The following is a 230,686-nucleotide window of genomic DNA, read 5'->3' as shown; positions in this document are numbered from 1 at the left end:
AAAACGTACTCCTGAAATATGTGTACCAAAAGACCAATGGGAAATTGTAAGAGATACTCCTTGGGGTAAAATGACCTACATTGATTACAAGAGAAAAACCGAATTTGGGATTTTGGAATACTCGGAAATTGATAATTATTGCAAATCAAAAGGAATAGATTGGTTTGCCTCAGCTTGGGATGAACCTTCAGTCGATTTCATGGAACAATTCAATCCAGTAATGTACAAATTGGCTTCGGCTTCATTAACAGACGATTCTCTAATTCGTAAAATATGCGCTACAGGAAGGCCTATCATGATTTCAACAGGGATGTCTCGCATCGATGAAATTAGTTTTGCTGTGGATTTAATCAGAGAATATGGTGATTACCCTTTAATGATAGCTCATGCCACATCTGCCTACCCTTGCAAACCAGAAGAATTGAATTTGCGTATGATTAATACCCTTAAAAACATGTATCCAGAATATATCATAGGCTACTCTGGACATGAGACAGGATTAAGTACAACGGTATCTGCAGTAGCCATTGGGGCTCAATTTGTGGAGCGTCATTTTACCTTGGATCGTGCCATGTGGGGATCTGATCATGCAGCCTCTGTGGAGCCACAAGGCTTTGTTCGATTAGTAAAAGATATACATGATACAGAATTATCCTTAGGAAATGGTATCAAACAAGTTTACGAAAGTGAAATAGGACCTATGAAAAAACTGCGTGTTAATATCACGGAAAACAGATTAGTAGACATGCTTTAACAAATGAAATTGCTAGATGTCACTATTGTTTGTTTTACTTTACTCATTCTAGGAGTTTTACTATTAATCTGGTTTGAAAGGAAATACCCTTATCGTAAGGGTATTTCCTTTTTTAGAGAAGGATTCTGGACCGATTTACTGGCTTATGCCATCGTTCAAAGCTTTCTACTTAAAATTTTGATATTTGATTTCATCATTGCCCCCATTCATCATTCCATTCCTGAGAAATTCTTTTTTTCTGTAAGCAATTGGCCAATAGGATGGCAATTGGCCTTCTTCATCTTTTCTCATGACCTCTATATATACTGGTTTCACCGCTGGCAACATGCTAGCAAAGTGTTATGGAGAACTCATGAGGTGCATCATTCTAATCAACAAATTGATTGGATCGCAGGAGCTAGATCTCATTCCATAGAAATTATCATCAACCAAACCATTGAGTTTCTCCCCATTATCATATTAGGAGCAGACCCTATGGTTATACCTATTAAAGGATTAATTGATGGATTATGGGGCATGTTCATACATGCTAACATTCGAGTTAGTCTTGGAAAACTAAAGTACATCATCAATGGCCCGGAGTTTCACCTTTGGCACCATGCCAATCATCGTGAAGTCTTTCACGCAAATTTTTCTACTAAATTTAGCTTTTGGGATGTGATTTTTGGAACTTTATACGAAAGCCCAACTCAACCAAGTTCTTGGGGCTTATATTATAAATTTCCTAAGAATTATTTCGCACAGCATTGGTATGCTTTTTACCGATGGACATTTGAACCTTGGGAAAAAAAGCAAGAAGACTCATGATTAAACCTTGGCTGTATTTATTCATTGCATCGATTTTTGAAACAGGCTGGACCTATTCTTTAAAATATATGAATTTTGAAAAATTCAAACTTGCATGGAGTCAACATTCCCCTTTATCCATGGCATTTTTAACGGAGCTTTTCCCCTTTTTAGGCTATATTATTTTTGGAATTGCCAACATCTACTTCCTTTCCGTATCATTAAAAGATATCCCAACAGCCACAGCCATAGCTGTATGGACCGCATTTTCTTTGGTCCTCATCAAAATTACCGATGTATTCTATTTTAAAACACCTACTAATTTCTTAGAAATAGCCTTTTTAAGCCTGATTGTTATCGGAATAATCGGTCTCAAACAGTTTTCTGCGACTAACTAATTATCCCTTGAGCTTCTAGAATTAGCTCGGCCATTTCTCTAAAACAACCTGCTCCTCCATTGGATTGCAAGATATTAGTCGCTACTTTTTTTACTTGATCTACAGCATCAGCAGGACAAAAAAATACCCCCACAAATGGCAAAACAACCAAATCATTGACATCATCTCCGATGTAGGCAATATGCGAAGGCTGCAAATCGTATTTTTTTAAAATTTCTGCTAATACTCTTTCTTTATCTTTAATACCTAAGTGCAATTCTGATATTTGGAGTTTCTCAGCTCTTTTAACTAAGGAAGGGGAGACTTCGCCCGTAATAATTCCTGTTTGGATTCCTCTTAATTTACGCAATCGCTCGACCCCCATACCATCCCTAATATTGAATTTCTTCAATACTTCACCTGCCTCTCCATAATATACCCCTCCATCCGTCAAGACCCCATCACAATCTGTCAATACTAACTTAATGGTATCTAATTGCATCATATATAAAATTAAATCGCTGTAAAACCACCATCAACCACCAAATTAGCCCCAGTCATATAGGCAGAGGCATCGCTAGCCAAAAAAAGTAAGGCTCCCGCATAATCAGAGGACTTAGCCATTCTTTTTAAAGGTGTCTTTTGAATATATTGTTGAATAAAATAATCGGATTGTCCGTTTTCTACACCTCCTGGTGATAATGTATTTACCCGAATCCCTTTCTCCCCCCAATAGGCCGCTAAATATCGAGTAAAATTTATTACGGCTCCTTTCGTGGTAGGATAAGCCGGAGTTTTATAAAAAATTTGTCTGCCTTCCGCATCTTTATACAGTCCTTGATCTGGACCTACAATACCATACGTAGACGCAATATTGATGATACTCCCCCCCTTTTCCAACATCAATTGACCCATTTTTTGGGAAACCAAAAACATGCCCATGACATTCACTTCCCATGACTTTTTAAACATAGATAGTGGATAATTTTCAAAAGATGATAAAGCTAACACATTAGCAGAATCTTGGAAATGGTCGTTGATAGCTGCATTGTTCACTAAAATATCTACATGTCCAAATTGGTTTTTCACCCAGCTGGCAGCTAATTGAACAGATTGTTCAAAACGAATATCCATACCTAAACCAATGGCTCCATTAGCCAACGTATTAGCAAATTCTTGGCACTCTGTCTCATTCAAATCCGCCACAATAACTGTAGCTCCTGCATGAGCTAATGCTTTACAATGCTCTTTCCCTATCAAACCTAAAGCACCTGTAACTAAGGCTATTTTGCCTTGTAAATCAAAAAACTTCATCTAGTTTAATTTAGGCTTAATGTTATGATCCGTAACTTTTCTAAAAACAGCTTCTAATACCCCTCCTTTCAATACTGATTTTACGGTATTCAATTCAATTGCGGCCTTTAATCTGGGTAAAATTTCTGCGTATGCCTCCATGGTATAGGCTAAATCTTCCTGACTATGGCTGTACGATATATTATGAAATCCGCCCCACAAAATACCTTTTTGCAATAATTCCTGTTGCATAAATGTCTTCAACTCCAGGGAATCTTGCCCCTCGGCAGTGTAAGTAAGCATGGTCCGACAAGGATATCCAACGCATGAACTTATGTGACTCATGCCTAAATCTGAAGTCAATTGATTATAAGCGTTTTGAAGCCATAGTCCTTTTTCTTCCAATACGTTAGGAACGTCATGTTCTTTCATAAATGAAATAGTCGCTTTAGCGGCGGCTAAAGATAAGGTCTCTCCTCCAAATGTGGTGTAAGAAAATACCTCATCATCAAACAATTGCATCACATCCTTTCTACCCGTTAAAATAGCCAATGGCATACCGTTAGCGCATGCTTTAGAAAAAGTAGCTAAATCAGCTTTCACCCCAAAATATTCTTGAGCCCCACCCAAAGCAATTCTAAATCCAGTCCACATCTCATCAAAGATGAGCAATGTGCCATTGGCTTGACACAATGCAGCCAATTCCTTCAAAAAACCTTCCTTGGGTTTTTCAAAAATAAATGGCTCTAGAATGACACAAGCCACCGTTTCATCCAAAGCTTCACGGATACTATCTATATCATTAAAGCCAAATGTAAATGACAAATTTTTAATACTTTCTGGAATCCCTTTTCCTCTGGATGTAATCCCAATATACCAATCATGCCAGCCATGGTAACCACAACAAAACACTTTATCTCTACCCGTATAGGCCCTAGCCACCCGAATAGCCGCCGAAGTGACATCGGCACCTGTTTTACTAAATTTTACAGCCTCAGCATTGGGGATGATTTCGGAAATTATTTCAGCTACTTCAACCTCCAATGGGTGCATCAAAGAAAAGGTGATACCTTCTTTCAACTGCTCTATGATAGCCTGGTCAATTTCAGGAATACAATACCCGATGGATAAAGGGCCTATTCCCATATTATAATCAATGTATTCATTTCCATCCACATCCCACACGTGTGAGCCCTTCCCTTTTTGAAGGTAAATAGGGGCCACCCCTTTAGAGAATTGCCCTGGACCTTTAGCTAAAGTTTGAGTAATGGGTTTCTGTACCTGCAATCCTCTTTGGTACCAAGATTGAGAAACAGAAATACGAGGTAAAGCTGCATTAAACTGAACTGTGTTTGGCATAACTTATTGATTTTCTTGAATAAATTTCGAAATACTTGTAACTAAGTTGGGAACATCGAATCCCTCAAATTCAACCACTTCCTGTAGACGAGCAGGACGAAACCAACGAGCATCTAAGGCCATTGCCTTCACAGGAATAGACCAATGATTGACTACTAAATTCTCTGCCACAATACTAAATAATCCACCAGTTAGAAAATGATCCTCTATGGTGACCAACAATTGTGTTTTTCCAATTAATGCCTTTAGCATATCCACATCAAATGGCTTTAGGCTTCTAACATTCACCAATCCAACATCATACCCCGCTTCTTGCAAGGATAACATGGCTTGATAACTGTTCTCAAACATAAAACCGTAGGTTAAAATGGTCACATCTTTCCCTTCTGCAACAATCTCTGCCTTACCTAGCTCGTAAATCGAATGTTTGTATTGATTAGCTGTGGTATTGATCCGCACATAACTTGGATTTTCGGTCTCCCAAATTGCTGGTAACATCTTCACTAAATCGTCCTCATCAGCTGGAGCAAACACTTCCATGCCAGGTATACCTCGCATGATGGCCACATCTTCAATGGCCTGGTGAGTAGGGCCATTCCCATCTGACAAAAAGCCAGGAATAAAACTGCTCATTTTCACTGGTAAATTAGGGATACCTATCGAGGTTCGAGTAAACTCAAATGCCCGCATAGTAAGAAATGCAGCCAAAGCGTGTACTATTGGCTTTCTTCCGCGCAAAGCTAAGCCAGCTGCTGCCCCCATCATCGTTTGCTCTGTGATTCCAGTATCAATAAATCTATCCTGCAATATGCCCGGTAAGTTTCGAACTAAAGCTCTATTTTCTGCCGTCATAACCACATATCGCTTATCATTGACGGCCTTTTCTTGTAATAATTGTTCGTATGTCATGATACTCAATTTTATCTAGCTACAATCGTTTGAGAAGTAATATCGGCTTGTTTGATTTGATGTAATTCATCCAGTAAATCCACTATTTCTTGTGAATTAAAATTGCAAAACCAACGGTCCGCTCGAGCCTCTATGGATGGAAGGCCTTTGCCCCGAACAGTATCACAAATAAGAATAGAAGGCCCTTGATTGGATTCCAATTGGGAGAATATCTCCTCCATTTGTTCGAAGTCATGGCCATTGATTCGGTACGTATGCAAGCCAAAAGCTTTACATTTATCTTGAAGTGGTTCCAATGGAATTAGCTCTTCCGTGGCCATATTAGCCTGAAATTGATTCCTATCGACAACAAAAATCAAATTGGATAATTGTTTGGCATGGGCTACTAAAAATGCCTCCCAACATGATCCTTCATTTAATTCTCCGTCACCAAGTATACAGACCACCCGATTATTCTCCTTTCTTAAACAAATCTCCAAGGCTACTCCAATGGCTACAGCTGGCAGCTGACCTAAAGAACCTGCATGAAATTCCACCCCTGGAATATGTCGATTGGGATGCCAATAAATATGGTCATGTACCGATAAATGATTTTTCAATCTTTCGGGAGCCAACCATCCTAATTCTACAAAAACACCATATAAGGCAGGCACATCATGCCCTTTAGATAAAAATAAATAATCTCTATTTTCATCATCTAAATGCTGTGCATCAATCTTTAAAAAGGACGTGTAGAGATAGGTTAAAATATCAACTGCCGACAAAGATGCGCCTAGAAAGCATCCACCCTCACTAGCCAATGGCACAATACGCTCCCTAACTCGTAAGGCGAAGTTTTCAAGTTCAATTCGTTTTTCTATATTCATGGTCCGTGTTAGTTTGCTCAACTCCAATCGTTCTTAATTCAGGTAAATGATTTCTATACCAATTCACCCCTGCATAAACTGAATTGATATCATAGATATATGGACGTTCCTGTAATAGAGCGAGGATATCATTCAAATTGAACAAAGAATTGATTGGGTATAAATGATGGTAAACCGCTTCTATGAATTCAAGATCTTCTGGATAATCTAATGTGAATCGATGACTCATATCATACTTCAATCCAGACTCCCATCCCCAATTACCTATTCTAAATAGACTTGGATTTTCCCAAAAATAGGGTGTGGTATGCTCTCTTTCTAGCGGGCGTTTTGCCTCCTTCCATGCTTTTTCCAAAGCAGAAAACGTCATCATTTCAACATCATTTCCATCTGGATACGAAGCAGGATGCAGGTTGCTAACAAAGTCAAATTCCCCTTCATGTAGAAAACAATAATCAAAAACTTCATCGATTATTTGAGGGTCTATCAAAGGGCAATCGGAAGGAATTTTAACAATCCAATCTGCTTCATAGTCTTTAGCTGCTTGATAGTGTCTGTCTAACAGATCGATGAGTGATCCTCTAAATACGGGGAAACCATATTTTTTAGAAATTTCCACGATTGCATCATCTTCAGGCTCTAAAGATGTTATGACCACAATCTCTGCTTTTCTTTGAATACCTTGGATACGCTCAAGTTGATGAATTAATATCGGCTTATCCAATACGGGTTTCAATACCTTATTCGGAAATCTACTAGAACCTGTTCTGGCTTGAACCAAAATCAGCAATTTGCTATTCATAGCCTTTGTCACATTTTTCAAACCAAGGAGTATATTGAGCTACATATTGATTCCCTTTACCATTAAATTCGATGTACTCCCGACAAATATTTGCTATATTTTCAGCAGAGGTCCCTTCATTCTGAATGGGCATCAATTGATTCAATTCTTCGATATTAAAAAAAGAATATACTTTTTTACCCAGAGCTATACCCGTATAAACAACCGTAGAATATTGGGTGATCAATTCGCTACAATTAGCAATCATGTCATTCGTAGGCCCGTCTGTAAAAATCAACGTGTTTTCTGGACAAATGCATTTGATTTCTTCTATAGCTCTCGATTTATTTTCATTGGGATGAAGTTTAAACAACAGCCTTTTTTCTCCTGCTATTTCAACACATTTCCGTAAAAACTTTGTGCGATTTTCAAATCGAAATGTTTCTCTTATATCAGAAGTTGCTACCATCACATAATCAGAATAAGGAAAATCATTATCTAGAAATAGTTTCAAATGATCATAATTTGGGATTCCAGTCACTATTACCTTGTCGGAACTTGTTCCTTTTTCAGTAATGTAATTTTTATATCCCTCGGAAGCCGCACAATAAATATCACATAAATTGGACGTTCCATTCAGGGACGTTCCCATGGTCCAATACCTAGGCAATTGTAACTTTTGAATGAGACTACTCAATTTTGTAAAGGGGTCAATCATTCCTTCTTGAACCCAAATAGTCTTGGTGTCTTTAAACTTATTAGGGAATAATAAATCTGAACAAAAAACCACTAAATCGTAAGCATGTAATTCGGCTTTATCGTCAATATTCAAGCCCTGGGACATTAAGTAATTCTCAGCAATTCTTTTTAATGGACGCCCCATAATAGTCCCATTTAAAATCCCCCACTTTATAGCATATGATATGATTGTATCATCACTAAAAAATTGACTAAAGTAACAATCATATTCTGTCAGATACATAGAAATCTTGTGCATCTGAATGGTTTGATTCATGGAACCTGTTAAAAACAATATCTTTTTTCTATTAGCCATGTATAACCTAACTGTAAAGTAAATGTAGGAAGCTAACTTGGTTAAATGTGAGGCAAAAAACCGATTTAATAATTATGTAATATTTTAAAAAAACAACCATAATATTAAGTGTTCAAAGCGCACGAAATTCACTTATTGCTTAACATGAATGAAGCTTTCTCTTAATCTAGCAAAAACAAAAAGGCCGAGTAATACTCGGCCTTTTGTGTAACGAATTTCTAATTTTAGCCATTAATTATTTGATCAACCACATCTGATCATTGATATCATCTGTGCCGTTAAATTGACTTTGAATGGCTGCTTTATAATTAGTAGCATTCGTTGTTCTTTCTGTAGTTGGATAAATCCATCTAACCGCAATTCTATTCGAATTTCCATTACCCACGCCCGCATCAAACTTAGGAAATCCAGTTCTTCTCCAGTTGAAATATGCCTCCATACCTGAATTCATAAAGAATGCCAAATATTTTTGAGAAACGATCTGTTGAATGGCCTTCGAAGCATCATATTTCACACTGGCTTGTGCATAATAATCAGCAAAAGAGAAGTCTACATTGTAGTTAACTTGATCTGCCGCTGCCATGGAACCTGTTTTAGAATAAGTCATCGTGTTTACACCATCTTTGATGCCATAAAATGCCTGAGAAGCTTGAATACCTTTCTTATACCAATCCTCAGCTGAACCTGTGGCCCAACCTCTAGCAATACCTTCAGCGATGTTAAAACATAGTTCAGGATAAGCAGCTATGAAGGTGTTTTCTGCTGTATAATTTTTATAATAGCGATTTCTGTTTTGAAAAGAGTATTTACCTGGGGCAAATCCAGCACCATTATTCACACCTGCCTTATCCGACATATCAGCTAAATCTTCTGCAGAACTTGCTCCTAAAAAGGCAGAATAATCAGATGGTAATTTGCCAGATTTCAATTCAAAGCCAGCGGGCTCACAAGTAGCCATCACACGTGGATCCTTTAAACCTGATAATAAGTTGACATATGCCGCCGCCATATTTTGACGAGTTGCATCAAAACCAAAATTGTCTGGATTAGATGGATATTTATTGAAATTATTCCACTTAAACTCCAAATTATCAGCCATAGAGCTCAACAAAGGATATTTGCTAGGGTTACTGACCATTTCAGCAAATTTTGCCTTTACACCTAAATCTGTGTCCGTATCTTTCTTAGATAAAGAAACTAACACGCGTAAACGATAAGCATTAACCGCCTTTTGCCATTTTTTCAAATCTCCATTATAATAGATATCTCCTGAAACAGTTTCCCCCTTGGCAATCAGGCTTGTTAAATCCGTATTAGCATCATCCAACCACTTCAATATTTGAATGTAAATGGCCTTTTGGGTATCATATTTGGGAGCAACCCCTTCAATACCCTTCAATGCATCTGTTAGAGGCAAATCACCTACACGCTTCGACATTTGATCATAGAAATAGGCTCTAAAAAACTTGCCTAAAGCAGAATATCCATTCACATCAGCCAATCCAGCACGCTTGGCCTCTTCCTCCATTTTCACTACGTTTTTTAAAGTAGTAAACTGATTAGGCATTTGTCCAAAGGTGTATTCATTGTTCGCATAATAATTGTAGTTCGAGCAATAAAACTGGTTCCAACGCATTTCAGCACTAAAAGGACGACCGTTGTCATTGAACATACTATACGCTACTCCTTGGAAAACCAAAGAAGCAGGAACATGCACAGGTTTGTTGGAATCAATTTCCAACTGATCAAAAGGTTTTTCACAGCTACTCAAAGTGACCATCAAAAGGCCAAAAAGAGCAATGATATATTTATTCATTTTCATATGCTTTATCATTTAAATCGATAATTCGATGGATTAAAAAGTAATGTTAAAATTCACCCCGTAACGACGAACCGAAGGAGTTTGAGGACCCGATTCATTACCAAATACATATTGATTTAAGTCAATATCCTTCTTCTCTGCGAAATAAAATAAGTTACGTCCTACCAAAGAAACATTGGCCTGATGTACAAATTTTCCAAACCAAGCTGCAGGTAAGTTGAACGTCAAATTCACCTCACGTAACATACTAAATGTTCTGCTCATTAAGTTTCCTTCATCTGAATTGTAATATCTAGAAACGTAATCTTGAACAAATTGCTTCGTTGTATTAGGAGTATATTGTAAAGCAGAGTAGTTCGTTACTTTACCATCCACATCATAGGCAATGGCTACACCATTACTCACTTGAACACCTTCTCCTACAAATGCTTTCACTCCTACAAAATCTTGAGGGCGAGCTTCCGCAAAAATACCCGTTGTAGTACCAATATGACGACCACCACGATATGTTTGTTTCTGCGTATAGTTAGAAATTACACCCCCTACACGACCGTCAAACTGGAAACTTAAACTCACATTTTTATAGGCAAACTTGTTGTTGATACCGTACACGAAATCCGAATTTATATTTCCTAAATTTTGAGCTACTGGATTATAAATAGGACGACCAGAAGCATCATTAATGATTTTACCTTCAGGTGTACGCACAAAAGCACGACCGTACATTTTGTCCAAACGATCACCCACCTTCAAGAAAGTATTTAAGCTATTCACTCCTGGGTAAATCTCTTTCAAGGTCTCAATGTATGAACCATAGTTGGCCACGACATCCCAAGTAAAGCCACTTTCCGTTTTAATTGGAGTTCCAGTAAGCGAAATGTCAAATCCATTTTTCTCTGTTTTGATACCATTCACTAAAGCCGCACTATATCCGGATGTAGTAGAAATTGGTAAAGAGAAAATAGATGGGCCATCCAATGAATTCCAATAAGTAACATCTAAACCTAAACGGTTTTTGATAATTCGTAAATCCATACCAATCTCTTTTTGAGTAGTAGTACTTGGATTTAAGTTCGGGTTATTCAAGGTGTTAGTATAAGAAGCAGCCGTTTGGTTATTATACAATGGGAAGGTAGAATATACCGCTGAGTTAGTATAAGCTGGACCATCATAAGGAGATTGATACTGCTCTCCATATCCAATTGGATTACCTCCACCTACTGATGGTGTTGTTCCAATAGTAGAAGCGGTCAAACCATCTTTTACATTGGCATAGGAAGCTCTCAATTTCAAAAATGAAATTACTTCTGGAAGCTTGATGTAATCAGACAATACGGTAGCGGCAGAAACAGATGGATAGAAGAATGCGTTGTTACCCGCTGGTAAAGTAGATAATTTATCTAAACGACCCGTGGTAGATACCGTAATGAAGTTCTTGTAAGAAAAGTCAGCTGAATAATAAGCAGACAATACTCTCATTTCCGAACCAAAGTTAAATAATTTCACTGGGTTGGATGAGTTGGCAAAGTTATACAATCCCGGTACATTCAAGTAGTCCGTAGTTCCGTACATCGACTTATACTGGAATGTTCTCATACTACCACCAGCTGTGATTTTAGTATTTAAACCACTTGTGATATCCTTGTCGAGTGACACTAATAATTCCGTATTGTTTTCAAACAAAGAACGACGATCTTCACGATAATCACCACGACGCTCATCACGTCCATATGAACCAGCAGAATAAGGGAACTTCTCCGTTCTTACCATATCCCAAGTTGTTACTTGTGTACGTCCTAAAACTTCCAAGCCTTCCGCTAATTGATAGCGTAATGCGGCTTGACCTACAATATCATTTTTGTAGTGACCACGTAACCACTCATAAGACATGAAATATGGGTTATTGTAACGCTGATATTCCGCATAAATCTGCTGAATACCTTCTTTCCCTTTTTGCCAATAGTTACGCATATCATCCACATTCCAGTCGGCACCTGCCCAATACACAATGTTGTAGATAATGGAGTTTGGTCCATAATTTACATCCGGAATGTTGGGTGTATACTGACGATTATATTGCAAATTCGACTCAAATTTCAACTTATCTGAAAACTTATAATCGGCTACGATATTGAAGTTGGTAATGTTCATTTTCGAATTTGGAACAATCCCTTTTTGATAAATATGAGAAGTAGAAAAACGCAAATTGTACTTTTCGCCAGTCGCAGAAACAGAAACGTTGTTAGTAGATAAAATCCCTGTTTCTAAAAAACGCTTCAAATTATCTTTACCACGGTTAATCCAAGGAGTACCTGAACGAACGCCAGTAATTGGATCCACCGGTGAATCATACTGAGGGATCAATTGTCCATTGAATTTTGGACCCCAACCACCATCGTAATCACCATCATTTAATCCACCACCTTTGCCATCACCGAAAGCATAACGACCGTGATCACCAGGGCCATATTCATCCTGAACTTCAGGTATCGCATAAAATCCATTTTCCATCATGGTTGATGAATTTGCCTCAACCGAGAATCCACGCTTGTCTTTTGAACCACGTTTAGTCGTAATTAAGATAGCACCATTCTTACCACGGAAACCATATAATGCAGAAGCAGAGGCTCCTTTCAATACCGAATAAGTTTCAATATCATCTGGTGAAATGTTCCAAGTATCGGAGTTGATAGGTACACCATCCACAACATATAAAACGGTAGAGTTACCACGTAATGAAATAGTAGGTTTTCTCAAAAGTTCAGGCTGAGAACCAACGGTTAATCCTGCAACCTTACCTACCAAGGCATTGATCGCATTAGGCTCACGAGCTTTTACCACGGATGCACCATCCAATGACTGAATAGAAACACCAATTTTTCTAACTTCCTTTTTAATACCCAAGGCAGTTACAACAACTTCTTGAAGTTGTTTATCATCGCTAAGCAATACAATAGTCAGCTCCGATTGAGATCCTACTGTTACATTTTGTTTCTGGTATCCAACCATAGAAACCTGTAAAACGGCATTAGGATTAACTGAAAGAGTGAAACGTCCTTCTGTGTTCGTATTGGTTCCCAAATTCGTTCCTTTGATTTGGATGGAAACTCCAGGTATCCCAGAATTATCCTCTTTGGAGATTACTCGTCCACTGATACTTCTAGATTGGCCCAATGCCAAAATAGCCGTCAATTGAAAAAAGACTAACATAAGCCAAACCGACTTATGAGCCATCTTTTTTCGAGGCAATTTTTGTAAAAAGTTTTTCATAAAGATTTTTGTTTTTAAAGAATGTTAAAATATAATGTTAGGTTTAGATGCACAAAACGAACCAAAACGATTAATTCTGTTTTCCAATAAATAAACAATTAAGAGCCAAAAAGCTCATATTGAATTGGTTTACTGAAATATCTACCAGAAAATACTAATTCTGGAACAATAGTCAATGCTCTTGGAGAGTTTTATCATCTTCTAACTCCTATTATTTTCCCACAAAAGTATTCCGAGCAAGTAAGCAAACTGTGTGTCTTAGAACAAGAAATTATTAAGAAATATGACACACTATTACGGAATTATTGACAAATAATTAAGGTAATGTTATGATGGTATGGATTACTAATTAAACTTAAAAAAATACCAATCTATTCTTTACAATTATTTCATATCAAGCTAATCAATTGCTAATCTAAAAATAGGAAATTCGTGTTCAACCTACCCTTACATGGCCACACAAAATATTCAATTAGTCGTATTAGATATGGCTGGTACAACCATCTTAGATGAGCATGAAGTGGAGCACTGTTTCAAAATAGCCGCTCAAAAAAATGGCTTACTATCTAGTGATGAGCGTATATTAGCCTTGCAGGGTTATGCCAAACTCTACGTTTTTCAAACACTTTGGGCAGAGCAGTTGGGAGAAAATGATCCTACGATTCCACTTCGAGCAGCCAATTCCTATTTAGATTTTACGCATATTTTGGAGGACCATTACAAAAACAACGAGGTAAAACCTACCGAGGGTTGTATTGAATTATTCCATTACTTACACAATCAAGGTATTTACATTGCTTTAACCACTGGTTTTTATAGGAAGGTGGCCAACATCATTCTGGAGAAAATAGGTTGGGGAAAAACGCTCAATCACAACTACATGAATATCCAAAACAAATCAGGCATTCATCTTTCCGTTTGTCCTGATGAAGTAAATGGAATAGGTAGGCCCGCTCCCAATATGATTGAACTTGCCATGTCGCGTTTTGGTATTACGGATAAAAGTCGGGTCATTAACGTAGGCGATACCCCTGTCGATTTGGCATTCGGAAAAAATGCAGGTGTCAGACTAGCCTTAGGTGTATGTAATGGTACACATAGTAGAGAACAATTAGAAGCTCATCCTCATGATGGCCTACTAAACAATATAGCTGATTTAATTCCCATCATTGAAAAAATGAATCATGAAAAAATATGATTTAATCATTGTAGGCGCAGGAATCATAGGGACTTTTTGCGCTTATCATGCCTTAAAAAGAGGAAAAACAGTACTACTTTTAGAAAAAGACGCCCAACCATTTGAGGCTAGTTTCCGTAATTTTGGACAAGCCGTACCTTCAGGACAATCACTTCCTCGGTGGTTTGAATATGGCCGTAAATCCTTGAAAATTTACAAGGACTTACAAGAAAACACCGATATTTCTTTAGTCAAAAATGGCTCTTGGTATTATGCTTCTGACGATCAAGAGATGACTCTCCTAGAAGAAATTCATCAACTTTTTACGGAAAGAAATTATACAAATAAGCTCTATACAGCGCAAGAGTGTCTGGACATAAACCCAGCTCTTAAGAAAGAGTATGTGAAAGGAGGGCTGTATTTCCCAGAAGAAGCATCACTCAATCCTTTAGTGATGGTACACCGTGTAAGGGAATTTCTTATTCAATACATGGGATTGCATTACCAACCCTTATGCTCCGTTATATCCATTGAAAAAAAACGAGGAATCGCTAAGATTCATAGCGCTCATGGACAGGCTTTTTGGTCTGATAAGGTCATTCTAGCTAGTGGAAGAGATACCCAGTTTTTATTCCCTGACTTATTTGCTCAGGCTGACTTAAAAATTAGTAAGCTTCAAATGATGCGATTAAAACCTCAAAAGAGGGCTTTCAAATCCAATATTTTAACCGGTTTAACGATTCGTCGCTATGAAAGCTTTCACTCTTGCCCTTCCTTTCAAAAGCTGGAAGCGAGTGCTGAACAGAAACTTTTACAGGAGCAGGGTATTCATATTTTATTCAAACAAGCGGATGACGGATCCATCATTTTAGGTGATTCTCATGCCTATGTTCCAGCGCACCATAAAGCCAATTTTGGTTTTGAAATTTCCGCTGAAATCAATGACATGATGCTGCATGAAGCCAAAAAAATCCTACAATTAGAAAGCTGGGAAGTCGATTCAACCTGGGCAGGATATTATTTACAAGCCAACAAATCAGATATCTTTACCAAAACGTTGGACGATGTCATTCACGTGATCAATGGAATTGGTGGGAAGGGAATGACGACAAGCCCTGGATTTACAGCTGATTACATTCAAAAACTATATTAAACCTGTATGAAAAAAGTCATTTACCTAAGTCTAATCTGCTTACTTTCTTTAACTGCTTTTGGGCAAAACACTAAAAAAAATCTACCTAAAAACATCATTTTTTTAATTGGTGATGGCATGGGAGTCAGCCAAATATATGCTGGCCTTACAGCCAATAAAGGGCATTTGGCTTTAGAAAGAATCCGACATATAGGATTTCATAAAAATCAAGCCTCTGATAATTATGTAACGGATTCCGCGGCAGGGGCTACGGCTTTTTCAACGGGTAAAAAAACATATAATGGGGCCATTGGCGTAGACGCTACACAAACCCCACAAGTAACTCTTTTGGAATTGGCTGAGAAAAAAGGACTAGCCACAGGCTTAGTCAGTACTGCCGATATCACAGATGCAACACCTGCAGCGTTTATTGCCCATCAAATCAAACGCAATATGCATGACGAAATAGCCAAAGATTTTCTCAAAACAGACGTGGATATCGTAGTGGGTGGTGGAAGAAAAAGCTTTGACCAACGAAAAGACGGCCAAAATTTATTGGATTCTCTCAGATCAAAAAAATACCAAGTAGTTGAATCCCTAGCCGAAATGAATGCCATCAAGCAAGGGAAATTTATCTATTTATATGCACCAGGAGACCCCATTAAAATCAGTGAAGGCAGAGGGGATGTTTTACTAGATGCTACGAATAAATCGATGGAATTACTTTCCAAGAATAAAAAAGGATTCTTTGTCATGATTGAAGGCGGCCAAATTGATTGGGGGGGACATGCGAATGATACCAACTATGCCGTGTCAGAAATGGTGGATTTCAATAAAAGTATTGACGCGGCCTTACATTTTGCCGAAAAAGACAAGGAAACGCTTGTCGTTATTACTGCCGACCATGAAACTGGAGGCATGGCTTTATTGGGAGGGGACATGAAGACAGGGGAAGTAAAGGCCTCTTTCATTACTAAAAGCCATACGGGTCAAATGGTTCCTGTTTTTGCTTTTGGCCCAGGTTCGGAAGCTTTTCAAGGCATATACCAGAACACTGCCATCTTCGATAAAATGAAATCGGCATTAGGTTTAACTCAAAAATAGATCGTAAACTTTTCATGTGAATTTGTAAAGCCCATCGCTTCATAAAAAGCATGAGCTTCTTTTCTGCGTTTATTCGACGTCACTTCGATTGATTTCACATCCTTTTCCTTAAGCTCATTTTTAAGAGCTTCTATTAATTTTCTACCCAGGCCTTTACCTTGACAAGAGGCAGTAACCATTAATTCTTGAATCTCGTAGACCATTCCTTCGTGATGCAATAGGTTTTGACCTATCACACTCAAAAAACCAACTATTTGATTTTTTGGGTTTTCGGTAACCCATACATAGGTATGCGTATGAGCCAAATATTCCCTCCAAATTTGAGCAAAAATTTGTGGGTCGGAATCTCTGTTTTCTAGCTCATTTACGAGTTCTAAGACAGCCTTTTCATCTTCTAATAAAGCCGGTCTGATTTTGAAATTGAAGGGCATTTTACGGATTTGTTATGGCAATGTGAAATCTATTTTAAATCACCTGTAAGGTGTTTTTTGAACTTTTTAATGGGCTTAAATTACATAAAATACTTGAAAAAGCAGATGAAAGAGATCACTCAGAAAATCCAACACATGTTTACCGAATTGGGCGATTCTCAATATGGTGGAGAGGCAGTAAGCCAGTTGGAGCATGCCTTGCAATGTGCCCAATTAGCCTCCGATGAAAGTGCATCCACGGAACTCATTATAGCTAGTTTATTACACGACATCGGTCACCTTTTACATGCATTACCAGACGATGCTCCAGAAAATGGCATTGACGATATGCATGAAAATCTTGCCAAGGAATTCCTAGATCGATATTTCAATGATTCAGTAACCGAGCCCATTCATTTACATGTGAATGCCAAACGTTACTTATGTAATCGGGAAGCGGCTTATCAAGCTCAACTGAGCGAGCCTTCATTAATTAGCTTACAACTTCAAGGTGGTCCCATGAGCGAAGAGGAATGCTTGGTTTTTGAGCAAAATCCTCACTTTCAGTCTGCTATCCAATTAAGAAAATATGATGATACCGCCAAGGTGCTAGACCTGCAAGTACTTCCATTGGAACATTACCTGGATTTAATCGAAACAATTTCCTTGTGATTATTCAGTCCCATTCTAGACTAGAGAAAAACCCGTCTTTCACCCAATGGTTTTCCCATCCTCTTTGGTCCATGGTGGCAGCATTTGGCTGTTACTTTTGTGTATACGGCTTTAGAAAACCTTTTACTGCGGGCCTTTATGAAGGACAGTTTTGGCTAGGCATACCTTGGAAATCCGTATTAATATCCTCACAGATAGCGGGTTATATGTTGTCAAAGTGTGGAGGAATCTTTTTTGTTTCCTCTATGGCTTGGTCCCAGAGAATTAAAGCTATTTTGTGGAGTGTCTTTATGGCAGAGTTAGCTTTATTGGGATTTGGTTTAGCTCCCAAGCCCTGGAGTATCCTATTTTTACTGATCAATGGACTCCCCTTAGGTATGATATTTGGCTATATTCAAGGATTTTTGGAAGGTAAAAAAAATACCGAATTATTCATTGCCAGTTTAGGGGCCAGCTTCATTTTAGCAGATGGAGTTTCAAAATCAGTGGGTAAGCTGCTATTAAACACAGGCATATCCGAAACCTGGATGCCATTTACGGCAGGAATCCTATTTAGCATGCCATTTCTATTTTTTGTATGGATGTTGCACCGAATCCCCAAGCCAACACAAGAAGATATTGCCGAACGCTCAGAACGAGCCCCTATGACATCCAATGATAGAAGTCAACTGCTCAAATCCTTAGGGCCAGGAATATTCGGAATAAGTGTGCTTTACTTGTTTGCTTCCTTACTAAGGGGGATCCGGTCCGACTTTGCCCCTGAAATCTGGGAATACCTTGGTTTTCATGGAGTTCCAGCTATTTTCACACAAACAGAAGTATGGGTTACAGTGGGAATTTTAGTGATTAACGGAAGTTTAGTGTATATCAAAAATAATTTCAACGCCTTTTTCATCAGCATGGGAATTATCCTGTTTGGCTTTGTTTTACTGATTATCAGTGGTACCCTTGGACTCCAATATTTATCCAGTTTTTGGTTAATAGTACTCACTGGGTTTGGTATTTATTTACCTTATTTGACCATTACTACTTCCGTCTTTGAACGAATGATTGCGATTAGTAAACATAAAGCCAACATAGGGTTTTTAATGTACATTGTTGACTCTACGGGCTATGTGGGTTACAACATCCTTCTTTTGTGCAGTGGTTTCATTTTCCCTCATTGGAATTTAGCCCATTTATTCTTTGAATGGATTACCCTATTGGGATTAGCTGGAATAGGTATTGCCCTTTTCAGCATGATCTATTTTGCCAAGAAATTGATACAATAGTCCGCTTCCCCGTTCGTTCTGTCTGCGCCCAGCTACGCAACGCTGGCAAGGTTCCAAACCTTGACAGCGTTAGAAAGCGCAGGCATTTAAACAAGAAATGCCGAAAGGAATCCTTTCGGCATTTTCTGAATTACACCAATATAAAATCTTAGTAATCCGTGTTTTGTGGATCCCAGTTTGTCCAACCCTCTGTCCAATCCGTAGTTCCAAAAGCACCAATATTTGTATTTGCTTCAAATCCAGTTGGTAAACCAACTCCAGCACCCAATAATTTGGATGTACTTGTCAAAGCTAAGCTTGGCTTTCCTTGTAAACGATTATAGCCCGCTGTTAAACCTAATGTCTCCGCACCTACACCAAACTGATTTTTACGTGTAGCATCTTTTAACATCGTTTCATCTCCAGTCACGATAGGCTTCAACATACCTGTTACCACTAATCCTGAAAGAATATTCTTGCTTGTCACAAAATTATTTTGAGCAGCTGTACCTTCTAATTCTAACCCTCCCTTAGCAACCCAACCTCCAACAAATAAACTGTTGATAACCGAAATGGCTGAATTACGGCGGATACGCATAGCCGAACGGTATTTTTTATCCACTGTTCCGTCTGCGATAAAAGCACTTACATTGGCAAACTTCGCACTAGTCTGTGGTGAAGCATCTGAACCTGCTGCATCGTTATCCGATTCAAAAGCATTACTGTCTGAACATGAGCATTGGTCAGCAACTTGTGGGTCACGGATCGACAATGCAAATTGAACATTACCACTGTATCCCCAATCTGTGTCGAAATCATCATCCATATTTCGGTATGACACCAAGTGCTTCGCATTTACATTTCCTCCAAACCACTCATAAGCATCATCTCCATTATAAGAAACCTGCACATAGTCAATTTCTGTAGCTGAACCGACACCACCTAAAGTCAATCCATTAATTTCCTTATCCGTTTCAAAAGCAATACCGGCAAACTCAATGCGTACATATTTTAATACGCCTGAATTATCCGAATCATTAGAACCTCCAAAAGTGGATACGTTCTCCCCCTCAATCGTAGCTGGCGTTTTGTTTACTCGGGCATTACCCAACATAATTAAACCACCCCAGTCGCCATAATTTCTAGACCCTTTAGCCTGCGCAGATGTAAATACAATAGGCTTAGCTGCCGTTCCCCTAGCGATTAATTTCCCTCCCGGTTTTACAATTAAAGTCCCCTTCGTGATTTTATCCCCCAAAATGATGGTACCAGGTTCTACTGTCAAAGTCGCTCCAGACTCTACATAGACGAATCCCTTTAACAAATATTTTTCAGACTCCTTCCAAGTAGTATTGGCAGTGATTTTTCCTGATACCTCTACCACTGAACGATTAGATGGTGCTGGCACTGTAATTTCTACCTCTGAATCGTTTTTCGTACAAGCCGACAAACCTATGGCAGCTGTAAGCAAACAAGCGAAAATGACACGTAATTGTTGCATGAATTTGTGATTTATATGTTTTTAATTGTTACTACTTATCATTTTTCCTTATGCCGCCACTAAAACTTCATCGTAATTCCCATGGTAAAATAACTTCCACGGTGATACTCTTGGTATACACCATCCTTGTCAGAAATTTCACCATCGCGGTTCGTGTCCTGCACTAAAGAAAACTTCTGGTTTAATAAATCTTGTATGGCTAATTTGAAATCTACTTTCTTTGACAATGCCTTAGTGATATTAATATCTACCACATTTCTAGGCATTTCATAAATATCAGCCGACAACTGGCTATCACCTATCACAAAAATTCTCTTACCAATCACATTGTATAATATGTTAGCCTGCCATCCTTTGTCTGCATTTTCATAAAATATACCTGCATTGATTAAATAAGGTGATTGGCCCTGAAGGTTACGGTTCAACATATTGTCAGATTGTCCAGCACGTACATTACTACTGATCAATGCTGCATTAAATAAAGCAACCCAGTTAGGAGCAATTTGCTTTCTGATTTCCAATTCCACTCCTGTGCTAGTTGCCTCAGTAGCATTATCTACCGTAAAAGCTACCGTACTACCATTGTAGAAAACTTTAGATTCAATCGGATTTAAGAATTTTTTATAAAATACCGCCAAGGATATCAATTCCGACTTTGATGGATACAATTCATACCTTAAGTCAAAATTGTTAATCGTGGCATTCAATAATTTAGGTTTATCCGCTCTTGGAATAAATCCCGTACGTGTGACATCATACACGAAGTCATAATAGGTAAACGGAGCTAACTCACGAAACTCAGGACGGTTTACTGTAGAACTGTAAGCAAAACGCAATAAGTTTTTTGTTGTGAAATTATAGGCCACATTCAATGAGGGCAGCGGACTAAATACCGGGTTAGTCACCTTAATAGCGGCTCCAGAACCCCTTTCCTTACTTTGTAATTCCTGATTATTATACTCTCCTCTCAAGCCAATTGTAGCATTTAATCTCTCCCCAATAGGTAAATACACTTGTGCATAGACCGCTCCAAAAGTATTTTGAGCCGTGTACTTATCTTCAAAATTGGTCCCTACTCCATAGTATATCGAGTTCCCTCCCAAATTGCTTGGATTGAAGAAATTAGCTGGATCTTGTTTCAACAAAGAGTTATCGGATGACAATCGATTAGGATTGGTGATTCCATACCAGCGATTGGAGAATGCACGCTCCTTGTATTCTGTGTATATTCCAGCTCGGAAAGTCATTCTTAACTTCTCATCTTCATTCTCCTTAAGTATATGATCAAAGTCGACTCTTGTTGTATAAATAAACTCCTCTACATGGGAAAATGAACGAGCAGACTGCTGTAAAGTAGGACTGTCGGATTGTTGTAAATCAAAAGTGAATGCCCCTGTTGAATTTCTCTCTCTACTTCTTGTATATCTTCTATAATCTGGCTCCGTTCTAAAAGTATATCCTAGACCAGCCACCCACTTCAACTTACTTAATGCCGATAATTCATGCGTACCGCTAAACTGGCCAGAGTAAATGGAACGTTGCTCATAACGGAACGATGCATTGTTTAAATCTACGTTCTCATTATACCCATTACGAAAAACCGTTTCTTTAATGCCAATTTGGTTGAACAAGTTTCTAAACTCCAACTTATTGCTAGGATTCAAAATCAATGCCCAGTTCGACATCATTCCTATGCGAACATTTTGAGATAGGGATTGATCTTGGTAAAACTTCTCTGTATCTCCTAAGAAAGTAAATCTCCTTTGCTGCATTTGAAAAGACTGATTCGTATTCGAATAATTCACGTACGAAAAGTTCGTAAGCTCTTTATCCCCCAAAAACCAACGGTGGGCAAAATTCAAATTCCCTCTAAAATCAGGTAATACGTTTTTATCTTCTACTTGATAAAAAGCAGGTAAATTTCTAAAATAAGAAATCACCGCCTCCGTGTTTCCTGCCGTAGCAATACTATTTCTGGAAGGAAAACCTGTTGGCAACTGACGTCCACCATCATCAAATCCTAACCAGTCAGTCTTCCCTCCTACATAGGACATCGCCTTTTGAGCAGTCGTTCCTGATCGGTAACTCGTGGAAAAGCTAGCTGAAAAAGTATTGCCATCTGGCACAGTCTTCGTGTAAATCTTGATAGCTCCTCCCCCTAAATCTCCAGGTAAATCAGAAGATGCTGATTTAAAAATCAACATACGATCTATAATGGAGCTTGGAATCAAGTCAAATGAAAAGGCTTTGGAATCCACCTCAGTAGAAGGTGTAATGATATCATTCACCAATACCGTATTATAACGCTCATTTAAACCTCTCACTACCACAAATCTTTCATCAAATATGGAAACCCCTGGAATTCTACGTACCACAGCAGAAGCATCTCTATCTTGAGTCTTCTGGATCTGCTGACCCGAAATTCCTACGGCAATTTGCTGTAACTGCCTTGTCTCCGTCAAAACCGCTACTTCAGACGTAGTGATTTTTTGAGCCTTCACCACCACATTGGCCAAGGTCTTATTATCCTCCTGTAATGAAACCGTAACAATGGTTTCTTTACCTGACTCAACTCGAACATTTGAAATTTGCTGAGATTGATAACCCACCGAACTTACAATTAGTTTGTAGATTCCAGCTGGCACAGTGGCCAATTCAAAATTACCCTCAATTCCTGTACTTGCTCCGATACTTAAACCTTCTAAACGAATGGTTGCTCCAATAACTGGTTCCTTAGATACGGGATCTGAAATAGTCCCTTTAATCTTCCCTACTTGGCCAAAAGTATGACCAAACGACGCCAATGTTACAATAACGATTAATAATCTTTTAAATAATTGGTGTGTATTCATTTGTGTTTATATTGATTACGGTACAAAATTACCTGCAATCCATAGCCCCACGGTTAACACGCTATTATCTATATGTTTCCCGAATGTTAAATAATTCGATATAATTTAATCATTTCATAACACTAGAAATAAAATTGAATTATTCGAAGAAATATAATTTTTTTAAGAGGAATATTCTTAAAAAAGTGAAATTTTTTGCGTATTTAATTTGGAGTTAACATGAAAAGTCTAGTTTTGAGCAAACAAACGGAAAACTTCCGCCTAAGATTTTATTAATCAAGCATTTATCAATTATCAACATTATGAAAAATTTCATCACAAAAAACGCCTTAGCCGCTTTCGTCGTAGCCGCTATCATGTCTGTCGCCTCGGCTCATGCCGCAGAATTCGCTCTTCCCGTTAACATTGATCAAGTAGGTAAAATGAAATTCCTAGTTAGCTCGGATATCTCCTCTCCCTTGTACGTGGTTATCTATGATGAAGACAATAACCAAATTACCCGCGAGTCACTTAGTTCTAAGAAATTATTCAATTTCTCCAATCTAAATGATGGTCATTATAAAATGGTTATTCTAGATTCGCGTAAAAACATCATCAAATCCAAGACTTTCACTATTTTAACTGAAACTAAAAGAGATTTGATCGCCATCCAGTAAGCAATTATCCCCATCACGAAAAAGGCGCCTTGTGCGCCTTTTTTTTGGCCCTCAAAAATAGCTCCCCAAAAAATAAGTTTTCATACCAAGCCCCTGCTCAAAAATTCGTAATTTTAATTTCCGTTTTTTCCCATCAATTAAATTTCCCCTATGGATTATTTGGCTGGCTTGAATGAGCCCCAACGACAAGCTGTTTTACATACTGAAGGCCCTTTAATGATCATCGCTGGAGCTGGCTCTGGCAAGACTCGTGTGTTAACCTACCGCACGGCTCACCTCATTCAACAAGGCATCGATCCATTCCAAATATTACTCTTAACCTTTACCAATAAAGCCGCTGGCGAAATGCGCCATCGTATCGAATCCGTCATCGGAAAAGAGGCCAAAAACATCTGGATGGGAACTTTCCACTCCGTATTTGCCAAAATATTACGTTTCGAAGGAGAAAAATTGGGTTATACCTCTAATTTTTCCATATATGATACCGATGACTCCAAGTCTCTACTTCGTACCATCATCAAAGAACAAAACCTAGATGACAAGGTATACAAAGTCAATTTGGTTTTAAACCGAATTTCAGGAGCCAAAAATAGATTAATCAGCCCCGAACAATACCTGAATAGCGCCATTCTAGTGGAAGAAGACCGCATGGCTCGCATTCCCAAAATAGGCGAAATCTATCGAACCTATTGCATTCGTTGCTTTCAAGCTAATGCCATGGACTTTGATGATTTATTATACCAAACTAATATCCTTTTTAGAGACCATTTGGACGTATTGAACAAATATCAACACAAATTCAAACACGTGATGGTGGATGAGTTTCAAGATACCAACGTCTCACAATATTTATTAACAAAAAAACTGGCTGCCGTACACCGCAATATTTGCGTAGTAGGCGATGATGCCCAAAGCATCTATGCTTTCCGCGGAGCTGATATTCAAAACATCTTGAATTTTGAAAGGGATTATGCCGACCTGACAACCATCAAATTGGAAGAGAACTACCGTTCTACCAAAAATATCGTGGCTGTTGCCAATTCCATCATTTCAAGAAACAAAAACCAACTCGAGAAAAACGTTTTTACTTCCAATGAAGTAGGCGATCAAATTGAAATTATCCGTGCCGGAAGTGACAATGAGGAAGGCCGTATGATTGCCTCCTCCATCTTTGAAACCAAACAAAAGGACGGATTACACTGGTCAGATTTTGCCATTTTATACCGAACCAACGCTCAATCGCGCTCTTTTGAGGAATCTCTTCGTCGACTAAACATCAAATACCGCATCGTTGGAGGATTATCCTTCTACCAAAGAAAAGAAATCAAAGATGTGCTGGGTTATTTGCGTTTTGTAGTGAATCAAAACGATGAAGAAGCCTTTAAACGAATCATCAACCTTCCTAAGAGAGGTATAGGTGACACCACCATTGCAAAAATTACGGTAACTGCCGCAGAAAATAAATGCTCTATTTGGGAAGTGATTTCCAACATTCAAACTTTCCAAGGAGCAAGAGGCACCGCTGCTATTGAAAACTTCGCTGATCTCATTAAGTCTTTCAAATTAATGGCTGAAGTAGAGCATAAAGATGCTTATGAAATCGCCAACCATGTGGCTAAAGCTTCTGGACTTTTGCGCGAACTTTATGAAGATAAAACGGTAGAAGGTCTAGCCCGCTATCAAAACTTACAAGAATTACTGAATGCGATCAAACAGTTTGTGGATGATCCAGAAAATGAAGACAAATCCCTTGCTACATTTTTACAGTCTGTCTCTTTATTAACCAATGCCGACACGCAAGAAGACCCTAATGATCGCGACAAAGTCACTTTAATGACGGTTCACTCTGCCAAAGGTCTCGAATTCAAACACGTGTTTCTAGTAGGTTTAGAAGAAGATTTGTTCCCCAGCCAAATGATGTTGCAAAGTCAAGCCGATTTGGAAGAAGAACGTCGCCTCTTTTATGTAGCCGTCACTCGTGCCGAAAAGAAATTGATGATTTCCTATGCAGAATCCCGCTACCAGTTTGGTCGTTTAAAATCTTGTGAGCCTAGTCGATTCCTTGATGAAATTGACAGCACCTATTTAAAAATGGCAAAAACACCTGGCAAAAAAGAAGTTCAGGCATTCCGTCCTGTGCAGAAAACGGGTTTTGTGTCCAGCTCGGCTAGCCCATCTGCTGCTCAACTAATTCAAAAACCGAAACAAAATACGAATTATCAACACGTGGCTTCCAGCCATTTTGCACCTACTGATCCATTAAAACTAGAAGCAGGCCAACAAGTGGAGCATCAGAAATTTGGTTTTGGATTAATCAAAAAAATTGAAGTCAATGGCGCTGAAAGAAAAGCGGTGATTGATTTCGAAAAAGGAGTAGGTGAAAAAACCTTATTATTGAGTTTCGCCAAACTAATGGTGAAAGTCTAATTATTTCTTGGGAGTGAAATACACATGAACTGGGCCTGGAGAACTAGCCACCTCGGATATCGTATAAAAACCATCTGCCTCATGGGAAAAAGCCAGAGCCTCACCTTGAGGTTCTAGTTTGCTTGGCACTATTTTTGGAGGACGTTTTAAGGCTTCCCCTAGGCTTTCATGCTTCCCTTTCTTCCAATAATATACCTCTAAATAATTCCGAATAATCACTTCTTGATTGTTGCTAGCCACATCTCCAGCCGTGATGTTATATAGTTGTTTCAAAATAGCTAGGTCAGAACTAGGCTCTGAAAAATGCAATTTCCTAACAAAATCAGCCTCCACCACCTTGGACTCTTTAAAGCTACTTGCCTTTAAGCGAAACAAGCTTTTTCGATCATCTTGCTTACTCACTAAATACATATCTCCATTCAGCTGATCCACCAATAAACACTCCATATCCTTCGATCCATCGGGTAATTTAAATTCCAATTTCTCTACTTGCTTAATAATTCGAGTGACCATATTGGATGCCCGAATATCAAACTCCTTAAATCGATATATAAAATAAGACCCAAATTCCTGCTTATTGTCACCAATGTCCGCCACATACACATAGGATTCTTTCGGACTTTTATACCAATATGCCAAATCTTCCCAATCTCGATTTTGCGTTCCTTGAAGTAAAAACTCCACTTTACCCGTTCCATACCGGTCAATCAAAAAAATACGATTTAGATCTTGTGAGTCATTGACCACCCAGAAAAGTTCAGGATTCAGTCGACTTGCCACCATACCGGAGGCTTCATCAATTTCAATATTTTCCAAAACGCCTTCATCGACAGTCGCCGAAAAATTGGTTTTAGCCATCTGAGCATCAATGATATATAGCGATTGGCAAGCCCAGACAATCAAGGCTAGAATTCCTAAACGAAACCAGTGAGTTATTTTCACTTTCGTTGGTAATAATATAGATGAACTGGTGTACTGCCTTTTTCAGAAATGGTATAATACCCTCCTCCATCAGCGGCAAAAGTAATTCCCTCCCCTTGATATTCGGTTGGGTTACCCACATAAGGCACCGTTTTATGCGCCCTTGCTAAAGCTTCTGGGATCGTTTCATTGGTTCTTCTCTTCCAATAATAGCATTCAATATAATTCTTAATCAATATCTCCGAGTTATCAGGAGAAACATCTCCTGAAGTAACAAAATAAGCCGTTACAATTTTATCTATGTTCGAAAATGGTACCGATACACTCAATTCCTGCACAAATTCAGCCTTCACATTAGCTTGATTGGTAAAACTAGCTGCTGGTATTTTGTACAGTCTCTTTTTTGTTTCTCTTTTTGAGATAATAAATACGTCCTTGGTCTTTTGATCTACCAACAAACATTCCATATCCCGAGATCCATCAGGAAGGGTAAATGTCAATTTCTGAACTCCCGTAATGGTCGCATTATTGATGGAAGAGACGTTAGGTTCATTAAACCAATAAATGGCATAAGAAGCATGATTCGCATTATTATCCCCCAAGTCAGCGATATAGACCACCGCACTTCCATTACTATCGGATATTAATGCGATGTCTTCCCAGTCTCTATTTTCTGCCCCTTGAATGACAAACTGTTTCATTCCTTTCCCAAAAGTATCAATCAAGAACAGTCGATTACTATCCCCAGAATCATTGTGCGCCCATAAAAAACCATCATTCTTTTTACTTGCCACAATGCCAGAAGCCTCATCCAGTTCAGGATTTTCTATAATGCCTCGATCCACCCCATCCTCATAACTAGACTCCGTAATGCCTGGTTCAGGCGTAGGAGCTGGTCCAGGACAAGCGCTCAGCAAAAAGCTTAAGGGTAGTAAAAAAAGAACACGTTTATAAGAACTATACAGTTTTTTCATCAGATTCAGTGGGCAATGGAGCGGCATTCAAGCTAACCTTGATTTTTTTAATTCGTCGGGTATCCACCGACTGGATTTTAAAGACAAAAGGTTCACAAACAATTTCTTCTCCAGCATGTGGAATACGAGAAAATAACTCGATACACAAACCTGCCAAGGTTTCGCTTTCTCCTTTTACTTTTTCAAAAATAGACACATCTACATCAAAAACACGACAAAAGTCATTCAAAGAAATTTTTGCCTCGAACAAATAGGTATGCTCATCTAGTTTTTTGTAGTCTAATTCCTCTTCATCAAATTCATCATTGATATCCCCAACAATCTCCTCAATGATATCTTCCATGGTTACTAACCCTTCTGTCTCTCCATATTCATTCACTACAATGGCCATGTGTACCCGCTTTTCTTGAAAATCGTAGAGTAAATCATCAATTTTCTTGTTTTCTGGTACAAAGAAGGGTTGATGCAATAAGGACAACCAATCAAATTTTTCATCTTGATCAATATGTTCCAATAAATCTTTGATGTATAAAATCCCCTCTATTTTATCAATGGTTTCTGCATATACAGGAACACGAGAATATCCATTTTTATTGATCTTATCCATTAATTCATGGAAATCCATCTCTGTATCAAAAGCCACTATATCCCTTCTAGCCTTCATGACACCCTTCACTGAAGTATTCCCAAAATTCAAAATCCCACGCAAAATATCCTTTTCCCTTTCTGTCGTATTCTCATCCGTAGTTATCTCCAAAGCCTGGTTCAACTCATGAGTGGTTAAATAATAAGACTTCTTCTCAATCCGATTTTCAATCAAATTGGAGATCCCCAACAAAACCCTAGAAAGGGGTTTAAACACAAATGTGAAAAAATCAATCAATGGAGCCGTATATCGGGCAAAAATCAAATTGTTTTGTTGAGCCCAAACTTTAGGAATCAACTCCCCGAAAAAAGCGATAATGAAAGTTACCCCGAACAATAAGAACAAGGTGACAATCCATGTATTAACCGACTCTTCTCCTATCAATAACTGAGTAAGGTAGTTGGCCAATGTAATGAAAATGATATTGACAAAATTGATGGCAATCAAAAGGGTCGCTAGAAGAAGTTGTGGTTGATCCAATAATCGGCTAAGCGCCTTTTCTCTCTTAGTGACACTTTCTTTTAGCGCTACTCTCTGCTCGGCATTTAGCGAAAAGAAGGCCACTTCTGAGCCCGAAAGCAAAGCAGAAAGTAAAATTAAAGCTACTAAAATAAGGCTTATGAAGATGATCGAGGGTGCGCTGATGTTGGGTTCAAAAGCAATCAACAAGATATTCGAAAAGGGATCGGCCTCCATAGGGTAAAGCTAAATTTATGCAAATTTATAAAAAAGGGAATAGCTTTTATTAACTATTCCCTTCTAGCCCAGAATATTAAAATGGAAGATCATCGTCTCCGGAATCTGCAACTTGTGGAAAACTCGGCGCAGACGAAGCTGATTTATCTGCTGTAGGCAATGCCTCAGGACGGGGTCTAGCCTCAGGAGCTTCATTGGCTGGGCGATCATTTCTACCCCCAATCAAGTTGATGGATGTCGCCCGAATCCGATAACCACGCACTGTGGCTCCATTTTTATCTTGCCATTCCTCTGACCGAATTTTTCCTTCTATGTAGACCTGATTGCCTTTTCGCAAATATTGCTCCGCAATGTTGGCCAAATTGTCCCACAGTTCCACGCGGTGCCATTCTGTTTGCTCCACACGCTGCCCATCTTTTCCTGGATAAGATTCTGAGGTAGCAATATTAATATTAGCCACCTTAATCCCACTTGGTAAGGCTCTAACTTCTGGGTCTCCCCCCAAATTGCCCAATAAAATAACTTTGTTTACTCCTGCCATAATATGTTTGTTTTAAATGATTATCGGCAAACCCTTTGCCAAAACAAAATTATCGTGGCATTGAATCATTAAAAATCTCCAGATGCAAATTATCAGTTATCAGATTCAAAAGCAAGACCGATTTTCCGAGCTTTTCAAAGTCCTCTGGACGTATCCATTGAAATTCTGCCATTTGGCTAATCTCAAGATTATCAGGAACTTGGACATGCCAAGCACGACAATGAATCTTTTGATGACTCAATAGATGTATTTTGGGAGATTTCAGTGCCTGAACAGAAGCTCCTTGAAGGCACTTGAATAAATTCACATCGGATTCCAACAAGCTTTCCAAGTCTTCTTCTTGCTGAGATTCTAACAAATAAAACTCCCATAAACCGGACCAAATATCCTTATCCTTTCTTTCTCGAACTAATACTTTATTCCCTTGTTCTAAGATAAAGTAGTTAAAATGTCGATTCCGCTGTTTGGCTTTCTTTTGCTTCACGGGGAAATCCTGAACCCGCTTCTGTTGGAATGCAAAACAAGTTAGGCTCAATGGGCAACTTGCACATATAGGGGCTGGACTACACTGCAAGGAACCAAAATCCATAATTGCTTGATTAAATTCAGCGGGTTGATCTATAGGTATTAATTCCAAAGCAACATCGGTAAATTCTTTTCTGGCAGAACTATGTAGGATATCGGTTTCAATACCAAAATAACGAGCCAGTATCCGAAAGACATTGCCATCCACTACGGGCTTGGCCTCCCCAAAAGCAAAAGAAGCTATAGCCGCAGCGGTGTAGGGGCCTACACCTGGTAATTGAATTAATTCATCATAGGTAGCAGGAAATTGCCCTTGATATTCAGATACCACCAATTTCGCTGTTTTATGCAAGTTTCTAGCCCTAGAATAATACCCTAATCCCTGCCAATGACGAAATAAAACCGATTCATCCGCTTGAGCTAAGGATTCCACCGTAGGAAAAACCTCGAGTAGTTTAAGATAATAGGGTAATCCCTGCGCTACACGGGTTTGTTGCAATACCACCTCCGACAACCAAATGGCATAAGGGTCTTGCGTTTGTCGCCATGGTAATTCACGAGCGTGTTGCCGATACCAAGTTAATAGGCCTTCCGTAAAAGGGTGATGATTTGTAGATTGCATGGGATGAATCAAAGATACGAAGAAAGAAGGGAGCTATTTGACACGCATTTGCTAAAAAAATCAATTAAATCATTGACAACCATTTCTATTCTTCAAGAAAAACATTACTTTTGTGTCCCTTTTAAAGAAAGGGAAAGCGATTAGAACAAAATTGATAATTTAAAGCATTAATTACCGTGACCAAGGCAGATGTAATTGCTGAAATTTCCAGCAAAACAGGGATTGACAAAAAAGATGTTTCTGAAACGTTAGAAAAGTTTTTCGAAGTTGTAAAAGATAATTTATCCAAACAAGAGAACATTTATGTTCGTGGTTTTGGAAGTTTTATCAACAAAAAGAGAGCTAAAAAGATTGCTAGAAATATTTCTAAAAACACGGCAATTACTATTGACGAGCACTATGTACCTAGCTTTAAACCAGCTAAAGTGTTCATTGAACAAGTTAAAACGAGCACTGACCCTGCTAAATAAGGTGTAATACCACAGGTCTAGAAAGATGAAGAAATCCTATGTGATCATTCTTGTTATTGGCCTTGGGTTAACCGCCCTCATATTTCAATTACCTAAGGGAAATGTGAGTAATACTACGAGTAATGCTCCTGCTGGAGGAGCCAATCGCGATGCGAAAGGCGATGATCACCAGGATGAACATACAGAAGAAAGTGCGACAAAATCAGAAGAAACGCATGCTGCACCCTTGACGAAAGCTCAACAAGCGGCAGTTTCTAAATTAAAATCTGAATTTAGTCAAGCAAAAACAGAGGTTTCACAGTCTAATGTGTTAGATAAATTAATCAACACATTTGTGGGAGCTAATCACTACGATAGTGCTGCTCATTATGCAGGACAATTCGCCGATCAGCATCCTGCCATGAACAACCTCTTACGTGCAGGCCAATTGTATTTTGAGGCCCAAACTTATGCACTGAACCCTACCAAGGGTAAAGCCATGGGAGTAAAAGCACGTGTTTATTTTGAACAAGTATTATCGAAAGATCCGACGAACCTCTTGGTGAAAACGAATTTAGCGATGACTTACGTGGATACACCCACTCCGATGAAAGGGATTACCTTACTGAGGGAAGTGATTGAACAAGAGCCGACATTCGTGCCTGCTTTATTTAATCTAGGGATTTTGTCCATTAAATCGAATCAATTTGGCAAAGGCCAAGAACGATTCACACAGATATTGAAGCTGGAACCAACGAATTACAAAGCCGCCTTAAACCTCGGTTTTTGCTTGGCCCAGTTAGATAAATTAGATGAGGCAAAAAAAGTGCTTCGGATGGTCCTTGACAAGAGCAAAGACCCTGAAGAAACCAAAGCTGCCCAAGAGTTGCTCGCAGAAATGCAAAAACATTGAGGTTGAAAATCAACTTCTTACATTATTCAAAATTTAAACGCTAACAGGTATGCCTTGCGGAAAGAAAAGAAAACGTCATAAGATTTCAACACACAAGAGAAAGAAACGTCTTCGTAAGAATCGTCACAAGAAGAAATAGTTAGTATAATTACCTCCTTTTGGTAGCGTAATTAGGTAACCCAAAAACAGACCATCCCAAATGGCCTGTTTTTGGTGTTTGTTATATATATTAGCGTAGGGATAAGTCTGTCCCGTCTAACATTCTTCTCGTAATATATTGTGAGTAATGAATTAATCATTAATTCTACCCCCAAAGGGGATAGAATTGCCCTTTTGCAAGACAAAAGGATTGTAGAATATCATATCGAACAGTCGGAACCTCAATTCTCTGTAGGTGATATCTATCTCGGTACTGTCAAAAAATTAGTCTCTGGTCTTAACGCTGCCTTCATTGATATAGGTTATGAAAAGGATGCTTTCCTTCATTACCATGATCTAGGCCCTAACTTGAACTCACTGCAGAAATTCTCTCGTGATGTCATGAACAAAAAGGGCAAAAACATCAAGTTAGAGAACTTCAAAATAGAAGAAGAAATTGATAAATTAGGTAAAATCGATAAGGTTTTAACGCGTAATCAACTCATCTTGGTACAGGTAGTGAAAGAACCCATTTCCACCAAGGGCCCTCGTCTTTCTTGTGATATATCCATCGCAGGAAGATTCCTCGTGTTAGTTCCTTTCTCTAATGGTGTCAATATTTCTAAGAAAATTACGTCCAAAGCAGAAAGAAGCCGATTGATGAAATTGATGTCGTCCATCAAACCGAAAAACTTCGGTGTCATCGTCAGAACAGTAGCCGAAGGAAAAGCCGTAGAAGAAATGGAGCGCGATCTACGTGATTCTATTTCCAAATGGGAAGATGGTATAGCCAAACTAGTCGATGCCAAACCTCGAGACCGTGTCATTGGTGAAATGAGCCGTGCCACTTCCATGTTACGGGATTTGCTGAACAACGATTTTGACAATGTCATCGTAGATAACCAGGATTTGTACAACGAAGCCAAAGGTTATGTGCATCAAGTAGCTCCAGAAAAAGAAAAGATTGTCAAATTACACACGGGTAAAACCAAGTTGTTTGAACAAGTGGGTATCGAAAAGCAATTAAAAATGCTTTTCGGAAGATCCGTTTCTTTACCTGCTGGTGGTTACCTGATCATCGAACATACGGAAGCGCTGCACGTGATCGACGTGAATTCAGGAAATAAATCCAATTCTGAAGACGATCAAGAGGCTACTGCCTTAAGTGTTAACCGTGAAGCCGCTAAGGAAATTGCCCGTCAATTACGCCTGCGTGATATGGGTGGTATCATCGTGATCGATTTCATCGACATGAAAAAAGCGGATAACCGTAAGTTGATTCAGGACATCATGCGTGATGAAATGAGAACGGACCGTTCTAAGTACACCATTCTGCCGTTGACCAAATTCGGTTTGATGCAAATCACCCGTCAGCGTGTACGCCCAGAAATGAATGTGGCCACGCATGAAACCTGCCCTAGTTGTGGTGGTACCGGTACCATCACCGCCAGTATCGCTGTTTCGGAGATCATTGCACAGCATGTGGAACATTTGCTTACCAAGCAAAATGAGAAAAAACTCACTTTATTGGTTCATCCATTCTTAAGTGCTTACTTTACCAAAGGATTCCCTTCTATACGAATGAAATGGTTCATGACGTTTAAGTCTTGGATTCACATTACAGAGGATTCTTCCCTAGGTATTACTGACTTTAAGTTTTTGAACCATAATGGAGATGAGATCGAGATATCGTCTTAGATCATATATACTACTTCTAAGTTTTCTTTCACTATCTTTCCTTAGCTTAGGTCAATGGTGGAAGAAAACCGAAGAAGCAGAAAAGGAGCGTTCCAAAGGAATGCTTTTATTAACTTCCGAAGTACAGATTGAGGCAACCAATGCCATCAATCAAATGTACAACTTCAAATTCCCCGAAGCCGAAAGGGAATTCAATTACCTCAAAGTCAAACATCCTGATCATCCGCTGCCCGACTTCCTTTTAGGACTTGTTCAATGGTGGAAAATGGTTCCCAATACCCAAAATGAGGTATATGATGATCGCTTATTGGAATACATGGATCGAAGTATTTCCAAAGCAGAGAAAATTTGGGATGATACGGAAAACCCAGAAGCCGCCTTCTTTATGGCCGCTGCCTATGGCTTCAAAGGTCGTTTACATGCCGAGCGTAAACACTGGGCTCGTGCCACCCTCGCCGCTAAAAGTGCCTTAAAATACTTAGAATATTCCCGAGAATTTGCCGATTTCAGTCCTGAACTGATGTTTGGCGACGGCCTTTACAATTACTACTACCATTTTATCAAGCAAAACTTTAAACTATTACGTCCTGTACTTTGGCTTTTCCCAAAAGCCAATAAGCAACAAGGCATTGAACAATTAGAAAAAGTTAGCTACCAAGCCTTTTACACCCGTACCGAAGCCCGCTATTTCCTCTTGCAAATCTATGCCATGGAAAACATGTCGGAAAAGAGCTACGAACTAGCCAAATATACCCATCAGAATTATCCAGATAATCCCTTTTTCGAACGGTACCATGCCCGTTCTGCCTTCATGCTAGGCAAATTGGATGAAGCCATGGAGGTTTCCAAAAGTATTTTAAACAAAATAGATAATCACCAAGTAGGCTATGAAGGTGTCTCGGGCCGTTATGCCTCCTATATTTTGGGCTATTACCAATTATATATTTTTAGAAATCCTGCTGAAGCTAAAATCTATTTCAAAAAATGCATGGATTTCTCCATTCAAACCGCTTCCTTAGAGTCCGGATATTATTGGGCATCCGTTCTGGGCTTAGCTCGTATTGCCTACCAAGAAGGTGATTATGACACGGCCGTGGGCCATTGTAAAGAAGTGATGGATAAAGCCGACAAAAAAACAAGTCAATATACCGAAGCGAAAAAACTGCTCTCAGAGGCCAAAAAAGCCCGAAGAAAAAAGAAATAAAGAATTTAACAATTACTTAACATTGACATCATTGTTAAGCTATAGTTTTGCGACCATATTTGCACCAATATACCTTAAATAATATTTTATGTTTGGGTTAGATCCTACCTTATTCTTCTTACTATTTTTCTGTCTATTTGCTGCCTGTGCATTTGAATTCGTGAATGGATTTCACGATACAGCCAATGCCGTGGCGACAGTTATCTACACCCATTCATTAAAACCAACACAAGCAGTAATTTGGTCAGGATTCATGAATTTTGTGGGTCTATTGACTGGGGGAGTTGGTGTTACTATGAGTATCATTGGACTTCTTCCCACCGAACTGCTCATCGATACCAATGTGTACCATTCCATGGCCATGGCACTCTCCCTGTTATTTTCGGCTATTTTATGGAATTTAGGCACTTGGTACTTCGGTATTCCTGCTTCTAGTTCACATACCTTAATCGGTTCTATCATCGGTATTGGTGTTGGTCACGCCATTTTACCCGAAAACCAAACAAAAGTTAGCGCCGTCAATTGGGATAAAGCCCAAGAAATTGGACAAGCCTTATTGCTTTCTCCACTTTTTGGTTTTGCGCTAGCCATCGTCTTGATGTACATCTTAAAAAAGACCATCAAAAATAAAGAGATCTTTAAAGAACCCAAAAAGAATTCCCCCCCTCCCCTTTGGATTCGTGCTATTCTAATTACAACCTGTACTTTGGTATCCTTCTTCCATGGTCGTAATGATGGTCAAAAAGGCATAGGCCTAGTGATGGTGATTCTAATTGCCTTTTTACCAGGCTATTTTGCAATCAATTCCACCTTAGATTTGACCCGTTTACAAAAAGACTTAACCCAGATGGAGATCATTTCTGCTAAAATTGATACGACGACACTTTCTGTCAAAGAACAAGAAAGTTTCCGTATTGTTTCTAGCTCTTCCAAAGCTTTACACGAACTACTTTTAACAAAAAACATTCAAACAAGTAACTTAACTACCAAACAAAAGTTTGACATCAGAAAAGCGGCATTGAATATCAATAAGCATGCCAAAAAATTAATCGAAAGTGAATCCGTTGCTTTATCAGAAGCCGACAAAAAAGCTTTCAAAAAAGCAACTGCTGGAGATAAAGCTGCCTTTTTTGCCTTTGGTGCTACTTCAGGAACTGGCATTGCCGCTGTTACTGACTTCGCTCCCAATTGGGTGATGTGGATGGTGGCACTTTCCCTAGGTCTTGGAACCATGGTGGGTTGGAAACGAATCGTAGTAACCATCGGAGAGAAGATTGGTAAACACCATTTAACCTACGCCCAAGGTGCATCTGCTGAGCTAATTGCCTCGTTGACTATTGGTTTAGCTACTGCATACAAATGGCCTGTAAGTACCACTCACGTATTAAGCTCGGGTATTGCAGGAACCATGGTGGCATCCAAAGGTATCAAAAACCTTCAAGGTAGTACCGTGAAAAATATCGTGATGGCTTGGGTATTAACCCTCCCTGTAACCATTATCCTCGCAGCTGCTTTGTTCGTCTTTTTCCGTTGGATTACAGGATAAAAGCTTGTAATTTTGAGGGGAGCCAAAAGCTCCCCTTTTTTTTACACACCAATATAATCCATGAAACAGCTAAGCCTATTCCTAAGGCTGGTGCTTGTATTTTGTGTCCTAAGCTCAAAAGCTCAATCACCCAGGCAATATTACCACATTTCTAATGCTTGGACGGATGTCAACATTTCCGGCAAAATAGTCGGTAAATTCAGTTGGCAGCTTGAAAACCAACAAAGAAGACAAGACCGACAAGGAGATTACAATCCAGCCACCACCACGGGCAATCCTTACCATAATTTGAACCAACATGTGTTCAGGCCCTATATTCACTATCAAATGAGTCCAGCTGTGCGCTTCTCTTTGATGCCTCTTGGTTGGATTGGAACCAATCGCTTTAGCAATGGTGAGCCTTCAGCTTTCTTTTCGGAATTACGTATAGCTCCACAAATGATTTTGACACAGCAGCTCAACCGGGTGCGCATCGACCACCGTTTACGCTATGAGTTCCGCTGGTTAGGCGCCGACCAAGCCGTGAATGATAAAGGCTTCATTTATGGGGGTGATTTTTCTACTAGCACCTACAGAAAAAGATTTCGCTACCAAATCAAAGGAAGCATGCCTTTAGGAAAAGCTACCATAAAAGATAAAACCTGGTACCTACAAGCCTATAATGAATTGATGATCAATATGGGAGAAAATGTCCCCAACCTGAATATATTCGACCAAAACCGCGTATTGTTGGGTTTAGGCTATCGCATTAACTCCAACCTGTCGGTAGAAATGGCTTATATGCAACAAAGCATATTACGTTTTAACAATGCCACCAAAAATAATGTGGAAATCAATAATATCCTTCAAGTAAATCTAGCGATATCGAATTTGGAAACATTCTTTTAAACAAGGCATTTGCGTATCTTTGCACTTTGAAAAAGAAATGAAAGCCGATATCATCAAAAATTACTTTCCAGAACTGACATCCAAACAATTGGAGCAATTCGAAATGCTCTATCCTTTGTATCAGGAATGGAATGAAAAAATCAATGTCATTTCCAGAAAGGATATTGATAACCTGATGCTACATCATGTACTTCATTCTTTGGGAATCGCTAAGATTATTAATTTCCGACCAGGCACTGAAATCCTGGACGTAGGAACAGGCGGGGGCTTTCCAGGTATTCCTTTGGCGATTTTATTCCCTCAATGTACGTTTACCTTGGTAGATAGCATAGGTAAAAAAATCAAAGTCGTGGAAGGTGTTGCCGCATCCCTTGGTTTAGAGAATGTAACTGCATTACATACCCGAGTTGAAGATCTGGATCAGGACTTTGAATTTGTGGTAAGTCGGGCGGTGACCCGCATCACTCCATTTTACTATTGGGTAAACAACAAGATCAGTCCTAACCATTTCCATACCCAAAGAAATGGTATTCTGTATTTAAAAGGAGGTGATTTAACGGAAGAATTGGCCGAGTTTGGCAAAAAACATAAACTATTTGAGTTGGGAGAAATCTTCAACGAAGAGTTTTTTGAGACTAAAAAAGTGGTTTACGTACCCATGTAAACACCGTTTATTCCTTATATTGAATTTTTAATCTGTTTGAATGCCCCATATTTCAGTTGCTCTTTGTACCTATAACGGCGAAAAATACCTCCCATATCAACTGGAAAGTATAGCTTCACAAACACTAGCCATCGATGAGCTCGTTGTTTTTGACGATGGTTCTAGCGACAAAAGCTTAGAAATTTTAGACGCATTCAAACAAAAGGTGCCATTTAAGGTCCACATCCATCAGAATGAAAAGAATGTAGGCAGCAGTAAAAACTTCGAAATGTGCGTACAAGCCTGCACAGGAGATATCATATTTTTTAGTGATCAAGATGACCTTTGGTTACCACACAAAGTAGAGACATTGGTCCGCTATTTGGAACAGTATCCCGATAAAGATGCGGTATTCTCCAATGCCATCATGATAGACCGGGCGGGTAAACCCACCGGAAAAACCAGCTTTGAACAAATTGAATTCATTGAGCCTTTACAAGAGGCATGGAAGGCAGGTCGTTCCTTTGATATCTTATTGAAAGGCTATGTCGTCACAGGAGCCGCATTAGCCATCCGTTCTCAAGTAAAAAAAGAAGTATTCCCGACGCCCCACATCATACCTGAACTCATTCATGATGGTTGGATTGCCTTGTACCTGTCCATGACCAACCGCATCGCCTTTGTCAAAGAGCCATTGATTCAGTACCGGGAACATGATAGCCAGCAAGTAGGTCTCAAAAGTGAAAAGAAAGCCGTCTCCCTCATAGACCGATTCAAGCGTTCTAGAGAAGTAAAATTAGCCCAGATAGAGAAGAAAGCCACGGATTCTACTGCCCTATTCCATTATTTGAAAACCAGTGGAAAAGCCCCTGAAAATGCCTTGAAAAAAGTAGCCAGTCGGATGTTGCATTACCAAATGCGCGCCAGCTTAGCCAACAACCGATTGCTAAGAATTTGGCCGGTTTTGAAAGGAGTTTTGCAAGGAGGTTATAAATTGCATGACGGAGGCAAGTGGTGGCATCCCGTTTTAGGTGATATTATTGAATAACATGCAAACATTGGTGGGAATCCTTATTCCTATTTATAAAGAAACTATTTCGTCATTGGAACAAAAGTCTTTGCTCCAGTGCAAAAAAATATTAGGCCACTACCCCATTCATTTTGTGCTACCTGAGGGTTTAAATGCCCCTTATGTACAAGAGCATTTTCCAGAGGCCAATTTGGCTTATTTTCCTCCTTCTTTTTTTACAAGTACCAAATCCTACAATCATTTATTGATTGACCCTGCTTTTTATGAGCGATTCGTCCAACATGAGTTTATTCTGATTTACCAATTAGACGCTTATGTATTCCAAGATGATTTGGTGGCTTGGTGCCAAAAAGGCTATGATTATATAGGAGCGCCCAAATTGAAGAAGAAGCATTGGGAAAATAAAGATGCCTTCCATTGGCCTTTGATAGAGCCCATCATGATGAATGGAGGCCTATCCTTACGAAAAGTGGCCCCCATTATCAAATTTTTAAACTGGTATCATCGGCTATTTGGCACTTGGCCAGCCAATGAAGATTCACTTTTTTCAGTCTACCATAAAAGAGCCTTTCCGCTTCGCTTTTTGCTCAAATTACCTACTTGGAAAGAGGCCTTGGCCTTCGCATTTGAACAAAACCCACAAATCAGCCTTCAGCTTAATGCAGGGAAATTACCCTTTGGTTGCCATGCTTGGGAAAAATACAATCCTAGCTTTTGGGAACCTTATATGGAAGAAAAAGAATCCTAGTAATTCTTCTTTGCTAAATAATCGCGACTGATTTTTAAGCTTTCAAAAGGATCACGCTTACTCACGTCTTGCTCTACGAACCAGTATTTCAAACCTGCGGCTTTTCTAGCAGCAAAGATGCGGTCAAAATCAATGGTACCGTTTCCTACCTCAGTAAATACTTTAGTTCCTGCTTCCATGTCTTTGACGTGCCAAAGTGGGAAACGACCTGGGTGTTTCTCAAAATAAGCCACTGGATCTATCCCTGCACGACCAAACCAATATAAGTCAGCTTCCATTTTCACCAAGTCAGGCGAAGTATTTTGTAAGATAAAATCATAAGGAATAAAATCTGCCGACTTCACAAATTCAAAATCGTGGTTATGGTAGGCAAACTGAATACCTGCCGATTTAGTTGCTTCACCCGAACTAGTCAATAAGTTAGGTAGGGCCTTGTAATGATCTGTGCTACGCTCATTTGGGAATAAGAAGGCACAAACCATGAACTCTGCACCTACGTGGTGTAAATCTTCCACGGCCTTTTGCCATCCGTCCGACAAAGTACCTTTGGATTTGATGGCGATACCTGAGGTATGGTGAGAGCTAACCACTTTTAAGCCCACGCGATCTAGGATGGTTTTAAATTCATGGGCAGTTTTGCCAAAGAAAGTACCATTGTATCCGTAGATTTCTAGGTTTTTATATCCTAGGCCGGCCAATTTCTCCAAGGAACCTTCCAGGTCTTTGGCTACGGCGTCACGGACAGTATATAATTGCACACCCAAAGGCCCTAAATAAGGGTTGGCAGCAAGGCTGGAGTGAGCGTATAGACCCGAAACTCCTAAGGCTAAGCCTTTTAAAAATATTCTTCTTTCCATTGTATTAATGTGATAAAATAGATATCCACGAATTTAACTATTCCGAGAAATAAATGAAATGAATTGAGGGAATAAGTTTTGGGGGGGGAAGATAATAATTTTGGTATTGATTCAATTTTTAAAAACTATATAAAAAATCATTTGCAAAAAATAGGTTTAATAAATTTTTCATCCTTTATTTCTGTTCTCAAAATAATTTTATTCGATATGGTTCCAACAAGTATAATATATCGTACAATCCACATTAGGAATAATGGAGCTACTGGCAGTTGTTTTATTTTAGATGTAAACAAAAAACAATATTACATTACTGCAAATCATGTAATTAATGGCTTAGAAACGGGAGATTTTTTAGAATTAAATTACAAGGAAGATTGGAATAAACATAAAATCACAATAGTTGGGCACTCAAAAGATTCTGATATATCAGTATTTTCTGTACCAACTGGCATCATAGGAGGTGAAAGTATTGATGCAAGTTCAAATGATGTATTTTACAGTCAAGATATTTATTTCTTAGGATTTCCATTTGGCCTAAAATCAGAAATAGCTTCTCTGAATTCAGATTTCCCAATACCATTCATTAAAAAAGGGATTTTATCTAATTTCATTATAGAGAAACAAAAAAAGGTTTTATATCTAGATGGAATGAATAACCCAGGGTTTTCTGGAGGCCCAGTCATATACTTTCATCAACAAAGTCAAACCTTTAAATTAGCTGGTATTATCTCTGCCTATAGATTTCAGGTTGAAAATGCCATACAAAATAATCAAGAGATCAATGTTCAGATAAAAACAAATACAGGCATCATTATTTCTTATGGAATAGAAGTTGCCTTAGAATTAATTAGGGCAAACCCAATTGGAGTACCTATCTAACAAGCTATTCAAAATCTTACAACACTATGAAATATCAATAGTGTTATTTTTTAAACATTTACGAATGTGCATTTTTAAAGGCATCAATTAAATTGATTAATTTAGTTTCATTTCTATACTGATCAAACCCTGGGTCATTGAAATAATTCCAAACAGGACATCCCTTTTCCAAAGCAATTTCTAAAAATAAGAAAAATCAAATGGAAAATCTGAAAAGCTTAATGGCAATTAATTTACAAAATACACCAATAGAAGAAATTTATTCTTTAATTAATAATATTAGACCATTACCCATTTTAAAAACTGTCTATCCAAAAGGAACTTTATTAGAGCGTGCACAAAGAAACTGTGATGGCCAATTAGATTTTTCAACTGTACAGAGAATGTCTTATGCTCCTTCAAATTTTAATACTAAATATTTAAAGGCAAGCACTCCAGAAAACACGATGTTTTACGCCTCTGTAGTTACAGGAAATCAAAATCAAGGTCTAGCAAGAATAACAGCTTGCTGTGAAATCAGTGAGCTGTTAAGAGATGATTTAATTCCCATGGGTGAAAGAATAATTACAATGGGAACATGGCAAGTTCAAGAACCAATTACTTTGGCTACTATTTTTGATCCAACGAAAATTTATACAATTAATTACTTAGAAGAAATAAAACTTGCATATCTAACACACTTAAATAATTTTTCTTATTTGAAAGAAAAAGGATTAGCTTATCTACAATTTTTATCTAAAGAATTTTCTAAAAATGTAAAGTCTGGAAATAATCATGAATACTACATTTCTGCTTTATTTTCAAATTTAATATCTAAAACTGGATTTGACGGAATCTTATATCCAAGCGTTAGAAGTGCAGAGAATGGATTATGCATAGCTTTGTGTCCAGCTGTTGCAGATGGATTGCAACTGATACAGGTTAACAAATGTCTTATTCAAAAAAAGGATGGAGAAATTTCAATAAGCTATTTAAAAAGATGTAATGTTGTACCAAACTCAGAAACATTTAAACTTCTAGATTTAATTAAATCATAATAACACCACAAATATTCACTACATCAACATATACAAAACAGTGGAATACGAATCGTTGCATTAGTTCAATTTGAATTATAATAGATCTCACGACCAAATCAACAATAAAGTACCATTTTTTCCACTTTGAGAGTTGGAATTTATCTTCATCTAATATTTTTACCTATAATCAAGATAAAATCAATTAATTGAATAAATGTACGTACAAAATACGTACATTTACAAAAAATAGTAAGAATGAAAAGCAGCATAAAAGAGCAAAGTCGGTTTGATGCTAGACTTCCCAAAGAACAAAAGCAATTATTTGAAAAAGCCGCAACACTAGGTGGCTACAGAAACCTCAGTGATTTTGTATTTCAATCTGCACAAGAAAAAGCTCAAGAGATCATCCAGCAACAAGAATTGATTCTTGCCAGTGAAAAGGATGCTCAACTATTTTTTGATGCTTTAACGCATGCTAATGAACCCTCAGAAGGTTTGAAAAAGGCCTTGCAAGAATACCAACAATGGACAGCTAAGATTTAATCATGATTGAATTATTAGATTCCAAACATGAACGAGCAGACTTTGATTGCGGAAAAGACTTACTAAACAATTATGTTAAAACACAAGCCTCCCAAGATGTAAAAAGAAAACTAGCCGCATGTTTTGTACTGACGGAACCCTCCTCTAGCCCGATTCAAGGCTTCTATACACTTTCTAATTACAGTATTCCATTACATCATTTCCCCGAGTCCGTCCAAAAGAAACTACCTCCATCCTATTCCTCCATCCCTATTAGTCTCCTAGGAAGATTAGCTGTAGATAAAAAATTCCAAGGAAAAGGTTTAGGTAAAATCTTACTCATTGATGCCCTCAAAAGAAGTTTTAAAGCATCTCTTCAAATGGGGTCATTTGCCGTCGTAGTAGATCCCATCGATTCAGAAGCCCATGTTTTCTATGAACAATTTGGTTTTATTACATTACCTGATAGTGGCAAAATGTTCATTGCCATGAAAACGCTAAAGGAGTTATTCAAATAAGGACAAGCTTTATAATTTTTTCCAAAGGGACTATTAAAAGAGTTTTAATCCGACCAATTATCAACAAACTGTTTATTTTCCTAACAGCTAGATTTTGTCACTTTCAATGCTCAAATTCGAATTAATATAGATGATGTAAATGCTAGTAAGTTTTGATTCATCCTCTGAAAGTTCTAGTTCAATACATTGGAATATTCATTTTTGTAATAACTTTGTAATTACAAATTCATTCATATGAAAATCTCCATCATAGCTATTGGAAACTCAAAAGGCATACGTCTTTCAAAAACAATGCTCGAAAAATATCAAATAGAAGACAGCATTGAACTCATTTTACAGGAAGATTGCATTGTTTTAAAACCTATTCAAAAAGCTAGAAAAGGCTGGACTGAAGCATTCCAACAAATGAGTGAAAACCAAGAAGATCAATTACTGATACCCGATGTATTCGAAGATGAATCCTTAGAAGCATGGAAATAAAGCAATACCAAATCGTGCTTGTCAATCTGGACCCCACCCAAGGAAGTGAAATGAAAAAAACACGTCCCTGTGTTGTTATTTCTCCGAATGAGATGAATCAATATTTGCAGACTATCGTCATAGCACCCATGACCAGCCAAAGCAAAGCTTATCCCACCCGTGTCTCTGTTCGCTTTAATGAAACCCAAGGTTGGGTGGTATTGGACCAAATCCGCACCATCGACCGAAAACGGATCATCAAAACAATGGAATTTCTACATGCCACGGAAATTGCACAACTGAAAAGAACACTACAAGAAACTTATGTAGATTAAACTTCTACTATGCCCCCACTAAAGCTTTATTACTAAAAAAATCGCGCAAAGGTCTTACTTGGCGACGGGAAATGGAAATGTTGACATCGTTGTTCAACTTAATAACTTTAGCAATTTTTAAATCAATAGACGATATATAGGTGGGATTGACTAAAGCCGATTTGGAAGGGCGAATAAATCCATAATCTTGCAATAGAGTTTCAAAGAATTTCAAAGTCCGACAAGAAAGAACCTTGCGACCATCTTTCAGAAAAATATTGGAATAATTTCCTTCTCCGCGGATAAACAAAATACAAGTAGGGCAAACTTTAAAGGTTCCTAAATTTATCAACAACTTCTCGTCGCTAGAAACAGAATTAACATTTTTCATAAATTGAGTAGATTAATCGGACACAGGGAACTAATACGATGTAAAGCTAGGCAATGTTCCTAAATAAAAATTTATATTTCACGTTATTTGTGTTATTAACGCTTTTAAACAACATGTAGGCCCTTTTATTTTAACAATTCATTCGCTTTCAATAATGTGTTCAAACACAAATCGTGGAAAATATCTCTCAAAACTTAATTTAATTACAAGCTAAAATAAACCCAAATACTTATTTGCAGGTCAGGCGGCTTTGAGAAAATCCTTACCTTTAAGAAAAAAATACAACATGAAATACAGACGTTTTGGCAAAACAAATTGGCAAATAAGTGAAGTAGGCTATGGGATGTGGGGCCTAGCTGGTTGGACAGGTTCCGACGACAATGAAGTTCAAAAATCCTTAGAATTATCCGTAGAATTAGGCTGTAATTTCTTCGATACCGCATGGGGTTATGGAGAAGGCTTATCTGAACAAATTTTGGGTACGCTATTAAAAAAGCATGCCGACAAACAATTGTATGCAGCCACCAAAATTCCGCCTAAAAACTTCATTTGGCCCTCCAAATCTCATTTTGAATTAAAGGATTGTTTCCCCGCTCAACACATCATTGAGTACACGGAAAAAAGCCTTAAAAACTTAGGTGTGGAGCAAATAGATTTGCAACAATTCCATGTTTGGGAGGATGCTTGGGCAGACAATGATGACTGGAAAGAGGCTGTCCAAAAATTAACACAAGAGGGCAAAGTGAAACATTGGGGAATTTCAGTTAACCGTTGGGAACCCCATAATTGCCTTCGTTCATTAGAAACGAACTTGTTTTCTTCTGTTCAGGTGATATATAACATCTTTGACCAAAACCCAGAAGATCAATTGTTCCCGCTTTGTCAAAAATTAGACATCGGCGTCATCGCTCGTGTACCATTAGATGAAGGAAGCTTAACTGGCTTATTGGATTATACTACTACTTTCCCAGCCGACGATTGGCGTTCCACTTATTTCGTTCCAGAAAATTTAACTTCTAGTGTAGACCATGCTAATGCACTAAAACCATTGGTTCCAGCCAACATGGACATGCCTGAAATGGCACTACGTTTTATCTTGTCAAATCCTGACGTAGGCACTATTATCCCAGGAATGAGAAAAATCAAACATGTGAAAAGTAACATTGGCACTTCCGACGGACAAGGATTAGCTCCAAGTCTTTTGGAAGAGCTAAAACAACACCGCTGGGAAAGACAGCCTACCGAGTGGTCCCAATAGATTGATCAAAGAGCTCTTTTAACTGAGCTTCTTCCCTGAATCCCGATGTTTTTTGGAGTAATTTTCCACCTTGGAAAACCAAAAAGCTCGGGATTTCGTCTATCCCAAAAGACTGTAAAATAGCTTGATTGCCATCAGCCTCCACTTTCAGCACCGTCACCTTACCCGTATAATCCTGTGTTAGTTTGTCTACAGTAGGCATCATTTTTAGGCATGGGGCGCACCATTTGGCATAAAAATCCACAACAACGGCCTTTTCACTTTGTATTTTCTTGGTAAATTCTGCTAGATCCCAACCTTTATCGTGAGCCACATTCGGCACTCCCTCCAAAGGTTTCAATTTGGTCGTCCATTTCAAATACCCGCCTTTCAATTCTGTCACTTGAAATCCTTCCTTACGCATCAATTCCGCCGCTTGTGCAGAGCGCCCTCCTGAAAGACAATAAATCAATACAGGCTTATCTTTGGACAATTTCTTGATTTGCTCAGCAAAATCGACTGACCGAAAATCGATATTCAATGCCTTAGGCAAATGGCCTCCACCAAATTCTCCGGAGGTTCGTACATCCAATAAAATGGCAGTAGGGTTCTCTTGAATCTTTTTTTCAAAGACCTCTACTTCAGCAGTCTGGGCATAAGCCTGCCACGAAAAAAGAATAGAAAAGGCGAAAAGAGAGGAAAAAAGGAATTTAGCTTTCATTATTATTTCATTAATTATCAGCGATTTAAGCAGCTGACTTTCGGTAAATCAGTGATTTTATCTAAAAAATACGTTATTTTGCATGGCAATTTAATCAATTACAACGTAATCCATTTATTCACAATAATAATTATACGATGAGTGCAATACAGTACGTTCACGCAAGACAAATTTTAGATTCACGTGGAAATCCCACAATCGAGGTAGACATCAAAACAGAAGATGGCGCTTTCGGTCGTGCAGCCGTTCCTTCCGGAGCCTCTACAGGTATCCATGAAGCAGTGGAATTACGCGATGATGATAAATCTGTTTATGTAGGAAAAGGCGTTTTAAAAGCCGTAGAAAACGTAAACACAACTATCGCAGAGGAATTATGGGGCCTAGAGGTATCTGAGCAGAACATGATCGACCGTTTGATGATCGAATTAGACGGTACACATAATAAAGGAAAATTAGGAGCTAACGCTATTTTAGGTGTTTCTATGGCAATAGCCAAAGCAGCTGCTCAAGAAGCGGGTCTTCCACTTTACCGTTACATCGGTGGAGTAAACGCCAACACACTTCCTGTGCCTATGATGAACATCTTAAATGGTGGTTCTCATGCTGATAACAGCATTGACTTTCAAGAGTTCATGGTTATGCCAGCTAAGGCAGAAAGTTTCTCTCATGCATTACGTATGGGTACAGAGGTTTTCCATGCTTTGAAAGGCGTATTGAAAAGCAAAGGATATTCAACCAACGTAGGCGATGAAGGTGGTTTTGCACCAAACATCAAGTCAAACGAAGAGGCTATTGAAATCGTATTACAATCGATCGAAAAAGCAGGCTACAAACCAGGTGAGGAAATCTTCATCGCTATGGATGCCGCTTCTTCTGAATTCTTCGATGAGAAAACTGGATTGTATACCTTCAAAAAATCTGACGGAAAACAATTGAACAATATGGAAATGGCTGCTTATTGGCAGACTTGGGTGAACAAATACCCAATCATTTCGATTGAAGATGGTATGGCGGAAGATGATTGGGCAGGTTGGGCTGAACAAACTAAATTGATCGGTTCTAAGTGCCAATTGGTAGGAGACGATTTATTCGTAACGAATGTGAAGCGTTTACAACAAGGTATTGAGCAAGGTGTAGCTAATGCTGTTTTGGTAAAAGTAAACCAAATCGGTTCATTAACTGAAACAATTGATACGGTAAACTTGGCGAAACGCAATTCTTACAAAAACATCATGTCACACCGTTCAGGAGAGACGGAAGATGCGACCATCGCTGACTTGGCTGTAGCTTTAAATACAGGTCAAATCAAAACGGGTTCTGCTTCACGTTCTGATCGTATGGCTAAATACAACCAATTGCTTCGTATTGAGGAGGAATTAGGTGCTAACGCATATTTCCCAGGTTTGAATTTCTAAGAACATGGATCGCGTTAAAGGGCTTTTTTTTGGAAAATATCGCTTCTACGTAATCTCTACTAGTATTATGCTAGTTTGGATGTTCTTTCTAGATACCAATGACCTTCGGGTACAATACCGTCTTTGGAACGAGCTTAGAGTGATGAAAAATGAGAAAGCTTTTTACCAACAAAAACTAAAAGAACTGGAAAAAGAGCGCCGCATGGTGGTCGGAAATCCAGCCTTGTTGGAAAAATATGCGCGGGAAAAGTATCTGATGAAGCGACCCAACGAGGATATTTTTGTCATCGTAGATGAGGAAAATAAACCCTTGGAACCCTAATAAAAAAGCTCCCATTGGATGGGAGCTTTTTTTATGTCTTTCAGACTAAGCGTATAATCTTCTTAAGGATTTGATTATCAATTTCTTGGACAATAAGAGTGGAATCTTAATCGTTTTCCACAACGCTGTCAAGGTTTGGAACCTTGCCAGCGTTAGGGGAAAATTCCTTTTCTACCTCAAAACCTCTCCATTAAAACTTTAAATCCTTGCTGGAAATAGTGGATTTCTCTGCCGCATTTCCTTTCCATACACTCCACGGCTCCGTTCTTTGTTTCATGACCGTAGCGCCCATACTAACAAAGGTTCCTTCGCCAATCACAGAACTGTCACGGATGGTAGCATTGACACCAAAGAAACAATAGTCGTTCACTTGGCAATTACCAGAAAGCACTATTTGCGAAGTAAAAAATACGTGGTTGCCAATCCTGCTATGATGACCAATGTGATTCCCAGACCATAACACACAGTTGTTACCAATCTGCACATAAGGCTGTATCGTATTATCTTCTAAAATGAAGCAATTCTCTCCAATTTTATCTGTCAAGACGGTGGCATGTGAGCTAATATACGAAATGTACTTATACCCTTTTTCCAAGCCTTGTTCATAAACCCTTGCCCGAACTTGGTTCATTCCTGCTGCCGTCATCGGTGCAAAAAACAGGTAGTCAACAGGTGGAAAATGTTGTTCTACAGTTTCAAATGGAACTAAAGGTAATCCATGAAATTCACGCTCTTTAATGTACTGTTCCTCAACCGTAAAGCCTGCAACTTCATGTTCACTATCGTTCTGTAAATAATATAAAGCTAATTCTGCTGACTGTGTATTTCCAAAAATGATAACCTTTCCCATATATTCAATCGATCCAATGATTCAAACAAAAACGTACATGTGACAGAAATTTTTAAAACAAGGCTACTCCTGTCATTTCTTTAGGTTGTTCTACCCCCATTAACTTTAAGATAGTAGGCGCAATATCCCCTAATTTACCGTTCGACATGGTCGGGTGATCATGGGCATCTACTAAAATACATGGCACTAAATTGGTGGAGTGTGCCGTATTAGGTGATCCATCCTCATTGATCATCATGTCGGCATTTCCGTGGTCAGCAATGATGATGAAGCTATATCCATGTGCCAAACCAGCTTTCACTACTGCCTCCGCACATTGGTCCACCGTTTCTACCGCTTTCACTACGGCTGAAAAAACACCTGTATGACCCACCATGTCAGGATTAGCAAAATTTAAACACACAAAATCCACTTCTTCTTTCTCCAATTCCGGAATCAAGGCATCTCGCAAATCCGCGGCTGACATTTCAGGCTGCAAATCATACGTTGCCACCTTAGGAGAATTTCTTAAAATATTCGTTTGCCCCACAAATGGGGTCTCGCGTCCTCCTGAAAAGAAGAAGGTTACGTGAGGGTACTTTTCTGTTTCAGCAATACGAATCTGCTTCTTGCCTGCTCCTTCCAACACTTCGCCTAGGGTCATCGGTAGGTTAGAGTCATTGAATATGACATGTACGTTGTTAAACTCTTTGTCGTATTCCGTCATGGTCAAATAATACAAATTCAAGCGGTGCATGTTTTCCTCATGGAAATCCTTCTGCGTTAAAGCTTGTGTTATTTCACGTCCACGGTCAGTACGGAAATTGAAACAAATCACCACATCCCCCTCGGCTATTTTCGCCAATGAAGTACCATTTGCATCTGTTGCTATGATTGGCTTGATAAATTCATCCGTTACATCGGCCGCATAGCTATCCTTAATGGCCTGAATCACATCTTGAGTCAAATGACCTTCTGCATCCACCATCGCATGGTAAGCCAATGCCACACGCTCCCAACGGTTATCTCGGTCCATAGCAAAATAACGACCTGTCACTGAAGCAACATGAGCACCAGTCTTGTCGCAATGTTGAACTAAATCCGTCATAAACTTCAAGCCAGATTTAGGATCAGTATCTCGCCCGTCCGTAAATGCATGAACAAAAACCTTAGGCAATTGCGCCTCTTGAGCTGTGCTCAACAATGATTTCAAATGCTCAATGTGTGCGTGAACACCCCCATCGGAAACAAGGCCCATAAAATGTACAGCTTTACCTTCTTTTTTAGCATATTCAAAAGCTTTCGCTAATTCAGGCTCCTGGCCTAGCGTATTTTCTGTAACTGCTTTATTAATTCTGACCAAATTTTGGTATACAATACGACCAGCACCCAAATTCATGTGACCTACTTCTGAGTTACCCATTTGACCTTCAGGAAGGCCTACAGCTAAACCAGATGCCTCTAATTTGGAATGAGGGTATTGGGTATATAAGGATTTAACAAAGGGGATATTGGCTGCATCTATGGCAGAAACCTTTGGGTTGGTAGCAATTCCCCAACCATCTAATATCATCAGTACAACTTTCTTATTCACGGTATTACATTTATTTCCTATAAAATTAGCCAAAATCAGGGAAAAAATTGGCTATTCCTCCTCTAGAACTTTTGATAAATGAACAATATCTGCCACTTCAATGACGCTTTTGTCATATCCATGTATCGTGACAGCTATCATAGCCTGTCCCAACTCCTTTAAGGTACATACCATGTTTGGCGCTATCCATCTCAAAAACGGGTACATCCAGTTAATATATTGATAAAACGGTAAAGCGTGTTGCAAACCTGGGGTAGGATGTATCATCCCTGGTCGAAAGGCATAAGCGGCTTTAAAATGCCATTTTCTAAGATCATTTTCTGTCTTTCCTTTGACCCTCGCCCACATCAAACTCCCCTTTTCTGTTGCATCGGTGCTTTTACCCGAAACATATACAAACGTTAATTGGGGATTATATTTTTCTATGGCTTTAGCAAAGCCCAAAGTCAGGTCATAAGTTACCTGCGTATATGCTGCCTCGTTTTTCCCAATGGATGTCACTCCCAAACAAAAATAACAAGCATCATAACCTTTGACTTGTTCTTCCAACTCCTCCGTTTGATAAAAATCTTTCAAAATAATCTCTTTTAATTTGGGATGAGATTTACCTGAAGGACGACGACTAATGACCAATACTTCTTCCACATGAGGTGAAAGTAAACATTCATGCATGACACCTTCCCCACCATACCGGTAACCCCCGTTACGATTACTTTGATTTTTGAATTTTTCATGGTAGAATTGAATTATGAAAATTTGAGTTTAAATTTAAAAGAACACATGAACAATCGTCGCGAATTTTTACAGCAATCTGGCCTTTTAGCCGCAGGTTCAGCACTAGCAGGTTCAGGAGCTACTCCTTCTATGAATTTCATCCATCACGTATTGTTTTGGGCTAAAAACCCGAACAACGAGGCCGAAAAAAACCAACTGTTCAAAGCCCTCAAATCTCTTGGAGGCCTTCCCATGATTCAGTCTGCCCATGTTGGCAAACCCATCATTACGGATTTCGATAAACCTGTTACCGAGGGAAGTTATACTTTTTCTGTGGTATTGACTTTTGCAGATGCCGAAAAAGAAAAAGAATATTTATACCATCCTTTGCATAAAAAGTTCATCGATGACAACAAGCATCTTTGGGGTAAGGTTCAAGTAATCGATTCCCAAGCTATTTAATTTGACCAACAACCTATTTTTACTATGAATAACAATCGGAGAGACTTTCTCAAATTGAGTGGATTAGCCGCACTAGGCGGATCTGCCAAATGGGAAATCAAAGACTTGGCTACCAGCATGCAGGTAGAACAAGGTAAGCAAGTATTTAACATGTCGGGCTACGCTGCCCCTAAAATTGAAACAGTCCGTATAGGATTTATTGGATTAGGAAACCGCGGTTCAGGAGCCATCACACGAGTTAATCGCATAGATGGAGTAAAGACCGTGGCAGTCTGTGATATCCGAAAAGAAAAGACGGCTGCCGCTCTTAATGCTTTAGGTAAAATGGGCATTCAACCCATTGTCTATGGTGAAAAAGAGGAAGCATGGAAAGCCATGTGCGACCGACCAGATATCGATTTAATCTACATTGCTACCCCATGGCATTTGCATACACCTATGGCCGTTTATGCCATGAAACAAGGTAAGCATGTGGCCGTTGAGGTTCCGGCTGCCACCACCTTGGAAGAATGTTGGCAATTAGTAGAGACTTCGGAGAAGACCAAAAAGCATTGTATGATGCTGGAAAACTGTTGCTATGACTTCTTTGAATTATTAACACTCAATATGGCTCGTCAAGGATATTTCGGAGAAATCATCCATGCCGAAGGAGCCTATTTACATGATTTATTAGATCATAATTTTACTCAAAGTACCTATTACCAAAGCTGGCGTTTGAAAGAGAATCTGCGCAATGGTAATTTATATCCGACTCACGGTTTAGGCCCTATTTGCCAATTGTTGGATATCAACCGTGGAGATCAAATGGATTATTTGGTATCTACTTCCACCAATGATTTCTCTATGCACGCACGTGCCGTGGAATTGGCAGCAAAAGACCCTTTCTACCAACAATTCACCAATAAGAGTTTCCGTGGAAACATGAATACCACCACCATCCGAACCGTGAAAGGCAAAACGATGATGGTGCAACATGACGTATCTACTTCTCGTCCATACTCACGTATTCATTTATTGAGTGGGACCAAAGGTATGGCCGTAAAATACCCAGATGCCAAAATTTCGGATCATCATCACAACTGGATTTCAGCAGCAGAAATGGCAGAATTAGAAAAGAAATATGCGCCCCCGATCGTGGCCAAGATTGGTGAATTAGCTAAGCAAATTGGCGGGCACGGAGGCATGGACTTTATGATGGATTGGCGCTTGATCGATTGCTTAAGAAATGGACTGCCATTAGATCAAAACGTCTACGATGCTGCTACTTGGAGCGCAGTTGGACCATTGAGCGAAATGTCTGTTAAAAACAGATCTCGCTCCATGAATGTCCCTGATTTTACTCGTGGAAGTTGGAAGTCCAACACCCCTGTAGACATCACCTTAGCTCAAGGAGGAAGCACAGGAGTGAAGGCTCAAAAATAAAGCTTACTGCTTCTTTTTTCCCCAGAACTTCTTGCCTCCCTTTTTGGGACCAGAGAAATTTCGCCCCTTATCGCCAGCCTTTTGTAAGGCTGGCTCATAAGCGGGGCCAGCTCCAAATTCTTCTGGAATGGGGGATTTGGTGACTTCTTTTTCTAATAATTTCTCAATACTAGCAAATTTCCGCTGTTCAGCTGGGCTGATTAGGGTATAGGCAGTACCTTGACTTTCTGCCCTCGCTGTACGACCAATGCGGTGGATGTAATCTTCTCCATCGTTGGGCACATCGTAATTGATAACCAATTCTATTTCGTCGATGTCAATACCCCGACTTAAAATATCGGTTGCCACCAAGATCGTTGTCTTCTTATTTCTAAAATCTTGCAATACTTGTTCACGAACATCCTGTTCCAAATCCGAGTGAATTTCTTCCACTTTAAATTTGGCTCTTTTTAAATCCGTAGTCAGTGTTTTCACATTTTGCTTTCTAGAACAAAAAATGATCACCCGACTATACTCCTTCAAACGTAGCAAATGCTTAATCAACGGAGATTTTTGTTCTTCAAATACCACAAAAGCCTCTTGAACAATTTGCTCTGGGGGTTTAGATACGGCAATGTTGATTTCAACAGGATTCTTCAATAATTTCCTGGCCAATTCCCGCATTTTATGTGGCATGGTGGCTGAAAACAAGAGGTTCTGACGCTCTGGACTCAAAAAGGAGGTGATTTTAATTAAATCATCTTGGAAGCCCATATCCAACATACGGTCTGCCTCATCCAGCACCAGATACTTTACCTCTTTGAGATTAACATAACCCATATTTAAATGGGCAATCATTCTGCCAGGAGTACAAACGACAATATCACAACCGCTCGTTAAAGCCGTCTTTTCTGTCGTAAAAGATTGACCATCCCCTCCGCCATATACGGCAATGCAGGAGACATTCGTAAAATACCCTAAACCCTCCATATTGTCTGCGATTTGGATCGCCAATTCACGAGTTGGAACAATGATTAAGGCATTGATTTTATTTTCAGCATGCGGCTCTGTAATAATTTTATTCACAATGGGCAGCAAGAATGCGGCCGTTTTACCTGTACCGGTTTGTGCTGAAGCAATGATATCTCTCCCTTCCAAAATCGGTTGAATAACTTGCGATTGTACGGGAGTAGCGGTCTTGTAGCCCATGGAATCAATTCCTGCTAAAAGGCTGTCGGCCAGACCTAATTCTTTAAATGTCAAAATAGTTTGATTAAAATGATGCCATATCCTACCAAGGATATGCTGAGGCAAATTTACGCCTTATATCTCACATTTCTTTGTTTTTAAGAAATGCCCAATTCTAGACTATGCTTTAACCTGCCTCTTGGCTAAGAAGTACATACCAAGCCCCGAAAAAACCAATAATACTAAACTGGCTCCATCCTGCCAAGAAAAAGATTCCGGATGATGAAGTAGATATTCCCAGCTCTTGGCTTGAGTACCGGTCCAGACGGCAAGCGCCGTTCGAGGTAACATACCAATCATCCCAGCCAAACAAAAATCTAGGAAGCTGACCCCCAAAAAAGACATCATGGCATTGGTGATGGCAAAGGGAAATATAGGCGAAAGCCGGGCTAGAAAAACCCAAGAAAAAGACTGAGCCTGAACATTGGATAAAAACTGAGCTCCTTTTTTCGTGCGTTTAATCCAGCGAATCATGGCATGTCCTTTCCATAATTTGGCCATACCAAAACCTAATATTGAGGCTAAACTGTAGGCTACAATCAAAGGCCAAATGCCTTGAAAACCCCAGATATAGCCTACAAACAGGGCCAAAAAAGTAGTTGGGCATAAAGCTAAACCCATCACAAATACGGTGGCTACCCAAAAAAACACTTGTTGACTAACACTCAGGTTTAGAAAAAAGCTCGGGTTGGAAACAGCCAAATAGCCTAAAGCAAGGCTCGAAATAAAGGGTAATAGACCCATCCACAGCAGGTAAGCAATTTCAAAAAAGAGTTTTTTCCGGAAGCGCATGTGGAAAGAGATAGAACAACAAAGATAGGGGAATTTCATAATCCAGCCTATTTGCCTACCTTTGCAAGGCTGTTTACCCAGAAAGAAAGCCCATGGAAATTGCCATCGTTAAATACAATGCAGGGAATGTTGCCTCCGTGATGTACGCACTCGATCGAATCGGGATGCCATATACATGGACAGACGATGAGGCTATTCTGCGCCAAGCGGATAAAGTAATCTTCCCTGGTGTGGGTGAGGCAAGCACGGCCATGGCTCATTTGAAAGAAAAAGGACTTGACCTGCTTATCCCTCAATTAAAGCAACCCGTTTTAGCCACCTGCATTGGTATGCAATTACTATGTAAGCATTCGGAAGAAAACGACACTACTTGCATGGGTGTATTTGATGTAGAAGTTAAACGCTTTCAATCCAATGAATTGAAAATCCCGCATGTAGGCTGGAATTCCATCCAAGCTAATCAAGATAATCCTTTGATGGAAGGATTAAAAAAAGAGGAGTTCGTCTACTTTGTACACTCCTTTTATGTACCTGTGAATCCTTTAACAACGGCTGTTTGTGAGTATGTACAGCCATTTTCGGCTATGCTTCATCAGGACAATTTCTATGCGGCCCAGTTCCACGCGGAAATTAGTGGTATGGCTGGCCAACGAATTATTGAAAATTTTCTCGCTTTATAAATGATGTTCCAACTTATTCCCGCCATTGATTTAATAGGAGGCCAATGTGTTCGCTTGACTCAGGGTGATTATGCTCAAAAAAAAGTGTACCATGCTGACCCATTGGAAATTGCGAAAGAATTTGAGGGAGCTGGAATCCAACGATTGCATTTGGTGGATTTAGATGGAGCCAAAGCCAAGAAAATCGTCAATGCACATGTATTGGAAAGAATTGCGCATGGGACGAATTTACACATCGATTTCGGAGGAGGGGTTCAGTCCGACGAAATGATTGATATGGCTTTTTCTGCTGGGGCCAAACAAATTACAGCGGGAAGTATTGCCGTAAGACAACCCGAATTAGTCAGAACTTGGTTAAAAAAATATGGTGCCGATAAAATCATTTTAGGAGCAGATGCCCACCATGAGCAAATTGCGGTATCCGGTTGGCAGGAAAACTCCAACATCTCTATATTTGATTTCTTGAAAGATTACTGTGCTGCTGGGGTGAAATATGTGATTTCGACCGACGTAGCCAAAGATGGTCTTTTACAAGGGCCAAGTTTTGATTTATACGAAAAAATTCAAGCCCAAGAACCCGAACTGCAGCTCATTGCGAGTGGCGGGGTGGCTTGTTTAGATGATTTATACCGACTGCGCGACATGAATATTTTTGGCGTAATTGTAGGAAAGGCCTTTTATGAAGGACGAATTAGTTTAGCGGAATTAGCCACCTTTGCCAAAGAATCTGCATGTTAACTAAAAGAATCATTCCTTGCTTGGACATCAAAGATGGTAGAACCGTCAAAGGCACCAACTTTGTGGATTTGCGTGATGCGGGAGATCCCGTAGAGTTGGGAGCCTTATATGCACAAGAAGGGGCCGATGAATTGGTTTTTTTGGATATCACGGCCACCGTGGATGACCGGAAAACCTTGGTCAATTTGGTACGAGAAGTAGCTAGACATGTCAATATTCCTTTCACGGTGGGTGGAGGGATATCTTCCATTCAAGATGTTTCGGTCTTATTAAATGCTGGTGCGGATAAGGTGTCTATCAACTCTTCGGCCGTTAGAAATCCCGATTTAATTGATGAATTAGCCCTACAATTTGGCTCTCAGTGCATTATTGTGGCCATCGATACCCGTTGGGTAGATGGGACAGATTGGGTACATACGCATGGAGGAAGAAAAATTACCGAGATTCAGACCATTCCATGGGCCAAAGAAGTAGAGAATAGAGGAGCAGGGGAAATCCTATTGACCAGTATGGATGCGGATGGAACCAAAGCTGGATTTGCCAATGCACTTACAGCCACCGTTTCATCGAATTCTTCCATACCGATCATTGCCTCAGGAGGGGCAGGAAGCATGGAGCATTTTTATGAAGTATTCACCGAAGGGAAAGCCGATGCTGGCTTAGCGGCTAGTATTTTTCACTTCAAAGAAATAGCTATTTTAGATTTAAAGAATTACCTAGCCAGCAAAGGAATTCCGATGCGTATTTAATACATTCACAAGAATTTTTGACAAGATGAACTCAAGCCCCGATTTTTCTAAAGGATTACTACCTGCTGTTATTCAGGATGCCTCGACATTGCAAGTATTAATGCTTGGATACATGAACGAGGAAGCCTATTTCAAAACACAGGCTGACAATATTGTTACTTTTTATTCCCGATCGAAAGAGCGATTATGGACAAAAGGCGAAACTTCAGGAAATTTCTTTCATGTTAAAAACATCCTATTGGATTGCGATCAAGATACCTTGTTAATCCAAGTGGACCCCGTTGGTCCGGCTTGTCATAAAGGTACTGATACCTGTTTCAACACCTCCAATCAGGATAATGCAGCTTGGTTAGATTATTTAAAACACATCATTCGTTCTAGAAAAGGCGCTTCAGCAGACACCTCTTATACGGCTTCTTTATTCCAAAAAGGGACTAATAAAGTAGCACAAAAAGTAGGGGAAGAGGCCGTGGAATTAGTGATTGAAGCCATGTCCAACAATGATGAATTATTCAAAGGCGAAGCCGCCGATTTAGTCTTTCACTTATTGGTATTGCTCGAAGATCGAGGAATTGGTTTAGAAGAAATTGTTAAATTGCTACAACAAAGACACGCCAAATAACATGATTGGATTCATCATTCGTTACATCATCATTGCAGGAGTGATTTTAATCATTCCTCGCTATTTAAAAGGGATTGTGGTGGATGGATTCACCACCGCACTTCTAGTGGCATTAGTCATGGGATTCCTAAATTCCTTTGTTAAGCCTTTCCTACATATCATCAGTTTTCCCATCACCTTCTTAACCCTTGGTTTATTTTCCTTGGTCATCAATGTGGCCATCGTGTATTTAACTGAATTATATGTTCCTGGATTTCAGGTAAGCGGATTTGTGGCCCCTTTAATCTTCAGTTTTCTCGTAAGTTTCGCTAGTACGGTGGTGGGTTGGTTCACCAAATAATCAAGGTAAACCGTTTTGAAAGGTAATTTCTGTGGCTAATCCAATGGCACTGAAACGGAAAGCCATGCAATAGGCTTGTGAAGGATTAGTGATTTTATCACAATGGGGTCCTTTCTCTAAGAAATAAATGTAGTATTCTTGATTGCGATCTGCCAATTGTTGGATATCCGGTTTACCTAATATATCCTCAATATCATTGGAACTCACGCCTTTTAAATTCTCTTTGTGCGCTTTTAGCCAAGCAACCTGTGAACTTCTACTTCCTTGGCAACCTGCCTCATCTTGCACAAATTTATCTACATCAAAACCACGTAAATCAGGCTGTTTGGTACAAGAAGATAAAAGCCCTATAAGCATAAAAAAACCATAAAATCGGAAAGATGGGAACATAGGGCTCTGTTTGAAAAATCAAAAATACAGAAAGGATTCCCGACAGGAAAGCTCCATGGGATAAATTCATGGATTTAGGCAAATTGTTGGTAAATTCAGACCAAATTTATGTGATGCGCGTATTACTTTGTCCTGACAAATTTAAAGATTCCTTAACTGCCGCAGAAGTCTGTCAGGCTTTAGCCCTAGGAATTAAAAAGTCCTATCCTGATACCATCATCCAATCACTACCATTGGCAGATGGTGGTGAAGGGACCTTAGATGTTATCCGAGAAATTTTCGGGGGGGAATGGGTCAAGGTCATGGTAAAAGACCCACTTTTTAGGCCCATAGAAGCCCCCTACCTTTGGGTGAAGGAAAGTCAACACGCCTTTATCGAAATGTCCCGTGCATCAGGAATAGAATTACTCAAAAAAGAAGAACGAAATCCGGCATTGACGAGCACTTTTGGAACGGGAGAGCTCATTCTACATGCCATGAATCAAGGAGCTAAACGAATTACCTTAACCGTGGGAGGCTCAGCTACCAACGATGCCGGAATGGGTATGGCTGCGGCACTAGGATTCCTTTTTTTAGATGAAAATGGAAAAGAATTAGCCCCTATTGGCGAAAATTTGATGCATATCCGTCAAATTATCCCAAGTCAAATAGAAGATCAATTAAGACAAGTTCAATTTCAGGTAGCCACCGATGTACGCAATGTGCTGTATGGCCCGCAAGGGGCAGCTCATGTTTTTGCCAAACAAAAAGGAGCTGACGAAACTTTGATTAGACAATTGGATCATGGACTGATCAATATGGCCACTTTCTATCCCAAGCAAGAAATTGCCCAAAGCCCTGGTGCAGGGGCAGCAGGAGGTCTAGGGGCGGGAGCGATATTCTTCTTACAAGCCAGTATACATTTAGCCTCGGAATGGATCTTGGATTTAGTCTCTTTTGATCAACATGCCGCACAAGCCGATGTCATCATCAGTGGGGAGGGAAAAATTGATGTACAATCTTGGGAAGGAAAATTAATCTCAACGGTCATTCAACACAGTCAAGCACTTCAAAAACCCATTATTTTGGTTTGTGGAGGATTACAAGATGAAGACAAAATACCGGAATCCATGCAGCATATCCCGGTTTATCCCATTTTAGTTCCACCCATTCGTTTAGAGGAGGCCATGAGCCAAGCGGCTTCTTATTTACGTCAGATTGGAGAACATTTGAAACTATAATTGCACCAATCGATGAGCCGCTTCTAATAATACCTCATCCGATTTGGCAAAACAAAAACGTAAAATCGTATCTCCTGGTGCTTTTTCATAAAATACAGAAATGGGAATGGAGGCCACTTTGATTTCTTTAGTCAACCTTTCCGCCAAATCCACATCCTTTTCATGACTAATCTCGCGATAATCCATACATTGAAAAAAGCTACCATGGCTGGGCAATAGTTTCCATTTACTTCCTTCAAAAGCGGAGGCAAATAAATCCCTTTTTCTTTGGTAAAATGCAGAAAGACCCAAATAATGAGCTGGTTCTTTTAGGTAATCAGACAAAGCATACTGCAAAGGGGTGGCACTGGAAAAGGTCACCCATTGATGTAATTTTTGAAATTCTCGGGTTAAGTATTCAGGAGCTAAACAATAACCAATCTTCCAACCCGTAATGTGATAGGTTTTTCCAAAAGACCCACAAACAAAACTACGTTGACGTAGCTCTGGATGTAACAAAACCGAATAATGCTTTTGACCGTCAAAAACAATGTGTTCATACACCTCATCTGAAATAATCAGGATGTTGGTTCCTTTCACTATTTCGGCCAAAGCATGTAAATCATTTTCAGTCCAAATAGCCCCAGTGGGATTATGTGGACTATTCACCATGATAGCCCGAGTCTTGGGAGAAATGGTGCGAGCTAGCTCTTCCCAATCAATTTGAAAGCCGTTTTGGGCATCCATGGATAAATGAATAGGAATACCTCCCGCCAATCGAACAGCAGGGTCATACGCATCATAACTTGGATCAAACATGATGACCTCATCGCCTGGAAACACACAACAATGAATAGCACAAAATAAGGCCTCCGTAGCACCCGAAACGACCGTTACTTCTTTGTTAGCATCGATATCAATGCCATAGAAAAGACTGGTTTTATCGGCAATACTTTGCTTAAATATTGGCACTCCAGCCATGGGGGCATATTGATTATGGCCTTTGGAATAAAATGCCAACAAAGCTTGAAGTTCCTCAGAACAATCAAATCCCGGAAAGCCTTGAGACAAATTCAAGGCTCCATGCTCGGCAGCCAAGGCCGACATTTTCGTAAAAATAGTGGTTTGTACTTGAGCTTGTTTGGAAGGAAAGCTAATCATATTAATCCATCAAAGGTTCTCCATCCAACCACACTTGTTGGACTTTTAAATCATCACTCATATGTATCAGACAAGCTTTTTTCCCAACTTCAACCGTCCCCAAATCCTGTTCTAAATTAGCTACTTGAGCTGGATAAAGGGTGGCCATGCGAATGGCTTCTTCCACATCCATTCCTACCTGATAAACACAATTTTGAATAGCCTGTTCCATGGTCAAGGCCGACCCTGATAAGGTACCAGACTCATTGGAAAATTTACCATCCTTTTTATCAAATAAATAGGGCCCCGACACGTCATGAGTCACCGCATCAGTAATCAAAAACAAACGATTTTTCTTCAATTCTTTGGCCAATTTCACCGATCGAAAATCACAATGAAGTCCATCCACAATAATACTAGTCCAGGCTTCACTCGAAAAGCTTGCTCCCACTAAACCAAGCGCACGACTTTGCCATTGAGACATGGCATTAAATAAATGCGTAATCCGTTTGGCTCCTTTGGCTAAGGCATGATTAGCTTGATCAATCGTCGCATCGGAATGCCCTAAAGACACCATGATGGGGCTATTGATGATATAATCCAAAGCATCCTCAGAGAACATTTCAGGAGCAATGGTCATATAAATAGGTAAATCCCCTGCACGCTGTACTATTTCTTGTATATAAGCTACGCTAGGTTTTTGCACATATTCTTCTTTATGAGCCCCCTTTCGAATCGGATTAAAAAAAGGTCCTTCCAAATGCAAGCCAATCAATCCTTTCCCTCCTTGCGCTAAATACGATTGACACGAGGAAATAGCCTTCCACATGGTTTCCTTAGGAGAACAGTTTAAGGTAATCTGAAAATGAGTTGTCCCCGTTTTATGATGTTCTTCAAAGGTCTTGGCAATGGAGGCTTCCGTTGGATGGTTGGAAAACAAAAGTTCTCCTCCACCATACACCTGTAAATCGATGAATCCAGCACAGATAAAACCACTTCCTTGTAGGTCTCCTTCTACTGATTTAATTTCCTGAATACGGCCTTGATGTACATGAATTTGTTGATCCATCAACCACTCGTAGCCTGTAAAAACTCTTTTTGCTAAAATAACCATTGACTTGAATTAATAACCTGCGGCTTGTCCATCTTTTCTAGATTCCGACGCACCAAAATACACTTTTCTAATAGGATCCCAACGAATGGCTTGGTAGCCTCCGTAGATTCCATTCATAAAACCTACTTGATGTCCTTTTTGTAACAATTCCCGAATAACCTCATAAGGATATCCACTTTCCAAAGTAATCGTTCCACCCGTCAACTCCATCGCTTCCCCAGTGGGTTCAGATGAGCCCTCATGATTTAATCTAGGAGCATCTCCCGCTTCTTGGATATTCATACCAAAATCTACCACATTCATCACAATTTGTACGTGACCCATGGGCTGAAAAGCTCCTCCCATCACACCGAAGCTTAAGAAAGGCTGTCCGTCTTTAGTAACGAAAGCTGGAATGATGGTATGAAAAGGACGTTTACCTGGGGCAAAGGTATTATTTTCTCCTTCATTCAAGCTATACATCTCTCCTCGATCTTGGAACATAAACCCTAAACCATCGGGCATCATGCCAGAACCAAATCCCCGGTAATTACTTTGAATTAAAGAAACCATATTTCCGTCTTTGTCGGCGATGGTCAAATAAATCGTATCCCCATCTTTTAGAGCTGGATTTCCCGCATCAAAATGCTTGGCAGCGCGGTTAGCCTGAATCAATTTTCTGCGCTCAGTGGCATAGGATTTAGAGATTAAATTGGCCACGGGAATTTTAGCAAACTCTGGATCAGCATAATACTTAGCACGGTCTTCAAATACTAATTTTTTAGCTTCGGTAAATAAGTGAATATGTTCTGCACTACCATGCTTGATTTTTGAAAAATCATAGCCTTCCAAAATATTCAACATTTGCAAAGCAGCTATGCCTTGTCCATTGGGAGGTAATTCCCAAACATCATATCCACGATAATTGACCGACACAGGGTCAATCCAAGTAGAAGTATGGGTAGCCAAATCTTCATAGCTAAGAAACCCTCCATTTTTTTTCATGAAAGCATCCATAGTTCTGGCCATATCGCCTTTGTAAAAGGCATCTCGACCTTCCTTTCCAATTCGCTCTAAGGTATTGGCTAGGTTAGGGTTTTTAAACACATCACCTATAACAGGTGCCTTACCCATTGGATAATAATGCTGAGCTACATTGGGGAATCTTCCGTAATTCGCCTCCACTCTTTGCAATGCCGAGGCAAATTCACCATGAACCGGAAAGCCATTTCTAGCGTAGGATACGGCTTTTTCCAGCACCTTGGACATGGGCATTGAGCCAAATTTTTTATGCAGTTCAAACCAAGCATCCACGCAGCCAGGTACACTCACGGGAAGAGGACCCACACTTGGAATATGTTTCAAGCCACGCTTTTTCAATTCGGCTAAGGTCAAGGATTTTGGCGATCTGCCAGAGCCATTCAATCCATATAGTTTTTTTGTTTTGGCATCCCAAACAATGGCAAATAAATCCCCTCCGATTCCATTCACATGAGGTTCTACGACACCTTCCATGGCATTGGCCGCAATGGCGGCATCAATGGCATTTCCTCCGGCTTTTAATACATCTAAAGCGGCTTGCGTAGATAATGGATGTGAGGTAGCTGCCATGCCATTTTGGGCAATTACTTCAGAACGAGTAGCCCATAATTTGCCATAAGGCCGATCTTGAGCCATAAGGCTTAAGGGAAATAAAAGGAATAAGAGTACTTTTTTCATGATGAAAGCGTGTTAAGACTTTCAATTTAATGAGATTAATTCGAATATTTATGTGGGTGTATCTAGCCTTAACGCTGTCAAGGTTTAAAACCTTGACAGCGTTGCGTTTTAACGATCGAAATTCCCATCATATTGTCCAAGAAATTGATATTAAATCAGACTCAAAATGGAGTCTTTACGAAAGGGGGAATGAACCCCAAACTCATATTCGTCCAAGAAACAAAAAGACCTCGGACAATGTCCGAGGTCTTTCCATTAATCCCCAAAATATATGTTTAAAAAATACTATGCTGTTTTACGGAGTTTTTGTTTGATACGTTCCGACAAATAATACATACATGGTACGATAATCAATGTTAATGCCGTGGAGAAAGTCAAACCGAAAATAATAGTCCAAGCTAAAATTCCCCAGAATACTGCGGAATCTGATCCAAAGAAAATATGGGGATTCAATTCGGTAAACATGGCAGCAAAGTCAATGCTCAAACCTAAGGCCAAAGGTATCAAACCTAAAACCGCCGCAGACGCTGTCAATAATACCGGAGTTAAACGAATTCCTCCTCCTTCAATAATGGCTTCTTTCAAATCATATCCACGTTTGAACCGTAATTCCTCGATAAACTCAATCAAAAGAATACCATTTTTCACTACGATACCTGCTAAAGCAATCACACCTACTCCCGACATCAATACCGAGAAGGTCATTCCAAAAGCTAGGAATCCTAAAATAACCCCTACTAAGGAAAGTAAAATTGTAGCGAAAATAATAAGAGGTTTCACTGCTGAGTTAAACTGGGTCACCAAGATTAAGTAAATCAAAATCAAGGCCGAGATAAAAGCAATTCCTAAGAATGCACCCGTTTCTTGCTGTTGCTCTTGCTCTCCACCCATCTTAATCTTATAGCCTTGAGGTAATTCCATAGTTTCAAATAAACTATTCAATTCCGCCACAATCTCATTGGCATTATAGCCTTCAATCACATCGGAACCTAGGGTTACTACACGCTCTTGGTTTTTACGATTGATCTGGCTGAATGAAGAAGCATAACGAATATCTGCTATGGAGCTCAAGGGTACTTGGCGCAATAAACCTCCTGAATTCATATCACGATAGGTGATATTCATGGAAAGCAATTTTTCAATTTGATTTCTCGAGTTACCTTTCAAACGTAATTGAATTGGATACTCATCTTTAACGTCACGGTATTTAGAAATTTCAACACCAAACAATGCCCCACGAATAGCCATGGCCACTTGAGCTGAGGAAATACCTTCTCTACTGGCCTTCTCACGATTCACATCCACGATAATTTCAGGCTTATTGGTTACTAAGTCCGACTTCAACTCTTGGATACCTTGGACACCTGCTTTTTGAATCGTATTCAGTACTTTTTTCTCTAAATCCAATAATACACCAAAGTCATCACCCGAAATCTCAATGGAGATAGGCTTACCTGTTGGAGGACCATTTCTTTCACGCTCAATCGCCATTTCCACTCCTGGAATAGGATTTGTCTTGAACGAGTTTTGAAGTTTAGTCAATAAATCTTGTGTCGACAATCCACCACGCATTTGAACCTTCTCAAACGCTATCGTCACTTTACTTTTATGAGGAGTAGCACTACGATCTGGATTCATCGGATCTCCCGCGTTTTTACCTACGTTGGAAATAACGGAATTGACAATTTTCATCGCTTGCTCTTTCTTCAAGAAAGTAAATACCCTGCCTTCAATCACCTTGGTCATGGAATCTGTCACCACAGCATCCGTTCCTATCGGCATTTTAGCATAGATATAGACATAATCTGGATCACCTGAAGGGAAGAAAATCACCTTTGGTTTCACGATACCAAATAACATGAATGAGAATACCAATAGACCGAAAGAAGCCAATACCGCATAAATAGGTCTAGGTCCTTCTAATACCCATGATATCACTCGACGGTAGGCATTCTTGAATGCTGGTAAAGTTTTATCTTGGAAAGGCACAATCCATTTCGGTGTTACCACGAAGTGATTGAACACATAAATAATTACCGCAAATAGGAAGAAATTACCGAATCCAAAATGACCTAATTGGAAGCCTAAAACATAGCCCCCTAAAGTAAGACTCAATAGGACAAATACAGTCTTACGAATATCTGAAAATTTAGGATTCTTCACATCATTCACCTCTTCATCATGACGCTTCATGAATGACATCGCAAATACGGGATTCATCACGTAGGCTACGAATAAAGAAGCAAACAAGGTAATGATTAACGTAATCGGCAAGAATTTCATGAATTCACCGACGATACCTGGCCAGAATAATAATGGCAAGAAAGGTGAAATGGTGGTTAATGTACCCGATAATACTGGCACAAAAACTTCTGAAGCGGCTAATTTAACCGCCTCGACAATACTCAATTTCTTGAAATTGTTAAACAAACGGTGGGCATTTTCAATCACCACAATGGCATCATCTACCACAATACCTAAGCTCAACAAGAAGGCGAAAAGCACAATAGTATTCAAAGTAAAATCAAAGCCAGGCATGAATAAGAATGTCAATAAGGCCGATAGTGGTACAGATAATCCCACAAAAGCAGCATCACGCACACCCATGAAGAACATCAATACGATTACTACGAAAACGAAACCCAAGATAACGGTATTAATCAAATCCGCTAAATCTCCACGAGTTCTTTCCGACTGATCCGCTGTAATGGAAACAGTCAAACCACTTGGGAAACGTGTTTCTTTGTAATCTTCTATCGTTTTTTCAATACGATCAGCCGCATCAATTAAGTTGGCCCCCGCACGTTTGATGACGTTTAATGTAATAACGGACTTATTGTTTAAGCGAGCAAAATCTTGTTTCTCTTCAAAACTATCTTGCACATCAGCTACGTCTTTTAGTCGTACTACGGCACCTGTACTCGAACGAATGATGATGCTAGACAATTGCTCCATGCTTTTGAACTCTCCTGTCACACGCAGGGCACGTCTCACACCATTTACAGGAAGCTCTCCTCCTGAAATATTCACATTTTCTCCTTGTACTACCGATTGTATATCGTAGAAAGTCAAACCATAGCTCTGCATTTTCGCCAAATCCAAATTGATTTGAACCTCACGTTTTAAAGCACCAATGATATCTACACGATTAATTTCAGGCATTCCTTCAATTTCATCTTGCAAATCCTCTGCGTATTTTTTCAATTTATCCAAAGGATAATCTCCCGCAATGTTGATGTTCATGATAGGGAATTCTGAAAAATTCACCTCTGCCACGGATGGTTGTCTAGTCAAATCTTTAGGCAAATCTGCGATGGACTTATCCACGGCATCTTGTACACGCTGTTTAGCCACAGGTACAGATACATCGGTATTGAACTCAATGATGATCACAGATACATCCTGCAAAGCATTTGATTTAACGCTTTTAACCCCAGTAACTGCTTTTAATTGCTTTTCAATGGGCTTATTAATCACATTTTCTATGTCCGTTGGTGTAGTACCTGCATATACCGTTTGTACCACCATTTGCGGAACTACGATATCTGGGAATTGCTCTTTTGGCAATTGTTTGTAGATACCTATACCTGCCACAAAAATGATGAAGGTAAAGATGTAAATGGTCGTACGATTATGCCCTAACCATTCTATCATATTATAGATTAGTCCTTTTCCTTCGGGCAATTGTTCGTTTTTTATATTTTTTTCCATGTTGTGGATTCTTTCAGATTAGAATGAAATGGCTTGACCGTCAACTAAATCTTGGTAGCCTTGGGTGATGATTTGGTCTCCCGCTTTAATTCCAGAAGTAATTTCGGCTTGACCATTGTAAGATAAGCCAATCGACACTTGACGTGCACGTGCTACTTTCTTACCAGCTTCATCAACAGCCACATAAATCAAATTTCCCTTTTCCGTTTTTTGGATTAAATTTTCATCCAATACAATGGCATTTGCTTTTGAAACATCATTGATGTTGATCACCGCCAATTGATTTGGCTTTAATTCATTTCCTACATTCGGAATACGTGCTTCGATATCAAAAGTACGAGACAATGGGTTCACCAATTGAGAAACCAATGTAATTCGAGCCTTAACTTCTTTGTTAATATCTGGGAATTTAATCACGATAGGATCACCTACTTTCACAGATCCAACATAGGTATCAGAAATTTTAGCCGCCACTTTCAAGTTACCTAAATTCACAATTTGTATGATGGGTAAACCTGGAGAAGCCATTTCACCTGCTTTTTGACGAACAATTTCAATGGTTCCAGAAATCGGAGCAATCACTTTCGACATAGACAGTTGAGCTTGTAAGGTAACTAAGCGTTTTTCCAAGGATTCTTTATTCGACTTAGCACTCAAATACTGAACTTCTGTTCCAATTTGTTGATCCCACAATGACTTTTGTTTGTCAAAAAGAATTTTGGCCAAAGTCAATTGATGTCTTACTTCTTCCATAGATTCCTTCAAAATATTGTTGTCCAATGTGGCAATCAATTGTCCTTTTTTGATGGTTTGACCAGCCACTACAGGCAAAGTAAGGATAGCTCCAGCTGTTTGAGGACTAACTAAAACGGTATTTTCTGCCAATACAGAACCTTGAGCTTCCACAAAGTGGTTGAAAGTTTGAGCTTGAATAGGACTTACTCCTACGGCAACTACTTTTTCAGCCGTTTTTGGATTCTCTTTGCCAATCTCCTTTTCGATGGCAACGATTTGAGTATTAATTTCTTGAGCTTGCTTCTTCAAATCAGCTAACTCTTGTTTTTTATCTACTGACTTGGAGCAAGATGCAACAAGTAATACAGCGGTTAATAAAATGGTAAGATTTTTCATATGATATTTGTTAAAATCGTGTTATTCTGAATATAATGTACCGTTGGCCTTTTCCAATTCTACCTTAGCAATCAAGGCATTGTAAAGGGAGGTAAAATAATTGGCTTGAGATTCTTTGATGGAAGTTTCAGCATTCAGCACTTCTAAATTTGAACCTACGCCTTGTTGGTATTTCACGCGAGTCACGCGAGAAATTTCATTGGCTAAATCCAAATTAGCTTTTTGCTCCTTCAACGATTCCAATGAATTTTTCAAGGTAATCAAGGACTGGCTACGTTGTAAATCAATAGAAGACTTCACTAAATCATAGCTCTGGCGGACTTTTTGAAGGTTATTCTGCGACTGAATAGTTTTATATTTCTTAGAGAAACCATCAAAAATGGGAATTTGAAGGGTAAAACCTAAGGTAGAATTGTCGAACCAAGGCTGACTAATTAAATCTCCGAAGTTTTTGCGACCTGTCGTAAAGCCATAGCTCAAATTAAACAATAGTCGAGGCAAATAACCTGCTTTTTGACTACGGACATCCAATTCTGCCAATCCCTCTTGTGTTTTTAGAATGGAATATTCAATGCGGTTTCCATAGTTAAATGGCATGTTTTCATCGATAGGATTAAACTTCATATCCACTTGTTCTAGGGTTAGCGACAAACGAATAGGTTCTTCCATTGGGTATCCCATTTGGAATTTCAATAAAGAATATCCCAAATCTTGAATACGGATTACATTGTCCAATTCCGTTTTTAGATTATTGGATTGCACTTCCAAACGCTGAACATCAATTTTTTCTACAAAACCCTGCTTATTTAGCGCTCTGGTCTCTTTTAATAAAGAATCCAAACGACCCACATTGGCTTGTAAAATCTGCAAACGCTTCTCGTTGACTAAAATACCGTAATAGGCTTTCATGACACCTTCTGCCACTTGTTGCTTGGATTGTACCAAATTTTTAGTCGACAATTCTTTGTAAACTTCCGAAGCTTTCAAACCTAGTAAATAGGTGCCATCGAAAACCAATTGGCTTAAACCGACATTGGCCATACCTGAATTCTTCACCCCGAATTCTGCTGCGATGATTTCACCTTCAGCGGCATTTGGATTAAATGTTTTGGCAGGAATAAACATCCTTTGAATGATTAAGTTATTGGTATATGTAACCCCTCCATTCACTTGAGGTAAACCGATAGCTTTAATTTCATTAATTTTTGCACTTGCATTCTGCAAATCCAAATTACTATTTTTCACTTGTACATGGTGAATGATGGCATAATCAACAGCCTCTTTAAGACTGAAACTTTGAGCCATACCCGTCAATGACAAGAAACAAAATAGCCCGATAAAATTGAGTTTTTGGCGAATCATGTTAGTTGTTATTTTGGTAAGATAAGTAGAGAGAAAGACCTTTTTCTGTGAGAATACCTCGCATAAAATGATCCAATAAAAGTTGTTGTGTATCAAATAATGACAGTTTACTATGTGAATAAAAGTTAGGATCAAAAGATAAATCCACCTCTCCCATGCGAAGTCGTGCAATTAATTCCACTTCAATTTCTGGGCGGAAGTACCCTTGCTCTATGCCTGTTTTCAAATCGACTTTGAGGGAATTCATGATGCAATCCTCTTTATACTTAGTAAATAATTCATATGCCTTAGGGAAATATTTCTTCACTTCAAACATTAGGCGAGGATTCATTTCAGACAAAGTGGTCTTCATAATTTCTAGCGATTGCAAGGTTTTATGAATCACATCCTTGGAGTTTTTATTCAAATCTTCCCATTTACACTGATCATTTTGAATAAAAGATTCCAATACCTGGTATACCATGGCATCCTTATCAGGAAAATGTTGATAAATCGTTTTTTTAGAAATGCCCAATTCTGAAGCAATCGTGTCCATCGTTACGGATCTTACACCGTATCGAAAGTACAATTCTGCCCCCTTTTCAAGTATTCTACATTTCATGCCCGTAACTTTATTTAAAATCGAGAGCGTAAAACTAAGGAAACTTTTAAGTACTACAAAGTTTTTAGCATTATTTTTAGATTATCGGTTTGGATAAATGATGAATGGCGCTGGGTTTATCGACCAAAGTCGTCCTGCAAACGAACGATGTCTGATTCATCCGAAGGATGAGCCAAATCGGTATGTTGCCAAATTTCCGCCACTAATCCCCATTGTACCAATCCAATCAGCCGGTGTCTTTGACCTGTGGGTAATTCAATGATGTCTCCTTCTTGATAAACATCATAATCCCCTTGTTCATCAGTAGATGATATGGCTACACCAATGGGGCCATGAACGACCGTCCAAATTTCTGCCCGACGAAAATGGTATTGCCAAGATAGGCGTTGATGAGGGGCAACCACTAAAAATTTAGGGCTGAGTTTCTGGGTAATTTGAATGTCATCGAGGCTCAATTGGGGGAAATATTGAGATACAAAATGGCCTACTTGGCTTTCATCCAACACAAAAAATCCACCCCAAGGTCTGGTAAAATCTTGATCCACGATTCGATATCCTGCCTCTTCAATATAGGTTTGTACTTCTTGTAAAACAGCTAATTTGTGGAGATTGGAGTCGAATTTCATAAGAGAGATTTTGGGTAGGCAAAAATAAAAAAAGGACGGGAATTAACCCGTCCTTTCATCACAATGATATAAAAAACTTATTACAAAGTCCAGCCAGCGCGATACTCTCTTCTTACGAACTGATTCGCTGCTTCAAAATTGGTAACGCGCATATTAGTAGCATCCCAATTCAATTTCTGACGACCAATGTATTTAGCTGTTCTACCTTCGCCTTCACGAAGCATATATGAACGAATGGCTAAATTACCCATCAAAACGGATTCAGTAAATGGCCCAGCATAGTCAAAAGGAGAGCTCACTTCCATCTTACCAAAGCCTGCTTTACAAGCCTCTACCCACTGGGTATTATGTCCACCATCACCCCCTACTACGCGAGGTAATTTGGCTTTTGGAAGTTCTTCTGCTGGCACTTGCTTACCATTTTTATAAACTTTAGGATACATACCATACGTTCCGCAAGTCATGATTCCTTTAGAACCAATCAAGATTACACCATTACTTCCATCTGGATCTCCAATAGTATCTGTTGATGGAATACCTTCTGGATGAGGAGCACGCAAACCACCATCATACCACGTTAAGGTTACAGGAGATGGATTACGCTTGGTAGCACCATAGTGTAAAGTCACCATAGACGAAGGAGGGCATCCTTCTGGAATCCACTCAGGAACCCAATCATTCAAGAATACGGATCCTACAGAGCATTCCACATCAATGGCATCACGGATACCCAATACTTTAAATGGAGGATCTAATAGGTGACAACCCATATCTCCCAAAGCACCGGTACCATAATCCCACCAACCTCTCCATTTGAATGGCAATAAAGCTGGATTATACTCACGGTATTTGGCAGGTCCTAACCATAAATCCCAATCCAATTCTTTAGGTACTTCAAATCCAGCACTTGGGTATTTGATACCTTGAGGCCAAACGGGACGGTTTGTCCAAACCTGAACCGAGTGTACTTTTCCAATCACACCACCGTCAAACCATTCGATCATGGTTCTAACACCATCACCTGAGGAACCTTGATTTCCCATTTGGGTAACCACTTGCATTTCTCTGGCTTTTTCTGCGATGATACGTGCCTCATAAATATCGTGAGCCAAAGGCTTCTGAACATATACGTGCTTCTTACGGCGCATGGCTTCCATGGCTATCGTTGCGTGCGTATGGTCAGGAGTAGATACGATGACTGCATCTATATTATTACCTTCTTTATCTAAGGCAGCACGGAAGTCTTTATAATAATTGGCTTTAGGTAAGTCCTTTTTAATTCTAGCAACTTGACGGTCATCTACATCTACAATGGCGACGATGTTTTCAGCGCCTTTATTGTAGGAGTTCATGATATCACTATATCCTTTTCCTCCGCCACCAATTCCCATAATGTTTAATTTATCGGATGGTGCTTGATATCCTTTTCCAAGTACATGGCGTGGGACAATGTAAAACGAGGCAGCTGCGACAGACGCATTTTTAATAAAATCTCGTCTAGAATGATTACTCATAGTATTTGCTAGTTTTAAAGGTTATTAATTATCAAAGATTTGTCAACGTTTGAAACGTTGACAAATCTATATTTAGCCTAGTAAAATTGTCAAAAAAACTTCAAATGACAAATCTATTTCTTGATATTTTACTAATTCCGTTCATTTATCAAACTGATGATTTGAACCATAAAATTCTTTGGCATAAAAAAAGGGGCTTGCTTTCGCAAACCCCTTCCAGCAAACCTTAATTTACTTATTCAGCTTTCTTGGATTTTTTCTCCAATTTTTTGATCGCTTGAGCACGCTCAGCACCTTCCATCTGCTCTTTCAAGGCAGATAAAGCTCCGATATCACCCATAGTAGATTTTTCAGCTGTTACTGTTGTCTTTTCTGAAGACTTAGCGGCTGCCTTTTTCTTTTCAGGCTTAGCAGCTGCTGCTGTTTCCTCTGCAGTTGGCGCAGTGAAAGTACGTGTGTGAGAAAGAATAATCTTACGATCATCTTTTTGGAATTCCGTAACGATGAAATCCAAAGCCTCACCAACTTCCGCTACAGACTCATCTGCTTTAGTCAATTGCTTCAATGGAGATAAACCTTCAATACCGTATGGCAATTCTAACACAGCCATTTTATCATTTTTAGAGATGATAGTAGCTTTGTGAGAAGAACCTACTGTGAATACACTTTCAAATGTATCCCAAGGGTTTTCTTCTAATTGTTTGTGACCAAGAGCCAAACGACGGTTATCAGCATCTAATTCGATTACGATAACATCTAATGAATCTCCAACTTTCACAAACTCAGATGGATGCTTGATTTTCTTAGTCCAAGATAAGTCAGATACGTGAACAAGACCGTCAATACCTTCTTCTAACTCAAGGAATAAACCAAAGTTAGTCAAGTTACGAACAGTACCTTTGTGCTTAGTACCTACAGCATATTTAGACAATAAATCAGTTTTAGTCCAAGGATCTTCTGTTAATTGCTTAATACCTAAAGACATCTTGCGCTCAGCACGATCCAATGTCAACACAACGGCTTCCATTTCATCGCCAACTTTCAAGAAATCTTGAGGATTACGTAAGTGCTGAGACCATGACATTTCTGACACGTGGATTAAACCTTCAACACCTGATAAAACTTCTAAGAATGCACCGTAATCTGCTACGTTAACAATCTTACCTTTTACCTTAGAGCCAACTTCAACATCAACAGCTAATGCTTCCCAAGGATGAGCTTGTAACTGCTTCATTCCTAAAGAAATACGCTTCTTGTTCTCGTCGAAATCTAAAACAACAACTTGGATCTTCTGATCTAATTTCAACACCTCTTGAGGGTGGTTGATACGACCCCATGAGATATCTGTAATGTGCAATAAACCATCTACACCACCTAAATCGATGAACACACCGAAATTAGTCATGTTTTTGATTACACCTTCTAATACTTGACCCTTTTCTAAGTTATTCAAGATTAATTGACGCTGCTCCTCAAGATCTTTTTCGATCAATACTTTATGAGAAACAACTACGTTGTCATTTGTATGGTTAATCTTAACCACTTTAACCTCCATGTTCTTACCAACAAAAATGTCAAAATCACGGATAGGCTTAACATCAATTTGAGAACCTGGCAAGAAAGCCTCGATTCCAAAAATATCTACGATCAAACCACCTTTGGTACGACGCTTTACAAAACCATTGATGATGGTATCTTCTTCTAAAGCACGCTCAATGTTGATCCAAGCTCCCATCACTTTCGCAAGCTTACGAGAAAGAATCAATTGGCCGTTTGAATCTTCTTGGTTTTCAATATATACTTCTACTTCATCACCTGCCTTCAAATCCGGCATATCACGAAACTCAGAAGCAGATACCAAACCGTCAGATTTGAATCCAATGTTTACAATAACTTCACGGTCTGTTTTGCTCACCACAATACCTTTCACCACTTCCTTCTCAGTAACCGAATTCAAAGTAGCCTCAATGGCTGCTTCCATTTGTTTCTTTTGCTCAGCAGTGTAATTGCCACCGAAACCTTTACCATCGATCTGATCCCAGTCGAACTCTTTTTGTTTATTAGACATAATTTTTGCCCTAGATACATCAACATGCTGGGCTAACATGCTGAAATTAAGATTAATAATTAATTTTTAAACGGGGTGCAAAGATAAATAAAATAATTTCAAATTCAACTGAATTCCTTAAATTAGAAGCCTCAAGACCATAACAACATGAAAAAAATCGCCATTTGGCTTCTAATTGCCTTCCTTTGTACTCAAATTTTATCTATTTCTTTATTCGCAAAACCTATTAAAGGCCCTATGTCCCTTACATCCAAACCATTCGGTAAAACACAAGCCGGAGAATCTGTCACCCTCTATACATTAAAAAACACATCTGGCATGGAAGTTCAGATCATGAATTACGGAGGAATCATCACCAAAATTCTATGCCCTGATAAAAACAATCAAGTAGAAGATGTTGTCTTAGGTTACGAGACTCTTCAAGAATATGAAAAAGGCTCTCCCTATTTTGGGGCCATCATTGGAAGATATGGTAATCGAATTGCGAAAGGGAAATTCAGTTTAGATGGCAAAAATTATGAGTTATACACCCAAAACATGGGAAATCACCTTCATGGCGGTAAAGTAGGCTTTGATAAAGTAGTCTGGAAGGTCCTGGCCGCAGAAGGCGATGAGAAAGGTTCCAAATTAGTCCTATCGTACTTATCCAAAGACGGAGAAGAAGGTTATCCTGGAAACTTACAAGTTCAAGTCACTTATACATTAAGTCCTAAGAACGAATTAGGTATTGAATATAAAGCCACAACCGACAAAGCCACCGTACTTAATTTAAGTAATCATACGTATTTTAATTTATCTGGTAATGCCAAAAGAGATATTACAGGCCATCAAGTTCAGTTAAATGCAACTAAATTAGTGGCAGTAGATGAAACCTTAATCCCTACGGGCGAACTACTCGACGTGAAAGGTGGAGCTTTTGATTTTTTAAAACCACACCTTATATCTGAACGAGTAGATGCGGATGATATTCAAATTAAACGCGGAGGCGGTTATGACCACTGTGTTGTATTTGATAAAGCTTCAGGTGTTTTTGCCAAAGTTGGAAAGGTAACAGACCCCGTTTCAGGTAGAAGTGTAGAATTATCCACTTCAGAACCTGCTACACAATTTTATACAGGCAACTTTTTAAATGGTACTTATGCGGGCAAATATGGTGTCAGTTATACCAAAAGAATGGGCTTTTGTTTAGAAACAGAGCATTTCCCAGATTCTCCCAATCATCCAAGTTTCCCGAGCACTGTTTTACGTCCTGGTGAAACTTATGCAAGTAAAACAGTTTATCAGTTTACTCATTAATAAGGCATACTATTTATCGAATCTCATTCGTTAGCTTAACGCTGTCAAGGTTTAAAACCTTGACAGCGTTGCTTTTTTAGCCTCTTCCCAATACACATCCATTTCTGCCAAAGTCATTTCGGATAGGCTTTTTCCCGCTTCTTTTGCTTTCTTTTCCAAATATTGAAATCGATATATAAACTTTCGATTGGTGCGTTCAACGGCCGTTTCTGGATTGATGTCAATAAACCTAGCAAAATTGACCAAACTAAATATCAAATCACCCAGCTCACCTTCTGCCTCCTCTTTTTGTCCCAAAGACAATTCTTTCCCGACAAATACTTCTTTAAACTCCTCTAATTCTTCTTCTACTTTGGCCCAAACTTGCTCCTTTTCTTCCCAATCAAAACCAGCACCTCTTGCTTTTTCTTGGATACGCATCGCTTTAACTAAGGCTGGCAATGAACTTGGCACACCCGACAAAACAGACTCATTTCCTTCTTTTAACTTTAAAGTCTCCCAATTAGCTTTCACTTCCTCCTCGGTATCAGCTTTGGCATCTCCATAAATATGCGGATGCCTGGAAATTAACTTTTCAGCAATGCTATCTAACACATCTTTGACATCAAAAGCTTGATTTTCTGAACCAATTTTACTGTAAAAGACCAAATGCAAAAACAAATCCCCTATTTCCTTTTTAACCTCCATTTGATCTCCATCCAAAATGGCATCTGACAATTCATAGGTTTCCTCTATTGTCAGATGGCGTAAAGTATCCATGGTCTGCTTCCGATCCCAAGGGCACTTTTCCCTTAAATCATCCATGATGCATAATAATCTATCGAATGCCTCCGCAGCCTCTGGGTATCTCATATTATCGTTGTTTGTATTCATATATTCGCACATAATCCACTTCCATTTTGGCAGGGAAAATCGTATCATCTACTCCCTTCAAACCTCCCCAACTCCCACCAACAGCAATATTCAGCAGTAAATACATCTTTTGGTCAAATGGCCAATCTTGCCAACCTTTTCCCGAATTTTCAAAACTCAAAGTCTCCTTTCCATCCAAAAATGTTTTAATGTATTCGGGCGTCCAATCCATGCGGTATTCATGAAATGCGGTATTAAAATCAGGTACTTGAATAATGGATTCAGGATAAGGAACTAATCCTTTATTAGAATTATATCGATGAATCACCGAATGAACTTGACCAGGATCATACCCAACATGTTCCATAATATCAATTTCTCCATTATTGGGGATATTAGTGGGGTCATATTTGTTCTCTGATGATAGCATCCAGATGGCTGGCCATGTTCCTCTACCAGCAGGTAATTTGGCACGAACAACGACACGGCCATAAAGAAAATTTAACTTATCATGCGTCACAAGTCTTGTAGATGTATAATTTTTCCCAAAAAGCCGTTCCTTTCTGGCTTCGATAGTCAGCACGCCTCCATTGACACGTACATTATCTATATCTGCATTAGTATAATATTGTAATTCATTATTTCCCCAACCAGTTCCTCCCACTTGATAATCCCAACGACTTGCATCTGGCAAACCATCGATATCAAAATTATCCTCCCAGATAGGATTCTCTGTAAATTCATTCATGTTTTCAGGTTCTGTTTCGGTGATTTGACATGAAAAAAGACTAAATAAGATACCCAATAGCCAGAATTTTACGCAAATTTTCATATCAAAACCCAAGGAGAAATTTATGATTTACCTTTCTCATATGTAATTAAATTGCTCGACAATTAATTTCAATCAAAGCTAGTACGCTTTAAAAGAATGACAATGTCTTATTATCAGTTAGTTGATGAAAAATGTGCAATTATTTTGCCAAAAAAAACGTTCTAGCCCTAACGCTGTCAAGGTTTGGAACCTTGCCAGCGTTGGGGAAAAATCATGGTTTCAATCCATAAACTCGCACATAATCTATCCACAACTTGGCAGGGAAAAGCGATTCATCAACGCCTTTTTGACCACCCCAATTTCCTCCTACGGCGATGTTTAACAACAAATGCTGCTTTTTATCAAAAGGCCATTCTTGCCAACCTTTCCCCGAATTTTGAAAGGTGAAATATTCCCTACCATCAATAAACGCTTTAATGTATTCTGGTGTCCAATCAATGCGATACACATGAAATGCCTGATCAAAATCCGGCACCTGAATAATTCCTGCTTTCTGTGTATTCAATACATGATTAAATGATTTTGTGTGTACTGTGGCATGAACCACACCCGGATCATAACCCACATGTTCCATGATATCAATCTCTCCATTATCTGGCCAATATGTTTGACCATAATCCGATTGACTAGCTAATGTCCAGATAGCTGGCCAATTCCCTCGACCCGCTGGTAATTTGGCTCGTACTTCTATCCGACCATATAAAAAATCTTTTTTACCTTTGGTGACTAGCCTAGCTGAAGTATAATTCTTCCCCTCATAACTTTCCTTTTTAGCCTCAATAGTCAATATCCCATTTTCTACATGAGCATTATCCAAATCTGCTTGGGTATAATATTGAAGCTCATTATTTCCCCAACCAGAGCCCCCAACATCATAGGACCAAATTTTATCATCAGGCAAACCAGGTTGATCAAACTCATCCGCCCAAATAGGTTTTTCTGTAAAGCTATATTCCTTGGCAGGAATTGGCTTTATGTCTTGAATATTTAAAGGTTCAGGTGCCACAGAACCTTGCTTACATGCCAAAAAGATTAGTAAGACTAATCCCGAGAATAAAAAAAATCGTTTTTGCATCATCGACTATTTTAAATTTAAATTAAGGAGAATCAGCTCAAAATACCTAATTTGAACCTCGATTTTACCTGCCTTTCTATGGACTTCAAATTAACATCTTCTTACCAACCCACGGGTGACCAACCCACCGCCATACAACAATTAGTGGAAGGGGTAAATAAAAATGAAGCGGCCCAAACTCTTTTGGGAGTAACGGGTTCAGGTAAAACGTTTACGATTGCCAATGTCATTCAACAGATAAATAGGCCGACGCTCATTCTAAGCCACAATAAAACCCTTGCCGCTCAATTATATGGGGAGTTCAAATCATTTTTTCCAGAAAATGCGGTAGAGTATTTTATTTCCTATTACGACTATTACCAACCCGAGGCTTTCATTCCAACCACCGGGACTTACATAGAAAAAGACCTTTCCATCAATCAAGAAATTGAAAAACTGCGCCTAGCTACCACCTCTTCTTTGATGTCTGGAAGGAGAGATATTATTGTCATTGCTTCAGTGTCCTGTATTTATGGTATGGGGAATCCGGATGAATACCGTAATTCCATTTTGAGAATTGGAGTAGGGGAAACCATTTCCAGAAATCAATTCCTATTCCGTTTAGTGGAAATATTGTATGCCCGTACAGAAGGTGAATTTTTAAGAGGGACTTTCAGGGTAAAAGGAGATACGGTAGATATCTTTTTGGCTTATGCCGACTTTGGCTATCGCTTCATCTTTTTTGGAGATGAAATAGAAGAAATACATCGAATAGATCCTTGGACGGGCAAAAAAATCTCAGCAGAAAAAATGGTAGCTGTATTTCCTGCCAACCTATTTGTTACAGGTAGAGAAACCTTAAATCAAGCTATATCCTTCATACAGGCCGACTTAGTTGCCCAAATCAAACATTTTGAATCGGAAGGCCGGCTCCTAGAAGCAGAGCGAATCAAACAAAGAACAGAATTTGATCTGGAAATGATGCGGGAGCTGGGTTATTGTTCCGGTATAGAGAATTACTCTAGGTATTTTGACCAAAGAAAAGCAGGTCAAAGACCTTTCTGCTTACTTGACTTTTTCCCAGATGATTTCCTAATGGTGGTGGATGAAAGTCATGCGACCATGCCTCAAATTAAAGCCATGTGGGGTGGCGACCGTTCCCGAAAGGAATCCTTGGTGGAATATGGTTTTAGGCTGCCCTCTGCCATGGATAACCGCCCACTAACCTTTCAAGAATTTGAAGATATTATTAGTCAAACGATTTTTGTTTCAGCTACTCCGTCCGACTATGAATTACGTCGGTCTGAAGGTGTAGTAGTAGAACAAATTATCCGACCTACTGGCCTCTTGGATCCCATGATTGAAGTGCGGCCTACCAAAAATCAAATTGATGATTTATTGGACGAAATTTATGATCGTGTCAAGAAAAAGGAAAGGGTCCTCATCACCACATTGACTAAAAGAATGGCCGAAGAACTTTCTAAATACCTAGATCGTGTTGGGGTAAAAGGTCGATACATCCACTCAGAAATTAAGTCTTTGGAACGGGTAGAAATATTACGAGAACTGAGACTCGGGGTATTTGATGTATTGGTGGGCGTCAACCTACTCCGAGAGGGCCTTGACTTGCCTGAAGTATCCTTAGTGGCTATCATGGATGCAGATAAAGAAGGCTTCTTACGTGATATTCGTTCATTAATCCAAACCATCGGTAGAGCTGCTAGAAATGAAAATGGTAAGGTATTGATGTATGCCGATCGGATTACGGGCTCCATGGAAAAAGCGATTTCAGAAACCAATCGCAGAAGAGCCATTCAAATGGAATACAATGAGACCCATGGCATTACTCCTAAAACCATTTGGCGTAGCCATGATGAGATATTGGAACAAACTTCCATTGCAGACCGCATGGCCAAACCGAATAAAAATTACTTGATTCAACCCGAAGAAAAACTGGCAGCAGCAGATCCACTGCTTGCCTATATGTCGAAAGGTGACTTGGTCAAACAACGAGACAGCATCAGAAAAGAAATGGAAAAGGCTGCCAAAGAGATGGACTTCCCATTGGCAGCTAAATTTAGAGATGAGCTTTTGGCAGTAGAAAAACTTATTTCAGAAAAATAAGCTACATCAATACCTATTATTCAAAAAAAATGCCCGAATCTCTTCGGGCATTGATTGGAAAGATTTAAAGATTTTTATTCCTCAATAAATGGATAATCTTCTTGAACATATACATCTTTGTATGCCTCTTCTTTAGACGGGAATGGAGAATTTTCAGCAAATTCTACCGATTCTTGCACTTGAATTTTGATCTTGGCATCAATCTCATCTAATTCTGCTTGAGTCAAGATGTTATTTTCTAAAATGGTCATTTTAACTTGCTCAATTGGATCACGCTCCTTGTAAGCTTCTACTTCCTCTTTAGAACGGTATTTTTGGGGATCCGACATGGAGTGACCACGGTAACGGTATGTTCTAAATTCTAAGAAAGTAGGTCCTTCACCTGCACGTGCTCTAGCCGCTGCACGAGAAACCGCCTCGTGAACAGCCTCCACATCCATGGCATCTACTGGTTCAGATGGCATATCGTATGCTTCCCCAATGGTATATAAATCGGTCACATTGGATGTCCTAGCCACCGAAGTACCCATAGCATAACCATTGTTCTCCACCACAAAAATCACAGGTATTTTCCAGGTCATGGCAATGTTGAAAGTCTCATGCAAAGATCCTTGACGAACCGCACCATCACCAAAATAGCAAACGGCTAAATTTCCTGTTTTGTTGTATTTCTCAGCAAATCCCAATCCTGCTCCCAAAGGAATCTGAGCACCCACAATTCCGTGACCACCCACAAATCCTACACGCTTATCAAAGATGTGCATCGATCCACCTTTACCTTTAGAGGCTCCTGTAATTTTACCGTATAACTCGGCCATAATAGCGTTTGGTGAAGTTCCTAAAGCCAATGGAATACCGTGATCACGGTAAGCGGTAATGTATTTATCTCCTTCTTTTAAAGCCGATTTTGAACCTGAAGAACAAGCCTCCTGTCCAATATACAAGTGGCAAAAGCCTTTGATTTTTTGCATTCCGTACAATTGACCACACTTTTCTTCAAACTTACGTTGCAATTGCATCGACTCATACCAATAACGATAGGTCTCTTTCGAATACTTAGGAGCTTTTGTTTCTTTCTTTGCCATAATATTATTCAAAAATTCATTTGCTTAGTCGAATAGGGAAATACCCATCAACCGAATCAGCTACGAAATTAAAACAAAAGCAGTAAGCTGCCAAAAAATGAGTGGATTTAGCCAAAATCAATCCGTAAAATCCACGATTATTCGTTATTTTTACGATTCAAGCCTTATTTCTAAGCCCGCATGTACCTTAAATCATTACAGGTCAAACAATTTAAGTCCTATGCGGAAGCTCAATTTGATTTTATCTCCAACATCAATTGCATTGTTGGAGAAAATGGAATTGGGAAGACTAATCTCCTAGATGCCATTCATTTTCTTTCCATGACCAAAAGCGCCCGTGGTGTAGGGGATCCATTGTGCATCCAGCACGGGGAGGATTTTTTTATGATTCAGGGGAATTTTGTCTACCAAAAACAAGACTCCTCTAAGCTCCCTGCCAGTGAAACACAAATTACTTGTGCTTATCAGCGTGGACAGAAAAAAAGCTTTCTACGAGATCAAAAAGCCTATCCGAGACTGGCTGATCACATTGGCAATTTCCCCGTGGTACTCATGGATCCTTATGACACGGATTTAATCCGTGAAGGAAGTGAAGAACGTCGAAGGTTTTTTGATGGCATGATGGCTCAAATGGACCGTGGATTTTTAGATAATTTATTACGCTATAATCGTATAGTTCAACAAAGAAATACCCTATTAAAGCATTTTGCAGAGCGGGGGATAGTGGATCGAATACAGTTGGATAGCTACCATGAACCTATGGTGCAATTAGGGGAAAATATTGCCCTAGCCCGTGTTGAATTCCTCAAAAAATACTTGCCCAATTTTCAGTCGCACTATGCCAAATTATCCGATGATCGGGAGCAAGTCAATATCCACATAGAAAGCACCTTTCCGCTTGGGGAATTAGATGCCTCTTTAAGAAAAGCAGAAGCCCAAGATTTAGCTGCACAAAGGAGCACTTTAGGTATTCATCGAGATGATTTCAGTTTTGAAATCAATGGATTTCCTTTGAAAAAATTTGGTTCACAAGGACAGCAAAAGAGCTTTGTTGTGGCTCTAAAACTAGCTCAATTTGATACATTGGCACAAGCTCATCCTAGAAAACCCCTCTTATTATTGGATGATATTTTTGATAAATTAGACGATCGACGAATACAACGATTGGTACAAATGATGGCTGAAGATCATTTTGGACAAGTATTCATCACGGATGCTCGTCCAGAAAGGACTAAATCACTCCTCAAGAACCTTCAAGGAGAAATCAAGTATTTGACCCTATAAAAACAAACCTTGGTATAAGGTATCAGCAAAAGCCTGCTCTGAATTTTCATGCACCATTTTTTCCATTTGCTCTTTCGAATAACCTATCCCTAGGTTCAGGTATTGCTCTAACTGCTCGGCTATTTGAACAGGAGATTGAGCATTGACTACCAAGCCCAAATGCATGCTTTGAATCAATTTTCCAAGTAGTCCGTAATGGGTCCCCAAAACTACTTTTTTTGATATACTTGCCCGAACTAAAACAGAACTCATGCCTACGTGATTTTGGTATAACATCAATACCAAATCGGAAGCTTCAAAGCACAATTGAATATCTTTACCTTTTATTTCTTGGAAGATGGAAATAACTTCTACATCCGGGTATTGATGAAAAAGCTCTTCCAAATGAGCTTGATAAGCTGGGCTAATGGCACCTGCTACCAACAAACATAATTGGTTCAGCTCCTCTGGGGTTAAATGCTGGGTCGACTGTAAAAATGCTTCTATCCCTTTTCTTGGGTCTAAATAGCCGAAAATTAAACATACTTTTTTGTCAGCAGGAATATGCCATTGTTTTTGAAAGGCTCTTAGCTCATCTGGACTTAGCTCATATGCTCTAACTGGGTCGGAAATGCGCATTACTTGGGTTTTCCCCAGTAAAGGACGGATATGCTTGACAGCCTTATGGTCTAAACTAAATAGCACTTTCATGGAAGACCGAAAAGTCGACAAGCGCAACATCCATTTTTTAATGAAAGCGCTTTTCCAAGAAGCTTTTCGGTAATAAAAATTGGGTCTAAAATAAATGCCCCCCAATTGGAAATGAGCTTTTTTGCCTAATAAAATACCCAATTGGAAATAATCAAAGTACATCAATAAGCCGTGGGTCGTTTCCCAAGCTTCGCTGATGTCCACATACATATTCCATTCGGCTATGGAGCGCTTATAAATAGACTGCCTATGAAGGTCTTGAATAGTGGGGGCATCCAACGAATGAAAATGAATGTTATTCCCTAAATCAAAACCCCAAGTTTGACGGTTATTTTTAAAACTTTGAATAAAGGTTTCAGGTACAATCAATAATAACTCCACCTCAGGCTTGTGACTAAACTGATGAATCAGATAGGCCAGATAATCAGCATGATGGCCGTCATCAATGGAATCGAAAATACTTAATCTATAAGTTAGGGGGGCCGACATAAGGCATCAAAATTAACAATAATATGCGTAACTATTCATTTATTCTGTTTCTTCCATTCCATGAATGACCTCCCCTTTAGTATTCGCCCGCTAATTTGTCCGAAGTTTTGTGATCCCTCAAATTATATCCTTTAAAATTCTCTCTTCCAAAGGATAAAACTTCGCCAAACTCCATAATTCCTGACCATATATTTTACGCTAATTTCATTACCCTGATTATTCAAAAGAGTTGATTCATGCAGATTATTAGACGATGAATATCCAAAGAAAAATGGTTAAAAAAGATACACGAAAAAACTTATACATAAAAAAAGGGGCTCAATAGAGCCCCCTTTCCTATACAATGGTCATCATTACAAATTACGTTTCTTCAATTCACTCACGGCGAAATCAGCAGCCCGAGCAGTTAAAGCCATATAAGTTAAGGATGGATTCACACATGAAGCAGAAGCCATAGCAGCACCGTCTGTCACAAATACGTTCTTCACGTTATGTACTTGATTGTGCTTATTTAATACAGAATTTTTAGAATCACGCCCCATGCGAGCAGTACCCATTTCGTGAATACCTAAACCAATATGTGTATTAGAATTATTGTAAGCATTGATGTTTTTGAAACCTGCAGCTTCTAACATTTCAGCAGCATCATTCATCATATCCTGACGCATTCTAATTTCATTTTCCCCAAATTCGGCTTCAAATTCTAAGACAGGGATCCCCCATTTATCTTTTTGAGTTTGACTCAAGACAAAACGGTTATTGGGATTTGGAAGAATTTCTCCGAAACCACCGAAACCAATGGACCAAGTACCTAGATGAGTTAAGCTCTCTTTAAACTCAGCTCCAAAACCATCCATATTAGTTCCACGTCCCCAGCCAGCACGACTAGCTCCACCTTGATAACCGAAACCGCGGATATAACTACGCTTATCATTACCCCAGTTACGGAAACGAGGAATGTATAAACCATTAGGACGATTACCAAACATATAATCATCATTGAAGCCTTCGATCTGAGCAGAAGCACCTACGCCCAAATGGTGGTCCATGATGTTACGACCTAATTGATCACTATCATTACCTAGTCCATTCGTAAAACGGCTCGACTTAGAATTCATCAAAATGGAAGTAGAACCAATAGCACCGGCATTAACAAAAATGATTTTAGCAAAATATTCCGTTACAGCCATGGTATTTTGATCAATCACACGTACACCTTTAGCCTTTTGTGAGGCCTCATCATAAATGATTTCAGAAACGATGGCATTATGAATCATAGTCAAACGCTTCGTGCGCATAGCGGCCGGTAAGGTCGCAGACAATGAACTAAAATAACCGCCGTATGGACACCCACGCATACACTTGTTACGGTATTGGCATGCACCTCTACCTAAAGCCGTATGATGAGCTCCTGGTTGAGTTAGGTGAGCTACACGACCAATGGTTATTGGACGACCTAATTTCTTATTAACTTGATTTTTAAAATGTTCCTCTGGAGCAGTCATGGCCATTGCTGGTAAAAACTCAGAATCTGGCAATACGTCCAAACCTTCTCTTTGACCAGAAATACCTGCAAATTTCTCCACATAAGAATACCAAGGAGCTAAATCTTCATAACGGATTGGCCAATCTGTTCCAATTCCATCTTTGGCATTTGCTTCAAAATCTTCTTTATTCCAACGATATGATTGGCGTCCCCAAAGTAACGATTTACCACCAGTGTGGTATGCACGTATCCAATCAAAACCACCTTTTTTCTCGATGTATGGATTTTGTTTATCATTTTCAAACAAGTAACGGTGCTCTTCATTCGGTGTGTAACCAGTACGCATTCCTGCCCAATATTCTTCAGCAGCCATATTGGTTGGACGACCACGGTGAGGGAAATCCCAGGGGTCTTTCAAAGCTGTCTCGTATCCTTCCACGTGTTTAATTTCACGACCACGCTCTAAAACAGCAACTTTTAATCCTTTTTCTGTTAATTCTTTGGCAGCCCAGCCACCTGATATACCTGATCCTACGACAATGGCATCGAAGGTCTGGCTTTTTATAGCATCTATGTTAAGATTCATGTGAGTAATGATAAATGGTCAAATTAATATTGATATGCCTTTTGGCCTGGCTTCAATTTGGTAGGTTCAAATTTGCCTGGAACAGTTACGTATTCGAAAGAAGACGTTATTCCTTTTTCAGAAGTAAAATATCCAAAAAGCGTTAACTCCTTGATTAGTCTCCAGAAAGGCACTCCATTATTTCCTTCTAAGGTTTCCTTATCGACATTATCTCCTACTTTTTGCTGTTTTAAACGATAAGAACGCATTAATTCTTTGGTATTGCTTTCCAACAATTTCAACATGGCCACTTGACCACTTGCATTTTGACTTAAAAAACCAGCATGATCTAAATCAGAAACCCCTTTTAAGAAGCTTCTTTGCTCTGGCAATTTGTAGCAATCAGTTAACATTAATTCGATAAATGCGGGAACACCAGCATCAATGGCGCCAGGAGTAGACGTTTTGGGAATGATATGTTCTGCTACAGCAGCCACTATTTTCCTCTGCGTATCCGACAAGCTAAATGTGTCAGCTAAGGCTGTCTTGCCACTGTGTTTCGCTTCCATAGCCATCAATGTCGGAGCAGTGATAGCTCCCCCTAACATCAAAGCTATTTGGGAGATGGCATCTCTTCTTGTAAGCATAATTTTATGGGTTAATATGTTCTTGATAGATTCCGTTTACTCAATCAAATTGATAAGAAGACAAATTTAATCAGAATATTGATTTTTCAAGAATAAATACAAAAAAAAGGGACTGAAGTATATTCAGCCCCTTTATAAATAATTAAATCAACGAATGCACTCAAGTAATAAATCCCCTATTCTTTTTATCAAATAACTGAATAGGTTTAGAGGTTATTTTGGAGGAATTTCACCAACGCTGTCAAGGTTTAAAACCTTGACAGCGTTAAGCAAAAAAACCTTTTTTTTAGTATCCTGGATTCTGTTTCAAATAACCAGTTAAGTTAGATGCTCCGTCAATCGCAGTTTGAGGGATAGGGAACAAACGCATGTTTTTATCCGTGCTATTTTTCTCTGTCCAAGAATCCTCATATTTACCAAAACGGATCAAATCTGTTCTGCGCTGATTCTCCCAATAGAATTCAAACCCACGCTCACGAAGCAAGGTGTTTAAATCAATACTGGTTAAAGCGGGAGCAGATTTAGTACGTGCTGAACGAACAGCATTCACATCTACTAAAGCACCTGCTGCATCTGACTTACGTAATTTAGCTTCAGCACGCATCAAATAAGCATCCGCTAAACGAATGATCACAATATCTGCCTCACCAAAGTTACGTCCAGAAGAAGACTTCTTCGAAAACTCATATTTCTCTACACGATATCCAGTGCTATAATCACTACCTGCTGTCGTGAAGTTCACTGTCTCTGTGTGAATAACTAAAGGGTATGGTGCTTTTCCACGTGTATTATACAAAGGACCAACCTTAAATTTACCATCTGGACATTTAACAAATGCACCACTTTGATAAACCAATCCATATTGTTGACCTCTTAAAATACCACGGTCAATGTTGTATGAATTCCCATCCACACATTCCACAGTCGGGTCAACATTTTTCTTGTAAAAACGAGGATCTGCATCAGCAGGATCTACATTTCCATAAGCACTTACCCATGAGCGATAGAAATCAGGAGTAATAGCAGGACCGTCAGTACCATTGGCAGCTGGATAAGCTGGTACTGGACGTTGGTCATTGGCTAAAGAGAAATAAGACATACGGTTATGTCCGTTCAATTCAGCACGTTGGTCTACAGCAAAAATCAATTCTTTGTTCGTATGGTTATCATTTCCAAAAATTGCGAAATAATCAGCTGATAAAGCGTATTGACCAGAACTGATAATCTTTCCTGTATATTCGATTACTTTGTCCATATCAGCTGCTGTATGGCTCAAAGTAGCTCCATAAGGATCACGATAAGCTGCAGCATTCAAGTGTAATTTGGCTAATAAACCCCAAACTGCACCTTTAGTGATACGACCTGGACCTGTAGTTGTTTCTACAATAGGTTCAATGGCCAATAACTCTGCACGGATATAATCTACGGCTTTATCTGTTCTCAAAATGGTGGAAACATCTCCTAAATCTTCTTTTTGGAAAGCAATACCGAACAAATCCAACATCAATAAATTGTAGTAAGCACGCATTCCACGAGCTTCAGCAATGTATAGATTGGCAGATGGATCCTTATTTACCTTTAACGAATTTATGGCAGTAACTGAACGAGAAATTCCTTGTAAAATCAAATTCCACGTATTTCTCACGTTCGGGTCAGTACTTGTCGTTTGGTGACGGTGCAACGACAAATAGATACCATTATCACCCCAGTCAGTACCTCCACGATAAGGAAGGATTGCTTCATCCGTAGAAATTTCAGTCAAAGCGAACAAATTGGTATGTTGGTAAATACTAGGCAATAAAGCATATGCAGGAGCCAAAATTCCATCTGCCGCCTGTTTATCAGTTACGGTAGTGGCATTGTACTCATCTAAAATGATCTCATTCAAATTGGTACAGCTATAAAAAGCCATCATACCAAAAAGAATTATGGTTATTTTTCCTATCTTTTTCATTTTTGTTTAACGATTAAAATGTAAGATTTAAGCCGAAGATGACAGATTTAGCTTTTGGATAGCTTAAGTAGTCAATTCCATAAGATAATACTCCGTTCATAGAACTATCCTTATTAACTTCTGGATCAAATCCATCGTAATTGGTAGCAATCCATAAGTTTTGTCCAGTTACTGATACGCGTAAAGCAGATACCCACTTACTAATGCCTAATTTCTGAGTATCAAATGTATAGCCCAAAGTAGCATTGTTCAAACGTAAGAAACCGCCATCTTTTAAGAAACGAGTTGATACTGGAGCCGCATTACTATTGGATTCTTTCGAATCAGCAAAAGCAGCTGGAGTCGTGTTGGAGTTTTTAGCGATTTTCAACTTGTAGAAAGAGGAGTTCGCTGTATTGTCATAAATTTTATTTCCTGCAACTCCATTGAATTGTAAAGACAAATCAAATCCTTTGTAAGCTACATTTCCAAAAAAGTTATACTGTGTAGATGGCAAAGCCGATCCAGCAGCAATACGATCTTTATCTGTTACAATACCATCACCATCTACGTCACGGTAAACACTCATACCTTTGTCATCAAATCCAGTAAATTCTTTCAAGAAGAATGTACCGATAGGCTGACCATTGATATAACCATTGATCGTAGCAGAAGTCAAACCTGAACCTGATGCCGAACCTGAAGGAATCACTGTATAAGGAGAACCTACTACTTCGTTTTTAATCAAAGTCAAGTTACCGCCCAAGCCATATTTCCAGCCAGTTTCTGTAGTTCCTTTGTATTCCAAATCCAATTCCAAACCACTGTTATTGATTTTCATATCTTTTACATTAGCCCAAACAGAAGAAGCAGGTTGAACTGGATCTGATGGAATAACTTCCAATAACATGTTATTAGAAACTTTATTGAAATAATCAATCGATCCAGAGAATGCTCCATTTCCGAAAGCAAAATCCAAACCTACGTTACTTTGTGTTGAAACCTCCCATTGAATATCTGGATTAGCTAAACGAGAATACGTAATCCCTGATGGGAAAGTTGAAGTCGCATCCAAAGGATAAGAAGTAGAACCTGAGATTGTCGAAGTAAACAATGGTTGAGTAATTTTCGAAGGAATCTCTTGGTTACCTGTTTGTCCCCAACCAGCACGAAGTTTCAAATTGCTGATATTGGTATTCTTTAAGAATGCTTCTTCTGAAATTCTCCATCCTAAAGAGAATGATGGGAACACCCCGTATTTATTGTTGGCACCAAATTTAGAAGAACCGTCAGCACGTACCGTAGCCGTAACTAAATATTTGTCTTTAAACTGGTAGTTGAAACGGCCAAAATACGATTGTAATTCATTAATGAATGCTGAACCACCTGGTTTGTTGGTTGCCATCGTCAATTCTTGACCTACACCAGGATTGTAGATTGGATCAATGGGCAAATCAGCTGGGAACTTATTAATGCTCCAGTTGCGGTATTGCACTTTAATTTTTTGATATGAATGACCCACCAATGCTGAGAAATTATGATCTCCTTTGTCATACGTATATGTCAAATAGTTTTCAATCAAACGATTGGTATTACTAGCCAAATAAGAATCTAAACGACCATCTTGTTTTGGAATATTACTTCCCAATGATTCTACATCACGCGTAGAAGTAGAATTATCCACACCAAAGTTCAAACGATAAACCAACCCTTTCACAATCTTCAAAGAAGGAGAAATACTGGCAATCGTACGATTGATCGTGGTGATATCTTTAAACAAAGTTAATCCTAATAATGGGTTAGAAGCTGTAGCATAACGAGCCAATGTACCATCAGCCGCATAAGCTGGAAGTGTTGGGTTATTAGAAATAGCTGTCCCTAATAATCCTTCTACTGAAGGGCGCTCATTATTGGTATTGGTTACATTCAAATTAGCATCCACGACCAAACGATCATCCCAAAACTTCTGAGTCACATTGATACGACCGGTATAACGATCTAATTGATTGTTTTTCAAAATACCTTGTTGAGCTTGTGCTCCAAAAGAGGCATAGTATGAAAGTTTATTAGCACCACCGCCCAAACTCAAATTATAGTTTTGAGTTAAAGCTTGACGGGTAATTTCTTTTTGCCAATCGGTATTTCCACCGAAATCTTCCAAATTACCGCCATTAGCTACTACTTGCTTACGGAATTCTGATGCTGATAATACAGGTAATGCGCGAGCGATACTAGATACAGCCAAACTTGAGCTGAAATTCAAGGTAGAAACGCCTGCTTTACCTTTTTTAGTTGTTATTAACACCACACCATTCGCACCACGAGCACCATAAATGGCCGTAGCAGAAGCGTCTTTTAATACGTCAATGGATTCAATGTCTTGAGGATTCAAGAAGTTCAAAGGGTTTCCACCACCTGTACTTGAATTATCCAATGCCAAACCATCAATGACGAATAATGGAGTACTACCTGTACGAATACCTCCCGGTCCACGAATGGTGATCCCTTGACTACCACCTGGCTCTCCTGTAGCAGATGTTACGTTCACACCCGCTACTTTACCTTGCAATAATTGCTCAGGTGAGTTGATGATACCTTTGTTGAACGCAGCACTTTGTACCGACTTAACCGATCCTGTTACATCGCGTTTGTTTTGAGTACCATAACCTACCACAACCACTTGTGCTAAGTCAGCTGAGTTAGCCACCATGGCAATTTCTATTGATGATTTAGAACCAACTGTAACCTCCTGAGTGGCATAACCCAAATAGCGAACGACCAATACCGAATTGTCATTCGGCACAGAAATGGTAAATGCACCATTTACATCGGTACTCACACCTTTCGTTGTACCCTTAAGAATTACGTTACCGCCGATGAGTGCCTCTTTCGTAGTGGCATCAATCAATCGACCTTTAATTTGTTTACCCGCTTGTGCATTCACATCGAATGCCCCAAGCATGATTATGCTAGCCACGAAAAATAGTACTATACGAGTACTTGTATTTCGTAACAACGCACACCATAATGGATCGTGTAATTGTTTTTTCATAAATTGATTTTTTGAAATGGTAATTTTTGGGTTTAAAAATTTTTGAAATTTACCTATTAATAATTGTAATATCTTCACAATATTTTACGCAAACGTTTGCAATTGAGGCCATATGGCTATTGCAATCCCATAAAAGTAGAACGCTTGCTACAATACTCAAGAAATACGATGTTAAGGTATTGTTAATTCATCCTAAGTACGAAGGGAAGATTCCCGAATGATTAACTTGGGGTCCAATGAAATAGTCATTGGATCCAATTTTTGATCTTTTTTGGACAAAAACAATTTCGCCGCCTCTTCTCCGATTCTTCTACTTTGTCGAGAAACGGAACTCAAAGGGGGATGCACGAAAGAGGCTAAAGGAATATCATCAAAACCCACGATAGCCACATCATGCGGAACCGAAACTCCCATTTCCCTCAAAACAAACATAGCAGCTATGCAAACCTCATCATTGACCCCAAAAATGGCATCTGGTTTATGGGCCGACTGCATTAGGTTTCGAGTCGCCTGAATAGCGCTCTCCGCCGAAAAATGCACATATTGAATCAAGTCCCCCTCCACCTGTCGACCATTCGCCAACAGGCAATCCTGAAAACCCAGAAAACGTTGCTGAGAAACACTAATCCCAGATGGTCCATGCAAATGAGCAATACGCTGACATCCCATATCTATCAAATGTTGAGTGGCCATAAATGCTCCTTGATAATCATCCGTTACTACTCGGTCAGAAGCCACGCCATGATTCGGTCGGTCAATAAAAATGACGGGTAAAGAACGCTGGATTACTAGATCAATATGTTCGCCTAATTGCTGGTCATAACTTTCCTGAGCCATAGAAATAAATAATCCATCGACCCTGTTAGCCAACAAACGGTCAATGTATTCCTTCTCAATGGTATGAGATTCATTACTCACGCAGATATTCAATAGATAGCCTGATTTCAGTAGAATTTCTTCCATCCCTTCCAAAATAGAAGACTCATGGTAGTGCGTGATAGAGGGCAAAATAAGTCCCAGTGTCATGGAACAATTATTCAACAAACTGAGTGAAAGCGTATTTTTTTGATAACCAACCTTCAAGGCATATTCCTGAATGGTTTTACGGGTTTCGATATTGATAGCAGGATGATCATTTAAAGCCCGCGAAATAGTAGATGGCGCGCATTTAAACTTCTTGGCTATATCCTTTATAGAAACAGAGTTATTCAATATATCAGTATATTGGTATTATCTCAAATATATAATTTTTTTGCGTGAAAAATCGTTTTCAAGCCTAAAGGCTGTCAAGGTTTGAAACCTTGCCAGCCTTAGGCGATGACAGCTTTTCGGATTAGGATTTTCAAGGCAATATGGTTAATTTCATATTTTCTAAACCTTTAGTTATATGACTGCTTCGAATCCCGAATTCGATAATAATAAGATTCCTGTTAAGAAACTTTGGCAAGTAATCATCGCCTCCTCCGTTGGAACCGTCATTGAATGGTATGATTTCTATATTTTTGGCAGCCTTTCAGCCATCATTTCTCTTTCTTTTTTTCCAAAAGATGATCCTACGGCAGCGTTTATTTCGACACTGGCTGCATTTGGAGCGGGTTTTGTCGCTCGTCCTTTTGGTGGAATTATCTTTGGTCGCTTAGGTGATCGGATCGGAAGAAAATATACCTTTTTATTAACGCTCATTTTGATGGGAGGCTCCACATTTGCTATCGCATTTATTCCCAGTTATTCCGACATCGGTTTAGTAGCACCGGCCATCCTGTTTTTACTACGCATTATACAAGGTTTAGCCCTTGGTGGAGAATATGGAGGTGCAGCCACCTATGTGGCTGAATATGCCCCCGATGCTCATCGTGGAAAATACACTGCTTACATTCAAACTACAGCCACTTTAGGATTTTTTGTGTCCATCATCGTTATTTTGATTTGTCAAAAAATCATGGGTGACGCTGAATTCAAAGCCTGGGGCTGGCGAATCCCTTTTGCCCTTTCGGGTATTTTAGTGATTGTTTCTTATTTCATTCGTAGAAATATGCAAGAATCTCCACTTTTTGCACGATTAAAAAAAGAAGGTCGATTGTCAGAAAACCCCTTACGCGAGGCTTTTGCCAGCAAATCCAATCGTCGCTTAATGCTCATTGCCATGTTTGGGGCTATCGTCGGACAAGGAGTCGTTTGGCATACGGGACAATTTTACGCTCAAATCTTCATCAATAAAATCTTGATGGTGGATTTCACTACGACCAACTTAATCATTGCGGCCTCATTGGTGGTGGGAACCCCTCTATTCGTGGTTTTTGGTAGTCTTTCTGATCGTATCGGTAGAAAAAAAATCATGTTGGGTGGTATGGCCCTAGCCGCCATATTATATTATCCCTTATTTGCCTGGATGTCGGATATCGTTGATCAAGAGGGCACGCTTATTAATGGGGCATATCATTTAACAACCACCGGCACCGTAAAACTGGCATTTATCTGTATCCTATTGGTCACTTTTGCGGCCATGGCTTATGGGCCTATCGCAGCCTTTTTAGTGGAATTATTCCCAACCAAAATTCGCTACACCTCCCTCTCCATTCCATATCATTTTGCCAATGGTGTATTTGGAGGATGTGCCCCCTTTGTTGCTACCTGGTTAGGTGCCGTCACACATTCTAATTTCTCCGGTATTTTTTATCCCATTACACTGGCTGCCTTGACCGTGATTATTGGTGTCATCTATTTGCCAGAAACAAAAGGAAGAGCTATAATGGATTAAAGTCATGAACAAAATCATTCAAGAAGCTATCCAAAGAGAAGCCCAATTGGCTACCAGAAGACACTTTTTAAGTAGTCTTGGAACGGGATTGGGGTCCTTGGCTCTTGGAAGTTTTTTGACGAATTGTAGTTCTGATACTGGGGCATCATTTGCATCCCCACTGGCTGCCAAAAGTTCCCCAAAATTAGGAAAGGCAAAATCTGTTATATTTTTACACATGGCAGGGGCGCCATCCCAACTGGAACTATTTGATTATAAACCAAGCTTGGCCAAATTCGATGGAAAAGAATGTCCTCCAGAATTATTGGCAGGCAAGAAATTTGCCTTTATCCGAGGTATTCCCAATTTATTGGGCCCGAAAGCTCATTTTGAACAAAGAGGACAAGCGGGCCATTGGATTTCCGATTACCTCCCTCATTTGGCTAGCCAAGCTGACCGAGTAAGCTTTCTTAAAGGGATGCATACCGATCAATTTAACCATGCACCTGCCCAGCTTTTGATGCATACTGGATCTGCCCGCTTAGGTAGACCCAGTATGGGCTCATGGGTGAGTTATGGTTTAGGTACTGAAAATCAAAATTTACCAGGTTTCGTGGTATTAGCTTCTGGTGGTAAAAACCCTGATGCCGGGAAGTCAGCCTGGGGTAGCGGATTTTTACCTTCCGTTTACCAAGGCGTTCAATGCCGCTCAGAAGGTGAGCCCATTTTATTTATTCAAAACCCAGCCGGTGTCAATTCCGATATTCGAAAAGCCAGTATTGAAACCATCAATCAGATCAATCAAGAAACCTATCAAGAATTTGGTGATCCCGAGACGGTGGCGCGAATAGCCCAATATGAGATGGCTTATAAAATGCAAAGCTCTGTTCCAGAGGTCATGGATATCAACAAAGAACCTGCCTATATCCATGAAATGTATGGAACTGAATCTGGGAAAGAGTCCTTTGCTAATAATTGCCTATTGGCTAGAAAACTGGTCGAGCAAGGGGTCCGCTTTGTACAACTGTTCGACTGGGGCTGGGATACCCATGGTACGGGATTAGATGGTTCGGTAGATTATGGATTACACCAAAAATGTAGGCAAGTCGACAAAGCCGCTACCGCCCTATTGCTGGATTTGGAACAACGCGGCTTATTGGATGAAACATTGGTGGTTTGGGGAGGAGAGTTTGGCCGTACACCTATGCAAGAAAACAGAGAGGGGAAAAAACTTGCCTATTTTGGTAGAGACCACCATACAGAAGCTTTTACCATGTGGTTAGCTGGTGGAGGAATTAAACCAGGCATATCTTACGGAGAAACGGATGATTTAGGTTATTCCACCATTTCTGGTAAAACATCGGTATATGATCTGCAGGCCACCATTCTCCAATGTTTGGGATTCAATCATGAAGAATTTACCTATCCTTTTCAAGGTAGGAACTTCCGACTGACGGACGTATTTGGCAAAGTTATCGACCCTATTTTGGCATGAAAAACCTAATCACCATCGCTATTTTAGGTTTGGCTGGCTTTTTCGTAGGAACGCAAATTTGGCCGAATGATTCACATATCGACTTCAATACCCAAGTCAAGCCCATTTTAAATAAAAATTGTATTAGTTGTCATGGTGGCGTTAAAAAGCAAGGCGGATTTAGTCTTTTGTTCCGCGAAGAAGCTTTAGGAAAAACCAAATTCAATGCCGCGGCAATTGTCCCAGGGCATCCAGAAAAATCAAGCTTCATTCAACGACTGAGCTTACAGGACCCCGAAGAGAAAATGCCTTATAAAAGGCCTCCATTATCCCAAAAAGAAATTGAAATTTTAAGTCAATGGGTCAAAGAAGGTGCTGAATGGGGTGAACATTGGGCATATCAACCTTTAAAGAAACCTCAAGTGCCTTATAGTTCCTGGTGGAAACAGGCTCTTTCATGGGTAGGTATACAAGCTGGTTGGGAAGAAAATGAAATCGACCATTTTGTGGGGACTAAACAAGCTGAGATGGGCCTTGGCCATCAATCCAAAGCTGAGAAGGCCGACTTACTAAGGCGACTAAGTCTGGATCTAACAGGATTGAGTCCCACGCAGGCAGAATATCAGGCATTTGAATCCGATGATTCAAATGGTGCATACGAGAAAAAAGTAGATGAATTATTAAAGTCCCCTCGATTCGGAGAAAAATGGGCCAGCATGTGGATGGACTTGGCTAGATATGCAGACACGAAAGGTTATGAAAAAGATGATAAACGGAGTATTTGGCGATACCGCGATTATGTCATTGAATCCTTTAACCAAAACAAAGCTTATGATCAATTTATTACCGAACAATTAGCCGGTGATTTATTGCCCAATCCTAAAGAAAGTCAATACATCGCCACCGCTTTTCATCGGAATACCGCCAATAATGATGAAGGAGGAACAGAAGATGAGGAGTTTAGAATCGCCGCCATCTTGGATCGGGTAAATACCACTTGGGAAACTTTACAAGGAACGAGTTTTTCTTGTGTTCAATGTCATTCCCATCCCTATGATCCCATTCGCCATGAAGAATATTACCAATACATGGCCTACTTCAATAATACCCGAGATGAGGATGTTCCGGATGAATCTCCTTATTACCGACACTTTAAATCGTCGGATCAAAAGCGCGTCGACTCCTTACTCCATTTTATAAAAAGCAAATATCCCAAAGAACATCAAACTTGGAAGCAAACTATCCAATTTGTGGAACCCAAAATACATCCGCATTGGGCTGACGAGTTCATCAATGGGGCATTACAAGATAATAAGTACTTGGCTGTCCGACCTGGAGGATCCGTCCGATTTAAGGCTGTACCCATGAATGAAAAAACGGAGATGATGATTGCCTATAAAAATAGCAATGACGCGGCCACTCAATTAGTGATTCGACAAGGCTCTTTGCAAGGGAAGATTATTGCTAAGATAAAACTTGATACTACTTTATCCGAAAAAGAAGGTATCAAAAAAGGGAATTGGGCACATGGCTGGACCTATGCCTTTTATACCATTCCGGCATTGGCAGGGAAACAAGATCTATATTGGTCATTTACCAATAAATCCTGCCAGCCTGATCAAAATACGGCTGTCATTGGATATTGGATGCTGTTACCTAAAACGCCTGAAGCATTAAAAAATACGCCCTTTCTGACCTTGGCCAAACAATTCATCAGCACTCAACCGGAAGGGACTACCCCTGTTTTATTGGAAAATCCAACCGAATTTAGAAGGAACACACCGGTATTCGAAAGAGGAAGTTGGCTTTCCCCTGGTAAACATGTGGAGCGGTCCATTCCCCAGTTATTTGCCAAACTATACCAAAAGCCCGTGAGAAACAGGTTGGAATTAGCTCAATGGATGAGCAGTCCTCAAAATCCACTGACCGCTCGGGTGGCAGTTAATCGATTCTGGGAACAACTTTTTGGCACTGGTTTAATAGAAACCATGGAAGATTTGGGTAGTCAAGGGCTTTCACCCAGTCATCAGGAATTATTGGATTTTTTAGCTTACCAATTCCAATTTACCTTTCACTATAAGCCTAAGGAGTTTTTAAAATATATGGTGATGTCGGCCACCTATCAGCAAAGTTCAGAATTCACCCAAGAATCCAAAGAAAAAGATCCGAACAATCGCTATCTAAGTCATGGACCTAGAGTTCGGTTAAGTCCTGAACAGCTCCGTGATCAGGCATTACTTTGGTCTGGACTATTATCCACTAAAATCGGGGGGCCAAGTGTAATGCCAGAGCAACCAGAGGGGATTTGGAATGCTCCGTATAGTGGTATGAAATGGACTAAAAGTGATGGAGAAGATCAATGGCGACGGTCGCTATATACCTATTGGCGACGTAGCAGTCCTTATCCCACGCAGGTTACATTTGATGCGGGAACTCGTGATATTTGTTTGTCCAGAAGAATCCGAACCAACACCCCCATGCAAGCACTCAATGCCTTAAATGATCCTGTTTTTATGGAATGTGCTTTATTCTTTGCCCGAAAATTTCCGCAGGAAAATGAAGAAAAGTTTATAGAAAAGGCTTTTTATCAGCTTTTTGGAAAAGAGATTAGTTCGGCAAAAAAGAAACATCTAGTCAAATTTTACCAACAAGTCCTTCCTATATATCAAAAGGACGTCCGCCATTGTCAAGAATTTTTACATCTTTGTCCAGATAATACCTTACCCAAAGAGGCTCCCACTTTAATAGCCAGAACCCTTGTCAGCAATGTTTTATTTAACCTAGATGAAAGTATCAATAAACCATAATACTCCACAACCTCTTAACTATCCCTATGAACAAGTCCATTCAACGAAGAGATTTTTTAAAAACTAGCTCCGTTTTAGTTGGCGGAAGCCTCTTATCAACCTCACACACTATGAAAAAAATTGCCCCCAAACCTGGCGAAATCGTTTTAGGTCACAACAATTACAAATTTAAGGTTATCCCAAACTGGGGCATCTTGGATGCTGGTAAAAATCCGGTTAACGACTGCCATGAAATGGTGGAAGATGCCAAAGGTCGCTTGTTTTTATTAACCAATGAAACCAAAAACAATGTCTTGATTTATGATAAATCGGGCAAGTTATTAGACTCATGGGGACACACCTATCCAGGCGCACATGGCTTGACCATATTGAATGAAGGGGGAGAGCAGTTTTTATTGATTTGCGACAATACCCGTCATCAGGTCATCAAGACAGATTTAAAAGGAAAAGAAATTTTCAAAATCGAATATCCGAAAGAAACAGGCGTATATGATCATCCCCATCAATTTGTACCCACAGAGACTGCCGTGAATCCTAAGAATGGGGATATTTATGTAGCAGATGGATATGGGGCGAATTATATCATCCAATATGATGCTAAAGGGAAATACATCCGTCATTTTGGAGGTAAGACAAATGAGTATGATGATAACTTATTCAATTGCTGTCATGGGGTTTTAGTTGATACACGTGATCCAAAAAATTGGACCCTCTTAGTGACAGACCGTGTAAATAATAGTTTAAAACGCTTCACATTGGATGGTAAATTCATCACGCGTTATCATCTACCAGGCTCATTTGTTTGTCGGCCTAACTTACACGGAGATCATATCGTAGCCGCTTGTTTCCGAAGTGGTGATGGAAATTGGCCAGGCTCTGGCTATGTTCAAATCTTAGACAAAGACATGAAAGTAGTCTCTACACCAGGAGGCTCTGAACCCATTTACAAAAATGGAGTATTGCAAAGACAGCATAAAGATGATGAGAATAAGGTGTTTATACATCCCCATGATGTGTACGCTGATTCAGATGACAACATCTATGTAGCGCAATGGGCCTCTCAAAAAACCTACCCTATCAAATTGGAACGTATCGGTTAATATGATTCTTTTGGACGTGGAGGGAATTCCTGATTGGGTTCTATTTTTTGGCCATTTTCATCCCATGTTGGTGCATTTACCCATTGGTATGCTCCTCATGGGAATGATTTTATATGGTTTTTCCAAAAAAGAAGAAGCACAAAGACAGGCATCTATTGCGTCCATTTTATGGAGCACAGGCATAGCGGCCCTAATTTCTTGTGCCATGGGATGGTGCTTATCCCTAACGGGAGAATATGATATGGATGCCTTATTTATCCATCAATGGCTAGGAATTAGCCTAGCCTTGAGTTCATTGGCTTTGGCTTATATGGCTCAATTTTGGTCCCAAGATTCTTTGATGTCTCGCTTTTTCAAACCTGGATTGAGCTTGGCTTTTATCTTAGTCATGTGGACAGGACATGTGGGAGGAAACTTGACTCATGGTTCCGATTATTTGAGTACCTACCTTCCTCAACCTTGGAGAAACTGGCTAGGAATTGCTCCTAGGGAACAAGAATCTGATGGGAAAAGTGTGTCGCGCATTACGATTAAAAATTTGCAAGAGGCACTTATCTATCAAGATTTAATTCAACCTACTTTAAAACAAAAATGTTGGTCATGTCATAATGCCGAAAAACAAAAAGGCAAATTGCGCATGGATAGTCCAGAATATTTTTTGAAAGGCGGGGCTAATGGAGTTATTCTACTAGCAGGTAAACCCGAAGAAAGTGACTTAATCAAACGTATCCTTTTAGATCCATCTCATGAAGACCACATGCCTCCTAAGGGAAAAGTCAACTTAACAGAAGATGAGATCATTTTGTTACAATGGTGGGTAAAAGAGGGGGCGCATTTCAATAAAAAGATTTCTGAGATTCCTTACAATGCCCGAATCAAAACGGTATTGACAAAATATACCCAGGGTGGAAATCAACAAGAAGCACATGTTTCCCCTATATTAAAAGAAAATATTCCTCCTGCATCTGATGCCGATATTGATAAAGTTAGAAGGCACCAAGTATTAGTCATTGCTTTAAGTAAAGAGAAATCATTCTTGGAAGTCAATGCCATTAATGCCAAACAGGTTGGGGATAAAGAACTTCAAGATTTGGATGATATTAAGGATCAATTGGTTTCCTTAAAATTAGGAGGAACTAACATAAGCGATGCTCTCTTGCAACAGATCAGTGCATATCCAAGATTAATTCATTTACAATTAGATCATACCAAAATCAGTCATCGAGGACTCTCTTACATAAGTTCTTTGAAGCACTTAGAAACCTTGAATTTGGTGGGTACTTCTATCGGTGATGAAGGAGTCTTGGCAATAGCTCAGATGCCAGCATTAAGAAAGATTTACCTATGGCAAAGTAAAGTGAGTGAACAAGGGATAAAACTACTTCAAAAGAAAATGCCCAAGCTGGTTATTGACCAGGGATGGAAAGGAAAATGGCCTTTGGACACACTAAACATTCCCATTAAAAAGCCTGAATAAAGGAATCTATTTTGCATCTTTCCACCTTATATACTTGCTATTTTTTTTCCCCAATGGGACATTTTATGTCTATTTCAATCTCAATATTTGATTGGTTTGATTGAAAATCAACTGCAATTTCCATGAAATCAGGCTCTTAGGTGTTTAAAAACAGCTAAAATTGTGTTGAGTCAGCGGTCATTTATTTAATCTTTCTCCCTTATCCTGTTTCCAAATTATAATTCAAACAATTTTTCAGCTTCCGCCAAAAATTGAATTTTTCTAAGATTTACCAAATCGCCTTTTTCCGGCCATTTTTGAAAATACGCCCAAGGAGCTTCTAACGGAATTCATTTGTTCAAAATTTTAAATTGAGTACAAATGTCGATTCAGATTATTTCTACAACAAAAATGGAATTATTAGATTTGCGTGAATTATAATCTCAAAGACAATTTGAAAAGTCTTTGACATATAATATCCTGTTCCTAAATTATATATGAAAAATTCTTCTACTTGGCTGCAAAGTCTTTGTGATGTACCGACCATATCTGGCAAGGGAAATCATACTAATTCACGCATGTTTCCGGCTTCTGCTAATTTATTCAGGGACTAATCCTCTGGGCAAATTCTCTATTAAAATTTGATTAGAATACCTGTGTTCTCAAAAAATTATATGAAAGTACTTCACTCTACTTATTTCAAAACGTTGAAACAATTCCCTACTTTTCTATCTATACTGGTAGTGCTTTCGATGTTATTGGTTTCAACTACGGAAACTAAGGGCCTCGGAAAAGCAAGGGCTATTTCCTATTCTTCCCTACCTGTTAATAAAACGTCGACTTCCTGTTCTTTTGGTCAAGGTCAAACTTCCACCACAGACGAAGTTTTATTTTTTGATAGAGAAGCAGCAAAAGATTTAAACTTTACAGAAAAAAGAGTTGCAGAAGCTCATAAATCAGTCAATCAATTATTAACCAATTTCTTTCAAAAAAATAATTACAGGGATTTACTTTTTTCATATTTCCCAGGTAAACGTAAATCCATTGATTCCGATTTTGATGCAAAAGTTCAAAGTTTACGAAATGCCGTTTTAAACAAAGGCTTTCAAGTTCCCGTTCAACTATTAAGTTGGTCTGAGTTAAATAGTGCCATGGCCGCATTTGCGAGTCGTGGACCTGCAGGTTCACCCATCATCTTCATCAATAAAGAATACTTAGAAGGTAAAGCTTCTTTCATATACCCTAAAGCTCATGATCGTCAAATTGTAGGATTATTATTACAGGAATATGGCCACGCGATTGATTACTATTTAAATGGTGACCAAGATACACCTGGTGATGAAGGTGCACTTTTTGTAGTTAAAGAAATGAAGGTAGATGTAGAGCCTATAGAATTAGCGGCTATGCAAAACAGAGAAGATTATAACAAAATTTCTGTTCAAGGCAAAATATTTGCAGTAGAAGAAGCAGCCGTTACTCTTGCAGAAGCATACCTGTCCACTGTCAATGCCCAAGGTAAACCGACCACTGGAGCAAGTGCATTAAGTGCAACAACCATGCGCTTTGAAACGAATCCTACCTCTTCAGCTACATTTAGTGGGACAATAGGAGGTAACTCAAAAATATTAGGATCATTCTCTTACTTTGTTGGGGCGACCAAAACAACTATTCCTGGGTTTATAGACAAGTCCACGGGTAATGGCTCATCGGGTATCATTGTTCTTTTCATTACAGATGCCAATAACTTAGTGGGTTATCTTGTTCGTATATATGGTACTCCGATTATCAGTGCCAATACACAATACAACATGAATAATAGCCCAGTGGGGACTGATTTGGATAGTTACCAAACATCCAGCGGCCCCTCCACCGCTACCTCTACTTTAACACCTGCAAGTACCACTGGTATAGTGGCCAATGGAACTACCACTACGTTAACTGTCACCGCAAAAAATGCAGCGGGTACTGCATTATCAGGAGCTACAGTTACTTTAGATCAATTTTCAGATGCAGGTTTAACTAGTTCAACTACCAAATCAACCATTAGTCCAACAAGCGCTACAACGAATGCAAGTGGTATAGCCACCTTTACGGTAAGTAGTAAAATTGCCCCCCAGACAATTTATTACCGAGCCACCGTTGTTGCCTCTGGATTTGAATCCATTTTAACGGGTTCCGCTTCCGTAGCTTATGTGGTGGGCCCTGTGACCAAACTGCAAGTATTGATGCCTGGCGAAACCGCAGACCCAGGATCTGCCACAGGTAAAACGGGTATCCCAACTGACCAAGTCGCTGGTTCCAATACCACAGTAACTGTCAATGCCGTGGATGCATGGTGGAATAAAGTTAATACATCTACACCCACTGTAGTCATCACCACCAGTGATGCCAATGATACACATCCAGCCAGTGCCGCTTTAGCGGCTGGTACTGGAACATTCACCGTATCTTTCCGTACGGCAGGAAATCAAACTGTCACAGCTACAGACCAGGCTACTACATTAACTGCAAATACTGGGGCAACAACATTAGTTACAGCTGGTACTGTTAACAAATTACAAGTATTGATGCCTGGCGAAACAGCTGCTCCAGGAACTGCTACAGGTAAAACAGGTACACCTACAGCTCAAACGGCAGGATCCTCATTTAATTTTACTGTTAATGCCGTGGATGCCTATTGGAACATAGTATCCTCGGCAACTCCAACAGCCGTGATTACTTCTTCGGATGCACTGGCTACCCTACCAAGTAGCGCTGCATTAGCCAGTGGAACAAGGCAATTTGCCCTAACTTTTAAAACAGCTGGTAATCAAACGGTTACAGCAACTGACCAAGCTGCGACCTTAACTGCTAATACTGGTTCAAGTACAGTAGTTACTGCAGGTGCTGCTACAAAATACCTTGTTACTTCATCATCTAGTTCCCCTGTGGCAGGTAGCACTGTAACCATTTCAGCTCAACTGGCTGATGCGAATAATAACCCGGTTAGTACTGCAGGACAAACCGTTACTTGGACTAAGTCTGATGCCAATGGTAGTTTTGCGACTGCTACTTCAACAACCAATGCTAGCGGTATTGCTACCATCGTATTCACCACACATACCGTTGCAGGTACAGCCACAACAGTGACTGCTACTACTTCTAGTATCACAGGTACTTCAGGGACTATTACTACAGCCACAAGTGCCGCAGATGCCACCGCTTCTACATTAACTCCTACTTCAGCTAGCATCGTTGCTGATGGTTCTACTACCCAAGTATTAACCCTTACAGCTAAAGATGGTAGTGGTAATAACATAGGATCTGGTGGGGCTACTGTCACTATCACTAAATCATCGGGTACTGGTACCATTGGTTCTGTTACTGACGTAGGAAATGGTACTTATACTGCCACAGTTACATCTCCTACTGCAACAGGTTCTGGTGTATTTGTGGCTACTTTAGGGGGAGCCCAGGTAAAAAGTGGAACAGGTTCTCAAACTCAATCGACCATCACCTATACTCCAGGTGCTGCTACCAAATATATTGTTACTTCTTCATCTTCTTCTCCGGTGGCGGGTGCTACAGTAACCATTTCTGCTCAATTAGCCGATGCTAACAATAACCCTGTGAGTACTTCTGGTCAAACTGTGACTTGGACTAAGTCTGATGCCAATGGTAGTTTTGCTACTGCTACTTCAACAACCAATGCTAGTGGGATTGCTACGGTTGTTTTCACCACACATACTGTTTCAGGTACTGCTACAACTGTGACAGCTACTACTTCGGCTATTTCAGGCACTTCTGCTTCCATCACCACGGTCGTGGGTACTGCTAGTAAGTACATCGTTACTTCTTCATCTTCTTCTCCTGTGGCTGGTGCTACCGTAACCATCTCGGCTCAGTTAGCCGATGCCAATGACAATCCAGTTGCTACTTCGGGTCAAACCGTTACTTGGACTAAGTCCAACGCCAACGGTAGCTTTGCTTCTGCTACTTCAACCACCAATGGAAGTGGGATTGCTACTGTGGTATTTACTACCCATACTGTGGTTGCTACTGCTACAACTGTGACAGCTACTACTTCGGCTATTTCTGGTACTTCTGCTTCCATCACCACGGTCGCGGGTACTGCTAGTAAGTACATCGTTACTTCTTCGTCTTCTTCTCCGGTGGCGGGTGCTACCGTAACCATCTCTGCTCAATTAGCCGATGCTAATGACAATCTAGTTGCTACTTCGGGACAAACCGTTACTTGGACTAAGTCCAACGCCAATGGTAGTTTTGCTACTGCTACTTCAACCACCAATGCTAGTGGGATTGCTACGGTTGTATTTACTACACATACTGTGGTTGCTACTGCTACAACTGTGACAGCTACTACTTCGGCTATTTCTGGTACTTCGGGAACGATTACTACCGTGGTAGGGGCTGCTACAAAATACATTGTAACCAGTAGTAATTATTCTCCGGTGGCGGGTGCTACCGTAATCATTTCGGCTCAGTTAGCCGATGCCAATGACAATCCAGTTGCTACTTCGGGACAAACCGTTACTTGGACTAAGTCCAACGCTAACGGTAGTTTTGCTACTGCTACTTCAACCACCAATGCTAGTGGGATTGCTACCGTTGTATTTACTACACATACTGTGGTTGCTACTGCTACAACTGTGACAGCTACTACTTCGGCTATTTCAGGAACATCAGGAACTATCACCACCGTGGCTGGGGCTGCTAGTAAGTACATCGTTACTTCTTCATCTTCTTCTCCGGTGGCGGGTGGAACTGTAACCATCTCTGCTCAATTAGCCGATGCTAATGACAATCCAGTTGCTACTTCGGGACAAACCGTTACTTGGACTAAGTCCAATGCCAATGGTAGTTTTGCTACTGCTACTTCAACCACCAATGCTAGTGGGATTGCTACAGTTGTATTTACTACACATACTGTGGTTGCTACTGCTACAACTGTGACAGCTACTACTTCGGCTATTTCAGGTACTTCTGCTTCCATCACCACGGTCGCGGGTACTGCTAGTAAGTACCTTGTTACTTCTTCATCTTCTTCTCCTGTGGCGGGTGCTACAGTGACTATCTCGGCTCAGTTAGCCGATGCCAATGACAATCCAGTTGCTACTTCGGGACAAACCGTTACTTGGACTAAGTCCAACGCTAACGGTAGTTTTGCTTCTGCTACTTCAACCACCAATGCTAGTGGGATTGCTACGGTGGTATTTACTTCGCATACCGTTTCAGGTACTGCTACAACTGTGACAGCTACTACTTCGGCTATTTCTGGTACTTCTGCTACCATCACCACGGTCGCGGGTACTGCGAGTAAGTACATCGTTACTTCTTCATCTTCTTCTCCAGCTGCTGGTGGAACTGTAACCATCTCGGCTCAATTAGCCGATGCCAATGACAATCCAGTTGCTACTTCGGGACAAACCGTTACTTGGACTAAGTCCAACGCCAATGGTAGTTTTGCTTCTGCTACTTCAACCACCAATGCTAGTGGGATTGCTACGGTTGTATTTACTACCCATACTGTGGTTGCTACTGCTACAACTGTAACAGCTACTACTTCGGCTATTTCAGGAACATCAGGAACTATCACCACCGTGGCTGGGGCTGCTAGTAAGTACATCGTTACTTCTTCATCTTCTTCTCCTGTGGCGGGTGCTACCGTAACCATCTCGGCTCAATTAGCCGATGCTAACAATAACCCAGTGAGTACTTCTGGTCAAACCGTCACTTGGACTAAGTCTGATGCCAATGGTAGTTTTGCAACTGCTACTTCAACCACCAATGCTAGTGGGATTGCTACAGTGGTTTTCACTACACATACTGTTTCAGGTACTGCTACAACTGTGACAGCTACTACTTCGGCTATTTCAGGAACATCAGGAACTATCACCACCGTGGTAGGGGCAGCGGATGCTACCGCTTCTACTTTAACTCCTACATCGGCAAGTATTACAGCGAATGGGTCTTCTACTCAGGTGTTAACTGTCACTGCTAAAGATGCCAATGGCAACAATGTGGGTGCTGGTGGGGCTACTGTGACTATTACTAAATCTTCTGGTACTGGATCTATTGGTTCGGTTACTGATGTTGGAAATGGTACCTATACAGCTACTGTAACTTCACCTACTGCCGTTGGTTCTGGGGTGTTTGTTGCCACTTTAGGTGGAGCAGAAGTGAGAAGTGGTACAGGTTCTCAAACTCAATCGACCATTACCTATATTCCAGGAGCTGCGAGTAAGTACATCGTTACTTCTTCATCTTCTTCTCCAGCTGCTGGTGGAACTGTAACCATCTCGGCTCAGTTAGCCGATGCCAATGACAATCCAGTTGCTACTTCGGGACAAACCGTGACTTGGACTAAGTCTGATGCCAATGGTAGTTTTGCTTCTGCTACTTCAACCACCAATGCTAGTGGGATTGCTACAGTTGTATTTACTACACATACTGTGGTTGCTACTGCTACAACTGTAACAGCTACTACTTCGGCTATTTCAGGAACATCAGGAACTATCACCACCGTGGCTGGGGCTGCTAGTAAGTACATCGTTACTTCTTCGTCTTCTTCTCCTGTGGCGGGTGCTACCGTAATCATTTCGGCTCAGTTAGCCGATGCCAATGACAATCCAGTTGCTACTTCGGGACAAACCGTTACTTGGACTAAGTCCAACGCCAATGGTAGTTTTGCTTCTGCTACTTCAACAACCAATGCTAGTGGGATTGCTACGGTGGTTTTCACTTCGCATACCGTTTCAGGTACTGCTACGACTGTGACAGCTACTACTTCGGCTATTTCTGGAACGACAAGTACTATTACGACAGTGCCAGGGGCAGCGGATGCTACCGCTTCTACTTTAACTCCTACATCGGCAAGTATTACAGCGAATGGGTCTTCTACTCAGGTGTTAACTGTCACTGCTAAAGATGCCAATGGCAACAATGTGGGTGCTGGTGGGGCTACTGTGACTATTACTAAATCTTCTGGTACTGGATCTATTGGTTCGGTTACTGATGTTGGAAATGGTACCTATACAGCTACTGTAACTTCACCTACTGCCGTTGGTTCTGGGGTGTTTGTTGCCACTTTAGGTGGAGCAGAAGTGAGAAGTGGTACAGGTTCTCAAACTCAATCTACCATTACTTATACGGCTGGAGCGGCGAGTAAGTACATCGTTACTTCTTCATCTTCTTCTCCAGCTGCTGGTGGAACTGTAACCATCTCGGCTCAATTAGCCGATGCTAACAATAACCCAGTGAGTACTTCTGGTCAAACCGTGACTTGGACTAAGTCCAATGCTAACGGTAGTTTTGCTTCTGCTACTTCAACCACTAATGCTAGTGGGATTGCTACAGTGGTATTTACTACCCATACTGTGGTTGCTACTGCTACAACTGTGACAGCTACTACTTCGGCTATTTCAGGCACTTCTGCTACCATCACCACGGTCGCGGGTACTGCGAGTAAGTACATCGTTACTTCTTCGTCTTCTTCTCCGGTGGCGGGTGCTACCGTAACCATTTCGGCTCAGTTAGCCGATGCCAATGACAATCCAGTTGCTACTTCGGGACAAACCGTTACTTGGACTAAGTCCAACGCCAATGGTAGTTTTGCTTCTGCTACTTCAACAACCAATGCTAGTGGGATTGCTACCGTTGTATTTACTACACATACTGTGGTTGCTACTGCTACAACTGTGACAGCTACTACTTCGGCTATTTCTGGAACATCAGGAACTATCACCACCGTGGCTGGTGCTGCTAGTAAGTACATCGTTACTTCTTCATCTTCTTCTCCTGTGGCGGGTGCTACTGTAACCATCTCGGCTCAGCTAGCCGATGCCAATGACAATCCAGTTGCTACTTCGGGACAAACCGTTACTTGGACTAAGTCCAACGCTAACGGTAGTTTTGCAACTGCTACTTCAACCACCAATGCTAGTGGGATTGCTACAGTTGTATTTACTACACATACTGTGGTTGCTACTGCTACAACTGTGACAGCTACTACTTCGGCCATTTCTGGAACGACAAGTACTATTACGACAGTGCCAGGGGCAGCGGATGCTACCGCTTCTACTTTAACTCCTACATCGGCAAGTATTACAGCGAATGGGTCTTCTACTCAAGTGTTAACTGTCACTGCTAAAGATGCCAATGGCAACAATGTGGGTGCTGGTGGGGCTACTGTGACTATTACTAAATCTTCTGGTACTGGATCTATTGGTTCGGTTACTGATGTTGGAAATGGTACCTATACAGCAACTGTAACCTCCCCAACAACAGTTGGTACAGGAGAATTCATAGCAACCATTGGAGGTGTTCACGTGCAAAACGGTACTGGCTCCATGCAACATAGTGTGATAACTTATACCGTAGGTCCTGCAGCCAAACTAAGCTTTCAAGTTCAACCAAGTAATGCAGGAGCGTTGGCGACTATCAGTCCAGCCGTAAATGTTAGAATTGAAGATACCCATGGTAATTTAACCAGCTCAACAGCCAATGTAACCATCGACTTTGGAACGAATGCTGGATCGGGGACATTATCTGGGACAAAAACGGTAGCCGCAGTGAATGGAGTAGCTACTTTTAGCGACTTATCCATCAATAATGCTGCTACGGGTTATACGTTGGCAGTAAGTAGTGCTGGTTTAACAGGGGCCACTTCAAATCCATTTAATATTACGACTTCAGGTGCAGCAAAATTGGCCTTTAGTGTACAGCCTAGTAATGCTACTGCAGGAAGTAGCATTAGTCCTTCTATCAAAGTTCAAATCTTAGATGCAGCTGGTAATCCAACCACAGCAACGGATAACATTACCTTGTCTATTGACACCAACCCTGCATCAGGTACACTTTCAGGAACCTTGACACAATCGGCAGTAGCTGGGGAAGCCACATTTGCGGGTATTTCTATCAACAAATCAAGTGCTTCTTCCTATAAGTTAAAAGCAACTAGCGGATCATTGACAGAAGCTATTTCCTCTACTTTCCTTATATCACCTAATACCCCTACAACCATTACAGTTACAGGAATTACGCTTGCACCAGGTATATTAGGAATTAATAATAACATAGCCCGAGTGAATTTAGTGGACGCCTATGGCAACTTCTCTCCTGCTCCGTCTGACATCGGAGTTGAATTAAGTTTGTTTTTAGGTGCTACGGATAGGACTTCTGATGGAATTGAAAGAACAAATGCCTCTAACGTCGTTCAATCAAATCCTATTCAAGTTACAATTCCAACTAGTTCCTATTTCACGGATATTAGCTATGTTCGATACAAAGTTTCTACCATTGATAAAACCACCAACCCTTATACTGTCAACACCAATGCTACCATTAAAGCAACTAAATATACGGTAGGCGGTCCTAGCTTAACCACCGGCACAAGTGCAGCGTTTACCATTGTAGAGGGGAAAATATATTCTCCAAAAACAACGGGAAATTGGAATGCGGTTACTTGGGCCATATCCAATGACGGTGGTACCTCATTCGCAGACACTGTTGGAATTAAATATACCTATAATCCATATGATATAGTTAAGATTCCAACAGGAATCACGACTACATTAAGTCAATCGGTTTCTTTATACAGCATGATTATCGATGGTACTTTTGACCTAACTACTGGTGGTACTCTTACGTTAAATCACCACTCGGGTATTGATGGGGGATATAATGTCCATACCCACGGTACATTCAAAAACTCAGGAGGAACTTTTACTAATACTAACGAATCTGGTAGCAGCTTCTTACCCAATTTCCACGGTGGAACTTATTGGCATGCAAAAGATGGAGGATCTATTCCAAAAGCATTATGGACTACCCAAGCTGCCGGAGCATTAACCAAAATTACTGGTCTAAGTTCAACTTCCCTTTCTGGTGGATTTGATCAAGCATTTTTACATTTCGAATGGGACAACTCGTTTTCGGGTCAAACCATGCATGGAAATGTCAGCATTGCGAAAGACTTTTATTTGAAAAGTGGTTCTTTCTCCATTGGAGACAACAATACCTTAACATTAAATGAAACAGTTAATGGATCAAGTGGGGGTAAATTAAAAGGAACAACACTTTCTACCTTACATGTCAATACAACAAGTGGAAGCCCTACTCTGGATTTTGCTTCTGGTGGACAAAGTTTGAAAGAACTGAAAGTCAATGTTACTGGTGGAACCTCTTTGACAATACCTTCTGATTTAAACATCAATAATACCTTAAACTTAGTAGCTGGCCATGTGGTCATGGGTAATAATAAAAAGATTATTCTTCCTAGCGATGCCAGTATTACAGGTGCTTCCGATACCCGCTATGTAGAAGGTTCTATTTCAAGAGTTATTCCGAAGCAAACGGACCCTACTGTTGCCTTTCCTATAGGTGATGCCACAGCCTATACTCCAGTAACTTTAGATTTTATTGGTAGAAGTGCCGCTTCCACTGACTTAACGATTGAATCATCCACCAATGCACTACCAGATAATACAGAAGTAAATGGATCAGGTATTCGTGGAGACAAATATGTGAAAAGAAAATGGCAAGTAAGCGATGGAAGTGGAACAACTTCCAATGGCTTTACAACGTATAATATTACTTTGGGTTTCCCCGCAGGAGATATTGCAGGATCGGCAAGTCTATCTAACATGATTGTCCGCAAAAACTCAGCGGGATGGAAAGCTCCTAGTGGACATGTGCGTGCTGATGGAACTACTAAGACCGTGAAAGGTCAAAACTTTAACTCCTTCTCTGATTTTTATATTGGAGAGTCTACAGGAGCCACCAGCTTTACCTTAAATAGTCCAGCCGATATCGCTGCAGGAACTAGAGCTGCCTATATTGGCACTCGATTGGATGCAGCTTTATTGCCATACACAACAGGATCTCTAACAACATATCTAACTTCAACAGGAAGTGGTGTGTTCTATGATGCTGCAAGTGGAGGAAATGTTATTACAAGTATCAATTTCGCAGATGGATCATCGACTGTTAATTTCTGGTTTGAGAAAACTACGGCTGCAACTTATACGATAACATTATCCGACGCTACTCCAGCTGATGCTGGTGCTGGAATCACTGATGCTACTGATGATATCGCTGTTACGGTGGGTGCAGTGGATGCTGCAGCTTCTACATTAACTCCTACGGTAGCTAATATTACTGCCAATGGAACTTCGACTCAAGTATTATCTGTAACGGCCAAAGATGCTTATGGAAATAACCGAGGAACTGGTGGTGATGTGGTAACCATTACCAAATCGTCAGGTACTGGTTCCATAGGAAGTGTAACTCATGCAGGAAGTGGAATTTATACCGCAACGGTCACCTCACCTACCTCAACAGGAACAGGGGTATTTGTGGCTACTTTAGGGGGAGCCCAGGTAAAAAGTGGAACAGGTTCTCAAACTCAATCGACCATCACCTATATTCCAGGAGCTGCGAGTAAGTACATCGTTACTTCTTCATCTTCTTCTCCAGCTGCTGGTGGAACTGTAACCATCTCGGCTCAGTTAGCCGATGCCAATGACAATCCAGTTGCTACTTCGGGACAAACCGTTACTTGGACTAAGTCTGATGCTAACGGTAGTTTTGCTTCTGCTACTTCAACAACCAATGCTAGTGGGATTGCTACGGTGGTTTTCACTTCGCATACCGTTTCAGGTACTGCTACAACCGTGACAGCTACTACTTCGGCTATTTCTGGTACTTCTGCTTCCATCACCACGGTCGCGGGTACTGCTAGTAAGTACATCGTTACTTCTTCGTCTTCTTCTCCGGTGGCGGGTGCTACCGTAACCATTTCGGCTCAGTTAGCCGATGCCAATGACAATCCAGTTGCTACTTCGGGACAAACCGTTACTTGGACTAAGTCCAACGCCAATGGTAGTTTTGCTTCTGCTACTTCAACCACCAATGCTAGTGGGATTGCTACAGTTGTATTTACTACACATACTGTGGTTGCTACTGCTACAACTGTAACAGCGACTACTTCGGCTATTTCAGGCACTTCGGGAACGATTACTACCGTGGTAGGGGCTGCTACAAAATACATTGTAACCAGTAGTAATTATTCTCCGGTTGTTGGTGGAACAGTAACCATTACCGCACAATTAGTAGATGCTAATAATAACCCGGTAAGCACTCCAAGCCAAACAATCACTTGGACTAAGAGCAATCTCAATGGTTCATTCTCTTCCGCAACTAGCACTACAAATGGAAGTGGTATTGCAACGGTAACATTTACAGCACATACGGTTGCCAATACGGTTACAACTATTACGGCAACGGACAATAATAACTTAACAGGTACTACTCCAAATATTACATCAGATGCAAGTGGCGCTTCTAAATTAGTCGTATCCAATATTGCAGGTCAAACTGCAGGAACAGCCTTTGCTGTTACGGTGACTTTAACAGATAATAATGGTAACGTGGTCAATGCAACCGCGGATGCTACTGTTACTTTAACCCGTAAAACAGGTACAGGTACTTTAGGTGGTACTTTAACTGGAACTATCACAAGTGGTTCTAGCGCAGTAACCATCTCTGGAGTAACTTATACCAAAGCAGAAACGGGTGTAGTCTTAACGGCTACAGGTTCTGTGGCTGGTAATGTCAATGGTAAAACAGGTGATTCCAATGCATTCTCTGTGGTGGCTGGTGCTGCTGCTAAATACATTGTAACAAGTAGTAACACTTCTCCAATTGCAGGAACTACAGTAACTATTACGGCACAATTAGTAGATGCAAATAATAATCCTGTCACTACTTCAGGTAAAACCATTACTTGGTCGAAAAGTGATGCCAACGGATCATTCTCATCAGCAACTAGTACAACCGACGCTAATGGTACTACAACAGTAACATTTACTACACACACAGTTTCAGGTACATCAACTACCATTACAGCAACCGATAATACTAGTTTAACTGGTACTTCAGCTGGATTTAGCTCTATTGTTGGTTCTGCAACTAAATTAGTCGTTTCTACTATCGCGCAACAAACGGCTGGTACTGGATTTACAGTAACGATTACTTTAATTGATGCCAATGGTAATCCGGTGAATGCAACAGCTGATGGCTCCGTAACTTTAACCCGTAAAACAGGTACAGGTACTTTAGGTGGCACTTTAACTGGAACTATCACAAGTGGTTCTAGCGCAGTAACTATTTCAGGTGTAACCTATACCAAAGCTGAAACGGGGGTAGTATTAACGGCTACAGGTTCTGTGGCTGGTAATGTCAATGGCAAAACAGGGGATTCTAATGCATTTACCGTGGTGGCTGGGGCAGCTACTAAATACATAGTAACAAGTAGTTCCACTTCTCCTGCGGCTGGTGGAACCGTGACTATTACGGCACAATTATTAGATGCTAATAATAACCCGGTAAGCACTTTGGGTAAAACCATAACTTGGTCGAAGAGCGATGCCAATGGTTCATTCTCATCCGCGACTAGCACTACGGATGGTAGTGGTACAGCCACTGTCACATTTACTACTCATACGGTTGCTGGAACTTCAACGACAATCACAGCAACAGATAATAACAATTTAACAGGTACCACGGCAACTATCACTGCTGGTTCTGGAGGCGCTACCAAATTAGTAGTATCCAACATTGCAGGTCAAACTGCAGGAACAGCCTTTGCTGTTACGGTGACTTTAACAGATAATAATGGTAACGTGGTCAATGCGACTGCCGATGGAACTGTTACTCTTTCTCGTAAAACGGGGACGGGTACGTTAGCTGGAACTCTTATTGGAACTCTTACTTCTGGTTCTAGTGCAGTAACCATCTCGGGCGTAACTTATACCAAAGCAGAAACGGGGGTGGTCTTAACCGCTACTGGATCTGTTGCTGGTAATGTCAATGGTAAAACAGGGGACTCTAATGCTTTCAATGTAGTAGCTGGTGCAGCAGATGCTACCGCTTCTACTTTAACACCTACTTCGGCTAGCATTACTGCTAATGGTTCTAGCACTCAGGTGTTAACCCTTACTGCCAAAGATGCCAATGGAAATAACTTAACTGCTGGTGGCGCTACGGTAACCATCACCAAATCTTCTGGTACAGGATCCATTGGCTCTGTCACGGATAATGGTAATGGTACATATACCGCTACTGTCACCTCTCCAACATCTGCTGGTTCAGGTGTCTTTGTGGCTACCTTAGGGGCTGCTGCCGTGAAAAGTGGTACTGGTTCTCAAACTCAATCTACCATCACGTATACCGCTGGTACTGCTACCAAATTGGTGGTAACTAACATCGCTCAACAAACGGCTGGTACTGGATTTGCTGTAACAGTTACTTTAACTGATGCCAATGATAATCCTGTGAATGCTACAACTAATGGAACAATTACACTAACCTTAAAAACAGGTACAGGTACTTTAGGTGGCACTTTAACTGGAACTATCACAAGTGGTTCTAGCGCAGTAACTATTTCAGGTATAAGCTATACCAAAGCAGAAACGGGTATTTCATTAACTACCACAGGTTCGGGTACAGGAAACGTTTCAGGCAAAACAGGAGATTCTAACACATTTAGTGTGGTTCCTGGAACAGCTTCTAAATACATAGTAACTAGCAGTTCTACCTCACCTGCTGCCGGAGCAACTGTAACCATTACGGCACAATTAGTCGATGCTTACAATAACTCAGTAAGCACTTCAGCTAAAACAATTACTTGGTCGAAAAGTGATGTAAATGGTTCATTTTCATCTGCAACTAGCACGACGGACGCAAGTGGTACAGCAACGGTAACTTTCACTTCACATTCCGTTGCAGGAACAACTACTACTATTACAGCAACAGATAATAACAATTTAACAGGCACCACAGCAACTATCACTGCTGGTTCTGGAGGCGCTACTAAATTAGTGGTATCCAACATTGCAGGTCAAACAGCTGGATCGGCTTTTGCCGTTACAGTTACTTTAACAGATGCTAATGGAAATCCTGTCAATGCTTCTACCAATGGAACAGTTACTTTAACCTTAAAATCAGGAATCGGTACCTTAGCCGGAACGCTTACAGGAACCATTAATGCTGGTTCTAGTGCAGTAACGATTTCCGGAGTGACTTATACCAAAGCAGAAACTGGTGTAGCCCTAACAGCTACTGGTTCTGGCTCAGGTAATGTCTCTGGTAAAATGGGAGATTCTAATTCATTCAGTGTTGTTGCGGGTGCAGGTGCAAAATACATCGTTACTAGCAGCAATACATCTCCTACGGCAGGAGGTACTGTGACCATTACTGCTCAATTGGTAGATGCCAATAATAATCCTGTCGCAACTTCCGGTAAAACAATTACTTGGTCGAAGAGCAATGCCAATGGTTCCTTCTCATCGGCAACAAGTACCACAGATGCTAATGGTACAGCTACGGTCACCTATACCACGCATACGGTTTCAGGTACATCAACGACCATTACGGCGACAGATAATAATAACTTAACAGGTACTTCTGCTGGATTTAGTTCTGAGGCAGGAGCTGCTTCTAAATTGATTGTTAGTACTATTGCTAGTCAATCAGCAGGAACAGCATTCCCTATCACCATCACACTAACTGATACGAATGGTAATCCAGTGAATGCCACCGCCAATGGAACGGTAAGTTTGACTTTGAAAACAGGTACAGGCGCTCTAAGTGGAACATTAACAGGAACCATCAATGCGGGATCTAGTGCTGTAACCATTTCGGGAGTAAGCTATACCAAATTAGAATCAGGAGTTGTGATAACAGCAACAGGTTCTGGTTCTGGAAATGTCAGTGGTAAATCTGGAGATTCTAATGCATTCAATGTCAATGCAGGAGGCGCCAATAGATTTATCATCTCTACCATTACAGATAAGATTGCTTTAAATGCATTCTCATTAACTGCAACTTTAGTAGATGCTAATGACAATCTTGTGAATGCCGATGTAAACACCACGGTAACGGTCGGTATAAAAACTGGTACAGGTACTTTGGGTGGAACACTGACAGGATCACTACTTAGTGGTAGTTCTAGTGTCACTATTTCTGGCATTACCTACGATAAAGTAGAGTCAGGCGTAGAATTAAAAGCTACAGCTTCAAGTGCTGGAAATACCCATGGAAAAATTGGTCATTCAAATGCATTCTCTGTCAGTGCAGGTATAGGATCAAAAATCAAGTTAAGTCCACTAAGTAACTATGTGGCAGGTACTAGTCAAACGATAACGGCTACCTTAACAGATGAAAATGATAATACTGTTTTAGCTACGGCTAACAGTACCATTACGTTGAGTGTTAAAACAGGTACAGGTACTATTTCGGGCACTTATACTGGTATTATTCTTGCAGGGACAAATTCGGTAACCATTACTGGAATTTTGTATAATAAAGCAGAAACAGGCATAGTTTTGCGTGCAACAGGTACAGGAGTAGGTTCCAATGTCAATGGAAAAGTAGGTGATAGCAATGCTTTCACGGTGAGTCCAGGCCCATTATACAGGTACTTTATTTCAGGCTTAACTAGACAAGAAGCTGGAACGACCCAAACTGTTACTATCAGAGCCCTAGATCAATATGATAATGTGGTGTTATCTTATGTAGGCTCCAAACCAATCACTTTTACAGGAGCTACAGCGGCCTCTGAAATCTATAAACCAAGTGCTGGTGCACCTAATAATACACCAACTTCAATCGGTGGCGGAACAGGGACATTGAACCAAACGGTGAAAAAGACAAATCAGACGACAACGTCTACTACCATTAATATCAATGCCACAGCAGCTGGAAATACAGTAATTCAAAACCCCGGCTCGAATATCATCAGCCTCAATGCCACGGTTAGCACCTTAGCTGAATTTGGAAGTACCGTTAATTTAACCTTTACCAATGGTCTCGCTAGTGCGGTGATCATATTATACAAAGCGGAAACAGCTATCATTTCAGCAACAGACGGAGTCGTTAACACGCCAAAAGAAGGGGAATTGCAAGTGGAAGTCGTGAGTTCTAGCTTCGCGAAATTAGAAGTTACTTTGGCTCCTCAACAGGTCGTTGGACAACCTTTAGTGGGTTCATTAAAAGCGCTTGATCAATATGGCAACGTCGTGAAAAACTTTGATGCCTCTCAAAATAATATCACCATTGTGGTGAACAATTTGACTGGTGTAGTAACAGGTTTATCAGGTACTATTAAATTGACCAGCCCTACTGACTTTGTCAATGGAGTTGCTGACTTTTCTTTATTGGGAGTTAAATACCAAGGTGGTTCTGGTAATGGAGGATTCTCCTTTACACCAAGTACAGGTTCAGGTGTTCAAGCAGAAAATATCGTGGTAGTAGCAGATGATGTGGACGGCGATGGCGTTTCTGACGAAAAAGAAACAACGGATGGTACAGATAAAAATGACCCTTGTTCCTATTTGGTGGCTAGTCAAGATTTCTCTAAAACAAGCCTTACTTGGAAATCTGCTGACTGCGACGGTGATGGCACGACCAACGGAACAGATGCTGCTCCGCTGAACTCTTGTATCGGTGGTATACCAGGTTATATTCCTGTCAAAGGTTCATTAGGTTACCAACGTTACTTCTTAGGTGATTGTGACGGTGATGGTATTACCAACGACATGGAATGTTATGGAGGATATACTGGAGGAACCGTTTGCCAAGACTTTGATAGTGATGGAATTCCAAACTCTCAAGATCCAGATTCTGATAATGATGGAATTTGGGACATCATTGAAAAGAATATTGATAGCGATGGAGATGGAGATGCCAATTACCTTGATCTAGATTCTGATAATGACGGAATTTTAGATGCCATGGAAAAAACCAGCGATACCGATTCAGATGGTATTCCCAATTATTTAGATACCGATTCAGATGGTGACGGTATCCTCGATGCATGGGAAGCTACGAATAGTACACGTGGGGTAATTGATACCAATTACGACGGACGTGTGGATATCAATGGGGCTGCACCAGATGTTAATGGAAACGGTTTAGTTGACTTCTTAGAATCCAATCCTGCTCCAGTACCCGATACTGACAAAGACGGGACACCAGATTATTTAGATCTTGATTCTGACGGAGATGCCATTAATGATCAAGTAGAATCAACCAGTGATAGTGATAAAGATGGTAAACCCAATTACCGTGATAAAGACTCTGATGGAGACTGGTTGGGTGATACTGATGAACGCGACCGTGATAACGATGGCGACGGAATTCCCAATTACTTGGATCTTGATTCAGATGGCGATGGTATTCCAGATGCATGGGAAGGCAAAAATAAATGTGCGACCTGTGATAATAGAAATGATGATAATGATGACGGATGGGATGATCGCGGGCAATACAAAGCCTTGATTGATACCGATAAAGACGGCTCTCCAGACTTCTTTGATTTGGATTCTGACAATGACTGTATTCCAGATCGAATTGAATTGGGTGGCGACTCAGATAGTGATGAAATCCCTAATTTCAGAGATTCCGATTCTGATGGAGATGGAATTCCGGATAAAGTAGAAAGTGTGGTTTGCGAAAATCCAGTAGATACCGATAAAGATGGAATTAAAGATTTTGAAGATCTCGACTCGGATGGAGATGGCATACCGGATTCCCTTGAAGCAGGGGCCAATCCAGGTACACCTGTGGATTCCGATAAAGATGGCTTAGCCGATTACCGTGATACCGATTCTGATGGTGACGGTATACTGGATATCTATGAAGCTGGAAATAATCCCAAAAATCCGGTGGATTCCGATAAAGATGGTATAGCTGATTACTTAGATCTAGATTCAGATGGTGACAGTATTTCAGACCAAATTGAAGGCGGCGCCGCAGGATTCAAACCATTGGATAGTGACAATGACGGCATAGAAGACTATCGTGATTTAGATTCAGATAATGATACTATACCAGATAAAGTAGAAGTTGGCTCTAGTCCTAGCAATGCTTTAGATTCAGATCAAGACGGAAATTATGACTTTAGAGATCCAGATTCTGACGGAGATGGTTTACCAGATAAGGTTGAAGTAGGACCAGATGTAAACAATCCTATGGATACAGATAAAGATGGTAAAGCTGATTATATCGATACAGACTCTGATAATGACAGTATCCTTGACCGTTTAGAGGTAGGTTCTGACCCTAAAAAGCCCGTAGATAGCGATGGCGATGGCTTACCAAACTACCGAGATGCAGATTCAGATAATGACACCATCCTTGATAACTTTGAAGTCGGTCCAGATGCATTAATCCCCTCTGATTTTGACAAAGACGGTATACCAGATTATATAGACAATGATTCAGATAATGACACGATACCAGATAAAGTGGAAGTTGGTCCTAACCCTGCCACTCCTTTAGATACGGATAAAGATGGATTCTTTGATTACAGAGACACCGATTCTGATAACGATGGCTTATTAGATAAAATAGAAGCGGGTTCAGATCCGAATAGACCCATAGATTCTGACAAGGATGGCTTACCAGATTACCGAGATGCAGATAGCGACAATGATGGTATTCCTGATAAAATTGAAGTAGGCAAAGATTCCAATAATCCTGTGGATACTGACAGAGATGGAATTCCCGATTTCCGTGATATAGATAGTGATAACGACGGCACACCAGATAGCATTGGAGCTGGATCTAACTTAAATACGCCATTGGATACAGATAAAGATGGTATATATGATTATGTAGATCCAGATGATGATAATGATGGTATCCCGGATTTATTAGAAGATGATTTGAATTATGGAGCTATGCCAGATTGCGATAAAGACGGCATTCCAAACCGCTTGGACCCTGATACTTGTGATACTTTTGTACCTCAAGGAATATCGCCAAATAATGACGGATTTAATGATAAATTAGTGATTCCTGGCATCCTAAACTTCCGTAATAGATTAAGCATCTATAACCGTTGGGGAGATTTAATATTTGAAACAGATAACTATAAAAATGATTGGGGTGGAGAAAGTTCCACTAACAATGTGTTAACAATTGATAAAAAATTACCAGATGGTGTTTATTATTATGTGGTTGATTTCTTTGGAGTAAAACCAAATATCTCATCTTACGTATTCATCAGTCGCACCGCACTGGATAGGTAACATACTCCTAGATTAATTAAAAAACGAGGGCATTAAGTCCTCATTTTTTTTGCTCAAACAAAAATTGTATTACCATTCTTTTTTATTTAAAGGATTAAGCCCTTACATTTAAAGTAATTTGTGATTTGTCTATTATTTAAAATAGCATTCTATTAGCTAGTTTCTCATCTACTATGGTTTCCCCGACTCCTAAAAACCTGTATAGCCTGATATTTTTTAATTCCATTACCCCCATTTCTAAAGATTTAAAAGAATATTTGTCTAGTAACATGAAAAGTCATAGTTTCAAGAAAGGGGAATTAATTTGCAAAGCAGGAGAACCTTTTAGCCATTTACATTTAATCAAGAAAGGCTTAGTTCGGGGTTTTTACCAACATGGCACCAAAGAAATTACCCAATGGGTTGACTGGGAAAATCATGTGTTCACTTCCGTAGGTGGGTTTTTCATGCGAACACCTTGTAAAGAAAATATTCAAGCCATGGAACCTACGCAAACGGAATCGTTACATTTTGATGATTTACAGTATTGTTTAAAACACTTCCCAGATATGTCCACCATCTATCGGGCACTGTTTGAATTCTACTTAGTTTCTGCGGAAGAAAGAGTTTATATTTCGAGGATTCCAAGCGCTAAAGACCGTTATGAAGCATTTTTAGCCTCTGGATATGCCGAAAGTATTTCAAGAATTCCCAATAAATACATCGCCGAATTCCTTGGAATTAGGCCTGAAACCTTAAGTCGACTTGCCCAAGATTATCCTGCTATCCTCAAATAAGTCAAATCATGTGAATATTGACAATTGTCAAGCGGACCTATGAATTTTACAAATAATTGAATGTGATTCAAATGATATGATATAATTTCGAAGAACCAAACAACAACTACTAAACGTTTTAGCTAGTTGCTCCGTGTTCTTAATAAACAAACAAAAAAGGAATTTCTTTCTATCTGACTCTAAAGTCCAGCCAGCAAAGTTTATTCCTTTTTTTATGTCAAAACTGGTCTATTATACTGCTTCACAAGCAATTTTCACCTTATTTCAAGGCTATTTCATTCCTAAAATAAAGCTTATACATTCCCTTTTAGTGCTTAAAAGGCCTTTGTTTGATCATACCGCCTTTAGTATCTTTTACACTGGACATGACGACAAAAGCCTCCTTATCAATTAACTCAATCGCATTATTTAAGCGATTTAATTCCAAACGTGTCACAATGGTATAAACAATATCCACATGTTCAGATTCCCCTTTTTTACCAAATCCCTTTTTTCCAGAATAAACCGTAAAACCTCTACCTAATTCCTTTTGGATCATCTCTTTAATGGCATCATGCTCGGTAGAAATGATGGTCACTCCCATATATTCTTCAAATCCCTCCAAAAAAAAGTCCAAGGTTTTAGAAGCAGATAAGTAGGTTACCATGGAATACAAGGCAATTTCCACAGAAAGAAAATAGATGGCCGCTAAAAAGATACAGGCATTTAAGGCTATAATGATATCCCCAATGGTAGTCCCCAATCGCTTACTCAAATAGATGGCCAACACTTCGGTTCCGTCAATCACAGCCCCACCACGAATGGTCAATCCAATACCTGCTCCTAAAAAAAATCCACCAAATAAAGCAACCAATAAATTATCACTAGTGACATCAGGAAATGGGACAAATGCCACCACCGCCGCCAGGCCCGAAATAGCAAAAGCTGTCTTAACGGCAAAAGTCTTTCCCATGACTCGCAAACCAAGAAGTACAAAGGGGATATTGATGATGATTAACAAAAATGCTAGAGGTAATTTTGTTACATTGGTCAATAAGAGCGATATTCCCGTAGCACCACCATCAATAAAATGGTTGGTTAATAAAAAACCTTTAAAGCCAAATGAGGCTGAAAAAATTCCTAAAATAATCAGCACAATGTCTTTTAAAAACGACTGATTACGGCTTTTGACACTACTATTTTTATCGGGCATAGGCTCACTCTTTTAGTATTGAACAACAGGGTAAAAATCCAATTGGATGAATCTCATCATTAAATGAAACAGCAGAAATCCCCTCCCTGTTCCATTTTTCCTCAGCAAATCGATTCTATTTGAAGCAGAAAAATGGGAATCTTCCCTAGTTATCTTAGAATCAACATGCTATCAATTAGACAATACGCTAAGCATTTACTTGCATGTGTGTATTTTAGCCAAAAGGCAGTCCCTATTTCTGGAAATCTACCCTGTCAACGCCTAATCGCGACTATTATTCTATGGCTTCCCAACAATTTCTTGGCAGAAAATTGGACTATTTTACCAGTAAATAAGTAAAAATATTCCTAATTTTCTCTAAATTAGGGAAATAAGAACCCAAAGACTAATCCCAAAAACCATATGAAAAAGAAAATCTTAATGGCTCTCATCATCCTTTTGGTTGGTATACAATTTATCCACCAAGAAAAAAATGAATCCAACGACGAGACATACGCTATCTCTACTAAATACTTAGTACCTGAAAACGTCAATCATATTTTACAAGTGGCATGTAACGACTGCCATTCTAATAAAAGTACTTATCCTTGGTATAATAATATACAGCCAGTGGGATTTTTCTTAACTCATCATATCAATGATGGGAAAAAGCATTTAAATCTCTCCACTTTTACCAAATTACCTATCGCGGTTCAAAATCATAAATTAGAAGAAATTGCGGAAACCGTGGAAAAAAAAGAAATGCCATTGGAGTCCTACACGTATTTAGGACTACATAAAGAAGCTAATCTAAGCAAAGAGCAAAGAGAAATCTTACTCACTTGGGCCAAAGCACAAATGGACAGCCTAAAGGCACATTATCCGGCAGATAGCTTGGTAATGAAGAAAAGAAAACAATCTTAAACAGGCTATTCATATAACTACTTATATGAATTCTAGCACAGAATAAAGGATATAAATTTCTATATTGAAGGGAAAATGCATGGCCTCAGAACCATCATTTTCCCTTTTTTTGCTCTAAACCTTTTAAACGATGATTAAGCGATGAGAAGAAGTTTTTTCCTCGGCATTCTCTTGTGTTTCTCCCTGGCCACTAGTCGTGCTCAAACCTGGATTGATTCCTTAGACCGATATGGACGAGAGGTCTATATGCCTGCCGAAAAATACGTTTGGGATTGGGGCCAAGCCACTTTTTTGAATTCTCTGATTCATCTATATCAAACAAAACCAAACTCTGAAAAAGCTCCCTACCTACAATACATACGCACCGCGATGGATAAAACCTATGATGCTGCAAACGGTAAACATCCCAATGCCATCGCTTCGGGAATAGGTATGGCATTTTTAGCACGTGTCACCAAAGAAGAAAAATATAAAATAAAAGCTCAAGCCATTTATCAAGATTATCTGAATGCCCCTAGATCCAAAAACGGAGGCATTTCTCACCGAACAGAAACCGTGGAGCTATGGGATGATACGGTATATATGCTGAATATGTTTTTGATGGAAATGTATCGTGCCTCCGGTGAAGAAAAATACCTAGCACATATGTACACACAAATTAAAGCTCATAGTCAATCCCTCGCTAACCCCGAGTCGGGACTTTGGGTACATGCCTGGGATGACGATGACCAAGATTTTGATGATGGCTGCAGTGTGGTGGGTTGGCCCAACAAAAAGACAAGAAAAAGTAGTGAATACTGGGGCCGAGCGAATGGCTGGGTCACCATGACCTTAGTAGATGTTTTAAGCAACATCAGCCCGAAATCCAATTACTATGAACCATTAAAAAAGGAATTTCTGGCCATCATGCGCACTTTACCCTCTTTGCAAAACAAACAAAGCGGGCATTGGTACCAGCTTTTGTTATATCCACAAGATGCTAAAAACTGGGAGGAAAGTTCTTGCACAGCCATGTTTGCTTATTCCATGGCCAAGGGCATAGAAATGGGCCTCTTGCATTCCAAGGACTATATGCCTTCTATTCATTTAGCCTATCATGGTTTAAAAAAATATAGTTTGGTGCAGCCCAAAGGCCCCTATTTATGCCCCAGTCGAGTATCAGGTGGAACTTGTGTGGGGATGAAAGAATACTATTATGGAAGACCTATTGTGGAAGGTCAAGGTTTTGGCATAGGTTCATTTATCATGTTTGCTTTGGAATATCAAAAAATACCTAAACCCTAAAAGTCACATGAAAAGAAGAAAATTTGTTCACATGGGAGCGCTAGGTTTAGGAACTTTGTCGAGTTGGAATATGGCTTATGCCACAAAGATCAAAGAGGAAAAGCCCGCTTGGCTACGTAAAATTATCCTTCAAAATGACCAGGATTTCCCTCGATATGAAGCACTCAGAATTAGCAATCAAAACCATCCGTATTTTGGAGGTTTCAAAGATGGTGATGACATCCCAAATCCACAAACTACGGGCTATTATGTACTAAAAGTAGCCTGTGCCGTTATAAGTCCAGAATCCAGCCTTTACCAATCTACAGCCCACGTGGAAAAGGCCATACAGGCAACCAACTGCCTATTAAACATGCAACACGCTGATGGTACCATCGACTTATTGAGTACCAATTTCCACTCTCCCCCAGATACGGCATTTAGTGTGGAAAAACTATGTGTAGCCTACGTTTTGTTACAAAAAAACAATCAAGAAAATCGCTATAATCCCCTCCTGAATCCCTTAGAAACATTCTTAAAACGATGTGGGGAGGCCTTAGTTGTAGGAGGCATCCACACCCCTAATCACCGCTGGGTAGTTTCAGGGGCTTTGACCAAACTGTATCAAATCTGGCCAGATCCAAGGTATAAAGCTCGGGCCGAGCAATGGCTGCAAGAAAATATAGACCAAGATCCAGATGGCCAATACACGGAAAAAAGTGCCGGTATTTATTCCGCCATCATCAACAAAGCCCTCATTGCCATTCACCATGGATTCAACAAACCCGCTCTCCTAGACGTGGTGCGTAAAAATCTAGAAATGACCTTATTCTACGTCCATCCAAATATGGAGGTAGTGACTGATGCGTCTAACCGACAGGATAAAGGCGCCATCAATATGTTTGAAAATTACTATTATGGCTATCGCTATTTAGCCCTTGTAGATAAAAATCCGCGTTTTGCTGCTATGTGCAGACTGATTGAAGAAGCTTATTTTCCGAGGATTGGCACGCATATAGAAAACTTTTTGGATGAACCCTTTTTATGGCAGGAACTCCCCGCTGGTAATAGCATCCCTACGAATTACGTTAAATCCTTCCCTTATTCTGGCTTAGTCCGTATTAGGCGAGAAAATTGGGACGCCACAATACTCGTCAACAACCCGAATTTCCTGACATTTCATCACGGGAATGCCATGCTACAAGGGCTACGAATAGCCGCATCTTTTTTCGGTAAAGGGCAGTTTCAATCCAATGAAATCAAACAAGTAGGAAATGCTTGGATACTCCAACAAAAACTAGATGGGCCTTATTTCCAGCCTCACCAAAAAGAGCGGATAGATCCTAGCGGGGATTGGGAAAAAATGCCTCGCAATCAACGTAAACAAAGTGAAATTCAATACCTGGAAACGAGCATCAAATTGGAGGAAATCTCAGGGGGAATAAGTGTTGACATAGATATGAAAGGAACCGATGGCGTTCCTGTCAGTTTGGAACTTATCTTTAGAGGGGATGGAAGATTTGAGGGGGTCATACCCAGTGGGAAAGAAAGCAATGCCTATTTATTGAAAGAGTCGGAAGGGAAATATATCCTAGGAGAAAACTCCATACGTTTTGGACCAGGCAGAGCAGAACACAAGGCCATTCATTTACGAGGAGGATTACCTTTTGCCCAAGCACCTTCTGTGTATATCACAGGATTCACTCCTTTTTCTCATAAGCTATTGATCCGACAATAATCCATAAGACGATGAACATATATTGAGCCATTATACCTTTGCCTACATCAGGTTAAGGCAAAGGATATTTATGGTAATCGCTGCCCCTCCAATGTCGCTACTTTATGCTCCAATTTTTGTCGCATTTGTGTCATTATATGTTGGTACTTAGCCACCCCTGCTAAGTTCTTTTTCTCTAAAGGATCCAGCCTCAAATCATACAGTTCTTCTCGATCCAAGTGGTCCCGATAACGGAAATATTTCCAATGTTTGGATCGGATCCCTTCACTGGATGCAATGATTTTAACCTTCCAAAGATGCTCCACTAAAAACTCATTTCTCAATTTGGCAGGATTTTTGCCCCGTGCATACGTGGCTAAATTTTGCCCTTGCCAAGTGCTAGGAATCTGGATACCAGCAAAGCCAAAAATGGTTGGAGCTATATCAATGTTAAGAACTTCATCTTGAATGTCTCGGTGCAAAGGCTTTCTCGGATCATATACAATCAAAGGTACCCGTAGAGAGTTATCATACATCAACCATTTGTCCGCCAATTGTCGCTCACCCAAAAAATACCCGTTGTCTCCCATGACTATGATGATCGTATTCTTATCCAACCCCTTTTCCTCCAGCATTTTTCGAATCTTGCCAATCTCCAAGTCCACCCCAGAAATCATGCGGTAATAACCTTTCACACTTCTTTGGTATTTTTCTGGTGTGTCAAATCGCCAATGCCAGCGCGTTCTATTTTCCCCTGTTCTAACATATTCAGGTTGCGCTAAAAAATCAGCCTCGGTGGCCATGATGGGTGGAGCAATAGTCACATTTTGATACAAATGATCTACTTCTGCTTGCCAAAAATACTGTTGTTCGGAGGGGTCATGGGCATGAGGAGCTGAAAAACTGAGCGATAAACAGAAAGGTTTATCCTTGGGAGCTTGGGCAATAAAATCCATGGCTTTTTGGCCGGTATACCGACTTAAATGCACCGAATCCTTACCTAAAGTCTTATAAAAATAGCCCCGATAATCCTTCAACTTATCATTACGATCATAGCTTTCTCCCTGATCAAATAAGGATGAAAAAGAAGCATATTGTATCCCAAACTTACCATAAAAGCCCGTATAATATCCAGCTTGCTTCAACAGGGCAGGATAGGATTGGGCCACATAGGCTTGCTTGATGTCTCCTTGCCCGAAGGTATATTGATGCGTTCTTTCATACATTCCTGTGATGATACTAGCCCGACTGGCCGCACAAATGGGTGTGGTAACAAAGGCATTTTTAAAGTAGATTCCTTTGCTAGCCAAATCATCCATTACGGGAGTTTGAATAACTTTATTCCCTGCATATCCCAAAGCATCCCAGCGATGGTCATCTGTTAAAATGAAAATGATATTAGGCTGTTTTGTTTGAGATATTCCCCAAAATGGCAGCAATAACAAGACAAAAAAGATCCAATTCTTCATGTTTACTTTGTGTTTTGAGGATAACCCGTTGACAAATCTCGGATCGGAATTCCTTGATAATTGACCTTTTGGTAGGGAACAGTCTCCGTTTCATCAATCAAATAATTCCATTGTTTAACATAAAAAAGACCCGACTTAAACTCGTCCTTTCTTTTTTTCAATTCCAGTAGCAGAGCCTTATCCATTTTGCTTTGAACGTGCTTGACAGAGGCTTGATTCACCAAATTAGTTAATTGGAATGGGTCATTTTGATTATCGAACAAAAGCCAAGGACCTTGTAAATCTTTGACATAAGTATATCGGTCAGAAACCAGACCTCGGTATTCCCTTCCCCCTTTAGCTCGGGTCCATTGACCAAAAGGCTGTACACAAGAAATCAGGGTATATGTAACATCGTCTTTTTTCTTGCCCTTTAAAACCGAAGAAAAATCCCGCCCTTCCACCGTTTTAGGCACTTTCAAATGGCTCAATCCCAAGAGTGTGGGCATGATATCGGGCGTATTCAATAAGACATCCACCTTTTTCCCTTTCTTCCCAAAGGCCTTGGGGTAATGCAATAAAAACGGAACTCTTATACTCTCCTCATAAGGTTGTTGTTTATTCCAAGCGCCATGTGAACCTAATAAATCACCGTGATCTGAAGAGAAAACCACAATGGTATTTTCTTCCAACCCTTGCTCCTTTAAAGCTTGCCACATTTGACCTACGCAGTCGTCAATGGCCGTCATGTGCGCATAGTAGCCCCGCGCATCTTTGATTACTTTTTCTCTATTTGCTGCAGGCACATTGTCTCTCAGCTTAATCTCAGCATTTTCATACATTTTACGGTATTTTTCTGGTGCCGTTTGATAAGGGTCATGTGGGGATCCTATCGAAATAAAGAGCATAAAAGGCTGAGATGTCTTCGACTGAGATTTTAAGTACTTAACCACATCTTCCGATTGGGCGATGGCGTCATAAGTTTCCCAGGTTTTTTTGGCTGGGGATTCTCCCGAATAATACTCCGAATGGTTATAATCGTGTGTGCATTCCAAAGCTTTCCAATAGTCAAAACCTTGTCGGCGCGTCACGGGAATATACGAGCTTCGACCATGTCCATCCATGTGCCATTTACCAATATAACCTGTTTGATAACCTGCCTGCTTATATATTTTGGCAATGGTTGTCCGATTGGAATCAAGTAATACATCATTCATAAAAACCCCATGAGTCAATGGGTACTGGCCTGTAATTAAAGACGCTCGGTGGGGGGAACAAACGGGCATACCGGATACCGTTTTACGCAAATTGAGACTTTCCTTTTCTAGTTGGTCCAAATGAGGTGTTTTCACCACCTGATCTCCCGCATAACCGGTGGATTGAGCCCGCCATTGATCAACCAAAATGTACAGAATATTGGGTTTTTTAGACTGAGCGGACAAGGGAAAATATCCAAGGAAGATAAATAGATAAAACAATAGTTTTTTCATAAATGTAAGTATAAGATTAAAACTAAATTAATACCCTGGATTCTGATCAATTTTATTAATTGAAACTTCTGAAACGGGAATTGGAGCAAGTAATTTATTTGTATTTAATGTAAATGATTCTGGGTAAAGAAAGACCTTTGATGCCTTTTCTCTGATTCCATGAGCAGCCATTACCTCAACAGCCTTCCCTGTACGTTTTAAATCATACCATCTTTGATTTTCAAAACAAAACTCGGTTTGCCTTTCTTTAGCAATTATTACACGGACTTCTTCCAAATTATTTGTAGCGAGAGGCTTTACCAAACCCGCCCTATTTCTAACCAATTGAATATAAGGAATTGCATCTGAAGTCCTTTTTAATTCATTTAATACCTCTGCATACATTAACAACACATCTGAATATCTAAGTATAGGCAAATTGTCTCCACATCTTGCATCAGGAGCAGAAATAGGTGCCTTATACTTGCCGCAATAGGGAATAGGCTTCACTTTATTATCCCAATCTAAACCCACCCAGATTCCTATAGAAACCTCTTTGCGCTTATCTCCTTCTTCAAAAGCATTGATTAAATCCTGAGTAGGCTGGTTCCATCCCGCTGCTACAATATTAACATTGGGACGGTTTGTAATAGCGCCACCAGAAGTATGAGGGGCAAATGTGAAAATAAATTGATTGGATAGCTCTACACTATTTTCGGAATATTGAATAGCAAAGATCGTTTCCTTGAAATCTTTTTTAGAAGGATTAAACAAATCTGCATATACAGGTAATAAGGCATATTTCCCAGAATTTATAACAGAACTTAATACCTTTTCCGCTTCTGTAAAATTTCCTATTGTTAAATATACCTTACCTAAAAGGGCTAAAACAGACATTTCATTGGCTCTCCCATTCTCCTCTACATCTCTAGCTTTACCAAAAGAAAGTGCAGCTTCTTTTAAATCTGCAATGATGCTATCATAAATCTGAGAATCCTTAGACCGCTTTATCAAAACAGCCTCCTGAGAAGTTACAGGATTTAATACGAGAGGGACTCCCCCAAACTGTCTAACTAAATTAAAATAATATAAAGATCTTAAAAACAAGGCTTCCCCTTTACATCTCTCTTTTAATGATGCTTTTGTCCAATTAACATTTGGTCTATCTAGTTCACTTAATAATTTGTTGCAGCGAGTTATACCATTGTAAGAAAGGTTCCAAAACCCTGAATAAGCAATATTATCAGAATTTAAAATAAACTGATCGATAACCCCTTTTGATGCTTCCCCAGTTTTAACATTATTTTGAAAACTGGCATTATCAGAAATCAACTCTGCCAATATCCAATGTTGGTTTTTCTCATAATCTCTCATTGGAACGTAGCATCCATTTGCAAGAAGTGTGAATTCCACATCTGATTGATAGAAGCTTCCTTCGCTCAAGGTTGATTTAGGATAGATTTCGAGAAAATTGTCTTTACACCCTGTTAAAACAATTGTGAATATTAGAAATACATATATATTTTTCATGTCAAGATGCTAAAAATGTCTAATTAAAATGAAAGGTTTACTCCTATTGATGTGGTCGTTGCTAAAGGATAGGAAGACATGTCAAAACCAGGTGAAAGAGTATTGTCAATATTCCTAGATTGAGCTTCTGGATTCGCCCCCTGGTACTTTGTAAACATTGCCAAATTCCTACTAGTTATGTAAATGCGACATGCTTCAAAAAGCTTTGTCCTTTTGATTATAGAAGAGGGAAATGAATATCCCAATGTTACATTGGAAACTCGTAAAAATGTAGCATCCTCCACCCACCGTGAATTTACTCGATGCCCCCAACTCGGAGTCAACTTAGGAACGCCATACAACATAGGGTCTCCGGGATTATCAGCACTTCTCCAGCGGTTAACAAATTCTTTGCTTACATTAAAAAAACCCTGTAAATTATCTGTCGTTTGACGTAATCCATTCATTACTTGACCTCCATATTGGCCATTTAAAATAACTCCCAACGTAAAATTTTTAAATGAAAAGTTATTAGTAAAACCATAAATAAAATCTGGATGAGGATTGCCTATTATCGTATAATCTAAAAAATCACTAATCACTCCATCCCCATTTACATCTTTATATTTAGGATTTCCTTCATATACTTGAGCTGTTTTAACAATATTGGGATTAGCTATGTCTGCGGCCGAATAAACGCCCTCCTGTATAAATCCAAAAAATTGACCAATTGGCTTCCCAACCACGGTTACGTGTGTTGGATTATTATCATTATTGCCAGATAAAACACGATCCCCATTGTCATTTAATGATAGTACCATATTCCTATTGATGGCAACATTCAAGTTCATATCCCAATTGAATTTATTTGCAATTGGATTCGCTCCAATTGAGATTTCAAAACCTCTATTTCTAACCGTTCCTTTGTTTACTATTTGGGAATTAAAACCCGTAATAGCAGGAATTACATCATTCAAAAGCATATTGTTGCTTTCTCTATTATAATAATCCAACGTTAAATTGATTCGATTATTAAACAGCTCAATATCTAGCCCTGTATCCATTTGGTTAGATTCTTCCCAAGTCAAATAGGGATTAGAAACTCCAACAAATGATGCCGCCACTTGATTAGAGCCAAAAATGTACGCCCCTGGATTGATGGAAGCCAAAGAAGAATAATTACCAATATTGTTGTTACCACTTTTACCATAACTGGCGCGCCATTTCAAACTTGAAATCACCTTATTATTCTTCATGAAACCCTCTTCAGATATCCTCCACGCCAATCCTACTGATGGGAATGATGCATACCTGTTTTTTGAACCAAATCTAGATGACCCATCTGACCTAAATGTTGCAGTCACTAAGTACTTATCTGCGAAGGAATAATTAATTCGCCCCAAATAAGAAATTAGGCTCCATGCTTCTACCTGCTCTCCCCAAGAACTAATTGCTTGAGAAGCATTAATCGTTTGAATTAAATCATTTGAATAGGGAGATGCATTTAAACTAATACCACTAGTGCTGCTCTTTTGGGTTGTATACCCTACCAACGCACTAAACCGGTGTCGTTCTATCATTTTATTATATGCCAACGTATTTTCAACCAACCAATTGAAATTTTCTGAACGAGAATTGGATGATCTTCCTGTTCCATTAACTGGAGGAGTATTTGAACTACCTACTGTACTCGGAACAAATTGATTATACTTTGATGAAGCATAAATCGTATTAAGAGATGTTTTGAACTTTAAATCAGGTAATATATTCCACTCAACAAATACCGACCCAAGACTTTGAAATTGTTTTTGAAGTTGAGCTGTTTGTTGAAGTACATATAAAGGATTTGCAAAACTCCATGCGGAATGGTATTTACTTTGTGGAGACTTAATGTAGGGAATCAGTTGTCCATTGCTATCATAGGGGCTCATTAATGGATTCGCCCACAAAGAAACTCCAATGACATCCTCTCTACTCAAGTTGGTATTCGTTCTGTTTTGATTCACAAACGATACTTGTAAATTTCCTCCAACAGCTACTGTTTTACTTAAGTTTGACTCAAATCCTATTTTTCCGCTAAACCGCTCTAAACCCGTGTATTTCAATGCCCCATCCTGCTTAAAATAACCTAAGCTAGCATTTATCTTTGAATCTTGCGTTCCTTTTTGAATACTCAAATTATGTTCTTGAATAGGGGCTGATTGTAATAATAAATCATACCAATCTGTCCCATTTCCTACCAATTGTTCTGGATTTTGATACTCCAATGGATAATCAGAAAGATTCGTTTTTCGGTTTTCCGCCCTTAAAACCGCAATGTCAATTTTGTTTCTTTGTAGATTGACAAATTCTCTTTGATTCATCATTTCTGGTCTTCCTTTTTTAGGCACCATTTGAACCCCAGACATAGAAGAAAAATTAATTTGCAAACGTCCATATTGTCCTTTTTTAGTTGTTATCATAATTACCCCATTGGCTCCTCTAGAACCGTAAATTGCCGTTGAAGAAGCATCCTTTAATACGGATATAGATTCAATATCATTCGGGTTAATTAACAAAAGAGGATTAAAATCTTGATTAAGCCCAGCAGAATAGGGCATTCCATCAATCACATACAAAGGCTCATTCCCAGCACCCAATGATCCACTTCCTCGGATACGAACAGATGTTCCTGCACCCGGTGCTCCAGATAATTGTTGAATTTGAACCCCTGCGACTTGACCAATCATCTTCTGATCTACAGAAGAAACAGGCAGATCTTTGATTGTATTTTGATTAATCGTTGCCACAGAACCTGTTAAATCTTTCGCGCGGGAAGTTCCATATCCAACCACTACAACCTCAGCTAAGGATTTATTCTCTGATTTTAAAATCACATTCAAATTGCCCCGCATGCCTACTTCAATTTCCTGCGTAATATACCCGACAAAACTAAAAACCAAAATTGCTTTATCGTCTGGAATTACAATTGAATACATTCCATCTGCTGCACTTGAAACACCTTTACTTGTCCCTTTAATCAGAATGTTAGCTCCAGGAATAGGGTCTCCTGTTTCATCTACTACCTTTCCCTTGACACTTCTGGCATCCATAACACTTTCCTCTTGCTCCAATTTAAAATTACTAGTATTGGACGAAGAAGGTTCCGGTCTCGCTTTTGTTAATAATATTCTGTTTTCAATTACTTCAAACTCAATGAAATTAGGTAAAAGTATTTGAGATAAAACGGCTGATAATTTAGCCTTATGAATATTCAAATTTAACTTTTGATTAATCTGCACTCTTGTACTATATACAAATTTTACTTCTGCTTGTTTTTCTATTTGACTCAATGCGCTCTTTAAATTGACATTTTGTCCAACAATCGTGATTGATCGATCTAAAACTTCTTGAGCCTGAATTTCACTAGCAAACGAGAATGTCGTACAAAATAATATAAGACATAACTGACCTAAGGTAACTTTCATCATTAGCCACAAGTTTTTTGAATTCAATTGAAGTTTTTTCATAGATTTATACGTTTTTAAATACACATTTGAGAACTATAACCCGCCTCAGATTGGCGTTTGTTACGGGTTATTTTACTTGCAGAAAGAGGATAAACCCTCTTTCTGCTTTTTTTAATTACATCCTTCTCCAGTTATAAAGATTGCAGTGCCTCTTTTTTCATAAGTGGCCCCAATTGATTTACAAATCAAGTCTAATTGTGTAAACATAGATAAACCATTTAAATCAGCTGTAAATTGGCATTCATTGGACTTCGGATTGGTTAAAATAATTTCTACTCCATAGTGTCTGGACATAATAGACAATACATTCAACAAAGGACTTGATTGAAATATTAGCTCCGCTTTAATTACTTCAGAAGCAAGATTTAGTTGAGGATTATCAACTATTGTCGGAATTATATTTTTAGAAGACATATCATAGATCACTTTCTGATTACGTGTTAAAATAACACCGTTTCGATCATTGATTTCACTGTTTTTCTTTGTGTAAACTGACACCTTTCCACTGGCAACCGATACCTCAATTTTATTCTTACTCTCATTTGACTTAATTCTAAAGCTAGTTCCCAAAACTTCTGTAATCAAGTCTCCTGCATGCACAATAAATGGCTTGGAAATATCTCGTTTAACATTAAAAAAAGCTTCCCCAATTAAATAAACTTCGCGCTGTTTAACATTAAAGTGTTTGGCAAAAATGAGTGTACTTTGTGGCTTCAGAATAACCTTAGATCCATCTTCCAAAACCACTTTTTGATCAATGGTTGTCGTATTTTTCAATTCAATCCCTGATTGATTTTTAGCTATTTGATCTGCAATGTTTTGATTATTAAAGAAAAAAAGAACACACATGAAGCAAGCTGCAATTCCAATTGCCCAAATCCCAGATCGGCTCAGCTTCAATTTAGTTGGCTCAATCTTTAACAAAATATTGCTCCAAATTCTTTGCTCAATCATTCCCTTTTCTCCCTCCTTGATGTCTAAATCTAACTTTTCAGGTTGAGATTGAAGCCATTGCAACAAAAGATTTTCTTCTTCAGGGCTGCAATTCCCAGAAAGATACCTTCCAGTTAAAATATGAAATTCGTGCTGTGTCATGCTATAAGTTTGAATCTCCCTAGTTAAGTTTTGAATAATCTTTTAAGTTCTCCTTTAAAAATCGAAGCGATTTGGTAATATGATACTCCACAGCCTTTTCACTTAAATTCAGCTGTTTAGCAATTTCCTTCGTATTTTGATTTTCAAATCGACTCTTCCTAAAAATTGCTGCACTTTTCTCTGGCAATAGGGCTAACACTTTTTCTACGGCACCCGATAAATCAGAAAAATCCACAATATCATCTGTATTAAAATGCAGATCTATTTCTTTTAAAATAATGTGCTCTTGATATTTTCTATAATTAATTTGAGACCTTATAAAGTCATATACTTTATATTTAATGGACAATGTCAGGTATAATTCTAACACCTTAATTTCTACGTTTTCTCTCCTATTCCAGATACTTAAAAAAACATCTTGCACAATTTCTTCGGAATCTTCTTTAACCCCTATTTGATGATAAGCAATACAATAAAGCTTATACCAATACCTTCGGTAAATTTCCTCAAACGCAGCCTTATCAGACCTTGAAAGATTTGATAATAAATCTTCATCATTTAGCATCCTGTAATTCACAAAGAATAAGATTTAATAAGTCAATTACAGTAAAGTCGTACTGCAAGAGAAAAACCCTAAATAAAAAAAGAAAATCTTTAAATATTACCAAAAACTATCTTGCTTCTCCCAACCAGCAAGACTAGTCCAAGCACATAAAAACCAACATCCAGTTGAGCATGATTCTGGCAAATGAATCTCTTGAGCGAATCCATTTTAGATTAAATCCCACCAAAGCCCCTATAAGTTCGTAAACTCACTCTTTAATTGGGCAAGTTTACTTTGTAATGGGCTTATGGTATCTATTTTTAGACCACGGGTAAAGGTAATTTGGTGCGATAAATCCCCATTTTGTATGACAATCCACTCATCGCAGCCATCAAAGCAGACATTACAGGTTTTATATTTCAGTAAATTAAACTGAGACCAATTGACCACATTCTTGATTTCTGCCCATTCTTGGTCGGATAATTTCCTCGACTTCGTTATTTCGGGTTTCAATGAATTCCGAGGGACATAATACACATAACGGACGGTCTGATTCGAGATTTCTAAGGTGTCTATTCCAGCGCCCCAGCCGCAGATATAGCCTGCTTTGATTTTGAAATTTGATTCATTGATAGGATCTGGTGTGGAATTCTTACAAGACAAAATCCCTACACATACACATATAAGTAAACCTAGATTCTTCATAATGTTGTAATAACGTGTATGTTGTAATACGATGAATGAATAGGTTAAATTGCATACAATTCCTTAAAATCAAATCAATATTTCCGCCCCCTACTTCGCCCCAATCAATAAAGCTAATCCGACCACATACAAGAGCAACATCCAATTGAGCATGTTTTTTGTGGAGCTTTTGGCCTTAGCAAATTCCTTCCAAATAAATATTCCCCAAATAGCCGCTACCACAGTGGCTCCTTGGCCCAAACCATAAGAAACCGCTGGGCCTGCTTTTTCAGAAGCCAAAATACTCAAGGCCATTCCAATGAACCAAATGCCTCCTCCTAAAATGCCCATGACATGGTCTTGAAAGGCCCCTTGAAAATAGTCTCCAAATGATACCGCATTTCCCGAAAATGGTTTTTTCATTTGCCAAGTATTGAACAAAAATGAACTCAGCAACACTCCCACGGCAAATAATACCAAGGCCGTGTACGGACTTAATTTACCTACTTCAGGGTCCACAAAATTAGTCGCCATAGAAGCCGCCACATACTTATAAAATAAGCCCATCAAACACCCACTGATGACGGATAAGAATAAACCTTTGCTGGATAGTTTTTCGGAGCCCCCTTCATTCAATTGTTTATACGCTCGAGCATTTAACAGGATGGCCAAAGAAATCAAAGCCACCCCTCCAAAAATCAAGATTGGACTCCCTTGTGGAGCAGCTAGATAATTCACCAATACGCCCAATACCAAAGCTATTCCAATACCCACAGGAAAGGCCACCGACATCCCTGCAATGGAAATAGCCGCCACCAATAAAATATTGGCCCCATTAAAAATCACCCCACCTAGAAAAGCTGAAAATAAATTCTCTTGTGTAGCTTGGTTCAAATCAGGAATAAAACTGCGGCCTTCTTCACCCACACTGCCTAGAGTCAAGGCAAACAAGATGGAAGAAATCAATATCCCTAAAGCATAATCCCAATAGAATAATTCAAATCGCCAATAACTACTGGTCAATTTTTGAGTGTTTGCCCATGAGCCCCAACATAACATCGTTACGATGCATAGCAAAACAGCTGTTAAATAATTTTCGATGATAAACATAACATCCTATTTAGAGGTGGACTTTAAATTTCCCAATCGGTAAAACTGTGCGTTGGTGGATTTTTTCCCCGGAGCATCATACACAATCACATCCATCATGCGCACTTCCTGACCTTCTACGGGATTCAATAGTTTCAAGCGGACTTGGTGCTTACCTGGTGCCAAATCATAATTCCAGGTCAATTCATGTCGACGAGTCGTAAAGGCCGTTGGTAATTGAGCTTTTTCCATCAATTTACCATCCACATATACTTCCATGTCAAAATTGTGATTCGATGTAGATGCCCATTTGGCCGTCTCACCTCTGAGTACAAACCCTTTTCCCGTAAACTCAAATTGGTATTCATCTTTCAATGTCTTTCCTACCCCAATTTTCTGAATTGGATACACCCCATCAAAACTCTTTTCAAAGGCCACGGCTTTAGGTGCTTCCACGGGGATATGTACATTGTCTCCAACGATTTTACCTCCATTTCTCTCAATGTTTTGCAAGGCATGCTTGAGCCCTATGCTATAGACATCTGACAATGACGTGCTCGTATATTTGAAATCGATACCCTCTGCTTCCTTTAAACCCTGTTTCCAGTAGCTAGGAATTTTATCATAGCCTAACATGGTTCCCAGAATTCCTCCAGCAGAAGAAGGATTACAGTCGGCATCTTGGCCACATCGGGTGGTAATTTCCATGGTTTTAGTGAAATCTCCTTGGCCATACAGTAAGCCAATGACCACATAAGCGGAGTTCACAGTCGCATCAATATTAAAAGGAGCAAAAACACCATCTGGGCAACCAATATCCTGAGCCCATTTCTTCTGCACTTCTAGCCAAGTTTTTGTCCAATCGTTGGGGTATTGCTTATGCCAACGTACCACATCCGAGATACATTGGTAGTAAGCACTTTGCTTAGGGATGGTCTTCAATGCCTCTTGAATGATGTGAGGAATATCCTTAGAAACAAAGGCCAAGGTATAGCAGGCCCCTAAAAACACCCCGCCATAATAGCCATCTCCATAATTCATGATATGGCCAATTTTATTAGAAATCTTGGAAGCTACATTGGGCATCCCAGGCGACATCAATCCGGCAAAATCGCATTCAATTTGGTAGTCGATGCAATCCGCATGTGGGTTATTTTTCCAATGCCCTGAAGCTGGCGCTCCAATTCCATGCAAAATATTATACCTACCTGCTTGGTTGGCATGCCAAAGGGCATATCCTGCCTCGGCATAGGCTTTGGCATGTGAAGCAATAGGCGCATCTAAACCCTCTCTTTCAAATACCTCCACAAAAGTCAAATCCATGTACAAATCATCGTAAAGTCCGGCATTTTCCAACATGGTTTTTTTCAAATAGCCATCATACCAAGGAACGGGTTGGTAGGCATCAATCATGGTTCCATTGTAACGGAATTCCATAGGTCCGCCAAAAGTCACACCTATGGTTTGCCCAGCCCATCCTCCTTTGATTTTATCTTGTAGAGTCTGTTTAGAAAGGACAATCGACTTAGACTGTGACCATGCTAAGAAGGGCAAAAAAAGTAATGCCAAGTAGAATTTTTTCATTGTTTTAGGGTTTTAAAGCAAATTTTTGATTCATATAATGGTCCATCAAAATCTCAAGAACTTTCGCTTCTTTAATTTTTATCCCAATAATGGCATTAGGCTTCCCGTCAGAGCTTCGAGTAAATCCTTGTTGGTCTACCGATATATGCCGCTTTTCTGTCTGAAAGAAATCAGGATGTAATAACATGGCAATGGCCACCGGATCAAACAGGGTGGGTGTTTCTTGCCCCCAAAGTTTATAAAGATCCGTTAGGCCATTTGTCAGGGGAGTGTTTTTCTCCTTCAAAATCCGACGGTTTTCAGCGGAAAGTTTCACCTGCAAGGTCACATCGGTACCAGCATAAGTGATTTTAGCACCTGATTGTACAAATTTCTGGGAGGCAGGAACATCCACTTTAACATTCCATTCTGCATTGATGGGTTTCTTTTGATTATACCCTACGTCAAAAGAGCCAAACATGGCATAAATATGTTTCGCTTTTTTTAATATCTGTGGGTCTTTCTCGATAATGTCTGAGAAATTGGTGACAGGCCCCACAGAAAATATGACCACCTCATTCGGGTATTTTTTGATTTGCTCCATGATGAATTCGGCAGCAGGTTTTGTTTGAGCTTGAAGTTTATCAAAACCTTTGGCCCAAGAAAATTGGTCAGCATACCAATTCGCTCTTTTGTCTACATGTGAGGTATTTCTCCCCATAAAAACAGGAATATGGCCTTGACCCGTTTCATGCAACATCTTTAAGGCCAAGCGGGCTCTATCGTCTGTTCTCCCATAACAGGTAGTGATCCCCAAAATCTCCAGCTTATCTTGTTGGGTCAATAAATAAGCCAACGCATAGGCATCATCGATATCATCTCCCAAATCGCAATCAAAAATAACCTTTTGTTTCTTACTTTGGGCCGTCAGAAAAAAGGGGAGAAATAAGAAGAGAAATAGTAATTTTTTCATAGTTGTTCACGGGTTGGCATGGAGGCTTGCGCCCCCAATTGGGTTACAGATAAAGCAGCGGCCTTACAAGCAAAAGCAATAGCTTGATCAAAAGCCATTCCTTCAGAAAGGGCTACGACTAAGGCCCCGTTGAAACAATCTCCTGCAGCGGTGCTATCCACGGCAACTACATGCTGAGCAGGGACATGGCCAAAAGCTCCTTGTGTTTTCCAATAAGCTCCTTTAGCTCCACGGGTAATCACTACGCGTTTCACCCCACGGGAAAGAAAATAGTCGCAGGCCAACGATAAGCTAGCTTCATCCACTGGTCGGATTCCTGTCAAAAATTCCGTTTCTGTTTCATTGGGACTGATGATATCAATATGGGCATACAAAGTCTCAGGTAAAGCACAGGCTGGTGCTGGATTTAATACCACAGATAAGCCAGCATGATGAGCTTTTTCAATCGAATAAATAACGGTTTCTAATGGGATTTCAAGCTGTAACAAAAGCCAATTGCCATTTTGAAAGAGCGAATTGGCTGCTTCTATATCGGAAGGCATGAGTCGGGCATTTGCCCCTGAAGCCACCGTTATACAATTTTCCCCATGAGCGTCCACATTGATTAAGGCTACACCCGATGGTTGTTTCTCATCTTGGCAAATGAATTGGCTGTGTATTCCCTCTAGAGTAAATTGCTTGAGGGCACTTTCTCCAAAAACATCTTTCCCTACTTTGGTAATGAAATAGGTCTCTCCTCCCAATCGAGCAGCGGCCACTGCTTGATTGGCCCCTTTCCCTCCAGGATTCATAAAAAATATCCCTCCTAAAACAGTTTCTCCAGGCGCAGGGAGCCTGTCAGACTGGATGACCATGTCGGTATTGGAACTGCCTATGACGATGATTTTTGCCATGATTACACCCAGGTTTCTTTTTCGATAATTTCCCCACTAGCTTTCACTTTCAGGATCACTTTCTTATCGCCATTGGGTAGAATTTCTTCTTTAATAAACCAATGATCGGCATCAAACTCTTGGTACACCGAAGGTTTAATAAGGCCCTCTTGGCCTCGCCATTCGGGAAGCTGAACAGGTTCCCATAATTTCGTTTTGGCAGAACGATAAGCCGCATCAATGATGGCATTTACTACATAGCCATCATAGAAGGTTTCCATGGGTTTTTCGCCTTTTTCATAGGCATCAAACATATCAGTAAACATATTGGTATATCCCAATTCGTGCGCCTCATCTCCAACAGGAAACTGCCAACCTGAATCGCTTTCTGCCTTTTCTGCCACATAGGATTTACCCGCACCCGAGGTAAACATTTCAAAACCTGTTCTCAAAAATGAATTGATCCAAATGGTTCCCTCGGTTCCCATCACCTCATCACGTAAATCCATGCCTCCACGAAAGGTCCAAGAGACCTCAAACTGCCCTATGGCTCCGTTTTGATATTTCACTAATCCAATGGCATGGTCTTCGGCATCAATGGGTTTCACTTGGGTATCCGCCCAGCACATTACTTCCACGGGTCTAACATCTTTTCCAATGAAATTGCGGGCTATTTCTATGCAATGGCAACCTAAATCTAACACGGCACCTCCTCCCGCTTTTTGAATATCCCAGAACCAATCCGCATGTGGGCCAGGATGTGTTTCTCGGGATTTGGCCCATAAAATACGTCCTAAAGCTCCTGATTGAATCGATTTTAAAGACTTCAAAAATTTAGGGGTATAACAAAGGTCTTCTAAGTATCCAGCAAATATGCCTGCATTCTCGCAAGCTTGAGTCATTCGTAAGGCTTCTTCTGCAGTCCGTCCAAGAGGCTTGGTACAGAGCACCGCCTTTTTGTGTTTAACACATAGCATCACGGCTTCTTCGTGCAGGAAGTTGGGTAAAGCAATCACAACAAACTCAGTAGCCGAATGGGCTATAGCCTCCTCCATATTAGTGGTATAATGCGCTACCTGATAATCCTTGGCAAATCGAATGGCCGTTTCTTCTTTTCGAGCATAGACGACACTAACTTGATCTTTGCCTCTTCGGCCTGTTAATGAATCCGCATAAAATCGTCCTATAAATCCACCACCTAGAATACAAACTTGTGCCATTTTATTTTAAATCTTGTAAGGTTATTTCTTTGTCTTTACTTAAAAAATCCGCTTGATTCACTACCCGCTGACCACTGGCCAATAGGGCCTGATCATCTACCATTTGGACTGGCTCAATGCAGGACGTATGCTTCTCTCTAAAAGGTATATTGTAGGAAAGATTATAAGCCGAAATCACAGACCAACGTGCATGTTCAGATAAATTAGCCTCTGAACGATGTAAAATATTGCTATGAAAAAATAGCACATCACCCGCCTTCAGCTCACAATAAACCAGCTCCGAAACCTTTTCAGCTTCTGTCACAAAATCCATATCAGCCCCTTGTTGCTCTCCGGCAAACAGATGTTCGAATCGCTGCATTTTGTGGGTTCCTTTCAGGACTTGTAAACAACCGTTTTCAATGGTAGCATCTGTCAAAGCCACCATGACAGATATCATGGCTTCTGGAAACAGAAAGCCATTTTTATACCAATAGCCATAATCTTGATGCCATTCCCAAGAACCTCCTACACGAGGTTCTTTTTGCATGACTTTGGAGTGAAAATGACAAACTTCGCCTTCCCCTAATAGAGTTTGAACTCCTTCAACGAGTCGCTTACTGCGCGACATTAATCCAAAGGAATCATCGCCGGCGGTAAACCATAAGGTTAATTTCGTTTTTTTGCCTGATTGGTCATTTAGATCAAAGGCTTGGTTGACCACCGACTGGTCCGTCGCCACCGAATAAAGTAAATCAATCTCTTCTTGAGAGAAAAGTTTGGGCATAATCAAGTAACCGTCTCGATGATACGCCTCTTTTTGTGTGTAAGTAATCATAGTTTAGAATAGATTAAGCTAATATAAGTATTTCTTAAAAAAATCTTATTTTATCTATCCTGATTACTAGAAAACAATGGGATTTATTTTATTGGCTATGATGTGAGAGGCATCAGCCTGGTTTTATTTAAACATGTCAGGATGCATTTCATCCCAAGGCGTAGCATCTTGGTATAATTTGGCCAACGCTAAAATACTGGCTTCGTCGAACAGATTCCCTAAAAAACTGATGCTGGTAGGTTTATTCGTTTTTTTGTCAAATCCATTGGGTATACAAACCACAGGATGGCCAGTTAAGTTAGTAATGGCTAATTGGTTCCCTGAAAAAAGACTTGGACTAATGATGACATCAAAATCCTTGAAAAGATAATTGACTTGTTGCATCAATAAATAGCGATGACGTTGGGCGTTGATGTATTCCACCGCAGGGATAAATCTCGCTGTCCTAAATTGATTGGGCCAGTCGCCCTTTCTTTGCATGGTTAATTCATCATCTACATTGAATCGGGTTAACTCATCAAATTGGGCAGCACATTCCGCTCCAATAATAATATCCATCATTTGAAAGGGATAAAATTGCTTTTCAGGAAATTCGACAGGAATGATTTTAGCCCCAGCTTGTTGAAGTACCCGAAGCACCTGCCATTCATTGGCGGTGGAATCTTTCAGTTTATCAAAATAGTTTTTGGCATAAGCTATCCTAAGCTTTTTGACATCCACCTGATTGGTATAATTGAATGCCGCTTCCGTGGCTGATAAATCAAGCCCATCCGTTCCACGAATGGTATTAAAAACGATGGCGGCATCTTCGGCATTCCGACAAATGGGTCCGATTTTATCTAGGCTATAACTTAGTGCCATAGCACCAGTCCGACTAACCCTCCCAAAGGTGGGACGAAGCCCCAGAGCACCGCAGGTGGTGGAAGGAGAAACGATGCTTCCCCACGTTTCAGTACCAATGGCAAAAGGAACCAAGCCCGCCACCGTGGCAGAAGCTGAGCCAGCTGATGAGCCCGATGAACCTAAACTAAGGTTCCAAGGATTTTTTGTTCTTCCACCATACCAATAGTCTCCCATGGCCAAGGCCCCCAAGGTAAATTTGGCTACTAATACGGCTCCTGCTTGTCGCAATTGTTGATAGACAAAAGCATCTTCCTCGATCACTTGTTCTTTATAGGGTGCAGCACCCCAGGTGGTTTTAGTTCCTTTGACGGCAAAAAGATCTTTAAGACCATAAGGTATACCATGCAACATGCCTCGGTATTTTCCATGGGCAATTTCGTCGTCGGCCTGCTTGGCTTGCTCTAATGCTATTGATTCTGTCAAAGAAATGAGACATTGTAAAGTGTCTCCGTATTTTTTGATACGGTCGATATAAAAATGCGTCAATTGGACAGAGCTGATCTTTTTAGTCCTGATTAATTCGGCTAATTGAGGAATGGAATAAAAGGCAAGTGATGATTTTTTACTGGGCAAATCCGTACCATGTGCTTGGGTCCAATGAATAGGATTTTGTTGTTTATTGACATTAACCCCTGGAATCAGGACGGTTTGCCATAAACTTAATGGAACGGAATTAGGCAAATGAACTTGATGCTGCTTTTGGTAAATCGCTAGATTATCTTGCACATCCGACAAAAGCGTGTCTATTTCAGTACTTGTAAAATTTAGATCAAAAATCTTGACGGCGCCTTCCACATCTTTCCTTTGGATTTTAGAAGATTGAGCGAAGCTGTTAGAAACTAGTAAAAACAAGTTGAGCCAAAGTACACATTTTCTCATAGTTCAAATTTAGATACCATGAAATAAATCAAAATAAGCGAATTAGCTCTTTTCTTGGAAAAAATTTATCAGAAAGCTGATTAAATTCTGCTTGGGAATTAGGATTGGTGGTTAAGCGTGGCAGTAAGGTGGTAATTAGTTGGCGATTAGTTGGCAGTTAAGATTTGTCAACTTTCAAAAAGTTGACAAATCTAAGTGGCAAACCTAAGTGACAAATCTTCGTGAAAATCCTACTATTTCGCAGGCTTCCACCAATCGGGAACAGAGGGAACGAATTGTTCTATACGATGGATATGCTCATCACTAAGAGGAGGCAAGTTTGCCGCCACAACATTCGACTGAACCTGAGCCACTGATCTAGCTCCAGGGATGACCACGGAGATTATCGGATTTTGGAAAGTAAAACGCAAGGCATTGGCCGAAAAGCCACCTGGCAAGTCCGCTAAAAAGGCCAGTTTCCTTGCATGTTCAAGCATCCAATTTTTATCTCGATCTGCCATGTGAGAACGGTAATCATCCTCTCCAAAATGCGGGTCTTCGGTCAACAGTCGGTCACTAAGAAATCCAGAACCCAAGGGTACGCGACCGATGATATCATAAGCTGCATGATGAGGATGTGAACTTAGAATCTCATCGACCCGACGGTCCAAAGCATTATAAATTACTTCAATCACTGATCCAAATCCTGCATCCATCACTCGCTTTGCCCCATACACACTTTTAGAACTTACCCCAAACTGACGAATCAGTCCTTGGCTTATTAAATCTTCAAATGGAGCACGATCATAGTGCGCCCAATTAAAATTATCAGGGGGAGAATGCATCAACAAGACATCGATATGCTCACGCTGTAAGCGCTGCAAGCTGGCTTTCACACTGGCAAAAAGGTGTTCTGGGGAAAAATCCTGACCCGTAGTCCCATCTGGCAAATAAACATTTCCAAATTTGGTACAAACGATGATGTCTTGTGGATAACTCGCAGCCTGTAGAGCTTTGCCAACGATTTTTTCGGACAAACCTTTGCCATAAGAATCCGCGGTATCGATGAATTGAATCCCCGATTCTAAGGCCCCAGCCAAAATAGACATGGACTCCTCTTCGCTGATTTCACCCCAACCCATCGCCTTTCCTTGAACGATATTGGGACCTCCCAATTGCCAAGTACCTAGACCTAATTTCTGATGTAAGCGGCTCGAAAAACGAGGAATGCTAGCTTTCGCCATGTCCTAGGACAATTGAAAATCTGGCTCTAAAATAATCTTACCTTTGATCAAGCAACGTTCGCCTTTTTGGGTAGCGAAATAGGCATTTCTACCATGTAGAATACGATCATCATGGAAAAATGCGGCCTCTCCTCGTTCCAATTGTACGGGTAAAATTAATCCCGCATTAATTACCCGAGTCTCTAAAAATTGATGGAAGTCTTCTACCAATTGCAATGCTTCAGGTGTATTGTCTTTATCGACACAGAAATAATTCCAGTTGGCCAACCAACCCAATTCATCCTGATCTAAAATCTTACGTACTTTCTTATGACCTGCCTTCTCAAAATTCACAGTAATAGTCATCAAGCGCTCTAATAAAGCATCTTGGCCATCTATTTTTAAGCAGTCTACCAAATCTGGCAAATCAAAAAATGTAGTTGCGCCTCCGCGAGCAGCCCGAGAAGTACAATAAAAAAACTGCAAAGATCTTTCATTACCTAATTCCACATAAGAATCATCTGTATGCAATGGCTGACGGGTATTACTACTTCTATAACGATCTGGAATAGCTGGATCATAACTGATGTCAATCCATCGATTGTCCTTTCTTTCTCCTGTAATCAAATCTTCATCCTCGTTAAAAGGAGTACCAATAGAATCCGCAAAATTGATGTAAAATTGCTCCAAAGGAATTGGCAAATTATACCCTGCCAAATGGATTACTTTATATTGCTTAACCGCTTCTGTTAATTCAGCAATGGTCTCTTGTTCGGTCGTAAAATTAATTTTCTTAAAGAATTTCATACGTACATTTTTCAAATTTGCTACAATCAGAACATTTCAATTATTCCAATTTCAAAGGTACAAAAATTTGTTAACTGACTTTTCCTGCTTCTATGAATAAATTATTAATCGGTCATAGGGAGGTGATCAAGGTCGGGGGCCCAAATCTCGATATGAAATGATTTGTATCCCCAAATCTCGAATGGCATCTTTAACTTGCTGACTTGTAAATACATCCGTGACACCTTGTCTGTCCGCTGCCACACCTTCATAACCAATATGGGAAACAGCTTTCAATTCTGCATCATCTAAACCCGGATGATCTACGAAACAATAGGTTTTGCCAGCTTGTAAACGTCGAAGCATCTTGATAAAACTGGCTATCTTTTGAGTTGATGTTTGAAAGGGACCATCATAGCTCGCTCGTTCAAATGGGTACAAGGTATTTTCATATATCAAATGATATTCTTTAGCTAATCTCTTGGTCAGTTCTATCACCTCTGCATTAATTCTTGAACATCCCATGTGAGAAGTGATATGACTTATCCTAGGGATTTTTTTGATGGCCAATTCTATTTGAGCTCTAAATTCTGCTTCAATATCTGCCAACGTGAACTTGTTTTCTACAATGGCCAAACCCGGATACTGCTTATTGGCATATACCATGGGAAAAAAATAGCCATCGGGATCACGTAAACTTTTTGCCTCAGTTAATGGTCTCCATTTCAATTTATCCCACTCACTGGTTAATGCTAAATGTATACCCACATCTATATTGGGATGCGCTTGAAGCATCTGAACAGCCTCTGGAAACCAAGGTGAAGGAACAATGACCTCAATGGATGACTGGATCCCATTTAAAGAGGACTGCATCAAGGCCAAATTACCCGAATGACTATAACCCATATCATCTCCACGAACGATGAGTCGAGGAGCTGGGAGGTTTTGAGCCCAAGCCTGAAACGTACATAAGAGCATCAGCAAAACCTTCTTCATCATGTTTGAAATTAGATATAGGAAAATTGTTCTGGGAAAAATACCCAAAATTTACGGACATTCGTATCTTGTTGCACGAAAACCTATTCCCTATGTTAAGTTCCATCTTCTTATTGGTTAGTACCATATTCACTTTTGCTAACGCCGATTCTACACAATATCAATTAATGGTAGGATCCTATACCAAAGCTAAAAATCCAGGTATAGAAGTTTTTGACCTAGATTTAGCTACTGCCAAAACCAAGGCCAACTATGTCAGAGAGAACCCCAATGCCTCGTATCAAGCATTGTCTGCCGATGGGAATTTACTGTATTCTGTGTCAGAAGAAGGTGGCGGAAAATCTGCCATTAGTGCCTATGCCCGAAATGCCAATGGGACATATACCAAATTAAATTCCAGCCCTACCGTAGGTGATGGTCCCTGTTTTGTCAAATACCATGAAGCCAGTAAAACCGTTTATGTGGCTAATTATGGAAGTGGATCACTCAATGTCTTCAAAACGAAGGAGAATGGCCAACTTCTACCTGCTTCCCAATCCTTTTTTTATAAAGGGTACAGTATAGTGGCCGGTCGACAAGACGCACCCCATGCCCACATGGTGGCTATAGCTCCTAATCAAAAAAGTTTATATGTCCCTGATTTAGGTTCAGATAAAATCCATTGGCATCCTATTTTGCCTGATGGGACTTTGTCCGAAAATTATCAATCCATATCCGTGAGTCCGGGAAATGGTCCACGACATATGATTTTTCATCCCAATGGACATGTGGCATACGTCATCAATGAATTAAATGGAACAGTAGATGTATTTAAAATACATGCTCAAGGTTTAGACAAAATCCAAAACATCGTTTCCGACACGAGTACGAAAGTGGCCGTAAAGGCCAGTGCTGACATTCATATTTCTCCGAATGGGAAATGGTTGATTAGTTCCAATAGAATTACCAGTGACAACCTAGCGCTTTTTGCTATTCAAGCAGACGGTACCCTAAAGTCAATAGGCTACCAAGCTGTCGCAAAAATGCCTAGAAATTTCAGCTATGATCCCAGCGGTAAATGGTTATTTGTAGCGAGCCAAACAGAAAATAAAATTCAAGTTTTCTCTGTCAATCAGCAGACAGGTTTATTGACAGACAGTAAACAAGATATCTCCGTAGCCGCTCCTGTTTGTCTTTTGTTTATCAAGAAGCCCGATAGCCCAGAAGAGCGGCTACAAGCATTAGGAATTACATTACTTAAACCTAGTACGCCCTTGGCCAACTATGTCAAATTTACTCGGGCTGGAAATATTGCATACCTTTCAGGGCATTTACCGGAGAAGGCAGAAGGTGGTTTTGTAATAGGAAAACTAGGTAATAAACTGAGTGTAGAAGAGGGCCAAGCAGCAGCCAAATTGGCTGGGATTTCTTTGATCTCTACGTTAAAAGGCCAATTGGGTGATCTGAGAAGAATCAAAAGAATTTTAAAAGTAACAGGTTTTGTCAACTCTGATCCTAGTTTCACCCAACAGCCACAAGTGATGAATGGCTTTTCTGACTTAATGGTCGCGGTTTTTGGCGACAAAGGAAAGCATGCCCGCTCAGCGGTAGGCGTCATTGTCTTACCGAATAATGCGGCCTTAGAAGTAGAAATGGTGGTAGAACTTTATTAATAATCCGTTTTGATGTTGGAATCAAAAGGGACTTTTAATTGGTAACCTAAATCTCCATCTCGTTGATTATCCAATACGTCTAAGCCGTATTGAAGCTGACTCACGGAAGTACTATTGAAAGTCCCAAATACTCGATCCCAAATGGAAAAAATGTTCCCATAATTGGAATCCGTTTGAGGGCGACTTAGATGATGATGCACTTTATGCATATTCGGAGAAACAATCACGTAACTAATGGTCGTGTCTAACCACAAGGGTAAACGGATATTGGCATGATTGAACTGAGATAGAACCACCGAGATGCTTTGATACATCATGACCAACCACATAGGCGCTCCGCAAACCAGTACGCCAAGCATGGTAAACAATGCTCTAAAAATACTCTCCCCTGGATGATGTCGATTGGCGGTAGTGGTATCTACCATGGTATCCGCATGATGTACCATGTGAAACTTCCACATCACTTTTACTTTATGTTCTACCCAATGCACAAAATAGGCCCCCACAAGATCCAATAGCAATAACCCTACTATCAATTGCCCCCAATTTCCCATAGGAAACCACTGCAAAAATCCGATATGATGGACTAGGGTCCAATCGCTCAATTGAACTATCCAAAGCGCAAAGCCAAAATTGACGACAATGGTGGTCAAGGTAAACAGCAGATTAATCCCTGCATGCTTCCACTTATTATAGCGAAAGGATACCAAAGGAATGGCATATTCCAACAACCAAAAAAAGCTGATACCTCCGGCTAAAATGAGTGCACGATGGCTGCTCGGGATGTGATCAAAATAGGAAATAAGGCTTTCTAACATAAGGATGGGGTTTTGCTCAAATCAGCAACAAATAATGGTAAAAAGCACAAATTTTGCAATACCTAATCCATAGCGCGATGGAAATCAATTAGGTTAGGAAATGGTAGATTCCATAAGAAAGCAATAGGCCAATCAAGGCCCAAATTAAACCTGTGGATTTTCTTTTCTTTAAAAACAACAACAAGACTAAACCCGTGGCCGAAATAAAAATCATGAATATGGCGGAAATATCAATGACCCAAGCCCAGGATTTCCCAGTATCTCTTCCTTTATGCAAATCGTTGATGACGGCCATCCAACCCATGCGGGTTTCGGTTAACTCATACGCTCCCGTCTCTCGGTCTATAAACACATCGGCCGTATAGCCGGGCCCTTGAAAAGAAACCGAGATTTCTGCATCGTCAATTCTAAAATCATTCAATTGCCCTTTAATTCCATGGCTATTTCGGAGCTGCTCCACCACTTCCAATTTGGCAATTTTAGACGTATCCGTTTGATTCACCCAAGCCACATTCAGCTTGGCTTTTTGCTCTTGGACATCGGTTTTCTCAGGAAGCCATTCTTGGTGATTCAAGGTTAAGCCTGTCACCGAAAAGAATAAGACAATGGCAAAACTGAACATGGATAAATAAATGTGCAGCCATCGAGAGATTTCAGCGATAGAGCGGCGAAGTTTACTTTGCTTAGGTTTTAATTTAGAATTGGGGTTACTCATATGCTTGGTTAAAAGAAGCCCATGAATAACTCATGGGCTCTTAATAAAATAGAATGTACTTATTTGGCTACATAATTTAAAGAAGCACCTGTCACTTCTTCATTGCCTGAAAGCGTTTGCTTTTGGTCTTTCCCATTGAAATTCATTTCTTGTTTCATCAACTGGTAAGTACCATGCTCCCGAGCGGCCTCGATGTACACCGTATATTTTCCTTGTTTCACAAATTGGCCAGCATCGTCTTTTCCATCCCAAACCAAGGTATATTCTCCTGGTGAACGTGTAGCACTCGCTAAGGAAGCAATATCAATGGCGCTTTCTCTTTGGGCTGCATACCAAGAACGCAAATCCGGCAACCATCTAGGCTTATTAAACCAAAGAGCAATACGTCTAATAGGCTTATGATTTTCATCTTCTACCCAAACCGCCACAAAAGGACGGCGAAAACGACCTTCAAAACTAGCAAGTTCAAACTTGATTTGTAACTCTTGCTTATCCGTCCACATTTTTTCCTTTTGGTTGACCATCAAGATATTCGTACTTAAACTTGTGGGATGAATATTGGGGGCATTAGAGGCTAAAAGATTATTCCAATTGGGACTACTATATTCCTCTCCTGATTTAGTCAAAATCAAATAATCCGTATCGGGAATGGAGGCAGCTAACTGTTGGCTTTGCGCTGGACTCATCACCTGAAAGGCCGTGGACAAAGCCCCAGCAGTCAAGGCATCTGGATGCACGACCGTTGCACTGATGATTTCTGAGGCAGGTTGACCCGTCAAAGGATTCATCACATGAGAAAACCATTGCTTATTGATTTCAAATCCTCTTTGGTAATCCCCTGAGGTAGCAACTGCTTTATTTTCAACTAAAATTTGAGAATGAGGTGCCGCATTTTCTGCAAAATGACGGGGATCTTTGATGGAAATCTGATCCACTCCATTTCCTTTAACAATAATATCTCCTCCTACATTCAATACAATTCCATGGACACCTTCGGTAGCTAAAGCGATATCCGCAGCTTTTTGCATCACATAAGATTTGGCAAATGAGTGCAGTCGCAAGGCCGCCTGACTGGTTCTGGCCACCCGCTGTTCTGCCTCATTGATTTCCCAATGTTTTTGTTGAGCTAAAGCTACGGCGGCTTGAATATTTTCTTCATTGGGTAATTGATTCTCTAGACTAGCGGATTTCCATACTTGGGCAATTTCCTCCGCTGAAGCGTTAATCATACCTCCTGTTTTTACTTGCCAAACATCAAATTGCTGAAGAACCTGTAATAAATCTTGAGATACGGGCTTGTATTCTCCCTGACTAGCCATCCATTGATTAAACTCAGTACTAGGATGATAGGTACCTAAAATTTGGCTCAAACGTTTCACTTCAGCCAGTAAACTAGCTTCTGCCTTTTTGGCTGCTCCATAATGGGATGCGGCAATTTTAAGGTCAAGGGATGTTCCCAATAAATGATCCATTTGAGAAACATAAATACCCGAAGAATGAGTGGCGTTGAGTTGGGGTGTTGTAACAGAAAGGGCCACAAGGCCTAGGGATCTTAACATAAGCTATTTCATTAGGGTTTTAGATATCGAAATTTAAATTTATTCCTTTAATAGCCCTTCAAATTATAGATAAACTACTCTTTTGTGTCTACCCAAAGCAAAAATAAATCCTTTTCATGAACGCGGGTCTGCCCTGATTATTAAGTAGCTATCTGGTTTTACGTTGTAATTAATCTCCATTTTGTCGATTTTTACCAAAACTAATACCTCTAAGACCCATATTCGGGTTATCAATACAATTAATATGAAATTTAAACACCTAGTTAGCTTCACATTCATTCTTACATTCCTAAGTTTTCAAAGCATAGCCCAAGTAGGGCCAAAAGGTAAAATCAAGGGTCAAATTATTGAAAAAGAATCCAAAGCTCCCGTTCCATTTTCTAGCATTCGCATATTTCAGGCAGGGGCTCAAAAATTAATCACTGGTGGAATTGGGGATGACAAAGGCCAATTTTCTACAGATGTGATTTATGGAACCTATGATGTCGTGATCGAAAGTGTGGGGTATGAAACAATCCAACAAAAAGGAATAAGCATCAATAAAGATAATCACACCATCAATCTAGGGGTCTTGGAGGCGAAATCTTCCTCTAAAACCTTAGACGAGGTTACCGTAAAAGGCCAAAAAGCTTCCATGGAATTGGCTTTGGACAAACGTATTTTTAATGTAGGGACTGATTTAGCTAACCGGGGAGCAACTGCCTCTGAAATCTTAGGTAATCTTCCATCCATTCAGGTAGATGGAGAAGGCGGGGTAAAACTACGAGGAAGCGATAATGTCCGTATTTTAATTGATGGTAAACCATCTACTTTAGTCGGTATCAGCGGAGCTGGTGGACTGCAGTCATTGCAAGGAAATCTAATTGAAAAAGTAGAAGTTATTACCAATCCATCGGCTCGTTATGAGGCGGAAGGCATGGCAGGAATTATCAATATCGTCTTAAAGAAAAATCAAAACCAAGGCTTTAATGGTGCCATAGAAACCACTACAGGTTATCCCGAAAATTTCGGTGCTACGGCCATTGTCAATTACCGTAAAGACAAACTAAACTTCTTTTTAAACTATGGTTTGTTTTACCGCAGAACTCCTGGAAGAGGTAATATTTACCAAGAGGTATATACTCCTGGGCAAACCAATTATTTGCAACAAACTTCCCAAAATAATGTGAAGGGCATGGTGAATAATGTTCGTGGTGGAGCTGATTACTTTTTCAATGAAAAAACGGTGTTAACGGGTTCATACATTTTCCGAAGAACCGATGTCCGTCGCATTTCGGATTTTCACTATTTGGACTATCAAAAAAGCCTGAGCAATTTATACAGCATTACAGACCGTCAACAAGACGAAAAAGAAGCAGAACCAAATGCTGAATATGCTTTAACCTTCAAAAAGTCGTATGCGAGAAAAGGCAAAGAATTTACAGCGGATTTGCGTTATTTAGATTATTGGGAAAGTTCCGATCAATTATTTACTCAGGTAGGTAAAAAGCCCGGTGGAAGCGCTTTTCCTGAAAATTCTAGAATCCAAAAATCCATCAATGATGAAGCGGAGCACCAATGGATTTTACAGGCTGACTATGTGAATCCCGTGGGAAAGGATGGCAAAATAGAAACAGGTTTACGTACGAGTTTCCGAGATATGACCAATGATTATATTGTAACGCAAAAGCAAGAAACGGGCGAATTCACCGTGGTGCCGGGTTTACAAAATAATTTTGTTTATAATGAAAACATCACCGCAGCTTATGCCATTTGGGGTACTAAAATCAAGAAATTTTCCTACCAAATAGGTATACGGGGTGAGATGACGGACATTCGTACGGAGCTCTTACAAACGCATGAAAAAAATCCAAGGAACTATGCCAACTTGTTCCCAAGTGCTCATTTTACCTATTCTTTGTCGGCGGATAATTCATTCCAATTAGGCTATTCCAGACGGGTTCGTAGACCTACTTACAATGAATTAAGTCCATTTGTTACTTATTCAGACAACCGAAATTATTTCTCGGGGAATCCTAATCTAAATCCTCAGTTCACCGATGTATTTGATTTAGGGCATGTGAAATACTATGAAAATGGAAGTATCAGTTCATCCATTTATTATAGAAATACAGACGGGAAAATTGATCGCATACGTCAGGTAGATGCCAATGGATATTCGGTCACTTTACCTCAAAACTTCAAAAATGAAGTTTCCATGGGAGCAGAATTTACAGGATCCTCTAATTTAAGTAAAGCTTGGAAAGCTGATTTGAGCATCAATATATTTCGCGCTAAAGCAGATGCCAGCAACATTGATCCTAATTATGTGAGTGATACCTATTCCTGGTTTGCTCGTCATACCTCCCGTTTTAAATTAGGTGGAGGCGTAGATGCCCAATTGAGAGCCAATTATGAAGCTCCGCAAAATACCCCTCAAGGTTCAAGAGGTTATATTGCTTGGATGGACTTGTCGGCCAGTAAAGACATCATGAAAGGCAATGGAACTTTGACCTTGAATATCTTAGACGTATTCAGCTCCAGAATCATGCGCTCGGAGACTAGAGGTACTGGTTTTTATACCAAATCGGAGTTTCAAGGTCGTTTGACGCAATTCAACTTAACATTTAACTACCGAATCAAAACCACCAAACAAGCGGCTAAGCAGCGTAGAAGTATGATGGATGAGGAGTAAAGCCTCGTTCATCCATCATAACATACTTCTTTAATTCTCAATTTTGGATTGATTTAATAACTTTTTGAAAATCCCTAAAATCAACAGATTGATAAAACTAAATCCTAGCTGAAATAGTAAGTATTCAGGGATAAATATTCTAAAAGAAAATAATATAATTAAAAGTAGTATACTATAAATCAAGGACCATTGATTTGAAACAAGGTTCTCCTTTCCAAAAACCCATTTGATGTAAATCAAGATGGGTAAAATGACAAAAATTGTGGTAAAGAGAATCTGATTGAAAAAGAAAAGGTTATGGTAAAAAGTATATTCTTCTAATTTTAAATAGGCAACATACAAAATATGCATGTATAATACGGAAGCACTCGCGCGCCAACTAAAGATGATTGATTTCATTATTATCCTCCTAAAAATCATTGATTTTGACGCACTTAGCGTCTTAATTTTCAAGAGGATTAAGGCAAATTAAACCAATGGTTTATGCCATTTCAAAAACCCGTAAATTTCTTGCGTTTTATCAAGATTTTAGGAATATTCGAGGAATAAAATCCTCATCCTTCCGCATTATTTCCAAGGTAAATCCGCCAATTTAATTCCTAAAAGTTTTTGACAAATCTGATCCAATTGTTCTTCCGAACCTTCTAAGTGAAACGTTCTTTGTACATGGCGAAGCGACTGTCCATGAGCCAAGGCAATGGCCGGTGAGGAGCTTTCTAACTCATAAAATTTCCCCATTTGCGTACCTGTATCATTTTTGCCATCATTATAGGCATTTAGGGCATCTCCTTGGTAAGGATTTTCCTGAATTTCCCACATAGAATTGACATATTCTTGATCCCCTTGGTAATCAAATTGTAGAATAGTCAATATGTGATTGGCGGCATCATAACTGGCTGCCAATGGAACCAAAGCCTTAGGAGGAATGCCTAATTTTCCTCTCGAGTTGGCGTCAGCTTTAAAATAAAGCATCCCGTCTTTTTTGATCAAACGCTCGACAGGAATCTGACCAAAATAGGCTGCATTTATGGCGGCTTCTTGTCCTTTTTGATAGGGAATTAAAATCGTATTTTGGTCGGAAGCCTTCATCATTCCCAATAACCAGATGGATAAAACTCCAGTAGATTTAGACCAATCATGCCCAGTATTTTTTAATACGTTATCTGTTTGATAGCCCACCCAAGAAATTCCATCCAAAGAAACCTGAAATTGTTTTTCTGCTTCTGCCTGACTTAATAAGGTAACTTCGCGGTCCAGTGAGACTTTAAATTTTGTTCCAGAATAATTCGCAATTTCAAAATCCTTGTGGAATAAGGCTTTTTGTTTATCCGATTTTACCAAAGGATAGGTTTCTGTATCGATGATTTCGGGGGTTTGCCAATGTTCAAAAGTAAAGGGATCTCCTTGTTTAAAATACACAGAAAATTGCCCTCCTTCAGGGCCCAACCAAAAGCGTTCTTCACCTCCAAAGGCATTCATATGTGGCCCTAATTTGCCTGATTTTATTAGGTCATGGTTTATCCATCCATAACTAAAGCCCTCAGCTCCTTGGGAGCTACTGGTCATCACCCGAGCCTGATATTTCCCAACTACCAAAACCTGTTGGTCTCCTTGTTTCAATAAGACTGTCGTGGAATCATTTTTCAATAAATCATAATCGTATCCAAAGCTATTTTCTGGGTTCATGGTCGTATTTGAAGGCTTAGAAGATTGACAAGCCATCATCCCAGCAAGGATTAGAAAATAATGCACTTTCATCTGTTTTGGGGGCTTGTAATAGAAAATGAAGTTAATGAAAATTCCTAACGCTGGCAAGGTTCGAAACCTTGACAGCGTTGTCGTAACGAATGAATTTTCATACATATTGTCCAATAAATTGATAATCAATAATAGCCTATATTTATCCTTCTTTTAATAGATAAGTCCTTTAAAATATTGACCAAAAGATTTTACCTAAATTTTAATCAAATAGACCAAATATCCATTTAAAAATGCCTTTAGATCCGTAATTTTGATTTGAAAAAAGGCGTTCCTTTTTAACACAATTACAACCTATTTAATATGAAAAAAAACATTTGGCTTATGGTATTGTCCATAGCTAGTATCATGTCTTGCCAACGGTCCAATAGCCCCAATCAAATAGAAGCATGGACCTATAAATCCCAACATAAGCTACGCATTTCGGCCCATCGAGGAAACTCAGGTTCAGCTCCAGAAAACACTTTGGCTACCTTCCAAAAAACCTTGGATATGGGCGTTGATTTTATTGAAATTGATGTTAGAACGTCCAAAGACAATCAATTAGTCATTTTACATGATGGGACATTGAACAGAACGACCAACGGCAATGGACCAATATCCAATCTAACTTTGGAAGAAATTAAACGGTTAAAGGCCAATAAAAGCTGGGAAGCACAATTCCCCGATGAACGAATTCCTACTTTAGAGGAAACCCTACAATTAATAGAAAAATGGAACAAACAGAAAAATACGAAAACTTACATTTATGTGGACTGTAAACAAGTGGAGCCCAAGCCTTTGTTAGCCCTCATGCGGCAGTATCACCTCGACAAAGAGTCGGTTTACTATGGAAGTGATGAATTTTTGGAAAGATTAAAAGCAGAAGATCCCCAAAGCAAAAGAATGCCGAGCCTAAATAAAGCAGAAGAAATGGAGACAAAAATAAAACGTTTGGCCCCTTATGCTTTTGATGTCAATTGGCTAAAAATGAATGCCCAATTAGTAAAAGACATTCATAAAAAAAACATCCGAGTCTATTCCGATGTGTTAGGACCGCTTGACCAAGCTCTGAATTATAAAAAGGCAAAAGAGCTGGGAGTAGATCTAATTCAAACTGATCATGTAAAATCAGTTTATCGATATTTTCTGGGAAACTAAATTTAAAAATTCAACGTTGTCAAGGTTTGAAACCTTGACAACGTTAAGAAAAATTTACTTTTTAGGCTCTGATATAACCCCTAAATATCGGCCCATCCAATAAGGCAAAAGCCAGATATCTCCCGCACTATGCTCCGATAAACCATTGACCCCATTGCGGTCCATATTAAATTGGTTGGCATTGTGACGCATGATGGGTTTTTCATCTGGTGGCAATACTTCCTGCGTAGTTTGACGGCGGAAATTGTCCGCAACTTTTACCATATCCTTGCGATGACTATTTTGAATAGCCCAGTCAATCATATCCATGGGATGCTCGCGTAAATACCAGGCTGCTTCATTCAAGTCAAATTGTTTCGTACCTGTTAAAGCCGTAAAAATATTCCATGCCCCCTCTTTTTCTGGTCGTTCGATTTGCCAGTGATCCAAGATGGATTTTTTGAAATTCGCTTTCAACGTATCATTTAATGCATAGCGATACAATCCCCAATACCCCACAAAATACATTTCATCATCCGAGTGATTCCATCCATCTGACATGTTTTGAGCATGTGAATCCGCATCTTTTCCGGCACGACCTAACACACTAAATGGACGCATCAAGTTTTCATAATAGCCATATTTAGTCAATAACTCAAAGGCCTTTTGCTTATACTTCTCCTTTTTGGTGAAATGATAAGCTGTCTGAAGCATCGCAGTAATATTAGAAGAGTTCAACTTACGATCTCCGACATTCGTTGGGAAGGAATTGACATATTTTGGATTCCATTTTCCCCACATGGTAGGCTTTCCGTCAAAATCGATTAGGTACATATCATTTTTCAAAATATGTGACATCAAGGTGTCAATCAGCACAACAGAACGCTTCTTTAAATCAGCATCATCCACCAATTCAGCCATGGCCCCAAAAGCAAAAATGTGTCCAATCACCTCATCACTACTTGTGGTAGATTTAAAATCCCACTCAAGATCAGGGGATGGCTGCCAGCGCTCAGGATCTGATAAACTGGAAATGAAGCCACGACGCTCAAATGAACGAGCAGGAAACCCTGGCACTGGGGTTAATTTATATAAACGCTCCATAGCATCTAAAGACTCCCGACAATTTTGCAATGCCTCTGGATCTTTAGTTACCGCGTAACGGAAAATTTCTCCTCCCAAATACATCGAAGTCCAAAGTCCATCATTATCCGAATCAGCCAAATATCCTGTACTTAAATTCCCTTTTTGAATACCGTCTAGAGAAGCATTGAATCCATTACGGATATGACGTTTTCTCACCTGCTCATCATAAAAAACCGCCTTTTCATGCAAGGTCATTTTCTTAAAACAGATTTGCCCCAAACCAGCCGTTGTCGTAATTAATACGGAGTTTTTAGGACCTTCAGCAATGTGTTTCACGACATTACTCGGCAACCATCTTTCTCCATTATAATAATCAAATTTGCCATCCTTCTTCAATGCAAAAGCTCCTTTAGTAGAACCAAACCAAACTTTCTCTCCAATGGCCTTAATCGCTGTAATTTCTGTCCAAGGTAATTTTTGTAGCTTCTCTCCTACTTGTTTCGTAGATGTATCAAAAATCTGATACCCATCATTCCCACCTATATATACTTTGTTAGAATTTTCAGCTACATCAAAGGCCGTAAACGGACCACCTGAGACTAATTTAGTAATGCTAGCTTGAACTGGGGAAAAATGATAAAGCCCTTGTTTGCCTAAAATATAATAGGTTTGACTAGAGGCCTGATATTTCATGTCCAACACTTGATCACCCGACAAATTTCCTTTAAACAATGTTTTAGAATCTTTCACCCAGTGAATACTTGTGCCATCCGAAATTAAAAAAGCAAAATCCTTGCCTCCTACCACTTGACTAGCTTTTGCTAATTCATGTTTAGAGTAAATACTTCCGGCAAAAGCATGACTTAACACGGCCTTATCGTCCAACAAAACAAATTGCTTTTGATAGGAAGTTAAGGCTGCCATTTTCTTAGGAGCACTGGTCCGGTATTTGGTATCTTTAATCAAAGTCCCTGGGTATAAGAATTGACCGTCATGGGGTAAAAGAGTTCCTGTAGTACCAAACAAAATGATATTCCCATTTCTGTCTGCATAACTCGAACTCAAATCGGTAGTTTGATCTTTAGCTAGATAGTATTTGACACTATAATCTTGCCAAAATGGGACATCCTGATAAACGGGTTGCTTGGCCTTATTTTGAGCCCAAGTCATATGCGTGGCCAGCAATAGGCATACGTATATTAGTACATGTAATTTACTGATTTTCATTGTATAGGTTTAGGTTTAAATTCGCTACTCGGCTTTGATTTTCTGAGGATCAACCACCACATATTTAATTGATTTTTGATCTTTTTCGATATGGGAAGAGTAGGTAATATGCAATAGCCCATCGGGGCTTTGAGTCAAACATGGATAAGAAAAACTACCTTTTCCTGGAGCTACGTTTTCCACATAAGTCTTCCACTTCCAGGTTTTTCCTTCGTCATCGGATAAAAACAAGCCTAATCGGTATCGACCGTCGATGATGTCATTTCCTAAAAAAGCCAAACGGCCGTCTTTCAATACCAAAAGTTCCACACTGGCCGTATTCGGAATATCTGATTTAACAGATGGAGACCAGGTTTCTCCTTGATCGGTGGACTCACTGACGTGTACCCGAGGGGGATTATCCCCGCTATCACGCAAATAAGCTAATAGGTTTCCATTTTTCTTTTTTACCACAGCTGGTTGAATGGGACCACGGCCTACCAAAGGTAAGCTTGGGCGCCAGCTAGCCCCTTGATCATCTGAAATAGCCATCAAAGAGAAATTAAATCCATCCGAATACAATGGCAAAATGATGCGACCGCTATCCAATATAAGTGGCTTAATTCGTGTCATCCATCCAAAACTACGTTTCACCGGATCTGCACTAGCCTTAGCTATCATGTCGTCATATTTAGGCGCATAACCTGCCCAACCAATATGGTGCTCAGGCAATTGCTTCAGCTTTTTGGCTACTTCTGTGGCAAAATCATTCCCCGGCTTTAGCAAAATATTATCTTGCCATTCCCAAACAGGAGCACCCTCTTTGGAATAATTCATGGACGTACGTACACGTAACACCGACTGTTCCCATTGGTTGGCTTGAACAGCAATCCAGACTAAAAATAATTTGTTTTCTTTATTTAAGAAGAGTACAGGATTGCAATCAGGGATATTAGGTGTATCAGCCATCACAAAGGGTTCACTCCATTGGGAGTCTCCTTTTTTGAGGCGAGCCCCCATCAATTTAACATCATCGGCGGTTCTTTCCCCGCTGCCATAAAACCATACAGATAGGTAATCCCCATTGGGTAAGCGAACTAAACTACTTCCATGGACGTGTTTTTCTTGTCCGGGAAAAATAAGCATCGATTTGACAATAGCAGGACTCTGAGCCAGCGAATGAAAAGACATCACTAGCAGGGCAATCAAAATTTGGAATAACTTCATGTGATTATTTTACTTTTTTACGTCGCTCCATCAACTCTCTAAAAGTACTTAAGATAATACCTTCCTTCTCAATGTAGGCCTTCAAATCGGGATGCATCATGGAATTCATATCGGCCAAACGAGAGCCTCCTGAACCACTAATAAACTTAAATTCTTCGGTAATATCACTACTATGAACGATCAACATAGCGACACCCGGTTTCATGTGTTCCAATTGATAAATCCATTGATCAGCTTTATATTTCCCCCATTCGGCTGGAGTAGCATTGCCTTCTGGTTTCCAATCCCCACTATCCGAGTGTAAATCATCCAATACCGGTAATCCTGCTTTCCAAAGCATCTCTCCTATCTTCTTGGATTCGGTTACCAAATCCGTTAATCCAAATTTGGCCATCGGCAAAGGCATTCCTTCTTTCCACTTACCCTCTGCTTTCATTTTCTTGATATAAGGCTTATTGACAGATTCAATAAGCATTTTATTATTTCCTCCTGGGAACATCACGGGAATGCCTAATTCCATTCCCACCTTTAAGTACCGCTCTAAGAAAGGAGGATAAGCAAATAAGGTTCCCATGTGAGAATCCAAGTGAGTGGGTTTCCAACCCAAACGCGTAGCCCGTTCTACTTGAGCCCGGATTTCCTTTTCCACTTCATCAGGACTCGCATTTTTAATGACTTGTTCTACACTATGCCAAAGACATCCATCTCCATCACTTAAGGTAGGTACTTGCTGAAAACCTGATAAGGCTGGCCAACGATAATCCTTCCATTCAGAAGTTAATGTTAAGTGCAGACCTGCATCTAAATTGGGATGGTTTTTTTGGATGTAATGAATAAAACTAGCTGCCCATGGACATGGCATCATGATACTACATGAGGTAGCCACTCCCTGCTCTATGGATTTATAAGCCCCTTGATTGGAAGAATAGGACATGCCACAATCATCCACATGAAAAATAACCACTTTCTTCCCCTTCGGGTAGCCTAATTTTTCAGCATAAGTGGGTTCTAATTGCTGAGCCATGGCCATAGTAGTCAAGATGCTGGATGCAATGAATGCCCATAAAAGTAGTCCTAGTTTTTTCATAATACAAAACACATTTCGTTTAATTGATGGTTGAGTGATCCTTTACTGTTGACCAAGATAATTCAAAGAATGGATAAAAGGCTATTTAAGCACCGGTTTAGGGCTTGCTTGAATCAGTTGCAAAGCTTGGTCCATATAAATCTCTGCAGTCATTTCACCCAAGCTTGTTCGGGTTACATAATCATAGCGCTTAAAACTATTGTAATCCACTTTAGCCAGCATATAGCCAAATGCATCATTGGTTAGGCCAAACAAAAAGGGTAATTTGGTTGCCATGTGGCGCTTCACATAATATCCTACATTGGGTAAAGCTTCACCAGGAACGGTTAGTATTTGGGCTGGCCCAATGTTCAACAGATTTAATTGTGTGCTTACGGTATTAGGTTTTTTGTATTCGTATTTCAAAGGTGAATTCGTCAAAATATAGCGCATCATTTCTGAATCCACGGGAAGGTCGATCATTTTTGAGGTGCAATAAATAGAAGGAGCATCCAGTACCGGCGCTTTGTTAATAATACGCAAAGCCTCATCTGCTAACAGTTCCCCAATTCGAATACATTCTTCCCAAGTATTAGCTTCCTTTTGGCTACTCTGTCCTTCTTTTCCAAATTCCAAACGGGTATCAGCCGTCACCATTCCTCCTTGAGCGCCATTCATGAATAAGGCCACTCCACCAGCTTGGGCTTCGATTCGACTGTACAATGGCCCGCATAAATCGGGGCTAAGGATTCCTCTTCCACTACCAATTACTTCTGGGTGTATGGCATAATTGACCAAGGTAGCAATGGCTTTCCCTTGACGAGCACCGGTGGTAGCAATGGCTTGTATGACTCCACAACGTGGGTCATATAAAGCAGGGGCATAATAATTATAAGCAATTTTACCTTTAGCTTCTTCTACATTTACTTTCAAAGCCGCCGGCTCTAATTTCATAATGGCTTCGTTGACAGCATCAGCTATTTGCTGAACACAACGATCTAGGTATTTTAAATCAGCATAATTTTTACCCGTAGCATCTGGAAATCCATAAGCATCTGGGGCGGAGTGTGTATGCGTAGCTCCAATTAAAATGTTTTCAGGGGCAATTCCTTTGATGAGTGCTCTGGATTTATTTCCAAGAACGGAAGTCCAACCTAGGTTATCCACATTGACGATCGCAAACCGGGTATTTCCCTGCTCAAACACCATGGCTCGAGCAAACAAATCACCTTTCTTTTCCATACTAGGTTTAGGTGTTCCAATACCGCCCGAAACCGGAAGTAATGGATCTGGAGTAATCACTCGAACGGCTGCCCCAACCCGTAGGGTTTGAGCAGTCGCTTGAGTAAACAAACACAAGAATAAAAGTATGAAAAGGTTTAGAGGTGTATTTAATTTCATGGTTGAAAAAGAGTAAAGAATCGAATTTTTTGAAGGGCCTCCCGTAGGAGACCCCTTAAAAATCTTAATATGGCTTACCTGTTCCTTGAATAATCCAAGGTTTAGACCAAGCACTGTTTTTGCCATCTGCTTGTGAGAAATTAGTTACTTCTAATTTATCCAAAGCAGCAGCTGTATTCTTAGCATTGATACGCAACTCATCCTGCATGTAATAGAAACGAACAGGAATAGCTTGACGTTTTGCCACAGGACCCGCTTTTAACTCTGGGAAACCGGTACGACGGAAGTCGAACCATGCCTCAGTAGCAGCAGTCCAGCTAGCAATCCATTTTTGTTCCATTACTTGTTTCACTGTACCAGCAAAAACAACACCTGAATTAGCTAAATAAGTAGCTGAAGTAGAACCTACTCCCCAAGTAGTCAATGAAGCTTTCACGCCATTCTCATAAAACGTTTTAGCATCACCTACCGCATATCCTTTTAGAGCAGCCTCCGCCAAGATGAAGTTCACTTCAGCCGCAGATACCAAACGAGCTTTTAACAAGGCGCCTGATGCATTTTTGTACATAGGTGCAAGGAAAGAAACGTGAGGATTAAACGAAGTCTGACCTGGAGTAGGGTTCATGTTATACGCAGAAGGTAACTGAGAGAATGAAGTAGGTAAACCTACGTATTCTTGATCAGTATCTACTTTGGAATTACCCACTACATCTGGTGATAAATAACGCTTACCATCAACAATTTTATCGGTCTTAGCTGGCAAGGAAGCATCCATCACCAATGGAATTTCTACTTTGGCAGCCCAAACTCCTAAACGAGGGTCTTTTACATCCTGTAGGTATTCCACAAATGTATTGGCCATTTTAATACGACGGTAGTTACTACCACTCACATCATACACCGCATTAGCTGGCCAAGAAGTACCATCCGAAGTACCAGGGAATCCCATAGTTGCATCATCTGAGTTAGCTAAAATCACTGGATAGTTTGCTGGATTTTTGGCAATTTTCTCAATTCCTGCTTTAGCTACATCGGGTTTTTTTGCCGAAATACGCATGTAATAACGTAAAGCTAATGAGTTAGCCAATTTACGCCATTTAGTAGGATCACCCGAATAAATCACATCCACGTTATCCACAATGTTCGAATACTCGCTTTTTTGCTTAGACAAAAGCGTATTGGCTTTCTCTAAATCAGCTAAAATCCCTGTGTAAATAACTTCCTGTGAATCATAAGCTGGTAAGATATTATCCGTTCCACCTGTCTCTCCTTTCAAGGCATTCGTATACGGAGCATCACCCCAAAGGTCAGTAATCAAACCAAACATAAAGGCTTTGTTTACTAAAGCAACTCCTTGTTGGAATTCCCAGTTCAATGCTACCGAACGACTGTAAAGTAAGTCGTTGTTACGCAAAATATCATAATAACCTGACCAACTTTGGTTTCCACCCCAGTCATAATCATTATGTCCAGACGACCAAGCATCTTTTTGAGTATGCTGAACCACACCTGCTATATCTTGATATCCTAGGTTTACATAAGCCTTAGACATTTCCGTTAATACAGTTGGCATGACCAAGTTTGGATTTACAACCTCTGGCTGAACTCCATTTGGATTTATATTCACTTTTGTCAAGTCTTCACAAGAGAAAAATACTCCAGTTAATAGGGTGAAGGCGACAGCTTTTATTAATCTTATTTTCATGATTTTAATGTTTTAAGGTGCTTTGATTAAAATGTCAAACCAAGTTTAAATCCAACTGGGATAACCCAAGGAGTAACATTATAGCGCTCAATTCCTTGTTTAAACTGGGTTCCTGCTTGTGCTCCAGACTGAGGTTGGAAAGCTGTTTCAGGGTCGATTCCAATTTTAGAAGCCGTCCATAAAATGATGTTACGACTGTAAACAGAGAAGTTAGCACTTTGCAAACCTAAGCTCTTAACAAAATTACTTGGTAGCTCATATCCTAAAGAGATCTCTCTCAACTTCAAGAAAGAAGCATCGAATGTAGCTGCACGAGTAAAGCTCCATGGATAGTTATCTCCGTATGGAAGAACGCGGGTATTAGGGCCACCTAAGTTTTCCTCATATCCTGTGATATTTCCTTGAGCATCATATTTGGCAATAACACCTGGGTTAAATACCCCATTCGGATAGGTTTTTCCACCATATTCAAAAGGATATCCACCGTACTCTGCTGTAGGACCCCCTACGATTGGGAAATAACCATTTTTATTAATACGGATGTATTTATCTTCATTAGCTACCAAATAGTTACGCAATGCATCTCCTGTCAAACCATTTGGATTGATCAAGTTATCTAAGAAACGTTGTGATTTCAAGTCAGACTCACTGTAACGATATGTTTGAGAAACAAAGTCTCCACCGCTTCTCCAGTCGAATGTCATATTCAAGCTAAAGTTCTTATATGATAAAGAAGTCTGTAAGCCTAAAATGAAGTCTGGGTTGAAATTACCAATCTTAGTACGTGTATTGCTTGCATTGACAGATTGCCAAGAACCATCCGTATCCAAAATTGGATATCCGTAATATTTCGACGACTTATCTTTTACCGTTACAATTTCAGCATCGTAGATATCACCAATTTTATCTCCTACGTAAGTCCAAGCTCCACCTTTCGCATCTGTCCAAAGAGTATAGAAATTTAAACCTTCAGAAAGTTCTTTGATCGTCGTTTCGTTCTTGTAGAAGTTAGCCGTCAAATCCAATCTCCAACCATTCTTGTCGATCGGTGTACCACCAACAGTTAATTCAATACCCTTAGATACTAACAAACCTGCGTTGATGTTCTTCGATGTAAAACCAGAAGAAGAAGGTAGAGTAGTCGGGATGATTTGGTTGCGGTTTTCTACCGTATAATACGTTCCAGAGAATCTCAAACGATTTTTGTACATCGTCAAATCAAGACCTAAATCATAAGAAGTAGCAATTTCAGGCTTTAAATCAGGTAATAAAATAGAACCAGATTTTCCTAAACGAGTTAATGAGCCCCAAGCTTCAGCATTTTGTAAGGTATTGATCAAAGCATAAGGGTTCGTATCATTACCAACTTGTGCCACACCTGCTCTTACTTTCAATAAATCAATCTTGTCATTTGGAATAGCAAATGCTTCATTCAACAATACACTTAATGAAGCAGATGGGTAGAAGTAAGATCTATTTTCTACAGGCAAGGTACTAGACCAGTCGTTACGGGCTGTTAAATCCAAATACACCATATCCTTGTAAGATACGTTAGCCATTCCATAAGCACTATAAACTACCTTCTTCGTTTGGAAACTGGTGTAGTTAATATTGGTATTAGCAATGTTTTGTAAGGTATACAAGCCTGGGATAATCAAACCAGTTCCTCCTTTAGAAGAAGTACTTACGTCCATGGTTTTAGAACTTCTTGCATTACCTCCTACAGAGAATGATAGATGGAAATCTTCTACTGGCCTAGTCCAAGTAGCTAAGAAGTCCACGTTACGCTCATAGCGATCTAAATTAGTAATACCATAAGCACCATTTTTCTCACCCGTGTAAGACTTCGCAATTTTAGTTTCACGAGTTTCTCCATAGGTATCCAAAGCATAACGAGCCATTAAGCTTACCTCTGGAGTAATTTGATAATCCATTTTTACATTACCAAATACACGATTACGCTCAAATGCATTTTTCACTTCATAAGCTAAGAACCAAGGGTTATTAAAGTTTCCGATAGATTGTGACTTCTGTTGTAAACCTTCTTGACCAGGAACCCAGTAATCTTTCAAGTCCATGATGTTGATGTGTGGAGAAACCGCATATGCCCACTGTAATGGGTTAGATCCTCTCTCACTAGCTGGACGATTGTTTGAATTATTTCTGCTCAAATCAATGTTAGCACTCAATTTCAATTTGTTCGACAATTTGAAAGAAGAAGCTGCCGATAATGAGTTCTTGAATAAATCAGAACCTGGAATAATTCCGCGGCTAGTCATGTTGGAATATGTCAAACGATAATTAGCTACATCATTTCCATTGGTAACCGAAACTCCGTTCGTGGTTGTGATACCTGTTTGAACAAAGTTTTTCACATTATCAGCATATGATTTTAATTCCGTTGGAATAGCTTTTCCATCAGCTCCTTTTGGACTGTTCCATTGAATAGCTTTATAGCCTTTATCCAATTCTGGTCCAATACCTCCCGCTGATCCTTCTTCAATACTCAAAATTCCTCCTGGATATGGGTTATTGTCTGGAGTAAATGGAAGCACACCCGTAGCAAACTTCGAGTGCATTTTCAAAAATTTGTAAGGATTATCAAATACCGTGTTAGAAGTAATATTCACGGTCATTTTCTTTGCCTTAGAGCCATTTTTTGTAGTAATTAAAACGACACCATTACCAGCACGTGAACCGTAAAGAGCCGCAGCACTTGGTCCTTTCAAAACCGATACGCTTTCTACGTTCTCTGGATTTAAATCGGAAATGGCATTACCATAATCCACTCGGTTATCATTACCAATTTGACCTACGTTGTTCAAGGAGTTAATCACCGGCACACCGTCAATCACAAACAATGGCTGATTGTCATTACTCAATGATTTAGCACCACGAATGATCATACTCACAGAAGAACCGGTACCACCCGTAGCATTGATGCTCACACCAGCTACTTTACCTGATAAAGAGTTCAAGACGTTTTCATTCACGACACGACTTAAGTCTTTACCTGCTACTTTACCCACAGAATATCCAAGCGATTTCTCTTCACGCTTGATACCTAAGGCTGTAACCACTACTTCATTTAATAAGGCAGTACTAGAGGATAAAGAAACATCTAACACACTACGACTTCCGATACGAATTTCTTGCGTATCAAAACCAACAAACGAAAATACTAATACGGGATTCGTTCCATTAACTTCAATGGAATAAGCTCCTGACGAATTAGTGGTTGTCCCTTTCGTGGTTCCTTTCAGTGAAATATTCACTCCAGGAACTTCCGTACCATCCTGACTGGAAGTTACCTTTCCAGTGATCAGTCGGGACTGAGCGAAAGCAGCTGAATAGCACCCGGCTATCATGACTGCTACAAATAGAAAATGCCGAAACATTTTTACTGTAAAATTTAATCTCATAATTAAATAGATTTGGTTGAAAAGACTTTACTCAGTATTCAGGGTTAAAAATTTTAACAAAAAAATGCATTATAATGGTTGAATAATTAAATAAATTTGTCAAATAGCACAACTATTCTAGCATAATAGCTGCATTTCATCTAAATTGACAACTTTAATAATTCAATGAAGGCTCATTTACTTAAAGTTTCGAACCAACCACTGCGTTCATTTAGTGTTCGTCGTGACATAGTTAATTACTTTTTTAACAAGTATCATTACCATCCAGAAATCGAATTGTTACTAATTGAAAAAGGTACTGGAACCCAGTTTGTGGGGGATAGTATCCAACGATTTCAAGATGGTGATTTACTGTTAATTGGTTCCAATTGTCCACACTATTTACGTAGTGATAACGTATATTTTCAGGGTGATGAAGACTTAAAAGCCAGCGCTTTAGTCATCCACTTTAACTCTGATTTATTTGGAAATTCATTTTTCAAGCTGCACGAAAATCGATTTGTTTTACAATTATTAGAAGAAGCCAGAAAAGGAATTAGAATACAAGGGGAAACCAAAAAACAAATAATTTGTCGGATGAACGCCATCCTCGACAATGAAAATGACAACTTGGTTTTACACTTATATCAAATCTTAGATTTACTTTCCATGAGTAAGGAAAGGGAAATTCTTTCGATGGGTATTCTAGAGAATTCAACCAGTGAAAAAGAAACAGAAAGATTAAACTTGATCTACAATTTTTCTGTCAAGCATTTCAAAAGGAAAATCAGCATCGATGAAATTGCCGGAATTGCGCATTTAAGTCCTCTGTCTTTTTGTCGGTATTTTAAAACCAAAACTAGAAAAAACTACGCCAGCTTCCTGAATGAAATTCGGGTGGAGTATGCCTGTAAATTGATTAAGGAAAATCAATTTCTAGTCACCCAAATATGTTATGAATCTGGGTTTAACAATTTTACCAATTTCAACAAAGCATTTAAAAAAACCACTGGTAAGACTCCTTTTCAATATGCCAAGGAGTTCAATTAATACCTTATAATTTTTGATTCCCAATATCTAAACCTACCAAATAATGAACAACAAAAAATTACTTTTATCCCTACTCACCGTAGGGATGTCCTTGGGAACGGCATGGGCTATACGTGGCCAATTTGGACATGAGCATGGGGCCGCTTGGGCTGGGGCCATCGGATCCATGGCCATTATGCTGATTGCCAATCGCAAAGATTGGTTTGCCAAAGCATTTCAAGTCATCATTTCTGGAGCCATGGGCTGGGGAATCGGCGGAGTCATGAGCTACGGCATGGTCGTAGGTTATGGCCGAGATACGGAATTTGTCAATGTCTACTATGGCTTGATTTCCCTATTTGTCATCGGTGGACTTTATGGTTTCATTGGAGGAGGCTTATTTGGCCTTAGCCTATCCAACTCTAGCAAAAGCCCCGTTTCCTGGCCACAGCTATTGGTAGAAATGGTGATAGGAGCCGTCTTATTTTACTTTTTCATCATCCAACAATACGATTGGCTCATGACTCCTCCTAGAGATGAATCTTGGGCGGGAGTTTTAGGCATGGCTGCTGCACTTACTTGGTTTATGTTTCGTACCAAGCAATATTCAGCCCTTCGTGTGGCCTTGTTCGCTGGACTAGGTGGAGGTTTTGGATTTGCCTTTGGTAATTTCTTACAAGTATTAGGACATGTTTCCGAAATTAAATTCAATTTCTGGAATGTTATGGAATATTCCTTAGGCTTTTTTGGGGGCATCGGTATGGCCTATGGTACATTTACTTCGCATTGGGAAGACAGTACAGAAGTGAACTATTCCAAACAATGGTTTCCACTTATCATGCTAGTCCTCATCATTCCCTTTACCATGTGGCAACAAAATTTCCGCTTGGATCGCTTGGAAAAAACCATCACTCCTTTGCTCACTGCTTCCGACCAAGCCGTAGAACTGTCGGTTCGCTGGGATTCATTATTGTTAATTCTTTTTGCAGGAATCTATTGGCTCAATGTTCACTCCAAATCTAAATCCTTAGACTATAGCGATATCAAAAAATTCTTCATCGGTCATTTTGGACTGTATATGTTATTGAGCATTCTCATCACTGGTGCTTTCTTGAGTACCTATCGTATTGAGCAGTATTTATACATTGTGAATTTTGCTATTATCATATACCTACTCAGCCAAGTAGAAGTTAACTTTGAAAACCACGCCATTTCATGGAATACTTATGCCAAAAACCTAGGGCTTGTCTTGGCTTTCATCGCAGTATTAGCCTATATTGCTGCTAATTCCCACGATGAAATCAAAGGTTCACATAAAAGATTTGGAGAAGAAATTCCCCTAGAAACACCCAAACCATAACATGAAAAAAATACATTGCTTTATCATTGGAATAGCTCTACTAGGAGCTATTCCTTCCTTTTCGCAAAATTTTACTTGGCCACAAGGTAAAAAAATGGCCCTTAGTCTCAGCTTTGATGATGCGAGAGGTAGCCAAGTGACTCATGGAACTCCACTGCTCAATCAGCATGGAGTAAAAGCCACTTTCTTCCTCAACCCGGGTGCTATGGAAAAAAATCTAGCTGGCTGGAAAAAAGCCGTAGCCGACGGACATGAGATTGGGAACCACAGTACCTCACATCCTTGTACCGGTATATTTACCTGGTCTAGGGCCAATGCCTTGGAAAATTATAGCCTAGAAAAAATGGAGAAGGATATATTGGATTGTAATAAGTCCATAGAAAAGAACTTAGGAGTAAAAGCCGAAGTTTTTGCCTATCCCTGTGGACAAACCTTTATTGGGAATGCGGGTCAAACACAAAGCTATGTTCCTTTAATTGCCAAACATTTTTTGTTGGGCCGCCTATGGAAAAGTGAGGCTCCCAATGATCCTAGCTATACTAATTTTGCCCAATTGACAGGCATAGAAATGGATGGCCAAGATTTTGAACAAATCTTACCCTTGATTGAAGAAGCGAGAAAATCAGGCAAATGGCTGGTATTGGCTGGCCATGAAATGAATGAGTCGGGCAATCAAACCACCCGACTCAGTATGCTGAAAAAACTCATGGAATATGCCAATGATCCTGCACATGGGATTTGGATAGCTCCCATGGGAACAGTTACCAAATACATTCAATCGCATTAAACTAAGGGGGCAAAATCCAGACTTTTTACCATAGGTAATTTCAAATAATCTTGAATTAATTGATCCAAAGCAGAGGTTTCTTTAGGTGTCAACTTACCCACATCACGGCGGGTAGCTAAACGAATAGGGAAGCCTCTTTTTTGTAAGACATATTTAGCACTGGTAGGATAAACCGTATGCATCACCTCCATATTGTCAATATAGAATTTCTGTACCTCAGCCACTTGATCTTCTTTTCCTGGCGCATTAAAGTTAGCACATAACCAAGCGATTAATTCAGGAAAGTAATTCCCTTGAATACAGGACAAACCCATGGCTCCTGCCTTCAAGACAGAAACGGCATGACCCATGTAGGCATCATATAAACCAAAATTATAGCCTTGAGCCGTACGGATACGCAAGGCCACTTTAGCTAAATCCAAGGATGTATCTTTGTGATAGACTAAACGACCAGAGGGTAATAAATCTTCTAATACCTCTTGACTAATCAAACGCTTATAGGGAACAGGACATTCATAAATACCAAAAGGAATTCCTGGAGTCAATTCCATAAAGTGGTGCATATGCTGTAAAAATACAGCGTCAGACTCCTCTTCTTTCACCATTAGGTTATTCAAAACAATCACGGCATCTACTCCTAAAGCATAAATCGCCTTAGAAAAATCAGCCATTTCCTCAATGCTCTCGCCTAGGGTTCCCGTAGCTACTACAGGTACTCGGCCTGCTGCGGTTTTCACCACCGTTTCTATTAAACTTAATCGTTCCGCACGAGATAATTCATACATTTCACTCGACAAACAATTGGCAAACAAGCCTACTGAACCTGTTTGAATATACATTTCTGTTAAACGGGCTATTCCTTCCAAATCCAAAGAATGATCTTCTTTGAAGGTACTTATCATCACGGGTACAAAACCCTTCGGTAATTTCTGCTGCATCATTTTTTCTATTTACTAATCAATTTTTGAACAAGGCGACCAATCAATACAATGGAAATGGTGCCCAAAACAACGGTCATTTTAGAATCAAATGGGCTTTGATAAGCTTCGGGAAAACTATCTTTAAAGGATATCCAGGCTATGATGACTACCCCAGCAATGGCACCCACTTTGGCCGCCAAATTCTCTACATGCTTTGATAAGAATCCTAACAAAAATATACCAAGCATCCCCCCAGCGAAAATTCCCGATAGTTTCCACCAAACATCCAAGAGACTTTTAACCCCAATCATGCTAATCCCGAAGGTGATACCTAATAATCCCATGATTACGGTAGCAATGTGCAAGACTTTTAATTGCTTGGCAGGAGGTACATCTTTTTGAACATAGCGTAAATATATATCCTTGAGAAATACCGTAGCCGAACTATTCATACCGCTACTCATGGTACTCATAGCTGCTGACAACAGGGCTGCCATCAACAAGCCCAATAAACCTTTAGGTATCTGGGTTTTCATGAAAAACGGCAATACGCGATCACCATAATCTGATGGTTTTAAGGCATCTATGGCAATACTTTTTTCGGCCGAAACCTGTTGCTTTAATTCTAAAATCAAGGCAGGGTTTTCCAAGTAAAATGTATAAAGCGCAGTTCCAATAAAAAAGAATAAACAAGATACGGGAACGAAGTAAAATACACATAACCAAATGCTTTTAGCTGCTTCTTTGGCATCTTTGGCCGTATGGTAACGCTGTATGTAATTTTGATCTATCCCAAAATTGGTCAAATTAATAAAAAACCCATACAACAAAACCACCCAAACGGAGCTGGTACTAAAATCAGGATTAAAACTTCCTAAGCTAAATTTATCATCCCGAATACCCACTTCAATCACTTTAGAAAAGCCTGTTTGATAAATGATAATCCCCACAATCATCAGTGCTCCCATCGTTTTCAAAATAGCCTGTATCACCTCGGTCCAAATAACTGCCTCCATACCCCCTAACACGGTATAAAAAATAATACATAAACCAGAAACGATGATAATTAATCGCATATCCACCCCAGTTAAGGCATTGATTGTCAGGGCTATTCCATAAAAAATAGTCCCCATTCTGGCCAATTGGGTCATGATAAAACAGACCATGGCATAGGTTCGTGCCCAAGCTCCAAAACGCTTTTCTAAATGCGTATAGGCGCTTACTTCTCCACTGTTTCGATAAAACGGAACAAAGTATTTGGTGGATACCCAAGCTGCAAACGGAATGGATAAACTAAAAACGAATGGGTTCCAATTGGAGCCAAAAGACTTTCCTGGGTCTCCCAAAAAAGTAATGGCACTTAAAAAAGTGGCATAAAAACTCAGCCCTAATGCCCAACCAGGAATTTGGCCCGAGGCCGTGGTAAATTGCTCGGAACTATTATTTTTCCTAGAAAAATAAATACCTATAGCCACCATGCATAGTAAATAAACAACGATGATGCTAAGATCAAGAACAGGTAGAGTCATATTATAAGGTGATCACAACGTGCTTAATCTTCTCTCTTTTCCAAGTATAGGTAATATGAATTTTACCGTCTTTCGTTTGAATCACCGCAGGGTAAGAAAACTCTGCCTTAGGCTCATTTTCTAATACGGCAAGTTCCTTCCATGTTTTACTATCCAACGAAATAGCCACATTGAGTGGAGAGCGTTTGCCACCCCATTCTTGGGATTCCTTAGTCACGTGATTGTAAATTAATACCTGACGACCATCTTTTAAGGTAACGGCATCCGTACCCGAATTAGGGTTAGGTAGAGAAATAGCCTTCAAAGCTGACCAAGTCTTTCCTTGATCGGAAGAATATGACTCCAAGATATATCCATTCTTACTTCTACAAAGAATTTGCAGTCGACCGTCTTTTAAAAATAAGACACTAGGTTGAATCGCTGAAAACTCTTTCCCGTCGTTAATAGCTTCTGTACGCGTCCAAGTACGTCCTCCATCTTTGGTCATTTCAAAGTGTACCCGCCAACCATTATCCTCTGAGCTAGTTGGGCATAGCAATGTCCCGTCTTTCAACATCACGGGTTTATTTTTAATTGGTCCTAAAATGCCTAGAGGTAATCTTTCGGTATTAGACCATGTTTTACCGCCATCTTTGGAACGTTTGATCATTCCCCACCAATCTTTTGGAGTAGGTCCTTCTTTGTAAAACAATAATAACTCCCCGCCTTTAGAAGCTGGCATTTGAAATAAAACTGGGTTCCAAAGGGGATAACGAATGGTGCTATTTTGAACACCGTTGGCCACTTCGATAGGGGCTGTCCATTTGCCATTGACCATTCTACTCACCCAAATTCCTACATCTGGATGACGCTCTTCTGTTCCCCCAAACCAGGCGGTTACTAAACCGGTAGGAGTTTCTTCAATGGTTGAGGCATGGCACTCAGGAAATGGGGCCTTCTCGTAAATAAATTCTGAGCTTGTAATCTGCGCGAAAGCTCCTTGACCTAGCACCATCAGTGCTAGTATATACAAAATTTTCATAGTTAAATAGGTTCAATGGAAAGCGAAATTACACTATTTATGAGAAAATCATCCTTTTTGCCCAAAGTTTTGAAAAAAAAGAGTCTTCAAAAATTGAATTTCAACTACCCACATTGCCCCATAATTACTTTAAACGTATACTTAAAGGATATCTTTGATTTGAATACCTGACAAAACTTGAAAGCCATTTATGTGTAAAACCTTCTTCTCTCCTTCGATTTTATTACCTAAACTCTTTCTTTTATCTTCAAAACCAGCCAATAAAGTTGTGTAATGCTGTCTAATTTCCCAATGCTCTGGAACATAAAACGTAGCCCCACCCATGATTTGAGTAATTTCAATACTAATGGATTCTTCCTCAAATTCCACCTGGCTAAAATCCAATTCCAAGCCCGCCACAATATTAGTCAAATTGGCCCCTTTAAAATCTTTGCAAGTCGCCTGAATGGTACTTGAATTAAGCACATTGGATAAGGCAATAAAGGGTTCATCATGGGCAGAAAAGCTAGGGTTGGCCTTATTGGACGAACTTCCCCAATTTCCCATTCTTGTATCACAGGATGAATCTTTCTTTCGATTCGATTTTTGAATCATAGAAATCCCAACGATAATGAACACGACAGGTAAAGTATACTCAAAAATATCGATATCCATAAATTCTCGATCAATCAAGAACGCTCCTCCCACTAATACCGGCCAGATCCAGCCCGTTCTCTGAAATGAACTACTGATGCCAGAAACCAGTCCAACAACAATCAATAAAACTGGCCAAGTAAATAGCCAGTCAGGCAATTGAAACCAATCTGTCTGACGAATTAAAAATACGATACCTACCAACAGGAAAACAATTCCAACGGTACCACCAGATTTTGAAGTAGATTTTTTGCTCATGAGTTTAGGGTATAAAATTGTTCGCCAAGTAAAGCAAAAGGTCAAATGGCTTCATCAACTTTGGGATAAACGGGGAATCAACGAGGTGAATTGTCGAAATCCCTATCTAAAGCGCAATCAAAGTCCCTTAAAAGACAACTATTTATACATGTTAATAATAAAATCTAGCATATTGACTAAATTCTCTTTTTTGAGTGATTTGGAGATTCATCAAAACTTAATAAATACGCTAACTTGCGTGAACTAAACCTATCAAACAACATGCGTAATTTTATACTTGTATTCCTTTGCCTCAGCATTTTTGCCTGTTCGACAGAGAAAAAAAATAATCCTAAACTTTCCAAAGAGCATCAAAAGGCCCTCGATGATTTTCAACTCATGGATGGTTTTGAAATTGAAATGGTGGCTGCTGAGCCCCTAGTCGCCGATCCTGTGGCCATGGAAATCGATGAAGATGGCAACTGGTTTGTTTTAGAAATGCCTGGCTATCCACTGGATTTAAGCAAAACTGGACAAGTCCGCAAACTGATGGATACCAATGGTGACGGATATCCTGATAAATCCGAAATTTTTGTGGATAGTTTGACCCTACCCATGGGAATCATGAAATGGAAAAAAGGAATCATCGTAGCCGATGCTCCCAACATTCTATATTTTGAAGATACCAATGGCGACAATAAAGCGGATAAGCGGGAGGTGATATTAACAGGATTTTCATTGTCCAATCCGCAGCATAATATGAATTCCCCAAAATTCGGTCTAGACAACTGGATTTATTTAGGCCATTCTGGATCCATCAATTCCTTTGCCTATGAATATCTTTTTGGAGATAAAGGAAGTGATATCCGCTACCCAGCCAATCCTAAGGCAAACATCCTTCCCAAAAACGGAAATGGGCGCAATGTCCGCTTTAAACCCGATAATTTTGGACTAGAATCCATGTCTGGAGAAACCCAATATGGGCATACTTTTGACCCTTGGGGTCACCGATTTTACACCGATAATGCAGATCACCTTTACCATGAGGTATTAGATGCCCGCTACACAAGCACCAATCCCAATTTGGTCATTCCTGAGGCTATGGAAAAAATCCCAGATCATGGAGATGCTTGTGAGGTCTATCCTATTTCAGAAAACCCCAATCACCAATTGTTAACAGACGTGGGCGTGGTGACATCCAGCTGTGGTATCACTTGGTATGATGGAGGGGCTTTTGGCAAAGATTTTAGTCAAGTGACGTTTGTGGGTGAGCCCGTACATAATTTGGTTCATGCCGATATCATTGAATCCAAAGGTTCCACTTTTACAGGTAAAAGATTACTCGAGAAAAAAGAATTTTTAGCTTCCAAAGACCCTTGGTTTAGACCGGTCAATTTTTATGTAGGCCCAGATGGAGCTTTATATGTCATTGACTATTACCGACAATTGATTGAACATCCTGAATGGATGTCGGAAGAGGTTAATAAAAGCGGGGCTTTGTACAATGGTAAGACCAAAGGTCGAATCTATCGTATCACAAAAAAGGGAAGTGCGGGAATGAATTGGATGAATGACACTCATTTGTCGAAAGAACCTTCAGAAAAGCTCGTAGAGCTATTACAATCAGACAATGGCTGGTTTAGAAAAACCGCCCAACGTTTATTGTTCCATCGCAAAGATGTGTCAGTTGTACCAGCTTTGCAAGAAACGATTGCTAAGAAAGAGGCAGAAGCCAGTATTCCAGCCTTATGGTTATTGTCGGATTGGGGCAAACTAACACCAGAAGATATCGTCCATGCCTTATCCAATAAGACCGCAGGAGTGCGTGAAAATGCGTTACAAATTGCGGATCGAAACTTGAAATTACCTGCCTTTGCGTCGAATAAAGATGTAAAAAAATCTCTTATTCAAGCAGCAAAAGACCCTGATGCTCGAGTACGATTTCAATGGCTATGCTCTTCGGCATTTTTCACATTTCCTGAAGCTGTAGCCTTACGAAGTAGCATCTTGAATCAAGATATAGATGACCATTGGGTGGGAGTAGCTGCTATTGCTGCATCCAAAGGTTCAGAGTTAAGTTTATTACAAGGGGCCATTACAAATTTTGGTAATAAGCCCTCTGAAGGAAAAGAAAATTTCTTTGCTTACGTGGCAGCAGCCTTAATGAAAAAGCAAGACATGAGTTTCTTGTCTTTAACCAGTGATGCCCAAGTAAGTAACGATTGGTGGCAAGCGGCTGTATTAAAAGGTTTGGCCAATTATGCGGACTATGCAGAAAAGAAAATCACGCTGGATGAAAATCAAAAAAATGCTTTAGCCAAATCGTTTTTGATTTCTCCCAACACAAACATGCGCCATGCCATCATTGGGGTATTTAAAGCGGTGGGTTTACCTACTGATAAAACTTTTGCCAAGGAAGTCTTTACCAAATTTTCAGGTAGCCAAGATGCCAAATTTCAAGAGGATGCCTTGGCCTTGTTAACCTTACAAAAGGATCCAGCATTCACTAGCAAATTAATTTCGTTCATTCGCACATCTAGCAGTGAATCCATTCAATTGGCCAGTATCAAAGCTTTGCCGAATCAGATTTCTGCGCAGGAAATGGCTCAGATTAATCAGGTATACCAACAAATGAAAATGCCTTCTCGAAAGGCTTGGATTCGCTATCAAATTGTGAATGAAAAATACATGATTCCCTTATTGAAGGAAATTGCCAATAAAAATATCCCAAAATCAGATTTGGAATGGCCACAATTTGTGGAGTTAATGAATTCCTATGATGCCAATATCCGCAAATTAGCTCGTGAAGTTCTGGCCATCAGTGAGGATAGAAAAGCGGTATTACAGAATTATTTGCCTGCTGCTGACATGGCGGGAAATGCCGCTAAAGGCAAAGAAATATTTAAGGCAAACTGTACCGTTTGTCATCAAATCAAGGGTGTAGCTGGGGTCTCATTTGGACCCGATTTATCTACCTTAAAAAGTAGAAATGCACTATCCATCATTACGGAAATTATCAACCCCAACAATTCCATTGCTGATAAATATGGCAATTGGGATTTACAAATGTCGGATGGTTCTAGAATTTCAGGAATCATTACTTCGGAAAACGACAATTCGCTTAGCCTAAAACAAATGGGCGGTGCGGTTCAGGTCATTGAGAAATACCAAATTAAATCGAGAGTTTCATCCAAAGTTTCTGCCATGCCAAATGGCTTAGATGCCAATATTAAATTGCAAGATATGGCGGATTTGGTGGCATTTATCAAAGGAATTTAACGCTTAAAATTGCTAGGGTTGCCAGCGTTTGGAACGCTGTCAACCCTGTTACAAAAACAAAATAATCGAATTTTTTATTCAAGAATCTGATATATTTGGACATTCTCTCAAATTACCTATTTACTGATAATGATGTCCAAAATATCTCTTGCTTTCCTTGCCGTATTACTAGCATTTACTGCCTTTTCTTTCAAGCCCAAAAAAGAAAAATGGGTCTCCCTATTTAATGGAAAAGACATCAAAGATTGGACCGTGAAAATCTTCCATCATGAAGTGGGAGATAATTATGGTCAAACTTTTCGGGTGGAAGATGGATTGATTAAAGTACGGTATGACCAATACGACCATTTCAATAATCGCTATGGACATTTGTATTACAAAAAACCATTTTCCTATTATAAACTACGTCTGGAATACCGTTTTACAGGTATTTGGAGAAAAGATGCCCCAGATTATACCTTGAAAAACTCAGGTCTCATGTTCCATGCTCAAGATCCTAAAACGATCCTGAAAGAACAAGATTGGCCCATCTCGGTTGAAATGCAGTTCCTAGCCGGACTAGGCGATGGTAAACCCAGACCAACAGGAAATATGTGCTCCCCCGGAACCGATGTGTTCTATAACGGACGAATTGACCCACGGCATTGCATCAACTCCAGCTCCAAAACCTACGAAGGAGATCAATGGGTAAAAGCTGAACTAGTCGTTTTAGGAGATTCTTTAGTTAGTCACTACATCAATGGCGAAAAAGTTTTGGAATATGCTCAACCTCAAATTGGCGGAGGCGTAGCCAATGGCTATAATCTTGCCATTAAAATAGATGGAAAATTATTGAAAGAAGGATTTATAGCGCTTCAAAGTGAAGGTCAAGAAATCGATTTTAGAAATATCGAAATTCAGGTTTTACCTGTTCCAAAATCCAGAAAAAAATGAGGCAGAAAAAGACTCATGGACTACTTGCTTGTCTCCTTCTCCTATGTTCCATAGCTCAGGCGCAAACTCCCTTATTTGATGCCTCCGTCAAACGGGTCCTTTTTCTAGGGAATAGCATCACCTATGCCGCTGGATATGTCCAAGCCATAGAAGCCTACCATAAGGCCCATTTCCCCCAACAAAAAATTGAATTCATCAATGTGGGTTTACCCAGTGAAACGGTCTCAGGCTTGTCGGAAGAAGGCCATGCCGATGGACGATTTCCTAGACCCGACCTGCATGAACGATTAGATCGGGTTCTTTTACAAACCCAACCCGATATCGTCTTTGCTTCCTATGGCATGAATGATGGCATTTACCTCCCTCTTGACTCGCTTCGATTTCAAAAATTCAAAGATGGTATCCTATGGTTGCATGCCCAAATTGAGGCTCGAGGTTCCAAAATCATTCACCTAACACCCGCACCCTTTGATGAAACAAAAGGGAAGAAGCCAGGCTATGCGCAAGTCCTGGATCGCTATTCGGAATGGTTACTCCAACAAAAATCTTGGGAGGTGATTGATGTCCATTTTCCTATGCAGGATTTCCAAACCGCTCAGCAAAAAACAGATCCGAATTTTGCATTAGCCAAAGATGGGGTACATCCTGGCGAATGGGGACATTGGATGATGGCCCAATACATTTTAACCTATTTAGGTCAAAAAAACATACACCATTTTCCATCCATTACGGATGCTTTATCACCCATCAAAGACCCCAATACCTTTTATCAATTGGTCGTCAAACGGCATAATATCATGAAAGATGCATGGCTTAGTTCCACAGGACATCTTCGCCCAGAAATGAAAAAAGGGCTTCCATTGATGGAAGCCCTAGCTTTATCTTTAGAAATAGACAAACAAATAGAAGCTTTGCTCGCTCCTTAGTCGACCATCAATTGTTCAAACAAAAACAATTGGGAGGATTTCGGGTCAACTTTTACCCTCACGGCTTCCATATCTGCCTCACCAAAAACCTGCAAACGCGTAAAATTCAAAATTGTGGATTTTTTATCTGGCATCAATAATGGCTTCTCAATCAGCAAGCGATGAGAATCTCCATTGATCCATAAAACAGGTTTTCCATAAGCCCTTGTTAAGGCCGTCAACTTTTCCACGATTTGGGTAAATCCTGTGGGAACAGCTCCGTGGTAAAACATATCTGCTTGGGTGAAAAAGACCAAGCCCATTTTTGAATTTGCCTTCGCAAAAACTTCTTCCAACCACGCTTGATTGGCCTTTTCCCGCTCATTAAATTCCGTGTTATCGGCATTGGCTCCTTTCAAATTATTGTTGGACCCTACTAAGTGTATCGTGGCAAACTGTATCCCGCCATATTCCCAAGCATTGTTTTCTACATAGTTAGCAAAGGCTAGATTTTCCGACTGAGAAACCAGTTTTATTTTCTTCTTTCCAAAGCTCTCTTTCTTAGCAAAAAATACTTTTCTCAGCTCCTTCAATCGCTCATTGGCATCATATTCTCCCGCAGCTTTACGGTGACAATCCGTCCATTCATTATCACCAGGTGTATAGACCAATGGCTGATCAAATGTCTCAAAATACCGATGGATTTTATAAAAGTACTCCGTAGAACATGGAGTAGATCCTGATTTTATATCCCCCACATGGACACTAAAAACCGGCTTTTCTTGATTGATTTTTTTAATCACTCCTTCAAATCGACCATAATCTTCTGGCAATTTATAAGGCATATCCCCAAAGGCGATAAAATCAAATTTTTTGTTTTGAGCAATGCTGCTGAAACCCAGTAAAAGGCTGAAAAATAAGGTGAATAATAATTTCATAAGATAGGTTTATTGTTTCTGTTTTACTTTTTCAAAAGCGGTATCATAATCTTCCCTCAATGTCCCCATCACACGGTCCCAAAACAAGAGATACAAGCCATAATTCCCCTTAAAATATTTATGATGCTGGTTATGACTTACCGAGGTATTAATCCATTTGCCAATCCAAGATTTCGAAAATCCGGATGGATACAATTCCCAACCCAAATGTCCATAGGCATTGTAAATAATGGAAAAAAAGAAAAACAAATATAAGTGACTTTGATGTATGGGAATCGTAAAGACAAATAGCACAAAAACGCCCGTTTCTACGACGGACTCCAATGGATGAAAGGCATAGGCGGCCCATGGAGAGGGATTGGTAGACAAATGATGGACTTTATGCACCCATTTAAAAATAATAGGATGATGCATGATTCGATGAGCCCAATAAAAATAGGTATCGTGCATCAAAAACATCAGCAAATAGGCAAACCAATAATATCCCCAGCCCATGTCATCCATCCGGTCGTATAAGGTCGTATATGGCCGAACAGCAGGATTTTGAACAATGAAAATGGGGACTGCAGCAAAAAGGATGATGGTTCCTAGAGAATACCCTATTTCACGTAAGTAATCGTTTAATTTGGGATAAGCTGTTTGTATTTTTTTGCTGGCAAATCCCTTTTTGAAAAGAACATAGAAAATCAAGAAATAAGCTCCTGCTACTAAATAATATCGACTACCAATACTAAAAGCTATTTGAAGAAATTTTTCTACGGTCATAGGTTTAATTTTGCCTAGTAAAAATATGGAATTCAAGTGGCTTTAAAAACTTTAAAAGAGCGAATTCAAGCTCATTCCCTTAATTTTAAAATTTTTGAAACAGAAAAGCCTAGATTAGCGTTACCATTAAGCTTCCTTTCACCATCACATGAGTCAAGAAAATAAAAGAGCTTTCTATTTTAAACTCTATGAGCCTGAGAATCAGAGCCCTTTCGATAAGCTTTTTGCGATTTTCAAAGAATTGATTGTTCATACTTCCGGTGATTTGGATGAAGCTCTCGACTGGCTTCGGGAATTAGATAAAGAATATCAACTGACGGATGAGGCCTATACCATCGACGATTTTATTGAAGACCTGAAAAAAAGAGGCTATATCCGTGATGAAACCAAAGAGGACGGAAGTTCGGGTTTAGGCATTACTGCCAAAACAGAAAGAGCCATTCGACAACAAGCCTTAGATACTATTTTTGGCGACTTGAAACGCAGTGGTTCTGGGAATCATAAAAGTAAACATCCGGGTAGCGGCGATGAACATACCGGCGAGTTTCGGGAGTATCGTTTTGGGGATAGTTTAGAAAAAATATCTTTGACAGAAAGTTTGAGAAATGCCCAAATCAACCACGGCATGGACCAATTCCAATTAAGTGAAGAGGACTTGGTGGTGGAGGAATCCCTACATAAATCTCAAATGAGTACCGTGCTAATGATTGACATCAGTCATAGCATGATTTTGTATGGAGAAGACCGCATTACTCCTGCCAAAAAAGTAGCCATGGCTTTAGCCGAGCTCATTACCACACGTTATCCTAAAGACACCTTGGATATTTTGGTTTTTGGGAATGATGCCTGGAGTATTTCCATCAAAGATTTGCCCTATCTCAAAGTGGGGCCCTACCATACCAACACGGTAGCTGGTTTACAGTTGGCCATGGATATTTTGAGAAGAAAAAGAAATACCAACAAACAGATCTTTATGATTACCGACGGTAAGCCAAGCTGTGTCAAATTGCCCAACGGCGAATATTACATGAATAGCAATGGCCTCGATGAATACATTGTTGATAAATGCTATACTCAGGCTCAGCAAGCCCGAAAATTACATATTCCCATCACCACCTTCATGATTGCGCGAGATCAATATCTTCAACGCTTTGTGAATGAATTTACCCAAGCCAATCAAGGAAAAGCATTTTATACCGGATTAAAAGGATTGGGAGAAATGATCTTTGAAGACTACGAAACGAATCGAAAAAAACGCATTAAATAAAGCCACATGCCAATGAACACAATTGCCACTTTAGGAGAGCTAAAAAAATCAGGATATACCAGCAGAGGCATCAAAGATGAATTAAGACAAAATTTGATTGCTAAAATCAAAGCGGGACAAACGCCATTTGAAGGAGTGCATGGTTTTGAACATACCGTTATTCCTGAATTAGAAAGAGCTATTTTATCGCGACACAACATCAACCTGCTAGGACTACGTGGACAGGCTAAAACGCGCTTAGCACGTTTGATGGTCAGCCTTTTGGATGAATATATTCCCTTTGTTAGTGGTTCAGAAATCAATGATGACCCTTTTCAGCCCATCTCTCGGTTTGCCAAAGATTTGATAGCCGAAAAAGGCGATGCTACGCCTATTTCTTGGTTGCACCGTGATGACCGTTTCTTCGAAAAACTAGCCACTCCTGATGTGACCGTGGCCGACTTGATTGGGGATGTGGACCCCATCAAAGCTGCTAATTTGAAGTTGTCATATGCCGATGACCGAGTAATACATTTTGGTATGATTCCTCGGGCCAATCGCTGTATTTTCGTCATCAATGAATTGCCCGATTTACAAGCCCGTATCCAAGTGGCCTTGTTCAATATTTTACAAGAAGGTGATATACAAATCCGAGGCTTCAAATTGCGCATGCCCTTGGATTTGCAATTCATTTTCACGGCTAACCCTGAAGATTATACCAATCGTGGAAGCATCGTAACTCCATTGAAAGACCGTATTGGATCTCAAATCTTAACGCATTATCCAGAGAGTATCGAAATTGCCAAAACCATTACGGCCCAAGAAGCCAAGCTGGAAAAAGAACAAAAAGACCGCGTCTATGTTCCTGAATTGGCCATGGATATTTTGGAGCAAATCAGTTTTGTGGCGAGAGATAGTGAGTTTGTAGATGCCAAAAGTGGTGTTAGTGCGCGTATGAGCATTACCGCCTTAGAAAACCTGATGAGTGCTGCCGAAAGACGTTCCCTACGTGCCGGAGATGATCATACCACCTTACGATTGTCGGATTTTATGGGAATCGTTCCTTCCATCACAGGAAAGGTGGAGCTGGTCTATGAAGGAGAACAAGAAGGAGCGGCAGAAGTAGCTCAACAATTGATTAGCCAGGCAGTGCACCATTTTTTCCCGAACTATTTCCCTAAGATAGAAAAGCTGCACAAAAAAGATTTGGTCAGTCCTTACAACCCGCTTTTGGAATACATCTTTACGGAAGGCGGCGTGGTGATTACGGATGATTGCTCGGATTCAGAATACCAAAGCAGCTTAGACTCCATCAAACCTTTGGATGATTTACTAAAGAAATACATCCCCAAAGTCAAAAAAGAAGACCGTTATTTCATGAAAGAACTAGTCCTTTGGGGATTAGCCGAATACCAAAAATTAAGCAAGGAAAGAATTACGGAAGGGTATCAGTTTAAGGATCTGCTTTGATAGGTGTTAGTTATTAGGGATTAGTGTTATGAATGAAAAAAATGTGGCTTGGAAAACATGGCGACTTAAAAAAGTAACTATTTCTTACTAAGAAAAAAAAATCAGGTGACTAAATAATTCAAAACCTACTGATTAAAACATTAAGAAACCAACAATGCATATTATTAAAAATAGGTTTAAATGGTAAATAAAAATCGTAATTTTGATTTCAAATGGCAAAAGCAGACTACATAGTATCGTTAATCAAATCTCATTACAACAATGAGCCAGAACGGTTCACGACTATGGCTTTGCAAATCGCTGCACATGAAGCCAAATTAGGACATACGCTTGTAGCTAATGAGATAAAAAATATTATAGACAAGACTAAGGAGGCAAAAAACAAAACAAAAGCTTTTGCTTCAGATTTACAAGGATTGATTTTAGAAAATGTACCTGCTGTAAATCTTGCGGATATGATTGCATCAGAAGATATCAAATCCAAAATCAATAGAATAATTTCAGAATTTGTTCAGCGTGATAAATTGCGTAAGCACGATCTAGAGAACAGAAGAAAAATTTTACTTTCTGGTCCTCCGGGAACAGGGAAAACTCTCACCGCTTCAATCATTGCCAATGAATTGAACTTACCGCTTTACACCATTCTAATGGATAAAATGGTGACAAAATTTATGGGCGAAACAAGTGCTAAATTACGCCAAGTGTTTGATTTAATAGAGCACAGACAGGGCGTTTATCTTTTTGATGAATTTGATGCCATTGGTGGTGAACGCAGCAGAGATAATGATGTTGGCGAAATGCGAAGGGTATTAAATTCATTTCTTCAATTCATTGAACGGGACAATTCCGAAAGCCTAATCATTGCTATCACCAATAATAAAGCTCTTTTAGACCAAGCTCTTTTCCGAAGGTTTGACGATGTAATTTTATACAACCTGCCAAGTATAGACGAAAAACGTGCATTGCTGAAAAACAGGCTTGTACAATTCACCAAAAAAATAAAATTTGACGACCTGTTGCCCAACATAAACGGCTTGAGCCATGCTGAAATATCACTTGCATGCATAGATGCCATCAAAGAAACTATCTTGAATGAAAAGCAGCCAATGAACAATCAATTAATTCTTAGAACAATCAAAGATCGTAATGCAGCGTACCACAAATAATTTGACAGAATGGCATTATACAATCACATCTTTATTTCAGGAATTGTAAACAGTGAAAATTATAGAGCGCCTTCAAGAATTGGTGCAAAACCACGTATTCCTTTACGTGATAGAGCAATCCAAGGTCAAAAACTTTTAAGTCAGTTTGATGCCATTTGGCAAACAAAAGAACTACTTCAACAACAACGTAGTGCAGAACAAATTTCCACAAGAGAAGGAACATATATTACTTTTACGAGTGCTGCCGACCAAGATTTGATTACCAAAAGTTTGGAAGACCTTAGAAAAGGCATCCGGTTATTGAACATAAAAGAAATTCTCGTTGGTGAAAATCAAACACAAATACGGGCAACGGTTTATGTTCCCAATGGAAAAGAGGGGCACTTCATCTCCAAAATTCAAAAATATCAGCAGGAAGAAACCCAAAAAGGAGACCCTAAAAATGCTCCTTTGGTCAATAGTATTGAAGACGTAAGCATTGCTTTGTTGGAAGGATTATGGACAGATAATCCTCAACACATTCCAACAGACAATGCGAAATGGTGCGAAGCGTGGCTAAACGTAAATACAAAAGAAAACCAAGAGCAGGAACAAATTGCACAGTTTCTTACAACACTTGAAAGTATTGGCATTGAAGTTAAACACAACAGCATCATATTTCCTGAAAGAGCCGTTTTACTTGTTAATGCAAATCGAGAGCAATTAATTGAGCTTATGTTGCGAAGCGATTTGCTGGCAGAGTTTCGAGCAGGGCAAGAACCCGCAGGATTTTGGGTAAACGAAAGCAGGGTTGGACAACAGGCTTGGGTTGATGATTTATTAAATAGAATTCAACTTGTTGAAAGCAACGTAAAAATCTGCCTTTTAGATTCAGGTGTAAATAACGGGCATCAGTTATTACAATCAATTATTGACGATACGAATACACTAACAGTTGATAACGCTTGGGGAACAGATGACCACGAGCCAAGAGCAGGACACGGAACGCTAATGGCGGGCATCGCAGGATATGGCCAAATTGAACAAGTGCTTGTTTCTGCCAATGTAGTGCTTCTAACGCATAAACTTTGTTCCGTAAAAATCCTACCCCGCCCCAATCAGGTACAAACTCCAAAAGAATTGTGGGGCGATATAACTTCACAAGGAATTGCAAGGGCTGAAATTCAAAACCCTAATATGGTTCTGGTTTATTGTATGTCTGTTACTTCGCATGAAGATACAGACAAAGGCAGGCCATCTTCATGGTCAGGAGCAATGGATAATTTAGCTTTTGGAGAGGGCGAAAATCAGCGATTGATAATTGTTTCCGCTGGTAATATCCGTGATTTTGAATCGTGGCGAAATTATCCCAATTCAAACTTTACTTCATCAGTTCAAAATCCTGCTCAATCTTGGAATACACTTGTTGCAGGAGCATACACCGAAAAAATTCAGGTGAATGATAGCAATTTTCAAAGTCACACACCGCTTGCCAATGAAGGAGAACTTTCGCCTTACAGTTCAACTTCTTTGATGTGGGAACGAAAGTGGCCAGTAAAGCCCGATGTAGTGTTTGAAGGCGGAAATTTATTAAGAGCGCCCGATAATAGCGTCACAGCGCATGAGGATTTGGAATTACTATCTACCTCAAGTTCATTCCAAACAAACCCATTTGACACCATTAACGCCACAAGTGCTGCGGCTGCGCAGGCATCGTGGTTCGCTGCAAAAATTACTTACAAATATCCAAACGCTTGGGCAGAAACAATCCGAGGTTTGATAGTTCATTCAGCTAATTGGAATCAAGCTATGCTTGCACAAATGCAAGTGCAACAAGGCAACAGAACCAGTTTCAGGAACTTATTGAAAACCTTTGGCTTTGGAATTCCCGATTTAGACCGTGCATTGTACAGTCAGGAAAGCGCATTGACATTCATAGCGCAGGAAACCATTCAACCGTTTAATTTCAAAGAAGTAAGTAGTACAGCCGAAACAAACGAAATTCATTTTTTCAATCTTCCGTGGCCAAGGAATTTATTGTTAGGTATGGGCGAAGTTCGTGTTAAATTAAGAATTACTCTTTCTTATTTTATTGAGCCGGGTGCAGGTGAAATTGGTTGGAAAGATAAGTATCGTTATCAATCACACGGTCTGCGTTTTGATGTTAATAATGTTGGAGAAAGCGAAGATGATTTTAGAAAACGTGTAAACATTGCAGCAAGAGATGAAAACGAAGAAGTAAACGGAAATGCAGGAAGTAATCGTTGGGCAATAGGAACGAATAACCGAAGCAATGGTTCAATTCATTCCGATTTTTGGGAAGGAACGGCAGCAGATTTAGCAACATGTAATCAAATTGCTATTTATCCTGTTATTGGTTGGTGGCGTGAGAGAAAGCATTTAGGAAAAGTAGAAAATCAAACTCGGTATTCACTAATTGTTTCACTAGATACTCCTGCACAAGATGTTGAACTATACACAACGGTTAAAAATATGATAGAGGTGCCAATTGAAATCCCTACTACTTAATTTGAACATTTAAACCAATCACTGAAAATATAAAATTAGAATCAACAATTGAGTTATTGAAATTGAAAACGTCAAATAGTCAATTTCTAAAATAATTCCTACAAGAAATTGGCGGTTCACAAGTTATATGTTTCTTCCAAAATTTCTGGGAACTAACGAGTGTAATATTTACTCTTATCTAGCGAACGAGGGTAAATTTTTAATTTTTTTACCCTCGTATAAAAAACGAGAGTAATTTGCTTAGGTAATTTTTAAATAAATACCTGAATTTGAATTGGACATAATTATCAGAAAACTATCTTCCCATATCAGAACAAGACACCACCCATTCTACATTTTTCATTCTACATTTCCTAATAAGTAACCACCTGCCCATCTTTCAAAAGACGTTCTTTCAATAAAGAATAAGGCACTTGCTAAGTGCTGGTTTTATATTTTTTCCAAAAAAACACAAACCAACCATTTGGCGAAAGCCAAAAATCCGCTTCTTACTATTTTCTATATAGATTTAAATGTTTTATATCAAATTTGTCAGGTAAATCCTGACTGATTGACTATAAATAATAATTTTTTATGTATTAAGTTATTCAAATTCATTATCTTTCATATCGTTTTAGTCAGGTTTATCCTGACATCGATACTATGAAAAACAAAAACATATCAACGCAATCAAGTACCCTTCTATCCTATTTCAACGGACAGAACAAGAATTGCTTTGACTATTCTGTAGCATTCAATGCCTTACCCAACTCTAAAGCAAGTACCATAAGGGAGTTACTTAGCGACATGACAAAGAGGGGTTTATTGATGCGATTGAAAGAAGGTCTATATTACATTATACCTTATGAGCAAAACGCCGAAACTTTTATGCCCGATTGGCATTTGATAGTAGAACACTTGATGAATGATGCCAAACATTACATCGGATATTATTCCGCTTTACAAATTCACAATCTAATTACACAACCATCACTGAAAGAACAAATTGTAGTTTCAAAACAAATACGACCATCGGAAATTAAAATTAAAAACGTTCCTTTTCAATATATCTATCACAACGAGAAACACTTTTTTGGTGCAAAGAAAATTTGGATTGACAGCTATCATCAAGTGCTTTGCTCAGACTTAGAAAAAACTTTTATTGATTGCTTGTTTAAACCCGATTATGCGGGTGGTATAGTTGAAGTGGCAAAAGCACTCTACATATCAAAAAACAACATCAACTACGACACATTACTCGAATACGCAAAGAAATTTGATTCGCAAGCCGTTATAAAACGATTAGGATTTCTTTTAGAAATGCTAGAAATCAACACTAGAATTATTGCAGATTTGCAGCATCTAAAAACGGCATCTTATGTGTTGCTTGATACTGAATTACCCAAAACAGGTAAACGAAACAGCCGTTGGGGTATTCAGCAAAATTTAGAAACAGACACCATTAAATCTGCTATTTACACATGATTAAACCTGGAGAAATACAACAAAAGGCAAATGCAATTGGTATACGCGACCACCAGATTGAAAAGGATTATATTCTTTCGTGGATTCTGTTTGGCATTGCAAAACACGAACAACTTTCAAAGGCTGTAGTATTCAAAGGTGGAACTGTTTTAAAGAAGGTATATTTTGAAAATTATCGATTCTCGGAAGACCTTGATTTCACTTTGCTGAATATCCAAATAAGCAACGAGCAAATTTTCCAATGGTTTACCGAAGTGTTTGAAATCATTAAAGAAGAAGCCAATATTCCACTTAACATCATTGATAACAATGAACACGAAGATGACGGTATAAATTTTTACATCAGTTACGTTGGTCCGCTTGGTGGACTAGGCAACAACAAACGGGTAAAAGTTGATATTTCACGTAATGAACAATTATTGTTTGAACCTGTTAAGCACAATGTTTTTATTGGGTATTCCGATTTGGAAGAATATAAACTGTTATGTTATCCTCTGGAAGAAGTATTGGTTGAAAAAATGCGTTCCGTCATGCAACGAATGCAAGCAAGAGACTTTTACGATATCTGGTATCTATTAGAAGAACATAAAATGGATGCCTCCTTTTATGTGAGAGAGTTTGATGCTAAATGCAAAAACAAGGGTTTACGGCACACAGATTTCCCGAAAAAATTGGAAGAAAGATTACCGCAATATAAAGGCAGGTGGAAAAACTCCATGAACGAACAAATAAAAGATCTGCCCGACTTTGATCATGTTGAAAGAGAAGTTCAACGACACATGAAAAAATTAAATTTATGACCTAGACAGTCACGAAATAGACCTTCATGGTTCATTTTTCATAGAGACCAATACAGACAAATTACTAAATCCATGGAAAGCATGGCAAATGAATTTGCCCTAGATGTAATTCCCCACACACACCAATTCTACATTTTTCATTCTAAACACTAATCCCTATTACCTAATAACTAATAAGAAACCACCTGCCCATCTTTCAAAAGACGTTCTTTCAATAGCGAATAGGGCACTTGCTGGGTACTGGTTTTTTGTTGGATGGCTAATACAGCGGCGGTGGCAGCTGATTGACCTAAAATCATGAAGACGGGTTCCATGCGGATCGATCCATAGGCGATGTGCGAACTGGAAAGACAAACGGGCACCAATAAATTTTGACATTCCTGCTCTTGGGGAACAATGGAGCCATAACTGATGGAATATGGTTTATCCGGATGCACACCAATATCTCCTTCATTTTGAACATAGCCTTCCGCCGTGACAAATCGCTGAGCATTATGCGCGTCCAAGGAATAAGACCCCATCCCTATCGGTTCTTCGATCTTCGTTTTTCCCAATGCATCCACCTCTTTCATCACGTATTTACCAAGCATTCTTCTCGCTTCTCTCACATACAATTGATGCGGCCAGCCTCCATTATCTTTAAACTCGTCTTTGGCCAATCCCCAGATTTTCATGCGATCCTGAACTTCCGAAGGCACTCTTGAGTCGTTTTGCAAGAAATACATCAATCCCTTTTGGTATAATTCATGTTCTTTGATGATGACTTTTCTACGTGCATAACTTGCCTCTGGATAATCATAATTTTTACCAATGAAATCGGTACTAAATGGTCCATGATTATTGGTGTCGGTCTTCCGATTGGGAATGGCATCAAACTTATCAAAGGTTTCTCGCCAACCGCTTTCAAAAACCCGGGCATACAAGGTATATCGATCAGGATTATATCCTTCAGGCTTAGGAAAAGCAATCCGATTGTCAGGATGATTACTCAAACACATCCGAAAACAATAGGCCTGAATTTTATGGTCTCCCGAACCATTGGCTCCCGGTTTTTCTGTTGAAACCTCAGGTAATAAGCCACTGCTAGGATCATTGACTACCTTAAATGGACTAATCTTTGATTTGAAATAATGTCCATGTTGAAATACTCCTACCTGCACCCCATTCCACTTTTCTCCATATACCGAATTCGCTTCTCTACCTACGTGGTATTTAACCCCAGCCATTGCCATCAAATCCCCTTCATAGGTAGCATCAATGAACATTTTACCAATAAAACGCTTCTTTGATAAGGTTTTAATCTCTTGAATTTTGGCATCTTGTAATCGGATACCTTGTCGACTGCGATCCAATAATTCCTCCCGCCAAACTTGAATTTGGTATTCTTTAACCAAATCTTCCATCACCTGCTCCGCGGCATGTGGCTCAAAAATCCACATGGTTTTATTGGCCCCATCCATGGCCACGGTTCCTTGGCCCTTATTGCCAAACTGTGATTTCTTTTCCCAAAGCCAATTTTCTTCCTTTTGATAATGCTGATAAATACGTTGATAAAACTCTCTGGATAAACCTCCTATCACCTCTTTGTTTCCAGTATCTGAAAATCCCAAACCGCCCGAAGTTAATCCTCCCAAATGCTTGTCGGGAGAAACGACGATAACAGTATGTCCCATTTTTTTTACTTGCACGGCAGCTATGATGGCCGAAGCATTGCCCCCGTACACAATCACATCAGCAGAATAAGTATTTTTTTGTGCCCAAGTAGGAAGAAAAATACTGCAAAGAAATACTACAATCAGAATCTTACAAGCTTTCATAATTTGTCAACATAAGATGAAAAAACTAGGCCAAAATCCCTTTGACCAATTTGCCATGAACATCGGTTAATCGGAACCTACGACCCTGGTATTTATACACTAATTGCTCATGATCAACACCCATCAAATGCAACAAAGTGGCCTGAAAATCATGCACATGAACGGGATCTTTGACGATATTATAACTGAAATCATCCGTCTGACCAAAAGTCGTTCCTGCCTTCACACCAGCTCCTGCCATCCACATACTAAAGCATTTAGGATGGTGATCTCTTCCATAACCCGTTGGCGATAATTTACCTTGAGAATAAACCGTCCTACCAAACTCGCCTCCCCAAATCACCAAGGTATCTTCTAGCATACCTCTCCGCTTTAAATCCATGATCAAAGCGGCCGTTGCCTGATCGGTTTGTTTACACTGATTAACGATATTTTTGGGTAAACTATCGTGATGGTCCCAACCTTGATGGTACAGCTGAACAAAGCGCACATCTTTTTCCAATAACTTTCTAGCCAGTAAGCAATTGGCGGCAAAACTTCCTTTATCTCGACTATTGGGTCCATACAAATCAAATACTTCCTGAGGTTCATCTGAGACATCCATCACTTCGGGCACAGAGGTTTGCATCTTGAAAGCCATTTCATATTGGGCTATTCGGGCATCTACTTCTGGATCACCCCAAGATTCATTTTGCAATTGGTTCAATTGCTTCAAATAATCCAACATTTCCTGGCGATCCTTGCCATCGTATCCTTCGGGATTTGACAAAAACAAAACAGGGTCTTTACTGGACCTAAATTGAACTCCTTGGTGCTCCGATGGCAAGAATCCATTTCCCCACAGTCGGGCGTACAGCGGCTGATCTTTGGAAGCATCCTTAGAAACCATGACAATGAAAGCGGGCAAGTTTTGATTCTCAGAACCTAAACCATAGCTTAGCCAAGAACCGATGGACGGTCGACCGGGCAATTGATGTCCTGTCTGAAAAAAGGTAATGGCTGGATCATGGTTAATTTGCTCGGTAAACATGGATTTGATGATACACAACTCATCCACAACTTGGGCGGTATAAGGCAATAAATCACTCACCCAAGTTTGACTTTGGCCATATTGTCTAAATCCATAAGCAGAAGCGGCCACTGGCAAAATGGCCTGATTGGCACTCATACCCGTTAATCGCTGACCTTTCCTGATAGAATCGGGCAAATCCTGACCCATCCGTTTAGTCAATTCCGGTTTATAATCCCAAGTCTCAAACTGGGACGGGCCTCCACTCATGAATAAATACACGACCCGTTTGGCCTTGGGGGCAATTCTAGGTAAGGCATCTAAGATTTGTTGTTCCAAAGATTGGCCTTGCGCTTGATGAGAAGCCAGCAAACCGTTCAAAGCTATCGCTCCAAAACCCATGGCCGTCTTCTTCAAAAAATCTCGTCGGTCTAGTCCCCGATTAAGCTTTTCCAAATCTGGATGCGATAAACGAAATGGATCGGAATGTCTATGTCCCATAATTTTATCGTTTAGTGATGCTAGCGTCTGAATTCATGATGGCACTGGCTACTACGGCATTGGCTGCCACTAGGTTTCCGTCCATATTTCCTTGTACTCGCTTCATTCCTGCTTGCAGCCAGCCTTTCGCTTTGCTTGCATCTTGCTGAAAACGGACTAAACTTTTTCTTTGTAAGTCGATTAGTAAAGCCAACTCCTTATCCGATGCTTCCCGACTTGTCAGTTTTTTAAAGGTTAATTGAATGGCCTTGGTGACATCTTTTTCGGTCGCCATTTGTTCTCCCAAAATCTTGGCTGCTTCCAAAAAGGTGGGATCATTCAAGCCTACAAGTGCTTGTAAAGGAGTATTGGTTTTTTGTCGACGTACCAAACAAGAGCTTCTGGCAGGGGCATCAAAAGTGGAAAGTGTAGGATTGGGCACGGAACGTTTCACCACTACGTATAAGCTTCTACGGTATACCGCTGAAGTGGTATCTTGTTTGTAATGTGAGCTATTGATTTCCCATAAACCATCGGGTTGATAAGGATACACACTTTTACCCCCGATTTTATTAACCAATAAACCGCTGGCCTGAAGGGCATTGTCTCGAATCATTTCCGCACTTAATCGGACGGAAGGCCCTCGAGCTAATAAGCGATTTTCCGGATCTTTTTCCCTTTGTTCAGCTGAGGCTTTAGAATCTTGTTGGTAGGTTTCCGACATCACCATTTGCTTCATCATTTGTTTGATATTCCATCCAGACTCTCGGAATTGGATAGCCAGGGCATCTAATAATTCGGGATGGGAAGGCATTTCACCTTGGTTTCCAAAATCTTCCGATGTTTTGACGATACCTGTGCCAAAGAAATTTTGCCAAAAACGATTCACCGCGACTCGAGCTGTTAACGGATTATTTTCATGGGTTAACCATTGAGCTAAACCGAGTCTATTCTTGGGCAAGTTGGAAGGGAATGGTAAAATCTTTTGGGGAGTATTCGGAAAAACTTCTACTCCTTTGGCATCGTATTGACCTCGTTGAAGCAAAAATGCCTTTTTAGGCTGGGGCATTTCTTGCATGATCATCACTTCCTCTATTTTCTCTGATGAATCCGCCAAAGCTGTTCGCCAATGTTTGATTTCTTTGGAAAAAGCTAATTGTGTGCTATCCAAATTTTGTTTGAAATATGCCCGAAAAGCTTCGCCTTGTGGGTTAGTCCATTGGTCCTGCGACTTGTATACCAACTCTTTCCAGGAAGCCCTTTGAGCCAAAACCTGAATTTCATAAGGAATAAGTTCTCGATTGTAAATCGCCACTTCATCGGCCTTCCCACCTTTAAAACCAAGACCGCGCCACCAGCCTCCAATTTGTAAACCTAATTCATTTTTGGAGAAATAAATGATGTCTTTATATAGCTGGTCAATGACCGTCTCCATGTCCGACTTTTGGCCATCTACGAACAAATTAAAACCTGCGGCTTGGGAAGAACCGTCATAAGTCAAAGCTAAATGAATCCATTGATCCCGCAGGATATCCGTTTTCATTACCTTATTGATGGCATTGGATGGAGCCGTATGCGCCATGTTTATTTCCAGTCGATTGTTTTTCAAATAGACGTGAAATCCTTTGAAATTATACAGTCGCTCTGCATTACTCTTATGAAAAATAACCCCTTCTTTCATGTCTTTGGGAATATTCACCCACATGCCAATAGTAAATGGCTCGGACTTTCTAAACACTCCAGCAGGACTTAAATCCGCATAAATATCCCCATCAAAAGCCAATCCTTGACCTTGCTTTCCTTTCACGTACACCGCTTGATCTCCTGTCTTCCCAGATTCTCTTTTGATCACGGCAACTTGCTTATCATTCAACTTATTTTTCAATGTCGCATCCAAATCAAAATAGGCCACCAAGCCCTGTTGAGGTATTATGTCTTCTGCCAATTTTTCATGGCCTTTGCTCTTAATCCAGTTTTGAAAAGGAGCATTGGAATTAGGACTTTGATTCATTTTTTCTTCTACGGTATGAATCTTGGTTTGAATGAATTTCAAAACCTCTTCTTTTTCTTTGGTCGGAAGCATCAAGGTTGGAGTAGGCAAATCATCCGAATAAGAAATTTGCCCCGCCTCTCGGACATTATTGAAAAAGCTGAATAGCTCGTAATAGTTTTTTTGAGAAATGGGATCGTATTTATGGTCATGACAACGAGCGCATCCCGTGGAAATAGCCATAAATGCTTCACCAAAAGTATTGGTTCGATCAATCACATATTCGGCCTGAAACTCTTCTTCCACAATTCCCCCTTCCGTATTTTGGGGATGATTTCGGTTAAATCCGGAGGCAATCAACATCTCTTTGCTCGGATTTGACATTAAATCTCCCGCCAATTGTTGTTGGATAAAAGTATCATAAGGCATATTGTTATTGAAAGCCTTAATGACCCAATCGCGGTAGGGCGACATATCTCGAATTCGATCCACCGTATATCCATGAGAATCTGCAAAACGGGCTAAATCCAACCAATCTACGGCCACTTTTTCGCCAAAATTAGGAGAAGCAAGCAGTCGATCTACTTGCTTTTCGTAAGCATTCGGGGTATTGTCAGCAAGATAATTTTCTAGTTCAGGAATGCTAGGAGCCAGTCCTGTTAAATCAAAAGAGAGGCGACGAAGCAACAGGGCTTTAGAGGCTTTGGCACTCATTTTCAATGATTCTTTTTCCAACTTTGCTTGCACCCAGAAGTCGATCACATTCATCCCCTTTTTGGATTCTGGGATAGCTTGTTTTACCGGTTTAACAAAAGCCCAATGAGGTTTATAAACAGCTCCATCTTGTATCCATTTAAGGAGTATCGCTTTTTCTTTGGCGGATAAACTCAAATGAGATTTCGGCTCTGGCATGACATAACTAGGGTCTTTGGAAAGAATACGATGGGCCAATTCGCTCTTCAGGAGATTGCCAGGTGTGATAGCCACTTTACCTGGGCTTTCAGGCAATTTGGCATAAGCATTTTCTGGCAAATCCAGTCGCAAGCCCGCCTTTTGTTTAGCTTTATCTGGGCCGTGGCATGCAAAGCATTTATCGGATAAAATGGGTTTGATATGAATATTAAAATCCAAAGCTGCAGGCAGCTGGCGGTATTCCAAAGCCACGTCGATTGGTAAAGGCAAGCTTTTAGGGGGCTTAGCAGCCATCAAAAAACAAAGAGGAAATATCAAAAACCAATACCTTTTCATACGCTATTTTATTGCTTTCAAACGATTTGTATCTGGCGGACTAAATTGGAATTTCCCTTCCACGATGCTTACATCAGGTCGAGCTTTCTTCAAAGCTTGTAAGCCTTCTAGACTGAGCTTACTTTGCCAAATATAAAGAACTTTTAATGCCTTCATAGCAATAATTGCTTTTATCCCTTGGTCAGAAATAGCTGTCCCATAGAGATTTAACTGCTCTAGGTGGGGTAATTGCTCTAAGCGCTCTAAATCAGCATCTTGAATATTACTTTGTTCCAGATTCACTTGTTGAAGGTTCTTAAAACTCATGAGCTCCCCCACTTGGATATCTTGTCGTTTCGTTAATTTCAATTGTAAGACATTGTTTTGGATTTTTTTAGCCGCTTGCCAAACCCTTAAGTCTAGGTGCTTGACATTGACAAAATTCAAACTCAATCCCGCAGGATCAATGGCCATTGGACTGACACTAAGGCCCTGTGACTTGGCTTCAAGAATCGCCGCTGGGTTGGCTGGTTCCAGAGGCAGCAGAGTCATTGTAGGCTGTTTTATATCCAATGCATGCATTGGATTTGCGGCATCCGACGGTAAAGTCTCGGTATGCGACTGTAAAGTCATTGCATGCAATGACTCTGAAAATGGTGCACCAATCTCAATCCATCTTTTAATGATGGCAATTTGCCTTTCATTCAATTGTTTTTTACCCTCCGGTGGCATGTGCAAATCATCGTCCTCTGGAAGAATTAAGTACTCATACAAATGACTTTTCAAAGGATTTCCTGCGAGTAGAATTTGGCCTTCTTTTCCCCCCTTTTTTATAAAAGCCTCGGTATCCAAGCGTAATTTGCCCTTCTGCTTTTTACTGGAATGACATTGAAAACAATGACTTTTTAAAATGGGTAAAACCTCTTGTTGGAAAGGGGTATTTTTTGCTGGACTAAGCACTTCCACGCTGGTATCTAGTGCTATTTTCCGTTGAGTTGAATCAAAGGATTGAATCAATTCCTTGGATGGAGGTGTTGTCTTTTTGTTAGCAAACAAATAATTAGCCCCATACGTCAATTCGCCACCAAAGTGACCCGTGATGGCTAATGCAACGAATAAAATAAGGCTAATGATTTTTTGATATGCTTGAAAAAAATAAAGACCAATGGCACAAATGGTCGTTCCTATTCCCCACCATTGATGTTGGACCACTTGGGAAGCATCATAATCCCCAGAATTGGACAAAAGATAACCAGAAATGGAAGCTAGAATAGCAGCTATGGCACCCAACAAAAGTATGGCTGAAATGGAAGATTGGTAATCGGTATTTCGAATAGATTGAGCCCAAATCATGACACAAGCTATGACCAATATCCCTATGGGAAAATGTACTAAAAAGGGATGTAAGTGGCCTAACAAATCAATCATCTAGGGAATTATTTATGGTCTACTAATTCCCTGCGCGACCAAGCCTCATCCATGGGACCACCTGTAGATTTTTGACCTTTATGTCGCCAAATTCCCTCTTGAATTTGAAATTCAAATGGGAGCTTTTTGCCAATACTAGAACTGGCTTTGGTAAAAAATATGATCTCTTCGGTATATGTATTTCCTAGTGTGCTATAATAGCCTCCGCCTGTGCCAAAAAATTGCTTGCTTTGAACATTGTAGGCAATCCATTGAAAAGCATTTCCTGTATGTATTTTCATGGTTCTCCTTGGGAAAAAAGGATTTGGTCTCCGAGACAACACATCATTTGAAAAATTTCCTACAATTATCCAAGCACCTTTCATTTTCCCCGCTTCCTCTTTGTCCATCTGAGTAAAAACTTGTTGTTCAATTTGAATTTGCCCCTTTTCCCTTTGAAATGTAAGCCTTTTCAGCTGTCCTACTTGTAATGAATCTTGTGAATTCCATTCTTGTTGAATTTCCAACTCCTTCTCTTTCACATGATATGTCCCACCGTAAGTAGCAATCAACTTATGGCTGTTTGTTTCAAACTGGGTAAGACTAACAATTTGATCTGTTACCAAGATCCATGTAGACACGTCTCCTTGCGTATTGGACCAAGAGCCTTCTATGAATTTTTGAGCTTGAACAAAAAAAGGATGCACGAACAGGGCACATACCAATAGGGCTCGCAGTAACTGTTTCATGATGGAAAAATAGGTTTTAAATCTGGCCTAATTTACAATCTTTTTCTGAATCCCCTAGCCTTAGGAAAGATGAATGAAGGAGGAATTATTGCTTAAATTTCTCGTAAATTAGCTATTTAAATCTCCCTATCATGGAAAACCAGTTTCAACAAAATTTTGAGAAGAAAAACTATACCGTTGAAGGGCTGCCCAAAGGAGAATATGAGGCTTGTATTTTTAAGCACTGTGAGTTGGCTCAGCTGGATTTGTCGGAATATTCGTTCATCGACTGTCAGTTCCACGATTGCAACTTAAGCTTGATAAAAATGGGGAATACGAAATGGCAAAATGTGTCTTTTGTGAATTGCCGCTTACAAGGTTTACATTTTGAATATGCCAACCCTTTTCTGTTTGAGGTGCACTTTGACCATTGTTTTTTAAATCTGTCTTCGTTTTATCAAAAACAAATGAAAAAAGCCCAATTTAAACACTGCTCTTTGCATGAAGTTGATTTTGGAAATGCCAACTTGAGCGAGGCTCTTTTTGAGGATTGCGATTTATTGAATGCTCAATTTGACCAGACCAATTTAGAAAAGACCGACTTCAGAACATCTTATCATTTTGAAATAAATCCACAAATTAATCGAATCAAAAAAGCCAAATTTTCGAAAAACAGTATAGCAGGTTTATTGACTAGTTTTGGCATCATCATTGATTAAATCAGCCATTATTTTCAAATGATGGTGGGTATGTATTCTCAAAAAATATTGGGTATCAACTAAATCCAATCAGATTTTTTTAAGGCCCTAATGATGGCAATCATCACCAGTAGGCTATGGTCAATATGCTAGCCAACGGACCCCTCAGAGATATGGGCTTTAGTCACATACATGTGGGACATGTTTTCTTTCAATTGTTGAATTTGCCTTTCTAATGATTCCATGGATCTTTTTTATATAATTGAAGTTGCTGTTGATCTCTTTCTATGCTCCGCTCAAAGGATAAACCTAAGCGCAACAACAAGCTGATGGAACGAACATTATGTTCTAAGGTGGTAGCGAAGATAGGCGCTTTATGATTAGCAAAATAATCATCCAACACCAGACTAGCAGCTTCATAAGCATAGCCCATGCCCGACTGGGAAGGTAAAAAAGCAAAACCGATGTCAGGCTGAGGTAAATAATCCCTTTGAACGATGGAAATGATACCTATTGGAATGTTAATGGATTGGAGAAAAACTACCCGGTAGTGAATGGCGGGATTATCGCGTAATTTGATGCTAAAATCCTCCGCTTCTTTAAGGGTTCTAACACCTCTATCGCCGATAAATTGCATAAACCCAGGAGTATTGAGTAATTCCAACAAGAATGGAGCGTCTTGAGGGCTAAGATCGTTGACATATAAACGCGGACTTCGTAAAATCTTGACACCCATAGACAAAGGGATGGGCCCCAAAGCCCCACATTATTTCTGTAAAGAAAATAAAAAATCCCGTATGGTTGAAGGTTGATGAAATGTAATGCTTGAATGTTTATACTGCTTGGCTAAACTTTAAGGTAGCGTGCTCGTCGGAAAGAAGTTTTATATCAAAGGCTTTGCAGACATTCCGTACAAAATTGGCTCCTAGGGATGTCAATGACAAACCTTGAAAATCCCACTCAATTAATCCGTCTTCCTCTAATTCGGCCAAATAAGGGAAACTATAAAGTTCTAGAGTAGAAATATCTTCGGGTCTAAATTGAGTCTTGCCATTACAGGCAATATCCAAAATATATTGCCGCATCACCTGATCGGTTTCGGTCAAAAAATAACCTTTGAAAACGGCCAATTTCCCTTGTTTGACTTCCTCATAATAATCATGAATCGTTTTCTTATTTTGGGCAAAACCATAAAAAACATCACTGATACTAGATACTCCTAAGCCTAAAACCATGCCCGTTTGCTGGACAGTATAACCCATAAAATTACGGTGCAAAGTTCCTTGCTCTTTGATTTTGTACATCAAATCATCAGGCAAAGCAAAATGGTCCATGCCAATATCTTGATACCCTTGTGCTAGAAAAAGGCTTCGACCAAGGCGGTATAAGGCTAATTTTTCGGAAGCAGAAGGTAAATCATTTTCGTCGAATAAACGCTGTCCTCGACTTGTCCAAGGTACGTGCGCATAACTATAAAAAGCAATCCTATCAGGACGTAAAGAAATCGCATCTTGGATGGTCTTTTCTATGCGTTCGATGGTTTGCAGGGGAAGGCCATATACCAAATCGATATTCACTGATTCATAGCCAATTTCTCTGGCCCATTGAACTACTTGTTGGACATTTTCCTGAGGTTGAATTCGGTTAATTACTTGTTGAACTTCAGGATTGCTGTCTTGCATACCAAAACTTACCCGATTAAATCCCAGGTCGAACAAGGTTTTTAAATGGGCATACGTGGTATTATTAGGATGTCCTTCGAAACTAAACTCATGCTCCTCAGCCACCTGACTATCCGACAGGATTTGTTGGATTAAGCGCTGTAAATTCTCTGGAGAAAAAAATGTGGGAGTCCCGCCTCCTAAATGAAACTCCCGAATGAGAGGCTTGGAGTTCATTTGATTGAGGTATAATTGCCACTCCTGCAACAATACCTCAATGTATTCGTCTTCCACTTTGTGGTTGGTCGTAATGCGCTTATTACAGCCACAAAACGTACACATACTTTCACAAAAAGGCAGGTGAATATACAGACTGATACCCTGGGAATCATTACATTCCTCAAAGCGCAGCCGAAATGCTGATTTCCAATGGTCCTCGTTTATTTCATTGTCCCAATAAGGCACTGTGGGATAGCTGGTATACCTAGGAATGGGAACATTGTATTTATTCAGTAAAGTGGTATCGATAGGAATCATATTTCGGCTTTTTCTGAGAGGTTTGTCAACTTCTTCTGAGAGATTTGTCAACTTTCAAAAAGTTGACAAATCTAAGCAGATTGACTGGTTTGATTCCTGAGAAAACTACCAATTACTCGATAAAATACTGATATTAATCATGTTCTGCTGCTTGGCGAAGGGTATCGATAAATACCTGTAAAGGTTGAGCTCCTGGAATTCCATAGCGGCGGTTGAATACAAAAAATGGTACACCTTTCAGTCCTAAACTAATTCCCTCTTGCGTATCTTGTCTCACCCGATAAGCCAACTCATCATTTTCCAAAGCCGCTAAAATGGCCACCTTTTCTAATCCCACAGATTCCCCTATGGCCACCAAATCAGACTCACTCGAAAGATTTTTACCTGCTACAAAATAGGCTTCAAATAATTTCTCTTCTATTTCATTGTCCTTCTTTTGCTCTTTAGCCAATTGGATTAATTGATGCGCTTTCAAGGAATTTGCTACCACCATTCGATCAAATTGATAATTCAATCCTACTTTTTCTGCCATATCAGCCACTTGTTGGTGAATCTCCTTTGACTTCTCCACACTGATCCCCTTACGATCCGCTAAGTACTCATAGACATTCACTGGCTCATCAAAATGCATCGGTATACTCGGATCCAATTGATAACTTTTCCATTCTATTTCAATCGGTGTGCTCGACTCAAATTGTTCTAAGGCTTTTTCTAAATAACGTTTCCCAATGTAACAGAAGGGACACATGATATCACTCCAGATTTCTATTTTCATGCTGACTTTGTTAATATCCCAAAACCGAATTACGTATATAAAAAGTTCCGATTCGAATAATTGATTATCTTGAGCGCTACATAGTTGATTCCATCATCTCAATCAAAAGCCGATGAAAGCGCTCCCCATCAATATCTCCTATTTTTACCTCTTCCTGTCTATTGTGGGAGGTTCCCTTACTTTTTATTTTGTTTGGCTAGGCATGCAAGAACAAAACGGACATTTTGATGTTTTGCAATTTGTACAAAGCACCTGGACTAGCTACTATGCCAAAAGTTTAACCTTCGATTTTTGGACAGGAACCACGGCGGGAACTTTTTTCATGATTGTGGAAGGCTATCAATTGCAAATGAAAAAAGTATGGTTGTTCATTTTATTAACATTTCTGATTGGCTATGCTTTTGCTTTCCCCTTATTCTTGTTTTTCAGACATAAAAAAATGAATCCCCGCATATAGCATGAAAAATTGGCTTTACATTTTACTATTTATATCTGGTCCCATTTCTGCCCAAGATACCCTAATGGTACATCATGTGGATGATTTCCCCATAAACGGGCAAGCAAATCATCCTGCATGGCAACAAAGCAAATGGTATCCTTTACCTGCACGAAATGAATTGGCCAAGGAATTGGACAGTCGGTTTAAACTCCTGTATTCCGACAAAGGAATCTACGTGTATATGGAAGGCAAGGATCAAAAAATCAGCACGACATTTCAGAACGATTTTGAGGATCTATATCAAGCCGATGTATTCGAAGTCTTCTTTCATCCCAATCCCTCCGCTCCTGTATATTTTGAATATGAAATCAACCCCTTGGAAAAAGAGCTTGTTCTGATGGTACCCAACTTTCAAGGTAAATTTTATGGTTGGTTACCTTGGCATTATGAAGGAGAAAGGAAAGTTCAAAAGAAGGTTTCTGTCAAACATATTCCGGGATCCATCGGGACATGGTCCGCCGAACTATTTATCCCATTTGCTCTTCTAACTCCTTTAGAAAATGTGCCTGCTAAACCAGGAATGGTGTGGAAAGGGAATTTTTGTCGACTCGACTATGATACTGGGAAAATGGCGAAATGGTCTTGGTCTCCGCTAGCGGGTACCTTTCACGATTATAAAAAATATGGGGTCTTTCTATTTAAATAATGTCCAGACCCCACATGTTACTTTCCTAGCATAGGAAATAAACGACGAATATCTTGTTCCGTAGGTTGGGTACCGTATTCGCAAATTTCAAAAGCTTCAGCATATTTTGCTTGATCTGCACGTGATTTACCGTACCACTTTTCCAATGCTTTTCTCACTTCTGGATTTGGCACCTGAACTCGTTTTGCCAATAGATACTCCTTATGTTTTGCCGGATCTTTAGGTACTTCATTTTCGTAGTTTCCTATCCATGGCAACCACTCATAAAATTGGGATTGATGAGCATCTAGTCCTGCTAATTTTTTATCTAGAACAGGTGTTATATCAACAGCTATATCCGCTTGAAAAGGATTTGGCTTTTTGAAATTATCTTGGAAATACAAGAATATAGGATTCTTTCTCAAAGGTTCTACATCAGGAGCAACATTGGGTACTCCTACCATAAAAGCTGCATCCTGAACTAAAACACCCGTATATCGGTGATCTGGGTGGTAGTCGTTAGAACGTGGCGCAATCACCACATCTGCCTTCCATTCCCGTATTTTTCGGATGATCTGGAAGCGAATTTCTAAGCTAGGTAAGAGCTCCCCATCGTGGTTATCCAACACATCATAGGACACCCCTAATCTACGTGCCACCTCTTTGGTTTCAGCTATTCTTCTTTTAGCCAACATCCCGCCGCCCTCTGTTTGATGTCCAGCATCGCCATTGGTGACCGACACAAATTTGACATGATGTCCCATGGCCACAAACAATGCTGCTGTTCCTCCACTCTTGATGTCGCAATCATCAGGATGAGCACCTATCATGATAATTTGCAATGGGCGATCTTGTGCTCCTACATTCCAGGCGATGGTACACGCCAATAAAACAGTTAATAGAATTCCTTTTTTCATATGTTATTCAGTTTATTTCGTCATAAATGTCCAAGTAATTTCAGGCAAATACCCAAAATTCGACTTAGCAGTTACTTGTTTTGGCCAAGCTTCCCATTGTCCATTGGCTCCTTGCTTCACCCCTAATTCAGTCCAACTATGTGCCCCCTTTTCAAAATTAAAAGTCCGGCCATCATCATCGTATAATTTCCAAGTTCCTGCTTTCTGACCATAATGTCGAATTTCTAAAGCAAATGCTTGTCCGTCTTTGGGGGCTTGTCGGTGCACAGGCACCATCGGAATCAATGCCCCATCTTTGACAAAAAGGGGTATCTTGTCTAAACTAGGACTCACTTGAATTTTTTGATTTTCACCCACTAACTTCCCCGTATAAAAATCATACCATTTCCCTTCAGGTAAATAAACATCTCGTGTTTTTTCTCCTGCAAACATGGGCGCGACTAAGATAAAATCCCCCATCATGTACTGATCCTTGATATCGTTTTTGATACTCATTCCATAAGGATTTTCAGTTGCATCTACTTTCCCCTTGACCCCCTGAGGTTTATATCCAAATCCATCCACTAAATTCATGGCTCTAAATGGTGGTTTCCCTTCAAAACGATACTGGGCAAATGTGGTGTAGAGATAGGGTAATAATTGCATACGTAAATTCGCGACATCACTGACCGCCTTTTCCACTTCTGGAAATGACCAAGGTTTGGTACCATCAGACCAAGCATTCAACATGGCCATAGGTGAAAAACAAACCGACTGCATTCTCCTGACCCATTCTTCAGCCGTTTTGGACGCTCTAACTTCCGGCGTCCAAAGCACCCCAATAAAACTTGAATTGACTAAAGCCGTAATAAAATCCTTATGGCTGTAATAGTCATTATAAATCACATAGGGCAAAGAACTTGCTCCTGCATTGGAGGCTCGGATCAAACCATAGGTTCTTTTATTTTTTTCTTTGAACCAAGAACTCGTCATTTCTTGAACCATCAAACCATAAATTTGCCTCATCTGTTCGGCACTTGTACCTGAAGGGAAAGTGGCTACATCAGGCCAAATCCAATGGTCATAGCCATCTACCTCATCAATTTTATAGCCTCCTACACCGATATCCAAATGGTTTTTAACAAAATGCGCCTTCATCAATTTCCTTGCCTGAACCATAGTAAAATCGGGAACTAACCCATTCCAAACCAAGTGAGAACTCGTGTATTTTTTAATTCCAGCATACAAGGACGATTTAGGAGAAACATAGGGATTCAACCAAAGATTGGCAGAAATTCCCATTTGAGATAAACTATCTAAGAAAGCCTTAGGCCGAGGAAATCGAACAGGATCCCATTCAAAGGTACATGGATAAGAGGCTGAGTGCCAACCGGGTTCCACCCCAATAAAATCCAATGGAAATTGATGCGTTTCAAAGCTTTTGGCCTCCTTGATGATATCATCTTGACTATACAAAGTAGGTACACGTTGAGTAAATCCTAATCCCCATTTTGGTGGTAAATACCCTCCTCCATTAAATAGATTATATCGCTGAACAGCCTGCATAGGACTTGGCCCAGCAAAAACATATATACTAACCCCATCTGCTGGAATCAAAACTTCCACCACATCAGAAGCTGGTTGCGAATCCCAATTTTTATCCGAATTTCTATCTTGTATGGCGGGGGAGTGTTTAGCATCTGCACGGACATTAGAGCCGGCATAAACAGTCATGTAAGCAGCTGCATCGATTAAAACTCCGTAGCCTTTAGAAGAGACATAAAAAGGAACTGGCGCATGCGTGCGTCCATTATCTTTTCCTCCATAATGATCCACATGCAAATTTAATATCCGTCCACGTTGATTGACCGTTTGGAAATTTAATCCAAGACCAAAAACTTGTTCCTCCTGACTCAAAGGAAAACGCAGGTATATTTTTTTATCAATAATCTGAATTTTGATGTCTTCTTTCGACAAAGGGAAATGACTGCTTGGCAATAATTTCAAGGCATCATGTAGCGCATTTCCTCCAGCCGCTTGGAGCAAACTGATGTGACGGGGATTCCCTATTTGAGTTTTCCAAATACCTGGCTGGACTTCTTTCCACAAACTTGCCTTTTGGGCAAAAACAGATAAACCAAAAAAAAGTAAGATACTGATAAAGTAAATGCGAAATGAATTCATGTTTCAAAGGCTTAGAGATTCAAATATGTCCAAATATTCATGGAAGTACAAATGACCCTAATTTTGCCCCAAAGGAAATATTTTATCTGGTGGGCTTTAGCCATTGAATCCTATTGCATTCCAGCGGAGGAAAGGAAATCAGAGACCATTTGTCATAATTCATTCCTCTTTTTGAAATATTTACCCTTAATTTGGTCAAAAGGTATAACATGAAAAATCTGTTAAAACTAGAGTCCTTAGGCTTATTTGCCTTGAGTATATGGGCATACATGGAGTTATTCCCGAATCAATGGGGAACATTTGCTTGGTTGATTTTAGCCCCTGATCTTTCTTTTTTGGCTGTCGTTATGTCAAAAAAACTAGGTTTACACGCCTATAATCTATTCCACCATCAGGGGATTATCGCTTTGGGAATTCTTGTGGGATTTTATTGGCCCCTGCCTATTCTATTACAAGTAAGCATCATTTTTATGGCACATAGTACCATCGACCGGGTACTAGGTTATGGCTTAAAATTAGACAGTTTCGACCACACGCATTTGGGATGGATAGGAAAAAATAAGTTTAAAAATCATGAGCAATAGACGACTCGAAAATATTCGCAATTTTGGACCTTATACCACAGGTATTTTAAACCAAATTGGGATCTACACAGAACAGGATTTATTGTCGACCGATTATCCTAGTATCTCTCAAAAACTAGTTGAGCTAGGTATTCAACCTAATTTAAACATCTTTTATGGAATTGAAATGGCTACTCAAGGGAAGGTGTGGACGGAGATTAGTGCTCAAGAAAAACAGGAAATCAAGCAGATTTTGGGAAGAAAGTAAACATCTTCCTTGTAAATTTTTAAAGACAATACCGTCAGTTTGCCCATTTTGATGTAGTTTAGATTTGTCGAATCGATGAATCTCTTTAAACACATGGAAACTAAATATTTATTACATCACGTATTCTTTTGGTTAAACAATCCAGAGTCTGTAGAAGACCGAAATAAACTCATTGAAGGATTAAACACCCTAAAAGGCATTGAAGCCATCAAAAAAATACACATTGGCGTATTGGCCTCTACTGAAAAAAGAGAGGTGGTGGACACATCTTGGAATGTGTCAGAATTGATGTTTTTTGAAAGTGAGGTAGATCAAAAGATTTATCAAGATCATGTTATTCACCAAGATTTTGTCAAAAACTACAGCCATTTATGGAAAAAAGTGGTGGTTTTTGATGCACAGGATGTGTAATTAATCTCATTCTCAAGAGCCTTTAGGGGCTCTTTTTCTACACCTTTGCTATGAAAATAACACGATGGACGGCCCTAATGGTCTGCTTTCTTGGCTTTAGTATTCAGGCTATGAGCCAAGCCTCCTCTTCCAACTATTTACAAGAAATCAAGCAAGAGTTGGTCAAAGAATGGCCTAAAAATCGCACCATAAATTTAGTATTCCACGGACATTCTGTCCCTGCGGGATATTTCAAAACACCGCTAGTCAATACCTTAGGGGCTTATCCTTACCAAGTATTAAAATCCATCAAGGAACAATACCCTTTAGCGGTCATCAATGTCATCAATACATCCATTGGAGGAGAAAATGCAGAAAAAGGAGCTGATAGATTTGAACAAGATGTATTGAGTCATCGTCCAGATCTGATATGTATAGATTACGTACTCAATGATCGGGGGATAGGTTTGGAAAGAGCTAGAAAAGCCTGGGAAAAAATGATTCAAATGGCCCAATCTAAGGGTGTCAAAGTGATTCTTTTAAGTGCCTCTCCCGACCAGCGTATAGATATCTTGGATACTCATTCAGTATTGGATCAACACGGTCAACAAGTACAAGAATTGGCTAAAATACATCAAGTGGGTTTTGTGGATAGCTATGACCTATTTCGAAGGCAAGTGAAAGCTTCTACTCCGATCAGTGATTTGATGTCGCAAGTAAATCATCCCAATGAAAAAGGACATGCCTTGATTTCAACAGAACTCATGAAATATTTTAACTAATTAAACAACCATTTAACTACTTATAAAATGAACCAAATAACACCTTAGTATTCTTCATTTTACTGATCCAGAAATCTTGTCTAAGGTACCCTATTGATCCAAGATGTCTCATTCTCCAATAATCCTACCATGGGTCTCACAGAGAAAATTGGAATTAAAAGCCAAAATACCCCTTCGAATTCTATATTTAAAAATAAAACGATAATTTTGTCTTTGATTCAATCCAATTATTTAAGCTACATGTCAAAAAAATTAATGGTTACTGGTTCTTTAGGATTAATTGGTTCAGAAGTGAGCGAATATTTCTTAGAAAAGGGCTGGGAAGTGCACGGAATAGACAATAATCAAAGAGCTGTATTTTTTGGTTCACAAGGCGATAATTCGACCAACCAAGATCGTTTAGCCAAGTTTGGAAATTCCTATCAGCATCATACAATAGACATTCGCGACCGCCAAGCTGTCCTAGATTTAATCCCAAAAATTAGTCCTGATGCGATTGTGCATACCGCTGCACAACCCAGCCATGACCGGGCAGCTTCCATACCTTTTGAAGACTTCGATACCAATGCTGTTGGTACTTTTAACTTATTAGAATCCTTACGTAGATTCAGTACATCGGTACCATTTGTTCATTTATCTACCAACAAAGTTTACGGTGATGCTCCCAATTTCATCCATATGAAGGAATTGGAAACACGCTTTGATTATGATGATGATACGTATGAGCATGGGATTGCTGAAAGCTTTAGCATAGACCAATCAAAACACTCTCTTTTTGGGGCCTCCAAGGTTTCAGCGGACATCTCGGTACAGGAATATGGTCGTTATTTCAACATGCCTACAGCCTGTTTACGAGGAGGCTGCCTAACAGGGCCTAACCACGCGGGGGTTGAATTGCATGGATTTCTAAGCTATTTGATTAAATGTAATTTAGAAGAAAAAGAATACACCGTATTTGGCTATAAAGGCAAACAAGTACGGGATAACATACACTCGTATGATGTAGCCAGATTCATCGAGGAATTTATCCAAGCTCCTCGTGTAGCGGAAGTTTATAATATCGGTGGAGGAAAAGCTAACTCAGTTTCCATTTTAGAAGCTTTTCACATTATTTCCAAGATTAGCGGTATTCCCATGAAATACAAATATGACGAAACCAACCGTATTGGTGACCATATTTGCTACTACTCTGATCTTCGTAAAATGAAGGCCCATTATCCTAATTGGGACATCACCAAATCCTTGGAAGATGTATTTCAGGATATTTACAACCGTTACATGGAAGCTAAAGCAAAATGAAAATACTCATCACAGGAGGTTGTGGTTTTGTCGGCTCAAATTTAGCGGCTCTTTTCAAACAACATCTTGTTGATTGTGAGGTATATTGCCTAGATAATTTGTCGAGAAGAGGTTCTGAATTAAACCTCAGTAAAATCCTTCCCTTAGGAGTTCATTTTGTCCATGGCGACGTTCGAATCAAAACAGATTTTGATCGAATCCCTCAAGTAGATGTGGTCATAGATGCCGCTGCTGAACCATCCGTATTAGCGGGTAGTCAGGCAGGTGAATTAGAGTATTTAATTGATACCAATTTAAACGGGACCATCAATACCCTTTATTTTGCCAAAAAGCATCAAGCAGCCTTTATCTTTCTTTCGACAAGTCGCGTTTATCCTTACAACAGTTTATCGGACATTCTTTACCAAAAGGAAGAAAAGCGTTTTGTTTTATCCCATCAACAAGCCTATGAAGGACTGAGTAAAAAAGGGGTAGCAGAAAATTTTCCTTTGGCCGGATTACGTTCTTTGTATGGTGCTACCAAGCTTTCTTCGGAATATATCATTCAAGAATTTGCGCATAATTTTGGAATCCCAACGGTCATTAACCGTTGTGGTGTTTTAAGTGGGCCCTACCAAATGGGTAAAATTGACCAAGGGGTTATCGTGCTATGGATGGCCAAACACTTTTGGAATAAGTCGCTTTCTTATATTGGCTTTGGCGGAAATGGTCAACAAATCCGAGATGTGCTCCATGTCAAAGATTTATTCCGATTAGTCCTGTGGCAAATACAACATCTAGATTTACATCACGGTCAAATATTCAATGTGGGTGGAGGGCTAGAGAACAGTGTTTCCTTGGCTGAATTAACCGATTTATGTGTACAAATCACTGGAAATTCTATCCCTATTGCCTCTTCCACCGAAAACCGCCCAGGCGACCTTCCCATATATATCACCGACAATAGTCGAATTACCGCATTCAGCCAATGGAAACCTGAAATAAATGTACCTAGTCTATTGGGAGAGGTTCATGACTGGTTTATTCAGGATCAAGCTTTTCTACAACCTATTTTATCCTAGAGGTATGTCCCAACTGAGTATTGTCATACCCGCTTATAATGAGGAAGGATCCATCGTTGAAACCTTAGAATCCTTATACGTGGCCCTTCAGCTCGCTGAAATAGACCACGAGATTGTGGTGGTGAATGACAACTCCAAGGATCAAACCTTAGCCATTCTAGAGAATTTGCAAAAAAGCATTCCAAGTTTAACCATCTATACCAATCCTGGACCTAATGGGTTTGGTTATGCCATTCGATATGGTTTAGAACGATTCAAAGGGGGTATTGTAGCAGTTATGATGGCAGACTTATCTGATGACCCACAGGACCTGATTGCTTTTTATCGATTGATGGTAGATAAAAATCTGGATTGTGTTTTTGGTTCTCGTTTCATCAAAGGTGGTTCAACGCATGATTATCCCAAGCACAAATACATCATTAATCGCTTCGCGAATACTTTGATTCGATTGTTGGTGGGAATCCCATATAACGATTCTACTAATGCCTTTAAAATGTACCGTAAAAATACCATTGAAGGCCTAAAACCATTTCTATCGGCACATTTTAACCTAACCATTGAATTGCCTTTAAAAGCCATCATTCGAGGATATTCTTATGACGTTTTACCCAACTCTTGGCGAAATAGAAAAGCAGGACAATCCAATTTGAAAATTAAGGAGATGGGGAGTAGATACCTGTTCATCTTGCTGTACATTTTGATTGAAAAATACCTTTCACGAAACGATTATTTGAAAAAATAAATGCTTCCAATACTTCCATCAACCATGCGCTTAAAGGAGAAAATTGCTTGGTTCTTGGCCATGGGAGGGCTTCTGTTTTTTCACTTTTATCGACTTCACCTTTATGCCCTAAATTTCCCTAATTGGGGAGATGATTATGCTTTTTTGGAACTCCTAGACTATGTCCATCAGCATAGTTGGAAAGAAAATGTCGCCTATATATTCCATTTCCATAATGACATTCACCGCATAGCCTACTCCAGAATCTGGATACTAATACACTATGCCCTTGGGGGAAATTTGAATTTCAAAACGGCGATCATCCTGGCCAATGTCCAGATGGTATTAATCCTCATTCCTTTTCATAGGTTCTTACAAAAAATCAAACGTTCCTCTTGGCATTTAGTTGGCATAGCTTGTTTGTTATTTGCCCCATTTGGGAATTTAGATAACTTTAATTTAATAGGCACCTTACAACATACAGGCTCCATTCTCTTTTTGGTGTGGATTGCTTATGGATTATTTTACGAGGAGAACGCTATATGGGTCATTATTTTAGCCCTTTTTTATCCCTTTGTTTCCACAGAAGGCATTGCTTTTTTACCTATGGTAGGCTATGTACTTTGGACAAAAAAATCACCCTTAAAAATCCCATTTACCCTATTAGCGCTAGGGGTTGTTTTACTTTATTTTCATGATTACGTAGGTACTGCTTCCTCCTCTGGGCAGGTATCATGGACCCTCATCAAAGGCCTTTTCATCTTTGCAGGAAATTGGGCATTACCTATCTCTGATTCCTTTAGGGCGTGGTTTAATTTATTAGCAGGTATTCCAGTATTGATATTTTTTACTTGGAGAATACTAGGCTCCCTTCGAATCAATATCACTTTCCCATCCTTACTTTTTCTACAAATTTTGGCCACTGGCTTTCTAATTTGCTATGGCAGAGCAAGCATGGGCGATTTAGAGCTTATCGCACTTTCCGATCGGTTTTTATTGTATGGGAATACCATGCTGGTAGCTATATATAGTTCATTGATTATCCATAAGCAGCAGACACTCCAACTTTCCTGGGCTTTGTTGCTATCGGGAACATGGATAATTGCTTCATTTTTTATGGCTAGAAGACCTTTGCTGGAAATGAATCAACGATGGACAGCTGATCTACTTGGGGCCTATTATTTTCAAAGCTCCTCAGCTTATGAATGCCCCCCCCAAACCATGCAATTATTGAAAAGCCCATATTACGAATTTGATCGTCAAGAAATCCCGATTCAATTTCCAGACTTTCATGTACAAAAAACATCACAAATTTCCCCATTCATAAGTCGTTTTCAGGATGGCCGATTATCTTTGTCATGGAATCAACTTCCAGAAAAAAATAGCTCATCAGATCAAAGGTTTTTGGTGTTAAAACAAGCAGGAACACCTAGAAAAAAATATTATATTGCCTCCTTGTCAAATGACTATGCTGATCGTGTTAAACATAGTAATATGTTGATTTACAATACTTTGACAATATCCCACTTTCAAGTATTTTTATTAAATTTACCGAAAAATCAATATCCAACTTACCAATATTTATCTCCCCTAACGATAACTAATTAAGGACCAATCCTCCGATAAATGCCTTCCTTTCCACGCTTAAAACGTATTTCTTTTTTACTTGGATTAATACCATTCGTATTTTTTACCTGGTCATTATTCACTTTCTCTATCAATATTCCTTGGTTAGATGATTTTGAAGCTCCGATGACCATCCGAGCGTGGTTTGCTCAACCAGACTGGTTCGATCGATTAAAAATGATTTGGTTTCCTAATAATGAACACCGAATTGTGACACTCAGATTGTGGGTGATGCTTCATTATTTTGTATTTAATCAATTGGACCTGAAAGCTTTATTGCTTACATCCCACTTATACATCATCATCATATTCGTTTTACTTTGGTTCAATTTGCCCAATAAAAATCGCTGGTGGTACTTCTTGCCCATTCCTTTTCTATATTTAAACTTTCAATACCACTTAAATACGTTTTGGTTTATTGTTTCCATACAAAGAAACTTGGTCATTGGTTTTGGATTTTTAGCCATGTTTTGCCTTAGTAAAGGCAGTTACAAATTGTTCGTAACTGGGATTCTTTGTACCATGTTAGCCTGTTTATCCAATTCGGATGGATTACTATTCATCGCCGCAGGAGGAATGATTCTTTTAACCACCTTTGATTTAAAAAAACTAGCCATTTGGACCGGGGTTTTCATTACCTTTTTGACACTATTTTTCTGGAATTATCCCAGTATGGGGTCTAATCAAAATGGCTTAATCTATTTGGTGGGACATCCTTGGCAAAGCATTCAAGGCTTTTTTGTGTTTTTAGGAGGCTCTGCAGATTACTTCAATGAACAAGATTCAACCGTTCGTTTGGTCTTTAGCTTCTCCATGGGTTTATTGTTATTCATCATCATCATTTGGGGTTTTCAACGTTGGGTTTTTGTCAAAGCAGAAAAAACCTATCCTAGTTTTTTAAAGCGCTGGACTTCAGGAGAATTGGCTAATCCCAATCAACTATTTCTAGCTGGATGCCTTACATTTTGTCTTTTGAATGGGATCTTATTAGCTGTTTTACGATCAAAATCCGGCCCATTTGTCTTCCTAATAGGGAATTATAAAATTATTGCTACCTTGGCCATGTTGCTGACCTATGTAGTTACTACCCATCTCGTTTCATCCATTTTTACTACAAAATGGGTTCTTCCAGTTGCCCTACTATTTTGGCTAAGTTCAATCTTAACATATTATCCAGCCATAAAAAACCGAAAAGAATTCCTTCTTCAAGATTATCAATCATTCATTCATGAAAAACAGGGCTTAGGTTTTAGTAAGGAGAATGTTAAAAAATATGAACTCCATCTCATGATGGTTCAAATGCTAAATAAAGGCGAATATATTCCAGACACTAAGTAGTTGATATTCTGAATGTTTTATCAATAAATTGATTGGGCAATTCCAAAATTTTCCCTAATTTTCCTTAACGCTGTCAAGGTTTTAAACCTTGACAGCGTTGCCAAATCTTATCTTTTTACTTACCCAAACCCTATCATCACATGAAATACTTAAAACTAGTTCCAACCTTCTTATTAGCCTTTCTATTTTTATTTGGAAGCATAAATTTTTTCTTTGAGTTTGTCCCACCCCCACCAATGTCCGGGAATCAAGCCCTCTTTTTTAATTTAATGGTCCCTACGGGATTTATGAAAGTGGTTAAGATATTGGAGATTATTGGAGCCATTTTACTACTTATTCCTTCTAAAAGAGCCCTTTCTTTATTAATTCTAAGTCCTATTGCCCTAAATATCCTGCTACTAGAATTATTAGTTCTTGGAGGATTAGGTGCTGGACCCCTATTAATTATTCTAATTGGAATTATTGCTTACCAAGAATTTGATAAGTTTAAGGCATTACTCTAGCCATCAATCATATGGATTTACGTATCCAACTAATTGGACAATAAACCAAAATCTAGATTCGTTCGAACAACGCTGTCAAGGTTCAGAACCTTGCCAGCGTTATTTTAAAAACCCCTATTTTCCTAACAAATACTGCTTAAACCCTGCATAATCAGTACCCAATGGGGTAGCCACTTTTTCTTTACTCAAAAGAGCCGACAAACGCTCAGGAATTGGTACTTCTCTGCCTAAGGTAGATTCAACAGTCGGTAAAAATTTAGCATAATGGGCGGTCGACAATAAAATTCCTGTAAACTCGCCTGCCGTTTCTGCTTTATACTGAGATAATCCATCATAAGCAACGGCTGTGTGTGGACACATGACATATCCTGTCCTATCATAGACCTCCTTCATCCTCACCCTCGTTTGCTCATCATTCGTAAAATATCCTTTTACCAATTCCCTTACAGATTCCCAATTTTCCCCAGCCAACAATTTCATCCGGATGAAATTGGAAGGATTTCCCACATCCATGGCATTGGATAGTGTCTCTACGCTAGCCTTAGATCTGTATTCTCCTGATTTTAAATAATCAGGGACCACCTTATTTTCATTACAAGCCGCCACAAAAGCCTTTACTGGTAATCCCATGCGATAAGCCATTAATCCAGCACTCAAATTTCCAAAATTGCCACTCGGCACACTGAATACAATCGGCCATTTTAATCCCTTTCTTTTCGCCTCCGCAAAAGCCGCAAAATAATAAAAGGATTGAGGAATCAATCGGGAAATATTAATGGAATTAGCTGAAGCCAAATTAAATTTCGCCCTTAATTCTTCATCCAAAAAGGCTTGTTTAACCAGGCTTTGGCAGTCATCAAATGTACCAGCTATCTCTAAGGCATGGACATTGCCTCCCAAAGTGGTTAATTGCTTCTCTTGAATATCCGAAACCTTACCTTTAGGATATAAAATGGTTACTGAAATCCCAGGAGTATTATAAAATCCCTGCGCCACCGCTCCGCCTGTATCACCAGATGTAGCTACCAAGATGTGTATTTCTCTTTTAGATTTCAACAAATAGTGCGACATAATCGCCGCCATAAAGCGAGCTCCGAAATCTTTAAATGCCATGGATGGACCGTGAAATAATTCCAAGACCTCAACATCTTTTTCTAGATCAAATAAAGGAGCCTCAAAAGTCATAGACTGACTAATAATTCCATGAATTTCCTCCTTGGTCAAATCCGCCCCTAATAAATGTTGGCAAACAGCCTCCGCAATCTCTTGAAAACTCTTCTCTTGAATGGTTTCAAAAAATGATGGATCCATCTTTTCAATAGACAATGGCATATACAAACCATTATCTGGTGGTAAACCACGAAATATGGCTTCCTCTAATGAAACATCAGGACTTTGATGTTGTGTACTATATAACTTCATCACCTTATTATTAATTAGGTTCTTAAACCTACATCTTCATTGTACTTATTGCAATACTAATTTATTGCCCTTCAAACCTGGCAATACTGAGTATACATCTCTCTCCAAGCAAAAACTAATATCTTTTTCAATACCCAAACCCAACAATCGATTCACATGTGAAGACCCCTTTACGGCTTGCATTAAGTTAGCAGAAGCCTCCCGATATGTTCCCAAAGCCATCATGGCAGCATCATCTGCCACACGATAAGACCCTTGTAATAAATCAATCAAAGCGCCAGCAAATAAGGTGTCCTCCAAGTTTGGCTTCCCCTTCCAGCCAGCACATAGAATCAAAGCATCTCCCTCCCAGCTTTTCAATGCCTCCGCTACCCGAGAAATATTTAAAAAGGCTCCCACATAAAGTGCCGGTGATTTCCTAGACTTTCGAATCGCCACCGTCCCATTCGTGGTGGTAACACAAATCTTAGCCCCTTTCACTTTCTCCACTTGATAGCTAAATGGAGAATTATCAAAATCAAACCCTTCTGGAGTGACTCCATTTCTTTCAGCAGAAGTCAAATATCCCTTCGCTCCATAAGAACTACATAAGTCCATTTTCTCCACTGGAATAATCTCCTTGGCTCCATGAGCAAAAGCAGTCACCATACAGGATGTTGCTCTAAAAATATCCACAACAACCACCGCTAGAGAAGGAACATCATACAAATGAATGAGTTCTGGCGACAAACAAACGTCGATTTTTCTCATAATTACTCTAAATAAATGGCATTTTAACAACCACAGCTTTCAATGACTTATCACGAATCTGTACATAAATTTCCGTACCTACTTTAGTATATTCTGTCTTCACATAACCCATGCCTATGCCTTTTGATAAATTAGGAGACTGCGTACCTGAAGTAACTTCTCCAATTGACTCGCCCGCCTCATTCACTATAGGATAATGTTGACGAGGAATTCCTCGGTCAATCATCTCAAATCCAACTAATTTCTTCTTGGCTCCTTCTGCTTTAATTTTGGCATGGATATCAGATGCGATAAAATTCTTGTTGAATGAAGTAATCCAGCCCAAACCTGCTTCAATAGGCGAGGTCGTATCATCAATATCATGTCCATACAAGCAATAGCCCATTTCAGTACGTAAGGTGTCTCGAGCTCCTAATCCAATCGGCTTGATACCAAATTCTGCACCCGCTTCAAAAATCGCATTCCACATGGATAATGCCTGCTCATTTTTGACATAAATCTCAAATCCGCCAGCTCCAGTATATCCCGTATTGGAAATAATCACATCGGCTATACCCGCCATTTGACCTATTTTAAAGGTATAATACGGCATAAATGACAACTCTACATCTGTCAGCTTTTGCAAGGCTAAAATTGCCTTGGGTCCTTGAACCGCAAACAAACTATACACATCACTTTGGTTCGTCATCTCCACACCAAAAGTATTGTGTGAAGAAATCCAATTCCAATCCTTTTCAATATTGGAAGCATTCACCACCAACATATATTCATTTTCTTTAACTCGGTAGACCAATAAATCATCCACGATGCCTCCTTGTTCATTCGGCAGACAGCTGTATTGTACCTTTCCATCCACCAATTTAGAAGCATCATTGGAACAAACATATTGAATCAAATCCAACGCCTTGTCCCCCTTCAAATAAAACTCCCCCATATGGCTCACATCAAATACTCCCACTTGTTGACGCACGCAAATGTGCTCCTCAATTAAATTGCTATATAAAACAGGCATATAAAATCCAGCAAAAGGTACCATTTTTGCTCCTAACGCCACATGGGTATCGTTCAAATGAACGTGTTGTAATTGTTCTGACATATTATTCTCGATATAAAACTTGTAACAAAGTTTGCCCTACAGCTTGTAGGGTTTTAGGATCTATGATGGACATATTATCTCCATGCGTGTGATGATAAGAACCAAAAATATCTCCCATACTACCGGGAGCTTGTGGCCGCAAATCAATAATATCTATCATTTGAATTTTTGCTACTTCATTGACCGCCGTATGGTCATCTGTTATTCCTGGGCCTTCTTCTTGGATAAATAAATGACCAAATCCTACATCTGCCGCAACTGACCAAATGGATCGAACGACAGTTGGTGCATATTGCATAGAACCATATTCCTGTGGAAATACTGCCCCTTTGGCGCCTACCATATCCAATAATATGCCATAAAAAGGACGATAATTTTCAGGGAAAATATGAGCTGCCCAATACTGTGAACCTAGCGCCCAGGTATTTTGAACGTTCGTCTCTACTCCATGTGGTTCTCCAGTATCTTCCAAATCAAAAAACAAGAAATCTACTCCAACAGATGGTTTTTTTGAACTAGAAGATAGTTGTCTTGCCAATTCCATCATCACACCAACTCCACTTCCCCCATCATTGGCCGCATCAATTGGTTCATTCTTACGGATTGAATCCTTATCAGCTACCGCTCTGGTATCCCAGTGTGCCGCCAATAAAATTCGTTTCCCAATTCCCGACTGAAACTGGGCCATGATATTGGTCCCTTTTAGTACTTTTCCTTCGTAATTCGTAGCTGTAAATGGCTGAGTACTCACGTGTAAACCATAGGACTTCAACTTAGCAATGATCCATTCTTGGCATTTTTGATGTGCCCTCGTTCCAGGAACCCTAGGTCCAAAATCCACTTGCTGCTTCACATAGGCATAGGCTGAGTCTGAGTTAAAGTTGGGTGTTTCAACCAAAGAAGCAGCAGATGTCTTCTCCTCAATTACTTGATTCGAGGTCTGATACCAATAAACTAGGCCCGTTAGGATAAAGACTAGCAACAATAATAGAGCAATCCTAGATCGATTCATGAATAATAGGAAAAAACAAGCCCAAAAGTACTAAATAGAATTAGGATTAGGGAATGATGCTCTGGGAATTAATCCCATCTATCCACATTTTCCTAAAATGTCCTATGTCAGCTAAGCAAATTTTGAAAAACCAAGCAAATCCTAGCACTACTAAGGAAATAAACAGCTGATAATCATTCTATAGGTAAAAACCCGTACCTTCGGGTAAGTTTTAAATTTCATTTATATGCCAACTTCCCCTAAGGAACAACGTTTTTTGGCTAGTTTACAAAAAGACATCCTAGAGTTTTTTGAATTGAACGACTATCGTTCTTATTCAATAAACCAAATTCATAAGGCTTTTGCCATTCGTGACCGTAAAACCAAAGAGCTTTATGCCGATTTGGTTCAAAAACTTGTCATAGAAAACCGTTTGATTCGTCAATCAGATGGTAATTACCGTTTCGACAATGAATCATTTCAAATTGAAGGCCGCGTCGATCATGTCAACACTCGTTTTGCCTTTGTCATTCCTGATGATGGAAGCAAAGACGTATGGGTCGCTACGGCGGATTTGATGAATGCCAAAGACGGGGATCGTGTTCGCGTTCAAGCTAGAAGACCTTCGGAAAAAAAGAAAAACGACCGCCCAGAGGGTGAGGTTGTAGAAATTCTAGAAAGAAAATCATCTGAAATTGTAGGTGTAATTCAAGTAACACCCCATTATTCTTTCCTCATTCCTGATTCCAAAAAAATCTATGAGGACATTTACATTCCAAAAACAGAGACCTTACAAGCAAACCACTTGGATAAAGTCATTGTAGAGGTAACGCGCTGGGGAACACCTGGCAAAAAAGCAGAAGGTAGAGTTATTAAAATATTAGGTAAAGCCGGAGAAAATGAGACAGAAATGCACTCCATTTTAGCCGAATTTGGCTTGCCTTATGAGTTCCCAGAAATGGTTGAATTGGCCGCTGAAGCTATTTCCACTGAAATTACCAAAGAAGAAATCAAAAAGAGAAAGGACCTCCGTAAGATCCTCAGTTTTACGATTGACCCGAAGGATGCCAAAGACTTTGATGATGCTATTAGTTATCAAAAATTGGCCAATGGAAATACGGAAATCGGTGTTCATATTGCCGACGTATCCCATTATGTAAAACCAGGAAGTATTTTGGATCAAGAGGCTTTTCGTCGGGCTACTTCCGTTTATTTAGTAGACCGTGTGGTTCCCATGTTACCTGAAAAACTATCCAACGGATTATGTTCTTTAAGGCCCCATGAAGATAAATTGACCTTCTCTACGCTATTGGAGTTTGACCCTAATGGCTTGATTGTCAAAGAGTGGTTCGGTAGAACCCTCATCCATTCTGATCGCAGATTTGCCTATGAAGAAGCTCAGGTATTGATTGAAAACCAAGGAGAAGAAATTGATGCCTATGAACCTGTCATTAAAGATTTAAATCGTATTGCTAAAAAACTACGCGATTATAGATTTAAGCATGGTTCGGTCAACTTTGAAACCGTTGAAGTAAAATTTGAACTGGATGAAAATGGCACTCCATTGGCGGTTTTTCCAAGAGAAAGAAAAGATGCGCATAAATTAATCGAAGAATTTATGTTGATGGCCAATAAAAAAGTGGCTGAATACGTACATGAATTGAAAAAAACGGAACCTCGCAATACCATGGTTTACCGCGTTCACGAGGCTCCAGATCCCGAAAAATTGCGCGTATTTTCGGCTTTTGCCAAGAAATTTGGCTACCAAGTCTCTACTGAGCCTAAGCAAGTTTCCCAATCGTTTAATGCCCTGATGGAAAATGTGGAAGGTAAAGCGGAAGAGCATGTTTTACAAAGTTTGGCCGTAAGGACCATGTCGAAAGCTCGCTACAGTACCGATGCTGTAGGCCACTTTGGTTTAGCTTTTCCTTTTTACTCGCACTTTACCAGTCCTATTCGTCGCTACCCAGATGTCATGACGCATCGCTTATTACAACTTTATTTGGACAAAGGTGCTTCACCAGAAAGAGGGCCATTGGAAATTCAATGTAAACATTGTTCGGATAGAGAAAAGTTAGCCGCTGATGCCGAAAGAGCTTCTGTGAAGTACAAACAAGTGGAATACATGTCCTTACATGAACCTCAAATTTTTGATGGTATCATCACAGGTGTTACAGAATTTGGAATCTTTGTGGAGATTGGGGAAACTTCTTGCGAAGGGTTAGTGAGGATGGTCGACTTAAATGACGACTACTACGATTTAGATAAAGAAAATTACCGTATTGTGGGTAAATCCAATGGCCGCGTTTTCTCTTTTGGAGATGCCGTTAAAGTGAAAGTTCGAGATACAAATTTGGCTAAAAGAACGATTGACTTAGAGTTAATTGGAATGAAATCAGGGGGAGACCGTTTTGGTAATAACCGAATTCGACGTAGAGAAGGTCGTCCTGCTAACGTGATTCCTAGAGGAAAAGACCGCAGAAATAATATTGGCCGGAAAAGAAGGTAATTCTTCAGATAGCTGTCCAGTGATTTGTGACGGCTTTGAGTCGTCAACAATTTTGAATTGTCATGGCATTTAGATTTGTCAACTTTTAAAAAGTTGACAAATCTATTCAGCAAACAAGCTGCTTACTAAGCTAAGCAGAAAAAGGATACTTCCAACTCCAACAAATTGATAATTTAATCGTGCACCATAGGCGAAGGACGCGTCGTATGGTATAATTCATACCAATCTTGGTGGTCTAACTTGACGCTAAATGAATTAACAATATTGCGAATACGTTTTTCTTCCAAAGTCCCAATCAAAGGCAAAGCCCCCAATTTAACTATCCAGGCTACAGCAATGGATTCAATATTGCTTTCGTACTTCTCCGCCATTTCAACCAATTTCTTGCGCACTTTCAAAGCCAACTCATCCGTACCGTGTTCTATGCGACCTCCCGCCAATGGAGACACCGCCAAAGGACGCATGTATTTTTGTTTGACATAATCCAAGGCACCATTATCTAGCGCAGAAGTGTTTAATAAATTCAAATCAATGTGATTAGAAACCACTGGGATAGATAAGAAAGACTCCAATAATTGGTGTTGATAAACAGAGAAATTAGACACTCCAATGTTTTTTACCTTGCCTGAGCTTTTTAACTTTTCTAAAGCTAAAACCGTACTTTCTAAATCCGACAAAGGGTCTAGTTGATCTAATAAAAAAACATCTAAATAATCTGTTTGCAGATTTTTTAGCGAGTTTTCGACACTTGTAGTAATATGCTTAGCCGAACTATCCACATGACTCACTCTAATTTCTGGCTTCGAGGAATCTGGAATATTGACACCACATTTTGAAAACAAAACGACATCGCTTCGTTTAAACGATTTATTGGCAAGCACTTTTCCGAAAAGACTTTCACAGCTATATTTTCCATAACGATCCGCATGGTCAAAAGTGTTAATGCCTAGTTCCAAACACAAATGAACGATTTGGTCCATGTCTTTTAAACTGTTGGCACTTTCCTTCTCCCATCTCCAAAAACCGTATATAGCTGGAGACACTTTAGGGCCGGCGTCACTCAAATAAATCTTTTCCATATTCCTATGATAATATAATGTTTGATGCTGCTAATAAATCTTTCACTAAAAATGTTGCCTGGGAGGGTGTTCCTTCCTCAGCAATTCGAATGGTCCGAAGTCCAGCTCTGGTCCCAGCTAAAATATCCCTTTCATGATCTCCCACCATATAGGACAGGGACATGTCGACATCATACTTAGCCGCAGCTTTCTCAATTAATAAAGAACCTGGTTTCCTAGTTAATGAAGCGCTATCATGTAATTCATGATATGGGCAAAAATACAAATCGTCCAATGCACCTCCACATGCCGCTTGAATGGCATCGTGAATAATCTGTACATCTTTCCTTTCATATATCCCTTTGGCAATACCACTTTGATTCGTAATAACAATCAACAAATAGCCTGCTTCTTTTAATGCTTTCAAAGCCTCCACAACCCCTTCAGGAATAATAAAATGACCTAGATGGTATACGTAATCAACACGGTCTACATTCAGCACCCCATCCCGATCCAAAAAAACACATTTATTACTCATATTAAGCTAAACGACTCCAAGGAATACGACTTAAAATCAAAAGCAAAGCTATACCAAATAACAACCATGCATTCTTATGCTTTTGAGCATCAGCAATGGCTTTCTTGTTTTTTGAATACGCAACCGTAACCAAAATAGCCGCCAAAATATTGACAGTAATATGTTCCACTGCAATTAATCTAATTGCAGGATCTTTCATAGCAGCCCCAAAATCAGCAAATGCAGCTTGTGTAACCGGACTAAAAACAAAATACAATAACAAGCCAATCAATAATTGTGTATGTACAGAAATCAAGAAAAATAAGCCTGATTTTCTGTCAGATTCAGTAAATGGTGCTCCTGATTGTGCCCCTTTAAATCCTCGGTAAATGGCTAAGATTCCTAGGATAAGAACAAGCCAGCGTAAATACGAGTGTACATTCAATAAAATAGCATACATAATGTGGTAGTTTTAGTTATTTACAAAGATACAAATTCCCCTAAGATGCCCGACCGCTTTCAAATTAATCCTTTAATTTTCTTTACCTTTGTGCCTTTAAACTAGAATATATGTCAGATCCATCCAAATTAGCCGCCGTTGTCAAGGCGCGTTGTCCTCAATGCCATGAAGGCCGAATTTTTACTCATAAGTGGTGGAATTTATTGAAGTTTAGTGAAATGCACGAGCATTGTCCATCTTGTGGTTTACGCTATGAAGTAGAGCCAGGATTCTTCTTTGGTGCCATGTATATTTCTTATGCCTTTACTGTAGGCATCATGATCGTAGGAGGCATCATCATTTACAATTTCTTTGGCGACCCTTCTGCTGAAGGTTATATCATACCGATCACCTTAGTTTCATTACTCATGGTTCCATTCAATTTCCGAATGGCGCGTGTCATTTTCATTCACCTATTTTCCATGATTAAATATAAAAGTGACGCTGCAGGTACTGCTCATACTAAATAATGAAAATACTGGATCTCTACATTCTGAAAAAATTTCTGAAAACATACGTTTTCGCTGTTTTTTTAATTGTATTGATTGTCATGGTGATTGACTACACAGAAAAAATCGATGATTTTATCCGTAAACAAGCACCCTTGAATGAGATCCTTTTCGACTATTACTTAAATTTTATTCCTTACTGGGCCAATTACATTAGTCCATTGATGGTTTTTATTGCCACCGTTTTCTTCACAGCCAACCTAGCTGCAAAAACGGAAATCATTGCCATCTTAAGTTCAGGTGTTAGTTTCACCCGACTGATGAGACCTTATTTAATTGGCTCAGGGATTGTGGCCGTTGGAACCTTCATTATGATTGGCTGGATAGTCCCCAATGCCAATAAAATAAGGGTCCCTTTTGAGCATAAATACATCAACAATACCTATTTCTTTGATAAGCGGGATGTCCACATCAAAATTGCGCCCGAAATCTATGCCTACATTGAAAGCTATGATAATAGTACTAATACCGGCTACCGATTCAGTTTAGAAAGAATTTCCAACAATGAAATCAAAGAAAAATTGATGTCTGACCACATCACCTGGGATTCTGTTCGCAAGAAATGGACGATTCATGAGTATAGAATCAGAACATTGGTAGGGAAAAAAACAGGAATTGTTTTTGGTTCAAAAATCGATACAACCCTTAACTTATTTCCTAAAGATTTTCAGAACAAGCACCTCTTACACGAAACTTTTACGCTTCCTGAATTGGAAAGACATATTCAACTCGTTCGTTCACGAGGTGCGGATGGAATCGAAATTTTCCTGATAGAAAAATACCTTCGCTTCGCAAATCCGTTTTCGGTAATCATTCTGACCATCATTGGCTTTTTGGTTTCTGCCCGAAAATCCCGAGGTGGAGTCGGTTTTCAAATTGCCCTAGGCTTCTCCTTGGCATTTGTCTACATCCTCTTCTTCATGATGAGTAAAGGAATAGCCGAAGGCGGTGGCATGCCTCCACTTTTGGCTGTTTGGCTGCCAAACATCATTTTTGGTGGTATTGGTGTTGGTCTCTATTATACCCTTCCTAGATAATGAGACAGGCTCCTCGATTTATTGACTATTTGAAGATTCACTTCATTGTGGTCTTATATGCCTTTACGGCTATACTCGGCAATGCTACCCAAGCCAATGCGCTTAGTATTGTATTTTTTCGTTGCGTAATTAGCTCCCTCTTTTTACTCGCTATCCTTCGATTTCAACAAGTCAGTTTTCAAGTCCCCAAGAAAATCCTATACCAATGGATATTAAATGGGCTTTTCATCGCCTTGCATTGGCTCTTGTTTTTTGGAGCTGCCAAAGTATCCACCGTGGCCATGTGTTTGGCAGGATTATCCACCCAAACATTTTGGACTAGCTTATTGGAGCCTTGGACCAAAAAAGAAAAAATCAAACG

The 230,686-nt window shown here is 39.7% G+C and carries 178 protein-coding genes (2 of these 178 only partly in view); 81 read left to right on the top strand and 97 right to left on the bottom strand.

Annotated elements, in window-relative coordinates; genetic code table 11:
* The 3 genes in view from EWU23_RS08560 to EWU23_RS08550 are tightly spaced (at most 3 nt apart) and all read left to right on the top strand, a layout consistent with a single transcriptional unit that may run on beyond the window.
* Positions 1 to 754 carry the 3' portion of an N-acetylneuraminate synthase family protein gene (locus EWU23_RS08560; RefSeq protein WP_166230847.1) on the top strand. 158 nt of this gene lie to the left of the window's left edge, so the window shows 754 of its 912 coding nt (coding positions 159-912); its start codon lies beyond the left edge, outside the window; the stop codon is at positions 752 to 754.
* Between the two features lie 3 nt (positions 755 to 757).
* Positions 758 to 1,561 (top strand): sterol desaturase family protein, encoded by an 804-nt coding sequence (locus tag EWU23_RS08555; protein WP_166230844.1) that lies wholly within the window; start codon positions 758 to 760, stop codon positions 1,559 to 1,561.
* Positions 1,558 to 1,938: a DMT family transporter gene (locus EWU23_RS08550; RefSeq protein ID WP_205753123.1), complete on the top strand. Its 381-nt coding sequence runs from the start codon at positions 1,558 to 1,560 to the stop codon at positions 1,936 to 1,938. The genes EWU23_RS08555 and EWU23_RS08550 overlap by 4 nt, the downstream gene beginning before the upstream one ends.
* Here EWU23_RS08550 and EWU23_RS08545 read toward each other — a convergent pair.
* The 9 genes from EWU23_RS08545 to EWU23_RS08505 all read right to left on the bottom strand — a co-directional run bounded on the left by EWU23_RS08545 (position 1,931) and on the right by EWU23_RS08505 (position 13,271).
* On the bottom strand, positions 1,931 to 2,422 hold the full coding sequence (locus EWU23_RS08545) for a KdsC family phosphatase (RefSeq protein WP_166230841.1): 492 nt from the start codon (positions 2,420 to 2,422) through the stop codon (positions 1,931 to 1,933). The two genes, EWU23_RS08550 and EWU23_RS08545, sit on opposite strands and share 8 nt — an antisense overlap.
* An 8-nt stretch (positions 2,423 to 2,430) precedes the next feature.
* Entirely contained in the window at positions 2,431 to 3,231 is an 801-nt protein-coding gene (locus EWU23_RS08540; RefSeq protein WP_166230838.1) for an SDR family oxidoreductase, read from the bottom strand.
* Complete coding sequence (locus EWU23_RS08535; RefSeq protein ID WP_166230835.1) at positions 3,232 to 4,569, bottom strand: aminotransferase class III-fold pyridoxal phosphate-dependent enzyme; 1,338 nt, start codon at positions 4,567 to 4,569, stop codon at positions 3,232 to 3,234.
* 3 nt (positions 4,570 to 4,572) lie between these two features.
* Entirely contained in the window at positions 4,573 to 5,478 is a 906-nt protein-coding gene (locus EWU23_RS08530) for a transketolase family protein (RefSeq protein WP_166230832.1), read from the bottom strand.
* Between the two features lie 11 nt (positions 5,479 to 5,489).
* Positions 5,490 to 6,344 (bottom strand): transketolase, encoded by an 855-nt coding sequence (locus EWU23_RS08525; protein WP_166230829.1) that lies wholly within the window; start codon positions 6,342 to 6,344, stop codon positions 5,490 to 5,492.
* Entirely contained in the window at positions 6,322 to 7,146 is an 825-nt protein-coding gene (locus EWU23_RS08520; RefSeq protein WP_166230826.1) for a cytidylyltransferase domain-containing protein, read from the bottom strand. The genes EWU23_RS08525 and EWU23_RS08520 overlap by 23 nt, the downstream gene beginning before the upstream one ends.
* Positions 7,139 to 8,179: a hypothetical protein gene (locus EWU23_RS08515; protein ID WP_166230823.1), complete on the bottom strand. Its 1,041-nt coding sequence runs from the start codon at positions 8,177 to 8,179 to the stop codon at positions 7,139 to 7,141. Before EWU23_RS08515 ends, EWU23_RS08520 begins: the two co-directional genes overlap by 8 nt.
* A gap of 235 nt (positions 8,180 to 8,414) precedes the next feature.
* Positions 8,415 to 10,001, bottom strand: coding sequence for a SusD/RagB family nutrient-binding outer membrane lipoprotein (locus EWU23_RS08510; RefSeq protein ID WP_166230819.1), 1,587 nt, complete (start codon positions 9,999 to 10,001; stop codon positions 8,415 to 8,417).
* 33 nt (positions 10,002 to 10,034) lie between these two features.
* Positions 10,035 to 13,271 (bottom strand): SusC/RagA family TonB-linked outer membrane protein, encoded by a 3,237-nt coding sequence (locus EWU23_RS08505; RefSeq protein WP_235942182.1) that lies wholly within the window; start codon positions 13,269 to 13,271, stop codon positions 10,035 to 10,037.
* A 451-nt stretch (positions 13,272 to 13,722) separates the two neighbouring features.
* On the opposite strand from EWU23_RS08505, the gene EWU23_RS08500 reads away from it, so the two are divergent.
* The 3 genes from EWU23_RS08500 to EWU23_RS08490 are packed head-to-tail and all read left to right on the top strand — an operon-like array spanning position 13,723 to position 16,684.
* Complete coding sequence (locus EWU23_RS08500) at positions 13,723 to 14,469, top strand: HAD family hydrolase (RefSeq protein ID WP_166230816.1); 747 nt, start codon at positions 13,723 to 13,725, stop codon at positions 14,467 to 14,469.
* Positions 14,456 to 15,601 (top strand): TIGR03364 family FAD-dependent oxidoreductase, encoded by a 1,146-nt coding sequence (locus EWU23_RS08495; RefSeq protein WP_166230813.1) that lies wholly within the window; start codon positions 14,456 to 14,458, stop codon positions 15,599 to 15,601. Before EWU23_RS08500 ends, EWU23_RS08495 begins: the two co-directional genes overlap by 14 nt.
* A 6-nt stretch (positions 15,602 to 15,607) precedes the next feature.
* Positions 15,608 to 16,684 (top strand): alkaline phosphatase, encoded by a 1,077-nt coding sequence (locus tag EWU23_RS08490; protein WP_166230810.1) that lies wholly within the window; start codon positions 15,608 to 15,610, stop codon positions 16,682 to 16,684.
* Here the strand turns inward: EWU23_RS08490 and EWU23_RS08485 are convergent.
* A complete protein-coding gene (locus tag EWU23_RS08485; protein ID WP_166230806.1) occupies positions 16,675 to 17,115 on the bottom strand; it encodes a GNAT family N-acetyltransferase in 441 nt (146 codons plus the stop codon). The two genes, EWU23_RS08490 and EWU23_RS08485, sit on opposite strands and share 10 nt — an antisense overlap.
* A gap of 105 nt (positions 17,116 to 17,220) precedes the next feature.
* Between EWU23_RS08485 and EWU23_RS08480 the strand changes: the two genes are divergently transcribed.
* Together EWU23_RS08480 and EWU23_RS08475 are read left to right on the top strand one after the other, a co-directional pair.
* Complete coding sequence (locus EWU23_RS08480; protein WP_166230802.1) at positions 17,221 to 17,766, top strand: phosphonate degradation HD-domain oxygenase; 546 nt, start codon at positions 17,221 to 17,223, stop codon at positions 17,764 to 17,766.
* A complete protein-coding gene (locus EWU23_RS08475; RefSeq protein WP_166230799.1) occupies positions 17,763 to 19,037 on the top strand; it encodes a DUF5690 family protein in 1,275 nt (424 codons plus the stop codon). Before EWU23_RS08480 ends, EWU23_RS08475 begins: the two co-directional genes overlap by 4 nt.
* Before the next feature lie 148 nt (positions 19,038 to 19,185).
* Here the strand turns inward: EWU23_RS08475 and EWU23_RS08470 are convergent, their stop codons facing one another.
* Both EWU23_RS08470 and EWU23_RS08465 read right to left on the bottom strand, forming a co-directional pair.
* Positions 19,186 to 20,517, bottom strand: a complete 1,332-nt coding sequence (locus EWU23_RS08470) for a T9SS C-terminal target domain-containing protein (RefSeq protein ID WP_166230796.1) — start codon at positions 20,515 to 20,517, stop codon at positions 19,186 to 19,188.
* Positions 20,518 to 20,576: 59 nt separating this feature from the next.
* Complete coding sequence (locus EWU23_RS08465; RefSeq protein ID WP_166230793.1) at positions 20,577 to 23,369, bottom strand: TonB-dependent receptor; 2,793 nt, start codon at positions 23,367 to 23,369, stop codon at positions 20,577 to 20,579.
* Positions 23,370 to 23,671: 302 nt separating this feature from the next.
* On the opposite strand from EWU23_RS08465, the gene EWU23_RS08460 reads away from it, so the two are divergent.
* Both EWU23_RS08460 and EWU23_RS08455 read left to right on the top strand, forming a co-directional pair.
* The gene (locus EWU23_RS08460; RefSeq protein ID WP_166230790.1) at positions 23,672 to 24,025 is read left to right on the top strand and encodes a hypothetical protein; all 354 of its coding nucleotides are present in this window, start codon (positions 23,672 to 23,674) and stop codon (positions 24,023 to 24,025) included.
* 150 nt (positions 24,026 to 24,175) lie between these two features.
* Positions 24,176 to 26,452 carry an ATP-dependent helicase gene (locus EWU23_RS08455; protein ID WP_166230787.1) on the top strand — a complete coding sequence of 759 codons (2,277 nt, stop codon included), beginning with the start codon at positions 24,176 to 24,178 and terminating at the stop codon, positions 26,450 to 26,452.
* Here EWU23_RS08455 and EWU23_RS08450 read toward each other — a convergent pair whose 3' ends face one another.
* From EWU23_RS08450 to mutY, 5 genes are all read right to left on the bottom strand, one after another.
* Complete coding sequence (locus EWU23_RS08450) at positions 26,453 to 27,394, bottom strand: hypothetical protein (protein ID WP_166230784.1); 942 nt, start codon at positions 27,392 to 27,394, stop codon at positions 26,453 to 26,455. It lies immediately after the preceding gene.
* Complete coding sequence (locus tag EWU23_RS08445; RefSeq protein WP_166230781.1) at positions 27,391 to 28,347, bottom strand: hypothetical protein; 957 nt, start codon at positions 28,345 to 28,347, stop codon at positions 27,391 to 27,393. Before EWU23_RS08445 ends, EWU23_RS08450 begins: the two co-directional genes overlap by 4 nt.
* Positions 28,331 to 29,689 (bottom strand): gliding motility-associated protein GldE, encoded by a 1,359-nt coding sequence (gene gldE, locus EWU23_RS08440; protein WP_166230778.1) that lies wholly within the window; start codon positions 29,687 to 29,689, stop codon positions 28,331 to 28,333. The genes EWU23_RS08445 and gldE overlap by 17 nt, the downstream gene beginning before the upstream one ends.
* A 76-nt stretch (positions 29,690 to 29,765) precedes the next feature.
* Positions 29,766 to 30,230 carry a single-stranded DNA-binding protein gene (gene ssb, locus EWU23_RS08435; protein WP_166230775.1) on the bottom strand — a complete coding sequence of 155 codons (465 nt, stop codon included), beginning with the start codon at positions 30,228 to 30,230 and terminating at the stop codon, positions 29,766 to 29,768.
* 49 nt (positions 30,231 to 30,279) lie between these two features.
* Positions 30,280 to 31,377: an A/G-specific adenine glycosylase gene (mutY, locus tag EWU23_RS08430; protein WP_166230772.1), complete on the bottom strand. Its 1,098-nt coding sequence runs from the start codon at positions 31,375 to 31,377 to the stop codon at positions 30,280 to 30,282.
* Between the two features lie 176 nt (positions 31,378 to 31,553).
* Between mutY and EWU23_RS08425 the strand changes: the two genes are divergently transcribed.
* The 9 genes from EWU23_RS08425 to EWU23_RS08385 all read left to right on the top strand — a co-directional run bounded on the left by EWU23_RS08425 (position 31,554) and on the right by EWU23_RS08385 (position 40,634).
* Complete coding sequence (locus EWU23_RS08425; protein ID WP_109321911.1) at positions 31,554 to 31,847, top strand: HU family DNA-binding protein; 294 nt, start codon at positions 31,554 to 31,556, stop codon at positions 31,845 to 31,847.
* Between the two features lie 25 nt (positions 31,848 to 31,872).
* The gene (locus tag EWU23_RS08420; protein WP_166230769.1) at positions 31,873 to 32,739 is read left to right on the top strand and encodes a tetratricopeptide repeat protein; all 867 of its coding nucleotides are present in this window, start codon (positions 31,873 to 31,875) and stop codon (positions 32,737 to 32,739) included.
* 279 nt (positions 32,740 to 33,018) lie between these two features.
* Positions 33,019 to 34,575, top strand: a complete 1,557-nt coding sequence (locus tag EWU23_RS08415) for an Rne/Rng family ribonuclease (RefSeq protein WP_166230766.1) — start codon at positions 33,019 to 33,021, stop codon at positions 34,573 to 34,575.
* A complete protein-coding gene (locus EWU23_RS08410; protein WP_235942181.1) occupies positions 34,553 to 35,779 on the top strand; it encodes a tetratricopeptide repeat protein in 1,227 nt (408 codons plus the stop codon). The genes EWU23_RS08415 and EWU23_RS08410 overlap by 23 nt, the downstream gene beginning before the upstream one ends.
* A gap of 88 nt (positions 35,780 to 35,867) precedes the next feature.
* Entirely contained in the window at positions 35,868 to 37,325 is a 1,458-nt protein-coding gene (locus EWU23_RS08405; RefSeq protein WP_166230763.1) for an inorganic phosphate transporter, read from the top strand.
* Positions 37,326 to 37,385: 60 nt separating this feature from the next.
* Positions 37,386 to 38,213 carry a DUF2490 domain-containing protein gene (locus EWU23_RS08400; RefSeq protein ID WP_166230760.1) on the top strand — a complete coding sequence of 276 codons (828 nt, stop codon included), beginning with the start codon at positions 37,386 to 37,388 and terminating at the stop codon, positions 38,211 to 38,213.
* A gap of 37 nt (positions 38,214 to 38,250) precedes the next feature.
* Entirely contained in the window at positions 38,251 to 38,877 is a 627-nt protein-coding gene (rsmG, locus tag EWU23_RS08395; protein ID WP_166230757.1) for a 16S rRNA (guanine(527)-N(7))-methyltransferase RsmG, read from the top strand.
* Between the two features lie 40 nt (positions 38,878 to 38,917).
* On the top strand, positions 38,918 to 39,904 hold the full coding sequence (locus EWU23_RS08390; RefSeq protein ID WP_166230754.1) for a glycosyltransferase family 2 protein: 987 nt from the start codon (positions 38,918 to 38,920) through the stop codon (positions 39,902 to 39,904).
* Position 39,905: 1 nt separating this feature from the next.
* Positions 39,906 to 40,634: a DUF5672 family protein gene (locus EWU23_RS08385; RefSeq protein WP_166230751.1), complete on the top strand. Its 729-nt coding sequence runs from the start codon at positions 39,906 to 39,908 to the stop codon at positions 40,632 to 40,634.
* Here EWU23_RS08385 and EWU23_RS08380 read toward each other — a convergent pair.
* A complete protein-coding gene (locus EWU23_RS08380) occupies positions 40,631 to 41,491 on the bottom strand; it encodes a sugar phosphate isomerase/epimerase family protein (protein ID WP_166230748.1) in 861 nt (286 codons plus the stop codon). The two genes, EWU23_RS08385 and EWU23_RS08380, sit on opposite strands and share 4 nt — an antisense overlap.
* A gap of 78 nt (positions 41,492 to 41,569) precedes the next feature.
* On the opposite strand from EWU23_RS08380, the gene EWU23_RS08375 reads away from it, so the two are divergent.
* The 6 genes from EWU23_RS08375 (at position 41,570) to EWU23_RS08350 (ending at position 45,223) form a co-directional block, all read left to right on the top strand.
* On the top strand, positions 41,570 to 42,370 hold the full coding sequence (locus EWU23_RS08375) for a S1 family peptidase (RefSeq protein ID WP_166230745.1): 801 nt from the start codon (positions 41,570 to 41,572) through the stop codon (positions 42,368 to 42,370).
* 200 nt (positions 42,371 to 42,570) lie between these two features.
* Positions 42,571 to 43,407 carry an RES family NAD+ phosphorylase gene (locus tag EWU23_RS08370; RefSeq protein WP_166230742.1) on the top strand — a complete coding sequence of 279 codons (837 nt, stop codon included), beginning with the start codon at positions 42,571 to 42,573 and terminating at the stop codon, positions 43,405 to 43,407.
* A 237-nt stretch (positions 43,408 to 43,644) separates the two neighbouring features.
* On the top strand, positions 43,645 to 43,932 hold the full coding sequence (locus EWU23_RS08365; RefSeq protein WP_166230739.1) for a type II toxin-antitoxin system TacA family antitoxin: 288 nt from the start codon (positions 43,645 to 43,647) through the stop codon (positions 43,930 to 43,932).
* 2 nt (positions 43,933 to 43,934) lie between these two features.
* Positions 43,935 to 44,429, top strand: coding sequence for a GNAT family N-acetyltransferase (locus tag EWU23_RS08360; protein WP_166230736.1), 495 nt, complete (start codon positions 43,935 to 43,937; stop codon positions 44,427 to 44,429).
* 234 nt (positions 44,430 to 44,663) lie between these two features.
* A complete protein-coding gene (locus EWU23_RS08355; RefSeq protein ID WP_166230733.1) occupies positions 44,664 to 44,909 on the top strand; it encodes an AbrB/MazE/SpoVT family DNA-binding domain-containing protein in 246 nt (81 codons plus the stop codon).
* Positions 44,900 to 45,223 carry a type II toxin-antitoxin system PemK/MazF family toxin gene (locus tag EWU23_RS08350; RefSeq protein WP_166230730.1) on the top strand — a complete coding sequence of 108 codons (324 nt, stop codon included), beginning with the start codon at positions 44,900 to 44,902 and terminating at the stop codon, positions 45,221 to 45,223. Before EWU23_RS08355 ends, EWU23_RS08350 begins: the two co-directional genes overlap by 10 nt.
* A 7-nt stretch (positions 45,224 to 45,230) precedes the next feature.
* Here EWU23_RS08350 and EWU23_RS08345 read toward each other — a convergent pair whose 3' ends face one another.
* Positions 45,231 to 45,593, bottom strand: coding sequence for a LytR/AlgR family response regulator transcription factor (locus EWU23_RS08345; RefSeq protein WP_166230727.1), 363 nt, complete (start codon positions 45,591 to 45,593; stop codon positions 45,231 to 45,233).
* Between the two features lie 286 nt (positions 45,594 to 45,879).
* Here EWU23_RS08345 and EWU23_RS08340 point away from each other — a divergent pair, with 286 nt between their 5' ends.
* Entirely contained in the window at positions 45,880 to 46,851 is a 972-nt protein-coding gene (locus tag EWU23_RS08340; RefSeq protein ID WP_166230724.1) for an aldo/keto reductase, read from the top strand.
* Here EWU23_RS08340 and EWU23_RS08335 read toward each other — a convergent pair.
* Complete coding sequence (locus tag EWU23_RS08335) at positions 46,832 to 47,551, bottom strand: thioredoxin domain-containing protein (RefSeq protein ID WP_166230721.1); 720 nt, start codon at positions 47,549 to 47,551, stop codon at positions 46,832 to 46,834. The genes EWU23_RS08340 and EWU23_RS08335 overlap by 20 nt on opposite strands.
* 137 nt (positions 47,552 to 47,688) lie before the next feature.
* On the opposite strand from EWU23_RS08335, the gene eno reads away from it, so the two are divergent.
* Positions 47,689 to 48,966 (top strand): phosphopyruvate hydratase, encoded by a 1,278-nt coding sequence (gene eno, locus EWU23_RS08330; protein WP_166230718.1) that lies wholly within the window; start codon positions 47,689 to 47,691, stop codon positions 48,964 to 48,966.
* A 4-nt stretch (positions 48,967 to 48,970) separates the two neighbouring features.
* Positions 48,971 to 49,288: an FtsB family cell division protein gene (locus tag EWU23_RS08325; RefSeq protein ID WP_166230715.1), complete on the top strand. Its 318-nt coding sequence runs from the start codon at positions 48,971 to 48,973 to the stop codon at positions 49,286 to 49,288.
* Between the two features lie 190 nt (positions 49,289 to 49,478).
* On the opposite strand, the gene EWU23_RS08320 is transcribed toward EWU23_RS08325, so the two are convergent.
* From EWU23_RS08320 to EWU23_RS08310, 3 genes are read right to left on the bottom strand one after another with little or no spacing between them, the layout of a single operon-like run.
* Positions 49,479 to 50,138 carry an acetyltransferase gene (locus EWU23_RS08320; RefSeq protein ID WP_166230712.1) on the bottom strand — a complete coding sequence of 220 codons (660 nt, stop codon included), beginning with the start codon at positions 50,136 to 50,138 and terminating at the stop codon, positions 49,479 to 49,481.
* A 52-nt stretch (positions 50,139 to 50,190) separates the two neighbouring features.
* Complete coding sequence (gpmI, locus tag EWU23_RS08315; RefSeq protein WP_166230709.1) at positions 50,191 to 51,711, bottom strand: 2,3-bisphosphoglycerate-independent phosphoglycerate mutase; 1,521 nt, start codon at positions 51,709 to 51,711, stop codon at positions 50,191 to 50,193.
* Between the two features lie 51 nt (positions 51,712 to 51,762).
* Complete coding sequence (locus tag EWU23_RS08310) at positions 51,763 to 52,383, bottom strand: Rossmann-fold NAD(P)-binding domain-containing protein (protein WP_317164307.1); 621 nt, start codon at positions 52,381 to 52,383, stop codon at positions 51,763 to 51,765.
* Positions 52,384 to 52,491: 108 nt separating this feature from the next.
* Here EWU23_RS08310 and EWU23_RS08305 point away from each other — a divergent pair, with 108 nt between their 5' ends.
* Together EWU23_RS08305 and EWU23_RS08300 are read left to right on the top strand one after the other, a co-directional pair.
* On the top strand, positions 52,492 to 52,887 hold the full coding sequence (locus tag EWU23_RS08305) for a Dabb family protein (protein ID WP_166230706.1): 396 nt from the start codon (positions 52,492 to 52,494) through the stop codon (positions 52,885 to 52,887).
* A 24-nt stretch (positions 52,888 to 52,911) separates the two neighbouring features.
* A complete protein-coding gene (locus tag EWU23_RS08300) occupies positions 52,912 to 54,309 on the top strand; it encodes a Gfo/Idh/MocA family protein (protein ID WP_166230703.1) in 1,398 nt (465 codons plus the stop codon).
* Positions 54,310 to 54,312: 3 nt separating this feature from the next.
* Here the strand turns inward: EWU23_RS08300 and EWU23_RS08295 are convergent, their stop codons facing one another.
* Positions 54,313 to 55,551 (bottom strand): DEAD/DEAH box helicase, encoded by a 1,239-nt coding sequence (locus EWU23_RS08295; RefSeq protein WP_205753122.1) that lies wholly within the window; start codon positions 55,549 to 55,551, stop codon positions 54,313 to 54,315.
* A gap of 105 nt (positions 55,552 to 55,656) precedes the next feature.
* Positions 55,657 to 56,328 (bottom strand): TVP38/TMEM64 family protein, encoded by a 672-nt coding sequence (locus tag EWU23_RS08290; RefSeq protein WP_166230700.1) that lies wholly within the window; start codon positions 56,326 to 56,328, stop codon positions 55,657 to 55,659.
* Positions 56,329 to 56,420: 92 nt separating this feature from the next.
* Between EWU23_RS08290 and hisH the strand changes: the two genes are divergently transcribed.
* Genes hisH through EWU23_RS08265 form a run of 5 tightly spaced genes read left to right on the top strand, consistent with a single transcriptional unit; the run spans position 56,421 to position 59,457 of the window.
* The gene (gene hisH, locus EWU23_RS08285) at positions 56,421 to 57,008 is read left to right on the top strand and encodes an imidazole glycerol phosphate synthase subunit HisH (RefSeq protein ID WP_166230697.1); all 588 of its coding nucleotides are present in this window, start codon (positions 56,421 to 56,423) and stop codon (positions 57,006 to 57,008) included.
* A 3-nt stretch (positions 57,009 to 57,011) separates the two neighbouring features.
* Positions 57,012 to 57,746 (top strand): 1-(5-phosphoribosyl)-5-[(5-phosphoribosylamino)methylideneamino]imidazole-4-carboxamide isomerase, encoded by a 735-nt coding sequence (hisA, locus tag EWU23_RS08280; RefSeq protein WP_166230979.1) that lies wholly within the window; start codon positions 57,012 to 57,014, stop codon positions 57,744 to 57,746.
* Positions 57,740 to 58,495, top strand: coding sequence for an imidazole glycerol phosphate synthase subunit HisF (gene hisF / locus EWU23_RS08275; protein ID WP_166230694.1), 756 nt, complete (start codon positions 57,740 to 57,742; stop codon positions 58,493 to 58,495). Before hisA ends, hisF begins: the two co-directional genes overlap by 7 nt.
* Before the next feature lie 25 nt (positions 58,496 to 58,520).
* Positions 58,521 to 59,117: a bifunctional phosphoribosyl-AMP cyclohydrolase/phosphoribosyl-ATP diphosphatase HisIE gene (gene hisIE / locus EWU23_RS08270; protein ID WP_166230691.1), complete on the top strand. Its 597-nt coding sequence runs from the start codon at positions 58,521 to 58,523 to the stop codon at positions 59,115 to 59,117.
* A gap of 1 nt (position 59,118) precedes the next feature.
* Complete coding sequence (locus EWU23_RS08265; protein ID WP_166230688.1) at positions 59,119 to 59,457, top strand: phage holin family protein; 339 nt, start codon at positions 59,119 to 59,121, stop codon at positions 59,455 to 59,457.
* Here the strand turns inward: EWU23_RS08265 and EWU23_RS08260 are convergent, their stop codons facing one another.
* Positions 59,458 to 59,847 (bottom strand): peroxisomal membrane protein PEX14, encoded by a 390-nt coding sequence (locus tag EWU23_RS08260; RefSeq protein ID WP_235942180.1) that lies wholly within the window; start codon positions 59,845 to 59,847, stop codon positions 59,458 to 59,460.
* Between the two features lie 68 nt (positions 59,848 to 59,915).
* On the opposite strand from EWU23_RS08260, the gene EWU23_RS08255 reads away from it, so the two are divergent.
* The gene (locus tag EWU23_RS08255) at positions 59,916 to 61,067 is read left to right on the top strand and encodes a glycerate kinase (protein WP_166230685.1); all 1,152 of its coding nucleotides are present in this window, start codon (positions 59,916 to 59,918) and stop codon (positions 61,065 to 61,067) included.
* On the opposite strand, the gene EWU23_RS08250 is transcribed toward EWU23_RS08255, so the two are convergent.
* The 10 genes from EWU23_RS08250 to rpsA form a co-directional block, all read right to left on the bottom strand.
* A complete protein-coding gene (locus tag EWU23_RS08250) occupies positions 61,062 to 62,207 on the bottom strand; it encodes a methionine aminotransferase (protein ID WP_166230681.1) in 1,146 nt (381 codons plus the stop codon). The two genes, EWU23_RS08255 and EWU23_RS08250, sit on opposite strands and share 6 nt — an antisense overlap.
* A gap of 1 nt (position 62,208) precedes the next feature.
* Positions 62,209 to 63,300 carry an N-acetylglucosamine-6-phosphate deacetylase gene (gene nagA / locus EWU23_RS08245; RefSeq protein WP_166230677.1) on the bottom strand — a complete coding sequence of 364 codons (1,092 nt, stop codon included), beginning with the start codon at positions 63,298 to 63,300 and terminating at the stop codon, positions 62,209 to 62,211.
* A gap of 9 nt (positions 63,301 to 63,309) precedes the next feature.
* The gene (gene ggt, locus EWU23_RS08240) at positions 63,310 to 64,998 is read right to left on the bottom strand and encodes a gamma-glutamyltransferase (protein ID WP_166230674.1); all 1,689 of its coding nucleotides are present in this window, start codon (positions 64,996 to 64,998) and stop codon (positions 63,310 to 63,312) included.
* 285 nt (positions 64,999 to 65,283) lie between these two features.
* On the bottom strand, positions 65,284 to 68,652 hold the full coding sequence (locus tag EWU23_RS08235; protein ID WP_235942185.1) for an efflux RND transporter permease subunit: 3,369 nt from the start codon (positions 68,650 to 68,652) through the stop codon (positions 65,284 to 65,286).
* Positions 68,653 to 68,727: 75 nt separating this feature from the next.
* A complete protein-coding gene (locus EWU23_RS08230) occupies positions 68,728 to 69,840 on the bottom strand; it encodes an efflux RND transporter periplasmic adaptor subunit (RefSeq protein WP_166230668.1) in 1,113 nt (370 codons plus the stop codon).
* A 21-nt stretch (positions 69,841 to 69,861) separates the two neighbouring features.
* Positions 69,862 to 71,202 (bottom strand): TolC family protein, encoded by a 1,341-nt coding sequence (locus EWU23_RS08225; RefSeq protein ID WP_235942179.1) that lies wholly within the window; start codon positions 71,200 to 71,202, stop codon positions 69,862 to 69,864.
* Between the two features lies 1 nt (position 71,203).
* Positions 71,204 to 71,803 carry a TetR/AcrR family transcriptional regulator gene (locus tag EWU23_RS08220; RefSeq protein WP_166230665.1) on the bottom strand — a complete coding sequence of 200 codons (600 nt, stop codon included), beginning with the start codon at positions 71,801 to 71,803 and terminating at the stop codon, positions 71,204 to 71,206.
* 116 nt (positions 71,804 to 71,919) lie between these two features.
* On the bottom strand, positions 71,920 to 72,429 hold the full coding sequence (locus EWU23_RS08215) for a cupin domain-containing protein (RefSeq protein WP_166230663.1): 510 nt from the start codon (positions 72,427 to 72,429) through the stop codon (positions 71,920 to 71,922).
* Positions 72,430 to 72,509: 80 nt separating this feature from the next.
* Positions 72,510 to 73,943: a Gfo/Idh/MocA family protein gene (locus tag EWU23_RS08210; protein ID WP_166230661.1), complete on the bottom strand. Its 1,434-nt coding sequence runs from the start codon at positions 73,941 to 73,943 to the stop codon at positions 72,510 to 72,512.
* Positions 73,944 to 74,178: 235 nt separating this feature from the next.
* Positions 74,179 to 76,011, bottom strand: coding sequence for a 30S ribosomal protein S1 (rpsA, locus tag EWU23_RS08205; RefSeq protein WP_166230659.1), 1,833 nt, complete (start codon positions 76,009 to 76,011; stop codon positions 74,179 to 74,181).
* 147 nt (positions 76,012 to 76,158) lie between these two features.
* Here rpsA and EWU23_RS08200 point away from each other — a divergent pair, with 147 nt between their 5' ends.
* Positions 76,159 to 77,307, top strand: coding sequence for an aldose epimerase family protein (locus EWU23_RS08200; protein WP_166230657.1), 1,149 nt, complete (start codon positions 76,159 to 76,161; stop codon positions 77,305 to 77,307).
* A 51-nt stretch (positions 77,308 to 77,358) separates the two neighbouring features.
* Here the strand turns inward: EWU23_RS08200 and mazG are convergent, their stop codons facing one another.
* From mazG to EWU23_RS08185, 3 genes are all read right to left on the bottom strand, one after another.
* Complete coding sequence (gene mazG, locus EWU23_RS08195) at positions 77,359 to 78,159, bottom strand: nucleoside triphosphate pyrophosphohydrolase (RefSeq protein WP_235942178.1); 801 nt, start codon at positions 78,157 to 78,159, stop codon at positions 77,359 to 77,361.
* A 1-nt stretch (position 78,160) separates the two neighbouring features.
* Positions 78,161 to 78,991: a glycoside hydrolase family 16 protein gene (locus EWU23_RS08190; RefSeq protein ID WP_166230653.1), complete on the bottom strand. Its 831-nt coding sequence runs from the start codon at positions 78,989 to 78,991 to the stop codon at positions 78,161 to 78,163.
* A gap of 211 nt (positions 78,992 to 79,202) precedes the next feature.
* Positions 79,203 to 80,069, bottom strand: a complete 867-nt coding sequence (locus EWU23_RS08185; RefSeq protein WP_317164304.1) for a glycoside hydrolase family 16 protein — start codon at positions 80,067 to 80,069, stop codon at positions 79,203 to 79,205.
* 75 nt (positions 80,070 to 80,144) lie between these two features.
* On the opposite strand from EWU23_RS08185, the gene uvrB reads away from it, so the two are divergent.
* Positions 80,145 to 82,169, top strand: a complete 2,025-nt coding sequence (gene uvrB, locus EWU23_RS08180) for an excinuclease ABC subunit UvrB (RefSeq protein WP_166230651.1) — start codon at positions 80,145 to 80,147, stop codon at positions 82,167 to 82,169.
* 74 nt (positions 82,170 to 82,243) lie between these two features.
* Here the strand turns inward: uvrB and pdhA are convergent, their stop codons facing one another.
* Positions 82,244 to 83,254 (bottom strand): pyruvate dehydrogenase (acetyl-transferring) E1 component subunit alpha, encoded by a 1,011-nt coding sequence (pdhA, locus tag EWU23_RS08175; protein ID WP_166230649.1) that lies wholly within the window; start codon positions 83,252 to 83,254, stop codon positions 82,244 to 82,246.
* Between the two features lie 180 nt (positions 83,255 to 83,434).
* On the opposite strand from pdhA, the gene recF reads away from it, so the two are divergent.
* Positions 83,435 to 84,538, top strand: coding sequence for a DNA replication/repair protein RecF (gene recF, locus EWU23_RS08170; RefSeq protein ID WP_166230647.1), 1,104 nt, complete (start codon positions 83,435 to 83,437; stop codon positions 84,536 to 84,538).
* Here the strand turns inward: recF and EWU23_RS08165 are convergent.
* The 6 genes from EWU23_RS08165 to EWU23_RS08140 all read right to left on the bottom strand — a co-directional run bounded on the left by EWU23_RS08165 (position 84,533) and on the right by EWU23_RS08140 (position 94,612).
* A complete protein-coding gene (locus EWU23_RS08165) occupies positions 84,533 to 85,717 on the bottom strand; it encodes a glycosyltransferase (protein ID WP_166230645.1) in 1,185 nt (394 codons plus the stop codon). The two genes, recF and EWU23_RS08165, sit on opposite strands and share 6 nt — an antisense overlap.
* 353 nt (positions 85,718 to 86,070) lie before the next feature.
* Positions 86,071 to 87,789: a GMC oxidoreductase gene (locus EWU23_RS08160; RefSeq protein ID WP_166230643.1), complete on the bottom strand. Its 1,719-nt coding sequence runs from the start codon at positions 87,787 to 87,789 to the stop codon at positions 86,071 to 86,073.
* Positions 87,790 to 87,812: 23 nt separating this feature from the next.
* Positions 87,813 to 88,415, bottom strand: coding sequence for a gluconate 2-dehydrogenase subunit 3 family protein (locus EWU23_RS08155; RefSeq protein ID WP_166230641.1), 603 nt, complete (start codon positions 88,413 to 88,415; stop codon positions 87,813 to 87,815).
* Between the two features lie 286 nt (positions 88,416 to 88,701).
* Positions 88,702 to 90,369 (bottom strand): RagB/SusD family nutrient uptake outer membrane protein, encoded by a 1,668-nt coding sequence (locus EWU23_RS08150; RefSeq protein WP_166230639.1) that lies wholly within the window; start codon positions 90,367 to 90,369, stop codon positions 88,702 to 88,704.
* 13 nt (positions 90,370 to 90,382) lie between these two features.
* Positions 90,383 to 93,310: a SusC/RagA family TonB-linked outer membrane protein gene (locus tag EWU23_RS08145; RefSeq protein WP_166230967.1), complete on the bottom strand. Its 2,928-nt coding sequence runs from the start codon at positions 93,308 to 93,310 to the stop codon at positions 90,383 to 90,385.
* A gap of 282 nt (positions 93,311 to 93,592) precedes the next feature.
* A complete protein-coding gene (locus tag EWU23_RS08140) occupies positions 93,593 to 94,612 on the bottom strand; it encodes a LacI family DNA-binding transcriptional regulator (RefSeq protein WP_166230637.1) in 1,020 nt (339 codons plus the stop codon).
* 175 nt (positions 94,613 to 94,787) lie between these two features.
* Here EWU23_RS08140 and EWU23_RS08135 point away from each other — a divergent pair, with 175 nt between their 5' ends.
* From EWU23_RS08135 to EWU23_RS08105, 7 genes are all read left to right on the top strand, one after another.
* Entirely contained in the window at positions 94,788 to 96,158 is a 1,371-nt protein-coding gene (locus tag EWU23_RS08135) for an MFS transporter (protein ID WP_166230635.1), read from the top strand.
* Between the two features lie 4 nt (positions 96,159 to 96,162).
* Positions 96,163 to 97,632 carry a DUF1501 domain-containing protein gene (locus tag EWU23_RS08130; RefSeq protein WP_166230632.1) on the top strand — a complete coding sequence of 490 codons (1,470 nt, stop codon included), beginning with the start codon at positions 96,163 to 96,165 and terminating at the stop codon, positions 97,630 to 97,632.
* Positions 97,629 to 100,418 (top strand): DUF1553 domain-containing protein, encoded by a 2,790-nt coding sequence (locus tag EWU23_RS08125; protein WP_166230630.1) that lies wholly within the window; start codon positions 97,629 to 97,631, stop codon positions 100,416 to 100,418. Before EWU23_RS08130 ends, EWU23_RS08125 begins: the two co-directional genes overlap by 4 nt.
* 26 nt (positions 100,419 to 100,444) lie before the next feature.
* Positions 100,445 to 101,518 carry an NHL repeat-containing protein gene (locus EWU23_RS08120; protein ID WP_166230628.1) on the top strand — a complete coding sequence of 358 codons (1,074 nt, stop codon included), beginning with the start codon at positions 100,445 to 100,447 and terminating at the stop codon, positions 101,516 to 101,518.
* Between the two features lies 1 nt (position 101,519).
* Positions 101,520 to 102,995 carry a c-type cytochrome domain-containing protein gene (locus EWU23_RS08115; RefSeq protein ID WP_166230626.1) on the top strand — a complete coding sequence of 492 codons (1,476 nt, stop codon included), beginning with the start codon at positions 101,520 to 101,522 and terminating at the stop codon, positions 102,993 to 102,995.
* Positions 102,996 to 103,648: 653 nt separating this feature from the next.
* Complete coding sequence (locus tag EWU23_RS08110; protein WP_166230624.1) at positions 103,649 to 123,067, top strand: invasin domain 3-containing protein; 19,419 nt, start codon at positions 103,649 to 103,651, stop codon at positions 123,065 to 123,067.
* Positions 123,068 to 123,336: 269 nt separating this feature from the next.
* Positions 123,337 to 123,843 carry a Crp/Fnr family transcriptional regulator gene (locus EWU23_RS08105; RefSeq protein ID WP_166230622.1) on the top strand — a complete coding sequence of 169 codons (507 nt, stop codon included), beginning with the start codon at positions 123,337 to 123,339 and terminating at the stop codon, positions 123,841 to 123,843.
* A gap of 307 nt (positions 123,844 to 124,150) precedes the next feature.
* Here the strand turns inward: EWU23_RS08105 and EWU23_RS08100 are convergent, their stop codons facing one another.
* Entirely contained in the window at positions 124,151 to 125,035 is an 885-nt protein-coding gene (locus EWU23_RS08100; protein ID WP_166230620.1) for a YitT family protein, read from the bottom strand.
* 402 nt (positions 125,036 to 125,437) lie between these two features.
* Here EWU23_RS08100 and EWU23_RS08095 point away from each other — a divergent pair, with 402 nt between their 5' ends.
* From EWU23_RS08095 to EWU23_RS08085, 3 genes are all read left to right on the top strand, one after another.
* The gene (locus tag EWU23_RS08095) at positions 125,438 to 125,938 is read left to right on the top strand and encodes a heme-binding domain-containing protein (protein WP_166230618.1); all 501 of its coding nucleotides are present in this window, start codon (positions 125,438 to 125,440) and stop codon (positions 125,936 to 125,938) included.
* Positions 125,939 to 126,079: 141 nt separating this feature from the next.
* Positions 126,080 to 127,222: a glycoside hydrolase family 88/105 protein gene (locus EWU23_RS08090; protein WP_166230616.1), complete on the top strand. Its 1,143-nt coding sequence runs from the start codon at positions 126,080 to 126,082 to the stop codon at positions 127,220 to 127,222.
* Positions 127,223 to 127,229: 7 nt separating this feature from the next.
* Positions 127,230 to 128,939 carry a hypothetical protein gene (locus tag EWU23_RS08085; RefSeq protein WP_166230614.1) on the top strand — a complete coding sequence of 570 codons (1,710 nt, stop codon included), beginning with the start codon at positions 127,230 to 127,232 and terminating at the stop codon, positions 128,937 to 128,939.
* 68 nt (positions 128,940 to 129,007) lie between these two features.
* On the opposite strand, the gene EWU23_RS08080 is transcribed toward EWU23_RS08085, so the two are convergent.
* The 17 genes from EWU23_RS08080 to EWU23_RS08000 form a co-directional block, all read right to left on the bottom strand.
* Positions 129,008 to 130,387: a sulfatase family protein gene (locus tag EWU23_RS08080; RefSeq protein ID WP_166230612.1), complete on the bottom strand. Its 1,380-nt coding sequence runs from the start codon at positions 130,385 to 130,387 to the stop codon at positions 129,008 to 129,010.
* Between the two features lie 2 nt (positions 130,388 to 130,389).
* Positions 130,390 to 131,856, bottom strand: coding sequence for a sulfatase family protein (locus tag EWU23_RS08075; protein WP_166230610.1), 1,467 nt, complete (start codon positions 131,854 to 131,856; stop codon positions 130,390 to 130,392).
* Between the two features lie 27 nt (positions 131,857 to 131,883).
* Positions 131,884 to 133,365 carry a RagB/SusD family nutrient uptake outer membrane protein gene (locus EWU23_RS08070; protein ID WP_166230608.1) on the bottom strand — a complete coding sequence of 494 codons (1,482 nt, stop codon included), beginning with the start codon at positions 133,363 to 133,365 and terminating at the stop codon, positions 131,884 to 131,886.
* Between the two features lie 23 nt (positions 133,366 to 133,388).
* Complete coding sequence (locus EWU23_RS08065) at positions 133,389 to 136,853, bottom strand: SusC/RagA family TonB-linked outer membrane protein (protein WP_166230606.1); 3,465 nt, start codon at positions 136,851 to 136,853, stop codon at positions 133,389 to 133,391.
* Positions 136,854 to 136,964: 111 nt separating this feature from the next.
* The gene (locus tag EWU23_RS08060) at positions 136,965 to 137,948 is read right to left on the bottom strand and encodes a FecR family protein (protein ID WP_166230604.1); all 984 of its coding nucleotides are present in this window, start codon (positions 137,946 to 137,948) and stop codon (positions 136,965 to 136,967) included.
* Between the two features lie 19 nt (positions 137,949 to 137,967).
* Complete coding sequence (locus EWU23_RS08055) at positions 137,968 to 138,513, bottom strand: RNA polymerase sigma-70 factor (RefSeq protein WP_166230964.1); 546 nt, start codon at positions 138,511 to 138,513, stop codon at positions 137,968 to 137,970.
* Positions 138,514 to 138,744: 231 nt separating this feature from the next.
* Complete coding sequence (locus tag EWU23_RS08050) at positions 138,745 to 139,197, bottom strand: hypothetical protein (RefSeq protein WP_166230602.1); 453 nt, start codon at positions 139,195 to 139,197, stop codon at positions 138,745 to 138,747.
* 90 nt (positions 139,198 to 139,287) lie between these two features.
* Complete coding sequence (locus EWU23_RS08045) at positions 139,288 to 140,286, bottom strand: GRP family sugar transporter (protein ID WP_166230600.1); 999 nt, start codon at positions 140,284 to 140,286, stop codon at positions 139,288 to 139,290.
* A 6-nt stretch (positions 140,287 to 140,292) separates the two neighbouring features.
* A complete protein-coding gene (locus EWU23_RS08040; RefSeq protein WP_166230598.1) occupies positions 140,293 to 141,849 on the bottom strand; it encodes an ADP-ribosylglycohydrolase family protein in 1,557 nt (518 codons plus the stop codon).
* A gap of 4 nt (positions 141,850 to 141,853) precedes the next feature.
* Positions 141,854 to 142,801: a nucleoside hydrolase gene (locus EWU23_RS08035; RefSeq protein WP_166230596.1), complete on the bottom strand. Its 948-nt coding sequence runs from the start codon at positions 142,799 to 142,801 to the stop codon at positions 141,854 to 141,856.
* Positions 142,798 to 143,694 carry a ribokinase gene (rbsK, locus tag EWU23_RS08030; RefSeq protein WP_166230594.1) on the bottom strand — a complete coding sequence of 299 codons (897 nt, stop codon included), beginning with the start codon at positions 143,692 to 143,694 and terminating at the stop codon, positions 142,798 to 142,800. Before rbsK ends, EWU23_RS08035 begins: the two co-directional genes overlap by 4 nt.
* A gap of 2 nt (positions 143,695 to 143,696) precedes the next feature.
* Positions 143,697 to 144,893: a Gfo/Idh/MocA family protein gene (locus EWU23_RS08025; protein ID WP_166230592.1), complete on the bottom strand. Its 1,197-nt coding sequence runs from the start codon at positions 144,891 to 144,893 to the stop codon at positions 143,697 to 143,699.
* A gap of 1 nt (position 144,894) precedes the next feature.
* Positions 144,895 to 145,710, bottom strand: coding sequence for a phytanoyl-CoA dioxygenase family protein (locus EWU23_RS08020; protein WP_166230590.1), 816 nt, complete (start codon positions 145,708 to 145,710; stop codon positions 144,895 to 144,897).
* A gap of 123 nt (positions 145,711 to 145,833) precedes the next feature.
* On the bottom strand, positions 145,834 to 147,492 hold the full coding sequence (locus EWU23_RS08015; protein WP_166230588.1) for an amidase: 1,659 nt from the start codon (positions 147,490 to 147,492) through the stop codon (positions 145,834 to 145,836).
* A gap of 233 nt (positions 147,493 to 147,725) precedes the next feature.
* Complete coding sequence (locus tag EWU23_RS08010; RefSeq protein WP_166230586.1) at positions 147,726 to 148,715, bottom strand: aldo/keto reductase; 990 nt, start codon at positions 148,713 to 148,715, stop codon at positions 147,726 to 147,728.
* Positions 148,716 to 148,718: 3 nt separating this feature from the next.
* Positions 148,719 to 149,501, bottom strand: coding sequence for a TauD/TfdA family dioxygenase (locus EWU23_RS08005; protein WP_166230584.1), 783 nt, complete (start codon positions 149,499 to 149,501; stop codon positions 148,719 to 148,721).
* Positions 149,502 to 149,627: 126 nt separating this feature from the next.
* Positions 149,628 to 150,479 carry a polysaccharide deacetylase family protein gene (locus EWU23_RS08000; protein WP_235942177.1) on the bottom strand — a complete coding sequence of 284 codons (852 nt, stop codon included), beginning with the start codon at positions 150,477 to 150,479 and terminating at the stop codon, positions 149,628 to 149,630.
* An 89-nt stretch (positions 150,480 to 150,568) separates the two neighbouring features.
* Between EWU23_RS08000 and EWU23_RS07995 the strand changes: the two genes are divergently transcribed.
* A complete protein-coding gene (locus tag EWU23_RS07995) occupies positions 150,569 to 152,128 on the top strand; it encodes an Atu1372/SO_1960 family protein (RefSeq protein WP_205753121.1) in 1,560 nt (519 codons plus the stop codon).
* Here EWU23_RS07995 and EWU23_RS07990 read toward each other — a convergent pair.
* From EWU23_RS07990 to EWU23_RS07980, 3 genes are all read right to left on the bottom strand, one after another.
* Complete coding sequence (locus EWU23_RS07990; RefSeq protein ID WP_166230580.1) at positions 152,125 to 152,946, bottom strand: sterol desaturase family protein; 822 nt, start codon at positions 152,944 to 152,946, stop codon at positions 152,125 to 152,127. The genes EWU23_RS07995 and EWU23_RS07990 overlap by 4 nt on opposite strands.
* Before the next feature lie 88 nt (positions 152,947 to 153,034).
* The gene (locus tag EWU23_RS07985; RefSeq protein WP_166230578.1) at positions 153,035 to 153,661 is read right to left on the bottom strand and encodes a PepSY-associated TM helix domain-containing protein; all 627 of its coding nucleotides are present in this window, start codon (positions 153,659 to 153,661) and stop codon (positions 153,035 to 153,037) included.
* A 59-nt stretch (positions 153,662 to 153,720) separates the two neighbouring features.
* A complete protein-coding gene (locus EWU23_RS07980) occupies positions 153,721 to 155,220 on the bottom strand; it encodes a DUF2271 domain-containing protein (protein WP_166230576.1) in 1,500 nt (499 codons plus the stop codon).
* A gap of 244 nt (positions 155,221 to 155,464) precedes the next feature.
* Here EWU23_RS07980 and EWU23_RS07975 point away from each other — a divergent pair, with 244 nt between their 5' ends.
* Positions 155,465 to 157,894 carry an outer membrane beta-barrel family protein gene (locus EWU23_RS07975; RefSeq protein WP_166230574.1) on the top strand — a complete coding sequence of 810 codons (2,430 nt, stop codon included), beginning with the start codon at positions 155,465 to 155,467 and terminating at the stop codon, positions 157,892 to 157,894.
* A 567-nt stretch (positions 157,895 to 158,461) separates the two neighbouring features.
* On the opposite strand, the gene EWU23_RS07970 is transcribed toward EWU23_RS07975, so the two are convergent.
* Positions 158,462 to 159,652, bottom strand: coding sequence for a DUF6786 family protein (locus tag EWU23_RS07970; RefSeq protein WP_166230572.1), 1,191 nt, complete (start codon positions 159,650 to 159,652; stop codon positions 158,462 to 158,464).
* Positions 159,653 to 159,955: 303 nt separating this feature from the next.
* Between EWU23_RS07970 and EWU23_RS07965 the strand changes: the two genes are divergently transcribed.
* On the top strand, positions 159,956 to 160,792 hold the full coding sequence (locus EWU23_RS07965) for a glycerophosphodiester phosphodiesterase family protein (protein ID WP_166230570.1): 837 nt from the start codon (positions 159,956 to 159,958) through the stop codon (positions 160,790 to 160,792).
* A 54-nt stretch (positions 160,793 to 160,846) separates the two neighbouring features.
* Here the strand turns inward: EWU23_RS07965 and EWU23_RS07960 are convergent, their stop codons facing one another.
* The 6 genes from EWU23_RS07960 to EWU23_RS07935 form a co-directional block, all read right to left on the bottom strand.
* Complete coding sequence (locus EWU23_RS07960) at positions 160,847 to 163,084, bottom strand: hypothetical protein (protein WP_166230568.1); 2,238 nt, start codon at positions 163,082 to 163,084, stop codon at positions 160,847 to 160,849.
* Positions 163,085 to 163,108: 24 nt separating this feature from the next.
* Positions 163,109 to 164,290 carry a sialidase family protein gene (locus EWU23_RS07955; protein WP_166230566.1) on the bottom strand — a complete coding sequence of 394 codons (1,182 nt, stop codon included), beginning with the start codon at positions 164,288 to 164,290 and terminating at the stop codon, positions 163,109 to 163,111.
* A gap of 4 nt (positions 164,291 to 164,294) precedes the next feature.
* Entirely contained in the window at positions 164,295 to 165,377 is a 1,083-nt protein-coding gene (locus EWU23_RS07950) for a polysaccharide deacetylase family protein (protein WP_166230564.1), read from the bottom strand.
* Positions 165,378 to 165,458: 81 nt separating this feature from the next.
* Positions 165,459 to 166,757 (bottom strand): hypothetical protein, encoded by a 1,299-nt coding sequence (locus tag EWU23_RS07945; RefSeq protein ID WP_166230562.1) that lies wholly within the window; start codon positions 166,755 to 166,757, stop codon positions 165,459 to 165,461.
* A 64-nt stretch (positions 166,758 to 166,821) separates the two neighbouring features.
* Positions 166,822 to 168,462 carry a SusD/RagB family nutrient-binding outer membrane lipoprotein gene (locus tag EWU23_RS07940; protein ID WP_166230560.1) on the bottom strand — a complete coding sequence of 547 codons (1,641 nt, stop codon included), beginning with the start codon at positions 168,460 to 168,462 and terminating at the stop codon, positions 166,822 to 166,824.
* Positions 168,463 to 168,488: 26 nt separating this feature from the next.
* Positions 168,489 to 171,884, bottom strand: a complete 3,396-nt coding sequence (locus EWU23_RS07935) for a SusC/RagA family TonB-linked outer membrane protein (RefSeq protein WP_166230558.1) — start codon at positions 171,882 to 171,884, stop codon at positions 168,489 to 168,491.
* A gap of 165 nt (positions 171,885 to 172,049) precedes the next feature.
* Here EWU23_RS07935 and EWU23_RS07930 point away from each other — a divergent pair, with 165 nt between their 5' ends.
* From EWU23_RS07930 to EWU23_RS07920, 3 genes are read left to right on the top strand one after another with little or no spacing between them, the layout of a single operon-like run.
* Positions 172,050 to 172,913, top strand: a complete 864-nt coding sequence (locus EWU23_RS07930; RefSeq protein WP_166230556.1) for an AraC family transcriptional regulator — start codon at positions 172,050 to 172,052, stop codon at positions 172,911 to 172,913.
* Between the two features lie 43 nt (positions 172,914 to 172,956).
* The gene (locus EWU23_RS07925) at positions 172,957 to 174,252 is read left to right on the top strand and encodes a hypothetical protein (protein WP_166230554.1); all 1,296 of its coding nucleotides are present in this window, start codon (positions 172,957 to 172,959) and stop codon (positions 174,250 to 174,252) included.
* 1 nt (position 174,253) lies between these two features.
* Positions 174,254 to 175,039: a polysaccharide deacetylase family protein gene (locus EWU23_RS07920; protein WP_166230552.1), complete on the top strand. Its 786-nt coding sequence runs from the start codon at positions 174,254 to 174,256 to the stop codon at positions 175,037 to 175,039.
* On the opposite strand, the gene EWU23_RS07915 is transcribed toward EWU23_RS07920, so the two are convergent.
* From EWU23_RS07915 to EWU23_RS07900, 4 genes are all read right to left on the bottom strand, one after another.
* Positions 175,036 to 175,980 (bottom strand): dihydrodipicolinate synthase family protein, encoded by a 945-nt coding sequence (locus EWU23_RS07915; protein WP_235942176.1) that lies wholly within the window; start codon positions 175,978 to 175,980, stop codon positions 175,036 to 175,038. The genes EWU23_RS07920 and EWU23_RS07915 overlap by 4 nt on opposite strands.
* 5 nt (positions 175,981 to 175,985) lie before the next feature.
* Positions 175,986 to 177,488, bottom strand: coding sequence for a sodium:solute symporter (locus tag EWU23_RS07910; RefSeq protein WP_166230550.1), 1,503 nt, complete (start codon positions 177,486 to 177,488; stop codon positions 175,986 to 175,988).
* Between the two features lies 1 nt (position 177,489).
* A complete protein-coding gene (locus EWU23_RS07905; RefSeq protein WP_166230548.1) occupies positions 177,490 to 178,509 on the bottom strand; it encodes a sialidase family protein in 1,020 nt (339 codons plus the stop codon).
* 141 nt (positions 178,510 to 178,650) lie between these two features.
* Positions 178,651 to 179,400, bottom strand: coding sequence for a LiaF transmembrane domain-containing protein (locus EWU23_RS07900; protein ID WP_166230546.1), 750 nt, complete (start codon positions 179,398 to 179,400; stop codon positions 178,651 to 178,653).
* A 261-nt stretch (positions 179,401 to 179,661) separates the two neighbouring features.
* Here EWU23_RS07900 and EWU23_RS07895 point away from each other — a divergent pair, with 261 nt between their 5' ends.
* From EWU23_RS07895 to EWU23_RS07885, 3 genes are all read left to right on the top strand, one after another.
* The gene (locus tag EWU23_RS07895) at positions 179,662 to 182,658 is read left to right on the top strand and encodes a PVC-type heme-binding CxxCH protein (RefSeq protein WP_166230544.1); all 2,997 of its coding nucleotides are present in this window, start codon (positions 179,662 to 179,664) and stop codon (positions 182,656 to 182,658) included.
* A 132-nt stretch (positions 182,659 to 182,790) separates the two neighbouring features.
* On the top strand, positions 182,791 to 183,591 hold the full coding sequence (locus EWU23_RS07890; RefSeq protein ID WP_166230955.1) for a 3-keto-disaccharide hydrolase: 801 nt from the start codon (positions 182,791 to 182,793) through the stop codon (positions 183,589 to 183,591).
* The gene (locus EWU23_RS07885) at positions 183,588 to 184,517 is read left to right on the top strand and encodes an SGNH/GDSL hydrolase family protein (protein ID WP_166230542.1); all 930 of its coding nucleotides are present in this window, start codon (positions 183,588 to 183,590) and stop codon (positions 184,515 to 184,517) included. The genes EWU23_RS07890 and EWU23_RS07885 overlap by 4 nt, the downstream gene beginning before the upstream one ends.
* On the opposite strand, the gene EWU23_RS07880 is transcribed toward EWU23_RS07885, so the two are convergent.
* Positions 184,514 to 185,434, bottom strand: coding sequence for a metallophosphoesterase (locus EWU23_RS07880; protein ID WP_205753120.1), 921 nt, complete (start codon positions 185,432 to 185,434; stop codon positions 184,514 to 184,516). The genes EWU23_RS07885 and EWU23_RS07880 overlap by 4 nt on opposite strands.
* 9 nt (positions 185,435 to 185,443) lie before the next feature.
* Positions 185,444 to 186,199, bottom strand: a complete 756-nt coding sequence (locus EWU23_RS07875; protein WP_166230540.1) for a sterol desaturase family protein — start codon at positions 186,197 to 186,199, stop codon at positions 185,444 to 185,446.
* 148 nt (positions 186,200 to 186,347) lie between these two features.
* Here EWU23_RS07875 and EWU23_RS07870 point away from each other — a divergent pair, with 148 nt between their 5' ends.
* The 6 genes from EWU23_RS07870 (at position 186,348) to EWU23_RS07845 (ending at position 194,853) form a co-directional block, all read left to right on the top strand.
* A complete protein-coding gene (locus EWU23_RS07870; RefSeq protein ID WP_166230538.1) occupies positions 186,348 to 187,466 on the top strand; it encodes a vWA domain-containing protein in 1,119 nt (372 codons plus the stop codon).
* 6 nt (positions 187,467 to 187,472) lie between these two features.
* A complete protein-coding gene (locus EWU23_RS07865; protein ID WP_166230536.1) occupies positions 187,473 to 188,915 on the top strand; it encodes an AAA family ATPase in 1,443 nt (480 codons plus the stop codon).
* 212 nt (positions 188,916 to 189,127) lie between these two features.
* Positions 189,128 to 190,081 (top strand): AAA family ATPase, encoded by a 954-nt coding sequence (locus EWU23_RS07860; protein WP_166230534.1) that lies wholly within the window; start codon positions 189,128 to 189,130, stop codon positions 190,079 to 190,081.
* A 9-nt stretch (positions 190,082 to 190,090) separates the two neighbouring features.
* A complete protein-coding gene (locus EWU23_RS07855) occupies positions 190,091 to 192,589 on the top strand; it encodes a S8 family peptidase (RefSeq protein ID WP_166230532.1) in 2,499 nt (832 codons plus the stop codon).
* 642 nt (positions 192,590 to 193,231) lie between these two features.
* Positions 193,232 to 194,053 (top strand): type IV toxin-antitoxin system AbiEi family antitoxin domain-containing protein, encoded by an 822-nt coding sequence (locus tag EWU23_RS07850; protein WP_166230530.1) that lies wholly within the window; start codon positions 193,232 to 193,234, stop codon positions 194,051 to 194,053.
* Entirely contained in the window at positions 194,050 to 194,853 is an 804-nt protein-coding gene (locus tag EWU23_RS07845) for a nucleotidyl transferase AbiEii/AbiGii toxin family protein (RefSeq protein ID WP_166230528.1), read from the top strand. Before EWU23_RS07850 ends, EWU23_RS07845 begins: the two co-directional genes overlap by 4 nt.
* Positions 194,854 to 195,023: 170 nt before the next feature.
* On the opposite strand, the gene EWU23_RS07840 is transcribed toward EWU23_RS07845, so the two are convergent.
* The 5 genes from EWU23_RS07840 to EWU23_RS07820 are packed head-to-tail and all read right to left on the bottom strand — an operon-like array spanning position 195,024 to position 203,532.
* On the bottom strand, positions 195,024 to 196,670 hold the full coding sequence (locus EWU23_RS07840; RefSeq protein WP_166230526.1) for an FAD-dependent oxidoreductase: 1,647 nt from the start codon (positions 196,668 to 196,670) through the stop codon (positions 195,024 to 195,026).
* 25 nt (positions 196,671 to 196,695) lie between these two features.
* The gene (locus EWU23_RS07835) at positions 196,696 to 198,180 is read right to left on the bottom strand and encodes a DUF1501 domain-containing protein (RefSeq protein ID WP_166230524.1); all 1,485 of its coding nucleotides are present in this window, start codon (positions 198,178 to 198,180) and stop codon (positions 196,696 to 196,698) included.
* Positions 198,181 to 198,184: 4 nt separating this feature from the next.
* The gene (locus EWU23_RS07830; protein WP_166230522.1) at positions 198,185 to 201,397 is read right to left on the bottom strand and encodes a DUF1553 domain-containing protein; all 3,213 of its coding nucleotides are present in this window, start codon (positions 201,395 to 201,397) and stop codon (positions 198,185 to 198,187) included.
* A gap of 3 nt (positions 201,398 to 201,400) precedes the next feature.
* On the bottom strand, positions 201,401 to 202,804 hold the full coding sequence (locus tag EWU23_RS07825; protein WP_166230520.1) for a c-type cytochrome domain-containing protein: 1,404 nt from the start codon (positions 202,802 to 202,804) through the stop codon (positions 201,401 to 201,403).
* 8 nt (positions 202,805 to 202,812) lie between these two features.
* Complete coding sequence (locus EWU23_RS07820) at positions 202,813 to 203,532, bottom strand: hypothetical protein (protein WP_166230518.1); 720 nt, start codon at positions 203,530 to 203,532, stop codon at positions 202,813 to 202,815.
* 131 nt (positions 203,533 to 203,663) lie between these two features.
* Here EWU23_RS07820 and EWU23_RS07815 point away from each other — a divergent pair, with 131 nt between their 5' ends.
* Complete coding sequence (locus EWU23_RS07815) at positions 203,664 to 204,230, top strand: pentapeptide repeat-containing protein (protein ID WP_166230516.1); 567 nt, start codon at positions 203,664 to 203,666, stop codon at positions 204,228 to 204,230.
* A 211-nt stretch (positions 204,231 to 204,441) separates the two neighbouring features.
* On the opposite strand, the gene EWU23_RS07810 is transcribed toward EWU23_RS07815, so the two are convergent.
* The 3 genes from EWU23_RS07810 to EWU23_RS07800 all read right to left on the bottom strand — a co-directional run bounded on the left by EWU23_RS07810 (position 204,442) and on the right by EWU23_RS07800 (position 207,182).
* Positions 204,442 to 204,945 (bottom strand): GNAT family N-acetyltransferase, encoded by a 504-nt coding sequence (locus tag EWU23_RS07810; RefSeq protein WP_166230513.1) that lies wholly within the window; start codon positions 204,943 to 204,945, stop codon positions 204,442 to 204,444.
* Between the two features lie 97 nt (positions 204,946 to 205,042).
* The gene (gene hemN / locus EWU23_RS07805; RefSeq protein WP_166230511.1) at positions 205,043 to 206,407 is read right to left on the bottom strand and encodes an oxygen-independent coproporphyrinogen III oxidase; all 1,365 of its coding nucleotides are present in this window, start codon (positions 206,405 to 206,407) and stop codon (positions 205,043 to 205,045) included.
* Between the two features lie 133 nt (positions 206,408 to 206,540).
* A complete protein-coding gene (locus EWU23_RS07800) occupies positions 206,541 to 207,182 on the bottom strand; it encodes a DsbA family oxidoreductase (protein WP_166230509.1) in 642 nt (213 codons plus the stop codon).
* A gap of 112 nt (positions 207,183 to 207,294) precedes the next feature.
* Here EWU23_RS07800 and EWU23_RS07795 point away from each other — a divergent pair, with 112 nt between their 5' ends.
* Together EWU23_RS07795 and EWU23_RS07790 are read left to right on the top strand one after the other, a co-directional pair.
* Complete coding sequence (locus EWU23_RS07795; RefSeq protein ID WP_166230507.1) at positions 207,295 to 207,639, top strand: DUF2834 domain-containing protein; 345 nt, start codon at positions 207,295 to 207,297, stop codon at positions 207,637 to 207,639.
* Position 207,640: 1 nt separating this feature from the next.
* A complete protein-coding gene (locus tag EWU23_RS07790) occupies positions 207,641 to 208,327 on the top strand; it encodes a carbohydrate-binding family 9-like protein (protein ID WP_166230505.1) in 687 nt (228 codons plus the stop codon).
* A 17-nt stretch (positions 208,328 to 208,344) separates the two neighbouring features.
* Here EWU23_RS07790 and EWU23_RS07785 read toward each other — a convergent pair whose 3' ends face one another.
* Entirely contained in the window at positions 208,345 to 209,223 is an 879-nt protein-coding gene (locus tag EWU23_RS07785) for a PIG-L deacetylase family protein (RefSeq protein WP_166230503.1), read from the bottom strand.
* Between the two features lie 12 nt (positions 209,224 to 209,235).
* Positions 209,236 to 211,386: a glycoside hydrolase family 31 protein gene (locus tag EWU23_RS07780; protein WP_166230501.1), complete on the bottom strand. Its 2,151-nt coding sequence runs from the start codon at positions 211,384 to 211,386 to the stop codon at positions 209,236 to 209,238.
* A 209-nt stretch (positions 211,387 to 211,595) separates the two neighbouring features.
* Between EWU23_RS07780 and EWU23_RS07775 the strand changes: the two genes are divergently transcribed.
* From EWU23_RS07775 to EWU23_RS07730, 10 genes are all read left to right on the top strand, one after another.
* Positions 211,596 to 211,970 (top strand): DUF4260 family protein, encoded by a 375-nt coding sequence (locus tag EWU23_RS07775; RefSeq protein WP_166230499.1) that lies wholly within the window; start codon positions 211,596 to 211,598, stop codon positions 211,968 to 211,970.
* A complete protein-coding gene (locus EWU23_RS07770; RefSeq protein WP_166230497.1) occupies positions 211,960 to 212,217 on the top strand; it encodes a TfoX/Sxy family DNA transformation protein in 258 nt (85 codons plus the stop codon). Before EWU23_RS07775 ends, EWU23_RS07770 begins: the two co-directional genes overlap by 11 nt.
* 93 nt (positions 212,218 to 212,310) lie before the next feature.
* Positions 212,311 to 212,628: a Dabb family protein gene (locus tag EWU23_RS07765; RefSeq protein WP_235942175.1), complete on the top strand. Its 318-nt coding sequence runs from the start codon at positions 212,311 to 212,313 to the stop codon at positions 212,626 to 212,628.
* Positions 212,629 to 212,678: 50 nt separating this feature from the next.
* Positions 212,679 to 213,389, top strand: a complete 711-nt coding sequence (locus tag EWU23_RS07760; RefSeq protein WP_166230493.1) for an SGNH/GDSL hydrolase family protein — start codon at positions 212,679 to 212,681, stop codon at positions 213,387 to 213,389.
* 240 nt (positions 213,390 to 213,629) lie between these two features.
* A complete protein-coding gene (locus tag EWU23_RS07755) occupies positions 213,630 to 214,688 on the top strand; it encodes an NAD-dependent epimerase/dehydratase family protein (protein ID WP_166230491.1) in 1,059 nt (352 codons plus the stop codon).
* Positions 214,685 to 215,749: an NAD-dependent epimerase/dehydratase family protein gene (locus EWU23_RS07750; RefSeq protein WP_166230489.1), complete on the top strand. Its 1,065-nt coding sequence runs from the start codon at positions 214,685 to 214,687 to the stop codon at positions 215,747 to 215,749. Before EWU23_RS07755 ends, EWU23_RS07750 begins: the two co-directional genes overlap by 4 nt.
* A 4-nt stretch (positions 215,750 to 215,753) precedes the next feature.
* Positions 215,754 to 216,491 (top strand): glycosyltransferase family 2 protein, encoded by a 738-nt coding sequence (locus EWU23_RS07745; protein ID WP_166230487.1) that lies wholly within the window; start codon positions 215,754 to 215,756, stop codon positions 216,489 to 216,491.
* Positions 216,492 to 218,078: a hypothetical protein gene (locus EWU23_RS07740; protein WP_166230485.1), complete on the top strand. Its 1,587-nt coding sequence runs from the start codon at positions 216,492 to 216,494 to the stop codon at positions 218,076 to 218,078.
* Between the two features lie 18 nt (positions 218,079 to 218,096).
* Complete coding sequence (locus EWU23_RS07735) at positions 218,097 to 219,434, top strand: hypothetical protein (RefSeq protein WP_166230483.1); 1,338 nt, start codon at positions 218,097 to 218,099, stop codon at positions 219,432 to 219,434.
* 236 nt (positions 219,435 to 219,670) lie between these two features.
* Positions 219,671 to 219,937 (top strand): hypothetical protein, encoded by a 267-nt coding sequence (locus EWU23_RS07730; RefSeq protein ID WP_166230481.1) that lies wholly within the window; start codon positions 219,671 to 219,673, stop codon positions 219,935 to 219,937.
* 114 nt (positions 219,938 to 220,051) lie between these two features.
* On the opposite strand, the gene thrC is transcribed toward EWU23_RS07730, so the two are convergent.
* Genes thrC through EWU23_RS07710 form a run of 4 tightly spaced genes read right to left on the bottom strand, consistent with a single transcriptional unit; the run spans position 220,052 to position 224,217 of the window.
* The gene (gene thrC, locus EWU23_RS07725) at positions 220,052 to 221,359 is read right to left on the bottom strand and encodes a threonine synthase (RefSeq protein WP_166230479.1); all 1,308 of its coding nucleotides are present in this window, start codon (positions 221,357 to 221,359) and stop codon (positions 220,052 to 220,054) included.
* A 45-nt stretch (positions 221,360 to 221,404) separates the two neighbouring features.
* The gene (locus EWU23_RS07720) at positions 221,405 to 222,109 is read right to left on the bottom strand and encodes a 2-phosphosulfolactate phosphatase (RefSeq protein ID WP_166230477.1); all 705 of its coding nucleotides are present in this window, start codon (positions 222,107 to 222,109) and stop codon (positions 221,405 to 221,407) included.
* Positions 222,110 to 222,116: 7 nt separating this feature from the next.
* The gene (gene gcvT / locus EWU23_RS07715) at positions 222,117 to 223,205 is read right to left on the bottom strand and encodes a glycine cleavage system aminomethyltransferase GcvT (RefSeq protein WP_166230475.1); all 1,089 of its coding nucleotides are present in this window, start codon (positions 223,203 to 223,205) and stop codon (positions 222,117 to 222,119) included.
* A gap of 1 nt (position 223,206) precedes the next feature.
* A complete protein-coding gene (locus EWU23_RS07710) occupies positions 223,207 to 224,217 on the bottom strand; it encodes a M28 family peptidase (protein ID WP_166230473.1) in 1,011 nt (336 codons plus the stop codon).
* Between the two features lie 226 nt (positions 224,218 to 224,443).
* Here EWU23_RS07710 and rnr point away from each other — a divergent pair, with 226 nt between their 5' ends.
* Positions 224,444 to 226,705 carry a ribonuclease R gene (rnr, locus tag EWU23_RS07705; RefSeq protein WP_166230471.1) on the top strand — a complete coding sequence of 754 codons (2,262 nt, stop codon included), beginning with the start codon at positions 224,444 to 224,446 and terminating at the stop codon, positions 226,703 to 226,705.
* A gap of 173 nt (positions 226,706 to 226,878) precedes the next feature.
* On the opposite strand, the gene EWU23_RS07700 is transcribed toward rnr, so the two are convergent.
* The 3 genes from EWU23_RS07700 to EWU23_RS07690 are packed head-to-tail and all read right to left on the bottom strand — an operon-like array spanning position 226,879 to position 228,740.
* Positions 226,879 to 227,784, bottom strand: coding sequence for an aldo/keto reductase (locus EWU23_RS07700; RefSeq protein ID WP_166230469.1), 906 nt, complete (start codon positions 227,782 to 227,784; stop codon positions 226,879 to 226,881).
* Positions 227,785 to 227,788: 4 nt separating this feature from the next.
* Positions 227,789 to 228,301 (bottom strand): D-glycero-alpha-D-manno-heptose-1,7-bisphosphate 7-phosphatase, encoded by a 513-nt coding sequence (locus EWU23_RS07695; RefSeq protein ID WP_166230467.1) that lies wholly within the window; start codon positions 228,299 to 228,301, stop codon positions 227,789 to 227,791.
* Between the two features lies 1 nt (position 228,302).
* Positions 228,303 to 228,740, bottom strand: coding sequence for a hypothetical protein (locus tag EWU23_RS07690; RefSeq protein WP_166230465.1), 438 nt, complete (start codon positions 228,738 to 228,740; stop codon positions 228,303 to 228,305).
* 110 nt (positions 228,741 to 228,850) lie between these two features.
* Between EWU23_RS07690 and EWU23_RS07685 the strand changes: the two genes are divergently transcribed.
* The 3 genes in view from EWU23_RS07685 to EWU23_RS07675 are tightly spaced (each overlapping or abutting the next) and all read left to right on the top strand, a layout consistent with a single transcriptional unit that may run on beyond the window.
* Complete coding sequence (locus EWU23_RS07685) at positions 228,851 to 229,249, top strand: DUF983 domain-containing protein (RefSeq protein ID WP_166230463.1); 399 nt, start codon at positions 228,851 to 228,853, stop codon at positions 229,247 to 229,249.
* Positions 229,249 to 230,325 carry an LptF/LptG family permease gene (locus EWU23_RS07680; protein ID WP_166230461.1) on the top strand — a complete coding sequence of 359 codons (1,077 nt, stop codon included), beginning with the start codon at positions 229,249 to 229,251 and terminating at the stop codon, positions 230,323 to 230,325. Before EWU23_RS07685 ends, EWU23_RS07680 begins: the two co-directional genes overlap by 1 nt.
* A protein-coding gene (locus tag EWU23_RS07675) for a DMT family transporter (protein ID WP_166230459.1) crosses the window boundary here: on the top strand, positions 230,325 to 230,686 show its beginning. It continues 523 nt past the right edge of the window; the window shows 362 of its 885 coding nt (coding positions 1-362); its start codon is at positions 230,325 to 230,327; its stop codon lies off the right edge, out of view. Before EWU23_RS07680 ends, EWU23_RS07675 begins: the two co-directional genes overlap by 1 nt.

This window comes from Aquirufa beregesia, assembly GCF_011090385.1.
Lineage (GTDB): Bacteria > Bacteroidota > Bacteroidia > Cytophagales > Spirosomataceae > Aquirufa > Aquirufa beregesia.
This window is presented reverse-complemented; position numbering and strand designations above follow the sequence as displayed.

What these genes read in the sequence shown, in the direction of transcription:
- EWU23_RS08390 (WP_166230754.1), top strand. Translation starts at nt 38,918, where the DNA reads ATGCCCCATATTTCAGTTGCTCTTTGTACCTATAACGGCGAAAAATAC.
- EWU23_RS07890 (WP_166230955.1), top strand. Translation starts at nt 182,791, where the DNA reads ATGTCCAAAATATCTCTTGCTTTCCTTGCCGTATTACTAGCATTTACT.
- EWU23_RS07825 (WP_166230520.1), bottom strand. Translation starts at nt 202,804, where the DNA reads ATGATTGATTTGTTAGGCCACTTACATCCCTTTTTAGTACATTTTCCC.
- EWU23_RS07865 (WP_166230536.1), top strand. Translation starts at nt 187,473, where the DNA reads ATGCCAATGAACACAATTGCCACTTTAGGAGAGCTAAAAAAATCAGGA.
- EWU23_RS07925 (WP_166230554.1), top strand. Translation starts at nt 172,957, where the DNA reads ATGAACAACAAAAAATTACTTTTATCCCTACTCACCGTAGGGATGTCC.
- EWU23_RS07795 (WP_166230507.1), top strand. Translation starts at nt 207,295, where the DNA reads ATGAAAGCGCTCCCCATCAATATCTCCTATTTTTACCTCTTCCTGTCT.
- EWU23_RS08460 (WP_166230790.1), top strand. Translation starts at nt 23,672, where the DNA reads ATGAAAAATTTCATCACAAAAAACGCCTTAGCCGCTTTCGTCGTAGCC.
- EWU23_RS08465 (WP_166230793.1), bottom strand. Translation starts at nt 23,369, where the DNA reads ATGAATACACACCAATTATTTAAAAGATTATTAATCGTTATTGTAACA.
- EWU23_RS07770 (WP_166230497.1), top strand. Translation starts at nt 211,960, where the DNA reads ATGAGCAATAGACGACTCGAAAATATTCGCAATTTTGGACCTTATACC.
- EWU23_RS08550 (WP_205753123.1), top strand. Translation starts at nt 1,558, where the DNA reads ATGATTAAACCTTGGCTGTATTTATTCATTGCATCGATTTTTGAAACA.
- EWU23_RS08320 (WP_166230712.1), bottom strand. Translation starts at nt 50,138, where the DNA reads ATGGGAAAGGTTATCATTTTTGGAAATACACAGTCAGCAGAATTAGCT.
- EWU23_RS08480 (WP_166230802.1), top strand. Translation starts at nt 17,221, where the DNA reads ATGAAAGAGATCACTCAGAAAATCCAACACATGTTTACCGAATTGGGC.
- EWU23_RS07790 (WP_166230505.1), top strand. Translation starts at nt 207,641, where the DNA reads ATGAAAAATTGGCTTTACATTTTACTATTTATATCTGGTCCCATTTCT.
- EWU23_RS08340 (WP_166230724.1), top strand. Translation starts at nt 45,880, where the DNA reads ATGAAATACAGACGTTTTGGCAAAACAAATTGGCAAATAAGTGAAGTA.
- EWU23_RS08260 (WP_235942180.1), bottom strand. Translation starts at nt 59,847, where the DNA reads ATGTTCCCATCTTTCCGATTTTATGGTTTTTTTATGCTTATAGGGCTT.
- EWU23_RS07945 (WP_166230562.1), bottom strand. Translation starts at nt 166,757, where the DNA reads ATGAAATTAAATACACCTCTAAACCTTTTCATACTTTTATTCTTGTGT.
- EWU23_RS07730 (WP_166230481.1), top strand. Translation starts at nt 219,671, where the DNA reads ATGTCCGGGAATCAAGCCCTCTTTTTTAATTTAATGGTCCCTACGGGA.
- EWU23_RS08130 (WP_166230632.1), top strand. Translation starts at nt 96,163, where the DNA reads ATGAACAAAATCATTCAAGAAGCTATCCAAAGAGAAGCCCAATTGGCT.
- EWU23_RS08150 (WP_166230639.1), bottom strand. Translation starts at nt 90,369, where the DNA reads ATGAAAAAGATAGGAAAAATAACCATAATTCTTTTTGGTATGATGGCT.
- ssb (WP_166230775.1), bottom strand. Translation starts at nt 30,230, where the DNA reads ATGGCAGGAGTAAACAAAGTTATTTTATTGGGCAATTTGGGGGGAGAC.
- EWU23_RS08505 (WP_235942182.1), bottom strand. Translation starts at nt 13,271, where the DNA reads ATGAAAAACTTTTTACAAAAATTGCCTCGAAAAAAGATGGCTCATAAG.
- EWU23_RS07745 (WP_166230487.1), top strand. Translation starts at nt 215,754, where the DNA reads ATGTCCCAACTGAGTATTGTCATACCCGCTTATAATGAGGAAGGATCC.
- EWU23_RS08445 (WP_166230781.1), bottom strand. Translation starts at nt 28,347, where the DNA reads ATGAAAAAACTGTATAGTTCTTATAAACGTGTTCTTTTTTTACTACCC.
- EWU23_RS08065 (WP_166230606.1), bottom strand. Translation starts at nt 136,853, where the DNA reads ATGAAAAAACTTCAATTGAATTCAAAAAACTTGTGGCTAATGATGAAA.
- rpsA (WP_166230659.1), bottom strand. Translation starts at nt 76,011, where the DNA reads ATGTCTAATAAACAAAAAGAGTTCGACTGGGATCAGATCGATGGTAAA.
- EWU23_RS08225 (WP_235942179.1), bottom strand. Translation starts at nt 71,202, where the DNA reads ATGATTCGCCAAAAACTCAATTTTATCGGGCTATTTTGTTTCTTGTCA.
- mutY (WP_166230772.1), bottom strand. Translation starts at nt 31,377, where the DNA reads ATGCAATCTACAAATCATCACCCTTTTACGGAAGGCCTATTAACTTGG.
- EWU23_RS08365 (WP_166230739.1), top strand. Translation starts at nt 43,645, where the DNA reads ATGAAAAGCAGCATAAAAGAGCAAAGTCGGTTTGATGCTAGACTTCCC.
- EWU23_RS08100 (WP_166230620.1), bottom strand. Translation starts at nt 125,035, where the DNA reads ATGCCCGATAAAAATAGTAGTGTCAAAAGCCGTAATCAGTCGTTTTTA.
- EWU23_RS07910 (WP_166230550.1), bottom strand. Translation starts at nt 177,488, where the DNA reads ATGACTCTACCTGTTCTTGATCTTAGCATCATCGTTGTTTATTTACTA.
- EWU23_RS08015 (WP_166230588.1), bottom strand. Translation starts at nt 147,492, where the DNA reads ATGAGAAAATGTGTACTTTGGCTCAACTTGTTTTTACTAGTTTCTAAC.
- EWU23_RS07695 (WP_166230467.1), bottom strand. Translation starts at nt 228,301, where the DNA reads ATGAGTAATAAATGTGTTTTTTTGGATCGGGATGGGGTGCTGAATGTA.
- EWU23_RS08380 (WP_166230748.1), bottom strand. Translation starts at nt 41,491, where the DNA reads ATGGAAAGAAGAATATTTTTAAAAGGCTTAGCCTTAGGAGTTTCGGGT.
- EWU23_RS07755 (WP_166230491.1), top strand. Translation starts at nt 213,630, where the DNA reads ATGTCAAAAAAATTAATGGTTACTGGTTCTTTAGGATTAATTGGTTCA.
- EWU23_RS07965 (WP_166230570.1), top strand. Translation starts at nt 159,956, where the DNA reads ATGAAAAAAAACATTTGGCTTATGGTATTGTCCATAGCTAGTATCATG.
- EWU23_RS08385 (WP_166230751.1), top strand. Translation starts at nt 39,906, where the DNA reads ATGCAAACATTGGTGGGAATCCTTATTCCTATTTATAAAGAAACTATT.
- EWU23_RS08110 (WP_166230624.1), top strand. Translation starts at nt 103,649, where the DNA reads ATGAAAGTACTTCACTCTACTTATTTCAAAACGTTGAAACAATTCCCT.
- recF (WP_166230647.1), top strand. Translation starts at nt 83,435, where the DNA reads ATGTACCTTAAATCATTACAGGTCAAACAATTTAAGTCCTATGCGGAA.
- EWU23_RS07810 (WP_166230513.1), bottom strand. Translation starts at nt 204,945, where the DNA reads ATGGGTGTCAAGATTTTACGAAGTCCGCGTTTATATGTCAACGATCTT.
- EWU23_RS08010 (WP_166230586.1), bottom strand. Translation starts at nt 148,715, where the DNA reads ATGGCGAAAGCTAGCATTCCTCGTTTTTCGAGCCGCTTACATCAGAAA.
- EWU23_RS07990 (WP_166230580.1), bottom strand. Translation starts at nt 152,946, where the DNA reads ATGTTAGAAAGCCTTATTTCCTATTTTGATCACATCCCGAGCAGCCAT.
- EWU23_RS08370 (WP_166230742.1), top strand. Translation starts at nt 42,571, where the DNA reads ATGGAAAATCTGAAAAGCTTAATGGCAATTAATTTACAAAATACACCA.
- EWU23_RS07710 (WP_166230473.1), bottom strand. Translation starts at nt 224,217, where the DNA reads ATGAATCGATCTAGGATTGCTCTATTATTGTTGCTAGTCTTTATCCTA.
- EWU23_RS08045 (WP_166230600.1), bottom strand. Translation starts at nt 140,286, where the DNA reads ATGTTTATCATCGAAAATTATTTAACAGCTGTTTTGCTATGCATCGTA.
- EWU23_RS07785 (WP_166230503.1), bottom strand. Translation starts at nt 209,223, where the DNA reads ATGAAAAAAGGAATTCTATTAACTGTTTTATTGGCGTGTACCATCGCC.
- EWU23_RS08530 (WP_166230832.1), bottom strand. Translation starts at nt 5,478, where the DNA reads ATGACATACGAACAATTATTACAAGAAAAGGCCGTCAATGATAAGCGA.
- EWU23_RS08500 (WP_166230816.1), top strand. Translation starts at nt 13,723, where the DNA reads ATGGCCACACAAAATATTCAATTAGTCGTATTAGATATGGCTGGTACA.
- EWU23_RS07930 (WP_166230556.1), top strand. Translation starts at nt 172,050, where the DNA reads ATGAAGGCTCATTTACTTAAAGTTTCGAACCAACCACTGCGTTCATTT.
- EWU23_RS08265 (WP_166230688.1), top strand. Translation starts at nt 59,119, where the DNA reads ATGATTGGATTCATCATTCGTTACATCATCATTGCAGGAGTGATTTTA.
- EWU23_RS07875 (WP_166230540.1), bottom strand. Translation starts at nt 186,199, where the DNA reads ATGACCGTAGAAAAATTTCTTCAAATAGCTTTTAGTATTGGTAGTCGA.
- EWU23_RS08470 (WP_166230796.1), bottom strand. Translation starts at nt 20,517, where the DNA reads ATGCAACAATTACGTGTCATTTTCGCTTGTTTGCTTACAGCTGCCATA.
- EWU23_RS08230 (WP_166230668.1), bottom strand. Translation starts at nt 69,840, where the DNA reads ATGAAAAATCTTACCATTTTATTAACCGCTGTATTACTTGTTGCATCT.
- EWU23_RS07920 (WP_166230552.1), top strand. Translation starts at nt 174,254, where the DNA reads ATGAAAAAAATACATTGCTTTATCATTGGAATAGCTCTACTAGGAGCT.
- EWU23_RS07905 (WP_166230548.1), bottom strand. Translation starts at nt 178,509, where the DNA reads ATGAAAATTTTGTATATACTAGCACTGATGGTGCTAGGTCAAGGAGCT.
- nagA (WP_166230677.1), bottom strand. Translation starts at nt 63,300, where the DNA reads ATGGTTATTTTAGCAAAAAGAGTTTTTACAGGCTACGAGTGGTTGATG.
- EWU23_RS08190 (WP_166230653.1), bottom strand. Translation starts at nt 78,991, where the DNA reads ATGAAAATTTGCGTAAAATTCTGGCTATTGGGTATCTTATTTAGTCTT.
- EWU23_RS08080 (WP_166230612.1), bottom strand. Translation starts at nt 130,387, where the DNA reads ATGAAGAATTGGATCTTTTTTGTCTTGTTATTGCTGCCATTTTGGGGA.
- EWU23_RS08520 (WP_166230826.1), bottom strand. Translation starts at nt 7,146, where the DNA reads ATGAATAGCAAATTGCTGATTTTGGTTCAAGCCAGAACAGGTTCTAGT.
- EWU23_RS08420 (WP_166230769.1), top strand. Translation starts at nt 31,873, where the DNA reads ATGAAGAAATCCTATGTGATCATTCTTGTTATTGGCCTTGGGTTAACC.
- EWU23_RS07820 (WP_166230518.1), bottom strand. Translation starts at nt 203,532, where the DNA reads ATGAAACAGTTACTGCGAGCCCTATTGGTATGTGCCCTGTTCGTGCAT.
- EWU23_RS07985 (WP_166230578.1), bottom strand. Translation starts at nt 153,661, where the DNA reads ATGAGTAACCCCAATTCTAAATTAAAACCTAAGCAAAGTAAACTTCGC.
- EWU23_RS08085 (WP_166230614.1), top strand. Translation starts at nt 127,230, where the DNA reads ATGAAAAGAAGAAAATTTGTTCACATGGGAGCGCTAGGTTTAGGAACT.
- EWU23_RS08485 (WP_166230806.1), bottom strand. Translation starts at nt 17,115, where the DNA reads ATGCCCTTCAATTTCAAAATCAGACCGGCTTTATTAGAAGATGAAAAG.
- EWU23_RS08525 (WP_166230829.1), bottom strand. Translation starts at nt 6,344, where the DNA reads ATGAATATAGAAAAACGAATTGAACTTGAAAACTTCGCCTTACGAGTT.
- mazG (WP_235942178.1), bottom strand. Translation starts at nt 78,159, where the DNA reads ATGAGATACCCAGAGGCTGCGGAGGCATTCGATAGATTATTATGCATC.
- hisIE (WP_166230691.1), top strand. Translation starts at nt 58,521, where the DNA reads ATGAACTCAAGCCCCGATTTTTCTAAAGGATTACTACCTGCTGTTATT.
- thrC (WP_166230479.1), bottom strand. Translation starts at nt 221,359, where the DNA reads ATGAAGTTATATAGTACACAACATCAAAGTCCTGATGTTTCATTAGAG.
- EWU23_RS08455 (WP_166230787.1), top strand. Translation starts at nt 24,176, where the DNA reads ATGGATTATTTGGCTGGCTTGAATGAGCCCCAACGACAAGCTGTTTTA.
- hisH (WP_166230697.1), top strand. Translation starts at nt 56,421, where the DNA reads ATGGAAATTGCCATCGTTAAATACAATGCAGGGAATGTTGCCTCCGTG.
- EWU23_RS07940 (WP_166230560.1), bottom strand. Translation starts at nt 168,462, where the DNA reads ATGAAAATAAGATTAATAAAAGCTGTCGCCTTCACCCTATTAACTGGA.
- EWU23_RS07680 (WP_166230461.1), top strand. Translation starts at nt 229,249, where the DNA reads ATGAAAATACTGGATCTCTACATTCTGAAAAAATTTCTGAAAACATAC.
- EWU23_RS08535 (WP_166230835.1), bottom strand. Translation starts at nt 4,569, where the DNA reads ATGCCAAACACAGTTCAGTTTAATGCAGCTTTACCTCGTATTTCTGTT.
- EWU23_RS07915 (WP_235942176.1), bottom strand. Translation starts at nt 175,980, where the DNA reads ATGATGCAGCAGAAATTACCGAAGGGTTTTGTACCCGTGATGATAAGT.
- EWU23_RS08495 (WP_166230813.1), top strand. Translation starts at nt 14,456, where the DNA reads ATGAAAAAATATGATTTAATCATTGTAGGCGCAGGAATCATAGGGACT.
- EWU23_RS07950 (WP_166230564.1), bottom strand. Translation starts at nt 165,377, where the DNA reads ATGAAAAAACTAGGACTACTTTTATGGGCATTCATTGCATCCAGCATC.
- EWU23_RS08335 (WP_166230721.1), bottom strand. Translation starts at nt 47,551, where the DNA reads ATGAAAGCTAAATTCCTTTTTTCCTCTCTTTTCGCCTTTTCTATTCTT.
- EWU23_RS07765 (WP_235942175.1), top strand. Translation starts at nt 212,311, where the DNA reads ATGGAAACTAAATATTTATTACATCACGTATTCTTTTGGTTAAACAAT.
- hisA (WP_166230979.1), top strand. Translation starts at nt 57,012, where the DNA reads ATGTTCCAACTTATTCCCGCCATTGATTTAATAGGAGGCCAATGTGTT.
- EWU23_RS08350 (WP_166230730.1), top strand. Translation starts at nt 44,900, where the DNA reads ATGGAAATAAAGCAATACCAAATCGTGCTTGTCAATCTGGACCCCACC.
- EWU23_RS08300 (WP_166230703.1), top strand. Translation starts at nt 52,912, where the DNA reads ATGAATAACAATCGGAGAGACTTTCTCAAATTGAGTGGATTAGCCGCA.
- EWU23_RS08540 (WP_166230838.1), bottom strand. Translation starts at nt 3,231, where the DNA reads ATGAAGTTTTTTGATTTACAAGGCAAAATAGCCTTAGTTACAGGTGCT.
- EWU23_RS08000 (WP_235942177.1), bottom strand. Translation starts at nt 150,479, where the DNA reads ATGATGAAGAAGGTTTTGCTGATGCTCTTATGTACGTTTCAGGCTTGG.
- EWU23_RS07975 (WP_166230574.1), top strand. Translation starts at nt 155,465, where the DNA reads ATGAAATTTAAACACCTAGTTAGCTTCACATTCATTCTTACATTCCTA.
- EWU23_RS08360 (WP_166230736.1), top strand. Translation starts at nt 43,935, where the DNA reads ATGATTGAATTATTAGATTCCAAACATGAACGAGCAGACTTTGATTGC.
- EWU23_RS08310 (WP_317164307.1), bottom strand. Translation starts at nt 52,383, where the DNA reads ATGCATGAATGTTTACTTTCACCTCATGTGGAAGAAGTATTGGTCATT.
- rbsK (WP_166230594.1), bottom strand. Translation starts at nt 143,694, where the DNA reads ATGGCAAAAATCATCGTCATAGGCAGTTCCAATACCGACATGGTCATC.
- EWU23_RS07830 (WP_166230522.1), bottom strand. Translation starts at nt 201,397, where the DNA reads ATGAAAAGGTATTGGTTTTTGATATTTCCTCTTTGTTTTTTGATGGCT.
- EWU23_RS08345 (WP_166230727.1), bottom strand. Translation starts at nt 45,593, where the DNA reads ATGAAAAATGTTAATTCTGTTTCTAGCGACGAGAAGTTGTTGATAAAT.
- EWU23_RS08135 (WP_166230635.1), top strand. Translation starts at nt 94,788, where the DNA reads ATGACTGCTTCGAATCCCGAATTCGATAATAATAAGATTCCTGTTAAG.
- EWU23_RS08235 (WP_235942185.1), bottom strand. Translation starts at nt 68,652, where the DNA reads ATGATAGAATGGTTAGGGCATAATCGTACGACCATTTACATCTTTACC.
- EWU23_RS07815 (WP_166230516.1), top strand. Translation starts at nt 203,664, where the DNA reads ATGGAAAACCAGTTTCAACAAAATTTTGAGAAGAAAAACTATACCGTT.
- EWU23_RS08355 (WP_166230733.1), top strand. Translation starts at nt 44,664, where the DNA reads ATGAAAATCTCCATCATAGCTATTGGAAACTCAAAAGGCATACGTCTT.
- EWU23_RS07760 (WP_166230493.1), top strand. Translation starts at nt 212,679, where the DNA reads ATGAAAATAACACGATGGACGGCCCTAATGGTCTGCTTTCTTGGCTTT.
- EWU23_RS08070 (WP_166230608.1), bottom strand. Translation starts at nt 133,365, where the DNA reads ATGAAAAATATATATGTATTTCTAATATTCACAATTGTTTTAACAGGG.
- EWU23_RS08290 (WP_166230700.1), bottom strand. Translation starts at nt 56,328, where the DNA reads ATGCGCTTCCGGAAAAAACTCTTTTTTGAAATTGCTTACCTGCTGTGG.
- EWU23_RS08125 (WP_166230630.1), top strand. Translation starts at nt 97,629, where the DNA reads ATGAAAAACCTAATCACCATCGCTATTTTAGGTTTGGCTGGCTTTTTC.
- EWU23_RS08090 (WP_166230616.1), top strand. Translation starts at nt 126,080, where the DNA reads ATGAGAAGAAGTTTTTTCCTCGGCATTCTCTTGTGTTTCTCCCTGGCC.
- EWU23_RS07955 (WP_166230566.1), bottom strand. Translation starts at nt 164,290, where the DNA reads ATGAAGTTATTCCAAATTTTGATTGCCCTGCTAGTGATGTCTTTTCAT.
- rsmG (WP_166230757.1), top strand. Translation starts at nt 38,251, where the DNA reads ATGAAAGCCGATATCATCAAAAATTACTTTCCAGAACTGACATCCAAA.
- EWU23_RS08025 (WP_166230592.1), bottom strand. Translation starts at nt 144,893, where the DNA reads ATGGCACAAGTTTGTATTCTAGGTGGTGGATTTATAGGACGATTTTAT.
- EWU23_RS08020 (WP_166230590.1), bottom strand. Translation starts at nt 145,710, where the DNA reads ATGATTACTTACACACAAAAAGAGGCGTATCATCGAGACGGTTACTTG.
- hemN (WP_166230511.1), bottom strand. Translation starts at nt 206,407, where the DNA reads ATGATTCCTATCGATACCACTTTACTGAATAAATACAATGTTCCCATT.
- EWU23_RS08210 (WP_166230661.1), bottom strand. Translation starts at nt 73,943, where the DNA reads ATGAGTAATCATTCTAGACGAGATTTTATTAAAAATGCGTCTGTCGCA.
- EWU23_RS08105 (WP_166230622.1), top strand. Translation starts at nt 123,337, where the DNA reads ATGAAAAGTCATAGTTTCAAGAAAGGGGAATTAATTTGCAAAGCAGGA.
- EWU23_RS07855 (WP_166230532.1), top strand. Translation starts at nt 190,091, where the DNA reads ATGGCATTATACAATCACATCTTTATTTCAGGAATTGTAAACAGTGAA.
- gldE (WP_166230778.1), bottom strand. Translation starts at nt 29,689, where the DNA reads ATGGAGGCCGATCCCTTTTCGAATATCTTGTTGATTGCTTTTGAACCC.
- EWU23_RS08490 (WP_166230810.1), top strand. Translation starts at nt 15,608, where the DNA reads ATGAAAAAAGTCATTTACCTAAGTCTAATCTGCTTACTTTCTTTAACT.
- EWU23_RS08255 (WP_166230685.1), top strand. Translation starts at nt 59,916, where the DNA reads ATGGATTTAGGCAAATTGTTGGTAAATTCAGACCAAATTTATGTGATG.
- EWU23_RS07860 (WP_166230534.1), top strand. Translation starts at nt 189,128, where the DNA reads ATGGCAAAAGCAGACTACATAGTATCGTTAATCAAATCTCATTACAAC.
- EWU23_RS07735 (WP_166230483.1), top strand. Translation starts at nt 218,097, where the DNA reads ATGCCTTCCTTTCCACGCTTAAAACGTATTTCTTTTTTACTTGGATTA.
- EWU23_RS07835 (WP_166230524.1), bottom strand. Translation starts at nt 198,180, where the DNA reads ATGGGACATAGACATTCCGATCCATTTCGTTTATCGCATCCAGATTTG.
- eno (WP_166230718.1), top strand. Translation starts at nt 47,689, where the DNA reads ATGAGTGCAATACAGTACGTTCACGCAAGACAAATTTTAGATTCACGT.
- gcvT (WP_166230475.1), bottom strand. Translation starts at nt 223,205, where the DNA reads ATGTCAGAACAATTACAACACGTTCATTTGAACGATACCCATGTGGCG.
- EWU23_RS08155 (WP_166230641.1), bottom strand. Translation starts at nt 88,415, where the DNA reads ATGCTTACAAGAAGAGATGCCATCTCCCAAATAGCTTTGATGTTAGGG.
- EWU23_RS07775 (WP_166230499.1), top strand. Translation starts at nt 211,596, where the DNA reads ATGAAAAATCTGTTAAAACTAGAGTCCTTAGGCTTATTTGCCTTGAGT.
- EWU23_RS07800 (WP_166230509.1), bottom strand. Translation starts at nt 207,182, where the DNA reads ATGAAAATAGAAATCTGGAGTGATATCATGTGTCCCTTCTGTTACATT.
- EWU23_RS07700 (WP_166230469.1), bottom strand. Translation starts at nt 227,784, where the DNA reads ATGGAAAAGATTTATTTGAGTGACGCCGGCCCTAAAGTGTCTCCAGCT.
- EWU23_RS08050 (WP_166230602.1), bottom strand. Translation starts at nt 139,197, where the DNA reads ATGAAGAATCTAGGTTTACTTATATGTGTATGTGTAGGGATTTTGTCT.
- EWU23_RS08145 (WP_166230967.1), bottom strand. Translation starts at nt 93,310, where the DNA reads ATGCTTGGGGCATTCGATGTGAATGCACAAGCGGGTAAACAAATTAAA.
- EWU23_RS07995 (WP_205753121.1), top strand. Translation starts at nt 150,569, where the DNA reads ATGTTAAGTTCCATCTTCTTATTGGTTAGTACCATATTCACTTTTGCT.
- EWU23_RS08115 (WP_166230626.1), top strand. Translation starts at nt 101,520, where the DNA reads ATGATTCTTTTGGACGTGGAGGGAATTCCTGATTGGGTTCTATTTTTT.
- rnr (WP_166230471.1), top strand. Translation starts at nt 224,444, where the DNA reads ATGCCAACTTCCCCTAAGGAACAACGTTTTTTGGCTAGTTTACAAAAA.
- EWU23_RS07880 (WP_205753120.1), bottom strand. Translation starts at nt 185,434, where the DNA reads ATGAAATTATTATTCACCTTATTTTTCAGCCTTTTACTGGGTTTCAGC.
- EWU23_RS08185 (WP_317164304.1), bottom strand. Translation starts at nt 80,069, where the DNA reads ATGATGCAAAAACGATTTTTTTTATTCTCGGGATTAGTCTTACTAATC.
- ggt (WP_166230674.1), bottom strand. Translation starts at nt 64,998, where the DNA reads ATGAAAAAAGTACTCTTATTCCTTTTATTTCCCTTAAGCCTTATGGCT.
- EWU23_RS07750 (WP_166230489.1), top strand. Translation starts at nt 214,685, where the DNA reads ATGAAAATACTCATCACAGGAGGTTGTGGTTTTGTCGGCTCAAATTTA.
- EWU23_RS08055 (WP_166230964.1), bottom strand. Translation starts at nt 138,513, where the DNA reads ATGCTAAATGATGAAGATTTATTATCAAATCTTTCAAGGTCTGATAAG.
- EWU23_RS07850 (WP_166230530.1), top strand. Translation starts at nt 193,232, where the DNA reads ATGAAAAACAAAAACATATCAACGCAATCAAGTACCCTTCTATCCTAT.
- EWU23_RS07685 (WP_166230463.1), top strand. Translation starts at nt 228,851, where the DNA reads ATGTCAGATCCATCCAAATTAGCCGCCGTTGTCAAGGCGCGTTGTCCT.
- EWU23_RS07780 (WP_166230501.1), bottom strand. Translation starts at nt 211,386, where the DNA reads ATGAATTCATTTCGCATTTACTTTATCAGTATCTTACTTTTTTTTGGT.
- EWU23_RS08555 (WP_166230844.1), top strand. Translation starts at nt 758, where the DNA reads ATGAAATTGCTAGATGTCACTATTGTTTGTTTTACTTTACTCATTCTA.
- EWU23_RS08005 (WP_166230584.1), bottom strand. Translation starts at nt 149,501, where the DNA reads ATGAAATTCTTTAAGAAAATTAATTTTACGACCGAACAAGAGACCATT.
- EWU23_RS07885 (WP_166230542.1), top strand. Translation starts at nt 183,588, where the DNA reads ATGAGGCAGAAAAAGACTCATGGACTACTTGCTTGTCTCCTTCTCCTA.
- EWU23_RS08250 (WP_166230681.1), bottom strand. Translation starts at nt 62,207, where the DNA reads ATGATTAGCTTTCCTTCCAAACAAGCTCAAGTACAAACCACTATTTTT.
- EWU23_RS07970 (WP_166230572.1), bottom strand. Translation starts at nt 159,652, where the DNA reads ATGAAAGTGCATTATTTTCTAATCCTTGCTGGGATGATGGCTTGTCAA.
- EWU23_RS07845 (WP_166230528.1), top strand. Translation starts at nt 194,050, where the DNA reads ATGATTAAACCTGGAGAAATACAACAAAAGGCAAATGCAATTGGTATA.
- EWU23_RS08515 (WP_166230823.1), bottom strand. Translation starts at nt 8,179, where the DNA reads ATGGCTAATAGAAAAAAGATATTGTTTTTAACAGGTTCCATGAATCAA.
- EWU23_RS08545 (WP_166230841.1), bottom strand. Translation starts at nt 2,422, where the DNA reads ATGATGCAATTAGATACCATTAAGTTAGTATTGACAGATTGTGATGGG.
- EWU23_RS07740 (WP_166230485.1), top strand. Translation starts at nt 216,492, where the DNA reads ATGCTTCCAATACTTCCATCAACCATGCGCTTAAAGGAGAAAATTGCT.
- EWU23_RS08160 (WP_166230643.1), bottom strand. Translation starts at nt 87,789, where the DNA reads ATGAATCTTAACATAGATGCTATAAAAAGCCAGACCTTCGATGCCATT.
- EWU23_RS08405 (WP_166230763.1), top strand. Translation starts at nt 35,868, where the DNA reads ATGTTTGGGTTAGATCCTACCTTATTCTTCTTACTATTTTTCTGTCTA.
- EWU23_RS08200 (WP_166230657.1), top strand. Translation starts at nt 76,159, where the DNA reads ATGAAAAAAATCGCCATTTGGCTTCTAATTGCCTTCCTTTGTACTCAA.
- EWU23_RS08120 (WP_166230628.1), top strand. Translation starts at nt 100,445, where the DNA reads ATGAACAAGTCCATTCAACGAAGAGATTTTTTAAAAACTAGCTCCGTT.
- EWU23_RS08325 (WP_166230715.1), top strand. Translation starts at nt 48,971, where the DNA reads ATGGATCGCGTTAAAGGGCTTTTTTTTGGAAAATATCGCTTCTACGTA.
- EWU23_RS08075 (WP_166230610.1), bottom strand. Translation starts at nt 131,856, where the DNA reads ATGAAAAAACTATTGTTTTATCTATTTATCTTCCTTGGATATTTTCCC.
- EWU23_RS07935 (WP_166230558.1), bottom strand. Translation starts at nt 171,884, where the DNA reads ATGAGATTAAATTTTACAGTAAAAATGTTTCGGCATTTTCTATTTGTA.
- EWU23_RS07900 (WP_166230546.1), bottom strand. Translation starts at nt 179,400, where the DNA reads ATGAGCAAAAAATCTACTTCAAAATCTGGTGGTACCGTTGGAATTGTT.
- EWU23_RS08035 (WP_166230596.1), bottom strand. Translation starts at nt 142,801, where the DNA reads ATGAAAAAATTACTATTTCTCTTCTTATTTCTCCCCTTTTTTCTGACG.
- EWU23_RS08220 (WP_166230665.1), bottom strand. Translation starts at nt 71,803, where the DNA reads ATGAAATGTAGAATACTTGAAAAGGGGGCAGAATTGTACTTTCGATAC.
- EWU23_RS08060 (WP_166230604.1), bottom strand. Translation starts at nt 137,948, where the DNA reads ATGACACAGCACGAATTTCATATTTTAACTGGAAGGTATCTTTCTGGG.
- hisF (WP_166230694.1), top strand. Translation starts at nt 57,740, where the DNA reads ATGTTAACTAAAAGAATCATTCCTTGCTTGGACATCAAAGATGGTAGA.
- EWU23_RS08165 (WP_166230645.1), bottom strand. Translation starts at nt 85,717, where the DNA reads ATGTCGGCCCCCCTAACTTATAGATTAAGTATTTTCGATTCCATTGAT.
- EWU23_RS08215 (WP_166230663.1), bottom strand. Translation starts at nt 72,429, where the DNA reads ATGAAATTCGACTCCAATCTCCACAAATTAGCTGTTTTACAAGAAGTA.
- EWU23_RS07690 (WP_166230465.1), bottom strand. Translation starts at nt 228,740, where the DNA reads ATGTATGCTATTTTATTGAATGTACACTCGTATTTACGCTGGCTTGTT.
- EWU23_RS07870 (WP_166230538.1), top strand. Translation starts at nt 186,348, where the DNA reads ATGAGTCAAGAAAATAAAAGAGCTTTCTATTTTAAACTCTATGAGCCT.
- EWU23_RS07980 (WP_166230576.1), bottom strand. Translation starts at nt 155,220, where the DNA reads ATGTTAAGATCCCTAGGCCTTGTGGCCCTTTCTGTTACAACACCCCAA.
- EWU23_RS08400 (WP_166230760.1), top strand. Translation starts at nt 37,386, where the DNA reads ATGAAACAGCTAAGCCTATTCCTAAGGCTGGTGCTTGTATTTTGTGTC.
- EWU23_RS08510 (WP_166230819.1), bottom strand. Translation starts at nt 10,001, where the DNA reads ATGAAAATGAATAAATATATCATTGCTCTTTTTGGCCTTTTGATGGTC.
- EWU23_RS07840 (WP_166230526.1), bottom strand. Translation starts at nt 196,670, where the DNA reads ATGAAAGCTTGTAAGATTCTGATTGTAGTATTTCTTTGCAGTATTTTT.
- EWU23_RS08410 (WP_235942181.1), top strand. Translation starts at nt 34,553, where the DNA reads ATGAGATCGAGATATCGTCTTAGATCATATATACTACTTCTAAGTTTT.
- EWU23_RS08095 (WP_166230618.1), top strand. Translation starts at nt 125,438, where the DNA reads ATGAAAAAGAAAATCTTAATGGCTCTCATCATCCTTTTGGTTGGTATA.
- EWU23_RS08040 (WP_166230598.1), bottom strand. Translation starts at nt 141,849, where the DNA reads ATGAAAAAATTCTACTTGGCATTACTTTTTTTGCCCTTCTTAGCATGG.
- EWU23_RS07960 (WP_166230568.1), bottom strand. Translation starts at nt 163,084, where the DNA reads ATGAAAATCAGTAAATTACATGTACTAATATACGTATGCCTATTGCTG.
- EWU23_RS07895 (WP_166230544.1), top strand. Translation starts at nt 179,662, where the DNA reads ATGCGTAATTTTATACTTGTATTCCTTTGCCTCAGCATTTTTGCCTGT.
- EWU23_RS08305 (WP_166230706.1), top strand. Translation starts at nt 52,492, where the DNA reads ATGAACAATCGTCGCGAATTTTTACAGCAATCTGGCCTTTTAGCCGCA.
- pdhA (WP_166230649.1), bottom strand. Translation starts at nt 83,254, where the DNA reads ATGGCAAAGAAAGAAACAAAAGCTCCTAAGTATTCGAAAGAGACCTAT.
- EWU23_RS07720 (WP_166230477.1), bottom strand. Translation starts at nt 222,109, where the DNA reads ATGAGAAAAATCGACGTTTGTTTGTCGCCAGAACTCATTCATTTGTAT.
- uvrB (WP_166230651.1), top strand. Translation starts at nt 80,145, where the DNA reads ATGGACTTCAAATTAACATCTTCTTACCAACCCACGGGTGACCAACCC.